Source organism: Pseudomonas sp. S3E12, from assembly GCF_001702295.1.
GTDB classification, from domain to species: Bacteria; Pseudomonadota; Gammaproteobacteria; order Pseudomonadales; family Pseudomonadaceae; genus Aquipseudomonas; species Aquipseudomonas marginalis.
Genome location: NZ_MBDT01000032.1, coordinates 748,781 through 918,444, shown reverse-complemented (window position 1 = coordinate 918,444; position 169,664 = coordinate 748,781). Strand labels below are relative to the sequence as shown.

The 169,664-nt window shown below is 62.7% G+C and carries 141 protein-coding genes, 1 tRNA gene and 4 pseudogenes; 63 read left to right on the top strand and 83 right to left on the bottom strand.

Going from position 1 to position 169,664, the window contains the following annotated elements; translation table 11 throughout:
- The 3 genes from BB029_RS28390 to BB029_RS28380 all read right to left on the bottom strand — a co-directional run.
- The coding region (locus tag BB029_RS28390; protein WP_168166844.1) for an RHS repeat domain-containing protein at positions 1 to 2,057 on the bottom strand (2,057 nt) is incomplete at its 3' end.
- A gap of 110 nt (positions 2,058 to 2,167) precedes the next feature.
- Positions 2,168 to 5,251, bottom strand: a complete 3,084-nt coding sequence (locus BB029_RS28385) for an efflux RND transporter permease subunit (RefSeq protein ID WP_065941746.1) — start codon at positions 5,249 to 5,251, stop codon at positions 2,168 to 2,170.
- A gap of 2 nt (positions 5,252 to 5,253) precedes the next feature.
- On the bottom strand, positions 5,254 to 6,360 hold the full coding sequence (locus BB029_RS28380; protein ID WP_065941745.1) for an efflux RND transporter periplasmic adaptor subunit: 1,107 nt from the start codon (positions 6,358 to 6,360) through the stop codon (positions 5,254 to 5,256).
- Positions 6,361 to 6,460: 100 nt separating this feature from the next.
- On the opposite strand from BB029_RS28380, the gene BB029_RS28375 reads away from it, so the two are divergent.
- The gene (locus BB029_RS28375) at positions 6,461 to 7,666 is read left to right on the top strand and encodes a Bcr/CflA family efflux MFS transporter (protein WP_065941744.1); all 1,206 of its coding nucleotides are present in this window, start codon (positions 6,461 to 6,463) and stop codon (positions 7,664 to 7,666) included.
- Between the two features lie 78 nt (positions 7,667 to 7,744).
- Positions 7,745 to 9,685, top strand: a complete 1,941-nt coding sequence (locus BB029_RS28370; RefSeq protein ID WP_065941743.1) for a TonB-dependent receptor domain-containing protein — start codon at positions 7,745 to 7,747, stop codon at positions 9,683 to 9,685.
- Here BB029_RS28370 and BB029_RS28365 read toward each other — a convergent pair.
- Together BB029_RS28365 and BB029_RS28360 are read right to left on the bottom strand one after the other, a co-directional pair.
- A complete protein-coding gene (locus tag BB029_RS28365) occupies positions 9,682 to 11,001 on the bottom strand; it encodes a HAMP domain-containing sensor histidine kinase (RefSeq protein ID WP_065941783.1) in 1,320 nt (439 codons plus the stop codon). The genes BB029_RS28370 and BB029_RS28365 overlap by 4 nt on opposite strands.
- Before the next feature lie 20 nt (positions 11,002 to 11,021).
- The gene (locus BB029_RS28360; protein WP_065941742.1) at positions 11,022 to 11,765 is read right to left on the bottom strand and encodes a response regulator; all 744 of its coding nucleotides are present in this window, start codon (positions 11,763 to 11,765) and stop codon (positions 11,022 to 11,024) included.
- Between the two features lie 179 nt (positions 11,766 to 11,944).
- On the opposite strand from BB029_RS28360, the gene BB029_RS28355 reads away from it, so the two are divergent.
- Positions 11,945 to 12,811 carry a pirin family protein gene (locus tag BB029_RS28355; RefSeq protein WP_065941741.1) on the top strand — a complete coding sequence of 289 codons (867 nt, stop codon included), beginning with the start codon at positions 11,945 to 11,947 and terminating at the stop codon, positions 12,809 to 12,811.
- A gap of 46 nt (positions 12,812 to 12,857) precedes the next feature.
- Here BB029_RS28355 and pcsA read toward each other — a convergent pair whose 3' ends face one another.
- The gene (gene pcsA / locus BB029_RS28350; protein WP_027606368.1) at positions 12,858 to 13,574 is read right to left on the bottom strand and encodes a phosphatidylcholine synthase; all 717 of its coding nucleotides are present in this window, start codon (positions 13,572 to 13,574) and stop codon (positions 12,858 to 12,860) included.
- Positions 13,575 to 13,722: 148 nt separating this feature from the next.
- Positions 13,723 to 14,649 (bottom strand): class I SAM-dependent methyltransferase, encoded by a 927-nt coding sequence (locus BB029_RS28345; protein ID WP_065941740.1) that lies wholly within the window; start codon positions 14,647 to 14,649, stop codon positions 13,723 to 13,725.
- A 191-nt stretch (positions 14,650 to 14,840) separates the two neighbouring features.
- Here BB029_RS28345 and mdeB point away from each other — a divergent pair, with 191 nt between their 5' ends.
- Positions 14,841 to 17,519 (top strand): alpha-ketoglutarate dehydrogenase, encoded by a 2,679-nt coding sequence (mdeB, locus tag BB029_RS28340; protein WP_065941739.1) that lies wholly within the window; start codon positions 14,841 to 14,843, stop codon positions 17,517 to 17,519.
- Positions 17,520 to 17,573: 54 nt separating this feature from the next.
- Here mdeB and BB029_RS28335 read toward each other — a convergent pair whose 3' ends face one another.
- The 4 genes from BB029_RS28335 to BB029_RS28320 form a co-directional block, all read right to left on the bottom strand.
- Entirely contained in the window at positions 17,574 to 18,911 is a 1,338-nt protein-coding gene (locus BB029_RS28335; RefSeq protein WP_065941738.1) for an MFS transporter, read from the bottom strand.
- A gap of 148 nt (positions 18,912 to 19,059) precedes the next feature.
- The gene (locus BB029_RS28330; protein ID WP_065941737.1) at positions 19,060 to 19,995 is read right to left on the bottom strand and encodes a DMT family transporter; all 936 of its coding nucleotides are present in this window, start codon (positions 19,993 to 19,995) and stop codon (positions 19,060 to 19,062) included.
- 133 nt (positions 19,996 to 20,128) lie between these two features.
- Complete coding sequence (locus tag BB029_RS28325) at positions 20,129 to 20,749, bottom strand: LysE family translocator (RefSeq protein WP_065941736.1); 621 nt, start codon at positions 20,747 to 20,749, stop codon at positions 20,129 to 20,131.
- 135 nt (positions 20,750 to 20,884) lie between these two features.
- Entirely contained in the window at positions 20,885 to 22,366 is a 1,482-nt protein-coding gene (locus BB029_RS28320) for a PAS domain-containing methyl-accepting chemotaxis protein (RefSeq protein WP_371914636.1), read from the bottom strand.
- Between the two features lie 247 nt (positions 22,367 to 22,613).
- Between BB029_RS28320 and BB029_RS28315 the strand changes: the two genes are divergently transcribed.
- Positions 22,614 to 24,812, top strand: a complete 2,199-nt coding sequence (locus BB029_RS28315; protein ID WP_065941734.1) for an OsmC domain/YcaO domain-containing protein — start codon at positions 22,614 to 22,616, stop codon at positions 24,810 to 24,812.
- A 64-nt stretch (positions 24,813 to 24,876) separates the two neighbouring features.
- Here BB029_RS28315 and BB029_RS28310 read toward each other — a convergent pair whose 3' ends face one another.
- Together BB029_RS28310 and BB029_RS28305 are read right to left on the bottom strand one after the other, a co-directional pair.
- Entirely contained in the window at positions 24,877 to 26,043 is a 1,167-nt protein-coding gene (locus tag BB029_RS28310) for a cystathionine gamma-synthase (protein ID WP_065941733.1), read from the bottom strand.
- Positions 26,040 to 27,416, bottom strand: a complete 1,377-nt coding sequence (locus tag BB029_RS28305) for a pyridoxal-phosphate dependent enzyme (RefSeq protein ID WP_027608450.1) — start codon at positions 27,414 to 27,416, stop codon at positions 26,040 to 26,042. The genes BB029_RS28310 and BB029_RS28305 overlap by 4 nt, the downstream gene beginning before the upstream one ends.
- A 245-nt stretch (positions 27,417 to 27,661) precedes the next feature.
- Here BB029_RS28305 and atzF point away from each other — a divergent pair, with 245 nt between their 5' ends.
- Positions 27,662 to 29,458, top strand: coding sequence for an allophanate hydrolase (atzF, locus tag BB029_RS28300; RefSeq protein WP_065941732.1), 1,797 nt, complete (start codon positions 27,662 to 27,664; stop codon positions 29,456 to 29,458).
- Between the two features lie 2 nt (positions 29,459 to 29,460).
- Positions 29,461 to 30,153: a GntR family transcriptional regulator gene (locus BB029_RS28295; RefSeq protein ID WP_065941731.1), complete on the top strand. Its 693-nt coding sequence runs from the start codon at positions 29,461 to 29,463 to the stop codon at positions 30,151 to 30,153.
- Between the two features lie 513 nt (positions 30,154 to 30,666).
- On the opposite strand, the gene dapA is transcribed toward BB029_RS28295, so the two are convergent.
- The 4 genes from dapA to BB029_RS28270 all read right to left on the bottom strand — a co-directional run bounded on the left by dapA (position 30,667) and on the right by BB029_RS28270 (position 33,389).
- Positions 30,667 to 31,530 carry a 4-hydroxy-tetrahydrodipicolinate synthase gene (gene dapA, locus BB029_RS28290; RefSeq protein WP_065941730.1) on the bottom strand — a complete coding sequence of 288 codons (864 nt, stop codon included), beginning with the start codon at positions 31,528 to 31,530 and terminating at the stop codon, positions 30,667 to 30,669.
- 323 nt (positions 31,531 to 31,853) lie between these two features.
- Positions 31,854 to 32,333 (bottom strand): VOC family protein, encoded by a 480-nt coding sequence (locus tag BB029_RS28280; RefSeq protein WP_065941728.1) that lies wholly within the window; start codon positions 32,331 to 32,333, stop codon positions 31,854 to 31,856.
- Positions 32,334 to 32,366: 33 nt separating this feature from the next.
- Positions 32,367 to 32,759 (bottom strand): ester cyclase, encoded by a 393-nt coding sequence (locus BB029_RS28275; RefSeq protein WP_065941727.1) that lies wholly within the window; start codon positions 32,757 to 32,759, stop codon positions 32,367 to 32,369.
- 9 nt (positions 32,760 to 32,768) lie between these two features.
- Positions 32,769 to 33,389 carry a LysE family translocator gene (locus tag BB029_RS28270; protein ID WP_065941726.1) on the bottom strand — a complete coding sequence of 207 codons (621 nt, stop codon included), beginning with the start codon at positions 33,387 to 33,389 and terminating at the stop codon, positions 32,769 to 32,771.
- Positions 33,390 to 33,689: 300 nt separating this feature from the next.
- On the opposite strand from BB029_RS28270, the gene BB029_RS32585 reads away from it, so the two are divergent.
- Positions 33,690 to 34,058: a hypothetical protein gene (locus tag BB029_RS32585; protein ID WP_083236505.1), complete on the top strand. Its 369-nt coding sequence runs from the start codon at positions 33,690 to 33,692 to the stop codon at positions 34,056 to 34,058.
- 141 nt (positions 34,059 to 34,199) lie between these two features.
- Here BB029_RS32585 and BB029_RS28265 read toward each other — a convergent pair whose 3' ends face one another.
- From BB029_RS28265 to BB029_RS28255, 4 genes and pseudogenes are all read right to left on the bottom strand, one after another.
- Positions 34,200 to 34,409: a hypothetical protein gene (locus BB029_RS28265; protein WP_141696597.1), complete on the bottom strand. Its 210-nt coding sequence runs from the start codon at positions 34,407 to 34,409 to the stop codon at positions 34,200 to 34,202.
- 61 nt (positions 34,410 to 34,470) lie between these two features.
- Positions 34,471 to 34,905: pseudogene (locus BB029_RS34425) on the bottom strand (methyl-accepting chemotaxis protein); the annotation flags it as partial.
- 102 nt (positions 34,906 to 35,007) lie between these two features.
- A pseudogene (locus tag BB029_RS34420) lies at positions 35,008 to 35,694 on the bottom strand (PAS domain-containing protein); the annotation flags it as partial.
- A 131-nt stretch (positions 35,695 to 35,825) separates the two neighbouring features.
- Entirely contained in the window at positions 35,826 to 36,680 is an 855-nt protein-coding gene (locus tag BB029_RS28255) for a helix-turn-helix domain-containing protein (protein ID WP_141696596.1), read from the bottom strand.
- A 117-nt stretch (positions 36,681 to 36,797) separates the two neighbouring features.
- On the opposite strand from BB029_RS28255, the gene BB029_RS28250 reads away from it, so the two are divergent.
- From BB029_RS28250 to BB029_RS28235, 4 genes are read left to right on the top strand one after another with little or no spacing between them, the layout of a single operon-like run.
- The gene (locus BB029_RS28250) at positions 36,798 to 36,986 is read left to right on the top strand and encodes a DUF1656 domain-containing protein (protein ID WP_027608439.1); all 189 of its coding nucleotides are present in this window, start codon (positions 36,798 to 36,800) and stop codon (positions 36,984 to 36,986) included.
- Between the two features lie 10 nt (positions 36,987 to 36,996).
- Positions 36,997 to 37,905 carry an HlyD family secretion protein gene (locus BB029_RS28245; protein WP_065941723.1) on the top strand — a complete coding sequence of 303 codons (909 nt, stop codon included), beginning with the start codon at positions 36,997 to 36,999 and terminating at the stop codon, positions 37,903 to 37,905.
- On the top strand, positions 37,905 to 39,860 hold the full coding sequence (locus tag BB029_RS28240) for an FUSC family protein (RefSeq protein WP_065941722.1): 1,956 nt from the start codon (positions 37,905 to 37,907) through the stop codon (positions 39,858 to 39,860). The genes BB029_RS28245 and BB029_RS28240 overlap by 1 nt, the downstream gene beginning before the upstream one ends.
- Positions 39,857 to 40,054, top strand: coding sequence for a hypothetical protein (locus BB029_RS28235; RefSeq protein ID WP_065941721.1), 198 nt, complete (start codon positions 39,857 to 39,859; stop codon positions 40,052 to 40,054). The genes BB029_RS28240 and BB029_RS28235 overlap by 4 nt, the downstream gene beginning before the upstream one ends.
- A gap of 85 nt (positions 40,055 to 40,139) precedes the next feature.
- Here BB029_RS28235 and BB029_RS28230 read toward each other — a convergent pair whose 3' ends face one another.
- A complete protein-coding gene (locus tag BB029_RS28230) occupies positions 40,140 to 40,361 on the bottom strand; it encodes a hypothetical protein (RefSeq protein WP_065941720.1) in 222 nt (73 codons plus the stop codon).
- A 74-nt stretch (positions 40,362 to 40,435) separates the two neighbouring features.
- Entirely contained in the window at positions 40,436 to 41,074 is a 639-nt protein-coding gene (locus tag BB029_RS28225) for a hypothetical protein (protein WP_065941719.1), read from the bottom strand.
- A gap of 198 nt (positions 41,075 to 41,272) precedes the next feature.
- On the opposite strand from BB029_RS28225, the gene BB029_RS28220 reads away from it, so the two are divergent.
- Positions 41,273 to 41,755: a DUF2867 domain-containing protein gene (locus tag BB029_RS28220; RefSeq protein WP_065941718.1), complete on the top strand. Its 483-nt coding sequence runs from the start codon at positions 41,273 to 41,275 to the stop codon at positions 41,753 to 41,755.
- Positions 41,756 to 41,799: 44 nt separating this feature from the next.
- Here the strand turns inward: BB029_RS28220 and BB029_RS28215 are convergent, their stop codons facing one another.
- A complete protein-coding gene (locus tag BB029_RS28215; protein ID WP_065941782.1) occupies positions 41,800 to 42,729 on the bottom strand; it encodes a LysR family transcriptional regulator in 930 nt (309 codons plus the stop codon).
- Positions 42,730 to 42,866: 137 nt separating this feature from the next.
- Here BB029_RS28215 and BB029_RS28210 point away from each other — a divergent pair, with 137 nt between their 5' ends.
- A complete protein-coding gene (locus BB029_RS28210) occupies positions 42,867 to 43,259 on the top strand; it encodes a RidA family protein (RefSeq protein WP_065941717.1) in 393 nt (130 codons plus the stop codon).
- A gap of 97 nt (positions 43,260 to 43,356) precedes the next feature.
- On the top strand, positions 43,357 to 44,226 hold the full coding sequence (locus tag BB029_RS28205) for a GyrI-like domain-containing protein (RefSeq protein WP_065941716.1): 870 nt from the start codon (positions 43,357 to 43,359) through the stop codon (positions 44,224 to 44,226).
- Between the two features lie 58 nt (positions 44,227 to 44,284).
- Here the strand turns inward: BB029_RS28205 and BB029_RS28200 are convergent, their stop codons facing one another.
- Positions 44,285 to 44,641, bottom strand: coding sequence for a VOC family protein (locus BB029_RS28200; protein WP_065941715.1), 357 nt, complete (start codon positions 44,639 to 44,641; stop codon positions 44,285 to 44,287).
- 103 nt (positions 44,642 to 44,744) lie between these two features.
- Here BB029_RS28200 and BB029_RS28195 point away from each other — a divergent pair, with 103 nt between their 5' ends.
- Entirely contained in the window at positions 44,745 to 45,488 is a 744-nt protein-coding gene (locus tag BB029_RS28195) for a class I SAM-dependent methyltransferase (protein WP_065941714.1), read from the top strand.
- 179 nt (positions 45,489 to 45,667) lie between these two features.
- On the opposite strand, the gene BB029_RS28190 is transcribed toward BB029_RS28195, so the two are convergent.
- Positions 45,668 to 46,315 carry a hydrolase gene (locus BB029_RS28190; protein WP_065941713.1) on the bottom strand — a complete coding sequence of 216 codons (648 nt, stop codon included), beginning with the start codon at positions 46,313 to 46,315 and terminating at the stop codon, positions 45,668 to 45,670.
- Positions 46,316 to 46,490: 175 nt separating this feature from the next.
- Between BB029_RS28190 and BB029_RS28185 the strand changes: the two genes are divergently transcribed.
- Together BB029_RS28185 and alaE are read left to right on the top strand one after the other, a co-directional pair.
- Entirely contained in the window at positions 46,491 to 47,414 is a 924-nt protein-coding gene (locus BB029_RS28185) for a LysR family transcriptional regulator (RefSeq protein ID WP_065941712.1), read from the top strand.
- A gap of 113 nt (positions 47,415 to 47,527) precedes the next feature.
- Entirely contained in the window at positions 47,528 to 47,989 is a 462-nt protein-coding gene (gene alaE / locus BB029_RS28180) for an L-alanine exporter AlaE (protein WP_065941711.1), read from the top strand.
- 77 nt (positions 47,990 to 48,066) lie between these two features.
- Here alaE and BB029_RS28175 read toward each other — a convergent pair whose 3' ends face one another.
- A complete protein-coding gene (locus tag BB029_RS28175; RefSeq protein WP_371914635.1) occupies positions 48,067 to 49,683 on the bottom strand; it encodes a hybrid sensor histidine kinase/response regulator in 1,617 nt (538 codons plus the stop codon).
- 96 nt (positions 49,684 to 49,779) lie between these two features.
- On the opposite strand from BB029_RS28175, the gene BB029_RS28170 reads away from it, so the two are divergent.
- The gene (locus tag BB029_RS28170; protein WP_065941780.1) at positions 49,780 to 50,418 is read left to right on the top strand and encodes a response regulator transcription factor; all 639 of its coding nucleotides are present in this window, start codon (positions 49,780 to 49,782) and stop codon (positions 50,416 to 50,418) included.
- A 21-nt stretch (positions 50,419 to 50,439) separates the two neighbouring features.
- On the opposite strand, the gene BB029_RS28165 is transcribed toward BB029_RS28170, so the two are convergent.
- A complete protein-coding gene (locus BB029_RS28165; protein WP_027608114.1) occupies positions 50,440 to 50,847 on the bottom strand; it encodes a hypothetical protein in 408 nt (135 codons plus the stop codon).
- A 459-nt stretch (positions 50,848 to 51,306) separates the two neighbouring features.
- On the opposite strand from BB029_RS28165, the gene BB029_RS28160 reads away from it, so the two are divergent.
- Positions 51,307 to 51,702: a hypothetical protein gene (locus BB029_RS28160; protein ID WP_027608113.1), complete on the top strand. Its 396-nt coding sequence runs from the start codon at positions 51,307 to 51,309 to the stop codon at positions 51,700 to 51,702.
- A gap of 103 nt (positions 51,703 to 51,805) precedes the next feature.
- On the top strand, positions 51,806 to 53,452 hold the full coding sequence (locus tag BB029_RS28155; protein ID WP_065941710.1) for a hybrid sensor histidine kinase/response regulator: 1,647 nt from the start codon (positions 51,806 to 51,808) through the stop codon (positions 53,450 to 53,452).
- Here the strand turns inward: BB029_RS28155 and BB029_RS28150 are convergent.
- Together BB029_RS28150 and BB029_RS28145 are read right to left on the bottom strand one after the other, a co-directional pair.
- Positions 53,449 to 54,069 (bottom strand): response regulator transcription factor, encoded by a 621-nt coding sequence (locus BB029_RS28150; RefSeq protein WP_027606758.1) that lies wholly within the window; start codon positions 54,067 to 54,069, stop codon positions 53,449 to 53,451. The two genes, BB029_RS28155 and BB029_RS28150, sit on opposite strands and share 4 nt — an antisense overlap.
- A gap of 230 nt (positions 54,070 to 54,299) precedes the next feature.
- Positions 54,300 to 55,013 (bottom strand): hypothetical protein, encoded by a 714-nt coding sequence (locus BB029_RS28145; RefSeq protein ID WP_065941779.1) that lies wholly within the window; start codon positions 55,011 to 55,013, stop codon positions 54,300 to 54,302.
- Between the two features lie 267 nt (positions 55,014 to 55,280).
- Here BB029_RS28145 and BB029_RS28140 point away from each other — a divergent pair, with 267 nt between their 5' ends.
- Positions 55,281 to 56,249 carry an OmpA family protein gene (locus BB029_RS28140; RefSeq protein ID WP_065941709.1) on the top strand — a complete coding sequence of 323 codons (969 nt, stop codon included), beginning with the start codon at positions 55,281 to 55,283 and terminating at the stop codon, positions 56,247 to 56,249.
- An 82-nt stretch (positions 56,250 to 56,331) separates the two neighbouring features.
- Here the strand turns inward: BB029_RS28140 and BB029_RS34075 are convergent, their stop codons facing one another.
- From BB029_RS34075 to BB029_RS28120, 3 genes are all read right to left on the bottom strand, one after another.
- Positions 56,332 to 57,825, bottom strand: a complete 1,494-nt coding sequence (locus BB029_RS34075; RefSeq protein WP_065941708.1) for a methyl-accepting chemotaxis protein — start codon at positions 57,823 to 57,825, stop codon at positions 56,332 to 56,334.
- Between the two features lie 312 nt (positions 57,826 to 58,137).
- On the bottom strand, positions 58,138 to 60,300 hold the full coding sequence (locus BB029_RS28125; protein ID WP_065941706.1) for a TonB-dependent siderophore receptor: 2,163 nt from the start codon (positions 60,298 to 60,300) through the stop codon (positions 58,138 to 58,140).
- Positions 60,301 to 60,486: 186 nt separating this feature from the next.
- Positions 60,487 to 60,978, bottom strand: a complete 492-nt coding sequence (locus BB029_RS28120) for an Lrp/AsnC family transcriptional regulator (protein ID WP_027606753.1) — start codon at positions 60,976 to 60,978, stop codon at positions 60,487 to 60,489.
- A gap of 121 nt (positions 60,979 to 61,099) precedes the next feature.
- Here BB029_RS28120 and BB029_RS28115 point away from each other — a divergent pair, with 121 nt between their 5' ends.
- Positions 61,100 to 62,134 (top strand): histone deacetylase family protein, encoded by a 1,035-nt coding sequence (locus BB029_RS28115; RefSeq protein ID WP_065941705.1) that lies wholly within the window; start codon positions 61,100 to 61,102, stop codon positions 62,132 to 62,134.
- Positions 62,135 to 62,201: 67 nt separating this feature from the next.
- Positions 62,202 to 63,608 (top strand): amino acid permease, encoded by a 1,407-nt coding sequence (locus BB029_RS28110; protein ID WP_065941704.1) that lies wholly within the window; start codon positions 62,202 to 62,204, stop codon positions 63,606 to 63,608.
- 12 nt (positions 63,609 to 63,620) lie between these two features.
- Here BB029_RS28110 and BB029_RS28105 read toward each other — a convergent pair whose 3' ends face one another.
- The gene (locus BB029_RS28105) at positions 63,621 to 66,164 is read right to left on the bottom strand and encodes an autotransporter outer membrane beta-barrel domain-containing protein (protein WP_065941703.1); all 2,544 of its coding nucleotides are present in this window, start codon (positions 66,162 to 66,164) and stop codon (positions 63,621 to 63,623) included.
- A gap of 412 nt (positions 66,165 to 66,576) precedes the next feature.
- Here BB029_RS28105 and BB029_RS28100 point away from each other — a divergent pair, with 412 nt between their 5' ends.
- Positions 66,577 to 66,831 carry a hypothetical protein gene (locus BB029_RS28100; protein WP_065941702.1) on the top strand — a complete coding sequence of 85 codons (255 nt, stop codon included), beginning with the start codon at positions 66,577 to 66,579 and terminating at the stop codon, positions 66,829 to 66,831.
- Between the two features lie 46 nt (positions 66,832 to 66,877).
- Here BB029_RS28100 and BB029_RS28095 read toward each other — a convergent pair whose 3' ends face one another.
- The 19 genes from BB029_RS28095 to BB029_RS28005 form a co-directional block, all read right to left on the bottom strand.
- The gene (locus BB029_RS28095) at positions 66,878 to 67,639 is read right to left on the bottom strand and encodes a PIG-L deacetylase family protein (RefSeq protein ID WP_065941701.1); all 762 of its coding nucleotides are present in this window, start codon (positions 67,637 to 67,639) and stop codon (positions 66,878 to 66,880) included.
- Between the two features lie 177 nt (positions 67,640 to 67,816).
- Positions 67,817 to 68,476 (bottom strand): glycosyltransferase family 2 protein, encoded by a 660-nt coding sequence (locus tag BB029_RS28090; protein ID WP_065941700.1) that lies wholly within the window; start codon positions 68,474 to 68,476, stop codon positions 67,817 to 67,819.
- Complete coding sequence (locus tag BB029_RS28085; protein WP_065941699.1) at positions 68,473 to 69,072, bottom strand: SAM-dependent methyltransferase; 600 nt, start codon at positions 69,070 to 69,072, stop codon at positions 68,473 to 68,475. The genes BB029_RS28090 and BB029_RS28085 overlap by 4 nt, the downstream gene beginning before the upstream one ends.
- Positions 69,069 to 69,827, bottom strand: a complete 759-nt coding sequence (locus tag BB029_RS28080; RefSeq protein WP_065941698.1) for a PIG-L deacetylase family protein — start codon at positions 69,825 to 69,827, stop codon at positions 69,069 to 69,071. The genes BB029_RS28085 and BB029_RS28080 overlap by 4 nt, the downstream gene beginning before the upstream one ends.
- Positions 69,824 to 70,822, bottom strand: a complete 999-nt coding sequence (locus BB029_RS28075) for an acyl-CoA dehydrogenase family protein (RefSeq protein WP_065941697.1) — start codon at positions 70,820 to 70,822, stop codon at positions 69,824 to 69,826. The genes BB029_RS28080 and BB029_RS28075 overlap by 4 nt, the downstream gene beginning before the upstream one ends.
- A 1-nt stretch (position 70,823) precedes the next feature.
- Positions 70,824 to 72,983, bottom strand: a complete 2,160-nt coding sequence (gene glgX / locus BB029_RS28070) for a glycogen debranching protein GlgX (protein WP_065941696.1) — start codon at positions 72,981 to 72,983, stop codon at positions 70,824 to 70,826.
- 130 nt (positions 72,984 to 73,113) lie between these two features.
- Positions 73,114 to 73,383 (bottom strand): DUF2934 domain-containing protein, encoded by a 270-nt coding sequence (locus BB029_RS28065; protein ID WP_065941695.1) that lies wholly within the window; start codon positions 73,381 to 73,383, stop codon positions 73,114 to 73,116.
- Between the two features lie 24 nt (positions 73,384 to 73,407).
- Positions 73,408 to 76,158: a malto-oligosyltrehalose synthase gene (locus BB029_RS28060; RefSeq protein WP_065941694.1), complete on the bottom strand. Its 2,751-nt coding sequence runs from the start codon at positions 76,156 to 76,158 to the stop codon at positions 73,408 to 73,410.
- Entirely contained in the window at positions 76,155 to 78,239 is a 2,085-nt protein-coding gene (malQ, locus tag BB029_RS28055) for a 4-alpha-glucanotransferase (RefSeq protein WP_065941693.1), read from the bottom strand. The genes BB029_RS28060 and malQ overlap by 4 nt, the downstream gene beginning before the upstream one ends.
- Positions 78,236 to 79,981 (bottom strand): malto-oligosyltrehalose trehalohydrolase, encoded by a 1,746-nt coding sequence (gene treZ / locus BB029_RS28050; protein ID WP_065941692.1) that lies wholly within the window; start codon positions 79,979 to 79,981, stop codon positions 78,236 to 78,238. Before treZ ends, malQ begins: the two co-directional genes overlap by 4 nt.
- Positions 79,982 to 80,000: 19 nt before the next feature.
- On the bottom strand, positions 80,001 to 81,554 hold the full coding sequence (gene glgA / locus BB029_RS28045; protein WP_065941691.1) for a glycogen synthase GlgA: 1,554 nt from the start codon (positions 81,552 to 81,554) through the stop codon (positions 80,001 to 80,003).
- A 521-nt stretch (positions 81,555 to 82,075) separates the two neighbouring features.
- The gene (locus BB029_RS28040; protein WP_065941690.1) at positions 82,076 to 83,029 is read right to left on the bottom strand and encodes a D-2-hydroxyacid dehydrogenase family protein; all 954 of its coding nucleotides are present in this window, start codon (positions 83,027 to 83,029) and stop codon (positions 82,076 to 82,078) included.
- Positions 83,030 to 83,055: 26 nt separating this feature from the next.
- The gene (locus tag BB029_RS28035; protein ID WP_065941689.1) at positions 83,056 to 84,057 is read right to left on the bottom strand and encodes an alpha/beta fold hydrolase; all 1,002 of its coding nucleotides are present in this window, start codon (positions 84,055 to 84,057) and stop codon (positions 83,056 to 83,058) included.
- A gap of 44 nt (positions 84,058 to 84,101) precedes the next feature.
- Positions 84,102 to 84,539, bottom strand: a complete 438-nt coding sequence (locus BB029_RS28030) for a YqaA family protein (RefSeq protein ID WP_065941688.1) — start codon at positions 84,537 to 84,539, stop codon at positions 84,102 to 84,104.
- 9 nt (positions 84,540 to 84,548) lie between these two features.
- Entirely contained in the window at positions 84,549 to 84,995 is a 447-nt protein-coding gene (locus BB029_RS28025; RefSeq protein ID WP_065941687.1) for a DUF411 domain-containing protein, read from the bottom strand.
- An 81-nt stretch (positions 84,996 to 85,076) separates the two neighbouring features.
- Complete coding sequence (locus tag BB029_RS28020; protein ID WP_065927329.1) at positions 85,077 to 85,535, bottom strand: SRPBCC family protein; 459 nt, start codon at positions 85,533 to 85,535, stop codon at positions 85,077 to 85,079.
- A 78-nt stretch (positions 85,536 to 85,613) separates the two neighbouring features.
- The gene (locus tag BB029_RS28015; protein WP_065941686.1) at positions 85,614 to 87,608 is read right to left on the bottom strand and encodes a methyl-accepting chemotaxis protein; all 1,995 of its coding nucleotides are present in this window, start codon (positions 87,606 to 87,608) and stop codon (positions 85,614 to 85,616) included.
- Positions 87,609 to 87,763: 155 nt separating this feature from the next.
- Complete coding sequence (locus tag BB029_RS28010) at positions 87,764 to 89,311, bottom strand: M91 family zinc metallopeptidase (RefSeq protein WP_083236504.1); 1,548 nt, start codon at positions 89,309 to 89,311, stop codon at positions 87,764 to 87,766.
- Between the two features lie 157 nt (positions 89,312 to 89,468).
- Positions 89,469 to 90,464: an aldo/keto reductase gene (locus BB029_RS28005; RefSeq protein WP_065941685.1), complete on the bottom strand. Its 996-nt coding sequence runs from the start codon at positions 90,462 to 90,464 to the stop codon at positions 89,469 to 89,471.
- Positions 90,465 to 90,580: 116 nt separating this feature from the next.
- Here BB029_RS28005 and BB029_RS28000 point away from each other — a divergent pair, with 116 nt between their 5' ends.
- Positions 90,581 to 91,492, top strand: a complete 912-nt coding sequence (locus BB029_RS28000) for a LysR family transcriptional regulator (RefSeq protein WP_065941684.1) — start codon at positions 90,581 to 90,583, stop codon at positions 91,490 to 91,492.
- On the opposite strand, the gene BB029_RS27995 is transcribed toward BB029_RS28000, so the two are convergent.
- Positions 91,489 to 92,394 (bottom strand): AraC family transcriptional regulator, encoded by a 906-nt coding sequence (locus BB029_RS27995; protein ID WP_065941683.1) that lies wholly within the window; start codon positions 92,392 to 92,394, stop codon positions 91,489 to 91,491. The genes BB029_RS28000 and BB029_RS27995 overlap by 4 nt on opposite strands.
- A 101-nt stretch (positions 92,395 to 92,495) precedes the next feature.
- On the opposite strand from BB029_RS27995, the gene BB029_RS27990 reads away from it, so the two are divergent.
- Genes BB029_RS27990 through BB029_RS27970 form a run of 5 tightly spaced genes read left to right on the top strand, consistent with a single transcriptional unit; the run spans position 92,496 to position 96,902 of the window.
- Positions 92,496 to 93,056, top strand: a complete 561-nt coding sequence (locus tag BB029_RS27990; RefSeq protein WP_065941682.1) for a carboxymuconolactone decarboxylase family protein — start codon at positions 92,496 to 92,498, stop codon at positions 93,054 to 93,056.
- A gap of 40 nt (positions 93,057 to 93,096) precedes the next feature.
- On the top strand, positions 93,097 to 94,158 hold the full coding sequence (locus BB029_RS27985) for an acyl-CoA dehydrogenase family protein (RefSeq protein ID WP_065941681.1): 1,062 nt from the start codon (positions 93,097 to 93,099) through the stop codon (positions 94,156 to 94,158).
- A complete protein-coding gene (locus BB029_RS27980) occupies positions 94,155 to 94,958 on the top strand; it encodes an ABC transporter ATP-binding protein (RefSeq protein ID WP_065927336.1) in 804 nt (267 codons plus the stop codon). The genes BB029_RS27985 and BB029_RS27980 overlap by 4 nt, the downstream gene beginning before the upstream one ends.
- On the top strand, positions 94,945 to 96,144 hold the full coding sequence (locus tag BB029_RS27975) for an ABC transporter substrate-binding protein (protein ID WP_065941680.1): 1,200 nt from the start codon (positions 94,945 to 94,947) through the stop codon (positions 96,142 to 96,144). Before BB029_RS27980 ends, BB029_RS27975 begins: the two co-directional genes overlap by 14 nt.
- On the top strand, positions 96,141 to 96,902 hold the full coding sequence (locus BB029_RS27970) for an ABC transporter permease (protein WP_065941679.1): 762 nt from the start codon (positions 96,141 to 96,143) through the stop codon (positions 96,900 to 96,902). Before BB029_RS27975 ends, BB029_RS27970 begins: the two co-directional genes overlap by 4 nt.
- Before the next feature lie 65 nt (positions 96,903 to 96,967).
- Here the strand turns inward: BB029_RS27970 and BB029_RS27965 are convergent, their stop codons facing one another.
- A complete protein-coding gene (locus BB029_RS27965; RefSeq protein ID WP_141696595.1) occupies positions 96,968 to 100,510 on the bottom strand; it encodes a membrane-targeted effector domain-containing toxin in 3,543 nt (1,180 codons plus the stop codon).
- A gap of 344 nt (positions 100,511 to 100,854) precedes the next feature.
- Between BB029_RS27965 and BB029_RS27960 the strand changes: the two genes are divergently transcribed.
- A complete protein-coding gene (locus BB029_RS27960) occupies positions 100,855 to 101,043 on the top strand; it encodes a hypothetical protein (RefSeq protein WP_027606724.1) in 189 nt (62 codons plus the stop codon).
- A gap of 8 nt (positions 101,044 to 101,051) precedes the next feature.
- On the opposite strand, the gene BB029_RS27955 is transcribed toward BB029_RS27960, so the two are convergent.
- A complete protein-coding gene (locus BB029_RS27955) occupies positions 101,052 to 101,432 on the bottom strand; it encodes a fe2+ zn2+ uptake regulation protein (RefSeq protein ID WP_065927339.1) in 381 nt (126 codons plus the stop codon).
- A 236-nt stretch (positions 101,433 to 101,668) separates the two neighbouring features.
- On the opposite strand from BB029_RS27955, the gene BB029_RS27950 reads away from it, so the two are divergent.
- Both BB029_RS27950 and BB029_RS27945 read left to right on the top strand, forming a co-directional pair.
- The gene (locus tag BB029_RS27950) at positions 101,669 to 103,957 is read left to right on the top strand and encodes an acylase (protein ID WP_065941677.1); all 2,289 of its coding nucleotides are present in this window, start codon (positions 101,669 to 101,671) and stop codon (positions 103,955 to 103,957) included.
- A 212-nt stretch (positions 103,958 to 104,169) separates the two neighbouring features.
- Positions 104,170 to 104,243, top strand: a tRNA-Cys gene (locus tag BB029_RS27945).
- A gap of 614 nt (positions 104,244 to 104,857) precedes the next feature.
- Here the strand turns inward: BB029_RS27945 and BB029_RS27940 are convergent.
- Complete coding sequence (locus BB029_RS27940; RefSeq protein ID WP_065941676.1) at positions 104,858 to 105,115, bottom strand: hypothetical protein; 258 nt, start codon at positions 105,113 to 105,115, stop codon at positions 104,858 to 104,860.
- A gap of 177 nt (positions 105,116 to 105,292) precedes the next feature.
- Here BB029_RS27940 and BB029_RS33430 point away from each other — a divergent pair, with 177 nt between their 5' ends.
- The 3 genes from BB029_RS33430 to BB029_RS27930 all read left to right on the top strand — a co-directional run bounded on the left by BB029_RS33430 (position 105,293) and on the right by BB029_RS27930 (position 107,665).
- Positions 105,293 to 105,451 (top strand): hypothetical protein, encoded by a 159-nt coding sequence (locus tag BB029_RS33430; RefSeq protein ID WP_167361111.1) that lies wholly within the window; start codon positions 105,293 to 105,295, stop codon positions 105,449 to 105,451.
- A 282-nt stretch (positions 105,452 to 105,733) separates the two neighbouring features.
- The gene (locus BB029_RS27935) at positions 105,734 to 106,342 is read left to right on the top strand and encodes a LysE family translocator (protein ID WP_065941675.1); all 609 of its coding nucleotides are present in this window, start codon (positions 105,734 to 105,736) and stop codon (positions 106,340 to 106,342) included.
- Positions 106,343 to 106,657: 315 nt separating this feature from the next.
- Complete coding sequence (locus tag BB029_RS27930) at positions 106,658 to 107,665, top strand: GlxA family transcriptional regulator (RefSeq protein WP_083236503.1); 1,008 nt, start codon at positions 106,658 to 106,660, stop codon at positions 107,663 to 107,665.
- A gap of 497 nt (positions 107,666 to 108,162) precedes the next feature.
- Here the strand turns inward: BB029_RS27930 and BB029_RS27925 are convergent, their stop codons facing one another.
- From BB029_RS27925 to BB029_RS27915, 3 genes are read right to left on the bottom strand one after another with little or no spacing between them, the layout of a single operon-like run.
- Positions 108,163 to 109,422 carry an FAD-dependent oxidoreductase gene (locus tag BB029_RS27925; protein ID WP_065941673.1) on the bottom strand — a complete coding sequence of 420 codons (1,260 nt, stop codon included), beginning with the start codon at positions 109,420 to 109,422 and terminating at the stop codon, positions 108,163 to 108,165.
- 3 nt (positions 109,423 to 109,425) lie between these two features.
- Positions 109,426 to 110,364 (bottom strand): dihydrodipicolinate synthase family protein, encoded by a 939-nt coding sequence (locus tag BB029_RS27920; RefSeq protein WP_065941672.1) that lies wholly within the window; start codon positions 110,362 to 110,364, stop codon positions 109,426 to 109,428.
- A gap of 40 nt (positions 110,365 to 110,404) precedes the next feature.
- Positions 110,405 to 111,331 carry a 4-hydroxyproline epimerase gene (locus BB029_RS27915; RefSeq protein WP_065941671.1) on the bottom strand — a complete coding sequence of 309 codons (927 nt, stop codon included), beginning with the start codon at positions 111,329 to 111,331 and terminating at the stop codon, positions 110,405 to 110,407.
- 211 nt (positions 111,332 to 111,542) lie between these two features.
- Between BB029_RS27915 and BB029_RS27910 the strand changes: the two genes are divergently transcribed.
- Together BB029_RS27910 and treS are read left to right on the top strand one after the other, a co-directional pair.
- Positions 111,543 to 112,304, top strand: coding sequence for an AraC family transcriptional regulator (locus BB029_RS27910; RefSeq protein WP_065941670.1), 762 nt, complete (start codon positions 111,543 to 111,545; stop codon positions 112,302 to 112,304).
- 105 nt (positions 112,305 to 112,409) lie between these two features.
- Positions 112,410 to 114,473, top strand: coding sequence for a maltose alpha-D-glucosyltransferase (gene treS, locus BB029_RS27905; RefSeq protein ID WP_065941669.1), 2,064 nt, complete (start codon positions 112,410 to 112,412; stop codon positions 114,471 to 114,473).
- 47 nt (positions 114,474 to 114,520) lie between these two features.
- On the opposite strand, the gene BB029_RS27900 is transcribed toward treS, so the two are convergent.
- Complete coding sequence (locus tag BB029_RS27900) at positions 114,521 to 115,216, bottom strand: response regulator (protein WP_065941668.1); 696 nt, start codon at positions 115,214 to 115,216, stop codon at positions 114,521 to 114,523.
- A 3-nt stretch (positions 115,217 to 115,219) separates the two neighbouring features.
- Positions 115,220 to 116,638 carry an ATP-binding protein gene (locus BB029_RS27895; RefSeq protein ID WP_065941667.1) on the bottom strand — a complete coding sequence of 473 codons (1,419 nt, stop codon included), beginning with the start codon at positions 116,636 to 116,638 and terminating at the stop codon, positions 115,220 to 115,222.
- Between the two features lie 114 nt (positions 116,639 to 116,752).
- Between BB029_RS27895 and BB029_RS27890 the strand changes: the two genes are divergently transcribed.
- The 3 genes from BB029_RS27890 to BB029_RS27880 are packed head-to-tail and all read left to right on the top strand — an operon-like array spanning position 116,753 to position 122,426.
- A complete protein-coding gene (locus BB029_RS27890; protein ID WP_065941666.1) occupies positions 116,753 to 117,928 on the top strand; it encodes an efflux RND transporter periplasmic adaptor subunit in 1,176 nt (391 codons plus the stop codon).
- Positions 117,929 to 117,930: 2 nt separating this feature from the next.
- Positions 117,931 to 121,044 carry an efflux RND transporter permease subunit gene (locus BB029_RS27885; protein ID WP_065941665.1) on the top strand — a complete coding sequence of 1,038 codons (3,114 nt, stop codon included), beginning with the start codon at positions 117,931 to 117,933 and terminating at the stop codon, positions 121,042 to 121,044.
- Positions 121,041 to 122,426 (top strand): efflux transporter outer membrane subunit, encoded by a 1,386-nt coding sequence (locus tag BB029_RS27880; RefSeq protein ID WP_065941664.1) that lies wholly within the window; start codon positions 121,041 to 121,043, stop codon positions 122,424 to 122,426. The genes BB029_RS27885 and BB029_RS27880 overlap by 4 nt, the downstream gene beginning before the upstream one ends.
- Before the next feature lie 7 nt (positions 122,427 to 122,433).
- On the opposite strand, the gene BB029_RS27875 is transcribed toward BB029_RS27880, so the two are convergent.
- Genes BB029_RS27875 through BB029_RS27835 form a run of 9 tightly spaced genes read right to left on the bottom strand, consistent with a single transcriptional unit; the run spans position 122,434 to position 133,842 of the window.
- A complete protein-coding gene (locus BB029_RS27875) occupies positions 122,434 to 123,633 on the bottom strand; it encodes a dipeptidase (RefSeq protein ID WP_065941663.1) in 1,200 nt (399 codons plus the stop codon).
- Between the two features lie 2 nt (positions 123,634 to 123,635).
- Positions 123,636 to 125,924: a TonB-dependent receptor gene (locus tag BB029_RS27870; protein WP_065941662.1), complete on the bottom strand. Its 2,289-nt coding sequence runs from the start codon at positions 125,922 to 125,924 to the stop codon at positions 123,636 to 123,638.
- 26 nt (positions 125,925 to 125,950) lie between these two features.
- Positions 125,951 to 126,985, bottom strand: a complete 1,035-nt coding sequence (locus tag BB029_RS27865; protein WP_065941661.1) for an ABC transporter substrate-binding protein — start codon at positions 126,983 to 126,985, stop codon at positions 125,951 to 125,953.
- A complete protein-coding gene (metC, locus tag BB029_RS27860; protein ID WP_141696593.1) occupies positions 126,982 to 128,184 on the bottom strand; it encodes a cystathionine beta-lyase in 1,203 nt (400 codons plus the stop codon). The genes BB029_RS27865 and metC overlap by 4 nt, the downstream gene beginning before the upstream one ends.
- Positions 128,181 to 128,858, bottom strand: a complete 678-nt coding sequence (locus BB029_RS27855) for an amino acid ABC transporter permease (RefSeq protein ID WP_065941660.1) — start codon at positions 128,856 to 128,858, stop codon at positions 128,181 to 128,183. Before BB029_RS27855 ends, metC begins: the two co-directional genes overlap by 4 nt.
- Positions 128,848 to 129,591 (bottom strand): amino acid ABC transporter permease, encoded by a 744-nt coding sequence (locus tag BB029_RS27850; RefSeq protein WP_065941659.1) that lies wholly within the window; start codon positions 129,589 to 129,591, stop codon positions 128,848 to 128,850. Before BB029_RS27850 ends, BB029_RS27855 begins: the two co-directional genes overlap by 11 nt.
- Positions 129,584 to 130,483, bottom strand: coding sequence for a transporter substrate-binding domain-containing protein (locus tag BB029_RS27845; RefSeq protein ID WP_083236502.1), 900 nt, complete (start codon positions 130,481 to 130,483; stop codon positions 129,584 to 129,586). Before BB029_RS27845 ends, BB029_RS27850 begins: the two co-directional genes overlap by 8 nt.
- Positions 130,480 to 131,139: a class II aldolase/adducin family protein gene (locus BB029_RS27840; RefSeq protein ID WP_027606698.1), complete on the bottom strand. Its 660-nt coding sequence runs from the start codon at positions 131,137 to 131,139 to the stop codon at positions 130,480 to 130,482. The genes BB029_RS27845 and BB029_RS27840 overlap by 4 nt, the downstream gene beginning before the upstream one ends.
- A gap of 18 nt (positions 131,140 to 131,157) precedes the next feature.
- The gene (locus tag BB029_RS27835; protein WP_083236501.1) at positions 131,158 to 133,842 is read right to left on the bottom strand and encodes a TonB-dependent receptor; all 2,685 of its coding nucleotides are present in this window, start codon (positions 133,840 to 133,842) and stop codon (positions 131,158 to 131,160) included.
- 400 nt (positions 133,843 to 134,242) lie between these two features.
- On the opposite strand from BB029_RS27835, the gene BB029_RS27830 reads away from it, so the two are divergent.
- The 6 genes from BB029_RS27830 to BB029_RS27805 all read left to right on the top strand — a co-directional run bounded on the left by BB029_RS27830 (position 134,243) and on the right by BB029_RS27805 (position 140,375).
- Positions 134,243 to 135,253 (top strand): ScbA/BarX family gamma-butyrolactone biosynthesis protein, encoded by a 1,011-nt coding sequence (locus BB029_RS27830; protein ID WP_065941657.1) that lies wholly within the window; start codon positions 134,243 to 134,245, stop codon positions 135,251 to 135,253.
- Complete coding sequence (locus BB029_RS27825) at positions 135,250 to 135,927, top strand: HAD family phosphatase (protein ID WP_065941656.1); 678 nt, start codon at positions 135,250 to 135,252, stop codon at positions 135,925 to 135,927. The genes BB029_RS27830 and BB029_RS27825 overlap by 4 nt, the downstream gene beginning before the upstream one ends.
- Entirely contained in the window at positions 135,927 to 137,144 is a 1,218-nt protein-coding gene (locus BB029_RS27820; protein ID WP_141696592.1) for a cytochrome P450, read from the top strand. Before BB029_RS27825 ends, BB029_RS27820 begins: the two co-directional genes overlap by 1 nt.
- A 14-nt stretch (positions 137,145 to 137,158) precedes the next feature.
- Positions 137,159 to 138,706, top strand: a complete 1,548-nt coding sequence (locus BB029_RS27815; protein WP_065941655.1) for an MFS transporter — start codon at positions 137,159 to 137,161, stop codon at positions 138,704 to 138,706.
- A gap of 227 nt (positions 138,707 to 138,933) precedes the next feature.
- Positions 138,934 to 139,443, top strand: coding sequence for a sigma-70 family RNA polymerase sigma factor (locus tag BB029_RS27810; protein WP_065927404.1), 510 nt, complete (start codon positions 138,934 to 138,936; stop codon positions 139,441 to 139,443).
- Positions 139,440 to 140,375 carry a FecR domain-containing protein gene (locus tag BB029_RS27805; RefSeq protein ID WP_065941654.1) on the top strand — a complete coding sequence of 312 codons (936 nt, stop codon included), beginning with the start codon at positions 139,440 to 139,442 and terminating at the stop codon, positions 140,373 to 140,375. The genes BB029_RS27810 and BB029_RS27805 overlap by 4 nt, the downstream gene beginning before the upstream one ends.
- A 63-nt stretch (positions 140,376 to 140,438) precedes the next feature.
- Here BB029_RS27805 and BB029_RS27800 read toward each other — a convergent pair whose 3' ends face one another.
- The 3 genes from BB029_RS27800 to BB029_RS27790 all read right to left on the bottom strand — a co-directional run bounded on the left by BB029_RS27800 (position 140,439) and on the right by BB029_RS27790 (position 143,943).
- Complete coding sequence (locus tag BB029_RS27800) at positions 140,439 to 141,002, bottom strand: cytochrome b (protein WP_065941653.1); 564 nt, start codon at positions 141,000 to 141,002, stop codon at positions 140,439 to 140,441.
- 82 nt (positions 141,003 to 141,084) lie between these two features.
- Complete coding sequence (locus BB029_RS27795) at positions 141,085 to 142,539, bottom strand: aldehyde dehydrogenase (protein WP_065941652.1); 1,455 nt, start codon at positions 142,537 to 142,539, stop codon at positions 141,085 to 141,087.
- 27 nt (positions 142,540 to 142,566) lie between these two features.
- The gene (locus BB029_RS27790; RefSeq protein WP_065941651.1) at positions 142,567 to 143,943 is read right to left on the bottom strand and encodes an aspartate aminotransferase family protein; all 1,377 of its coding nucleotides are present in this window, start codon (positions 143,941 to 143,943) and stop codon (positions 142,567 to 142,569) included.
- Between the two features lie 191 nt (positions 143,944 to 144,134).
- Here BB029_RS27790 and BB029_RS27785 point away from each other — a divergent pair, with 191 nt between their 5' ends.
- Together BB029_RS27785 and BB029_RS27780 are read left to right on the top strand one after the other, a co-directional pair.
- Entirely contained in the window at positions 144,135 to 145,103 is a 969-nt protein-coding gene (locus BB029_RS27785) for a helix-turn-helix domain-containing protein (RefSeq protein ID WP_065927427.1), read from the top strand.
- 223 nt (positions 145,104 to 145,326) lie between these two features.
- A complete protein-coding gene (locus tag BB029_RS27780; RefSeq protein WP_065941650.1) occupies positions 145,327 to 146,775 on the top strand; it encodes an APC family permease in 1,449 nt (482 codons plus the stop codon).
- 48 nt (positions 146,776 to 146,823) lie between these two features.
- Here the strand turns inward: BB029_RS27780 and BB029_RS34415 are convergent.
- Positions 146,824 to 147,366, bottom strand: a pseudogene (locus BB029_RS34415) (methyl-accepting chemotaxis protein); the annotation flags it as partial.
- Positions 147,367 to 147,681: 315 nt separating this feature from the next.
- Positions 147,682 to 148,491, bottom strand: a pseudogene (locus BB029_RS34410) (HAMP domain-containing protein); the annotation flags it as partial.
- 712 nt (positions 148,492 to 149,203) lie between these two features.
- Here BB029_RS34410 and BB029_RS27770 point away from each other — a divergent pair.
- From BB029_RS27770 to BB029_RS27760, 3 genes are all read left to right on the top strand, one after another.
- Positions 149,204 to 150,652, top strand: a complete 1,449-nt coding sequence (locus BB029_RS27770; RefSeq protein ID WP_065941648.1) for an APC family permease — start codon at positions 149,204 to 149,206, stop codon at positions 150,650 to 150,652.
- Between the two features lie 91 nt (positions 150,653 to 150,743).
- On the top strand, positions 150,744 to 152,174 hold the full coding sequence (locus tag BB029_RS27765) for an aldehyde dehydrogenase family protein (protein WP_065941647.1): 1,431 nt from the start codon (positions 150,744 to 150,746) through the stop codon (positions 152,172 to 152,174).
- 3 nt (positions 152,175 to 152,177) lie between these two features.
- Positions 152,178 to 153,503, top strand: coding sequence for a hypothetical protein (locus BB029_RS27760; RefSeq protein ID WP_174557014.1), 1,326 nt, complete (start codon positions 152,178 to 152,180; stop codon positions 153,501 to 153,503).
- A gap of 9 nt (positions 153,504 to 153,512) precedes the next feature.
- Here BB029_RS27760 and BB029_RS27755 read toward each other — a convergent pair whose 3' ends face one another.
- Entirely contained in the window at positions 153,513 to 154,271 is a 759-nt protein-coding gene (locus tag BB029_RS27755; protein WP_065941646.1) for an IclR family transcriptional regulator, read from the bottom strand.
- Positions 154,272 to 154,508: 237 nt separating this feature from the next.
- Here BB029_RS27755 and BB029_RS27750 point away from each other — a divergent pair, with 237 nt between their 5' ends.
- From BB029_RS27750 to BB029_RS27710, 9 genes are all read left to right on the top strand, one after another.
- Positions 154,509 to 156,050, top strand: a complete 1,542-nt coding sequence (locus BB029_RS27750) for an acetolactate synthase large subunit (protein ID WP_065941645.1) — start codon at positions 154,509 to 154,511, stop codon at positions 156,048 to 156,050.
- A gap of 11 nt (positions 156,051 to 156,061) precedes the next feature.
- Positions 156,062 to 157,552: an aldehyde dehydrogenase family protein gene (locus tag BB029_RS27745; protein ID WP_065941644.1), complete on the top strand. Its 1,491-nt coding sequence runs from the start codon at positions 156,062 to 156,064 to the stop codon at positions 157,550 to 157,552.
- Positions 157,553 to 157,579: 27 nt separating this feature from the next.
- Positions 157,580 to 158,374, top strand: coding sequence for an SDR family NAD(P)-dependent oxidoreductase (locus BB029_RS27740; RefSeq protein ID WP_065941643.1), 795 nt, complete (start codon positions 157,580 to 157,582; stop codon positions 158,372 to 158,374).
- 12 nt (positions 158,375 to 158,386) lie between these two features.
- Positions 158,387 to 159,427 carry a YCF48-related protein gene (locus BB029_RS27735; protein ID WP_065941642.1) on the top strand — a complete coding sequence of 347 codons (1,041 nt, stop codon included), beginning with the start codon at positions 158,387 to 158,389 and terminating at the stop codon, positions 159,425 to 159,427.
- Positions 159,428 to 159,438: 11 nt separating this feature from the next.
- Complete coding sequence (locus BB029_RS27730) at positions 159,439 to 159,897, top strand: VOC family protein (RefSeq protein ID WP_012724261.1); 459 nt, start codon at positions 159,439 to 159,441, stop codon at positions 159,895 to 159,897.
- 10 nt (positions 159,898 to 159,907) lie between these two features.
- Positions 159,908 to 160,510, top strand: coding sequence for an amino acid synthesis family protein (locus BB029_RS27725; RefSeq protein WP_027606677.1), 603 nt, complete (start codon positions 159,908 to 159,910; stop codon positions 160,508 to 160,510).
- A 63-nt stretch (positions 160,511 to 160,573) separates the two neighbouring features.
- Positions 160,574 to 162,181, top strand: coding sequence for a bifunctional 3-(3-hydroxy-phenyl)propionate/3-hydroxycinnamic acid hydroxylase (locus BB029_RS27720; protein WP_065941641.1), 1,608 nt, complete (start codon positions 160,574 to 160,576; stop codon positions 162,179 to 162,181).
- Positions 162,178 to 162,957: a 2-keto-4-pentenoate hydratase gene (locus BB029_RS27715; protein ID WP_065941640.1), complete on the top strand. Its 780-nt coding sequence runs from the start codon at positions 162,178 to 162,180 to the stop codon at positions 162,955 to 162,957. The genes BB029_RS27720 and BB029_RS27715 overlap by 4 nt, the downstream gene beginning before the upstream one ends.
- 76 nt (positions 162,958 to 163,033) lie before the next feature.
- Positions 163,034 to 163,975 carry a helix-turn-helix domain-containing protein gene (locus tag BB029_RS27710; protein WP_065941639.1) on the top strand — a complete coding sequence of 314 codons (942 nt, stop codon included), beginning with the start codon at positions 163,034 to 163,036 and terminating at the stop codon, positions 163,973 to 163,975.
- Positions 163,976 to 163,987: 12 nt separating this feature from the next.
- On the opposite strand, the gene BB029_RS27705 is transcribed toward BB029_RS27710, so the two are convergent.
- The 6 genes from BB029_RS27705 to BB029_RS27680 all read right to left on the bottom strand — a co-directional run bounded on the left by BB029_RS27705 (position 163,988) and on the right by BB029_RS27680 (position 168,317).
- Complete coding sequence (locus BB029_RS27705) at positions 163,988 to 164,908, bottom strand: ABC transporter six-transmembrane domain-containing protein (RefSeq protein ID WP_065941638.1); 921 nt, start codon at positions 164,906 to 164,908, stop codon at positions 163,988 to 163,990.
- Positions 164,881 to 165,279: a hypothetical protein gene (locus BB029_RS27700; RefSeq protein ID WP_065941637.1), complete on the bottom strand. Its 399-nt coding sequence runs from the start codon at positions 165,277 to 165,279 to the stop codon at positions 164,881 to 164,883. The genes BB029_RS27705 and BB029_RS27700 overlap by 28 nt, the downstream gene beginning before the upstream one ends.
- Before the next feature lie 19 nt (positions 165,280 to 165,298).
- On the bottom strand, positions 165,299 to 165,499 hold the full coding sequence (locus BB029_RS27695; RefSeq protein ID WP_065941636.1) for a hypothetical protein: 201 nt from the start codon (positions 165,497 to 165,499) through the stop codon (positions 165,299 to 165,301).
- 24 nt (positions 165,500 to 165,523) lie between these two features.
- Positions 165,524 to 166,600 (bottom strand): ATP-binding protein, encoded by a 1,077-nt coding sequence (locus BB029_RS27690; protein WP_065927442.1) that lies wholly within the window; start codon positions 166,598 to 166,600, stop codon positions 165,524 to 165,526.
- Positions 166,597 to 167,343, bottom strand: coding sequence for a response regulator (locus BB029_RS27685; RefSeq protein ID WP_065941635.1), 747 nt, complete (start codon positions 167,341 to 167,343; stop codon positions 166,597 to 166,599). Before BB029_RS27685 ends, BB029_RS27690 begins: the two co-directional genes overlap by 4 nt.
- A gap of 146 nt (positions 167,344 to 167,489) precedes the next feature.
- Positions 167,490 to 168,317, bottom strand: coding sequence for an AraC family transcriptional regulator (locus BB029_RS27680; RefSeq protein ID WP_065941634.1), 828 nt, complete (start codon positions 168,315 to 168,317; stop codon positions 167,490 to 167,492).
- 186 nt (positions 168,318 to 168,503) lie between these two features.
- On the opposite strand from BB029_RS27680, the gene BB029_RS27675 reads away from it, so the two are divergent.
- Complete coding sequence (locus BB029_RS27675; RefSeq protein WP_065941633.1) at positions 168,504 to 169,643, top strand: tyramine oxidase subunit B; 1,140 nt, start codon at positions 168,504 to 168,506, stop codon at positions 169,641 to 169,643.
- Positions 169,644 to 169,664 lie beyond the last annotated feature (21 nt).

Below are 169,664 nucleotides of genomic sequence, written 5' to 3'. Positions count from 1 at the left end.
TCCCCCCAGGCATACCGCGTGTCCATCTGGGAAAAACTGGCCCAATGCCGGACACATCGCGCGGCCTTGCCCGCCCGTTCCCACGCCCAGAAGAAACTCGCCCCACCGGCCAAGCCCCGCTCAAGAATGACGTGCTGATCGTCGTAGCGATAAACCTCGCTTTCGCCGATGGCATTGGTCGCCGAAACCAACCGTCCCAGGTCGTCATAGGCGTAGGAAACAACGGTCTGCTCGGTCACCCACTCGAAGGGTTCACGCCCTTTGGCGCGCTGGACCTGATAGTCCACCGCGACGATGCGGCCAAATGCATAGCGCAGGAACAGCGAACGCCCGACACCGTTATCCAGCCGCTCGATGCGCCCCAAATAATCCCGGGAAATCCGCAGCCGGTTGTCGTACGCATCGCTGATGGAGACCAGCACACCGTCGCGAAAGTGATAAAAGCGCGACGCCTGGGCCAGCACCAGTTCATCCGGCGACGCGCCCAAATAGATGGCGGCTTCGGCCAGGCTATTGGTGATGGCAGGTCGAGCAACAGTCGGCAGTGGAAACCCAATCGAGCGATTCTCATGGTCCGTCCACACCACCGAATCGCCCGACACCACCAGCCGATGCGCCAGCGAATGACTCCAGCCAAACCCCAACCCGCCATCCACTTCCACCGCACTGGTGCGATACAGCCGCGTCCACTCGAACGGCAAGATCCCATCCAACGTGCCGTCGGTGAGGGTGAGCAATTCCTCCCCGGTAACCATCGACACCGGGCAGCCGTTGGTGATGGTCTTATCCGAAGGGGCTGCCGCATCCCCGTTGGGGTTCTTCCCTGAAACTGGAACATCATCGACAGGCTCCTGCCTGACCAACACCGTCTGCTGAGTCTTCCTGCGAGCCGCCGGCACCGGGTTCGAAACCACATGCTCCCCAACCTTCAACGGCGCAACCGGAATGGTCTTGATCGACGTTTCAGGCCCACCCAGCAGAACCGGTTTGGCGAGCTCGACATGCTCATCCATGGGCGATTTTCCGAACTGCCCAGCCATGCGCTCCAACCATCGGCGCGCACGTTGAGACTTGATGCCGCCCAGCACGTTGGTACTTATTCGAACCGCCATCCCCATCCCGGCAGTGGCGAGGCACAGCAACAAGTTGATCAATACGTCGGCGCTGATTTCCCCGAGCAACTCGTTCATATAGGGCGGTGGCAACAGACGCATCCAGCTGACCATTGCCGACAGATGGATGAACAGCAGCGGCTCATCGCTGAGCACCAACAAGCCCTTGGCGAGGGCGTCGGCGCCAAGGGTCAGCAGCTTTTCAAATTCATCCGCTGACAGGTAGTGCAGCAGTTGTTCGGCATAGGCCAACGGTTCGCCAAGCCATTGAAACAGCTGCTTGACAGTGTCCCAGAGCGAGTAAAGCGCTTCGCCGAAGCCGCGGGCATAGGCTTGATGCAGGGCGAGGTAGCGCTTGGGGAAGCTGGCTTCGGAGTAACCCTTCCACAACGGTTCGAAGGTGGTCTCCCATTCACTGCGCAACCAACTGTCCAGGGGGGCGATAACCGACTGATAAGAGGCATACAGCGCCTTGAAATGGTCTTTGGAGACGTTGGGGTAGAAGCTGACCCGGTACTGCTGGTTGCGATCACACTCGGTGATTTCGAGGATGCCGCTGGGGCCGATGGTCTTGTGGATCGGCTCGCCCAGGGGACCGCCCTCTGGATCGATGCGTTGCACCATCACGGGCGTATTGCCAATGGGCACGAACCGAGCGCTCTGGAACATATGCACCAGGGTCAACGTGCCGTTTGCCTGGCACATTGCGGTCGTGCTGCTGGGAAGGATGGCGCGGTTGATCGGCGCGACGAGCGCCACGTCATCCCCGACTTTGAAGACCTGTTCGATATCCAGGGCCGAAAAGCTAAAGAAGCTTTCCGCCCAGGTCTCGTAGGTATTGAGGCAGCGCCCGAAGTCGCTGAGAACGGATTCGACGTCTCGCGTCTTTGAATCCATGGCGGCCAGCACCAGGTAGCCAATGGCTTGGCGGGTCACCTCGATCATGAAACAGCCCCTTCAACCGGGGCTTTAACGAAAACCACCATCTGCAATCCCTCGCACTGTGTATTCAGGCGAGGGACTTTGCAGCGGTTTTCAGGGCAGGGGAGTAGCGCTTATCCGGCGCTTACGTGGGGCGTTTCGACAATTTTTGTCTTCTCCCGCCCCAGCACCAGGCTGCACAGCGCCGGCAGAAACAACAGCGTCAACACCGTGCCCACCAGCACCCCGCCAATCAGCACGAATGCCAGGGACGACCAGAACACCGACAACGTCAGTGGAATAAACGCGAGCGCCGCCGCCAGCGCGGTCAATATCACCGGCCGCGCGCGCCGCACCGTGGCCTCGACAATCGCCGCGTGGATCGCCATGCCATGCTCCTGGTTCTGGCGGATCTGGTCGGTAAAGATCAACGTGTTGCGCATCAGGATCCCGCCGATCCCGATCAAGCCCAGGATCGCGTTGAACCCGAACGGCTGGTTGAACAGCAGCAAGGTCGGCACCGCGCCAATCAAGCCCAGCGGCGCGGTGGCGAAGACCATGAACATCACGCCGAAGGAACGCACCTGGAACATGATCACCGTGAGGGTCAGCAGGATCATGATCGGGAACAGCGCCGCCAGCGCCACGTTGGCCTTGGCGCTTTCTTCCACCGGGCCGCCGATGTCGATCCGGTAACCGGCCGGCAGCCGGGCGATCAGCGGTTGCAGGTCTTTGTACACGGCCATTTCCACGTCGGGCGGTTGCACGCCGTCGATGATGTCGGCGCGCACTTCCACGGTGCTCGCGCGGTTGCGGCGCTTGAGGATCGGTTCTTCCATCACCGCCTGGAACTGCCCGACCTGGGCCAGGGGCACCGACGTGCCGGCGCTGTTGGTCAGGGTCATGTTGTTGAGGTTACCGAGGTTCTCGCGCTGGTTGCCCTGGGCGCGGGCGACCACGGACACGGTGCGGTTGCCCTCACGCACTTCGGTGATCGGGTTGCCGCTGAGCAAGGCGTTGAGCTGGGATTTGACCTCGTTGGGGGTAAAGCCGAGCAGGCGCAGGCGGTCTTGATCCAGCACCAGGCGATAACCGCTGGTGCGCTCGCCCCAATCGAGAAAGGCGTCCTTGGTCAGCGTGTTGGCGGCGACGACCTTGCGCACGTCCTCGGACACGCCGCGCAGCACCTCCACATTTGGGCCGGACACGCGGAACACCACCGGGAAGGGCACTGGCGGGCCGAACAGCAATTGGGTGACCCGCACCCGCGCCGCCGGAAACTCACCGGCCGCAATTCGCTCACGCATGCGCAGCTTCAAGGCGTCGCGGGCGTGAGAGTCCGGCGTCTGCACGATCAACTTGGCAAACGCCGGGTCCGGCATTTCGGGGTTCAGCGACAGGAAGAAACGCGGTGCACCACCGCCCACATAGGTGTCGACCATGCTGGTCTGCGGCTCTTGCAGCAGCGCCTTTTCCAACTGCGCCGCCACCGCCTCGGTGCTCTTGAAGGCACTGCCGGGCGGCATATACACCTCAAGAATCAGCTCGGAACGGTCGGAGTTGGGGAAGAACTGTTTCTTCACCACGGCCATGCCCAGTACGCACAGTACAAAGGCAGCGATCACCAACCCGGTCACCAGCCACCGCCTGCGTACGCAGGCTTCGACCAAATCACGCAGCTTCTGGTAATAGCGCCCGGCATAAATCGCGTCGTGGCCACCGGGCACCGGTTTGATCTGCGGCAGCAACTTCACGCCCAGGTACGGCGTGAACACCACCGCCACCAGCCAGGACGAGATCAGCGCAAAGCCGACGATCCAGAAGATATTGCCGGCGTATTCCCCCGCACCGGACCGTGCAAATCCCACCGGCAGAAAGCCGATGATCGTCACCAGCGTACCGGTGAGCATCGGTGCCGCCGTGGAACTCCAGGCGAAGGTGGCCGCATGAATCCGGTCAAAACCTTCCTCCAGTTTCACCACCATCATTTCAATGGCGATGATTGCGTCATCCACCAGCAGGCCCAGGGAAATGATCAGCGCGCCCAGGGTAATGCGGTCGAACTCACGCCCGGTGAGCAGCATGATCACAAACACCACCGACAAGGTCAGCGGCACCGCCGCCGCCACCACCAGGCCGACGCGAAAGCCCAGGGCCAGCAGGCTGATAACCATCACCACCGCGAGGGCGACGAAGAATTTGAGCATGAATTCATTCACCGCCAGGCTGATGTTCTTTGCCTGGTCGGAGACTTTGGCGAAGTTCACGCCCAACGGCAGGTCCGCCTGGATCCGGGCTTCCTCGGCCTTGAGGCTTTTGTCCAGCTCCAGACCGTTCCAGTGCTTTTCCATGATCACGCCGAGCATCAGCGCCGGGTCGCCCTGGTGGCGGATGCGGTAGCTGGGCGGGTCTTCATAACCGCGGCTGACGCTGGCTACATCGGCAATGCGCAGCACGCGACCGTTGACTTCCAGGGGCACGTTTTCGATCAGCGCCAGGCTGTCGAAGGCACCGTCGATACGGATATAGGCGCGCGCGCCTGCGGTTTCGACAAAACCTGACGGGGCCACGGCGTTCTGTGCGGCGAGGGCGGCGAAGATCTGCTCCGGCTTGATCCCCAGGGTCGCCAGGCGCTCATAGGAGAACTCGACAAAAATCCGCTGCGCCTGCTCGCCGAGGATATTGACCTTCTTCACCCCCGGCAGGTTGAGCAGGCCCTGGCGCAATTCCTCGGCCATCTGCACCTGTTGTCGATGGGGCAAGTGCTCGGCCTCCAGGGCGTACAGGGCGAAGTACACATCGGAATATTCATCGTTGAAGAACGGCCCGATCACCCCGTTGGGAAGCCTCGCGGCTTCATCGCTGAGTTTTTTGCGCGTCTGGTAGAACAGCTCCTGGATTTCGCTGGGGCGCGTGGACTCCTTGTAGGTCATGCGCATCGACACAAAGCCCGGCTGGGCGATGGTCTCGACGCGGTCGTAGTAGTCCAGTTCCTGCAGGCGCTTCTCCAGGCGGTCGGCCACCTGCTCCTGCATCTCCTGGGCAGTGGCGCCGGGCCAGGCGGCGGTAATGGTCATGACCTTGACGGTAAACGAGGGGTCTTCGGCGCGTCCCAGTTTGCCGAACGAGAAGATCCCGGCGGCGAGGATCGCAATGATCAAAAACAGCGTGACTGCGCGGTGCTTGACCGCCAGTTCCGAGAGGTTGATGCCGCGCATGCTCATTGGTCCTGTTTGCGGTTGAGGGCCAGTACCTGGGCGGGCAACAGGCGCACCGCGTCGCCGCTGTGCAACAGGTGCGCACCGAGGGCGACGACGACCTGGCCGGGGTTCACGCCGCTGTCGAGCAGGGCGTCTTCCTGGCCGAGGCTGGCGACCTTGACGGCGGCGAAGCTGACCTTGTCATCCGCGCCGATCAACCACACACCGGTGCCTTGCCCTGCATCGTGCAAGGCGCCGATCGGTACGCGGGTTTGTTGCGCCTGGCCATTACCTTGTAGGCGCACGGTGATGGTCGAGCCGAGGGCGAAGCGCTCGACGTTACCGTGCAGTACATAACGGGCGCGGTAGGTGCGGGTGGTGGGATCGGCGCTGGCCGACAGTTCGCGCAAGGTCGCCGTCACCGCCTGGTCCGGGGCGCCGAAGGGGAAGGCCAGGGCTTTCTGCGCGGCCTGGTCGCGCTGGTTTTCCGGCAGGTTGACGATGGCTTCGCGGGCACCGTCATGGGCCAGGCGCGCGACGATTTGCCCTTCGGCGACCACTTGGCCACGGTCCACCCGCACGTCGGTGATGATGCCGTCGCCATCGGCCTTGAGCACCGAATAAGTGCGGCGGTTCTCGATCTGGCTGGCGTCGGATTGCGCCGCGGCCAACTCGGCCTCGGCCACGCGCAGGTTGGTGGCCGACTGGTCGAAGATCTGCCGTGACACCGCGCCGGTACTGGCCAGGCGTTGGTAGCGGTTTTCATCGTCACGGCGCTGACGCAGCTGGGCCTGGGCGGCGTTGACGCGGTTTTTCGCCGAGCGCAGGGCCAGCTCGAAGTCGCCGATGTCCAGCACCAGCAGGGTGTCGCCACGGGAAACGTGCTGGCCGGGGTCGACCTTGCGTTCGATGACCTTGCCGCCGACCCGGAAGCCCAGGTCGCTTTCCGTACGCGCAGCCACCACGCCGGTATAGGCGCTTTGCTGAGTGCCGGCGGCTTCGACCTTGGCGGCGAGTACCGGGCGTGGTTGCGGCGCTTGGGCGGTGGTGTCGGCCTGGCTGTTGCAGCCGCTGAGGACGATCAACACGGCCAGGGGCGTGAGAAGGCGCGAGGGGAGAGGGATCATGTCGGGCTCCGGGGATGACCAGTGGGCAAAAAATTATGGACATAATTTTTTACGCATATTATGGTCGAAATATAAATAAATCCAGCCTCGGATAATCCCCATGTCGAACGCCCCGGCCCCATCGCGAAGCTTGTTGTTTTTACTGGTGGCCTTGACGGCGCTGGGTGAAGTCTCGACCCAATTGATCATTCCAGGCTTGGGTCTGATCGAGCACGCCCTGTTGGCGCCACCGGGTTCGGCGCTGATGGCCCTGTCGGCGTTTGTCGCCGCCTTTGGCCTGGGGCAACTGCTGTTCGGCCCGCTGTCGGACCGCATCGGCCGCCGTCCGGTGCTGCTCGGCGGGCTGTTGCTGTATGTGCTGGCGACCTTGTCGATGCTGCTGGTCAATGACATCCAGCAATTTATCGCCGCTCGCGTCGTGCAAGGCCTCGGCGCCTGCGCTGCGCTGGTACTGGCGCGCACCGTGGTGCGTGACGTGTGGAAGGCCGACGCGGGGCCGGCGCTGGCGCTGACCATGATCGGCATGCTGTACGCCATCGTCGTCGCCCCGATGGTCGGCGGCCTGCTGATCAAGCTGCTGGGCTGGCGTGCACCGATCCTGCTGGCACTGGCGATTGGCAGTGGGGTGTTTCTGCTGGCGCTGCTGTTCTTCCGCGAGAGCAACCACTTCCTCGACCCCAAGGCCGGCCACTGGCGCACCCTCGGCGGGCAATACCTGGACCTGCTCAAGGGCCGCCCGTACCGCGCGTTCGCCGTGGCGCTGGCGTGCACCTATGGCGCCATGTTCGCGGTGATCGCCGGTTCCTCGGCGGTGTATATCAATCTGTTGGGCTTGAGCAGCCTGGAGTACGGCATCAATTTTGGCCTGATCGTGTCGATGCTGATCATCGGTTCCACCTACACCCGGCGCAACATCCAGCGCCTGGGGCCGCAACGGATTGTGGCGATGGGCGTGACGCTGGTGGCCATGGGCGGGATTGCCGCACTGGTGATTTATGCGCTGTTTGGCCTGTCGATACTGGGCCTGGATATTCCCATTGCGCTGGCAACCCTCGGCGGTGGCCTGGTATTGCCCGGGTCTGTGACCGGTGGGGTCATGCCCAACGCTCACCGCGCCGGTTTGGCGGCGGGCTTGATGGGCTTTGCGCAGATGTTCGGCGCGACCTGCAGCGGCCTGTTACTGAGCCATCTGCGCGACGGCAGTGCCACACCGATGATCGTGATCCAGGCGTGTTTTGCCGTGACGGCCTTCGTGGCCTTCCATCTGTTGCGTGAGCGCCGTACCGCGGAGGTCGCGGCGGCTTGAGTTGTCACACTTTGTCCAAGTTATTCGGGGCTGGATGATTACGATTCTCTTTTGAGTCTAATCCGAAGGTCTTCGCCCATGCTGCCTGCTTTTCGTTTCTCGCCCCTGGCCGTGCTGGTTGCCGCCAGTCTTCATGCCCACGCCGATGAGCCTGTTGCACTGGAACTCAATGATGTAGTGGTGACTGCATCCGGTTTTGCGCAAAGCGCGGAAGACGCGCCGGCCTCGGTCACCGTGATCGATGGCGAGGCGCTGCGTCGCAAGTCCTACCGCGACCTCGGCGACGCGGTTAAAGACGTGGAAGGCGTGACCGTCAACGGCGGTGCGAATGAAACCGACATCTCCATCCGGGGCATGCCGGCCGACTACACCCTGATCATGGTCGACGGCAAGCGCCAGAGCGCGCGGGAATCGCGGGTCAACGGCAACAGTGGCTACGAACAGAGCTTTGTGCCACCCGCTGCGGCCATCGAGCGGATTGAAGTGGTGCGCGGGCCGATGTCGTCGCTGTACGGCTCGGATGCCATCGGCGGGGTGATCAACGTGATCACGCGCAAGGTCTCACCGACCTGGGGCGGCTCCGTCGGGTACGACTACTCGGCGCGCCAGCACAGCGACCAGGGTAATGCACGCCAGACCCAGTTCTACCTCAGTGGTCCGCTCAAGGAAGATTTCCTCGGTTTGCAGGTGTGGGGCCGCTACCTGGACCGCCAGGCCGATGACGACATCGAGCAGACCAATGGCTTCAGCAAGGCTGACCACCGCGACCTCACCGCGCGCCTGGCCTTCACCCCCACTATCGACCACGACATCCTGCTGGAAGCCGGCGCCACGCGCTTGAAGAATGGCGACGGCATGAGCGCCAACTGGGCCACCCGCGAACAGGAAAACAACCGCGATCACTGGTCGCTGTCCCACCAGGGCCGCTGGGGCTGGGCCACCTCGGACATTGCCTTGTCCCAGGAAACCTCCAGCCGTGAAGGCAAGGCGACGCCGGCGCAGACTGACATCTACGGGCGCAAACCCGAGATCAAGAACACTGTGTTTGACGCCAAGCTGGTGGTGCCCACCGCCCACAACGTCAGCACCGTGGGCGTGCAATGGAATAAAAGCGAGCTGACCGACTGGAACCAGGGCCTCGGTGACCGCGTTGACTATAAATTCTCGGTGGTGCAAAAAGCCCTGTTCGCGGAAAACGAGTGGTCGATGACCGACAGCTTCGCCCTGACCACCGGCCTGCGCCTGGATGAGCACGAAGAGTACGGCGCCCACGTCAGCCCACGGGTCTACGGGGTGTGGCGCGCCACCGAGCAGTGGACGTTCAAGGGCGGTGTTGCACGTGGCTTTAAGGCCCCCGAACTGCGTGCAGTCGTCGAGGATTACGCCTACCTGCGCCGCAACCGCTTCGTGATGTTCGGCAACCCGGACCTCAAGCCCGAGACCAGCACCAACTATGAAGTCTCGGCGCTGTGGAGCAACCGCGACAACCTGTCCGGCGGTGTGACGCTGTTCTACAACGACTTCCAGGACAAGCTTTCCACCGTCACCACCGACCGGCGCTGGAACGGCTACACCATCATGGAGCGGGTCAACGTCGACAAGGCGATCATCCAGGGCGTTGAGCTCAACGGCCAATGGGACATCAACCCCAGCGTGCTGCTCAAGGCCAACTACACCTACACCGACTCCGAGCAGAAAAGCGGTGCCAACAAAGGTGCGCCCCTGGCCCTCACCCCTGAGCAAAAAGCCAATGTGCGCACGGAATGGACCATTAACGATCGCACCCAGGCCTGGGCTTCGCTGAGCTACTACGGCGAGGAAACCGGCAACACCATCACCACCGACGAACCGGCGCCGGGCTACACCACCGCCGACCTGGGCGGCTCCTATGACGTGAGCGATTCGTTGACCCTCAACGCCTCCCTCAACAACCTCACCGACAAGCGCCTGGACGATGAAACCTATGGCACGGTGAACTACGGCCGCACCCTGTGGATGGGCGCCACGCTCAACTTCTAGAGCGCTGTGGGCAATCGCACCACCGCGCACAGGCCGGCCGGTGGGCGATTCTCCAAGACCAGTTCACCGCCATGGGCCTGGATGCACGACCGTGCGATCGCCAGGCCCAGCCCCACGCCGCCGTCACTGACACCCCGTTGTACGAAGGGCTCGAAGACTTTGCTCAACCACGCTTCGGGCAAGCCTTGGCCGTGGTCGAGAATCTCGATGCGCAGCCAACCGTTGTCCTCGCGAACCAGGCTCAGGTCGGCATCGCCGGCGTGGCGCAGGGCGTTGTCGATCAGGTTGGTCAGTGCGCGCTTGAGCGCCAGCGGGCGGCAGGTCAGCAGCAACGCGGGTGCGCCGGCCCAGGTGACGGGCTGTTGCAGGCGTTGGTAACGCTTGGCCAGGTCATCCAGCAGGTTGCTCAACGAAAGCGTGGCAGTCGCTTCCTGCACCGATTCGTCGCGCACGAAATTCAGGGTTTCACGCACCATTGCACTCAGTTCCCCGAGGCTTTCGAGCATGTCATCGCGGGCTGCGCCGGGCTCCAGCAACTCCACTTGCAGGCGCAGTTCGGTGATCGGCGTATTCAAGTCATGGCTGACCGCTGCGAGCATCCGCGTGCGGCCTTCGACATGCCGGGCGAGGTTGACCTGCATGGTATTGAAGGCGGCAGTCAGGTCGCGGGCTTCCTGTGGGCCGGTTTCCGCCAGCGGGGCGATCCATTCACCGCGGCTGACGCGCTCGGTGGCCTGGGCCAGGGTCTTGATCGGGCGCACCACGCGGGCAATGAAAAACATCACGATCAGCAGCACCGGCAGTGTAGTCACCGGCAGGCTGTAGGCCAGGACGCGACCCCATTCATAGGCGCCGGCGGGGTATTGCACGGCATTCAGGTAGGTACCGTTGGGCAGCGGCACGCTGCTGCGCAGGCGCAACGGCGCCCAGCCGGCGGGGCTGAACACATGGGTACGGGCGTCGGCGCCGCTGATGCGTTCCAACTGCATGCCGATGGCGGCGCTGTTATCCAGCTGTAATTGGTGGCGCAGCTCGTTGGCCAGGCGCTGTTCTTCCGGGCGTTGCGCAAACGGCGCCACCTCCGGCGTGGGGCCGATCCAGAAGCGCGTGTCGTCGGTGCTCATGCCGGCCAGCAGGTGCGCGGTTTCATTCGAGGTCAGGTCGATTGCCGTGTGATGGGCAATCCCCAGGCGTTCCAGGCTGAAACTGCGCGCCAGCGGGTGGATCAGGCTGCCGGTGCGCTGCAAAAACAACATCGCAATGGCGTTCGACGCCAGCAGTGCCAGCAGCAACAACAGGCTCAGCTGCCGTGCCAGGGTGCGCGGCCACAGCCGGTTCAGGGCGTGCATTCGCTGACCTCGGCGGCCAATAGATAGCCGCCGCCCCAGATGGTGCGCAACAGTTCCGGCGCGGCATCGCCCTGGGCCAGCTTGCGGCGCAGGCGGCTGACCTGACGGTCGATAGCGCGGTCGCTGACATCGCTGTCGGCGGCGGCGGTGAGGTCGATCAAGCGTTCGCGGGGCAGCAGGGTGTTGGGGTGGGCGAGGAACACTTGCAACAGCCGGCTTTCGGCAGTGCTGAGCCGGATGGCCGGGCTGCCGTCGCGGCGCAAGGTGGCGCTGGCCACACTGAAGTGCCAGCCGGCGAACTCGTAGGCCCGTGCGCCAGCGCCGGGCGCGGTGGGGCCGGTTGCGCGGCCCTGACGGCGCAGCACGCTGTTGATACGCGCCACCAGCTCCCGGGGCTCGAACGGCTTGGTGACGTAATCGTCGGCACCCAGGTCCAGGCCGCGTATGCGGTCGGCGGCAGTGTCGCGGGCGGTCAGCAGGATCACCGGGGTGTTGCTGCGCCGATGCAACTGGTTGCACAACTCAAAGCCATCGCCATCCGGCAGCAGCACGTCGAGCACCACCACATCGAACGCCTGGGTCTTGAGCAATTGCCACATGCCGGCCGCGTCTTCAGCGGTGCGCACCTCAAAGGTGTGACGTCGCAGGTACGTGGCCAGGGGTTCACGAATCTTGCGGTGGTCATCCACCACCAGTACGCGCGGTGCGATAGGCGCAGGGGCAAACGGCATTGCAGCCCTCGAGGGTTGAGCAGGAGAGGGCGGATATTACTACGAGTCATTATCATTAACGCTGTTTTTGTGAGGCTGCAGTCGTAGATCGTCCTGCCGGTAGGACGATCAAGGTCGTTTTTACCGTCTAGCGCCGAATTGCTGCGAGTTTTAAGGTGTATACACTTTGGAGGACTACCATGAAAAAACTCATCGGCATCTACACCAGCCCTCGCGCCCATTGGGTCGGCGACGGCTTTCCCGTGCGTACGCTGTTTTCCTACGACTCGATGGGCAAGCACATCAGCCCATTCCTGCTCCTGGACCACGCCGGGCCGGCCGATTTCACCCCGACAGACCAGCGTCGCGGCGTCGGCCAGCACCCCCATCGCGGCTTTGAAACCGTGACCATCGTCTACGACGGCGAAGTCGAACACCGCGACTCCACCGGCGCCGGCGGCAAAATCGGCCCGGGCGATGTGCAATGGATGACCGCCGCCAAGGGCATCCTCCACGAAGAGTTTCACTCCGCCGCCTTCGCCCGCAGCGGCGGCGCGTTGGAGATGGTGCAACTGTGGGTCAACCTGCCCGCCAAGGACAAAATGGCCGACGCGGGCTACCAGACCATCGTCGACGGCGATATCCCCGTGCTGCCCCTGGCCAACGACGCCGGCCACCTGCGCCTGATCGCCGGTGAATTTGCCGGCACCCAGGGCCCGGCGCGCACCTTCACGCCGATCGATGTGTGGGACCTGCGCCTCAACGCCGGCAAGCCCGTCACCCTCGACCTGCACGCTGGGCGCAACACCGCCCTGGTGATCCTGCGCGGCACGGTGCTGGTCAATGGCGAAGAAGTCGCACGCCAAGGCCAACTGGCGTTATTCGAACGCGACGGCCGCCAGCTCACCCTGGAGGCCAACGACGACGCCAAGGTCCTGCTGCTCAGCGGCGAACCGATTGACGAGCCTATCGTTGGGCATGGACCGTTTGTGATGAATACCGAGCAGGAGATTCACCAGGCGTTTGCGGATTTCCAATCGGGTCGTTTTGGGCGGATGCAGGATTAAAGGTCGGCCACAAGCCCCCTCCCACAGTTGAACGGTGTTCATCTGGCTATTTGTGAGTCCCCATCCACTCCAGCGCCGTGCGCCACACGCAGATCCCGAGGAAATACGCGGACATCACCGACCACAACCCAAACGTCCACGGGTTGGTGTTGGGATAATCCACCACCATCAAGAAGCTGCACAGCAACCAGATGGTGGTCACTGCGATATTGATCGGCATGAAGCGCTTGACCCGGAACGGGTGCAGGAACTTCATCGGCGTCACGGTCAGCAGGGCCAGGCCGATCACGGTCAGCAAGGTGACCCAGGCGTCCGGCTGGATGATGTATACGCACAAGGCCACCACGTTCCAGGCGGCGGGGAAGCCGACGAAGTAGTTGTCCTTGCTCTTCATGTTCACGTTGCAGAAGCAGAACAGCGATGACACCAGGATCACCGACACCGTGAACAGGTGGGTAAAGTCCGGCAGGTCGATATAGCGGTAGATAAACAGGGCCGGAATAAACACATAGGTGAGGTAATCGATCACCAGGTCCAGTACCGAGCCGTCAAAGCTGGGCAATACCGTGCTGACATTCACCCGTCGCGCCAGGGAACCATCCACGCCGTCTACCACCAGGGCCAGGCCCAGCCAGAGCAGGCAGGCCTTGGGTGAGTTTTCCAGCAGCGCCAGGGTGGCCAGGAAGGCCAATACCACACCGGTGGCGGTAAAGCCGTGGGCGCCCCAGGCTTTGATTCTGGCTACATGCAGGGTCGATATCACGGGCGGTTCTCCAAAAGGTGAAACGGGGCAGCCGACAACGTGACGCTGTCGAGTCTGGCCGGGGAATGCAGGTATCGACCGGGAAGGGGGTCATAAGGTTCACCGCCCGGCGCATCACATAGCGTAGCAAGCGTAGGACGTTTCGGCATCAGCCTTGGCGAAACACCAGCGCCTTGAGGCCACTTTGCGCGTCGATATCCGGAAATTCCGGCGGGTTTTGCAGCCGTTCAATAAAGCGCAGGCCCGGTGCTTCGCGGGTGACGCCGTCGATCAGGAAGTCTTCGCCGAAGGCCGGGTCGTTCATGCACGCCAGGACAGTGCCCTGGGCCGTGAGCAAATCCGGCAGGCGACGCAGTACGCGCTGGTAGTCCTTGGTCAGCAGGAAGCTGCCTTTCTGGAAGGACGGCGGGTCGATGATCACCAGGTCGTAGGGGCCGCTGTGGGTGACCTTGGCCCAGGATTTGAACAGGTCGTGGCCCAGGAAGCTGACCTTGCTCAGGTCATGACCGTTCAGGCGGTGGTTATCGCGACCACGGCTCAGGGCGCCACGGGCCATGTCCAGGTTCACCACGTGGCTGGCGCCGCCCTCGATGGCCGCGACCGAGAACCCGCAGGTGTAGGCAAACAGGTTGAGCACCCGCTGGCCCTTGGCTTGTTCGCGCACCCAGTTGCGGCCGTAGCGCATGTCGAGGAACAGCCCGCTGTTCTGCTTTTTGCCCAGGTCGATCAGGTAACGCAGGCCGCCTTCGGTGATGGTCAGCTCGTCGATGGCTGCGCCCACCAGCCATTCCGTGGTGCTTTGCGGCAGGTAGCGGTGTTGCAGCGCCACGCTGTGGGCGCCGGATTGGGCCCAGTCGAAGTCGATCAACAGCTGTTTCAACCCCTCCAGGTGGGGCGCTTCGGGCTCTTTGAACAGCGCGACCAGCACCACGCCTTGCAGCCAGTCCACGGTCAATTGCTCCAGGCCCGGCCAGCAGCGGCCACGGCCATGGAACAGGCGCCGGGTTTCAGTCGGCGGGCTGGCCAGGGCGGTGAGCAGGTGGGCGTGCAGGGTAGCGAGAGCGTCTGGGTTCATCGTTGAGCGTCGGTCATTGAGCGGGCGGCATTTTAAACACACTGGTGAGGTTTCGGGTTGATTGAGCACAACGTGCTGGGAAAAAGCCCATGGGCAGTGATTCATGCTCAAAATTCTATAAACCGCGCCTGATAACAGGCAAAAAATCCTCAGGCACCGACATAAACTGGAAAAAAAGCCCGGAGGTGCCCATGAACGGTTTCGCGAGTGCAGTGAATCACACAGCCCTGGATCAACCAGAGCTCGACGAATGGCGTGACGCGCTGGCGTCGTTGGTAGCCAATGCCGCCCCTGAGCGCGCACGCCAGATCCTCGACCTGCTGGCCCGCGACGCCAGCGCCCCGCACATCGACTGGAAACCCCGGCACGGCACGCCCTACATCAATAGCATCAGCGTCGAGCAGCAACCGGCGTTTCCCGGCGACCTGGCCACCGAAGAGCGCCTGGCCTCGCTGGTACGCTGGAACGCCCTGGCCATGGTGGTGCGGGCCAACCAGGCCTATGGCGAACTCGGTGGCCATATCGCCAGCTACGCCAGTGCGGCGGATTTGTTCGAGGTGGGTTTCAATCACTTTTTCCGCGCCCGCAATCACGACTTTGGCGGCGACCTGGTGTTCTACCAGCCGCATTCGGCCCCCGGCATTTATGCGCGCGCCTTCCTTGAAGGGCGCTTGAGCGCGGACGACCTGGCCCACTATCGCCAGGAACTCGGTGGCGCCAAGGCCGGGGCGCGTGGGTTGTGCAGCTACCCGCACCCGTGGTTGATGCCGGACTTCTGGCAGTTCCCCACCGGCTCCATGGGCATTGGCCCCATCAGTTCGATTTTCCAGGCGCGCTTCATGCGCTATCTGCAGCATCGCGGCCTGCAGGACACCGCCAAGCGTCACGTGTGGGGTGTCTTCGGCGACGGCGAAATGGACGAGCCGGAAAGCATGTCGGCCCTGACCCTGGCCGCGCGCGAAGGCCTCGACAACCTGACCTGGGTGGTCAACTGCAACCTGCAACGCCTCGACGGCCCGGTGCGTGGCAACGGGCGGATCATCGACGAGCTGGAGGCGTTGTTCGCGGGGGCAGGGTGGAACGTGATCAAGTTGGTCTGGGGTTCGGACTGGGACGCCTTGCTCGCCAAGGACGCCGACGGTTCCCTGGTCAACACGTTGTCGAGCACCGTGGACGGTCAATTCCAGACCTTCGCCGCCAAGGACGGGGCCTACAACCGCGAACACTTCTTCGGCCAGAGCGCGGCGCTGGCCAGCCTGGTCGAGGGCATGAGCGATGAGCAGATCGACCGCCTCAAGCGTGGCGGCCACGACATGGTCAAGATCCACGCCGCCTATCACGCAGCGCGCCGGGTCAAGGGCAAGCCCACGGTGATCCTGGCCCAGACCAAAAAAGGCTTCGGCATGGGCGAGGCCGGGCAGGGCAAGATGACCACCCACCAGCAGAAGAAGCTTGATCGCGAGGCGCTGCTCGCGTTCCGCAACCGCTTCCAGTTGCCGCTGAGCGATGAACAGGCCGAGTCGCTGAGCTTCTTCAAACCCGCGGATGACAGCCTCGAGTTGCGCTACCTGCATCAGCGGCGCACGGCCCTGGGCGGTTATGTGCCCAGCCGTAGCCAGGCCGCAGCACCGGTAAACGTACCGACCGTGAGCGGTTACGCCGGTTTCGCCACGGCGGCCGACGGCAAGGAAATGTCCACCACCATGGCCTTCGTGCGCATGCTGAGCAACCTGCTCAAGGACAAGGCGCTCGGGCCGCGCATCGTGCCCATCGTGGCGGATGAGGCGCGCACCTTCGGCATGGCCAACCTGTTCAAGCAGATCGGCATCTATTCCAGCGTCGGCCAGCGCTATGAGCCGGAAGACATTGGTTCGATCCTCAGCTACCGCGAAGCCACCGACGGGCAGATTCTTGAAGAAGGCATCAGCGAGGCCAGTGCCATCAGTTCCTGGGTCGCGGCGGCCACCAGCTACTCGGTGCATGGCCTGCGCATGCTGCCGTTCTACATCTATTACTCGATGTTCGGCTTCCAGCGCGTCGGCGACCTGATCTGGGCCGCCGCCGACCAGCGCGCTCGTGGCTTCCTGCTCGGTGCCACGGCCGGGCGCACCACCCTCGGCGGCGAGGGCTTGCAGCATCAGGACGGCAGCAGCCATCTCACCGCCGCCACCGTACCCAACTGTCGCGCCTACGATCCGGCGTTTGCCGGTGAATTTGCGGTGATCCTCGACCACGGCATGCGCCAGATGCTGGAGCAGGATGTGGACGAGTTCTACTACGTGACCCTGATGAACGAAAACTACCCGCAGCCAAGCCTGCCCGCAGGCGTGGAGGCGGCGATCATCAAGGGCCTGTATCGCCTGGAAGGCGCCGTCGACGCCAGGGTGCGCCTGCTCGGTTCGGGTACCCTGCTGCGTGAAGCCCAGGCCGCCGCGCGGTTACTGGCTGAGGATTGGCACGTGGCGAGCGAGGTGTACAGCGTGACCAGTTTCAGCGAACTGGCACGGGAGGCGCGGGAAGTGGAGCGCTGGAACCGCCTGCATCCGCAGGCCGGCAAGCGCGTCAGTCACCTGAATGATTGCTTGCCGGCAGGTGCACCGGTGATTGCCGTGTCCGACTATGTTCGGGCGGTCCCGCAGATGATCGCGTCCTATCTGGACTCCAGCTACACCGTGCTCGGCACCGATGGGTTCGGCCGCAGTGATACACGGGCGGCGCTGCGGGATTTCTTTGAGGTGGATCGGCATCACATCGTGTTGGCGGCGCTTACCGCGTTGGTGGAGCAGGGCAGTCTTGAACGCCAGGTATGCCAGCAGGCCATTGAACGGTATGGCTTGCTGGCGGATCGCAACGCCTCCTGGACCTGTTAACCCCTCCGCAGTTGTAGCCCCGGCGAGGCTGCGCAGGCCGTGACTCGAACGTGCTTAACGCGAGAGCAGCGGCGCTGCGCTTTTGTCCTCGGTGCCCACGTCATGCAGGGAAATCCTCGCGGTCTCCGGCAGCGCCAGCCCGCCCGCCAACGCCAGCAACGCCACGGCAATCAGGTAGAACGCCGGTGACAGGTTGCTGCCGGTGGTGCTGATCAACCACGTGGCCATCAGCGGCGCGGTACCGCCGAAGATCGTATACGCCATGTTGTAGGTAATCGCCGAAGCGGTATAGCGCGTGCGGGTCGGAAAAGTCTCCGACAGCAACGCCGCCGTCACCACACCGCACAATACTGCACCGACCGCCAGCAACATCACGCCGACAATGGACGCCGCGAACGAACCGGAACTGGCCATCAGGAACGACGGGTACACCACCACCATCAACAACACGCACGCCGTCATCACCGTGACCCGACGCCCCACGCGATCCGAATACAGCCCCGCCAGCGGGCAGATCGCCGCGGCGAAGATCAGCGCGATCAGCGACACCAGCAACGCCATCGCGCGACTCAGCCCACCGGCCACTTGCAGGTACGTCGCGAAGTAGGTGGTGAACATATAAAACGACAGCGCCGTCAGTGACACAAAAGCGCCCAGGCAGCAGATCGCCGCACCATGGTTGCGCAAGGTTTCCTTGAGCGGCGAGTGGGCCACCGCATGCTCCTGCTTCACGGCCTGGAAGGCCGGCGTCTCATCCAGCTTCCAGCGCAGGTAAAGGCCCACCAGGCCCAGCGGCGCGGCGATCAGGAACGGCAGGCGCCAGCCCCAGCTGCCCATGGCCTCGGCGGACAATGACGCTTCGAGTGCGTACGCCACCACGGCTGCGGCGGCGAAGGCGGAGAACGTCGACACCGGCACGAAGCTGCCGTACCAGGCGCGTTTGTCCCGGGGCGCGTGCTCCATCAGGTAGGCACAGGCACCGGCGTATTCGCCGCCGGCGGAGAAACCCTGGGCGCAGCGGATCAGCGATAACAGGATCGGCGCCGTGACGCCGATGGCGGCGTAGGTGGGCAGCAGGCCGATCAAGGTGGTGGCGCCGGCCATCAGCAGGATGGTCATGGCCAGGGTGCGCTTGCGCCCGATACGGTCGCCGAGCATGCCGAAGAAAATCCCGCCCAGGGGCCGGAAGGCGAAGGCGACGGCGAACACCGCGAAGGTTTTGAGCAAGGCCGCGCTGGCGTCGCCGCTGGGGAAGAACTGTTGGGCGATGGTGGCGGCGAGGAAACCGTACACGGCGAAGTCAAACCATTCGACGAAGTTACCGATGCCGGCGGCGATGATGACCTTGCGCAGGGTTTGGGGGCTTACCTGTTCGGTGGAGGGGCTCGTCATGGGGAAGGCCTCGGAAGGGGTCGGGGATGCTGGATTATCCGGGGAGGGTGTTGGGCGGCCGGGCTCAAAAGAGTCGTCCGCGTAGTCAGTAGCGACCGGGTGGGATGGGGGAGGCAGGAATTGGGCCAGGTCAGGCGGGGATTTATCGTTACCGGGCAGACTTGCGATAGGTCAGCAGCACAATCCCGGTCACCACGATGACGCCGCCGACTATCTGGCCGGCGCTGAGCATTTGATCGAGCACGACCCAGCCCATCAACAGCGTGGCCAGCGGCTCAATGTTCATGACCGGCGCATTGCGCGGCATGTCCAGGCGCGGGACCGACATGAACAGCACGATAAAACCGGTGCCATACAGCACCACCAACGTTGCGAGTGCCAGCCAGCCGGTACCCGTGGCCGGCGGGTTCAGGCCGCCGGGAAGGGCGCCGCTGAGGCCGGCGAGGTTGACGCTGCTGAACACGATGAAGATGGTCAGCAGGCTGCGCACGGAGCCGCGTACCTGGGACAACTTATGGTCGGTGATCCACAGCGCGCAGGCGAACACGAAGGCGGCGCAAAAGGCCAGGCTGACGCCGAGCAGCCATTGCGGGCCGATATCGGCACTGCTCGAGAGGCGGCCGGGTACGTCCAGCACAAACACCAGGCCCACCAGGATCAAGCCCATCAGCAAGGCGGTGCGCGCCGTCGGACGTGGGCCGCCGAATGCCCACGTGAGCAGGGCAAGCAGAATCGGGAACACGTTACCCACCAGCAGCGCCAGCGCCACCGGCACACGGGCGACGGCGGAGTAGAGGCACAGGCTCTGGGTGGCGATAAGCAGGCCCAGCAGCACTTGCCAGCGCCATGCACCTGCGGGCAGGCGCAGGTTTTGGCGTTGCCACAGTACCAGCACCGCCAGCACCAGCAAGGTGCCGCCTGAACGCAGCAGAATGGCCAACAGCACACCGGCGCCGTCATCGAAGGCGACGCGAGCGGCGATGTGATTGCCGGCGAAGGCACAGCCCATGCAGAGCAGAATCAACACGGCAATGGGGCGGGAGAACAGGGCGGGGGCAGTTTGCGTCGGGGCAGGCGGAGTCATGCTGGGGCTCGGGCGGTTGGCGCCATCGTCGGGGATGGCGATTTATTTTTAGGTTGTCGTACAACTTCGCGACGGGGTGATTTGTAGCGTGTTTGCGCCGAGGGAGCAAGGAGGGATTTGGTCTGGAAAAAACTCAGCGCCTGCTGAGCGCGAGCTTTGCGGCAAACAGCAAGAAGATCACACCGGTGGTGCGATCCATCCATTGGATGACCTTTTCGCGGCGCAGGAACCCGGACAGCGACTGCGTGGCGCCGATCAATACCAGCGACCACAGCAGCCCGAGCAGCACATGGATGCCCACCAGGCCGAAGGTCCAGGCAATCAGCGAATGCCCTTGGGGGATAAATTGCGGCAGGAACGACACGTAGAAAATCCCCACCTTGGGGTTCAGCACATTGCCCAGCATGCCCTTGATAAACCAGTTGCCGCCGGGCTTGCCATCGGCTGAAGCGGGTGCCAATGAGCGGCGCGGACGCACCAGCATGTTCAGCCCCAGCCAGGCCAGGTAAGCCGCGCCGCAGTACTTGAGCAGGTTGAACGCCATCTCCGACACCGCGATCAGCGCGCCCAGGCCAAAGGCAACCGCGGCGCCCCACACCAGGCAACCCGCGTTGATGCCCAGCGTGGCCTGCAGCGCCTGGCGCTTGCCTTCCACCGTGGCGGTGCGCAGGACCAGGGCGGTGTCGAGCCCGGGCGTGAGGGTCAGCAGGGTGGCGGCGAAGGTGAAGGCGAGGAGGTTGTCGGCGATGGACATGAGCGGGCTTCATGCAGAGGGATGAGTGGGCGTTAACCCAAGCTTGGCATGAGTGGTTATCTTGTGGCGAGCGGGCTTGTTGTGGCAAGCCCGCTCACCACAGTAAGCGGGCTTACTAGAGAAGCTTGTCTGCCTTCAGCGGTTGAAGCGCTCAACCAACGCGTATTGGGTGGCCGCGGTATTGGTCAGTTCCTTGCTCAGGTCCGTGGATTGATGGGCTTGTATCGAGGTCTGGTCGGCCAGTTCGGCGATGGTGGTGATGTTGCGGCTGATCTCCTCGGCGACGGCGCTTTGTTCTTCGGTGGCGGCGGCGATCTGGGTGGTCATGTCGGTGATATGCGACACCGCTTCGCTGATCCCCACCAGGGCCTGGTCCGCTTCCAGCACCCAGGTCACGCCTTCCTGGGCCTGGCGCTGGCCGTTTTCCATGCTTTGCACCGCGTTGCTGGAGGATGCCTGGAGCTTGGTGATCAGCCCATGGATCTGGGTGGTCGATTGTGACGTGCGCTGGGCCAGTTGGCGCACTTCGTCGGCTACCACGGCAAAGCCTCGGCCTTGTTCGCCGGCCCGCGCCGCTTCGATTGCGGCGTTGAGGGCGAGCAGGTTGGTTTGGTCGGCGATGCCCTTGATCACATCCACCACGCTGCCGATTTCGTCGCTGTCCCTGGCCAGTTGCGCCACGGTCACCCCGGTCTCGCCGACCATGGTGGACAGACGCTCGATGGCTTCACGGGTATCGCGCGCCACTTCGCGGCCGCGCCCGGTCAGCACGTTGGCCTGTTGGGTGGCGTCGGCGGTGCGTTGTACATGGCTGGCGACTTCCTGGGTGGTCGCGGCCATCTGGTTGACGGCTGCCGAGACCTGTTCGGTTTCCACGCGTTGGCGGTTCAGGCCTTTGGCACTGGCGGCAGCCAACTGATCGGATTGCCCCGCCAGGGTACTCAGTTGTTCGGCGCTGTCCTGCAGGCGGGTGAGGCAGGTTTTCAGGCGCGCGGTCTGGCTGAGAAACGCGGTTTCCAAACGCGACTGTGGGCCGCATGCGTCACTGTACATCTGCGCGATCAAGGCATCCGACGTCGAGGGTTCGACCCCCTCCAACAAACGCAGGGTACTGCCCTGGCGCCAGTGTGAGCACAGCAGGCCCACCGGCAGCGCGACCGCCACGGCCACTGCGACGGCCACCGGTGCACTGAGGAACAGCCCGGCGACGCTGCCAGCCACACCGGTGGCCATGTACGGCACGCAACTCAGTGCCGCCGGCAGCCAGGCATCCTGGCGCGGCACGCCCGGCTTGCCTTGGCTCAGACGCCGGTAGAGGGCCTGGGCGCGGCGGATTTCATCGGCCGTGGGCTTGACCCGCACCGACTCGAAACCAACGACCCGGCTGCCGTCGAAGATCGGCGTGACGTAGGCATTGACCCAATAGTGATCGCCGTTTTTCGAGCGGTTCTTGACGATGCCCATCCACGGCAGGCCTTGCTTGAGCGCACTCCACATGTGCGCGAAAACGGCGGGTGGCACGTCGGGGTGACGCACGATGTTCTGGGGCGCGCCGATCAGGTCGGCGCGTTCAAAGCCGCTGATATCGACGAAGGCGTCGTTACAGTAAGTGATCATCCCTTGAACATCGGTGGCGGAGATGAGTTTTTGCGAAGGCGCGAGTGAAATCTCGCGCTGTGTTACAGGCTGGTTGTTGCGCATTCCGACTACTCCCTGGTTGCACACAGTCCATCGGCGGCATTGGGCAGAAGATTAATGCGCATGGCTCATTTCGCCAGCCACTGGTCAAAAGCCTGAAACTTCCCGATGAAAAACCTCATAATGGCGGCCATTTTTGTTTAGCCCGTTATTCTGGTGTGCCCCCATGGAAATCAAGGTCAACTTTCTCGACAACCTCCGGCTTGAAGCCAAGTTCGATGACTTCACGGTGATTGCCGACCAGCCTATTCGCTATAAAGGCGATGGCTCGGCACCGGGGCCGTTCGATTATTTCCTGGCCTCGTCGGCGTTGTGCGCGGCGTACTTCGTCAAGTTGTACTGCAGCACGCGCAACATCCCCACGGACAATATTCGCCTGTCGCAGAACAATATTGTCGATCCGGAAAACCGCTATAACCAGATCTTCAAGATCCAGGTCGAGTTGCCGGCCGATATTTCCGATAAGGACCGCCAGGGCATCCTGCGTTCCATCGACCGTTGCACCGTGAAGAAAGTGGTGCAGGCCGGGCCGCAGTTCGTGATCGAAGAAGTGGACAACCTCGATGCCGATGCCCAGGCCCTGTTGATGCCGAGCGCGGGCAGCGAGGCGGGCACTTATATTGCCGGCAAGGACCTGCCGCTGGAGCAGACCATCGCCAACATGTCCGGGATCCTTGCCGGCCTGGGCATGAAGATCGAGATCGCCTCGTGGCGCAATATCGTGCCGAACGTGTGGTCGCTGCATATCCGCGACGCCCATTCACCGATGTGCTTTACCAATGGCAAGGGCGCGACCAAGGAGGGCGCCCTGGCGTCGGCGTTGGGCGAGTTCATCGAGCGGCTCAACTGCAACTTCTTCTACAACGACCAGTTCTGGGGTGAGGAACTGGCCAACGCGCCGTTCGTGCATTACCCGGACGAACGCTGGTTCCAGCCGGGCCCGAATGACGAACTGCCCGACGAAATCCTCGACGCGTACTGCCTGAAGGTCTACAACCGCGACGGCGAGCTGCGCGGTTCGCACCTGTTCGACACCAACTCCGGCAACGAAGCGCGCGGCATCGTTTCGCTGCCGTTCGTGCGCCAGTCGGATGGCGAGGTGGTGTATTTCCCGTCCAACCTGATCGAGAACCTCTACCTCAGCAACGGCATGAGTGCCGGCAACACCCTGGCCGAGGCCCAGGTGCAGTGCCTGTCGGAGATTTTCGAGCGGGCGGTGAAACGCGAAATCATCGAGGGCGAATTTGCCCTGCCGGACGTGCCGGCTGACGTGCTCGCGAAGTACCCGAGCATCCTGGCGGGTATTGCAGGCCTGGAAGCCCAGGGCTTCCCGGTGCTGGTCAAGGACGCGTCCCTGGGCGGCGAATTCCCGGTGATGTGCGTGACCTTGATGAACCCGCGTACCGGCGGCGTGTTCGCCTCGTTCGGTGCCCACCCGAGCCTGGAAGTGGCGCTGGAACGCAGCCTCACCGAACTGCTGCAAGGCCGCAGCTTCGAAGGCTTGAACGACCTGCCGCAGCCGACCTTCGAAGGCCAGGCGGTGACCGAGCCGAACAACTTCGTCGAGCACTTTATCGACTCCAGCGGTGTGGTGTCGTGGCGCTTCTTCAGCGCCCAATCGGATTACGAATTTGTCGAGTGGGACTTCTCCGGCCAGGGTGAAGACTCCAACGCCCAGGAGGCCGCGACTTTGTTCGGCATCCTCGAAGGCATGGGCAAGGAAGCCTATATGGCGGTGTACGAACACCTCGGCGCAACTGCCTGCCGCATCCTGGTGCCGGACTACTCGGAAATCTACCCGGTGGACGACCTGATCTGGGACAACACCAACAAGGCGCTGTTTTTCCGCGAGGACATCCTCAACCTGCACCGCCTGGACGAAGCGGAATTGCAGGCGTTGGTCGAGCGCCTGATCGAAAGCGAGCTGGACGACTACACCGACATCACCACCCTGATCGGCATCGAGTTCGACGACAACACGGCCTGGGGCCAACTGACCATCCTCGAATTGAAGCTGCTGATCTTCCTCGCCTTGCAGCAGTACGAGGAGGCCAAGGAGTGCGTGGAGATGTTCCTGCAGTACAACGACAACACCGCCGAGCGTGGCCTGTTCTACCAGGCGATGAATGCGGTGCTGGAGATGGAACTGGACGACGACCTGGAACTGGCGGACTACGAAGCCAACTTCCGCCGCATGTTCGGCAATGAACGGATGGACGCGGTGATCGGCTCGGTCAACGGCAGTGTGCGCTTCCATGGGTTGACGCCGACCAGCATGAAGCTGGAAGGGCTGGACCGGCATTTGCGCTTGATCGAGAGCTACAAGAAGCTGCATTCGGCGCGTGCCAACATCGTCCAGGGGTGACGCATACCCAATGTGGGAGGGAGCAAGCCCCCTCCCACAGTTGATCTTTGTTTTCTGGGGGGATTTATATCCGGGCCAAGGCCTGGGCGAGGTCTGCCCGTAGATCCTCCACGTCCTCAACCCCCACCGACAACCGCACCAACCCGTCGCCAATCCCCAACTGCGCACGGGTCGCCGCCGGGATGCTGGCGTGGGTCATGATCGCCGGGTGTTCGATCAGGCTTTCCACGCCGCCCAGGCTCTCGGCCAGGGCGAAGAGCTTGACGGTTTCCAGGAAGCGCGTGGCGCCGGCCAGGTCGCTGTTCAAGTCGACTGAAATCATCCCGCCAAACCCGCGCATCTGCCTGCGTGCCAGTTCGTGCTGGGGGTGGGATGCCAGGCCTGGGTAATAGACCCGGGATACCTGCGGTTGCCGTTCCAGCCAGGTGGCGAGGTCGAGGGCGTTGCTGCAATGGCGCTCCATGCGCAGCGCCAGGGTTTTCACCCCGCGCAGGGTGAGGAAGGCGTCGAACGGGCCGGCGATGGCGCCGACCGAGTTTTGCAAAAAGCCCACGCGCTCGGCCAACTCGGGGTTGTCGCCGACGATGGCGATACCGCCGATCACATCGGAGTGGCCGTTGAGGTATTTGGTGCTGGAGTGCACCACGATGTCGAAGCCCAATTCCAGCGGACGCTGGATCCACGGGCTGGCGAAGGTGTTGTCGGCCACGCAGAGAATGCCGCGGCTGCGACAGATACGGGCGATGGCGGCGAGGTCGGTGAGGCTCAGCAGCGGGTTGCTTGGGGTTTCGACCCAGACCATGCGCGTGTCGTCCTGCAGGGACGCTTCGAACGCCGCCACATCACTCAGGTCGACAAAGCTGAAACGGTGCCCGGCACTGCGCTGGCGCACCTTGTCGAACAGGCGGAAGGTGCCGCCGTAGAGGTCGTTGCCGGACACGATATGGGCGCCGGCATCCAGCAACTCCAGCACCGTGGAGATTGCTGCCAGCCCGGACGCGAAGGCAAACGCCTGGCTGCCGCCTTCGAGGTCGGCCACGCAGCGCTCCAGGGCAAACCGCGTGGGGTTGTGGGAGCGGCCGTAGTCGAAGCCCTTGTGTACGCCGGGGCTGTCCTGCAGGTAGGTGGAGTTGGCGTAGATCGGCGGCATCAGCGCGCCCGTGGTCGGGTCGGGTGATTGCCCGGCGTGGATCACACGGGTGGCAAACGCGCTTTTATCGGGCTGGCTCATGCAAGGGATCTCCGCAGGTGGTTGAGCAGGTCGACGCGGGTGATCAGGCCGTGAAAGCCCGCCGCGTCGGCAATGATGGCGACCAGGCCGCGATCCAGTTCAGCCTGCAATTCGGCCAGGCTGGCGCCGGGGGCCAGGGTGTGGACTTTGTCGCTCATGGCGCTGGCGACCATCATGGAGAAATCCGCCGCGTCATGGTGCAGGCCCAGCAGGATGTCGGACTCATCGATCACCCCCACCAGTTCGCGGCCGTCCACCAGCACCGGCAGTTGCGACACGTCTGCCAGGCGCATGCGCTGGAAGGCGGTGAGCAGGGTGTCGTCGGGGCTTACGCTGATCACGCGGCCATCTTCGAAGCGCCGCGCGATCAAGTCGCGCAGGTCGCCGTAGTGCTTGTAGTGCAGCAGGCCCGCATCGGTCATCCATTGGTCGTTGTAGACCTTCGAGAGGTAGCGGGTACCGGTGTCGCAAACAAAGGTGACCACGCGCTTGGGCACGGTTTGTTCGCGGCAATAGCGCAGCGCGGCCGCGAACAGGGTACCGGTGGAGGAACCGCCGAGAATGCCCTCGGCCTTGAGCAGTTGGCGGGCGTGGTCGAAGCTGTCTTCATCGCTGATGGAGTAGGCGTGGCGCACGCTGGACAGGTCGGCAATCGACGGGATGAAGTCCTCGCCGATGCCTTCCACCGCCCACGAGCCGGGTGTTTCCAGCTTGCCGCTGCGGCTGTATTCGGCCATCACCGAACCCACCGGGTCGGCGAGGACCATTTCCAGCTCGGGCTGCACCCGTTTGAAGAAGCGCGTCAGGCCGGTGAGGGTGCCGGCCGAGCCGACGCCCACCACGATCGCGTCCACATCGTGTTGGGTCTGTGCCCAGATCTCCGGCGCAGTGCTGGTCTCGTGGGCCAGGGGGTTGGCCGGGTTGTTGAATTGGTCGGCGAAGAAACAGCCGTCAATCTCCTTGGCCAGCCGCGCGGCCATGTCCTGGTAATACTCGGGATGGCCCTTGCCGACATCGGAGCGGGTGATATGTACCTCGGCGCCCATGGCCTTGAGGTGCAGCACTTTTTCCGTGGACATCTTGTCGGGCACCACCAGCACCACCCGATAACCTTTCGCCCGGCCCACCAGCGCCAGGCCCAGGCCGGTGTTGCCGGCGGTGGCTTCAATGATGGTGCCGCCGGGGCGCAGGCGGCCGTCGCGCTCGGCGGCGTCGATCATGGCCAGGCCGATGCGGTCCTTGATGGAACCGCCGGGGTTCTGGGATTCAAGCTTGAGGAACAGCGTGCAGGGGCCGGTATCGAAACGGCTGACCCGAACCAGCGGCGTGTTGCCGATCAGTTCGAGTACGGCAGGGCGGGGGAGCGTGGGCATGTCGTCACCTGAAGGCTTAGGGTGGGGGACAGCAAATGGCAGAGCATGGTCTGGAACAGTAGGTCGGTATTGGCGCGGTCGCAACCGAGGGGTCGATTGAATGTCTTTTTTTGGCGCATGGACGATGCCCGGGTGCGCCATCTACGCGCACGTTTTGCGGCGATACCCTTGTATTCATTGGCAGAGTGACCTGGCGTGGGCTTTGCTTAGATAAATCCAAACTTGGATACAAGATGGAGTTTCCCATGCACAACGTTGTTGGCTGGACCCTCGGTGAATGGCAGGCCGCTTACCGCAGCAGCGCGATCACGCCGGACATTTTGCTAACCCTGGCCGCGCAATACCCCGCCGAGGACAGCGCCTGGATCGCCCGCGCTCAACCGCAGGCATTGGCCGAGCAACTGGCGCAGTTGAGCGAACGATTGGCAGCCCAGGGCGGCGATATGACCCGGCTGCCGTTGTATGGCGTGCCGTTTGCGATCAAGGACAACATCGACGCGGCCGGCTGGGACACCACTGCCGCCTGCCCCGAATTTGCCTATCGCGCGCCCCGGGATGCCTCGGTCGTGCAGAAGCTGCGCGCCGCCGGCGCAATCCTGATGGGCAAGACCAACCTCGATCAGTTCGCCACCGGCCTGGTGGGCACCCGCTCGCCGTATGGCGCGGTGGGCAACAGTTTCAATGGGGATTACGTCAGCGGCGGCTCCAGCTCCGGTTCTGCGTCGGTGGTCGCCCGTGGCCTGGTGGCGTTTTCCCTGGGCACCGACACGGCGGGCTCCGGGCGTGTACCGGCGGGGTTTAACAATATCGTCGGGTTGAAGCCGACCAAGGGGCGTTTGTCCAATACCGGCCTGGTGCCGGCTTGCCGCACGGTGGATTGCGTCTCGGTGTTTGCGTTGACCGTGGAAGATGCCGAGACCGTCGCGCACGTTGCGGCGGGATACGACGCCAGCGATGCCTATTCCCGCGCCAACCCCAACACGGCGCCAGTGGCGGTGGGCGCTTCGATCAAGCTGGCCATCCCGGCGGCCCTGGAGTTTTTCGGCGATACCCAGAACCAGGCCGTGTTCGAACAGGCGGTCGAGCACTTCAAGGCGCTGGGCGCGGTAATCACCCCGGTGGATTTCACTGCGTTCAAGGAACTGGCGGACCAGCTGTACTTCGGCCCTTGGGTTGCCGAACGCACCGTAGCCCTGGAAAGCATGCTGGAAAACCAGCCCGAGGCAATCAACCCGGTGGTGCGCGGCATTGTCGAAAATGGCCGCCGGTACAGCGCCTGCGACGCCTACAAAGCCGAATACCTGCGGGCCGAACTGAGCCGCCGTATCAATGACAGCCTGGCCGGTTTCGATGCCTTGCTGGTGCCGACTTCGCCAACCCTGCGCACCATGGCCGAGATGGCGGAGGAGCCGGTGCGCTACAACTCGCAGTTCGGCTACTACACCAACTTTACCAACCTGGCCGACCTCTCGGCCCTGGCGCTGCCGGCCGGTTTGCGTGCCGATGGCTTGCCCAGCGGCATTACTTTGCTCGCACCGGCCTGGCATGACACGGCGCTGGCGCACCTGGGCAAGCGCTGGCAAGCCAGCCTGGAGCTGCCTTTGGGCGCCACCCAGCGCTATCTGCCGGCACCGTCCGCACCCGCCCAAGCCCCCGGCTGCGTGCGCGTGGCGGTGGTGGGTGCACATCTCACCGGCATGCCACTGAATGTCCAACTGACGACGCGTAACGCGGTGCTGGTGGAGCAAACCCTGACGGCCGACACCTACCGCCTGTACGCGCTGCCCGGCACCGTACCGCCCAAGCCAGGGCTGGCCAAGGCGGACAGCGGTCGGGCGATCATCGTCGAGCTGTGGGACATGCCCCTGGCACGCTTCGGTGAGTTCGTCGCCGAGATTCCCGCGCCGCTGGGGATCGGCAACCTGCTGCTGGCGGATGGGCGCAGCGTCAAAGGTTTCATCTGCGAGCCCTGGGCACTGGCCGACGCCCTCGACATCACCGAGTTCGGTGGCTGGCGCGCCTTTATTGCGAGTCGCGGTTAAGCATGCGGGCCAAGACACGCCCCGACAGCCTGGCCGAGCAGATCTACGCCCAGCTCAAGGCGGATATCTTCGACTTCCGCCTGCTGCCGGGCGATCGTTTCAGCGAAGGCGAGGTGGCCGAACGCATGCACGCCAGCCGCACGCCGGTGCGTCAGGCGCTGTATCGCTTGGAACGGGAAGGGTATCTGGAGGTGTATTTTCGCAGCGGCTGGCAGGTGAAACCGTTCGATTTCGCCTACTTCGAAGAGCTCTACGACGTGCGCATCGTGTTGGAACTGGCGGCTGTCGGCCGGTTATGTGCGATGGACGAACCGAACCCGATGCTGCAGGCGTTGCAGGCCACCTGGCAGGTGCAGGAGGGCGAGCGCCTGGAGGACGCCCAGGCCGTATCGGCGCTGGATGAGCGTTTTCATTGCGCGTTGGTGGAAGCCACCGGCAACCGTGAAATGGCGCGCATGCACTACGCCATCACGGAGCAGATCCGCATCATCCGGCGGCTCGACTTTACCCAGGCGCCCCGCATTGCTGCGACGTACGAAGAGCATGGGCAAATACTTGCGGCCATCGTGCAACGCCAGGCTGACCAGGCGCAGCACCTGCTGAAACGGCATATCGAACTGAGCAAGCAGGCGGTGCGCGAGATCACGTTGCACCGGTTGCATACGGCCCGGCAGGTGGAGGCGCAGATTTCCTGATGCCCTGAGCTTCTGTGGTGAGCGGGCTTGTTGTGGTGAGCGGGCTTGCCCCGCGCTGGGCTGCGAAGCAGCCCCAATCAGGCTCCCTGTGTTCTGTCAGGTAAACCGCAGCGCCTGGTTTTGGGTCTGCTTCGCAGCCCAGCGCGGGGCAAGCCCGCTCACCACAGGTTACGAGTAGTCCTCAGATCACGTGGGGTGTGGAGGTGCACTCTCGAATGCGTTATTGGGTGAGCCTGCGCAAGCTTATTGTGGTGAGCGGGCTTGCCCCGCGCCGGGCTGCGCAACAGCCCCAATCAGGCTCCCTGTGTTCTGTCAGGTAAACCGCAGCGCCTGGTTTTGGGTCTGCTGCGCAGCCCAACGCGGGGCAAGCCCGCTCACCACAGGTTACGAGTAGTCCTCAGATCACGTGGGGCGTGGAGGTGCACTCTCGAATGCGTTATTGGGTGAGCCTGCGCAAGCTTATTGTGATGAGCGGGCTTGCTGTGGTGAGCGGGCAAGCTCGCTCACCACGGGTTACTGGGCCTGGCGTGAAAGCCTTTGCAGCTTTGCGATGACCGCCTGGGTTGCCCGCTGCATCGGCGCCCGCAACTCACTCTCGATCAAACCCTCCAGCGCCAGTGCGGCTTTCACCGGCGCCGGGTTGGGCTCCATGAACAGCGTGTTGATCAACGGCACCAAGCCAAGGAACGTCGCCCGCGCCTCAGCCAACTGGTTATCCCGTACCTGTTGCCACAGCGCTACAAACTGTTCAGTGCACACATGGGCCGACGCGGCAATCGCGCCGCTGGCGCCCAGGCACAGCGCATTGAAGATCTGCAGGTCCTCGCCACACAACACATCCACCTCACCGCTGGCCAGCATCGCAAGGGTATTGCCCAGGTTGCCGCCGCAGTCCTTGATCGCCACGATCTGCGGGTGCGCGACGATGTTCAGCAAGGTCGCCTGCTCGAAGGTCACGCCGGTACGGTAGGGAATGTCGTAGAGAATGATCGGCACGCTGGACGCATCGGCCACCGTGCGAAAGAACGCTTCAAGGCCGGCCTGGGAAGGGCGGATGTAACTCGGTGCCGGCACCAGCAAACCTGCCAGCGGGCGCTTGAGGACCTCGACCTGGAATTGCAGCAATTCAATCTGGTTATTGCCCGCCAGGCCCATCACCACACGGTGGGCGGGCACCTGTTGCAATACCGCATCCAGCACGGCCAGTTGTTCCTGGCGGCTGAGCGATGCGGCTTCGCCGGTGGTGGTGCACACCATGATCCCGGCCACGTGCTTGTCCAGCAGGTGGCTGACCAGGCGGTGCAGGCCGACAAAATCGATGGCGCCATCCTGGAACGGCGTGACCACGGGAACCCAGATACCTTGAAACGATGACATGCACTTTCTCCTGATGATTGACCGTTTGAGTCACCGTCAGAAAGGCATGGGCAATTGTGCAAGGGGGGAGGGAGTCCGCGCTCAATGTCCTGTCAGCTCATCTGACGGGACAGCGCGCCCCGGTCACATGAGCGACTGTTTCTTCGATTTGAGGGCGTGCGCCACGCAACCTTGCGCCTTGGCAATCAAGCCAATGACGGAAAGGTTAACCACTGAGGTTGCGGACATAAGCTGACACACCCATGAAGACTGGGGCTATCTTCATGGAATATTACGAGGTGTGTCAACTTCCCCCGTGGCTTGAATGCACCGGTGCAGGTGGCTCAGCCTTTTATCGCGGTTTCAATCGCCGCAATGTCGATTTTGGTCATGGTCATCATCGCGTCGAAAGCACGTTTGGCTATTGTCGGGTCAGGGTTGGCCACCGCATCGGTCAACACCCGAGGCGTGATTTGCCACGACAATCCCCATTTATCCTTGCACCAACCGCAGGCGCTGGCCTGGCCGCCGTTGTCGATAATGGCGTTCCAGTAGCGATCGGTTTCGGCCTGGTCATCGGTGGCGACCTGGAAGGAAAACGCTTCGCTGTGGGGGAATATCGGGCCGCCATTGAGGCCGATGCACGGGATGCCCATCACGGTGAATTCCACCGTGAGCACATCGCCCTGTTTGCCGGACGGGTAGTCACCGGGGGCCAGGTGCACGGCGTCGAGCGTGCTGTCGGGGAAGGTGCTGGCGTAGAAGCGCGCAGCCTCCTCGGCGGTGCCGTTGTACCAGAGGCAGAGGGTGTTCTTGGGTTTCATGATCGGTCTCCACGGACAATGGGTCCATGGAGTTTAGACGGCCAACTGCCGTTCGATCGCCGCCTTGTCGATCACCGACCAGACCTGGGCGATTTTGCCGTCGACGAACGTGTAGAAAACGTTCTCCGAGAACGCCACCTTGCGACCATTGATCGCCAGCTCGAAAAACTCGCCCCGGGGCGTGACATTGAAGTTCAGCCGGCTGGCGACGGTGGGCGGATCGGCGATCAGCAACTGGATGTGGAACACCAGGTCGGGGATCTCGCGAAAGTCGCGCTCCAGCATGGCGCGGTAGCCCTCCAGGCCGACTACCTTGGCGTTATAGGCCACGTCAGGGTGGACGAAGTCGCCCAGGCGGTTCCAATCCTGCCGGTTGAGGCAATCGATGTAGCCGAGGTAAAGGTCGGCAAGTTGGTTGCGGGTCATGTTTTTTCCTCAAGTCCTGCGCGCGGTCAACAACACCGTCGCCGCCGCCGACAACAACCCCGCACAGCAGCGATTGAATATCCGCTTGCCACGCGGCTCGGCAAACCAGCGACGCATGTGCAGGCCCATATAGGCGTAGAGGCTGATGGCGATCCATTCCAACACCAGGAACAGCGCGCCCAGCACGGCGAATTGCGGCGTGATCGGCTGGCCTGGCACCACGAACTGCGGAAGGAACGCGGTGAAGATCAGGATCGCCTTCGGGTTGCCCGCCGCCACCAGGAACTCCTGTCGCGCCAGTGCCCATAGGCTCACCTTGGCGGTTACCGATTCCGCCTCCGACTGGGGATTTGCGCGCCACAGTTGAAACGCCAGATACAACAGATACGCCGCGCCCAGGATCTTGATCGCGTAGAACAACAGTTCCGAGGTTTGCAACACCACCGCCAACCCCGCAGAGGCGAGGGCGATCATGCCGGCAAAGGCCAGCATGCGACCGATACCGGCCAGGCAGGAGGTGCGGTAGCCATAGCGGGTGGAGTTGCTCACGGACAACAAGTTATTGGGGCCGGGCGCCATGTTCAGGGCGAAGCAGGCGGGGAGGAACAGGGCGAGGGTGGCGAGGTCCATGGCGGCTCCGGTTTGGGACGGACGGGGAGCGTCGAGGATAAGGGGAGTGGAGGTGGTTGGACAATGTGCGCGTTGGCGGCGAAAAGATGCCAGTGCGCGTTGAGCAGGTTGGATTTAAAGAGAAGCGGGTGCCAGATCGATTCCGGTCAGGGGGATGTAGTTTTCCATTTGCTTGAGTCTGGCTTGATACCTCTATGCTTGGACGGAGCGCTTTCGGCCAAAAGCGGACTGTAGACAGATAGCTGCTGGCATTCCTACGCTGGCATTCTAGTAATCACACAACGCTAAAAAGGAATATTCATGTTGGTCATTCAAATTGATCGGGATAGCGTGCATGCAGGGGATGATCTGGAAAGTTGTAGGACATCAATCAGGCTTGATCCAGCAGTAACACTGCGCACTTTGTTCGAAGCGATCCAAGGTATGGGTTACCTGCCTGGCATCAGTGGAGGCAAGGCGACGTGGATTATTTGTTCGTCTGGCAAACATATAGGTGTTTTAGCTCAGCAATGGCCAGAAACTAAATTGTTAATCCCCGCCGAGAGCTCCCTGAGTCAGTATTTTGGGGATACCGAACCTAGCCTTCTGTTCAGATATTGGTGCCAGGCAGATCCAGACCATGTCTTTTCACACATCAAAGCTGGAAATGAACCGCCGTCTCGATTTTAGGACTGGCGGGGGCTGAATCGCCCCTGCTTCTGTAGACGCCTTCGAGCTTCAAGGAAGCGCTGCTAAGCCTGTGAAACTGTCCGCTTCTGGCCGAAACTTGCCGATGAGTTTCCCTATCGCCCATCGTCAGGCTGCTGGAGCCTAGCTTGATAAGTCCGCATCCAGTGAGGCAGCTTTCGATCCTGCCCGGGCGTTACCTGCCTTCCGATCGACGATACTGAAAATCTGCCGCTCAGCAGAGGCACCAAGCTCTTCGAAGACAAGCTCCCCTTTAGTCGCTGGTTTTTTGCAGGCATTCCAGGCGTTCAGCAAATAGTTCATTTGCATCCAACCCTCAAAAGACAGCTTCACAGTGGCCACCATCGATTGCTATGTCATCGCTCTCGAATTCGCCTGCGCCACTGCGGGCCAGTCAAGCCACCTGGTTCGCAAACCTGCCCACCGCGTCGACCACCCGCTTGGCGCCGTCCTGAATTTCCACAATGACCTGGCCTGCCTGCGTGGCGAGTTCAAGACCTTGCTCTGCCTGGGACTTGCTGTTGGCCATTTCTGCTACGGTCTCATCCACCAGTTTCTGGTTCTGCAGCACCACCGAGGCGATTTCTTCCGTCGCCGTGCTGGTGCGTCCGGCCAGTTGCCGCACTTCATCAGCCACCACCGCAAAGCCGCGACCTTGCTCGCCTGCACGGGCGGCTTCAATCGCGGCATTCAATGCCAGCAGGTTGGTTTGCTGGGCAATGCTGCTGATGGTCTGAATGATCGAACTGATCAGCAGTGACTGTTTTCCGAGGGCTTCGACTCCGCCGGCGGCCGCCTGCATATCAGCGGCGATTTTATGCATGGTATGCATCGTGTCGTTGACCACCACGGCTCCGCGCTCGGCACTGACATCGGTCTGCCGGGAAATTTCAAATGCGGTTTGCGCCGCGCCACTGACTTCCTGTTCCCGGGCAACCTGGTCGGAGACCACCGTGGCGAACTTGACCACCTTGCACAGTGTGCCTTCAGTGTCATACACCGGGTTGTAGGTTGCTTCCAGCCACACGGTCTGGCCGCGGCTGTCAACGCGTTCAAATCGGCCGGCTACAAACTCGCCCCTGTTCAGGGTTGCCCAGAAATCCTTGTAGTGCTGGGACGAGGTTTCCTCCGGCTTGCAGAAAATCCGGTGGTGGCTGCCTTTGGCTTGTTCCAGGCTGTAGCCCATGGCGTGCAGGAACTGTTCATTGGCGGTGATGACATGCCCGGAGAGGTCGAACTCGATCACCGCCGTCGAGCGCAGCAATGCCTGGATGAAAGAAGTGTTTTCCGAGGCTTTTTCTACCCGGGCGGTAATGTTCGTTGCATAGCAGGTGACATGACTCAACTGGCCGCTCGCATCCGTGATCGGCTGCCAATGTGCATGCAGCCATATCAATGAGCCGTCGGCATGCAGGTAGCGGTAATCGTCGGTAATGGACTTGCCAGCGGCGACCGCCGCTCGGAAATTATGAAAGCAGGGCAGCTTGGAGACGTACTGCGGGACGATCTCGGCCATGGCACGGCCTCGAAGTTGCTCCGGGGTGTAGCCCAACGACTTGGCAAAGTTGTCGTTGCATGCGGTGATCTTGAATGTCGAGTCGATACTCAACGTCAGCATTTCACGGTTCAGGCCATCGCGCAGTTGGCGCAGTTCCAACAGCTCGGCTGCCTGGGCGTGAAGCTGGTTCTTGGCTTTTGTATTGAACATGGGAAACCGCCTCCTTGGGTTACATCCAGCCTATCGGCACGTCATTCTGCAAATTTAGACCGTTCGACGCGTAACGCTTCACCAGGCAGGTGGGGTTCCCGCTGATGTGTTGCGGTCCGCCGCATGTACCGCGCCGGCGGCGAGCCCAGAGTCTTGCGAAACATACTGATGAACGAACTGACCGACTCGTACCCGAGGGCTTCGGCGGTGCGTTGCACGGATTCGCCCTCGGCCAGGCTCTGCAAGGCCACGATGATTTGCCATTGCTTGCGCCATTGGCCAAAGGTTAGCCCAGTTTCGCTTTTAACCAAGCGCGCCAGGGAGCGCTCGCTCATGGCGACCTGGCGTGCCCATTGGGCCATGGTGCAGCGATTTGACGGGTCCTGGGCCAACCCCCGCGCGATGAAACGCAGCTGCGTTGTGCCCGGAAGCGGCAGGTACAGCTGTTCCGAGGGGGCCAGTTCCAACTGTTCGAGGAGCACGCTCGCCACGCGTGCATTGGCAGACGCCGGCGGATAGTCCTGGGCTTGGGCGCTCAGATGCAGGATCAATTCCAGGACCAGCGGTGACAGCACCAGCGTGCAGCATGTGTGCGGTAGCGCGGCCGCACCGGGCTCGACGAACAGATAGCCGATCTTGCCGTTGGCGGTCACGCGGTTGCTGTGGGCAATACCGCCCGGAATCCATACGCCGAACCCCGACGGCACCATCCACACGCCATCCTCTACGGTGCATACGATGCCGCCGTGATACGCCACCACCAGTTGGCCTTTGCGGTGGGTATGGACGGGGAATTCGGTGTCGTTTCCCTGGCTCCCCAGCATCAACGCCACTGCGGGCTGGTCGAAACTGTCCAGTTCGAATTGATCCACCCCGTAGAGATGTGTCTCGTCCACGTCGCTCCACCTCGATTGTCTGAATTTGATTATATCTTGGCAGCATACTCAATATCGGCACGGCCTTGCAGTCCCTACCATCGTCAGCAAGGCCATTGCCGACTGCGAGATTCAACGATGCTGAGCGAAATCACGATTGCCCACCTCTACCTGCCGCCTTTCTTGCTCTACCTGGGCGTTACCGCCGTGGTTTACGCACTGCTGGAGCGGATCATGCGGCCCTGGCTGGACTGGGCCTGGCACCCGAGCATGGCGCGTTTCTGCATGTCGTTGATCGTTCTCTCGATCCTTGTGCTGAAGTTTTGAGGCGCGGGCGATGACGATCAAACACCTGCTCAAGACCCTCGTCACCCTGGTGCTCGGCTTGACCGCGCTGTTGTTGTGTACGCAGCTGTGGCGCGCCTATGAGTTGGCCCCCTGGACACGGGACGGGCGGGTCAGCGCGCAAGTCATCCGTATTGCCCCCGAAGTGTCCGGCCAGGTTGAACAACTGCTGGTCGAGGACAACCAGTGGGTCGCCAAGGGCGCTTTGCTGTACCAGATCGACCGCAGCGCCTATCTGCTGGCCCGGCAACAGCGAACGGCCGAGCTTGCCGAGGCGCGCAGCGTGCTCGAACAGCGCCGCTCACAGCTCAGCCGTCGCCAGCAACTCGGCGATGCCATTGCGCGGGAGGAGACCGACAATGCGGCCCGGGACCTGGCGGTGGCCAGGGCGCGGGTGGACGCGGCCCAGAGCCAGTTGGCCCACGCGCAGCTGGATCTGCAGCGCACGACGGTTCGTTCTCCGGTCGACGGGTATGTGACCCAGCTGCGGCTGCAGCCGGGTGACTACGCGGCGGCGGGCGATACCAATATCTTTGTGGTCGACAGCCATAGCTTCTGGGTCACCGCTTACTTCGAGGAGACCAAGCTGCCCGGTGTTCGCGTGGGGGCCGCGGCGTCCATCAAGCTCATGGGCTTTGCACCGCTGCTTGAAGGACATGTGGCGAGCCTCGGCAGAGGCATTGCCGACGGCAACGAGCTGCGCAGTAACAGCGGCCTGCCCCAGGTGGCTCCTACGTTCAGCTGGATACGCCTGGCCCAGCGTGTGCCGGTTCGGATTGAGCTGGATAAGGTGCCACCGGGCGTGGAGCTGGCGGCGGGGATGACTGCGAGTATCGAGGTCGCCGAGGCGGGGGCCGCCCCCCATTGGCGGCTTACCCAGTGGCTGCAGGATTTCATGTGATGGCCCGCGCACTGCGAATGCTCGGGGCATGGTCGCCCGAGACCTCGGGGTATGTGCTGCGCAGTCTTGCGGCGGCCACATTGGCCCTGTGGCTGGGCTTCCAATTGCACCTGGAGGCGCCGTTCTCGGCGGCTTCGACCGTGTTGCTGCTGATCCATCCGCTGCAGGGCGCGGTGGTCGGCAAGGGCTTCAATCGCGTACTGGGAACCTTGGTGGGGTTGCTCGCCGCCCTGGCCCTGACCGGCCTGTTCGCGCAAAAAATGCTGCTGTTCATCCTCGGGATCGGGGTGTGGCTCGGCCTTTGTGTCGGTGCCATGACCGTGCTTCGGCACTACCAGGCCACGGCGGCAGTGGTCGCAGGCTATACGGTTTGCCTTGCCCTGGGCCCGGCCATTGTCGCCCCGCAGCAAGGTTTCGAGCATATCGTGGCGCGGGGCACGGCCGTGGTCCTCGGGGTGTTGAGCCTGAGTCTGGTGGCGACGTTGTTCAGCCGCAAGACCGTCGAGTCCAAACTGAACAAGGCACTTGAGGACATCGCCGCCCGTACCTTGGGATTGCTGGCCTTGCGATTGGAGGGGGAGCAGGGCGCGCAACTGGCTATTGCGCAGGGCCAGTTGGCCATCGATGTGGGTAAGGTGGACGAGCTTCTCGGGATCGGCCGAGGTGAGTCCCGCCTGATCCGTTCCAGGCTCGCGACCCTGCAGGCAGGGCTTGCGTATGTGCACGGGGTGATCCTGGACGAGTCACCGCTCAACCACGGTGGCTTGACTTCCCTCGTTCGAATGGGCGCGCAACTGCAACAGCTGGCCGACGCAAAGCCGGGTTTTTCCGTGGCAGCCGAGCATGTCCGGGAGATGCAGCATCGCCTCGCCCAGGCCCATGAAAACCGTCAAAGCCAGCAGTGCTTGAGTGAACAACTGGCAGACCTGTACAGCGCCTTGCTGAGCTTTGCCTGCCTTGAGCGTGCGCCCCGGACGCCGGCCCGCGCCGTGGGGTTCCACCGCCATTACGGCGACGCGCTGCGCAACGGTCTACGTGCCCTTGTGGCCACGCTTGCAACCGCTGCGGTCTGGTACCTGACCGCCTGGGACCAGGGGCCAACCTTGCTGGCAGTGTTGGGCCCGTGCTGCACCTTGCTGGCCACCAGCCCGGCGCCCGCTCAAGGCATCGGCCGCTTCTTCGAGGGAACGCTGTACGGCATCGTAACGGCAGCGGCGTGCAAGTTCCTGGTGTTGCCCCATATCAGCGGGTTCGCGTTGCTCAGCATCGTGCTGATCGCCTTCTGGACCGTCGGCATTCATGCCACCACCCGGCCGCGCCACGCCTTGCAGGGCATTGCCTACCTGATCGCGTTCAACACCCTCGTCGGCACCGGCGGCACGGCCCAGTACGACTTCACTGACTTCGCCAATCAAGCGCTCGCCTGGCTGGTAGCGCTTGCCATCTGCCTGCTGGCCTTCCAGCTACTGCCGGGGAAATCTGCCCGCCATGTACACGTCCTGACCCAGGCGCTGCACAGGGACACCCGGCGCTTACTCCGGCACGGGCGCCGCATGGACCTGCTCAAGTGGCAGGCCCGGCAACAGCACCGATTGGTCGCCTTGCAGACCCTCTTGGGCGCTGGTCACCAACCGGCGGGCGGCGCCGGCTCTGTGTCCCTTCAATTGAGCCGCCGGCTGCTGACTTTGCAACGCCAGACACGGGAGCTGGAACCTGACTCAGCAATCGCCACGTGCGTGCAAAGGGGCGAGCGGCGTATTTCACGGTATGCCTCCACTCCCGCGATCGGCGCGGCTCAGGCACGTCGGACGTCGAGATCATTGACCCGGCTGGGGGCTCACGCTCTGGCGGCTGGCTACCAGGAGTTAGCCGGGCTGCTCGACACCTATTCAAGCATTACCAACGCGGATATCCGCATCCGTTCCAGTTCAAACAACCAAGGTGAGATGAAATGAAGCAACTCCTTATCTGGACGCTTTTCGGCATGATCGCGTCGACGCCATGGGCCGTGCAGGCATCGGACGGGGCTGAGGCGCTGGTGCGCTGGCAGCAGCAATTCAAGCAGGAGCAAAAACAGCAGGCTGAACGCCCGAGGGGGGATCAGGGCTCGAGGTCCAAGGCCGCAATGACCGGGAAAGAGGAAACCTGATCGGATAGCGGCCGGGGCAGGGACTTTCATCGGGCGAGGGCTTGATTGAACAGGTTTTGTAGAAGCCCCTCACTCCACCGCAGAGTCAGAAGCTCTCAAGACGCACGTGGATTCCCGCTCGTCCAGCCAGCTCAATAACGTCTTCCAGTCGATCCGCGTCAACAATGAAACCGTCGTAATTTTCACCTCCGGAGTCCAGGTGAAGAAACCGTTTACCGAACCGGGCGAGCCACTGATCAAAGAGGTTGGTTTCCTCGGGAGGAGGCATGGTAAAGCGTCCACCAAACAATCGATCCAAAATGCCCATGTCTGTCCCTGTATGAGTGTGAGGAAAACCATTGAGTCAAGCACAACTGCCGTTCAACAACTGTCCTTGGACGATCAAGGCAAGGACGCTGGAGTCACGGTGTACCAGCCCGACGGTGTTTTGGCACACACCTGGGGTCTCAGCGGCGTTTCTACGGTGGTGTCGGCCTGGGTGGAGAGCTGGCGAACGGCAATCACGCAGCCGGCCTTGAACGTGCTGATTTTCATCATTTGAAGTTCCATTTCATAGTCTTTACCCGGCTCGGGGATCAGCGTGACAGGCGCGGGAAAGCAGGATAGCTGCGAGCCCCCCATGGCGAACCCGGCAATAAAGGGTTTACCGGCCGGGATGACGTGTTCGTCAAACACCTTGGGCGAACGGTTGATGGCCTTGCTCGCCTTGCTGGCGGGCATGCCAATCACGCTGTTCTGGCGGTCTGTCGCCCGGAAAGGGTAGAGCCCTGCCGAGTCCACATGGGCTGTTTGCCATCCGGCTTCTTCGGGGGTTTTGGTCAGCAGGGACTCGTTGTAGAACATCTCGCAGGTCTGGCCACTGATAAAGCCGGCGTGGGTGGTGTCACCGGTGATCAGGCGGACACGCGCGGTAGTGGTCGGATCATATCGGCTGATTTGTGCTTCGTTGCGAACGTCGGTCTTGGTGGTGGCGCAGCCGATCAGTGTCAAGCTGACGGCCAGGGGAAACAGTAAACGCATGGGTAACCTTCATATCCTGTGAGGGTTGGAGGCCGCAACCATACTATGGCGGGGATATGTTCGCCCACTTGCGATACACGGGGGAAGGGTCAGGGAGGGGGCGTTCATGGCGGCTGTACATTGACGTAACATAGCCGCATAACACTCAGCCTCGGATGTTATCGGGAATGAAAATTGGCCCACTGGACGGGATGAAAATTGCCTATCACATCACCAGCTCACACGTTGCGTGCACTGTCGGAGCTCGATTACTACCACATTAGGTCGGTTCAGCTCCCCGTTGAAATCACCATGCTTGACGCGTGGAACATCACAACGGCTGAGCCGGGGCTGGCCATGCGGTTGGCTTTCCGAATAAGGGACGCAATTTCTTCGTTATTCGGTGTGAAGCGAATCGGCGGGTTCTCCGGCGTTGCGCGAAAAACGGTACACGCAGGCGAACACCTGGATTTCTTTCTGGTGGAGCACAGCGCCTCCGATATCCTGGTTCTTACCGAGCGTGACAGCCATCTGGATGTCATGATCTGCCTTTCGATAACAGATCGTGTGCTCACCTTCACATCATCGGTCGTCACGCATAACCTCTATGGACGCATCTACATGTTACCGGTAGGGCTCGCCCATAAAGTGATCGTCAGTAGTCATCTGCGCCGATTGAAGAGAAGCCTTGAAAGGCAGTAGAGGTTGCTTGTTCCGGTCGATCAGCGAACCCATACACGCGTCCATCAGCACCCATCCTGTCGCCCACTGACAGGGGCATGCACGGCCAGCAACTCAGCCACCCATTCGATAAACACGCGCAGCTTGAGGCTGATATGCCGGTTTGGCGGAAAGGCCACGTAAAGCGGCATCGGATCAAGGTGCCAGTCCTTGAACAAGGGCACTAATTCGCCCCGGTCCTCGAAGGCTTTCGACATGTAGCTGGGCAGCCACAGCACGCCAAGGCCCGCCAGGCCGGCGGCGAGGTAGGCATTGCCATCATCGACCGCCAGGGCGTAGCGGCCCTTGATCTGGAGACTTTCCTGGTGCTTGCGCATGGCATAGGGCAGGGGTTTGCCGGTGCGGGCCCACAGGAAGCCGACGATACGATGGTTGGCATCTTCCAGTTCCCGTGGGTGGGCGGGCGTACCTAAGCGTGCCAGGTAGCTCGGGGCGGCAAACACGCCGAGCGCCAGGTCGCCTACACGCCGGGCCATCAGGGATTGGTCGGTGAGTTCACCGCCGCGCACCACGCAATCGACGTTCTCATCGATCATATCGACGATACGATCGCTGACGCCCATGTCGATCTGGATGTCCGGGTAGCGGGCGTAAAACCCAGGCAACGCGGGGACGAGGATCATGCTGGCCAGTGGGCTCGGCACATCCACGCGCAGGCGGCCCCTGGGCAGGGTTGCCGCGCCGGACAGGCTGGTCTCGGCGTCGTCCATATCGGCCAGCAGCTGCAGCACGCGTTCGTAGTACACGGCACCGTCGGCCGTGACGTTGACTTTGCGTGTGGTGCGGTTAAGCAATTTGACCCGCAGGCGTGCCTCCAACTGCTGCACCAGTTGCGTAACGGTGGTCTTGCTCATGTGCAGGGTCTCGGCGGCCTTGGTGAAGCTGCCGGCCTCCACCACGCGAGCAAATGCCTGCATTGCATCAAAACGGTCCATTAAGGCCTCGGCGATCGATTGTTTGGGTTTCACAAACAGTGCTGGCTAAAGTTGCTGGTTTATCGTCCTGGCACAAGCCCCTAGAGTCTGCCCATCGTTAATTGCGGGTCAATCTCGACCCTTTGAAGGAGGCTTCCATGACGCAGCGCAATGTGGTTTTTCCGCCTGGACGCCAGGCGCTGTATGAGCGCAATCGCTATTCACCGGCCATTAAGTCCAATGGCTTTTTATTCGTGTCGGGGCAGGTCGGCAGCCATGCAGACGGCTCGCCCGAGCCCGATCTGGAGGATCAGGTCCGTCTGGCGTTCAACAACCTGAATGCGATCCTGGGGTCTGCCGGCTGCACCTTTGACGATGTGATCGACGTGACGGTGTTTATCGTCGATCCCGAATCCAGGTTCGAGACGATCTGGAAGGTGGTGCCGGAGTTCTGGGGCGAGGCGCCGCACCCGACGCTGACTGGCGTGGGGGTTACGTGGCTGTATGGGTACCAGTTCGAGATCAAGGTGATTGCCAGGCTTCCTTTGTAATCCGTGCTGGCACCTCCACCTCAGCAAGCACGGCTAGGCGCAGGCTGTCGGTATAGTCGATCCTATCGTCCAACGCCTATCCCGGAGCTTGCAACCCGTGTCTGACTTGCCAGGCAACGCCGCCTACACACAGCGCTTCGACGCCGTACTCGCCTATATCGACGCGAATCTTGAAGGTGACTTGTCGGTGAAGGCGCTGAGCGAGGTGGCGCATTTTTCGGTGTTTCACTTCCATCGGCAATTCACCGCGTTCATGGGCATGCCGGTTGCGCGCTATGTGCAACTGATGCGCCTGCGCCACGCGGCACATGACTTGTCTTCCCGCGCTGATTATTCGGTGCTTGAGGCGGCGCTGGGGGCTGGCTTCGAAAGTCCTGAAGCCTTTGCCAGGGCGTTCAGGCGAGCGTTCGGCATGGCGCCGAGCGCATTCCGGAAACGACCGGATTGGCAGCTCTGGCGCGGGGTATTCAGCGTCCCTTACTTTTCCAGGAGCATCATCATGCAGGTACGAATTGTGGAGTTTCCTGCGGTCAAGGTGGCCGCATTCGAGCACCGCGGCGCCCCAGGGCGCGTGAATGAAAGCGTGCAGACATTCATTGCGTGGCGCATGCACAGCGGGCAGTCGCCGGTGGCTTCAAGTCGCAGCTTCGGTATTCCCTTCGACAATCCTGATACGACCCCGGCCGATGAGTTCCGGTTTGCCATTTGCGGCGAGATTCACCAGGCGCTGGCCGCGAATGAGTTCGGCGTCACTGAACGCGTCATCCCCGGCGGGCGCTGTGTGGTGGTGCGTCACGTGGGTTCGCCGGATCACATCGCAGAGTCGATCTATCCGATCTACCGCGACTGGCTGCCTGGCAGCGGCGAGGAGCTTCGGGACCAGCCGTTGTTTTTCGAATACCTGAGCATTTTCCCCGAGACACCGCAGGATCAATGGCAGACCGATATTTATGTGCCGTTGCAATAGCGGCGCTCGCCAGCCTGTGGGAGCGCAACTGCGCTTCCACGCCTGGTGTTGCGGCCAGCTACGGCTGAGCGGTCCACACCGCCAGTTCATAACCATCCGGGTCAATGAAGTGAAACCTGCTGCCACCGGGGAACGAAAAGGTCTCGCGGCTGATCACGGCGCCTGCGGATTTGAGCCGCTGCTGCGTGCCTTCAAGATCATCCGCGTACAGGATCACCAGCGGGCCACCCGGTCGAACGGGTTCTGCGGTAGTGAACCCGCCGGTCAGCCTGCCATCGCTGAACTCGGTGTAGGTGGGGCCGTAGTCGACGAATGTCCAGCCGAACACTGCGCCGTAGAAGGCTTTGCTGCGGGCGATATCGCCCACGTTGAACTCGATATTGTCGATCTGTCGGTCTAGACCGCGAACGCTCATGGTTGCCTCCTTGGCGGATGGTTGAGGGGCGAGTGTAGCGGTTTACACCCGGGACTGGGTTACCATGCCGGCGCGAAATTCCCGCCGAACCCTCTGGCCACTTATGTCCTCCAACGCGCTGTACACCGACCTGTCCATCTACTACGACCTGATGTGCGCCGACATCGACTACCGCGCGCAGAGCCACAGCGTGCGCCGCCTGCACCAGTTGTTCGGCAATGACGGGCGCCGCCATCTGGACCTTGCCTGCGGCACCGGGCCCCATGTGCGCCACTTCCTCGACTTCGGCTACCGCAGCACCGGCCTGGACATCAGCCAACCGATGCTGGACCTCGCCCAACTGCGCTGCCCCGAGGCACGGTTCAGCCGCCAGGACATGGCCGGTTTCCAGGTGGACGAACCGCAAGACCTGATCACCTGCTTCCTGTACTCGACCCACTACAACCCCGGGCTCGCGCAACTGCGCGCCTGCCTCGCCAGCGTGCACGGCGCACTCGCCGACAACGGCGTGTTCTGCTTCAACGCGGTGGACAAACTGCATATCGACAACCGCTTGCTGGTACGCCATAGCGTGGAGTTTGAAGGCAGTCATTTCACCTTCGGCTCCGGCTGGCATTACCGCGGAGAAGGGGAGCAACAGGCACTGCGCCTGAGTATCGAGAAGACCACGGCGGGGGTGACCCAGGCCTGGCAGGATGAGCACACCATGGTGGCGTTGAGCTTCACGGAGTTGCAGGGGCTGTTACAGCCGTACTTTGAGGTGCAGGTGTTCGAGCATGACTATGAGCGGATCACGCCCTGGGCGGGCGTGACCGGCAATGCGTTGTTTGTGTGTGTGAAGCGGTAATGAACTGCCAGGCGGCCCTGATGCTGACGCGCTGGATCGCAATGATGCCAGCGCGGGTTGAGTTGATTTGATTTAACTTGCTGGCGCTTCTTCTGCGGCTGAAACCTGGGCACGCAAGCGTTGACCGATGAACGCCACATCAGGCCAGGGCCATCACGCAATCATCAACTGCCCTTTGATCAGGTTTTCTTGCCCGCTTCCTCCAGAGCCTTTTCAGCGTTGAACCCGTCGAAGTTCTCGAACACGCCCATAAAGCCCGGCACGGTCACTTCTCGCGCCCAGTCGCGCTGCAGTTCGCAATACATCTGCACGCGGCTGATGAGCTTCGCGCCCGCCTGCTCCATTCTGCGTAGCGCCGCCTCGTGTGCGGCGAGCGATGTGCCGCCAACCGCGTCGACCGGCACATACACTTCATAGCCTTCCTGGATAGCGTCGAGCACCGGGAATGTCAGGCAGGCCTCGGTCCAGAGCGCCGTCATGATGAGTTTCCTACGCCCAAGTGCCTTGACCGCCTGTTTGAATTCCATGTCCTCCCAACTGTTGATCGAGGTGCGGTCATAGGTCGGCAGGTGGCCGAGTACCTCTTGCAGTTCCTGGATCGGCGGTTTGTTGCGACCGGTCGCTACATTGACGGTGGAATGGATGATCGGAAGGTTGTAGTTGACCGCCGCCCTGGCGACGCTGGTGATGTTGAAGACGAGTTCGTCACGCGGCATCGAGCGGATCGAGGAAACCTGAACAGGCTGATAATCGATGATGATCAACGCTGAGTTTTCCGGGGTCAGTAGTGGGTCGGTATGAGGGTTGCGCAGAGTCTCGCTTGCCATGGGCAAATCCTTTTTATGGGGGCACGTTGGTAAAAGGGCCTGAGCCCGTGCGGGTAATGGATTCCAGGACACGGGTAGAGGATGCTGTGCCTGGAAAATCCATTGTGCTGTTCCCATGTTCGACGCAGTAGTAGCATCGCGCGATGTGCTGTGTCGCATGATGGGGAACGCAAGCATGGATATCGAAGAACTACAGACCTTCGTGGAGGTGGCCGATGCCGGGGGCATTTCGCAGGCTGCAGTGCGTCTTGGCGTATCGAAGTCGATCGTCAGTCGTCGCCTGGCTCGGCTTGAAAGCGAACTGGGCGTGCAACTGCTGGCACGCTCCACTCGCGGGGCGGCACTCACTGAGTCCGGCGCGACATTCAGGGACTACGCCGCCAGAGTCTGCACCGAGATCGACATCGCCAAGGAAACGATCCTGCCTGCCGGTGCGCTTCGCGGCCGCCTGCGCGTGGCCGTCCCGCTGTCGTTTGGCCCGACTCATTTCGCACCGGTGCTGGCGGAAATGGCACGCCGTCACCCTCAGTTGCATATGCAGACTTGCTACAGCGATCGCTTCGTTGACCTCATCACCGAGGGCTACGATTGCGCCATTCGCGTGGGGTATCTGAAGGACTCCAACTTGATCGCAAGGCGTATTGGCCCGGTCTATACCAAGCTCGTCGCGAGCACGGATTACATCAAGGCGCACGGTGCCCCCGCGACGCCGGACGACCTGGTCGACCATCAGGCGCTTCTGCAAGGCACTGAAGCCTGGCAGTTCATGGACGGCGACAAGATCATCACGGTTCGTCCACAAGGACGCTTCAAGGCCGACAACGGCATCGCCCTTGTTGCCGCCGCGATCGCTGGCCTCGGCGTCGCCTACCTGCCTGACTGCCTCACCCATGAACACGTGGCATCCGGCGCACTGGTACCGATCATGACAAACCATCCACCACCACCGGCCGGGGCCTACATCCTCCGCCCGCCGGGTCCGCATCCCGCCCGGAAAATACGCGTGCTCACCGAACTGCTGATCGAGTTCTTCGGCGAATCTCCGCACCTGGCGGTGCAGCCGCTGTCACATCGGGAAGATGCGCCGCCGAATAGCTGAATCATGGTGGGCCGAGTAACCGAGCTGAAGGTTGGCACTGTTGGCTGAGCTGGCGTCGTGCGTGAATCAAGGTCCAGCGCTTTGTTTGTCCAAGCCAGGACAGGAGATGTGATGTGCTTCAACGTTCGCAACAGTCAATGGGCCGGACTGCGTTTTTTGCAGACACAACAGCGCTGATCGTGTTTTTCACAATCACCGGCATCATCAATGAACGTTTCATTGCCGGCATGGCCTGGGATCAGGTCCTTCATGCGCGCCTTCTGGGCGCAGTGCTGATGGTGCCGGTCGCGAGACCTTACGGCCTATGGCGGGATTGGGTGATGACGCGCGCCAGTCAGGGTCGGGTTTCCAGGTTGCTATGGGACAGCCTTGCCCTCGTCAGCTTCCAGGTGCCCATCTATGCAGCGATCATTGCCTTCAGTGGTGCATCGGGAAGTGGGCTGGTGCGCGGCACGCTCGGTGCGGCGTTGATGATGCTGGTTCTGGGCCGGCCTTATGGCGCGTTTCTCAATGGGGTGCGCAAGATGTTTGGATTGCCTCCGGGTGGAGACAAGCCGATGTCGCTGAACAGCTGAGCGACCGCTGCTGAGCGATTCTGTTGCAGTGGTCGGACGGACGTTCTTCGATATGTCTGGGCATGGACATCCTCCAGCTAACCCATTTCCCTGGCGAAATGCTTGGTCAGTTCGAGCAAGGTCGTTCGCAATTCAGGCGGACGCACGGGCTTGGACAGGATGGAGATATTCATATGGATCAATGTGCTGCGGATACGCTCGATTTCATGGCCGGTCATGATCATGGCCGGTACTTCCCAACCACGCTGTTCGCGAATCGCGGCGATACACTCGGCGCCTGAAATCCTAGGGCCCAGGTCGAAGTCGGCAATGATGATGTCGCATTCCGTGGTCACGTTCAGTCCATCGCTATGACTTTCTACCTCGCATCCCCATTTTTCCAGCAAGGCCGAGGTCGCCATCAGTACGTTGGAATCGTCTTCCACCAGGCAGACCCGCAGACCCTGCAGACGGCTTTGCGTGGGCGCTGGCCGTTGTGTCTCGGTGCCCGGCGCGACGCTTTCCAGGCGTTGGATAGTGGCGCGGGTGCCTTGGCCGAGTCGGGAGTCCAACTGGATATCCAGATTGAGCAACTGGCTGATGCGCTTGACGATGGACAAGCCCAACCCCAGGCCTTCGACATCCTTGTCGCGTGCGTGGCGCACCCGGTAAAACTCCTTGAATACGTCCGGCAGATGTTCAGCGGCGATGCCGCGTCCCTTGTCGTAGATGACAATGGCCAAGCCCTTGCCTCTGGGACGCACACCGATCAGGACCGGTTGGCCGGACGCGTATTTGAGCGTATTCGACACCAGGTTCTGCACCATGGTGGTCAACAGCCCCGCATTGACATTCACCCAGTGCTCGCAAGGACGCAGGCGCAGTTGAACCCCGGCCCAGCGCGCGGCCTCGGTGTTCTGTTTGACGACGTCCCGCAGCAGCGCGCCCAGGTTCACCGGCTCCGCTTGCGGCTCCAGCTTTCCGTTGTCGAGGGTGTAGATATCCAGGATCGAACGGAACAATTGAGAGACGGTATGCAGCGAGCGGTCGATGTTGTCCACCAGTCGCAGTTCTTCGCCGCCCAGATTCGCGTCACGCAGGCATGCGGTGAACAGGCCGATGGAGTGGATGGGCTGGCGCAGGTCGTGGCTGGCCTGGGCGAGAAAGCGTGATTTCTCCTGATTGGCGGCGATCGCCTCTTCCGATGCGATACGCGTGCGCTTGAGCAGAATGTGCGCATAGGCCGGCACGACGATGGTGGTCACGATCAGCATCAGGAACATGTAGGGCTGTGCGCGCCAGAAGGGGGTGAGCATGAAGATCATGACCAGCATGCTCAGCGCGATGAGTGTCGCGGCGGTCAAGTAGCGCGAGCCAAAGCGCATGCCATTGCCCAATGTGACCCAGAGCAACGCGGCATAAACCGGCAACGCGCCTTCTCCACCCACGATCATGGCGAAAGCGATGCCGGTATAGTCATGGGCCATGGCGAACAATCGGCGCCAGAAAAAGTGCCCTGGCCAGCGCTTGATCGCCATGCGCAGGGGGACTGCCACGCTGATGAAAAACGCCATGTACCACATGATCGGTACATAGGTGGCGAAGTCACTTGAAGGAAGGAGGGCCACCACAAAGATGTACAGCGAAGCACAGGTGCTGACCGTCAACCGCAACGTGGCCTGGTCCAGCTCACTGTTCTTTTCCGTCATGTTCATTGCGATTCTCCAGGGTAAGAAGTCGCTTAAAAGTTGAAACCTGGCGTTACAGTTTGCGTTACGATGCGCCGGACCTGAGGTGAGATGGACCTTGACATGACGCACAGAATCATAGTGGCAGATGACCATCCTCTGTTTCGCGAAGGTATGCTGAGAACCATAGAACGGCTTATGCCGACAGCGATAATAGAGCAGGCGGGCAATCTGGATGAAGTACTGGCGCTGGCGCGTGCGGGCGCAGAAGTTGATTCGTTGATTCTGGACCTGCGCTTTCCCGGTATCACGTCTATGCAGGTCATAGGCCAGCTGCGCAACGAGTTCAAGCGCACCTCGATCATTGTGGTGTCGATGGTCGATGACCTGGACATTATTTCCCAGGTCATCGCCCAAGGCGCTGATGGCTTTATCGGCAAAAACGTTGATCCGGCAGGCATTGCCGAAGCCATCCTGGCGATTCGGGAAGGGGAAGTCGTGGTGAAGTACAACCCCGAAAATCCCCTGCTGGACCCAAGCCTTGCCTCACTCACCGCCCGCCAGCGGCAAGTGCTCGGCCTGGTTGCGGCGGGCAAGACCAATAAGGAAATAGCCAAGCAACTGGGGATCTCCCCGTTCACCGTACGCATCCATGTTTCCACTCTGCTTAAATCCCTGGGTGTGCCCACCCGTGCGGCGGCGGCGGCTCAATTCAGTAACTTTCCCGGTGCCAGTGGGTGGCCGGGCAAGCTCGATACGTGAATCAAGACGGTGCAATGACCATTAGAGCGTGGGTTGGGGCACGGGGGTGTTACCGGGGATCAACTTGGCGCCTTTAGGCCTTTTTGGACAGTCGCCAGATGAATACCAGCGGGTCACCACGCCCTTTTCAATCATGAACCGCTGTTCGCAACGGGCGTAATCAGGCACATAACCCCATTCCATCGAATGGCTGCCGTTTGTAAGCCATACGTAGTCGTAGCCGATGATTTTCGAGTTGCCATCACTGAGGCCATGGCTGTTTTTTGGCGCCCCCCATGACGTCACCAATTCATCTTCGGATGCACCTACCCATGAAGCAGTAATGTCCGATGTCGTTTGATAACGCTGGTTCATGACCAGATTACTCAAGGGAGAACCCGCACACCCGGACAGCATCAGAATGGATAAGACGGTGATCCATGATTTCATATTTCGACTCCATTCATGCGGCTTCAATAATCGGGCATTACATCAACTGGCGAGTAATTTATTACATTAATTCAAGCCATTAATGTCCATCTGGCTATGCTAGACAAGTCCCTGTTGGCCGCCTATAGCACACTTGTACTATAGCGTCAGCTCACGCGCCCTCATAAGCTGTACACGCTCGAAAAAGTCTTAAAGGCTTTGAGCCCGAGCGCACACCGGAATGCACTTTAACTTCAGCGTTGAAGTGTTCCAGTGTGTTTGCCCGCGTGTGAATCCAAAGGCTCGATTAGTTGCACTACGTTGTGTCAACTTCACCGTGCACCCGGTCGAAATGGAATGGTATTAATCACAACTCAAGGTAAGTCTATGTGCTTGAAATATGGAAAACTACTTAGAATCGGATTCACGCTGTGCATACTGACCGCAGGCCTGGGAGGCTGTGCTAACACTGGGGATTTGATGAATTCCTTAAATCCTGGAGCACAAAAGTACGATGTTGCTTACCTGAAGAAAACCATCATCCCGGGAAAAACTACCAAGACTCAGGTGACGCAATTGTTCGGCGCTCCAGCCGAAGAGGAACTTGATTCAACGAGCAGAAGCAACGGGTCCAACTGGACCTATGATAAAAACCAGGAGGGCCTGGAAAAGTACATGACCCTGGCCCACAAATATGTCTCGACCGAGACAAGCCTGAAGATGTACGACGCCTCGTCGCAAGTGTCCAAGGCTCAAGGTGTCGCCAATGATGTCGGCAGTGTGACGGGCACGAAAAAAGCTCAAAGCCAGACCAAGGGAACGAGGTTGATAATTTACTTCGTGGATGACGTGGTGGATTACTACAGGCTTTACTGACACGTTCCACTTCTGATACGACACGCCGTGTCGTTTGATGCCTTAACACGCCAACCTACGCCTTATTGTTCTCAAGGGGGCGGCATCCAGCGATGCATCCCCCATGGTCCATGAGGTTGAACGCGTGGAAAAGAACAGCGAACTCAATCAGGCCACGTTACGCCTGACCGTCAGCGCCTGTGCGCTGCTGTACATCATCGTACTGAGCGGGCTGCGCCCCAGCGATACCGCAGCCTACACGCCCATCATCGTGTATATCTCGACATTCATCGTGGTGTCGATATTCCTGCGCATGGTGATCAAGCGCTGGCCAGGGCACTTTTTTTGGCGGCGCTTGCTCTCAATGCTTCATGACTACACCGGTATCGCTTTCGCCATGGTGCTGGGAGGCGAAGGTGCATTGCCTATCTATGCCGCGCTGCTCTGGGTAACCCTGGGTAATGGCATGCGTTTCGGCTCACACTATCTGGCCCTGGCAACCGTGATCGCGTTGTCTACCCTTATCGTTATTTTCTTGTTCAACCCCTTCTGGCGCGCACAGCCCTACATGTTCCTAATGCTGATCGTGACCACCATCGTCGTGCCGACCTATGCGCACATTCTGCTCAAACGCACGCGTATCGCGTCGGAAGAGGCAATCGCCGCCAATCAGGAGAAATCACGCTTTCTCGCCCAGGCCAGCCACGACCTGCGCCAGCCCATCCACTCCATCGGCCTGTTCACCGCGTGCCTGCGTGACGCGAATCTGGGCGGCGAAGAACTGCGCCTGGTGGACAACATCGACCGCTCGCTGCACACCGTCTCTCAGCTGTTCCGTTCGATCCTGGATATCTACACCCTCGACAACGGGAAGCTGGAGCCGCAAGCGGAACCGGTGAACCTGGGCGCACTGCTGCAGGAGGTCGTCAAACAGAACACCGAGGCCGCACGCTGGGCCGGGATTGAACTGCGCCTGCGCCCTTGCGAGCACTGGGTGAGTGTCAATGGGGGGCTGTTGACCACCATGGTGCAGAACCTGGTGTCCAATGCGATCAAGTACGCATCGGGAGAGCCCGTGCTGATCGGTGTCAGACGCCAGGCAAAGGGCTTGGCCGTGGTGGTCTACGATAAGGGCTGTGGTATCGCCGCCGAACATCTGCCGGACGTATTCAAGGAGTTCTACCGGGTGCGCCACGCACGCGACAAGGATGTCGAGGGCCTGGGGTTGGGCTTGTCCATCGTCAAGCGCATCAGCCAGTTGCTCAATGTCGATGTACATATTCGCTCCACGCCCGGGCGCGGCACCCAGGTGGCAATCAGCGGGTTGAAACACGCAGCCCCAAAGGTCGTCGCGCCTCGGATGAAAAGCGCCCATGAGCGCCTGAACGGACTCCGGATATGCCTGATTGAAGACGACGCCAATGTGTTGCTGGCCACCAAGGCCCTGCTGGAGAAATGGGGCTGCGTCGTCGAGACCCACAGTGATGCGGATACCCTGGCCAGCGATTGCGACATCATCATTGCCGACTTCGACCTGGGCACAAAGGTCTCGGGGGCTGAATGTATCGCGGCAATACGCGAGTTCCGGGGTCAAGAGATACCGGCATTGGTCATCACCGGGCATGAAATCGAGCGCATCCGTCAATCACTGCACGCATTCAATATCTCGGTACTGGCCAAACCCGTGCGACCGCCGGAACTGCGTAACGTGTTGCTTGAACAGGTCAAGTCAATGAAGTGTGAGTTACCCATAGATCCATTACGGGACTAGCAGGTGTAGCGCCCCGCGAAACGCGCGGCGGCTACTGCTCTATTGGGTACGTTCAAGGCACGTATCAGCGAAGACACGTGAATACGCACGGTATAGGGAGAGATTTCCAGTTCAGCGGCAATTTCCTTGTTGGTTTTACCTTGTGCGATCAAATGCCAGACTTCCCGCTGCCGCGACGTCAGTTTGCCCATCGCGTGATCACTTTCAAATGATGGCGATTCGGCCGGTTCGTATTTGACCACTACTTGGCCGTTACGAATATCGTTGATGGCGTTACGTACCTCTTCGGCTGAAATGTTCTTGCCAATAAAACCATTGGCGCCGGCCTCCATCACTCGGGTAATGACCACGCTGTCATCGACTGTCGAAACAACAACGACTGCAGTAGTGCCTCTTTCCTCGCACAGTTTTGCAAGCTCTTTCAAGGAGCAAAGCCCTGGCAAATATACTTCGATAAACAGCATGGCGACAGGTTGCCAGCGATTCAGGAGAGCCCAGACTTCCTCCAGGTTTCCTGCCTGTTTTATTTTTGCTCCAGGTATTAAGCACTCCAGTAGTCCTGTCATGCCCTCTCGATAAAGTGGGTGTTCGTCCGCCACCACAATTCGGCAACTCATATCAGCAAGCACAACCCGTCCAGATCAATGAAAACACGCTTTGATCATGTCCGACTCATACAACTTATGATATAGAACAGCTGAACTAGTACACCTGTACTAGTTACTAAAGGCCATTAAGCAATTAAGTACATTTTGCTCGATGCAATTGCGGCACAAACAGCGTGCTTGAACCCGTTGCCAGGAAGGGCAGTGCTATCCTCCTTCTCATCGCCTGGGCATAAAGCTACCTAGTTGGCTCGCGTCTCATATCGCATCTTGACCACTTCAACGAGCCGCTCCTGTCCTCCATTGGTTCCGGAGAGGCTGGCCGACCTGATTGATTGCCCACGGTAGGGCCCTTCGGCAGCAAACCAATTCTGCACCACGACCTTCTGGGTCGGTTGTTGACCGGACGTTGATCCAGTGGAAATTTCATTGGTGAAGCGACAGGTCTCGAACGTCCCGAGTGCTGTCTTGATCGTTTCGCGGCCGTGGTAGGTCAGCTTTTCTGATACCCCAAACTCAAGCGTGGTGCCGCCGCTGACGACCTGGTTCTTGTAACTGACGGTGACTGTCTGCCCGGGTTGTAAATCCAGCGGCGTGGTGGGAGGAGGGGTGTAAAGGGTCGTGGTCAACGAAGGCCCGGCACCGTGCCGATCACCATAGCGAATCAACTGGCCGTCCTTGATTTGCGCAAAGGTGGTCGTCAAATACACCGGCGAATTGCTTATGAACGTGGTGTGTAATGACGCCACCGGGTTGGCCCCGGCGAAGTCTTCAGGGCCCAGCGTTTCGGTTTTACTACGATTGGTTACCGCAGAGGTGTTGTCGCGACTTTCAGACTCCACAACGGTGCCGGCCTGGAAATCCGCTTCATTGGTACACGGTGCCGAGGAGGCCGTTGCACCAACCGCTGCCTCGGTCCAGGTAGCGCTGGTGGTTAACAGCGAGATCAAGGCCATCGCCAGCGCAGCGTTCATTTCAATTTTTCTGGTGGTTATAGGTTTCAAAAAAAAGCATCCCTGTTCAATATGATCGGCAGCGTCGAATAGCGTAGAAAAGACCTGTTAGAGCGCGAACAACTGTGATCCAGCGCTAACGCGCGATGCAATAGGGCAGCTGTGCTATTGAGTTATCTCGATAGCCCCGGTTTTATAAGCAGCCAACGACAGCAGCACCCTTTATCCGCTCGACCATCACCCTGGGTGCTAAGGATTTGCGGGAATAACATGACGTTAGTGAAAAAAACAGCAGCGACTACCCTGGTTTTAATCGTCACCCTGGGGCTGAGTGTTCAAGCCTCGTCATTCGAGCAGGGACCAGACAACACGGTATTCGATGCCGCGAGCCTTAAGGTGTCGAACGTGCCGTTGGGCGCCTTTCCCTACATCGCCCTTCCCGACGGATATGTCATCGCCACCGCGCCCGATGTCTCCGACTTTGATCAGGTACCCTTCTGGACCGGGGATCGCCTGGCAGTGGTAGAAGGCAAGGTCTGGTCAGCCCATATCGACGCCGCGCAGGGCAAGGCGTTCTCCGACCTGGAATTGCAACGCAACCTCGAGTCCGTCGTGTCCTCGTTGGGCGGCAGCAAGATCTTCGATGGCAGGATTCCGGAAGACCCAGGCCAGAAGATCAAAGAATGGCCGCGGGACTTCGCGCTCAAATACAACAGTGGCCTGGGGGACATTTGGAATAACGCCGCGCAGGTGTTTGTTATCCATCGCGCCGACCGCGATATCTGGATTCATTTGTGCAGCTACGCGTTCGGCGGCGGCCTGCTGATTGCCGAAACCAAACCGCTGCAAATAACGGCCAGCCTGTTGCCGGCCAGTGAACTGAAAGCGCAGATAGATAAAACCGGCAAGGTGGCATTGCACATCAACTTTGCGACTGACCAGACCCGCATCCTTCCGGGTTCACAGCCACAGATCGAACAAGTGTTGTTGTTACTCAAGCAAAATACGTCGTTGAAACTGGCCATTAACGGCTACACCGATCACACCGGTGATCCCGCGCACAACAAGACACTGTCATACGGCCGCGCCAAGGCCGTCGAGGCCGCCATCACCGCCAAGGGCATCGACGCAGCGAGGTTATCTGCGGCCGGATTTGGCGAGGCTGACCCGGTGGCCGACAACGCCACCGAGGCAGGCAAAGCTGAAAAACGCAGGGTCGAGCTGGTCAAGCAAGACTAAGCGAACGCTCAGGACCAGGGGCGGCCCGGGCCGTCAAGACGAGACCCGTGATGGCTTCCGGCCGATGGCGAGCCCCAAACTATCACTGATGAAACCGCCGCCCCAACGCATCCAACCGCACCGCAATCGGCGGCAACTGCTCGCTGCTCCTGGCCAACATCTCCACATCCTCCGCCGTGCTCTGCGCAATGCTCTGCACCGACTGCAAGCGCCCGACAATCGCCTGATTCGCCGAAGTCTGTTCGCGTGTGGTGGAGACAATCCGTCCATTCAGCGCATCGATCTGGGTAATGTCATTGCCCACCGCTCGCAGCATTTCCACTGCCAGCTGACTGTCCTCCACACACCGTTCCACGCCCTGGCGGCTGTCGTGCATGGCTTCCACGGCCTGGCGGCTGCCTTGCTGCAGGCCTTCGATGATGGTTTTGATTTCCTGGGTGGAGACGGCGGTGCGTTGCGCCAGGCTGCGCACTTCGTCGGCGACGACGGCGAAGCCGCGACCTTGTTCGCCGGCGCGGGCGGCTTCGATGGCGGCGTTGAGGGCGAGGAGGTTGGTCTGGTTGGCGATGCTGCTGATGACTTCCAGTACCGAGCCGATTTGTTCGGCCTGGACCGCCAGGCCTTGGACGGTGTGGTGGGTGCCTTCCAGGCGTGTGGCCAGTTGGGTGATTTCGTGTTGGGCGCGGCCGACGCTTTCCTGGCCACGCAGGATTTGTTGGCTGGCGACGCCCGCGTGTTCAGCCGCTTCTTCGACGTGCACCGTAATGTGGCCCATGGCGTCTTCCATGCGCTGCATGGAGTCGGTCATTTGCGCGATTTCGGCCAGTTGGTGGCGAGCGCCTTTTTCCAGGGTACCGCTGGCGTGGGCCAGTTCCTGGCCGAGTTGGCCGAGGCCGTGGGAGTCGCGGGCGACGCCGTCGATGAGGTGGGTGATTTGTTGCAGGAAATGGTCAAAGCGCTTGGCAAGGGAGACGTGCACCTTGCCTTCACCTTTGGCGCTGTCCACGGTGAATTGGGTGGTGACGGCGAGCATTTTTTCCAGCATTTCCTCGCTTTCCACCGCCTCGGCCTGGCTGTTCACCGCGAGGTAGAGCAGGGCGATGGTTTCCATCACGACGTAGAAGGCGTGGACAAACACCATGGTCCAACCGCCGTGATGCGCCATCACGAACACCGGGAAGCCTTGATGCTGCAACGCATGGAACACCACGTGGTGCACGGCAATCGTCAGGGCGGCCACCAGGATCGGCAGCCAGTCTCGATAGAACGTCAGCACCGCCAGCAGCGCGAAAATCCCGAAGTGTGCTTCGATCACACCCTGGGCCTGGTTGATGTGCAGCGCCGCCATGACCATCAAGCCCGCGCCCAATGCGCAACGCATCACCCGTGTGCCGCCGATGGCGCGGTAGAGCGCGGTGAGCACCGTGCTGGTACCGCCCCCGACGACAATCGCCTGGGTCAGGGTGTCGTGCCAGAACGCAAGCCCGACGGAGAACAGCGTCATCAGCCAGATCAATGCCAGCATGATACGGTCGGCCTTGCGGTAGTGCTCCAGGAAACGTGCGCGTGCGGGCATTCACTCTTACTCCATGTGGTCTGGCAAGGATCAAAGCATGCGGCGTGCCACTACGGCCCGCGGGTACAGAGCAAAGCCGGTATCAGGCACTTTGCAGGTGCAGGGAAGCAAAAAGCTTATCGGCATTGGGGGAGGGGACTTTAAGCGCGAACGCGTTCGGAGGGGGCAGAACACATTCCTGGTGGCAAGCGGGGTCAATGTGGGAGGGGGCTTGCTCCCGATAGCGGTAGCACAGTCACAGCATTCTTGACTGACCCACCGCTATCGGGAGCAAGCCCCCTCCCACATTAGGACCCCCTTTTGCCAGGTGGATCAGAAGCTGTACTTGGCCGTCAGCATCATGTTGCGTGGGGTGCCGTAGGCGTCGCCGCCATAGCTCACGGAGTTGGCGATGCTGGAGTAATAGCGGCGGTCGAAGATGTTGTTGGCGTTGAGCTGCAGGTCGAGGTGGTCGTTGACCTTGTAGCCGGCCATCAGGTCGGTGACGGCGTAGGCGCCCTGTTGGAGGCGGTAGGTGCTGCCGTCAGCCAGCTTGACGTCGTTGTACAGGCGGCTTTGCCAGGAGATGTTGCCGCCCACGCGCAGTTTCTCCAGCGGGCCCTGGAAGTTGTAGCGGGTGGTCAGCTTGAACAGGTGCTCCGGAACGTCTGTGTCGTACTGCTTGTTGACCTTCTGCGGGTTGGCTTCATCCTTGATGGTGTGGGTACGCGCGTAGGTGTAGCCACCGCCGACCTGCCAGTTCTCGGTCAGCGCGCCTTGCAGTTCGAAGTCGATCCCCTGGCTGCGAATCTCTCCGGAGGCCTCATAGCACTCTGTCTGTGGGCAGTTTTGCACGGTCACCTGGGTGGCGCGGTTTTCCTGGTCGACACGGAACAGCGCCACGCTCGCATTCAGCGCGCCACCCAGGTATTCGCCCTTGATGCCGACCTCGTAGTTTTTGCCGACAATCGGCTTGACCGGAGTGCCGGAGGTGTCCTTGGCGCTCTGCGGCGTAAAGATGTCGCTGTAGCTGACGTACACCGAGTGGTGATCGTCCAGCTCGTAGATCAGCCCCGCGTAGCGGGTGAGGTTGCGGGTGACGTGATAGTCGCCGTCATTGCTGCCATGGGCATCGTAGTCATACCAGTCCAGGCGCCCGCCGAGTATCAGCTTCAACGGGTCCGCCAGGCTCAGGCGCGTGGTCACGTAGACACCGTCCTGGGTGGTGACTTCACGGTCGTTGGTGGTGTGGACGAAGTCCGGTTTGCCCGCGGTGAGGGGCCAGTTGGTGTCGTAGGGGCTGTAGTTGTGGGTGGTCATGTCGTAGATGCGTCGGCTGGCGCCCACCACCAGTTCATGGGTGCGCCCGAATGCCTGGAACGGGCCGCTGGCAAAGGCGTCGACACCGGCCTGGTTTTCATCGTAGGCGGCCTGGTAGACCGTGCGCGCCAGGGTGTTGTTGACCCAGCGCGACTGGTAGGAACCGGAAAACAACGCGTTCTGTTCGGCGTAATTGGCGTTGACCTGAAGCTTCCAGTCATTGGCCAGGCGCTGGCGCAGTTCGGCGAAGACCGTGTTGATTTCCTGGTCCTTGTTCTCCCAGTCGGTACCGGGATTGTAGGAGCGCGGCAGGTCCAGGTGATGGCCGTCCTGGCCGATCATCGACGAGCCCCAGAAGTAGTTGGTCTTGTCCTTCTGGTTCGAGAAGCCGAGGGTCAGTGTGGTGTCTTCGCTCAGGTCGGCCTCGGTGACGGCATAGAACAGGCCGTGATAGGACTCGGCGTTGTCGATGAAGCTGTTGGCGTCGCGGTAGGAGGTGACCACCCGGCCGCGCCAGGTGCCGCTGTCATTGAGCGGACTGGAGGCGTCGAGCTCGCCACGGTAGTCGTCCCAGCTGCCGGCGGCGCCGGTGAGGGTGACTTTCTGTTCGTCCAGCGGCCGCTTGCGGACCAGGTTGATGGCCGCCGACGGGTTGCCCGCACCGGTCACCAGGCCGGTGGCGCCACGCACGACCTCCACACGGTCGAACATCGCCAGGTTCGGCTGGGCGCCTACGGAAACGCCGTTGTAGCCGCTGGGGATGCCGTCGTACATCAGGTTGTCGATGTCGAAACCGCGTGAGGTGTAGGACTGCCGGCCTGGGCCGCTGGAATAGTTGAGGAATAGCCCAGGCGTGGCATTGACCACGTCGTTGATGCTGGTCATTGCCTGGTCATCCATGCGCTGGCGTGTGATGACGGTAACGGCCTGCGGGGTTTCACGCAGGGTGAGGGGCAGTTTGGTCGCGGTTTTCATCGCGCCGGTGGTGTAGGACTGCGTGCCCTCGGTGGTTTCGCCCAGTTGTTGCTCGCCGGAGATCCGGGTGGCCCCAAGCTCCAACGTGGTTGCAGGCGTTTCAGCGTCGGCGGCGAAGGCCGCGTGCGAGGTGGCGAGACACACCGCCAAAGCGATCAGACTGGGTGTAAAACCTTTACCGCCGTGTTGTTGCACAGACATGGAACGGACTCTCCCCTAAGTGCCGTCCTTGGCGAATAATAAATCTGTTGATAATTATTCGCATTAGTTTGACAGATTAAATCTGTCGGAAAAAGTCTTTGGGGAGAATTAGTTAACGAATTTTTCACATCTGCAGGGCAGGCTTTTGGCCATTACCTGCCGTCGGCGAGTTCTTTTTTTGCGTGCTCAATCGCGCTTCGGAATGGCCATCCGACTCGTCGCCTTCACCTCGCGCAGCGCCAGGCTCGACTGGATCGACGCAATCCCCAGCTGCCGTCGCAGCACGCTTTCGACAAATTCGCTGTAGCTGTCCAGATCCTCCGCCAGCACCTGCAAGAGGTAATCCGCGTCGCCGGTGATCTTGTGGCATGCCAGCACCTGAGGCAGCTCTTTGACCACCGCCTCGAACGCATCCGGCGCATGGTCGGTGTGGATCGCAAAACGCACATGCACAAACGCCATGATGTCCAGGCCGAGCAACTTGCGATCCAAGTTCGCCTGGTAGTCCTTGATCACGCCTTCTTCCTCCAGGCGTTTGCGCCGCCGCCAGCAAGGGGTGAGGCTCAGGGCCAGGCGCTCGCTCAGTTGGGCGTTGGAAATACTCGCGTCTTCCTGCAGCAGGGCGAGGATGGCGAGATCGGTGTCGTCCAGAACGACCTGCTTGGTTTTATTTTTCATATTTGGCTGTAACCAGGGTAAAAACACCCGATAAAGCTATCAGTGTCAGAAGTAAAAGCAAAGAAAGCCCTGCTCATCCAGAACAAAATAGACCCTGTCTTTTTCTGGCGGATGTATCCAAATGCTGACTGTTTTTAGTGATGACCACCGTTTGCACCACGGCACCGAACTCAAGGACGGCGTGCTCAAGCCCTCATTCGAACAACCCAGCCGCGCCGACACCGTGCGTGACCGCGTCCGGCACGTTGGGCTGGGCGATATCATCGTGCCGCGCAGCTTCGAGCGCGCCTGCTACGTCAACGCCCACAGCGAGCGCTACGTCAGCTTCCTCGAAACCGCCTGGGCCGAATGGACCGCCATCGGCCGCCGCCATGACGCGCTGCCGCTGGTGTGGCCGGTGCGCGACCTGGCCAATGGGCAGGTGCCGGACTTTATCGACGGCAAGCTGGGTTTCTTCGCCATGGACGCCGGCTCGCCGATCACCGCCACCACCTGGCAGGCGGTCAAGACCAGCGCGGACATAGCCCTCACCGGACTGGCGCTGATCGACGAGGGCCATCACAGCGCCTTCGCCCTGTGCCGCCCACCGGGGCACCACGCGGCCCGCGAATACATGGGCGGTTATTGCTACCTCAACAATGCCGCGATTGCCGCGCAACAGGCCATCACCCAAGGCGCCAGGCGCGTGGCGGTGCTGGATGTGGATTTCCACCACGGTAACGGCACGCAGAATATTTTCTACGACCGCGCGGATGTGCTGTTCATCTCCCTGCACGGCGACCCGTCGGTGTCCTATCCGTATTTTTCCGGCGCCGACAGCGAACGCGGCGCAGGTGCCGGGGAGGGCTTCAACCTGAACTACCCCTTACCGAAAAACACCACGTGGGGCCAGTACAAAACCGCGCTGATCCACGCCTGCCAGCAGCTCAAACACTTCGCCCCCGAGGTGCTGGTGATCTCCCTCGGCGTCGACACCTTCAAGGACGACCCCATCAGCCACTTCCTCCTCGACAGCCAGGACTTCCTCAGCATGGGCGAGATCATCGCCGGCGTGGGCGTGCCGACGCTGTTCGTGATGGAAGGCGGCTACATGGTCGACGAGATCGGCATCAACGCCGTCAACGTTCTGCACGGCTTCGAAAGCAAGATTGCCTGACCTAATAACAACACTCGCTCGATTCTTTTTTCTGCCAAAACTCAAAAACATAACAAGAGGTTTTGTGATGAAAACAACCACGTCCGGGCTGTGTGAGAAGCCTGCGTTGCAACGCACCCTGAACAACCGCCACATCCAGCTGATGGCCATGGGCGGTGCGATCGGCACCGGCCTGTTCATGGGCTCCGGCAAGATCATCGCGTTGTCCGGCACCTCGATCATCCTGATCTACATGATCATCGGGCTGTTCGTGTACTTCGTGATGCGCGCCATGGGTGAGCTGCTGCTGTCCAACCTCAACTTCAAGAGCTTTGCTGACTTTGCCGGCGCGTACCTGGGCCCGCGTGCGGCATTCTTTCTCGGCTGGTCGTACTGGCTGAGCTGGAGCGTGGCGGTGGTGGGGGACGCGGTGGTGGTCGGCGGGTTTTTCCAGTACTGGTTCCCCCATGTGCCGGCCTGGATGCCGGCGGTGGGCATGCTGTTGACGCTGTTCGCGTTGAACGTGCTGACGGTCAGGCTGTTCGGCGAAGTGGAATTCTGGTTCGCGATCATCAAGATCATCGCGGTGCTGACCCTGATCGGTGTCAGCGTGGTGCTGATTGCCAGTTCGTTTGTCTCGCCCACCGGGGTCACGGCCTCCGTGAGCCACTTGCTGGACAAACAGGCGGCGTTTCCCAATGGCCTGTTCGGTTTTTTCGCCGGCTTCCAGATGGCGATCTTTTCCTTTGCCGGCACCGAACTGATCGGCACCGCAGCCGCCGAAACCCGAGCACCGGAGAAGACCTTGCCCAAGGCGATCAACTCGATTCCGCTGCGCATCATCCTGTTCTACGTGCTGGCCCTGGCGTGCATCATCGCGGTCACTTCGTGGCAACAGGTGTCGCCGAGCAAAAGCCCGTTCGTGGAACTGTTCCTGGTGGCGGGCTTTCCAGCTGCGGCGGGGATCGTCAATTTCGTGGTGCTGACCTCGGCGGCATCGTCGGCCAACAGTGGGGTGTTCTCCGCCAGCCGCATGTTGTTCGGCCTGGCCGACCTGGGGGACGCGCCGGGTATCTTTGGGCGCTTGTCGAAAAGCAGCGTGCCGTTTATCAGCCTGGCCTTCACCACCTTGCTGATGCTGCTGGGCCTGGTGTTGCTGTTTGTGGTGCCGGAAGTGATGACCGCCTTCACGATTGTGTCGACGGTGTCGGCGATCCTGGTGATTTTCACCTGGTCGACCATCCTCGCGTCCTACATCGCCTACCGTAAAAAGCGCCCGGACCTGCACGCCAGGTCTCTCTACAAGATGCCCGGCGGTGTGCCGATGGCGTGGTTTTCCCTGGCATTCCTGGTCTTCGTGTTGTGCCTGCTGGCGTTGCGGCCGGATACACGCCTGGCGCTGTGCGTGATGCCGGCCTGGTTTATCTGGCTGGGCATTGCCTTTCAGTTTTCACGCTTCAAGGCGGCCGGTGTGGTCAACCCCGACCACAGGTGATTCACGGGGTGCTCAGAACTCCATTCTCAGGCCAAATGTGCCCTGGCGGCCGTTGAAGGTGTTGCTGCCCAGGTTGCGGTTGTAGCCCACCTCGCCGTACAGGCTGATGCCCGTGGCCACCTTCAGCGTGGCGCCGGCGCTCAGGTCCAGGGTGGTGGACTTCTGCTCGGTGTCGATGGCCGTCACACCGTTGAAGGTGACGGTGTTCTGCCCGGCGCTGCTGTGCCAGACGTTGGTACGGACGTAGGGCTGCAGCGGCATGCCACGCACCCGGTAGTCGCCACGCAGGCGCACCCCGAGGCGGCTGGTGACGTTGGTGTCGGCGTCATAGGCGACGTCGGAGATCCCGTCGTTTTGCTTATCCAGTCTGGTCCTGCCGATGATCAGTTGTGCCTGGGGTTCAACCACCCAGTCAGCCACCCATGCAAACGGCCAGCCGACCTCGGCGGAGGCAGTGACGTTGTGCCCATGGGTGTCCATCTTCACGCCACGATCCGACTCGTTATTGCCATCGAAGCGGGTGCCCATCAATACCAGGTCGAGGTAGGCCTGGTTGGCGCCGATCAGCGTCCAGTAGATCCCCAGGCTGTCCCCGCGCAAGGTGGTCTTGCCGGCGTCCTTGTCCTGCCAGCCGCCGTTGAAGCCTTTGACGTTACCTTTGAGGGTGCTGTGGCCGACAAAGAACCCGCTGCGTTGGGTCAGGCCATTGTCGTAGGTGCTGGCATACAGGTCGGTACCCACTTGGAAGCCGGTCACCGAACTGTCGAGCGATGGGCTGACCGTCCCGGTGAAGCCCTGACGCGAGCTGCTGCCGTAGAACCGCCCCCAACCTGAGGTGAATGCACCGCTGTGCAGTTGCTGGCTCTGGTCACCCATGCGCTGGTGAAAGGTGCCGAGCATGCCCTGCACGAGTTGCTGCGCGGCGGGAAACAGCGCGGCGTAGATCGGCACTTCCGGACGATAAATAGGGATCGGTTTGGTCCCGGGATTGGGCGGCAGCGGTGGTTCACCGGGAACCGGAGTGGGTAACGGCACGATTATCACCGGGTCAGGCGGCACCACGGGGATCGTCGAGCGCAGGTAGTAGTTCTCTGCCGTGCCGGCCGTTACGCCGCCCTTGAACAGGTAGTAGTCGAACGCCCCGGCTGATACAGGCCCGGCCAGCGTAAACGCGCTGCCACTGCCAGACGCGCCGTTGAGGGCCTGCACCACCTGGATGCCGTCCTGCAGGGTAGCCGCACCCGCGCCGCCGAGGTTGGTGACACTGATGGCCGTGGTCCCGGCGAGGGTGCCCTGGTTGATGATCAGTTTGTCGCTGGGGGAATCGTCCGCACCCAAGGCGCTTTGCAGCGCAAGCCGCCCATTGTCGCCGGTGTAATTGCCATTGATGGTCAAGGTGTCGTTGGTCCGGGTGTTGCCGGTGGTCATGTTGAGGGTGCCACTGTTGGTGACGTTCACCCGTTGGCCGGCCGTAAACGGGTCGATCACTCCGGTGCTGATCAACAGTTCACTGGTTCCGTCGATGGTCAGGCTACCGGTACCGGTGGCGCTGTCACCCAGTTTCAGCGTTCCGCCCAGGGTCAGCTGCGACTGGTTGTCCAGGCGGATGTTTTCCCAGTTGGGAAACAGGCCCGGATCGCCGGCCTTGGTATTGTCCAGTGTGAGCGTGTCGATACCCAGGCCACCGTCGATCAACTGCGCCGCGGCCAGTTGGGTGTTGACCAGGTTTTGCAGCACCGCCGTGTCGTCACCGGCGCCCAGCAGTACGAACGAATGCAGGTTGCCACCGGTCCATTCGAAGTCATCGTTGCCAAAGCTGAGGAGTATCTGGCCGTTGACGTCGCCACCGGACACTGCCACGTGATCGTTGCCCCCGCTGACACTGATGTTGCCGCCGATAAAGGCCGAGCCCGAGATCAGGATGGTGTCGTTGCCGAAGCCCGTTACCAGGTTGGCGATGATGCTGCCACCCGACATATCGAACAGGTTGTTGTCGAGCTTCATGTCGACCCGGCCGATGGTGCCGCCGCTCATCTTGGCCTGGTCGCCATCCTCGAAGGCTCCGGTGATGGTGCCGCCACTCATGTTGAAGGTGTCCAGGCCATCGCCCTGGGCCAGTGAGGCAATGGTGCCGCCGCTCTGGGCGTAGCTGTCGACGCCTGCGCCCTGGCTGACGGCGCCGGCCTGGCCGCCGCTGATCTGCGCTACATCTGCCCCCGAGCCCTGGCTGACGCTGCCGGTGATGCTGCCCAGGTTGAGCCGGAAAATATTACTGCCATCGCCCTGGTTGAGGTTGCCGTCGATCCCGGCGCTCGGCCCGTTCACATCCACCAGATCGTTGCCGGCGCCGTAGGTGACATTCCCGGTAATCCGTCCCGTGGCGCTGATGTTCAGGGTGTTGTTGCCCGCGTTGTCGGTAAAGCCCGGTGCCGTGCCGCTGTCGCAGGAAGAAAGGTCATCGCCGGCGGTGTTGCTGATGGTGCACGCCCCGTAAGACGCGGGCGGCAACGTCGCCAAGGCAATCAGGTACAGCAGGGTCAGAGTCCGTGAGCGCATGATCCATCCTCGTGCGAGGGGAAAGTTGCCCCGGCACCGGCAAAGGCCGGTGCAGGCCAGACCATGACAACGTGACGCGATACGGATCAGGGACGACGGGTTACCTGTTCGAAAACACCGGCCAATGCAAGGGGTTGGCATGGCTTTCTCGACTGCACCTCAAGCTGTGCAGCGCTTTTTGCACCATAGCCACCCATCCTGCGGGCCGCCACTGTCAGAAATAACAGGTGTAGACGAGTTATGGCGCAGCATTGGCTTGGCTATGCTGGATGGACCGGGAACGAAACGGTAGTGGATGAATATAGAGGGCAGGGGCCTTGCGGGTCTCAAGGGCGTAGCCAACGGATGATCCTGTAGTCGACGTGCCTGGCGAATGGCCTGTGAGGCCGCCACATCTACAAGGAGTGCTATCGTGAATACCCAAACAGTAAAAGCATTGTGCGCGTCCCTGATATTGATGATTTTGCCCAGCCAGAGCTGGGCCGCGCTGTTTGACTGCGCGATCTACGACACGACGATCAACGCCGGGCAAGGGGCCGACGCCAAGCAGGCAGATGAATCAGTCGAAGCCGAAAGCGTCGACGAAGCCCAAGCAACATTGCGTGACGACGCTCGCTGGCAGGATGCCAGTCGATACCTCATCAAGTGCCGGGAGTCCGAGGAGTAAATGTACGGCTGACGGGAGCGGCGGGTTGCTCGCTCCCTTTCGTGCCTTACGCAAACACAATCTCGTAAGGCTCGCGCATACGCTCCAGCAGCACTTGGGCCAATATGGGCGCCAGGCCGATCTGCGGATCGCCCGCCAACTGGCTGGCATACGCATGGACGGCGTGGAGCTTGCGCGCCACGGTCCAGGTGTCCAGGCGCACCTTGCGCGCCCGTTGCCAGGGGATCGTCGCACCCTCGCGGGCGGGGCAGTGCCAGGCCCAGATCGGCAGTTCATAGAGTTGCGCGCCCACCAGGCTGCAGGCGTTGGCGCTGGCACGGCCGACGGCCTCATGGTCGTCATTGCCGTCGTTGCGCCAGGTGGAAAACACCACGTCGCCCGGTTGCAGGTAGCGCGCGATGAATTGGCTCAGTTGCGGTTCGCGGGCGGCGAGGGCGTTGTCGCAGAAACCGCCGCGAATCCACTTCAGGCTGTGCAAGGGCATACCCAGGCGGCGCAGCGCCTCGGCGCTTTCCTGGGGCCGCACCACACTCAGGCGGCTGGCCGGCCATACGTGGGAACCCGGGTGGCTGGCACTGCCGTCCGTGATGGAGATCATTTGCAGGGGGTGTTCCAGGGTGCTGAGCAATTGCAGTAGACCGCCGCAGGCCACCACCTCGTCGCCGGGATGCGGCGCGATGATCACCACGCGCGCGCCAGCGGGCACCAGGGAGGCGGTAGAGATAGGCGGGATTTGCGCCAACTGCGGTGCGCTGTTCCAGATTTGCGCGGGGCCGCGACGGCCTTCACTGAGGGAGGCAGGCTTCATGGGCGTTACGTCCTTGTCGGTTGATGCTGGGTCGTGCCCCGTTGACGGGACGACTCTATTTATTCACCACAGACTCCGCCGTGGTGCACGCGTGGTAATCCAACCCTGAATTACCAGCAAGGCGTCATCAGCATAGACAAGGATTGGTCGCTTTTACATTTTGCAATGTCGTTTTTTTCAAGACGCGCACATCAGGCTCTTCAAATAATCGCCGAACCCGCCCTGGGCACGGGCCTCCAGGCGCGCGCTGGTGATGACCTGCGGGGCGTGGCTCCAGGCGATGGACGCCCCGCAGCGTTCGAGGTCGCGCACCAATTGCACATCTTCGTGACAGGCCAGCGGTTCGAACCCTCCGGCGCGCACATAGGCCCCGGCACTGATACCCAGGTTGGCGCCATGGATATGCCGGTGGCCGTCACGGGCGTGGTACGCCGCCTGGTAACGGATCTGCGCCGCCGGATCGAACCCTTCGCTCCAGGCGTCGACGGTTACGGTGCCGCACACCGCGTCGGCGCCCAGCGCCAACTGGGCCACCAGCCAATCGGGGGCCACGCGGCTGTCGGCGTCGGTGCATGAGATCCAGCGCGCACCCTGGTTGAGCAGATGTCGTGCACCCACCCCGCGCACATGGCCCACATTGCGCGCCTGCACCTCCAGGCGCTGCACCGGGAACCCCTCGGCAATCGCCGCACTGGCATCGCTGCAACTGTCGAGCAGCACCAGGATCTGCACCGCTTCACCCAGCAGGCCTGGATGACGGGCAGCCACCAATGCGGCCTCCAGACACTCGCCGAGCAGCGCCTCTTCGTTATGTACCGGGATCAGAATGCCAATCATCGCAGGCCCTCAAGGGTGGCAACCGACGTGCCGTCACGGCTCCACAGGTCGAGTAGAAAGTCGGGTTCGTGGTGGGTGGCGACCAGGGGCATCCCCAGCCGCTCATGGAGCAGGGCATGCACCTGTTCGGCGGTCTGTGGGCACCCGTCGATCGGCGGACGCCAGTGGCAGGCCAACACCTGGCCGTTGGCGGTGAGGCTGTTGAGGGCGCGATCGATCAAGCGGCACAGGTCATCGCGGTCGAGGTAGTAGCACAGCTCGCTCAAGACGATCAGATCGAATTCGCCGGGCGGCCATTGCGCGGGCAGGCGGCTCTGCTCCACCCGGGCATGGGCAAAGCCCAGCAGGCGGCTGCGTGCCAGGGCGACGGCGGCCGAGGCGGTGTCGCAACACAAAAGGTGATCACAGCGCGGGGCCAGCTCGAAGCTCAATTCGCCATTGGCGCAACCGGGCTCGAACACCGAGGCATAGCGCGGCCGGGTCAAGAGTGCCAGGGTCAGCGCACGTTTGCGGCGCTCGTACCAGCGTTGGCGAAAGGCCCAGGGGTCGTCGTTACCGGCAAACAGTTGATCGAAATACGGCGTCGCCACACTCATACGAATACCACTTCAAAAGGTTGTAGCAGACGCTCCACCACATAGGGCGCCAGCACCGGCGGCAGGCCGATCTGCGGGTCACCCTCCAGCTGGCTGGCGAACGCATGGATGGCGTGGCGCTTGCGCGCGACGGCTTCACAGCTCAGGGGGATTTTGCGGGCACGGTGCCAGGGCACTTGGCTGTTCTCGGGGGACGCCCAGTGCCAGGTCCACACCGGCAGCTCATAGAGGGTCGCACCCATCGCGTGCGCCGCCCTGGCGCTCGCGCGGCCCACGGCCTCATGGTCGCAATGGCCGTCTTCGCGCCAGGTGGTAAACACCACATCCGTGGATTTGAGGTGGCGCTGGATAAAGGCGCTGAGCTGCTCCTCTCGCGCCGCCACCTGGCTGTCGCTGAAGCCGGCCCGCAACCATTTCAGGCTGTGCAACGGCACACCCAGGCGATGCAGGGCCTGGGCCGATTCCTGGGGGCGCACCACGCTCAAGCGCTCCACCGACCAGTGGGTGGAACCAGGGTGACTCGCGCTGCCATCGGTGACCGAAATCAATTGAATGGACCTGCCCAGTTCGGCCAAGCCTTGCAACAGGCCGCCACAGCCCAGCACTTCGTCATCCGGGTGCGGGGCGATGATCACCGCGCGGTGGCCCTCGGGCACCAATTGTTCGACGCTGATCTGCGGCAGTTCGGCCATCAGCGGCGAGTCCTGCCAGCGTTGCAGGGGCGTGCCCTGGCCGACGATCGGGTTGGGTTTCATAACTGCCACCTCCCTGTCGGTTCCCCGGCGACCAGTTCGCCGAGGCCGGCCAGGTCGCGTTCGGCATGGCTCTGGCGGACATACACCGGCAGGTCCGCCATCAACTGCGCGAAGTGCGGATCCTTGCAGTACGGACCCGCGCCCACGGCTCTGCCCACATGCCGCATGACCTGCTCGACGGTGTCCTCGATGCTCGCGCGCACCTGCTGGGCCAGTTGCCGGGCATCGGCCCTGGGGTAGCGGTCGATCTGCTCCGCGCTGGCCCGCAGCACGCAGGCCGCGCTGTTCAAGGCGCTGTCGACCGCCCCCAAGTGGGCGAGGGCGTGGGGCTCCGAGCGCTTGCCACAGTGATCGCGCAACACCTCGGCCAGGCGTTGTGCCGCACCGTACCAGCAGGCGGCGATACCGATGCCGCCTTGCCAGAACCCAGGGCGCCCGAGGTAGTCGCCGGGGCCGCCCACGGCAAGGCCATGGGCGCCGTCAAAGACGACCTCGACGCTGCCGGTGGCGGCCATGCCCACGGCATTCCAACCGTCGTGGGTGACCGTGATCCCCGGTTGGTCCATCTGCACAGCCACCAATTGCTGGCCGCCTTGTTCATCCCATGCCGTCAACAAACCATGGCTGACCACCGCCGCCCCGGAACACCAGGCTTTACGCCCGTCCAGACGCAGGCGATGGCCCTCGCAGCGCACCTGCACCTTGGCATTCGGCGGTTCTGCAGCCCACATGCCCCACAGGCTGCCCAAAGGCGGCGCCGGGCTACGCAGCTCGGCAATGATCGCCAACGCATCGGTGTGGCCTTCGAACAGCTTGCACAGGCGCAGGTCATGGCCAGCCACCTGCGCCAGGCGGCTGAACCGCCCCAGGGTGTCGCCGCTGCCAGGCAGCGGCAACTGATCGAGGCCTTCCTCCTGAAGTGCCCTCAGGGCCTTGGCCAGGTCCTGCGTGTCCGCATAGTCCTGGAAGCCTTGAAGGAATCCATGCAGAGCCATGTCACACCTCGTCGTCACGCTGCAGTTCGAACAGCAGCAGCGAGCGGCCGGTCACGCCGTACTCGTGGTCGAACTCGAAGCGTTCCTGGCCACGTACCGCCGGCTCGTTGGTGTCGAGCATGCAGGTCCAGAACTCACCCTCCGGCACCGGCGGCAGGCGGAAATTGACCACGTCGTGGTGGGCGTTCACCACCAGCAACAAGGTGGCGTCGGCACCGGCGCGGCGAATCCCGGTTTCCTGGGCGCGGCCATCCATCAGCATGCCCAGGCAACGGCCGTGGCTGTCTTCCCACTGCTCGGTGGTCATCTCGTTGCCATCCGGCGACAGCCAGGTGACGTCCTTGACGCCGATGTCTTCGTTGTAGTCGCCCACGAGGAAGCGCCCACGACGCAGGATCGGGTAGGCCAGGCGCAGCTTGATCAGGCGCTTGACGAACTTGAGCAACGCCTTGCCGTCCTCGTCCAGGTCCCAGTTGACCCAGCCGATCTCGCTGTCCTGGCAGTAGGCATTGTTGTTGCCGTGCTGGGTACGTGCGAACTCATCACCGGCGACGATCATCGGCGTGCCTTGGGCCAGCAGCAGCGTGGCGAAGAAGTTGCGCATCTGGCGCAGGCGCAGTGCGTTGATTTCCGGGTCGTCGGTGGGGCCCTCGACGCCGTGGTTCCAGGACAGGTTGTTATTGCTGCCGTCCTGGTTGTTTTCGTCGTTGGCTTCGTTGTGCTTGTCGTTGTACGACACCAGGTCATGCAGGGTGAAACCGTCATGGGCGGTGATGAAGTTCACCGAACTGTACGGGCGCCGGCCACGGTGGTTGAACATCTCGCCCGAGGCGGTCATGCGCCCGGCGAAGTCTGCCAGTTGGCCGTCATCGCCTTTCCAGAACGCGCGTACGGTGTCGCGGAACCGGTCGTTCCATTCAACCCAGCCGGGCGGGAAGTTGCCCACCTGGTAGCCACCGGGGCCGCAGTCCCAGGGCTCAGCAATCAGTTTCAGCTGGCGCAGCACCGGGTCCTGGCGGCAGGCCACGAGGAAGCTGTGGCGTTCATCGAAGCCATCGCGGTAGCGGCCGAGGATGGTCGCGAGGTCGAAGCGGAAGCCGTCGACGTGCATCTCGTTGGCCCAGTAACGCAGGGAGTCGGTGACCATCTGCAGCACGCACGGGTGGCTCAGGTCCAGGGTGTTGCCGGTGCCGGAGTCGTTGATGTAGAAGCGCTTGTCATCGGGCATCAGCCGGTAGTACGAGGCGTTGTCGATGCCGCGCATGGACAGGGTCGGGCCGCGCTCGTTGCCTTCGGCGGTGTGGTTGTAGACCACGTCGAGGATCACTTCCAGCTTCTGCTCGTGCAGGTGCGCGACCATCTCCTTGAACTCGGCGATCTTGCCGCTGGCCAGGTAGCGCGGGTCGGGGGCGAAGAAGGCAATGCTGTTGTAGCCCCAGTAGTTGGTCATGCCTTTTTCCAGCAGGTGCTGGTCGTTGACGAAGGCGTGCACCGGCAGCAACTCCACCGACGAGATGCCCAACTGGCGGATGTGCTTGAGCACATCATCTTCCATCAACCCGGCACAGGTGCCGCGCACGTCTTCGCCCACCGAAGGGTGGCGCATGCTGATGCCGCGCAGGTGGGTTTCGTAGATGATCGTACGGTCCCACGGCACCCGCACCGGCTGGTCGTTACCCCAGGTGTGCGCCGGGTCGATGACCTTGCACTTGGGCACGAAGGGCGCGCTGTCGCGCTCGTCGAAACTGAGGTCGTCATCCGGGTGGCCGATGGTGTAGCCGAACAGCGCTTCGGACCATTTGAGTTCGCCCACCAACTGTTTGGCGTAGGGGTCGATCAGCAGTTTGTTGTGGTTGAAGCGATGACCATTGGCCGGGTCGTAAGGCCCGTACACACGGTAGCCGTAGATCAGCCCAGGGTGGGCGTCGGGCAAGTAGCCGTGGAAAATTTCGTCGGTGTATTCGGGCAATTCGATGCGCTCGAGTTCCACTTCGCCGGTGTCGTCGAACAGGCACAGTTCGACTTTCTCGGCGTTGGCCGAGAACAGCGCAAAGTTGACACCCAGGCCATCCCAGGTCGCGCCGAGGGGGAAGGGCAAACCTTCACGAATCCGCGACGGCTCGCTGCCCGGCGTCGAAGGGGTCTTATGGGGTTTGCTCATTGAGTTGCTCCTGCAAGGCTATTTTTTCGGGCCGAACGCGGCCGTGCTGACGAGTTTTCAGCGGATGATAAGAAGAGTGAAATCACCTTTTGCCGACCGCGCCGGCAAAAGGTCGATGGCGCCGTGCGCGTTAAGCCTTGGGCTTTTTCGGCGCGGGTGGCTTCTTGGCCGCCGGCGGCGCCGGCTTGCTCGCGGCTGGCGCCGCTGGCTTGGCTTTCGCCGCAGGCTTGGGGGCGGTCTTGGGCTTGGCGGCGGGCTTGGGTTTGCTCGGCGTCAGCGCTTCGGCTTCGGCCAGCTTGCGCGCCATCTCCCAGTGGCGCGCGTCTTCCCCGTGGGGTTTGCCTTCAGACTCCCAGATCTGATGCGCCAGTTCGCGTATGCGTTTGTCTTCAGTACTCATCACAATGCTCCTCACAGAAAATTTTCAGCTTTCTTGATCATCAGGATTGATAAAGACATTGACCGGGAAATCCCCCAGGGCAGTGCTGATCAACAGCTCCTTGTCTGGTGTGACTGCGCCTGTATGAAAAAGTCCCTTCCAGTTTTGCGTTGGTGCGGCGAACGGTAATTTCACCCGTGTATCGCCCCAAACCCGCGCATTGATCTGGGGACGCACACCGTTTTCAAGCAGCTCATGGGACCAGCGTGGCACCACCACCAGCACGCGTTTGCCCTGGTGTTCGCGGCAGAATGCGACCACCCGCTCGGCGTGTTGGCCGACCACTTCCAGCGCTGTATAGCGTCCGCTGCGGAACACCTGCGGATGGGCCTTGCGCAAGGCCAATACGTGGGCAATCAAGGTTTGCTTGATACGCCCGTCACGCCAGTTGAACAACAGTTCGCCGATGTCCGGCGGGGTATTGAGTGCCTGTTGACGCGCGGTGAAATCCACCGGGCGACGGTTGTCCGGGTCCACCAGGCTGAAGTCCCAGAACTCATCGCCCTGGTACAGGTCCGGCACACCCGGCACGGTAAGGCGAAGCAAGGTTTGCGCCAGCCCATTCAGTGCGCCGGCGGGGGCGATGGCCTGGGCGGCGTTATTGATCGCACTGCGCAGGGGCCGACCTTCCTCCGTGAGCAGCAGGCGGGTAAGAAAAGCCTCGACACCCTGTTCATAGGCCTCATTGGGCGCGCTCCAGCTGCTCTGCAACTTGGCTTCGCGCAGAGCTTTTTGTTGCCACTGCCACAGGCGCTGGTGATAGCCCTCGAAGTCCTCGGCCTGGTCCAGCGGCCAGCTGCCCAGCAACACCTGGTACAGGATCAGTTCATCGCCGGCCGACGGTGTGGTCGCGTCGTCGCGCAACGGCGCCGCCAGGGTACGCCAATGCTCCACCTGCTCGACGTACCACGGCGCACACTCGCTGAGCACGGCCAGGCGCGCGCGGGTATCTTCGCCGCGCTTATGGTCATGGGTGGCGGTGGCCAGCAGGTTGTCGGGGAAGGCCTGCAAGCGCTGTTGGTTGATGGCATGAAACTCGGCCAACGGCGCGCTGAACTGCTCGGTACTGAAGCCCACATCGTTGCGCGACAGCAGCACGGCCGAGCGGTAGAACGCGGTGTCTTCCACGGCCTTGGCCGCTGCCGGCGAGGTCAGTTGCTGGAAGCGCACACAGGCATGCTTGAGCATCTTGCGTTCGCGGCCCACCGGGCGATTGCGCCAGGGTTGGCCGCCGAGCCAATTTTCCAGATGCTCGAGCACCGGCCAGTCGCCCTCGCCAAGGGTCGTGCGGGCGCCGTCCATGGCCTGCTGGAACACCTTGTCGTCATCTGCGCTGCGACCACGGGCACTGATATAGGTGCGGTACACCGGGAAGTGCACGATCAGTTCCTGCAATGCGCGACGGATCGCGCCGAGGGTCAGGTCGCGGGTCATCACGTCGTCGCGGGCCACTTGCAACAGGGCCTGGGCCACGCTTTCAAAGTCGCCGCCCAGGGAGCCGTTGAGGATTTGCTGGCGGGCCAGCCGCGCCTCTTCGATAAACGCCGAGGGCCGTTCGCTGTGGCGTGTCCACAACTCGGCCAGCGGCGCAAACCCCTCGGGATGGTGTTGTAGCAACGACAACTGGTTCATGAATTCGTAGCCGGTGGTGCCGTCCACTTGCCAGTCTTCGCGAAGGGTTTCCCCCTCGCCGAGGATTTTTTCGACGAAGATCGGCAAGTGCCGCTCGGGCGACAGCGAATCCACTCGACGGCGCAGCTTGCGGCAGTAACCGCGCGGGTCGGCCAGGCCGTCGATGTGGTCGATGCGCAGGCCATCCACCAGGCCTTGGCTGATCAGTTCGAAGATCTTGCCGTGGGTGGCTTCGAACACCGCCGTGCGCTCCACGCGCAGCCCGCCCAGTTCGTTGACGTCGAAGAAGCGCCGCCAGTTGATATCGTCCGCCGCCGTGCGCCAGCTGGCCAGGCGGTAGGCCTGTTGCTCGAGCAAGTGGTGCAGACGGTTGAAGCCCTCCGGCGTGCGTCCGTCGAACTCGGTCAGTCGGCGTTCGATAAGCTCGAGGACTTCGGTGGCACGCTCGGCCAACGCCTGCTTGAGCCAGGCGGCTTCGGCGTAGGCGTCATCCTGATAGGCCAGGGCGCTGAAACGGTCGGCCAGGGGTTTTAGCAGCTCGTCGGTGCCGAGGATCGCCGCGTAATCCCGTGGGCAGATCGGGAAGCGATGTTCGTAATGCTCAACATGAAACGCGCCGTGGGCGGCATCGAAATGCAGCGTCAGCGTGCCGCTCTGCAAGGCTTCGCCGTAGTCGCTGCCGAGGAAGGGCATGAGCAATTGGCCCTTGAGCAGCGGATCGGGGGAGTGCCACTGGATATCGAAAAACTCGCTGTAGGGACTCAGCCGGCCCCATTCCAACAGGTCCAGCCACCAAGGGTTGTCGGCGCCGCCCACGGCCATATGGTTGGAGACGATATCGAGGATCAGCCCCATATCGTGCTCGCGCAGGGCCGCGACCAACCGGCGCAAGGCGGCTTCGCCACCCAGCTCGGGGTTGACGCTGGTGGGGTCGACCACATCGTAGCCGTGCATGGAACCGGCACGCGCACTCAGCAAGGGCGAGGCATAGAGATGGCTGATGCCGAGCTGGGCGAAGTACGGCACCAGCGGCACCGCATCGTCCAGGGTAAAACCTTTGTGGAATTGCAGGCGCTGGGTAGCGCGCAGGGGCAGGGCTTTCATCGGTCACGCTCGTAGGCTTGGTTGCGCGCGACGGCCAGCAGTTCAAGGCGGCGCGCGGCACCGGCGTTGTCGAGCAGGCTGGAGGCCTCGCCCGGCAGACGGCGGCGCCAATTGGGGTGGGTGCCGGTGGTGCCGGGCAGGTTGGCCTGTTCTTCCAGGCCCAGGGCGTCTTCCAGCGGCAACAGCACCAACGGCGCTCGGGTGTGGCCGAGGTAGCGCACGCTGGCGTCGATCATGTGGTCGGTTTCATTGCGGATCTCATCGACGAAGTTCTGCGGGTCCTGGCTCAAGGCCTGGCGCAGCGCCTGGCGTTCACGCAGGCGGTGTTCGCTCCATTGCTCCACGGTGGGCGCATCGATCAGGCCCAACTGGACGTTCCAGTCGATATCACGGCTGTGCCACCAACCGTTGAGGGTCGGTAAATCGTGGGTGCTGGTGGTGGCCAGGGCGTTGTCCGGCCAGTCGAGGATCGGCTTGAACTGGCCATCGTGGCCCTGTTCGAACAACAGCACGCGCATACCGAGGATCGAGCGGCCGCTGAGTTTTTCGCGCAGCCCATCGGGCACCGTGCCGAGGTCTTCACCGAGCACGATCGCCTGGTGGCGGTGGGATTCCAGCGCCAGCAGGCGCAACAGGTCGTCTACCGGGTAATACAGGTAAGCGCCCTCACGCGGCGAGGCGTCCATGGGGATCACCCACAGGCGTTGCAGGCCCATTACATGGTCGATGCGCAAGCCGCCGGCATGGGCGAAGTTGGCCCGCAGCATCTCGATAAACGCGCGGAAACCGTTGCGCTTGAGACCTTCGGGCGAAAACGCGGAAATGCCCCAACCCTGACCGGCGCGGTTCAGGATATCGGGTGGCGCGCCCACGGTCAGGTCGGCCAGCAACTCATCCTGGCGGCTCCAGGCCTGGCTGCCACCGCCGTCGGCGCCGACGGCCAGGTCGGCGATCAAGCCGACGCCCATGCCGCTGCCTTTGGCGGCTTGCTGGGCGCGCTCCAGGCAACGGGCGATCAGCCATTGGCCAAAGGCGTAGAAGCCGATCTCGGCGTGGTGCTCCTCGGCGAACGCCACCAGCGCCGGGCTTTGCGGCGAGCGCCACTCTTCAGGCCAGTGGCGCCAGTCAAGGTCCTCGCCTGCAGCGGCGCGCACAGCCTGCACGGCTTCGAAGCGACAATGGTTTTCCAGCGCCTCGCCACCGGCCTGGCGAAAGCTCAGGAAGTCGGCATGCTGCGGGTGATGGCCGTGACGGAAGTCTTCATACAGAACGCGCAACAGGCGTTGTTTGGCCCGCGCAGCGGCCGGCCAGTCGATAAGACTGTGCTGTTCCAGCCCGTGCAGCTCTTCTTCCAGGCCAAGGGCTTCAATCGCGTTGCGCACCTCACGTTCACCGAGAATGCAGGCAGGCGAGGCGTATAGGCTGTTGAGGAACAGGCGGCTGGACGGCGAGTACGGGCTGTAGCGCTCGGTGTCGGCGCTGAACATCGCGTGCATCGGGCTGATCGCCAGGGCATCGGCGCCGCGTTCGGCGGCGGAACGGACCAGGTGTTCCAGGGCCAGGGTGTCGCCGAAACCGCCATCGCCCAAACGGCGCAGTGAATACAGCTGGGCGCTCAGGCCCCAGGCGCGGGCGGGTTGGTTGTCCACCGCTTCGGCCACGCTGTAGCAATGGGTGGGCGCAACCGCCAGGGTAAAGCTCTGGTTGTCGATCTGCACCTGGTGGTAGCCCAAGGCGATAACCCCGGGCAGCACGGCATCGCCGTCGAGGCGCAGTTCCAGGCTTTCGCCGTCTTCGAGGTTGACCCGGCACAGGGTGTCGGGTTCGAAGTAGCGCGCCAGGTCGAGGCCTTCACCGCTGTCGACGGTCATCAGCGGCGGCAGGTGCTTGTCTTGTTGCACCCGCTCCAATTCAAGCAGGCTGGCGTTGATGTCGGCATCGCTGTCGGCCGGGTGGCCCAGGCCTTTGAGAACCGCGCGCAGGGCGTCGGGTGTCACTCGTTGCGGGCGGCCGTTTGCGTCGATCCAATCGACGGCCAGGCCCGCGCGGCTGGCGAGGATTTCCAGGTTCGCTTCGCTCAAGGGTGCTCTCCAACAGGGGATAAGGTGACGCGGGCGCTGAAGGGCGGCAGTTGCGCACCTTGCAGGGCCGGCGTTTCAAACAGGACCGGTGCGGTGGCCGGGTGATCCAGCGGCGTGGCGCTCAGGTTCAGGTCGATCTGCAACAGGCTGCCGTTGCCCAGGCGCCAGCGCGCACTGACGGCGGCGTAGGCCAGCACCTGCGCGCCCAATGCCACGGCGCCAGGCAGGTGCGGCACGATATGGCGATGGCGCAGGCCCAGCAGGTGGCGGTAGAGCTCGGCGTGTGGGGTGTCGGCGATCACCGGGGCCGATTGCGCGAATGTCGACAGTGCGTTGGGATCCGGGATGCGTTCACGGCGCTCGGGGTCATGGAACGCGGCGAAGTCGGCAAATTCATTGCGTCGGCCTTCGCGTACCGCTTCAGCCAGTTCACCGTGGTGGTCGGTAAAAAACAGGAACGGCTCGCTCGCGTTCGCCTCATCCCCCATGAACATCAGCGGAATCATCGGCGACAACAGCAGCAGGGCGGTTGCAGCCTTGAGCGCCTGGGGCGAGCAGAGCTGGTGCAGGCGCTCGCCCAGGGCGCGGTTGCCGATCTGGTCGTGGTTCTGCAGGAATGCGACGAAGGCCGTGGGCGGTAGTTCAGCGCTCGGTTCGCCGCGCTCGTGGCCATGGCGGGTGGTTTGGCCCTGGTAGATGAACCCTTCGCCCAGGCACCGGGCAAGCTTGGCCGTGGGGTCCTGGGCAAAGTCGCTGTAATAGGCATCGGTTTCGCCGGTCAGCAACACGTGCAATACGTTATGGAAGTCATCATTCCATTGCGCGTCGAAATCCTGCTTGAGCAGGCTGGCCTGGTTCAGCTCGTTTTCCAGCATCAGCCATACATGCCGACCGGTATCCACCTGCTGGCGTACCCGATGCGCGAGTTCCTGGAGGAAACCGGGGTTGTCGATGGCGTGCACCGCGTCCAGGCGCAGGCCGTCGAAGCGGTACTCCAGCAGCCACATCAGCGCGTTATCGAGGAAGAAATTCCGCACTTCGCGGCGCTCGAAGTCGATCCCGGCGCCCCACGGCGTATGCACATCTTCCTGGAAGAAGCCTTTGGCGTATTGGCCGAGGTAATTGCCGTCGGGGCCGAAGTGGTTGTAGACCACGTCGAGGATCACAGCGAGCCCGTGTGCGTGGGCGCTGTCGACCAGGTGCTTGAGTTGCTCGGGCGAGCCGTAGGAGGACTGTGGTGCGTAGGGCAGCACACCGTCATACCCCCAATTGCGCTCACCGGGAAATTGCGCCAGTGGCATCAATTCAATCGCGGTGACGCCCAGCTCGGCCAGGCGTGGCAGGTGCTTTTCGACTTCGGCGTAGCCCCCCATCGCGCCGACGTGCACTTCGTAGATCACGGCTTCGTGCCAGGGGCGGCCTTGCCAGTTGGCGTGACGCCAGGTGTAGGCGAGCGGGTCGACCACCAGGCTCCAGCCATGCACGTCCGAGGCCTGGGCCCGGGACGCGGGGTCGGGAACATCCATTTCCCCATCAATGTTGTAGCGGTAGCGCGTGCCCGCCGGGCATTTCACTTCAGTCTCGAACCAGCCATCTGCCTGGGGCAGCATGGCGATGGATTTACCGTTTTCCAATTCAACGCTGACATAAAACGCGTCTGGCGCCCACAAGGCAAAACGCGTGTGTTGCGCGTCCAGCATGATTGCGCCGTGGGGCCAGGTTTCCAAAGTCCGTAACGGCATCTATGAAGACCTCCCTTGATTATTTAGTCGATTTCCCCAAGGCCTTGGCCACCAGTTGTTCATACAGCTCGGCGTAGGGTTCCACCGCCTGGCACCAGTTGAAGGGTTGAGTCATGGCGCGGCTGCGCATGGCGTTGAGCAGGCCTTTATTGGCGAAGACCCGGAACGCACGGCTCAGGGCTTCTTCGTAGCTTTCTACGGTGGATTCATTGAACAGGAAGCCGGTGACGCCATTCTCGATGGTGTCCGCCAGCCCGCCGGTGTTGCGAGCCACGGGCAGCGAGCCGAAGCGCTGGGCATACATCTGGCTCAGGCCGCAGGGCTCGTAGCGCGATGGCATCAGCAGGAAGTCACTGCCGGCGAACATGCGCCGCGCGTCGGTCTCGTTGAAGCCGATGCGCACACCGACCTGGCCCGGGAAGCGCAGCGCCAGGTCACGCATAGCCTGTTCTTCTTCCGGCTCGCCGCGCCCGATAATGGCGATCTGCCCGCCGTTCTCGACGATAAAGCTCGCCACCGCTTCGGTGAGGTCCAGGCCTTTCTGGTAGACCAGGCGCGAAACCACCGCGAACAGCGGGCCGGTGGAGTCATGCAGGCCGAACAGCTCGCGCACGTGGTCGGCGTTGATGGCCTTGCCTTCCCAGTCACCGATATTGAAGTTGTGGGTCAGGTGCGTGTCGGTGGAGGTTTCCCAGCTTTCATCGATGCCGTTGGGGATGCCACTGAGCAGGCCCTGCTGGGTCTTGGCGGCGAGGAAACCGTCGAGGCCGCAGCCGAATTCCGGGGTGGTGATTTCCTGGGCGTAGGTCGCACTCACGGTGGTGATATGGCTGGAGTACGCCATGCCGGCCTTGAGGAACGACATCTTGCCGTAGAACTCCATGCCTTCCTGCTGCAACGCGTGGGGCGGGATACCCAGCTCCGGCGTCGAGGCCAGGCTGACCACGCCTTGATAGGCGAGGTTATGGATGGTGAACAGGGTCGGGGTGCGTGACCCACGCCAGTGCATATAGGCGGGGGCCAGGCCGGCCGGCCAGTCGTGGGCGTGCACCAAGTCCGGGCACCAGTGGATCTGGGCCAGGTTGGCGGCCATGTCGGCGGCGGCCAGGCCCAGGCGGGCGAAGCGAATATGGTTGTCCGGCCAGTCGCGGCCGTTGTTGGCGCCGTAGGGCGTGCCTTCGCGCTCGTAGAGCTCGGGGCAGATCAGCACATAGATGACCAGGCCGTCCTTGAGGTCCATGCGCCCGATCTTGCACGGCGGCAGCGCGGCGTGGCCACCCAGCTCACCGATGATATGGATCGGGTTGTCGCTTTCCATCACCTGCGGGTAACCGGGGATCAGGACGCGCACATCATGCAGGTGGGCCATGGCGCGGGGCAGGGCCGCGGACACATCGCCCAGGCCACCGGTTTTCACCAAGTCGGCGAACTCGGACGTCACGAACAGGACTTTCTTGCGATTGGGGTTATGACTCGGGACCGGCCGCACCGTGTTGAGGTCGACTAAAGCTGTCGACCCGCCAACTGGCTGACTAACACGCTCTCCCTGAATACTTGCAGCGGCACTGATCATAGCTATCTCCACGTGTTGGTCGGCTAATGGCCCGCTGCCATTAGCTCCGATGACCGCATCCTGCGGCCAGGCGCACAAGCGCAATAACAAACTGGCAAGGCGTATGCCAGTTGCACGGTAAGCAAAAAAGAATAGATAGACGGCATCTGGTATGCACCGCTTGTGCGCGCCTTACCCTAGACCTGACCTATGGCAGAGTTCGAAAGTTTAGATTTTTTGCGGGGTTTTTGTTTTGGAAGGGACCCATCGGTCATCAGTCTAGGACAGATTCCAGAGCCTGTAGGGTTTGTGCGGGAATTTTGTAGGACAAAAAACTTGTAACCATATGCGATTGACGAAGGCGAGAGGTTGTAGTGAGCAGGCTTGCCCTGCGCTGGAGTGCGAAGCGCTCCCAAACGATTTGGCGGCCTGCCACCCCGTTGCCGGTTTTCAGGGCCGCTTCGCGCCCCAGCGCAGGGCAAGCCTGCTCACCACGAAGATTACGCTCACACCATTAGTGCGGGGCGCACCTTATTGGTGCGTCAGCCCAGCACCCGAATGGGTGCCCCCTCGGCCCAGGCCTGGATATCTTCGATCATCTGCTCATAGAACTGCCGGTAGTTCTGCTCACTCACGTACCCCACATGGGGCGTGGCAAGTACGTTGGGCAGGTGTCGAAACGGGTGATCCAACGGCAGCGGCTCTTCGGCGTACACATCCAGCGCCGCGCCCGCCAGGCGACCAGTGGTCAATGCCTGCACCAGCGCCTGCTCATCCACAATCGGCCCGCGCGCGGTGTTCACCAACCGGGCCGTCCGCTTCATCCAGCTCAATGCCTCGGAGTCGACCAGGCCACGGCTGCGGTCGCTGAGCACCAAATGAACGCTGAGAATGTCGGCCTGCTCAAACAGTTCGCGCTTGCTGACCCAGGTCACTCCGGCGTCGGCTGCGCGTTGCGGCGTGAGGTTTTCACTCCAGGCAATCACCCGCATGCCAAACACCTGGGCGAACTGCGCAACCTTCTGGCCAATGCTGCCCAGGCCGAGAATGCCCAGGGTCTTGCCATTCAGGTCGCCGCCCAGTCCCACCTGCCAGCCACCCGCGCGCAATGAGTTGGCCTCGGCCAGCAGATTGCGCGTAGACGCCATGATCAGCGCCCAGGTCAGTTCCGGCGCCGCCTGCTTGTAGCTGTCGGTGCCGCACACCTGGATACCCAGGGCCTTGGCGGCGGCTATGTCGATGGCGGCGTTGCGCATGCCGCCGGTCACCAGCAACTTGAGGTTGGGTAAACCCTGCAACAGCGCTTGGTCGAAGGTCGAGCGTTCACGCATGACGCAAATGACCGCGAACCCCTTCAAACGCTTAATCATCGTGGCGGTATCGGCCGGATAGTCGTGCAGGAAGTGCACCCGCCCCACGGCCTCCAGCGCCGACCAATCCACCACACCACGGGCGACATTCTGCCAATCATCAATGACTGCGATCTGTACCGACATGCACGCGTGCCTCGAAAAAAGTTGGATTAAAGGGCGTTCAAGCCCTGCAACAGCGCCTGGTGAAACTTCGCCGGCTCTTCCATCTGCGGCGCATGGCCCAGGCCTGGAAACTCCACCAGTGTGGCGTGGGGAATCAGCTTGGCCACTTGCTTGCCCAATACCGCGTAGTTGCCGATCCTGGCCTTGACCGCCGGCGGCGCAACGTCTTTGCCGATGGCGGTGGTGTCGGCGGTGCCGATGAGCAACAGGGTGGGCATCTGCAGGTTCTTGAACTCGTAGTACACCGGCTGGGTGAAGATCATGTCGTAAATCAACGCCGAGTTCCATGCGACCAGCGTGTGCCCGGGGCCATTGCTCAGGCCCGCATACATGTCTACCCAACGCTCGTACTCAGGCTTCCAGCGCCCTACGTAATAGGTGTTGAGCTGGTACTTGCGAATCCCCTCGGCGCTGACTTTTTGCTCCCGCGCATACCATTGGTCGACGCTGAGCGAGGGCACGCCCAAGGCTTTCCAGTCTTCCAGGCCAATCGGATTGACTAGCCCAAGCTGCTCGGTCTGTTCGGGGTACATCAGCGCGTAGCGGGTGGCGAGCATGCCGCCGGTGGAATGGCCAATGAGTGTGGCCTTTTGGATGCCGAGCTTTTCCAGCAGTTGATGGGTGTTGAGGGCCAATTGCTGGAAGCTGTACTGATAGTGGTCGGGCTTGCTGGCGCTGCAGAAACCGATCTGGTCCGGAGCAATCACCCGATATCCGGCGTCGCTCAGGGCCTTGATCGTGCCTTCCCAGGTGGCGCCGCAAAAGTTCTTGCCATGCATCAGCACTACGCTGCGACCGTTGGGTTGCCCTTTGGCCGGCACGTCCATGTAGCCCATTTGCAAGGATTTGCCTTGGGATTGGAATTGGAAATGTTCGAGGGGGTAGGGGTATTGGAAGCCTTGCAGCTCAGGGCCATAGCTGGCGGCGAACGCCGGGGCGATGCTGGCCGTCAACAGGCCGGCGATGCAAAAAGCACGGGGTAGAGGCATGGGCGGGGCTCCGAACAGGGTGCTCGGATGCTCTTTGCGCGGGATTAACGGGGGATTAACACCCACTGCAAGGTCACGGCGGCGAGCACCGCGTAACGCAGGCCCTTGGCCAGGGTCACCAGCAGCAGGAACCGCCACAACGGCTCACGCATCACCCCGGCCACCAACGTCAGCGGGTCGCCAATGACCGGCACCCAACTGAGCAGCAGCGTCCAATGCCCCCAGCGCTGGTAATGATGGCGGGCCTTTTCCAGCTGCTTGTCGCTGACCGGAAACCAGCGACGCTGCTTGAAGTGCTCCACCCAGCGCCCCAGCCACCAATTGACCAGCGAGCCGAGGACATTGCCCAGGGTGGCGATACCCAGCAGCAGCCACGGGCTGTAATGCCCGCTGATCAACAGGCCGACCAGCACCGCCTCCGATTGCAGGGGCAGCAACGTCGCCGCGCCGAATGCGGCGAGAAACAGCCCCAGGTAACCCATCGGCACCGATCAGTGCGCCGGGTAGTCCGCCACCACCACATCCTGGCCGTCGCGGGTCAGGCCGATGACTTGATAGGCCTCGGCATGGCCGTCCATTTCCATACCGGGCGAACCCATGGGCATGCCGGGCGCGGCGATACCCAGCAGGTCGTCGCGCTTGCGCAAGGCCAGTACCTGCTCGGCGGGCACATGACCTTCGACGAACTTGCCGTCGATCACGGCGGTATGGCACGAGCCCAGGCGCGGGGCCACGCCCAGCCGCTGCTTGACCGCGCTCATGTCGGCTTCGACATGGTCGTTGACCTTGAAGCCGTTGCTTTCCAGGTGGCTGATCCACTTTTTGCAGCAGCCACAATTGGCGTCGCGGTGCACATCGATGGGGATCAGGTCGGCGGCCTGGGCCAGGGTGGTGGTGAACAGCACTGAAAGCAGGGCCAATCGCAATGGGGTTTTCATGGAAGTCTCGTCCAATACCGGGCAGTAAGCCGGGCATTCTCCCTGCTTTTATCCATGGGACGTCGGGTTAATGTTTCAAAATTATACGGAGAGCGAGTTTTCCATCCGTTGCTTGAGCCGGTCCAGTGCAATCGCCGACAGCTCGATCATGCGTTCATGGAGGCTGGCCAACTGCAATTCGGTTTCATAGGTCAGCACGCGCTTGAACAGGGTGCCGTCGCGAAAGGGCTGCAAAAAGTAGTGGATCGAGCCGTCGACGGCCAGTGAGGTGAACACTGTCTTGAACTCGTCGGGACGCCGGGCGATCTGCACGCGGTAGCTCATGGGCACGCGCACTCCGAGCAGGTCGATCATTTCGGTAAAGCGCGCGCCGGCTGGGAGGGGGCCGCTGGTGCCGGTGTCGGCACCGAGGGAGGTGGGGTGCCATTCGTGCCAGCGATCCGGTTGGGTCACATAGTCGTAGACGGCATCGATAGGGGCCTGGATAAAACGTTCCTGACTGATCCGATCCAAGCGGACCGACTGCTCGACAGCGCGCATGGCACACCTCCTGTGTGGCTGTGAATTGTCAGAATAGTCCCACTCCCGCACATTGCACGGGAGTGTTTCAGCCATTTATCAGCGCACCTTGAACCGGCTCATCAACGCAATCACCCGGCCATTGGCGTCCAGCAGGCTTTGTGTATTGGTTTGCGTGGCATGGCCGCTCTGCACCAGCTCTTCGACCATATGTCGGATATGCACCATGCTGCGGTTGATCTCCTCGGTCACCGCGCTTTGCTGCTCGGCAGCGGTGGCGATCTGGGTGCTGAGGTCATTGATATGGCTGACCGAACCGGCCATCTCGTCGAGGCCGGTGTTCACCCGTGCCGTTGCATCCGCCGCCGACTGGCAGCTGGCCTGGGTGTTCTCCATGGCCGCTACCGACGAACTGACACCGGTGGTCAGGCGCGCAAGCATTTCATTGATCTGCGAAGTGCTGGCCTGGGTACGCGCCGCCAGGGCGCGGACTTCGTCGGCCACCACCGCAAAACCACGACCCTGCTCGCCGGCCCGCGCGGCTTCAATCGCGGCGTTGAGGGCCAGCAGGTTGGTCTGGCCGGCAATCGCGCCGATCACGCCGAGGGTTTCGGTGATGCGCGCGGCGTCCTGGCGCATGTTCTCGACGGTGTGAGTGGCGCTGGCGACTTCGCCGATCAGTGCACTGACGCTGGTGGACGCTTCACCCACCACCACGCGGGAGCGGTCGGCGTGTTCGTTGGCGCGCTGGGTGAACGAAGCGGTTTGCGCCGCGTTCTGCGCCACCGTATCGGCGGTGGAGCTCATCTCGGTGATGGCGGTAACGGTCTGGTCGGTCTCCGAGGCGTGGCGCACCAGGATGCTGTTGGTGTGCGCCGAGGTTTGCTGCAATTGCTCAAGGCCCGATGACATGGCACCGGTGGCCTGGGTCACTTCGCCGATCATGTCTTGCAGGTAGACGATAAAGCGGTTCACCGAATGGCCGATGGCGCCCAGTTCGTCTTCGGCGCGGATGGTGATGCGCCGCGTCAGGTCGGCATCGCCGGTGGACAGTGCGTCGATGTTGGCCTTCAGGATTTTCATGCGCTGCACCAATTGGCGAATCGCATACACCGCCAGCAGCACCAGCAGCAACACCATGGGGATCTGCAACAGGGCCAGGCTGCCGAGTACGTCATCGCGTTGGGCCGTGATCAGCGAGGTGGGCAGGGCGGTGGCGAGGAACCACGGCGTGCCTTCGATGGGGCGCATGTAGAAGGTGCTGGCCACGCCCTGGTTGTCGAACTCGTTGCGCTGCAAGGCTTGGTCGCGATGGGCCAGGGCCTTGCTGACCTGGGCGGCAAAGGCCGAGGTGCCGGTCAATTCACTGATGTTCTTCAACACCACCGGGCTGCTCAGGCGCGTGCTGTTGCTGATGATCTTGCCGTCGCCTTCGACGATCAGCATCTGCCCGCCGATGTCCTTTTCCTTGCTCGCAACCAGTTCGTTGAAGAAGCCCAGGGTCACGTCGATGGTGGCCACGCCGTACGCAGCGCCGTCACGCTGAATCGCCATGGCGCAGTTGGTGCGCGGCTCCTGGCTGGCGTCGTCCTTATAGGCCGCAGCCCAGGCACATTGGCCGCGTGGCGACGCGAGGCCGCCCTTGTACCAGCTCTGGTCGTAATAGTTGGGGGCGGGGTCGCTGTTCCAGAAGGTGTTCACTGCCAGCTTGCCCGAGGCATCGCGGTGCCAGAAGGTGCTGTGCTTGTTGCGCCCCGGCGTGCGCTGGTTGGGCAGCGGCCAGATACCGCCGCCGAAGACCTTCAGCTCACCATATTGGTCGACCAGGCCCGGCAGGACCTTGTCGATGGCATCGCTGTCGAGCAGGGGAATGGTCTGGGTGATGGTGCGTTGCTGGGACTGAACCTTGTTAAGTTCGCCCTGGATCTGCTCGGCCACCTCACTGATGCGGTTGAGCACCACCTGTTCCTCGGTATGGCGCAGCGTGGGCGCGACCAGTTGGCCGATGCCGACGACCGTCAACACGAATAACACCAGGACGAACAGCACCAGGAACAGGGTATAGCGGGCTTGGATGGAACGCAGTGGGGGCATGGGGTCGTCCTTACGAAGCGTTTATTATCGACGCGGCTTTTTTGGAGCTTCGTAGGGGTATCGGCGGGGATTGGCACGTCTTTAGGTACCATGGTGCAAAGTTTATTGGGCGGGCACGTAGCGAGGCCGGCCGCTGGCTCGCTACGCCCGGCTCATCAGATGCCGTCGCCCTGATCACTGTGCTCGAATTTGTGTGTTTTTCTTAGCGGTTTACCCATCTCCTGGTTCAAGGCGTTCTCCATGAAAGGTCGCGGATTGACCGTGCTCGGCGGCGTAGACGGGTCGTTGTCGAGGTCTGCGGGTGTTGCGTTGCTGGGAATGCCAATGACCTGGCGTTCGTCATTTCGAACCGGCACCCACGCTCCGGATTGCAACTGCTCTTTGTCTTCACCGCCGAGGAATGTGCCGTTGGCGCCATTGAACGCATGGCCGTTTTCATGGAACAGGGTGGTGACGGGCACCAGGGTGTTGGTGCGGTCAGTACTCTCAAGGACTGCGTAGGGGTCATAGGCGATCGAGGCATGCCTGGCGCGGGCGCCGGGAACGCCGTCCTTGAGGGTGCCATATTGTGTCTCATCGATGTTTTCCTCTTCCTCGGACGTCTGGCTATCCGACTCAGCGCTGCCAAAATCGTAGCTGGTGTAACCTAAGGTCACCTGCCTGATCTCGACCTTTGCGCCATTGATCTCCGCCAGTTCGTCCATTTTCGCCAGGGCTTGCTGGCCAAGCGGCGAACTGCGTAGAAACTCGAGGTCATCGCTCACTTGCTGGTTGAATCCCAGCGTTCCTTCGGCCACGGTAAACGCTTGCTTGCCGGCGTTGCTGGGTTTGACCTCGGTGAAAGTCGAGCCTTTGCTGCGGTCGAACCGGTCATGGGCATTGGCGTAAATCAGATCCTTGCGCCGGTTATTCCAGATACGGTCGCGGCCTTTGCCGGTGTAGAAGGTCGTGCGGTCATGCCCGATAAGATCATCATTGCCGTTGCCGCCATGGGCAACGGTGTGCCCGCTGCCGGCGTAGAGGTGGTCATTGCCATCACCCCCATCCAGGTAGCTCTGCTTGGTCGAGGGACCATATCCGGCATAGAGACGATCCTTGCCGTTATTACCGTACATCACGGCATTGCCGCTTCCGCCGATGATCGTGTCGTCACCGTCGTTGCCGGCTGCAAGGCCCAGGCCGCTGCCCAGTCGCAGCACATCGTTACCATTGCCGCCGTACAATCTGCTCCTGCCGCCTCCGGCCTGGATGTAGTCATGGCCATCGCCGCCTTCAATGTCCACCCGCAGCTTGACGTCATCGTCGATGATCACCGTGTCATTGCCGCCTTTGGTCTCGATCCAAAGGCCCTGTGGCGGGCCTTGTTTGACGTGATTGTCGAAACCATATGACTTGCCGTTGATACACACCTGCAGCCGGTTGCCAGGCCAGTTGCGCACGTGTACGCAATCCGCGCCGTCACCGGTTTCCACCGTAAGCAGATTCAACTCGATCTTCGGGTTTTCGGGGTCTGATGTATTCCATACGATTAACCGGCCGAACTTGATATCGCCGTCGATATGCAGGGTGTGGGAACGTTCATTGTAGAGGCCTGGCGCCAGGTCGGTGGGCGGGTCATAGGGCGAAGGTTCAGGCTTGTCGTGAGCCGTAGCAACGGCGGACCGAGCCGTGGGAACGGTTGGGGAGGTGAGCGCAGAGAGCATAAGTGAGTCCTTCACGAGGGTTGTCAGATAATCCTGATTGCCTATCAGGCCTTTCCATTACGTGGAGGCACGCGTCGAAACGTTCCCGCTGCCGGAGCCGGTCATGGTGCAGGATATTTCCTGGGCGCAGCCTCGACAGCTGCGCCCGGGTTGAGCGTTATTGGTGCACCAGCCCCATGGACGTCTCGGGGTAGCGTGGCCCCGCCACAGCGCCCGACGGGAACACAGATGCCAGTGCCGCCAGCTCGGCCGGGTTCAATGTGATGTCCAGGGCGGCGACGTTTTCTTCCAGATACTTGCGCTGCTTGGTGCCCGGAATGGGGATCAGGTAATCACCCTGTGCCAGTACCCAGGCCAATGCCAGTTGCCCGGCGGTTACGCCTTTTTCGGCGGCGAGGGCCTGGACCCGCTCTACCAGTCGCAGGTTGTGTGCAAAGTTCTCGCCCTGGAAGCGCGGGCTGGAGCGGCGGTAATCGTCTTCGGCGAAGTCATCCGGGCTTTTCAGGGCCCCGGTGAGAAAGCCACGCCCCAGCGGGCTGTAAGGTACGAACGCGACACCCAGGCGTGCGCAGGCAGCCAGGCAGCCGTTGTCTTCCTGGTCACGGCTCCACAGGGAGTATTCGCTTTGCAGGGCGCTGATCGGATGCACCTTGTGCGCACGCTCCAAGGTGGTGGCGCTGACCTCGCTCAGCCCCAGGTAACGCACCTTGCCTTGGGCGACCAGCTCGGCCATGGCGCCTACGCTTTCTTCGACTGCCACCTCGGGGTCGATACGGTGCTGGTAATACAGGTCGAGGGTCTCCACGCCGAGGCGCTTCAAGGTGCCGTCGATGGCCTGGCGAATATATTCGGGCCGGCCATTCACGCCGCGCACCTCTGGGTTCGATGGGTCACGCACAAAGCCGAACTTACTGGCCAGGAACACCCGGTCGCGTTTGCCGGCAATGGCTTTGCCAATCAATTCTTCATTGGTATGGGGGCCGTACATGTCGGCGGTGTCGAGCAAGGTGACGCCCAATTCCACGGCACGGTGCAGGGTGGCGATGGCCTCCCGGGTGTCGCTGCCCGAGGTGTAGAAGTCACTCATGCCCATGCAGCCGAGGCCGATGGCACTGACGTGGGGACCGTTCTTACCGAGTTGACGAGTGTGCATGGGTGCAGCTCCTGATGAGGTAGGACGCCATTGTTACCCTCGACAAAACCGGGATAAACCGGCTAAAAGCACTATCACTATTGGTAATTTCTAAATAATCCTCCTGGAGCCGGCCCTTGGATCGTTTTAACGCCATGCGGGTGTTTACCCGGATTGTCGAGTTGGGCGGATTTGCCAAGGCCGCCGACAGCCTGCAACTGCCGCGCGCGTCGGTGACCATCCTGATCAAGCAACTGGAGGCGCACCTGGGCGTGCAGTTGCTGCAGCGCACCACGCGCCAGGTCAGCCCGACCCTGGACGGCGCGGCGTATTACCAGCGCTGCGTACAGCTGCTCACCGACCTGGAGGAAACCGAGGCGGTGTTCTCCACTCGCCGCCAGAACCCACGCGGCACCCTGAGCGTGGATATGCCCTCGGGGATCGGGCGTTTGATTGTGATTCCCGCATTGCCGGCGTTCACCGCGCGCTATCCGCAAATCGAATTGGACATCGGCCTGAACGACCGCCCGGTGGACCTGATCCGCGAAGGTGTGGATTGCGTGCTGCGCGGCGGTCCGGCGCTGGATGAGTCGCTGGTGGCCAGGCCCTTGGCGATGATGGACCAGTTGACCCTGGCGAGCCCTGGGTATCTGGAACGCATGGGCATACCGGCGGGCCTCGACGATCTGGCCAATCACCAGATGGTCGAGTATGTCTCCACGGCCAGCGGCAAGCGGTTCGGCCTGGAGTTCCTGGTCGACAACGCCGTGCACCCGATCCAGTTGCCCAAGCGTGTGGCGGTCAACAGTTCCGATGGTTATTTCGCCGCGTGCGAAGCCGGCTACGGCCTGATTCAGGCGCCGCACTATCATGCGATGCGGCAACTGGCCGAGGGCCGCCTGGTGCCCGTGCTGGCGCAGTTGCCGGTGCCGAAAATGGCGCTGACGGCGCTGTATCCGCCCCATCGCCAGTTGTCACAGCGGGTCAGGGTGTTTGTGGACTGGCTGGTCGAACTGTGCGGCCAGCCGGGCACCGGTTTGCAACGCTAGGCCTGGGCCTTGCGATAAGCGCCGGGTTGCTGCCCGGTCACTTTGTGGAAGGCGCGGGTAAACGCCGCCACGGACTGATAACCCACCGCCACTGCGACATCCGCGACGGTCTGGTCCTGCTTGAACAATTGGCAGGCGTGGCGCATGCGCATCATCAGCAGCACCTGGCCGGGCGACTGCCCGCACAACTCAGTGAAGCGCTTGAAAAACGCCGAGCGCGACAAGCCGGTGCAGGCCGCCATGCTTTCCAGGGTCCAGGCGTCTGCCGGGCGAGCAATCAATTGTTCCAGCAGGTTCGCGAACGCCGGCTGGCGCCCCAGTGCGGCGAGGCCACCGAGTGCGTGGTTATCCAGCACTTGCTGGCGCAATACATACAGAAACAACAGGTGGCACAGGCGCTCGAGCAACGCCGCGGAAGGCGCCGGGTCGCGCTGGCACTCCTGCAGGATCAGCTCGAACAGGTTGCGGGCCGCCGTCAGCGAGGGGTCGCCGGCCCGCAGGACGATCCACGCGGGCAGGGTATCGACGATCATCGCCGACAAGCCCGACTGGAAGTGAAAGAACCCGCACACCAGCCCCACGCCGTCGCTGGCGCCGCTGTCCAGGGGCAGCATCGGGCGTCGCGGACATTCCTGTGCGCCGGCCGCCGTGGCTGCTCCGGACAACCGGTATTCCAGATCACGTAGCAGGAACACCGCGTCGCCGTTGTTCAACGCTACGGCTGTGGGTTCGCCGGCGATATGCAGCCAGCACTCGCCTTGCACGATCAGGTGGAAACTCGCGCGCGCCAGGCCGTGGGTGCTGGCATGCCAATCGCCGCAATAGCGCCCGACATGGAACAGGCTGGTGTTGAGTTCGAGGCTGTCTAATAACCAATCGACAAGTGCACTGGAAGAATTCATCTAATGGAAAGACTCAAGAGCAAGTAATCGCTACTTTAGCCTATTGAGAGGATTTCTTATAACCAACAGACTGGATACACGAACCCTCAGGAGACCGCTCCATGTCCCGTGTACCGCTGCTCACCCCGCAAACCGCGCCACCTGCCGCCAAGCCGTTGCTGGAAAACGCGCTGAAAGCCTCGGGCTTCATCCCCAATCTGCTGGGTGTGTTGGCCAATGCCCCGGCGGCGTTGGAAGCCTACATCACCGTCTCGGGCCTGAACGCCAAGGCCGAGCTGAGCTTGGCCGATCGCGAAGTGGTGCAGTTGATTGCCGCCACTACCCACGGCTGCGATTTCTGCGTCGCCGGCCACACCGCCGTGGCGCGCAACAAGGCCAAGCTGCCGGAAGAGGTGATCGACGCCCTGCGCCAGCGCGGCGAATTGCCCAATGCCCGGTATGAGACACTCGCTGCCTTTACCCGGGAAGTCATTGCCACCCGTGGCGATGTCAGCGACGCCGGATTTGACGCGTTCCGCGCCGCCGGTTACACCGAAGGCCAGGCCCTGGAAGTTATTTTGGGGGTGAGCCTGGCAACCCTGTGCAACTTCGCTAACGTGTTTGCCCGTACCCCGTTGAACCCGGAGCTGGCGCAATACCGTTGGGAAAAACCGGCCAGCTGAAGGGCGGGTGGCCCTGCTGCTTTGACAAGGAGAAACATGAATGCTTGACCCGATCTTGAGCCGTTGGCTCGATGTTCAAGCGCAGGCCCTGGATGTGGGCAGTTGCGACCCCCAGGAAGTGCTGCCCCGGCTGGCTGAGGCCAACGTACTGCGTATCGGTGTGCCAAAAGCCTTCGGCGGCCTGGGCGGCGATGTGGCCGGCGCCGTCGAGGCCATTGCCAATGTCGCCAGCCATTCGTTGGCGGCGGCGTTTGTGTGCTGGGGCCAGCGCTCGTTTATCGAGTATCTGCTGCAGAGCCCGAATGAGCGGCTGCGCGAGCAACTGCTGCCGGACCTGCTCAGTGGCAGGCTGGCGGGGGCCACCGGTTTGTCGAATGCGATGAAGTTCCTGTCGGGCATCGAGACGCTGCAGATCAGCGCCGAGCCGAATGATCACGGCTGGACCCTCAACGGTCGCCTGCACTGGGTGACCAATCTGCGCAAGAACGGCTTTGTCGCGGCAGCGGCGGTGGAGCATGCCGGTGGTGGCGCGCCGTTTATCCTGGCGATTCCGGATTCGGTGGCGGGCCTGCAACGTTCCGGCGACCTGGAGCTGCTCGGCCTGCAATCGAGCAACACCGCAGCCCTGGGCCTGGAAGGTGTCGAGCTGAGTCGAGACTGGTTGCTGCACGAGGATGCTCGCAAGTTCCTGCCGGCCGTGCGCCCGGCGTTCCTGGGTTTGCAGTGCGGTATGTCGATCGGCCTGGCCCGGCGCTCGCTGGCGGAAGTCGCCCATCACCTGGGCGCGGCCCGCACGGTGCTGCGCGAAGAACTCGAAGGGTTGCGCGGGACCTTGGATCACCTGGTGACCGAGCTGCAGAATGGCCTGCTCGCCGGGCGCTTCGCCGCTGAGCCGGTGGCGTTGTTCAAGTTGCGCATCGGCCTGGCCGAAACTGCCGCCAGCGCGGTGCAGCTGGAACTGCAGGCCAGTGGCGGCAAGGCTTACCTCACGGCCCATGGCAGTGGGTTTGCGCGGCGCTGGCGGGAGTCGGCGTTTGTGCCGATCGTCACGCCCAGCCTGGTGCAATTGCGCACTGAGTTGCAACGCCAGGCCAACCTGTGAGCCCGGTGGTATTGAGTGCCCGGGGCATTGGCCTGGGGTACGCCGGCGGCCCGGTGCTGCAAGGCTTCGACCTGCAATTGCAGCGCGGTGAAGTGGTGTCGATCCTGGGCCCCAGCGGGGTCGGCAAGTCCAGCCTGTTGCGGGTGCTCGCCGGTTTGCAGGCGCCCCAGGATGGCAAGGTGCAGGTATTGGGCGAGCCGTTGAGCGGCCCCCATCCACGTGTGGCCGTAGCGTTCCAGGACCCCAGCCTGTTGCCGTGGTTGAGCCTGGAAAAGAACGTCGCGTTCGGCCTGGATTTCGCCCGCCAGCCGCACCTGGGCGCAGATGAGCGCCGCCGGCGCGTCGACCACGCCATCGCGGCGGTTGGCCTGGAGCACGCCCGCCAGCAATTTCCGGCGCAACTGTCCGGCGGCATGGCCCAGCGCACCGCGTTGGCCCGTTGCCTGGCACGCCAGCCCCAGGTGCTGTTGCTGGATGAGCCCTTCGGTGCGCTGGATGAAGTGACCCGTGCCGATATGCAGCACCTGTTGCTCAAGGTCAACCGTGAGCAGGGGTCGGCGGCGGTGTTGATCACCCATGACATCGACGAAGCACTGCTGTTGTCCGACCGCATCCTGCTGCTGGGCAACCGCCCGGCGCGGACGCTGGGCGAATGGCGCATCGACCTGCCGCAACCACGGGAAGAACAGGTGGAAGCCATCGGCGCGCTGCGCATCGAGATTCTCAAAACCCTACGGCAGGCGAGCCGCCCTCAACCCCAACCCCTTGACCTGCTGGAGCCCAGCCATGTGCCTGGATGACCTGACCCACTCGCGCCGTGACTTTCTCAAACTTTCCGCGGTACTCAGTGCAGCCGGCGCCTTGCCGCTGCTGAGCAGCCTGCAGGCCCGCGCCGCCAGCGAGCCGGATGCGCCGGTGCGCATCGGCTACCTGCCGATCACCGACGCAACGCCCTTGCTGGTGGCGCATAACAACGGCCTGTTCGAAGCCGAAGGCATCAAGGCCGAGCGTCCGGTGTTGCTGCGCAGTTGGGCGCAGGTGATCGAGGCGTTTATCTCCGGGCAGGTCAACGTGATCCACCTGCTGTCGCCGATGACCGTGTGGGCACGCTATGGCAGCCAGGTGCCGGCCAAGGTGGTGGCGTGGAACCATGTGGGCGGTTCGGGGCTCACCGTGGCACCGGGCATTACCGAGGTGAAGCAACTGGGCGGCAAGTCGGTGGCGATCCCGTTCTGGTATTCGATCCATAACGTGGTGGTGCAGCAACTGTTCCGTGACAACGGCCTGACCCCGGTGGCGCGTGCCGCCGGCAGTGCAATTGGCGCCAACGAAGTCAACCTGATCGTGCTGCCGCCTTCGGACATGCCGCCGGCCCTGGCCAGCCAGCGCATCGACGGTTATATCGTCGCCGAGCCGTTCAACGCCCTGGCGGAGAACCTCAAGGTCGGGCGTGTGCAGCGGTTTACCGGCGACGTGTGGCGCAATCACGCGTGCTGCGTGGTGTTCATGCACGAACACGACCTGAACAATCGCCCGGAGTGGTCGCAGAAAGTCGTGAATGCGATCGTCAAGGCCCAGGTGTGGACCCGTGATAACCGCGCAGAGGCGGTGAAACTGCTGTCCAAAGACGGCCCGAACCGCTACACGCCACATGCCGAGCCGGTGTTGAGCAAAGTCCTGGCGCCAGCCGCTGCCGACCGCGCGGCCTACCTGGCCGATGGCGCGATCCGGCATGCCGACTGGGACGAGCACCGCATCGACTTCCAGCCCTATCCATTCCCCAGCTACACCGAAGAATTGGTGCGACGCTTGAAGGACACCCTGATCGAGGGGGACAAGAAATTCCTCGCCGACCTGGACCCGGCCTTTGTCGCCAAGGATCTGGTGGATGACCGCTTCGTGCGCAACGCCATCGAAGCGGTGGGCGGCATGGGCACCTTCGGCTTGCCCGAGGGCTTTGAGCGGACCGAGGAGATTGGCGTTTGAACAACCGCAGAGTCCCGGGCTGGTTGCTCGGGTTGAGTGGCCTGGCCGGCCTGTTGTTGCTGTGGTGGCTGGGGGTGAAGGTGTGGGGCGATGGCGGCGGCCTGGCGGCGCGCTTTTCGCTGGCCGCCACCTTCAGCAGCCTGTGGGAATTGCTGGGGCGCGGTGAGCTGTATCTGCATATCGTCGTGAGCCTCAAGCGCATTTTCGTCGGGCTGTTCCTGGCCTTGCTGGTGGGGGTGCCGCTGGGGCTGCTGGTGGGCAGTTCGCGCAACCTGGAGGCGGCGACCACGCCGGCCTTCCAGTTTCTGCGGATGATCTCGCCGCTGTCCTGGATGCCTATCGTGGTGATGCTGATGGGGGTAGGGGACCAGCCGATCTACTTCCTGCTGGCGTTTGCCGCGGTGTGGCCGATCATGCTCAACACCGCCGCCGGCGTGCGCCAGCTCGACCCGCGCTGGCTGCAGTTGAGCAGCAGCCTGAGCGCCACGCGCTGGGAAACCTTGCGCCGGGTGATCATCCCCGGCGTGGTGGGCCACGTACTGACCGGCGTGCGCCTGGCCATCGGGATCCTGTGGATCGTGCTGGTGCCCTGCGAAATGCTTGGGGTCAGCGCGGGGCTTGGCTACTACATCCTGGATACCCGTGATCGCCTGGCCTATTCGGAACTGATGGCGATGGTGTTGCTGATCGGGCTGCTGGGGTTTGCCCTGGATGCGCTTGCACGCGGGGTTCATCAGCGGTGGGTGCATGAGGGGTGATTAGCCAGGGAGGCCCGGTCACTCACCGGGCCTCATTGCTCTTCATATCGGGCCTATAAATTGGATCAGCGCTGGGGTGGACTTTTGACTTGTTTGAAAATCTGCAGGTCGCCCGGCCAATCATTGGGTCCTATCAGCAATTCCGGGTTCGGAGCGTGGTCGGTGTTCCTCATGCCGACGCTGGGGCCTGGATTGTTCCTTTTGAGTACCCCAACACCAATCCCGCCTGTCAGCTCTGCCACACCAGGGACACCCTGACTGGTGTTCATGTGGGCATTTCCCATAAGGGCAATCCATTTTTCCCCTGCGGAGTTTTGTCGGATGGTCTGTGCGGCGTAGTAGTTGAATTCATTGAGCCTTGGCACATGCTGTTCTTCCCTATTGATCTTTTTAAACACCTCACGCTCATCTTTGTGCCGTGTCAGGTAGGGGTGATCCAGCGGCATAATCTCTATGCCATTGTCGGTGAACTTCTTGACCAATTGTTTGAATGACGGAAAGCGTTGGGTGATACCGTCCCCGAGGAAACCGATGCCGTCATCGACAAGTTTCATTTGTGCGTCATAAAACGTGGCCTCCATATAGAGCTTCTTCACGTCTTTTTTCTTGAAGGTGTCCAGGTTGTCGTAAAGTACCTGGAAGCTCGCCATTTCGCTGTGTTTCTCACCGAAGACCAAACCATCGGCAGCGTCTAGCGCCGTGTCGAGCAACTCCGAAGGTCTGACCTCGCCGTTGATCTCAGGAATGAGGGGGCGGTCAGGACGCTCGCCAGATGCCATGCGGCGATAGAAATCGCTCATTTCCTGATTGAATTTCTCCCGGGTAGCTGCTTTTCTGCTGGGAGTGAAATGGGCATCACTGCTTGCACCTTTAATGCTGCTGACATACTCCCCCTCAGGCAAGTGGTCTGTCTTTGTAATGCCATCATTGGGGTGGTGGTGCCGGCCGATGGGGTCATATCGGTGTTCCCTTGCGAATCCCGGTCGATGTGGCAGTTTGCTCACGTCGGGAGACTGGGGCCCAAGACCGTTCGCAGGCTTGAACTCTTCCAGCGGTAAGCCGTAAGGCTTCATCTTGACCGGATCGTAGGCATACCGTTGCCCATTGGACAGGATCGTGTCTGCCTCATAGGTCTGGTCCGCGACCTTGAATGTGCCGCGTGTGATGGGCCCATGCTCGCGGCTGACGGCCCTGGTCAAATCGGAGGCGTCACCGAGGGCCTTGATCTTGTCCACGCCCTTGCCGATCAGCCTGGCGCCACCCTGTACCAGATCGCCCACCCCACTTAAAGGATTGAGTTCGCCAATGACGGCAGTGCCGAGTATTTTGGTGACCTTGAGGGCCTTGGTCGTCGCGCTGATGGCCTTGGATCCGACTTTGGCCACTTTCGCCGCCGCGCCCGCACCGGCGGTGACGAAACCGAAAATATCCATGCCCAGGTCGACTGCGCCATCCAGGTAGTTGCCATTCACAAAGTTCTGGATCGCCGATTTCAATGGAATCAGGTCAAGGAAAAACTCGGCGAGTTTCGACTGGGTTTCCATTTGCCGGTCGAAGGTGGTTGCGCCCTTGGCCTGCTTGATCACATCTTCGTTATCGATGTCCAAGTGTTTGACAAACGCGTCGGCGATGGCCTGCGTTCGAGTGCTGGAGAAACTGTTGGGAACGGGCAATGGGTCTTGGGCTGGCTTGTTTTGTTCAAACACTGTATCAGGTACGTCTTCGGGGGTGAACGCCTCTATGGGAAAGAGCCGGTTGGCGTCACGCTCGCGCTCTTGGGTCAAGACGGTGTCGGGAGCGCGGTTGACGGTGCCTTGCTTTAAATCCATCTCATAAACTGTTTGGCCCTTTACCCCCGTGGACTTGATGAATAACTTGTGATTTTTTTCTGTCAGGGTTCGGCCGCTAAAGCCCATACCCAAGGTGTAGGTATGGTTCTGATAGAACTCAAGCTTCCCATATTCCAGCTTCTGCCGATCGTCAATCGGGAGTTGGCTGATCATTTGCTTGACGGCCGTGGTGATGCCCTCTTTGCGATCTTCTATGGCCTGCTTGAGGTCGTTATTGAATACGGTGTTTACGTCAAATTTGAGGGACTTGCCTTGTATGGCCGTTTTGATCTCGGGATGTTGTGTTTCCCATTCATACATGTGCAGCCCGCTCATCGCGATATCCAGTAACGAGTGTCGGCCGGCGGGCGCCCTATTGGGGTCATAGAGCGGTTGGGCGAAGGGCTGTCTGTTGTCCTTGACAGTCAGGAGTTTCTCTTCAAACGGCAAGTCCTCGCCAAACCTTTCCTTTAGCTCGGCCAGGGCAATTTCCTTGCGGCTGGGGAATGTCGTTTCGATCTGGTCGCTGGCCTCGACCCGCGCATCGGCCTGCAGGTTGAAGGCGCTCCTGACCTTTTCGATGTCGCTGGTGTTGTACCGAGCGGCTTCATCTTCAGAGAGCACGCCGTTGACGACGCCCCAGGTCCGCAACGCGGCGGCCTGTGCCTGCTGGGTCACGGCCATATCTTCCTGGCCGGCATCCTTGGCTTTCAGCATGACTTGGGCAAAGGTCATGTTGGGTACTTTGCCTGGTGTCTGCGCTTCTATCGTCGCTGCCGCGATGGAGAGGCTTACCCAGGCCGGGCTGCCATAGGTCAAATTGGCGGGGAGGTCTTTGATCAGCAACTCCGGCGCCTTCCTGGCCAGTAACAGGTAAGCGCCGACCTTGGCCATTTCGGGCGTGGTGCGGTGGGTGCGACTCAAATACTCGCTGAGGTGGCCGAACACCGCTGAAGCGGGTTTGCCCCAGTGGCTTTGCTGGGCCAGATCGAAGCCCGCCACCCTGTTTGCGTGAGGAGGCGTGGATTGCGGGTCCAGCAACAGGTTCATGGCGGCCAAGGTGTAGTCGTTCACGCTGGAGTTTGTAGCAATACCGTTCAACTCAGTCTGCAAGGCTTGGCCAAACGCCTGCGCACGCGGCGTGGCAAGGAGCGTTTCCAACGCCTTGACCGGGTCCCGCGCGGCCACACTGGGCAGTGGCTGGTTGCTGTTCAGGTACTCCAGCACAGTCTGGCTACCGATGTGTGATGGGTTTGGATGTTGGTCCACAAAGCGCCTGGCGGCATTCACCAATGAGCGTTGCCCATCGGCACTCAAGGGCAGCGGCCAGGACAGTGCGCCGCCAAAGTTTCCCAGATGGTGTTCCTGGGCTCTGCTGAGCACCGATTCCGCCAAGACGGTCAGGAAATCGTGGCGGGAGGGTATGCTCAGGCCGGACGATCTGATGTAAGCCTCAAGCGTGACGGTTGTATGGGCGTCGGATGAGAAGGACTCGGGATGAATATCGATGGTCGTGGTTTTCAGCGCGCCCAGGATAGCCTGGGGCGTTGCGCTCGTGCCCAGGCGCGTGGCGATTTCGGTGAGTGCTTGGCCCAGGGTCCGCAGGTTCTGTTTGTATGCTATCACCCGCGCCAATTCTGTATTGGCGGCATTGTGGCGGGGTGTCTGTGCAGGCGTGGCGTGTTGGGAGCCGGACGATGGCTGGTTTTGGCTGTCACCTGGGGTTGCAGGTAGAAAATGCTGAGGCTGTTGAATGGATACGGGAAGGATACTTTGCATGGGTGGGTACCTTTTTTGACGTATCAACAAAGGCGCCTGTCAGTAGGAGGTTCCCTGTTCCCCAGGCGCCCTTTTGGGTGCGGAAAACACCTGCCGGGGTTCCTCCTCGAAGGCATGCAGTGTGTAAGGCTGCATGTAGATGCTTGCGTGAAAGGTTTCAAAGCCCTCGTCCATTCAAAGGTGAAGCCCGCCGCCGTCGTGGTGAACGGTACACCGGACGAGCCAAAGCTTTTCATCACCTGTAACATAAGACCCCGTCGACCCTGTGCATCCCGTCGCCGGGTATGTGCCTGGTGTGTTCGGCGATACACAGTGAATACATTCTTCCGGTTCAGGAACCCGTCATGACCCAAAAGCAACGCTTGAAATACTCGATCCTGATCGCCCTGGCGGTATTGGCGACGATGTTTGGCCTGTCCTACCTGCAGAACATCGGGTTTATCAGTGAGAAGACGTTCCAGACCATCGCCATCGCCGTCGCGGTCGTCGTGGTGGTGATCAACGGCATCATGCGCCGCAAGGTCAAGCTTTAAGGCCAGCCTCAGCTTCGAGCGTCGAGTACCTTGGCAGCCTCTTCATGGAGGCTGTAGCTTTTATCCGCGTTGAGGGTGATCACGCCTTCGCTGCACAGGCGCTTGAGCACCTCGCGCACACTCAGGAACGACAACGGGATCCCCAGCTCCAGCAAGTGGCTGTGCACGCCGCGTACCCCCAGGGTGCGCTGGTTGTCGGCGGCGGTGAGCAGGGCGTCGATGACCTTCAGCCGGATCAGGCTGGTGCGCAGGCCGAAACACTTGAGCAGGTGGCGAATACGCTGGTTGCCTTGCTGTTCGGGGGTTTTGCCGAACGCTTGGGCGCCGTTGCCAAATTGGCTGTCGGCTGCGGGTGAATGTCCGTCCGTGGGCACTTGCGGGTTGTACATGCAAAAACTCCTTATCAGAGCCTGATCAGGAAAATGATGGCGCTCTTAGTCAATAAGACGAACGAGCGTGCAAAATCATGAAGGGTGTGATGTAGAAAATTTGTCGGTATCGGCTTTGTCACATCTGCGACGCCTCGGATAAACCCGCCCCAGGGTTAAATTTCTCCCGGTTTTTTGCGTCCTTACGGTGGGGTGGTTACCCCTGTGAGGGTGTTCAATTTGACTGCGGAGTCTGTGTGATTATTTCCAACGGGTTGGCCAGGGTGTGCGTGACGGGGCTGTTGCTGGGGGTGAGCCTGGCTGCAACGGCACGGGAGTCGATGACGCAGGCGTCGGCGGATATCCGCCGCACCAGTTTCGGCGTGCCGCATATTCGCGCCAATGACGAACGCGGCCTGGGCTTCGGGATCGGTTATGCCTATGCCCAGGACAACCTGTGCCTGCTGGCCAATGAAGTGGTTACCGTGAACGGCGAGCGGGCCCGGTACTTCGGCCCCGAGCAGTCGACCCTGGAAGAGCGCAACAACCTGGCCAGCGACGTGTTTTTCACCTGGCTGAATACACCGAGCGCGGTGGCTGCTTTCTGGAAGGCGCAAAGCCCGCAGATCCAACAGCGCATGCAAGGCTACGTGGCCGGCTACAACCGTTACCTGAAAGAGCAGGGCGCACCCGCCCAGTGCCAGGCGGCCTGGGTGCGGCCGCTGGTGGTTGAAGACCTGGTGAAATTGACCCGCAGGTTGTTGGTGGAGGGCGGTGTCGGCCAGTTCGCCGAAGCCCTGGTCGGCGCCGCGCCGCCCCAGGCAACCGCGAGTGTGCAACCCAGCGCCAAGGCATTCGAATTGGCCGCCGCCAATCAACAGCGCTTCAGCCTGGATCGCGGCAGCAATGCCGTGGCGGTGGGGCGCGAACGCTCGTTCAATGGCCGTGGCATGTTGCTGGCCAACCCGCATTTCCCGTGGGTGGGCGGCATGCGCTTTTATGAAATGCACCTGACCATCCCCGGCCAGCTGGATGTGATGGGCGCCGCGCTGCCCGGCCTGCCGGTGATCAATATCGGCTTCAACCAGCATGTGGCGTGGACGCACACGGTGGATACGTCCAAGCACTTCACCCTGTATCGTCTGACGTTGGATCCCAAGGACTCCACGCGCTATATGCTGGATGGAAAATCCATCCCCCTGGAAAAAACCTCGGTGACGGTCCAGGCCAGGCAAGCGGACGGCAGCGTGAAGCCGGTGACCCATCCGGTCTACAGCTCGCAGTTCGGCCCCGTGGTGCAATGGCCCGGCAAGCTGGATTGGGACACCCACCACGCCTTCAGCCTGCGCGATGCCAACCTGGGCAACGACCGCGTCCTCCAACAGTGGTACGCCATGAACCGTGCCACGAGCCTCAAGGACCTGCAAAACTCGGTGCACACTCTGCAAGGTATCCCGTGGGTCAATACCCTGGCTGCCGATGACCAGGGCCAGAGCCTGTACATGAACCTGTCGGTGGTGCCCAACGTCAGCGCGGCCAAACTGGCGCAATGCAGCGACCCGCGTGCCGGCCTGCAGATGATCATGCTCGACGGTGCCCGCAGTGCCTGTGCCTGGGACGTCGACCCGCGCGCCGCCCAGGCCGGCATCTTCCCCGCCGACCAGTTGCCGCAGCTGGAGCGTAGCGACTACGTGCAGCACTCTAACGATTCGGCGTGGCTGGCCAACCCCAAGGCACCGTTGACCGGCTTCTCCCCGGTGATCAGCCAGGACCACATCGGCCTCGGCCCGCGCGCACGCTTCGCCCTGCAACGCCTGCAATCCCTGGAGACGCAACCGATCAGCGTCGCCGACCTGCAAAACATGGTCATGGACAACGAGGTGTACCTGGCCGGGCAGGTCATGCCCGACCTGCTGGAGTTCTGCGCCAAACACCTCGGCACCGACGCGACTGCGCTGAAGTCGCTGTGCACCAGCCTCAACGACTGGGACCGACGCGCCAACCTCGACAGCGGCCTGGGCCTGGTGCACTTCATCAACCTGTTTGAGCACCTGCAGCAAATCCCTGATGCCTGGCGCGTCGCGTTCGATCCGGCCCAACCCCTGACCACCCCACGGGGCCTGGCCATCGAGCGTGCCCCCGTGGCCAAGGCCCTGCGCGAAGCCATGCTGGCCTCCAGCGCAGCCGTGGCCAAACTCGGCCTCAACGCCGACAGCAAATGGGGCGATATCCAGGTCAGCGGCCAAACCCCGATCCACGGCGGCCCGCAGGCGCTGGGGATCTACAACGCCATGCAAACCGTGCCCCGGGCCGACGGCAAGCGCGAAGTGGTCAGCGGCAGCAGCTACCTGCAGATCGTCACCTTCGACGACCAGGGCCCCCACGCCCAGGGCGTGCTCGCGTTTTCCCTGTCCAGCAACCCGGCATCCCCCTACGCCAAGGACCAGACCCAAGCCTTCGCGCAGAAAAAACTCCGCCCACTGCCGTTCACCGACGCCCAGATCAAGGCCGATCCGCAGTACCAGCAGCAGCTCATCAAGGAGTAGGGCAGGCGCGCAACCCCTTGATGCCACTACGAAATATTTTTGAAATCAAGGGGTTGCAGGCAAAAGCAAATGAGTACATAATGGCGCCCATCGAACGCAACGAAGCATTAAAAACTTCAATGTATTCAATGAGTTAGAGTAGAGGTAGGGCTCTATGGCCCACTCAAGTTTTTATACGGTGAATGTCAGCGACAAGGGCATTGATCGTTTGAGGCCGAGTAGCAAAATGGTTATGCAGCGGATTGCAAATCCGCCTACGCCGGTTCGATTCCGACCTCGGCCTCCACTCTTGAAAACCCCGTAGATTAACGTCTACGGGGTTTTTTATTGGGTGGAAGAAAAGGCCCGGGTGCCAACCTCTCGAGCAGGCCGATCTGCCTCCCTCCGCATCCGCCTGTGCAGGCGCCATTCCCTTCCCGTTGTGTACAGCGTTGCCCCGTGTCGCTCCCGCGCTCGAAGGGTTTTCGACGAGTGACGTGTCTAGATCAAGGGTCAGGAGGCTTTTAAGGTTGTCATGGCCCGTGTTGGCGACTACCCTGGAAATGTTCGTATTGTTACGAATAATTTCGGTTGTGGCTGTTTTCAAGTCACGCTACTTCAGGATGAGGAACGAAAATGTTTTCACACGAAGGTCCCGCAATAGAGCTGTTGCTATTCATTTTTGGTCTAGCGATGCTACTTTTGGTCGTTTGGTTTTTTCATCATCAATACGAGCGAAAGACGGGGAAGGGTGTTAAAAAACTACATGATCTCGACGACAAACGCTCAACCTGACGCTGCTGTCGAATGAGCTTATCGAGTCGGCTCCCGCTGGCTCGCACTCTTCACTGACGCAAAGATTGAGGGCTGGCTACATTTCCGAGTCGAGGCCCTCATTCTTGAGCGTACCGACCTCAATCTTCAGCACTCAGCCTCTGACCTGCTGATGCGCTGCGCCTTCACTTCATCCGCGTACCTGGCGATTTTATCCCGCTGAGTTGCCAGCAACGTGCAGATCTTCATTAGCGCCAACGCCTCACTCGGTGTCCTGCTGCTGTTTGCCAGGGCTGTCAGTTCAACCACAGACCAGCCAATCACTGCAGCTGCATCGTCCAGGTCATAAAACAATTCCTGCTGGGCGGTTCTGGGTCCATCGAGGCCCTGTATCAACTCTTTCATCGACTTCTCCCTTTGGTGCTGATCAGGTATCAAAATTGGCCTTACTCGCATCAACGAATGACGTGTATCCACCCCAACACAAACCCTACCAAGACGTTACACGAAACCCATGACGGACTTCATTTAACGCGGTCTTACTTGACGTACACCCAACCTTGTAAAGCAGAGAGCGTTGTCATGAAGTTGAATTACCTAACCAAGGCGGCTGTTGTTGTCGCGCTGTTGTCGACCTTGTCGGGCTGCTGGATATTCATGCCGCCGGGCGGTGGCGGGGGTGGTGGCCATGGCGGTGGTGGTCATGGTCAAGGCGGCGGCCCTGGTGGCGGTCCGCGCTGACAGTCAGTGAACGGGAGGCAGGCCATGAACAATGGCCTGCCTCTTTTTTTTGCCCCGGATAAATCCCAGGCAAAGAAAAGCCCGCGATGGGGAGCACGGGCTAAAAGGGATGTTCATTAGGAGCTGGGTTCACCATAAGGGGGCGTCTGTGAAAGCTTTGTGAAAACGCCGGAGCCATTTGAACCTGAAGTGTATGCCTCGATCCGTGCCTGGCTGTACGGGGCGCCGGGCGGCATAACCCACTACTGTCGCAGGCCTACCACATCGCTCGGATGCCGCACCATGTCCATGTCTACCAGCCTGCTGTCGGCCTTTGTGCTGTTCGCCTTCGTGTCCTCGATCACCCCAGGGCCGAATAACACCATGTTGCTTGCCTCGGGGGTGAACTTCGGGTTTCGCCGCTCGATGCCCCATGCGCTGGGGATCAGTATCGGCTTCATGCTGCTGGTGATTTCGGTCGGCCTGGGCCTGGGTGAAGTGTTCAAGGTCTTCCCGTGGGCCTACACAGTGTTGCGCTATGTGGGCGCGGCGTACTTGCTGTACCTGGCCTGGAAGATCGCCACGGCGGGCGGCATGTCCGATAGCAATGAGGAGCACGGCAAGCCCATGACGTTCTTGGGCGCGGCGGCGTTTCAGTGGGTGAACCCCAAGGCGTGGATCATGGCGCTCGGGGCCATCACCACCTATACGCCGGCCGAGGGTTATGTCACCAACGTGCTGGTGATCGCGCTGGTCTTTGCCGTGGTCAACCTGCCCAGTGTGTGCGTGTGGGTCGGGTGTGGCAGCGGCTTGCGCAATGTGCTGCGCGAACCGCGCTGGGTAAGGCTGTTCAACTGGTCAATGGCCGGGTTGCTGGTGCTGTCGCTGTACCCGATGTTGTTTGCCGGCTAGGCGCTAAACCGGCGAGATGGTCGCCAGCAGCCCGATGCCGATGGTCAGCACTAAAAAACCGAACAGGAAAATCGCCATCTTGGTCATAAGGCCTCCGAAGGGAAGGGGGTGGGGATGGGGGCCATTGTCCGCCCAGGCGGCGTTTCAATACAGGCGCAGATAGCAAAGAAAAAACCGTATCAGATGCGCCGGCGAGGGTTCTGCCACGGGCTTTTGGGGCCTGTGGTTTTTTCAAGATCAGTGCCTGAGACAGCCAGCGTTTTTCCCCCTAAGATGGCGCCCATTGCATCAACAATAAAAGTGGGCCAACCCTCGATGGAAAGACGCCAGTTCAGCGGTGGCATGAAAGGCAAGAACCTGCGCTACCTCAACGAAACCTCCCAGCCGGCATCGGTCACCCGCGTCGGCTTCCTGCTGCTCGAACACTTCTCCCTGCCGGCTTTCACCCAGACCCTCGACACCGTGGTCACCGCCAACCTGCTGCGACCTGATCTGTTCGCCACGCGCACCTTCGGTTGTGACGACGGGGAAGTTATCAGCGACCTGGGCCTGGTGATCCGCCCCGACGTGCGTCTCGATGCGCCCGCGCTGCAAGGCCTGGATCTGCTGGTGATCTGCGGCGGCTTTCGCACCGAGCTCAAGGCTGACGATCAATTGATCCAACTGCTGCGTAGTGCCGCCGAGCAGGGCGTGAGCCTAGCGGGGTTGTGGAACGGCGCATGGTTCCTCGGCCGCGCCGGCCTGCTGCAGGGCTACCGCTGCGCCATCCACCCCGAACACCGCCCGGCCCTGGCGGAAGTGTCCAAGGCCACCCACGTCACCAGCGAACCCTACGTGATCGACCGCGACCGCCTCACCGCGTCGAGCCCCTCCGGCGCCTTCCACATGGCCCTGGACTGGATCAAAAGCTTGCATGACAAAGCCCTGGTCGAAGGTATCGAAGACATCCTGGCCTTCGAAGAATCGCGTTACCGGCGCATCAAACCCACCGAAAACGTCAGCGTCAGCGCGCCCCTGCGCGAAGTGGTCAAGCTGATGGACGCCAACCTCGAAGAACCGCTGGAACTCGACCAACTTGCCGTCTACGCCGGCCGCTCGCGCCGCCAACTGGAGCGCCTGTTCAAGGAACAACTGGGCACCACGCCGCAGCGCTACTACATGGAACTGCGCGTCACCGAAGCACGCCGGCTGTTGCAGCACACCGAACTGTCACAGGTGGAGGTGCTGGTGGCGTGCGGGTTTGTCTCGCCGAGCCATTTCAGCAAATGCTACAGCTCGTATTTCGGATATCGCCCCTCCAAGGAGAAGCGGTTGGTCAAGTAAGGTGCGAGGAAATCCAAGGCATGGCGGATGCCTTGTAGGCGGCCTCGACCGGTAGTCTCGTTCAGTGAAGTCGGCACAAATACGGGAGGTCCCGCTGAATCTTCGGCTTAGCGCTGTCGCACAGCAAACGGTAACCCCCGTGGCGAGGGAGCTTGCTCCCGTTGGGCCGCGAAGCGGCCCAAAAAAGGGGACTGCTGCGCAGTCCAGCGGGAGCAAACTCTTATAAAAATTAAAATAACTTACTGATTTTAAAGGGTTAAAGTTTCACACTAAAGTCTTGAGCCCTGCATAAATAATTTCAGGCGAGCGCATTCTTGTGGTGAGCGGGCTTGTCCCGCGTTGGGCTGCGCAGCAGCCCCAAAAAACCAGGCGCAGAGGAGTGCCTGAGACTCGGCATTCGTCTTGATCAGGGGCGCTTCGCCCCCCACGCGGGGCAAGCCCGCTCACCACATGAAATAGCGTGTGCAAGTTGCTGTGCTTGGAGGTGGCGGTTCTTCTCAAAACCGCCCCAGTCGATACGCCCCTAGCGCCGGCAGCCCTGAAAACTCAGGCGCCCCCGACGCCATTTGCCCCACCATCTCCGCCGTCACCGCCGCCTGGGTCAGTCCCAGATGCTGATGCCCAAACGCAAGCAGCACCTTCCCGTCACACACCCGATCAATAATCGGCAGCGAATCCGGCAGCGATGGTCTGAAGCCCATCCACGGCGTCGCGTCCTCTGCACTCAGGTCTTCACGAAACAACCCCTGGCTCAACCGATGCAACTGCCACGCCCGTTCCATGTTCGGCGGGCGATCGAGGCCGGCGAATTCCACGGTGCCGGCCAGGCGCAGGCCGCCTTTCATGGGCGTCATGATGAACTTGCGCTCCAGGGACGTAACGGCAAACGGCAGGCGCTGCTGTTCATGGGGCAGCATCAGGTGATAGCCCCGTTCGGTGTCCAGCGGGACTTTTTTGCCGGTCAGGGCGGCGGTGAGTCCGGCCGAGTGGGCGCCACAGGCGATCAGGACCTGGCGGGCGGCAAAGGTACCTTGATCGGTGCTCACTGTGACGCCATCGCCTTCAACCCGCGCATCCAGCACCTGGCGTTGGAGGAACTGCACGCCACTGGCCTTGGCCGCCTCCACCAATTCGCAGACCAACCGGTAAGGGTCGAGGAAGTGCCCTGTTCGCGGGAAAAACAGGCCGCCCTGGATCCGGGTGCTCAATTGCGGGGCAATCCCTCGAATGGCATCCGCCGACCAGAAATCCACCGGCACGTTTTGCTGCCGCATACGCTGTTGCAACCCATCGATGGCCGCGCGGGAGTCTGAACGTTCGAACACCAGCAGCGAGCCATCTTCGCGCAACAGCTCCGGGCGCTGAATACTGGCCAGCAACCGTTGCCAGGCGCCAAGGCTCGCTTCATTGAGCGCGCGCAGACCCGTCACCGTGCCCTGGTAACTCGCCGGGCGCAGGTTCAGCAGCAGGCGGATGAACCAGGGCAGGGCGCGTGACAGGTATTTCCAGTCCAGGCGCAGCGGGCCCATGGGGTCCGTGAGCATGGCGGGCAAGCGTTTGAGGATCGACAGGTCGGCGATCGGGAACACTTGCTCGGTCGCCAAGTGCCCGGCGTTGCCGTAGGAGGCGCCCATGCCGGGCGCCTGCTGGTCGATCACCCGCACTTTCCGCCCCTGGCGCGCCAGCTGCAGGGCGCAGGCAACGCCAATGATGCCGGCTCCGATTACGGTGATATCCGCAGGGTCAGGGTCGTGCATCCGCTACGCCTCTCTCGACCAGTTGGCATACCACTGGCAAAACAGCGCGTACTGGGTTTCGGCGTAACGCCGCTGGGCATCGCTGAGCACGTCGGTTTCGTTGAAGTGCAGGGCGTAGCCCGTGTCGCCGTTAAGCACCATCAGGTGCTTGTAATACAGCACCAGGTCACAGCCTTCATCGAAGGAAGACAGCACCGCCAGCGCCGCTTCCAGTTCCCGGGCCTGGCGCCGGGCCTTGGCATCGCCCTTGGCGGCTTGCTTGCTCAGGGCCACCAGGTGCAGCACTTCGCGGGGCAAGGCATTGCCGACGCCGGTGATCGCACCCGTGGCGTTGCAGTTGACGAAACCGTGCACCACCTGGGTATCGACGCCGACCATCAGGGTCACGCTGTCGTCCTGGGAGGTGATGTGCTCGGCGGCATAGCGCAGGTCGGCAGCGCCACCGAACTCCTTGAAGCCGATCAGGTTCGGGTGTTCGCGGCGCAGTTCGAAGAACAACTCCGCGCGGGTGGCAAAGCCGTAGTAAGGGCTGTTGTAGATCACCGCCGGCAGGTTGGGCGCGGCCTTGAGGATCGCCGAGAAGTGCGCCTTTTGCGCGGTGGCGGACGCACCTCGGGACAGCACGCGCGGGATCACCATCAAGCCCTGGGCGCCGACCTTGGCCGCGTGGGCGGCGTGGGCCACCGCCTCGCGGCTGTTCACCGCACCGGTACCGACAATGGTCGGCACGCCCGCCGCCACCAGGCGTGACACGCCTTCCTGGCGCTCGGCTTCGGTGAGCAACGGCCAGTCGCCCATGGAACCGCAATACACCACGGCGCTCATGCCGATATCGATCAACTCGCGGCCCTTGGCGACCAGCGCGTCGAAGTCCGGCTTGCGCGCGGCGGTGCACGGGGTCATCAGCGCGGGGACGCAACCGGTGAAGATGTTGTCGCTCATTGTCCTAGCTCCTTACAGCGTTCAATCAAAAGGGATGGGCTCAGATGCCCCAGGCAAACGGGTCCTGCTCGTCGATCAGCAAGGTGCTGTCGGCGGTCATGTAGGCGCGGCCGGTGATGAAGGGGATGACACGTGTGCCGTCCCATTCATATCGGCCTTCGAAGCGGCTGCCGGTGATGCTGGCTTGTACCCAGGTATCACCGGGGGCGAGTTTTCCGTCGGCGGCCAGGCACGCCAGCTTGGCGCTGGTACCGGTGCCGCAGGGGGAGCGATCGTAGGCTTTGCCGGGGCACATGACGAAGTTGCGGCTGTCGGCGTGGGCGTCGTCGGCGAACAGTTCGACATGGTCGATCAGGGCGCCGTCTGCACCGTGGATGCCCTGGGCCTCGAGGGCCTTGAGCATCGCCCAGGTGTAGTCGGTGAGAGCGTCGACGTTGTCCATTGCCAGCGCCATGCCGTGCTCGGACACCAGGAAGAACCAGTTGCCGCCCCAGGCAATATCGCCCTGGACTGCGCCATGCCCCGGCACATCCACCGTCACCTGCTGGCGATAGCGATAGGCAGGCACGTTGCGCAGGGTCACGGCACCGTCGTCGTGCAAGGTCGCGGCCACCGGCCCCACCGGGGTGTCGAGGGTGTGCACGCCCGGCTGGATAAGCCCCAAGTGCTGCAGGGACGCCACCAGGCCGATGGTGCCGTGGCCGCACATGCCCAGGTAACCGGCGTTGTTGAAAAAGATCACCCCGCAGGTGGCGCCTGGGGTAACGGGCGCGCAGTACAGCGCGCCGACCAGTACCTCATTGCCACGGGGTTCCAGCAGGCACGCGCGGCGCCATGGATCGTGCTCCGTGCGCAGGTTTTCCAACTGGTCGGCGATGCTCGCGCCCTTGAGCGCGGGGAAGCCGGTCATTACCAGGCGCGTGGGTTCGCCGCCGGTGTGGGAGTCGATCACATGCAGTCGCTTCATAACGCGCTCCATCAATAAGAGCTGTGGGCTGCCTTCTTGTGAGTGTAGGGATAGGCATGCAGTGGCCCTATCGTGAACGCACAAGCGGGCCGGCGATTGATGTTTTTTGCCGGCATCGATGACGAAATCAGCACAGTTCGCCCTGCTCGACAGCACCCCGGGCATGGGGCAATCTGCTTGCCATCAAGGTGACAGCCGGGGAGAGACACTCATGCTTCAACGCGCGTTTGCGAGCCTTTGCCAAGGGGCCAGTCCTCTCCACAGCATCGAGCAGCTACTGGCCGGTGTGGGGCAGCTGCTGCCGATGCTGGATGTGATCCCCAATGCTGCCATCTTCATCAAGGACACAGACGCTCGTTACGTCCTTGCCAACCGCACCCTGGTGCAGCGCTGCGGCCTCAAGCAGCTGCAACCATTGCTGGGCAAGACCAGCGCCGACGTCTTTCCCGCACCATTGGGGCCGGGCTACACCGAGCAGGACCGGCGCGTGCTGCAGCAGGGCTTTGTGTTGGAGGACCAACTCGAACTGCACCTGTACGGCAGCCGCGAACCCGGCTGGTGCCTGACCCACAAATGGCCGCTGTACAACCACGAAGGCCGCATCATCGGCCTGGCCGGGATCTCGGTCGACCTGCAATCGGCCAGCGAAACCCACCCGGCCTACCAACGCCTGGCTGCCGTGGACGAGCATATCCGCATGCACTTCAACCGCCGCGTCACCCTTGGCGAACTGACGCGCATCGCCGGGATTTCCGTGGCGCAACTGGAGCGCTACTGCAAGCGCGTGTTCCACCTGACACCCCGGCAGATGATCCAGAAAGTACGCTTGGAACACGCCCATCGGTTGTTGCACAGCGACATGCCGATCACTGAGGTCGCGCTGCAATGCGGCTATACCGACCACAGCGCGTTCACCCGGCAGTTCAAGGCATCGACGGGGTTTACGCCGAGGCAGTATCGGGAAACCTGCTGAACGCCCGATCCCCCGCTCAGGCACGCCACATTGCAATGCAACGAATGGCCCACCGAGCCCTCATATGTTCACGAGTAATGTTTAACCACGACAGGTACCAAGCTTATGACCGCGGCTGAAAACAACCATGTGAACTGGCTGGTGGAACAATCGATGCTGCACGCGGCCCGCCAGCGCGCCAAGCTCTATTCGGGCCAGGGCCGGTTGTGGCAACAGCCGTATGCGCAGACTCGGCCCCGTGATGCCTCGGCCTTGTCGTCGGTGTGGTTTACCGCCTACCCGGCGTCGATTGTGACGCGCGAGGGCGGTACGGTGCTGGAGGCGCTGGGGGATGAAACGCTGTGGCATGCGCTGTCGAAGATCGGCATCCAGGGCATTCATAACGGCCCGCTGAAAAAATCCGGTGGCCTGACCGGCACCCGGCACACGCCGACCATCGACGGCAATTTCGACCGCATCAGCTTCGAGATCGACCCGCAGTTGGGCACCGAGGCGCAGTTGCAGGCGTTGACGCGCATGGCGGCGGCGCACAATGCGGTGATCATCGACGACGTGATTCCGTCCCACACCGGCAAGGGTGCGGACTTTCGTCTGGCGGAGATGGCCTACGAGGATTACCCCGGCCTTTACCATATGGTGGAGATCCGCGAGGAAGACTGGTCGCTGCTGCCCGATGTGGCCGAGGGTCGTGATGCGCAGAACCTCAGCCCGGCCCAGGTGGACGCCCTGCGCGACAAGCACTATATCGTCGGCCAGTTGCAGCGGGTGATCTTCTTCGAGCCCGGCGTCAAGGAAACCGACTGGAGCACCACGCCGGTGGTCATCGGCGTGGATGGCAAGCCGCGTCGCTGGGTGTACCTGCACTACTTCAAGGAAGGCCAGCCGTCGCTGAACTGGCTCGACCCGACCTTCGCCGCGCAGCAGATGATCATCGGTGACGCCTTGCACGCCATCGACGTGATGGGTGCGAAAATCCTGCGCCTGGACGCCAATGGTTTCCTCGGCGTGGAACGCACCCTCGATGGCACGGCCTGGTCCGAGAGCCATCCGCTGTCGATCACCGGCAACCAGCTGCTGGGCGGGGCGATTCGCAAGGCCGGCGGTTTCAGCTTCCAGGAGTTGAACCTCACGGTGGATGACATTGCGTCGATGTCCCACGGCGGCGCCGACCTGTCCTATGACTTCATCACCCGTCCGGCGTACCAGCACGCGCTGTTGATGGGCGATGCCGAATTCCTGCGCCTGATGCTGCGCGAAATGCACCGCCAGGGCATCGACCCCGGCTCGCTGATCCATGCGTTGCAGAACCACGATGAGCTGACCCTGGAGCTGGTGCACTTCTGGACCCTGCATGCCCACGACACCTTCCTTTACCAGGGGCAGACATTCCCCGGCAATATCCTGCGCGAGCACATCCGTGAGCAGATGTACGAACGCCTGGCCGGCGAGCACGCGCCCTATAACCTCAAGTTCGTGACCAATGGCGTGTCCTGCACCACCGCCAGCATCATCACGGCGGCGTTGGGCATTCGCGACCTGGAGGCGATCAGTGCTGCCGACATCCAACAGATTCGCCAGATCCATTTACTGCTGGTGATGTACAACGCCATGCAGCCGGGGGTGTTCGCCTTGTCCGGCTGGGACCTGGTAGGCGCGCTGCCGTTGGCCGCCGAGGACGTCGAGCACTTGATGCAGGATGGCGATACCCGCTGGATTCATCGCGGCGCCTACGACCTGGTGGACCTGAACCCGGACGCAGCATTGTCGGCCGGCCAGATGCCGCGCTCGAAAAGCCTCTACGGCAGCCTCAACAGCCAGTTGCAGGACCCGGACTCGTTCGCCTCGCAACTGCAAAAGATCCTCGCCGTGCGCCGCGCCTACGACATCGCCGCCAGCCGCCAGATACTGGTGCCCGACGTGCAGAACCCCGGCCTGCTGATCATGGTCCACGAATTGCCGGCCGGCAGAGGCACGCAAATCACCGCGCTGAACTTCGGCGCCACGCCGATCACCGAAACCCTGAACCTGCCGGATATCGCGGCGGGGATGGTGGTGGACATCATCAACGAACGGGTGGAGGGCGACCTGACGGCGGAGGGCGAGTTCACCATTACCCTGGATGCGTACGAGGGGTTGGCGCTGCGGGTTATCAGCAGCACGCCGATGTAACGTCAATCTTCCAAGCACCGAAGAACCCAATGTGGGGAGGGGGGTTGTCAGGCCTGTGGCTGCTTTTCAGCCAACTGAAACCGATACCCCACCCCATACAACGACTCAATCGGCGTTTCCCCCGGGCATACCTGTTCCAGCTTGCGCCGCAGGTTGCGGATATGGCTGTCCACCGTGCGGTCGGTGACCACGCGGTGGTCGGAGTAGAGGTGATCCAGCAACTGGTCGCGGGAAAACACACGGCCGGCGGCGCGGGCGAAGGTGTTGAGCAGGCGCAGTTCCAGGGGCGTGAGGTCCAGCGCGATGCCGTCCAGCGAGGCCTGGTAGCGGGCTTCGTCGATCAGCAGGCGCGGCGCCCCGGTGCCCAGCAACTGTGGGCTGCGGCGCAGGATGGCCTTGACCCGGGCCACCACTTCACGGGGGCTGAAGGGTTTGCAGATGTAGTCGTCGGCACCCAGTTCCAGGCCGAGCAGGCGGTCCACTTCTTCGACGCGGGCGGTGATCATGATGATCGGCACCGCGCTGAAACCGCGCAGGTCCTGGCACAGCTGCATGCCGTCACGGCCGGGCAGCATCAGGTCGAGCAGGATCAACCTGGGCTCGTGGACGCGCACGGCGGGCACCACGTGCAGGCCATTGTCCAGGCACCGGGTGGTATAGCCGGCGGCCTCCAGGTAGTCCCGCATCAGGGCGGCGAGCTTGGGTTCGTCTTCGACGATCAGGATCGGCGGCTCATCGTGCATGGTTCACAGGCTCCGGGGCAGGCGCAGGGTCAGCCACAGGCCGCCGTAGGGCGAGTGGTCGGCAACCAGGCTGCCATCGTGGGCGTTGGCGATGCTGCGGCAGATTGCCAGGCCCAGGCCGGCGCCGCCATGCTCGCGGTTGCGTGATGACTCGCCACGGTAGAACCGCTCGAACAAGCGTGGCAACTGGCTTGCGGACACGCCCGGCCCGGAGTCGAGAAAGTCGATACGCACCGTGTCGCGGTCGACCCCCACACTGATGCGCAACCTGCCATTGACGTCGGTGTAGCGCAGCGCATTTTCCAGCAGGTTGGAAAACAATTGCTGCAGCCGACTGGCATCCGCCAGCAGCGCCACGGGCTCGCGCGGCAGCTCCAGGTCGAGCTGCAACTGGCGGGCGGCGAAGCGTTCCCGGTACATCGCCAGGCTGTTGTCGAGCACGTCGTTCAGCATGCACGGGGCCTTGCGATAGGTCAGTGCGCCGATGTCCGCCAGGGACAACTCATACAGGTCATCCACCAGCTTGCTGAGCATGCCGACTTCGCCGAGCAGGGATTTCATCGTATTCGGGTCCAGGCTGCGCACACCGTCCTCGATCGCCTCCAGCTCGCCGCGCAGCACCGACAGCGGCGTGCGCAGTTCGTGGGAGACATCTGCCATGAACTCCCGGCGCATTTTTTCGTTGCGCTCCAGGGTATAGGCCAACTGGTTGAAGTCGCGGGCCAGTTGGCCGACTTCGTCGTTGGAGGCCACGGCCACGCGGCTGCTGTAGTCGCCGCTGGCCAGGCGGTGGGTGGCGGCGGCCACGCGCTTGACCGGCTCCAGTAGCGTGCGTGCGATCCACCAGGCAATCAGCATCGCCAGCAGCAGCGAGAACACGCCCATCACCAGGCTGGTGCGCAGCTGGTATTGCTGGAAGCGTTCGCCACCGGCTTCGGTCACGCTCTGGAACGGGGTCACGGCCAGCCAGCCCACGGTTTCGCCCGCGACCACAATGGGGCTCACCAGTGCATCCTCACCAATCGCGGTGTAGCCGGTGACGCGCTTGCGGTCCTTGTCGAGCAGGGCGATGCGAAATAGCGCACCCGTCAAGTCCGAGGCCAGCGGTGTACGCAGGTCATTGGTGACCCGTTCTTCGTCGGGGTCTGGGCGCATGATGTCGAACCAGCGATCCGGGCGGTTGCGCATGAACGCCCAATTGCCTTCACGCGCATAAGCACTGGCCAGGCGCGGCACCACCGTGGCCATGCGCTCCAGCGCCTGTTCATTGATATAGCCAAGAAACCCGCGGCCAAAACTCCAGCCGGTGGCCAGGCCCATGCTGAGGATGACCAGCAGCACACCGGCCGATACGGCGACAAACAGTTTGGTGGAGATACTCGACTTCATGAACAAGGGCCGTAAAAGAGTGGACCCGCCCATTTAGGGCCCCATGGAGGAAAGATTCAACCCAGGCGGGCAATCTTCAATTTTCCTGCACATTTGCCTAGCAGCATGACGGTAAGGCTTGCACCACCCCGTCTTGCAGAGGCAACTATGTCGACCAAACTTTTCGCCAAATACCTGGTAACCGCCGCGGTACTCCTGTCGTTCATCATTCTGGTGCTGCTCGGCGGCTGCTCGGCTGGCGACCCCGCGCCCGCAGTCGCCACCCCCAAGGTCTCGGTGATCACTGTGCAGCCCAAGCGCCAGGTCATGACCACTGAACTGGCCGGGCGCACCCAGGCGTTTATGGTCGCCGAGATTCGCCCGCAGGTCGGCGGTATCGTGCAGCAGCGCCTGTTTGTCGAAGGCGCCGAGGTCAAGGTCGGGCAGGCGCTGTACCAACTGGATGCGGCACCCTACAAGGCGGCATTGGCTGAGGCCCAGGCGAGCCTGGCCAAGGCGCGCGCCACCTTGAAGTCGGCACAGACCACCGCCGCGCGTAACGCCCGGTTGGTGAAGATCGACGCCATCAGCCAGCAAACCAACGAAGATTCCCAGGCCACCCTGCTGACCGCCGCCGCTGACGTCCAGGTGGCCCAGGCCGACCTCGACACCGCCCGCATCAACCTGGCCTACACCCGCATCAGCTCGCCGGTGGCCGGGCGTATCGAGACGTCCACGGTCACCCCCGGCGCACTGGTGGTGGCCAACCAGGACACCGCACTCACTACCGTGCAGCAACTCGACCCGATCTATGTGGATGTGACCCAGTCCACCACTGAATTGCTCGCCCTCAAGCGCGACCTGGCCCGTGGCGTGTTGCAGGCCAACGGCGACGGCGAGGCCCGCATCAGCCTCACGCTGGATGACGGCAGCACCTACAACCACGACGGCCGCCTCAAGTTCAGCGGGGTCAGCGTCAACCAGGGCACCAGCACCGTGACCTTGCGTGCGGTGTTCGACAACCCCGAGCATGTGCTGCTGCCCGGCATGTACGTGCGTGGCGTGTTGGAGCAGGCCCGGGATGACCAGGCGATCCTGATCCCGCAAAAAGCCGTAAGCCGCAGCGCCAGCGGCGTGACCTCGGTGTTGCTGGTGGTTGACGGCAAGGTCGAGCAACGCGTGCTCAGCGTTGACCGCGCCGTGGGCAACCAGTGGTGGGTGACGGCGGGTTTGCAGGCCGGTGACCAGGTGATCGTCGAAGGTGGCCAGAAAGTCCGCATCGGCGCCGTGGTCCAGACCCAGGCCGCCGATGCCGGTGCCGGTGCCCTGGCGCAGGAGGGTTGAACATGGCGCGTTTCTTTATCGATCGACCGATTTTCGCCTGGGTCATCGCCATCGTGATCATGCTCGGCGGCGCGTTATCCATCAGCCAGTTGCCGCTGGAGCAGTACCCGGACATCGCGCCGCCCACCGTGCGTATTTCCGCCACCTACACCGGCGCTTCGGCCAAGACCGTCGAAGACTCGGTGACCCAGGTCATCGAGCAACAGATGAAAGGCCTGGACAACCTGACCTATATGTCGGCCTCCAGCAGTTCGGCGGGCAGCGCCAGTATCAGCCTGACCTTTGGCGCCGGCACCGACCCCGATGTGGCGCAGATGCAGGTGCAGAACAAGCTGCAACAGGCCGAGTCGCGCTTGCCGCAGTCGGTGCAGAGCGAAGGCCTGACCGTGACCAAGGGCGGCTCGGACTTCCTGATGATTGCCGCCCTGGCCTCGGACAACCCCAGCGTCACCGGCACCCAGATCGGTGACTACATCTCTAGCACCTTGCTCGACTCCATCAGCCGTATCGACGGCGTGGGCGACGTGCAGACCCTCGGTTCGGGCTACGCCATGCGCATCTGGCTGGACCCGGCGCTGTTGGAAAAATACGCGCTGATGCCGTCGGATGTGAGCACTGCGCTGGAGGCGCAAAACACCGAGGTCTCAGCCGGCCAACTCGGCGCATTGCCGGCGGTGAAGGGCCAGCAACTCAATGCCACCATCAGCGCGCGCAGCAAACTGCAGACGGCCGAGGAGTTCCGCAATGTGGTGGTCAAGTCCGGCAGCGACGGCGCGGTCGTGCTGCTCGGTGATGTGGCGAGCGTGGAGTTGGGCAGCGAGAGCTATGACATCAACTCGGCCCTCAACGGCAAGCCGGCCGCCGCCATGGGGGTGCAACTGGCGGCGGGCGCCAATGCGCTGGAGGTGGGCGAGGCGGTCAAGGCCAAGCTCAAGGAACTGGCGCCGTTTTACCCCACCGAAATGCAATTGAAGAACGTGATCGCCTACGACACCACGCCCTTTGTGAGCCTGTCCATCGAGGAAGTGGTCAAGTCCCTGGGCGAGGCCATCGTGCTGGTGGTGCTGATCATGTTTCTGTTCCTGCAAAACCTGCGGGCCACGCTGATCCCGGCGATCACTGTGCCGGTGGTGTTGCTGGGCACGTTTGGCGTGTTGGCATTGTTCGGTTACTCGATCAATACCCTGACCATGTTTGCCATGGTCCTGGCCATTGGCTTGCTGGTCGACGATGCCATTGTGGTGGTGGAAAACGTCGAACGAGTGATGGCCGAGCAGGGCTTGTCGGCCCTGGCGGCCACGCGTCAATCGATGGATGAAATCACCAGTGCACTGGTCGGCATCGCCCTGGTGCTGAGCGCGGTGTTTATTCCCATGGCGTTTTTTGGCGGTTCCACCGGGATCATCTATCGGCAGTTCTCGGTGACCATCGTCTCGGCCATGGTGCTGTCGGTGGTGGTGGCGATGACCCTCACGCCGGCACTGTGCGCCACGCTGCTCAAGCCGGGGCATGCGGTTCAACGGGGCTTCTTCGGTTGGTTCAACCGTTCCTTCGAACGCTGTTCCAGCGCCTATGAAGCGTTGGTCGGCGCTGTCCTGCAACGCTCATGGCGCAGCCTGGTGGTGTATGTGCTGATCGCCGCAGCCATGGCGGCGGGTTATGCCAGCTTGCCTACTTCGTTTCTGCCGGATGAGGACCAGGGCATTCTCATGGCGCAAATCCAGCTGCCGGTGGGCGCTACCGACAGCCGCACCCAGGCGGTGTTGCAGCAGTTCGAGGCGTACATGCTCAAGCAGCCGGAAGTCGAGGCGATGATCAGCATCAGCGGCCTGGGCATGGGCGGCAACAGCCAGAACACCGCACGGGCGTTTATTCGCTTGAAGGACTGGAGTGAGCGCTCGAACGATGCCGCCACGATTGCCCAACGTGCCACGTTGGCCCTGGCGAGTATTGGGGACGCCGATGTGTTCGTGATGCAACCGCCCGCCGTGCGCGGCCTCGGCCAGAGTTCGGGGTTTGATTTGCAGCTCAAGGACCTCGCCGGCCTTGGCCACGACGCATTGGTGGCGGCGCGCGAGCAGTTCATCGCGCTGGCCAGGCAAGACCCGCGCCTGCTGGGCGTGCGCAGCAATGGCCTGGACGATGCACCGCAACTCAAAATCAGCATCGATGACCGCAAGGCGGGGGCCCTGAGCCTGAGCACCAGCGACATCAACAGCACCTTGTCCACGGCGTTGGGCGGTACCTATGTGAACGACTTCCTCAACCAGGGCCGCGTGAAGAAGGTCTACGTGCAGGGCGAAGCCCGCACGCGGATGCAAGCGGCCGATCTGGACCACTGGTTCGTGCGCAACAGCAACGATGAAATGGTGCCGTTTTCGTCATTTGCCAGCAGTGCCTGGAGCTATGGCTCGCCGTTGCTGGAGCGCTACAACGGCACATCCTCCCTGGAAGTGGTCGGCGACCCGGCACCCGGTGTGAGCTCCGGCGCGGCGATGGACGCGGTGGAGGCGATTGCCCGGCAACTGCCCGATGGCATCGGCTACGAGTGGACCGGCCAGTCGTACCAGTTGCGTCTTTCCGGGTCCCAGGCGCCGTTGCTGTATGCGGTGTCCATCCTGTTTGTGTTCCTGTGCCTGGCCGCGTTGTACGAGAGCTGGTCGGTGCCGTTCTCGGTGATCCTGGTAGTGCCCCTGGGTATCGTCGGCGCGGTGTGGGCCACACGCTTTACGGGGTTGAGCAATGACGTGTACTTCCAGGTCGGCCTGCTGACCACCGTAGGGCTGGCAGCGAAGAACGCGATCCTGATCGTCGAGTTTGCCAAGCACCTGCAGGAGCAGGGCAACAGCCTGCGCGAGGCGACGCTGATCGCCGTGCGCCAGCGCCTGCGGCCGATCCTGATGACGTCCCTGGCCTTCATGTTCGGCGTGCTGCCCCTGGCCGTGAGCAGTGGCGCAGGTTCCGCCGGGCGCCGGGCCATCGGCACCGGTGTGCTGGGCGGCATGTTCAGCGCCACGGTGCTGGGGATCTTCTTTGTACCGCTGTTTTTTGTGTTGATCCGTCGCCGCTTTGGCCGTGTCAGCACGACGCCCATTGTCGAAAAAGGTGACGCATGACCCGCTTTCTCTTCCCGTTAGTGGCCGCAGTGGTCTTGAGTGGCTGCATCAACCTGGCGCCACACTACCAGCAACCCGAGGCACCGGTGCCTGGCGAATGGCAAGCGGGTGTGCAGGGTGAGGTGCCGGCCGACATCCAGTGGCAGCAGTTCTTTACCGACCGCCGCCTGGCACACCTGCAAACTCTGGCCCTGGCCAATAACCGCGACCTGCGCCTGGCCAGCCTGAATATCGAGAAAGCCCAGGCGCAATACCGCATCCAGCGCGCAGCAGCGTTCCCGACCCTCGACGCCAGCGTCAGCGGTACCCACAGCCGCACGCCGGGCTCGCTGTCCAGCAGCGGCACGGCCGTGACCAGCCACGACTACAGCGCGCAATTGGGCCTGAGCAGCTATGAGGTCGACGTGTTCGGCCGCGTGCAGAACCTGCAGGACGAAGCGCTGGAAGACTACCTGGCGCTGACCGAAACCCGGCGCAGCACGCAAATCAGCCTGGTGGCCGAAGTGGCCACCGCCTGGCTGACCCTGGCCGCCGACAACGAGCACCTGCAACTGGCCGAGCAGACCCTGGCCAGCCAGCAGTCCACCTACGAACTGACCCAGCGCAGCCACGCGCTGGGTGGCTCCACGGCGTTGGCCGTGGCCCAGGCGCAAACCACCGTCGAATCGGCGCGGGTCGATGTGGCCGAGTATCAGAGCCAGATCCTCCAGGACCGTAACGCCCTGCGCCTGCTGGTCGGCAGCGAAATCCCCGACGCCTTGCTGCCCGACGCCCACCTGCGATCGGCAGCGGCGTTGGTGCAGGTGCCGGCCGAGCTGCCGTCGAGCCTGTTGCAGCGGCGCCCCGACGTACTGGCGGCGGAGCACAGCCTCAAGTCCGCGAACATCGACATTGGCGCGGCCCGCGCGGCGTTTTTCCCCAGCATCAGCCTCACTGCGAATGCGGGCTCCGCTAGTGCGTCACTGTCCAGCCTGTTCAAGGCCGGCAGCGGCGCGTGGACCTTCGCCCCGAGCATCAGCCTGCCGATCTTCGATGCCGGCAGCAACCGCGCGACCCTGGATGCGGCCAAGGTCGAGAAAGAGATCCAGGTGCAGACCTACCAGCAAACCCTGCAAACCGCATTCAAGGAAGTCGCCGACGCCCTGGCCGTGCGCAGCACCCTGGACCAGCGTCTCACCGCCCAGCAAGCGCTGACCGAGGCGAGCCAAAAGAGCTACGACCTGTCCGACGCGCTCTACCGCGCCGGCTCGCAAAGCTACCTCGAAGCCCTGGATTCCCAACGCTCGCTGTACAGCGCCCAGCAGGACCTGATCACCCTGCGCCTGGCGGAGCAGAGTAATCGGGTGAGTTTGTATAAGGTGATGGGGGGAGGGTGGCAGTAGGTAAAGGCTATAGGGCGGCGGATTGTGCCGCCTGCAACACCCGCAACAAATTCCCGCTCCAGATATTGGCGATCTGCGCCTCGCTATACCCGGCATCCAGCAACCGCTGGGTAATCACCGGCAACTGGCTCACATCTTCCAGCCCGCTTACGCCACCGCCGCCGTCCCAGTCGGCACCGATGCCGACGTGATCCGGGCCGACCACCTCGAGCAGGTGCAGCAGGTGCTTCATGAACACATCGAGGCTGGCCTTGGGTTGGGCGAAGCGTTGGTTGAGGCTGTCGCGCTCCTGATAGAGCGCCTTGACCTGCTCCGGGCTGAGGGCGGCAAGGTTGTGGAAGCGTGCGCCGAGCGCGGCCATGGCTTTGTTGCGGTCCGGGTTGGGCGTGAGGGGGATCAGGTAGTCGCTGTAGGCGTTGACCTGGATCACCCCGCCCTTGGCCGCCAGTTGGCGCACGCGGGCATCGTCGAGGTTGCGCGGGTGCGGGTTGACCGCGCGGCTGCTGGAGTGGGAGGCGATGAGTGGGGCGCTGGACAGCGCCAGCATCTGGTCGAACACCGCGTCGCTGGCGTGGGACACGTCCAGCAGGATGCCCAGGCGGTTGGCCCGTTGCACCAGGTCGCGGCCCTTGGGGCTCAGGCCTTTCCATTCCGGCAGTGCGGTGGCCGAGTCGGCCAGGTCGTTGTTCATGAAATGCACCAGGCCGAGCATGCGCAGGCCTTGGCGGTAGTAAGTGTCGAGCAACTCGGGATCGGAGCTGAGCGGGTCGGCGTTTTCCATGCTGATAAACACCACGCGCTTGCCCTGGGCCGCAATACGCCGGGCGTCGGCGGCGGTCAGGGCCAGGGCGAAGCTGTCGGGGTTACGGTCGATCACATCGCGGATGCGGGTGAGGGTGGCCAGGCCATAGGCGCTGGCGTAGGCGCGGCCTTCCTCGGTGCGTGGGCCCTGGGGCGTGTAGACGGCGAAGAAACCCCCATCCAGGCCGCCTTCGCGCATGCGCGGCAGGTCGACCTGGCTGCCGTCCTGGCGATAGTCGTGGCGCTCGAGGATGTTCCAGCCGGGGCGGGTCAGGGTCAGCGGCGTGTCCAGGTGGCTGTCCAGTACCAGCAGGCGTTGGTGCAGGGCCAGGGTGGCGGGGCTGACGGCGGTGTCGGCGTGGGCCAACAGTGGCAGCAAGGCGAGCAGCAGCAGGCGCGTGTTCATGCTCAGAACTCCATGCTCAAGGTGCTTTGGAAGGTGCGCGGCGAACCCGGGCGGAACACGGCGGGGCCACTGGTGCTGGTGAGGATGTAGCCGAGGTAATCCTTGTCGAACAGGTTGTCGACATTGAAGCGCACCTTCACATTCTTCAGCGGGCCGTAGTGCAGGCGCTCGCCCCCCAGATCCAGGTAGGCGTTGTACAGGGTGTAGCCGGGCACCGATTCACTGTTGGTGAAGTTGCTGTAGCGCTCGCCGATATAGCGTGCCGAAAAGTTCAGCAGTGCCCATGGCGCCAGCTCATAGGTAACCCCGGCCTGGGCCAGCCAGCGCGGGCTGTCGGGCACCTCGTTGCCTTTGATCGAAAGGCCACCGGCGTCGTTCCGGAACGTGGAGGTGTTGTAGGTCAGGTTACCGTTGAGCACCACCTTGTCGGCCAGGACCGGGGGTTTCCATTGCCCGCTCAGCTCGCTGCCGTAGGCCTGCACCTTGCCGACATTCTGGTAGTAGGTTTCCACCTGGCTGCTGCCGGGCACGGCTGAGGCGAAGGCTTGCAGGCGGTTGTCGAAGTCGGTGCGGTACAGCGCCCAGGCCGCGTTGAAGGTCGGGCGGTTGATGCGATAGCCCACCTCGTAGTTCTTCGCCCGTTCCGCCTCCGGTGGCGGCGCGCTGGGGCTGGCCGCGCGGAAGATGTCGTCGGCGCCACGGGGCAGGGCCATGTTTTCCGAATAGGAAGCAAATACCTGGGTGTCATCGGTGAGGTTGTAGACCAGCCCGGCCTGGGGCAGGAAGGCGTCGTTCCACTGGGTGGCCAGGCGCGGCTGGCGGTCGTTGATGTAGTCGCCGGCGTTGCGATAGCCCTCGATGCGGTACTTGAGGTGCAGGCTCTTGAAACCGAACTGCAGGCGCAGACGGTCGTCGAGCAGGGTCCAGGTGTCCTTGAGGTGGTACTGCAACGAATTGCGCGTGGAGCTGAAATCCCCTTGCAGGTGCACCGGCTCATTGAACAGCGGCTCGCCGGCCGGGCTGCCGTCGGTGAGGTTGTAGCGCGCCTGCTGGCGGTTGAACACATCGGTCTCGGCCCACACACCGGTGTCGATCTGGTGCTGGCCGATGTCCCATTGCAGCCCGGTGCGCCCGCCGAAGCGATGGCCGCTGAGGGACGACAAGCCGTATTGCACACCGCGGGGGGCGAACAGGCCATCCACGTTGTTTTCGGCAGTGTGCAGCGCCAGGGAAGTGGCGTAGGCCTCGGGGGACACGCCAAAGCCTTTCTTGGCCTCGTAGTAGAGGGTGGTGTAGTTGAGCAGGTCCGGGCGGATCTCGAACTGGCCGCCCAGGCTGTACAAGGTGTCGCGGCGCTGGTTCACCGCCTGTTTGTAGAACTGGTTGTAGTTGGTGTTGCTGTAGCGCACGCCGGGCACGCTCTCGGGTAAGTCGGGCAGGCTGCCGAGGTAGGCGAAGTAACGGCCCGAGCGACCGAACGGGTCATTGGCGCTGCCGTCGTACTGGGCGCTGCTCACGTAGGGCGAGTCGTAGTCGTAGAACGCGTTGTGCACGGCGCGCAGCCACACCTCGTCACGTTCACCGAAGCGATAGCGCACCTTGGCTTCCAGGTGTTCACGGTCGATGGTGCCGGGGCCGCGCCACAGGTCACCGTCGATTTTCGAGCGGCTGAAGTACGCCGACAGGCCCTGGTATTCACCGCTTTGCAGCTTGACGAAACTGCGCCGCAGGCTGTCGCTGCCGAGGGTGTAGGACAGGCTGGCGCCCGGATCGAGCGTGGGGTTGCTGGTCTGGTAATCCACATACGGGCCCAGGGACGCATAGCCCGATTGCGACACGTCGCCCGCGCCGGTGGAGGCAGTGACCCGCTCGGTGTTTTCATTGTCGACGTAGCGATAGATCGGGCTGCCGCCGAACTGATCGGTACGTCCCAGGGGCACACCGTCGATGGAAAAGCCGATCTGCTGCAGGTTAAAGGCACGCACGAACACCGAGTTGCCGAACTCATACAGGCCCAGCGCATCGTTGACCTGCACGTTGAAGCCGGGCAGCGCCTCGAGCATTTTCAGCCCCGAAGTGCCGGCCGGCGCCGACAGCAACGCCTGGTGCGAGATGCTCAGGGTATTGCTGATCTTGTCTTCGCCAATGGCGGCGCTGGCTTCAGTCACGCGGGCACCGACCACCTCGACTTTGCTCAGTTGCGGTTCGGTGGAGTCGGCGGCCTGCGCCGCCCAACTTGAATCGGCGACCAACAGGCCGGCCAGCAGGGTCTTGCGGTACTGAGCAATCATTGTCTGTCCTTGGCAAAGGTGTGGCGTTAAAGCCCGGCGTGGGCTTGGGCGAGAAACCCGGGTTGGGCCCACTCGTGCACGCTGAAGTCGTTTTGCAGAAAGCCGCGCTGCACCAGGAAGTCCTTCTTCAGCTCCAGGGCCGCCAGGTTCTGCGGCGCCAGGTTCGGCACAAAATCCAGCTCGGCGATGGCGCGGCGGATAAACCCGGCGTCCGGCAGGAAGGTCACGCGGGTGAACAGCTCGGCGGCGGCATCGCGGTGCTGGTTGATCCAGCGCCCGGCGCGGATCGCGGCGCGCAGGAACGCCACCACCACCTGGGGATGCTCTTCGGCAAAGGCACGGTTGACGGTGGTGGCGTAGGGGCCGTTGTGGTTTTTCAGGGTCCAGTCCGGGTAGCGTTCCAGGTCTTCGATTACTGTGAATTCACCGCTGGCGAGCAGGGCCGGCACGTGCCCGGCGGCGACATGCAGCGCGTCCACACGGCCTTCGGCCAGGGCCTGCACCTCATGCCCGGGTTGGCCATGCAGCCCATGCAGTTGCGACCAGAACGCCGAAGGCCGCACCGCCGGCAGCAAGGTCTGCGGATCACCTTCATCCTCCAGCTCGATCAGGCGCACTTGCGACGGCTCCAGCCCGGCCAGTTGCAGGGCATTGAACAGGCCATGCTCGGCCAGCGCCTTGAGCACATCGACCCGCGCCTTGTTGCGGCTCACCGGTACGCCGATGCGCTTGCCGAACAGGTCGGCGACCTGGCGGATACGCCCCTCGGCACGCACCAGGATCTGCCCGGCGCGTTGGGTGGCGGTGCTGGCCACCAGCAACGTATCGGCCTGGTCGGCGCGCGCCCACAAGGCCGGCACCGCGCCGCCATCGCGAATCAAGCGCGCTTCGCCATGGGTGAAGTGCGGCAGCCAACCGAGGTTGTCGGGCAGTGAGCGCAGGTAGATCGCGTCGGCGCCGACGCGTTGGTATTCCTCGTCCAGCCAACCGAGTTCAACGGCAATGTTGGACGCGACCAGCAGCGGGCAAATGCTGTAGTGGGTGGGCAGTGTTTGGCTCATGGCAGACTCCTTGGTGAATGGGGGGTGGCGCTCAGGCGTTCGAGGCCTTGTTGCAGGTCGGCGAGCAGGTCCTCGACGGCTTCAAGGCCTACGTGCAGGCGCAGCAACACGCCTGGTTCAATCTGTGCCGAAGGGTGGCGTTGCTGTTGGCGAATCAGACTCTCGAAACCGCCCCAGCTGGCGCCCATGGCGAACAACTGCAGGCTTTCCAGGAAGGCCTTGGTTTGGGGCTCGAAACGCGGCTTTAGAACCACGCCGAACAGCCCGGTGGAACCGAGGAAGTCACGCTTGAACAGCGCGTGCCCGACGGCCCCCGGCAGCGCCGGGTGCAGCACCTGGGCCACTTCGGGACGCTGTTGCAGCCACTGCGCGACGGTGAGCGCCGAGCGCTGGTGCTGGCGCAGGCGTACACCCAGGGTGCGCAGGCCACGCAGGCCCAGGTAGGCGTCGTCGGCGCTGGCGATATAGCCGAGTTGACGGACGGTCTCGCGCACCGTCGAATACAGGGTTTCAGTGGTGACGATCACGCCGAGCATGGCGTCGCTATGGCCCACCAGGTACTTGGTGGCGGCATGAATCGAGATGTCCACGCCATGGGCGAACGCCTTGAAGAACAGCGGCGTGGCCCAGGTGTTGTCGAGCATCAGCAGTGCGCCGTGGGCATGGGCGACGCGGGCCAGAGCGGGAATGTCCTGGACCTCGAAGGTGCTGGAACCGGGTGCTTCGGCGTACACCAGGCGCGTATTCGGGCGCAGCAACCCGGCGATGTCGGCACCGAGCATCGGCGCGAAGTACGTGGCCTCAATGCCATAGCGCGGCAGGATCTGGTCGAACACCTGGCGCGCATGCCAATAGCAATTGTCGGTCACCAGGATATGGTCGCCGGCCCGCGCCACGGCCAGCACCGCGCCGACAATCGCCGCCAGGCCGCTGGGCATGATCAGCCCGCGAAAGCCGCCTTCCAGCTGCGCCACGGCGTCTTCGAACGCGGCGGTGGTGGGGTTGCCGTTACGGCCGTAGATATGCCCGCGATAGTGCGGGTCGGCGGCCTGTTGCAGGTGGTTTTCGAGGGTGCCGGTGTCGGGCCAGATAAAGGTCGAGCTGCGATACACCGGGGTGTTGACGCTGCCTTCGTGGCTGGCGGGGTCGCGTCCCAACTGGGTCAGCAGGGTATCGTCATGCATGGGGTCAGTGCTCATGTGCGCTCCAGCCGTTTGGCCAGGCGGGAGAGGGGGTAGATGTAGACAAAGAAGGCGATGAACACCAAGCCGTAGGCGGGCAGCAGCAGGTCGTTGCGCAGTTGGGTGGACAGGTGCGATTGCACGGTGGTCATCAGCTCTTCCACCCCCAGCAGGTTGGCCAGGGAGGTGGACATGGTCACCGCGCAATACAGGTTCATCCACGGCGCCATCAGGCTGGGCAGGGTCTGCGGGATGATCACGTGGCGCAGCGCCTGGCCGTGATGCATGCCCAGGGCCTGGGCGGCTTCCCATTGCCCCATCGGCACCGCGCGCACGGCGCCGCGCACGATCTCCGAGACATAGCCCACAGCGGGCAAGGCCAGGCCCAGCGCGACCTTGAGCCAATCCGGCAATTGCCACCAGCGCCCGGCCCAGTGCACTTCATAGGGCAACAGGTAGGCCACGTAGAACATCACCACCAGCCACGGCAGGTTGCGCAGCAGGCGGCTCAGCTGCCCGGCACTACGGCGCAGGCGCGGCCGGGCGCTGACCTGCAGGCTGCCGAGCACGACACCGGCCAGCGTGGCCACCAGCATCGCGGTGACGCCCATGAGGATATTCAGGCCGAAGCCTTGCAGCAGCGCCGGCGCCCACTGCCACAACAGCGCGGGCCAGGACGGTTCAGGCAGCATCGGGCAACTCCTGGCCTGGCAGGCGCAAGTGGTTTTCCAGGCGGCGCAGCAGCCAACTGCTGGTGCCGATCAGCAGCAACCAGACCAGCAGCAACACCTGCATCATCTCGGCGACGTTGAAGTTGTCCGACCAGATTCGATTGCTCGCATAGAGCAATTCCGGCACCGCAATCGCGTAGGCAATCGAGGTCGACTTGATGGTTTGCACCACCGTATTGCCCATGGCCGGCAGGCTGTTGCGCAGCGCCAGCGGCAGTACGATATGGCGCAGTACCGTGGCGCCTTGCATGCCGAGGGCGGCGGCCGCGTCGAGGGTGGCGCGGGGCACGGCATCGATCCCGGCGCGCAGGTTCTCGGCCTGGAACGCGCCGCTGTGCAGGGCGATCACGATGATTGCCCATTGCGTGCCGTTGAGCAGCCGCACACTGGTGTCGTCCGCCAGCGGCAGCCAGGCGCCGACGCCGAAGTAGAAAAAGAACAGCTGCACCAACAGCGGCGTGTTGCGAAACAACGCGACGTACGCCGCGCTCAACCGGCGCCACAGCGAGCGGCGCGAACCCAGGCCGGCGGCTCCCCACACACCGATCACCAGGGACAGCGCAATACTCGCCACCGACAGCAACAGCGTCAGGCCCAGGCCGAGCAGGAAGCGCTGGCGATCCATCGGGTCCCACAGGATGCTCAGCGACAGGCCATGCTGTTCCAGCCACAGGCGCAGGTTGGCCTCACTCATGGCTGGCCCGCGCATGCTGCTGCGCTACCCAGGCATTCGGCGCCAGGCCGTAGCGCTGCTCCAGGCCGATGATCACGCCCTGGGCATGCCAGCCTTCCACAATACTCGACAGCGCCGCCAACAACGCCGGCTGACCCTTGCGCAAAGCAATGCCCCACGGCGCCGGGTCCTGGCCCGGCAGTTTGACCTCGTAGTCGGCCCATTCCGGCTGGCGCGCCAGGGCGCTGTACAACGCATCGTCACCCATCGCCCCCAGGCAACGGCTGTCGGCCACCGCCTTGCGCACTTCGGCCGTGCCGTTGAACGAGGCGAACTGCACGCCGTAGCGCGTTTCAAACGGGCGCACCCACACACTGGTGGCGGGCGCACACAGGGTCTTGCCGCGCAGGCTTTGCCAGTCCGGCACGGCGGTGCTTTTCGGCGCAAACACGGTGGCGGCCGAGCTGTAGAAACCGGGGCTGGCAAAATCCACTTCGCGCCGCCGTGCGGGGGTGTCGAGCAGGGACGTGACCAGCACCTCGCAACGGCCCTGTTCGAGAAACAGCAAGCGGTTCAGCGGATTGACTTGCACAAGTTGCAGCTTGAGCGGCTGGCCGACCTTGGCAGACAGCTGCTGTTGCAGGTCGACGATCAGGTCCAGGATCAACCCGCCGGGCTTGCCTTGGGCATCGAAGGTCTTGAAGGGGGGGAATTCGTCGCTGGTGCAGACGTTGAGGGTGCCACGGGATTGGGCCCGTTCCAGCAGGGGTTCGGCGTGGGCGTGGAGTGCGCCGAATGCAAAAATAACCAACAGCGCCCGCTGCCAAAGTGACCTGTCGTAAGGGCCGGAGGCAAGTCGAATCGTCGCACCGTCCCTCCCACTTTTATCAGGGCGACGAGTGAGCGCACTCATGTCGCACTCCAGCCCAGGCGCGACCGCTGCGCCGCGCCGCTGGGAAAGGGCTGCGGCGTACCGAGCTGCTGCGCCAGGAAGGTCAGGTAGGCCGCTTCTTCCAGGTTCACCAACAACCGCGTCGCCGCCAACACGTCCCGTTCCGACCAGGCAAACGGCCCGTGATTGGCCAGCAACGCCGCCGGCGCACGCGGATGCTCGCGTAACGCCGCCACCACCGGCTCCGGCGCATACCGCGGCCCCCACGCCGTCAGCGGCACCTCCTGGTCTTCATCCAGAATCCCCAGCAACTGCGTGGCGTGGGGACGCAACGCTCGCCCGGCAATCGCGAAGGCGGTGAGGTACGGCGAGTGCGTGTGAATCACCGCATTCACCAAGGGCCGCTCGCGGTAGATCGCCACGTGCAGCGCCGCCACTTCCTTGAGGTTATCGGTGAGGCTGCCCTGGCTGTGTTGCAGGTCGAAATCGACAATCGCCGCCACGCCACTGTCGGCGCCGCTGAGCGAGGCGATCACTAGCCGTGCTTCGCCGGGAATGCGCAGGCTGATATTGCCCGCCTCATTGCTCGACAACACCTGGTGCTTGATCAGCAGTTGCTTGGCCAGGGCAAAGTCGTGTTCGAACACTTGGGTAAAACGCACAGGATCAAAGCTCATGGGAACTCCTTGGTTGAGTCAGAAGCGGTAGTCGGCTTTCACGTAGTAGAAGGCGCCTTCGGCACCGGCCGGGGAGATGCTCTGGTAGGCCACGCGCCCGCCGACAAAGCGGTTGGCCACGTCGATCTTGTCCGGGTAGCTGTCGAAAATATTGTTGCCGCCCAGGGTCAGGGTGAGCGCCTGGTTGATGTCGTAGGACAGGCTGGCGTTGCTCACCCATTGCGCCGAAAAGGTCTGGTCGCGGGCTTCGCCAAGGTTGGAGTCGAGGGTGTAGGTGCCGTAGCGAATCGTGTTGACGCTCGCCTGCCAGGCGCCCTTGCGCCAGTCGGCACCGAGGATCAGCTTGCTGTTGGGCGAGGCGCTTTCCACATAGCTCAGGGCTTCACGATTGATCAGGGTGATGCCGGTGCCGGCCAGCGGGCCGGGGTTGTCCTTGATGTCGGTGACCTGGGTCTTGCTGTAGTTGAAGGCGCCGTTGAGGGTCAACTGGCTGGCGTCGGCCAGGTCCAGGCGATAGTGGGCGGCGAGGTCCACGCCGCTGGTCTTGGTGTCCAGTGCATTGGTGAAAAAACTCACCCCGGAGTAGTTGCCATAGCCTTGGTTGGCGAGGATCTGGCTGACCTGGGGGCCGCTGAGGGTTTCCGACAGGGCAATGCGGTCCTTGATGCGGATGTGGTACGCATCGAGGCTGACACTTGCACGCTCGAGCGGCTGCCAGACCACGCCGAGGGACAGGCTGGTGGATTTTTCCGGCTTCAGGTCACTGGCGCCCAAGGCGCGGGCGACCGGGGTGTTCACGCTGACGGTGCCGACCTGGTAGGCGGTGGGGTCGCCGGCCTTGAACTCGGTCTGGGTCGCCGAGGTACCGATCTGCCCCAGGGTGGGCGCGCGGTAGCCGCTGCTCAGGGTCGAGCGCAGGCCCCACTGCGGGGTGAAGTCGTAGCGCGCGGAGAACTTGCCGGTGCTGGTGGTGCCGAAATCGTCGTAGTGCTCGCTGCGCCCGGCCAGGCCCAGTTGCAGTTTGTCGGTGACTTGCTGCTCCAGGCCCAGGTAGCCGCCGAACACGTGGCGGGCATAACGGCCTTCGTCGCTGTCCTGGGTGCCGGGGAAGCCCTGGGCGCCGCCGGCACGGGCGGGCAGGGCGCTGCCGTGGGTCCAGGAGGCGAGGTCGCCGGCGATCACTTCATAGGCTTCGTTGCGCCACGCCAGGCCGCTGGAGAAAACCAGCGGGCCCGCGCCCCAGCCGACCTTGAATTCCTTGATATGGTCGAGGCCGACGTTGGTTTGCTCATTGACCAGCGCCCCGGCATTGAAGCTCGTCGGGCTCGCGGCGCCGAGGCTGGCGTTGAGCGAATCGCTGAGGTGATAGTCGATGCGGTTGCGCCCGTAGTTGGCACTGAGGTCAAAGCTGCCAAGTTGCTCATCGCGAATCTTCACGCCGCCGGTGACCGAGGCATCCCGCGAGCGCACGTCGAGCAGTGGCAGGAAACCGTTGGGGTACACGGCCACCAGGTTGTTGGGGTCGATGGGGCGGCGAAAGGTTGCCTGGGATTCGCCGGTACGGTCCTGGTAGGTGGCGAAGCCGTACAGGTCGACCGTGTCGCTCAGGGACAGGCCGCTGTTCAGCGCCAGGTTCCAGTCCTCGAGGCCCGGCGAGCCGTAGCGCCAATGGCGGTCGGCATCCGCTTCACGGGCGTCGCCGCTGGGGTAGAACTGCCGGCCATCGGTGCCGCCGGTGGAGGTGCGTTCGCTGCGCAGGCCTTCGCCGCTGAGGGTGAGAAAGCCATCGCCGGGCAAGGTGAAACCGCTCCACCCCCCCACCGACCGGCGAAAGCCATCGCCCTTGGTGTACTGGCCGAAGGTGCTTTGCACGGCGCCGCCGTGGTCCTGCTCCTTGAGCACGATATTGACCACCCCGGCAATCGCATCCGAACCGTATTGGGCCGAGGCGCCATCGCGGAGTACTTCGATATGGTCGACGGCGCTGACGGGAATCGTCGACAGGTCCACCGCCTGTGAGCCACGCCCCAGGGTGGCCTTGGTGTTGACGAACGCCGAGGCATGCCGACGCTTGCCATTGACCAGCACCAGCACCTGGTCGGCGGCCAACCCACGTAACGACACCGGCCGCTGCGACGACACGCCATCGGTGCCGTTGACCTGCGGGTAGTTCACCGACGGCACCAGGGTTTCCAGGGCCTTGGCCAGGTTATCGGTGCCGGCGCGCTGCAACTGCTCGCTGCTGATCACATCCACGGGTGCCGCGCTTTGCAGCGCGGTGACGTCGCTGCGCCGGGTGCCGATCACCTCCACGGATTTCAGGCGTGGCGCCAGCGGTTCGCTGTTGGCTGCCGCTGCCGGGCTGGCCAGTCGATGGATCAACACTGCACCGCTGGCCGTCTGGCTGAAGCCCAACGGGGAGCCGCCCAAGGCAATGCCCAGCGCCTGTTCCTGGCTCAGTCGGCCCTGGATCGCGCGGCTCCCACGGCCTTCCACCAGCGGCGGGTCGAAGGCGATAGGGTGGCCGCTTTGCTGGGAGATGCTCAGCAGCACCTCATCCAGGGGGCCTGCGGGGATATTGAAGTCAATCACCCGTTGTACCGTCGCCGCGTCGTTTTGCGCCAACGCCAGGCTCGGCATCGTCAGCCCGCCCATGGCCAATGCACACGCCAAAGGCGCCAGGGTGAATCCTGTTTTCAACATGCCAATCTGCTCCGGGTCGTGATGTTCTTTACGACCTTGAGCAACTTCGCGTGTGGATTTTCACTACTAAGTTAGAACGATTAGTTGGGTGTCTAGATGATTTAGTTGCGCTTATAAGCTTCGATCAAATAGGTCTAAGTGCACAGTGAAAATATAAGGGACTATCTGCACAAGGGTACTGACAGCCAGAACGGGTTGTCCGCGCAAAGCATACAACGTTCACCGCGATGAACGTGTACGGCGGTCTGCACGCTTACGGAGAAGCTCATCAGGAGACAGATGCCCATGTCTGAAGTGCAAGTTCTACAGGTTCATGTCCAACGACCTAGCCGTTCGGTCAGTTGTGGCGAAAAAACGTTTCAGCTTAGCCTTCTCGCAGTAATCAAAGGAGGAGATTGCTATGTCTGAAGCCCTGGCTATTCGCTGCGAAAACACCGTGCCGCGCAGCATGGTGCACCGTGCCGCCGTCAGCGAAGTGTTCCTGACCGGCGCGGAACTGGTAAAGGAAGGACACTTTCGCTGCAGCGCCCAACTTCCGCGTACCCACAGTTACTTCAGTGAACATACCCACCGCGCCGCACACTACGACATGCTGTTATTGCTGGAAGTATTCCGCCAGGCGTCAATTTATATCTCCCATGCGTTCCTCGACGTCAGCGCCCAGGACAAGTTTATCTACCTGGACAGTGTGACCCGCGTGACCGACCGGAGTTTATTGGTGGTGGGGGATCGTCCGGCATCCGCCGAGATCGATGTCTACGTGGTGGATGAATACCTGCGCCACGGCGAGCGCAGTGGCGTGACCCTGAACATGTCCCTGAGCATCAATGGCGAAGTGGCTGCACGCCACGAACGCATGAGCATTCGCTGGATGAGCGGCGCGGCCTGGAACAAGATGCGTGCCCGTGGCCTGGCGGCGATTCCCGCCAACGCCGACCCATTGGCACAGTTGCCGCCACCCTTGAGTCCATCCGCCGTAGGGCGTCACTGGCTGAACAATGTGGTGCTCGGCCGTGAACTGGAGCAGGGCGCCGCGACGCTGGTGGCGCCGCTGATCGTCGACCTGAACAACCCGGCGATCTTCGACCACCCCCTCGACCATATCCCCGGCATGCTGTTGCTCGAAGGCTTCCGCCAAGTGGCGCTGGTGGCGGCGGACCGGCAGTTGCAGGTCGGCCCCGAGCAGTTGCTGTTATCCCGCTGCCATGTGGTGTTTACTCGCTTCGGTGAGTTTGGTTTGCCTACCCGGGTCCGTGCGGACCTGACCTCCCTGGCCCGTGACGAACACGGTCGCATCACCCTGGCGCTGGAGGTCGAGCAGGGCGGCGCGGTGATTGCCACCGCTGAGCTCGAGTTGCTGCCGCTGGTCGCCAGCCAACCCTTGGCCCTGGTGGCGGGAGGTGTGCGATGAGCGACCTGCAATTTATCTGGTTCGATTTCGGTGGGGTGCTGTCGCCGCCGATTCCGGCGCTGTTCGAGCAATACCAGGTCAAGACCGGCCTGGCCCCGCACGTGCTGCAACAGGCCATGGGCGATGTGGCCGATGAGTTGGGCGTGCCCATGCTCGCGCCGGTGGAGAGTGCCTTGCTCACCGAGCGCGAGTGGGGCGAGCGCCTGGCGCAGGCCCTGCGCCGCCGTGACCCGCAGGTCGATTTATCCCGCGCTCACCTGCACACCTTCGGCGCGCAATGGTTCGCCGGGGTGCCGGCCAATGCGCCGCTGGTGGCCGCCGTGCGCGCGCTGAAGCGTGCCGGTTTTCGCGTCGGCATCCTTACCAACAACGTGGTGGAGTGGGAGCGGCATTGGCGGGCGATGGTGGGCCTGGATGAGGTGGTGGACCTGATTGTCGATTCCAGCCAGGAGCGCAGCCGCAAGCCGGAGCCGGCGTTCTTCCAGGTGGCGACTGCGCGCTCGGGCGTCGCACCGCAGCACAGCCTGTTGATCGACGACGTCGCGGAAAACATCGAAGCCGCCGCCGCGCTTGGCTGGCAAGTGCTGCACTTCATCGACAACCACCAGGCGCTCGCCCAGCTGCAGCGCCTCACCGGTGTCAGCCTGTTGCAACCTGCCGTGGAGCCTGCCTGATGAATATCGCCGTGATCGCCAGACCCGAGGTCACCGTGGCGCGCATCCCGCAGTTGGATGCACCGCCGGCCTATCAACCCGCCAGCCCCGCCAATGGCCTGCCGAGGATTCTGCTGCCCAGCGGCCACCTGGCCTTTCACCTGACCCGTTACGAACACGTGCAGGCGTTGCTGCTGGATAACCGCGCGATACGCGCACCGTGCAACGAAGAAGATGGCGCGAGCTTTTTGCCGACCATCACGCCGCCTGAACTGCTGCTCAACAACGACATCCCCGACCATGGTCGCCTGCGCAAGGTGGTGGCCCGGGACTTCAGCCCCAGTGGCGTGGCGTTGCTGCGTGACAAGGTGGAACACGCCACCCATGAACGCCTCGATGTACTGCAACGCCAGGCGCCCGGTGCCGATCTGTTTGCCCAGGTGCTTGACCACATCCCCGCCACCGTGGATTGCCAGTTGCTCGGCATCCCCTTGAGTGACCGTGAGTATTACCGGCCCCTCAGCCACACCGTGCAGGTGGCGTCGGACGCTGATGTGCCGGAACTGCTGAACCAGTTCTGGGGCGTGTACAACTACCTGACGGACCTGGTCACCGGTGCGCGGCCCACCGATCCCGATGGGCTGATCCAGCGCTTCGTCGCGACCCGTGCCGACAGCGAGCCGCCGCTGAACGACAAGGAGCTGGTGGGCATCCTCCTGGGGGTATTGATCGGCGGCGACCAGAACATCCTCACGGTGCTGACCAAATCGGTGTACACCCTGTTGGCGGCCCCCGAGCTGTGGCAGCAATTGGTCGACGATCCGGGGCTGATCCCGGAGGCGGTCGAGGAGCTGCTGCGCCTGATTCCCCTGGGCACCATCTCGACCTTCCCGCGCCTGGCCAGCGTCGACTTGGAAGGGCCGTGGGGGCTGATTCCCGCAGGCAGCATCATTTACGCCGATGCGTTTGCCGCCAACCGTGATCCGGCGGCGTTCCCCGAGCCCCTGACGATCCGCCTGGACCGTAAAGGCGCGCGGCATTTGCAGTTCGGCTACGGCATGCACAACTGCATGGGCGCCGCCCTGGCGCGCCTGGAAATTACCACGGTGCTGCAGATTCTCGTGCAGCGCTTCCCGAACCTGCGCCTGGCGGTGCCGGCGGACCAGGTGCCCTGGGTCGACGGCATCATCCTGCGCCGTCCTGCCCGCTTGCCGGTGCACGGCTTCACTTCAACCTGACCTTGGAAGGACCCATGAAAACGACCTTTGCCGATACGGCTTTACTGACCATCATCCTGCTGGCGATCTTCGTCGTGCCCAGTTCCATCTCGGGTACGGCGCTCGCGTTGCCGGCCATCGGCGCCGACATCCAGGCGCCGCTGACCAGCCTGCAATGGGTGGTCAATGCGTTCAACCTGGCGTTTGCCTGCTTCACCCTGGCGTGGGGCGCGCTGGCGGATCGGCTCGGGCGCAAACGCTGTTTTGTCGCCGGCGCTTCGCTGTACGTGGTGGCCTCGGTGCTGTCCGCCGTGGCCGAGAGCGCCTGGTTGCTGGACGCGGCGCGGGGGCTGGCGGGCATCGGGGCGGCGGCGATCTTTTCCTGCGGCATCGCGATTTTGTCCACCCACTTCAGCGGCCCGGCGCGGCTGCGCGCGTTTGCCCTGTTCGGCACCGTTGCCGGCCTGGGCGTGAGCCTGGGCCCGACCTTGTCCGGCCTGCTGCTGGACAGCGTCGGCTGGCGCGCGATTTTCTGGGCCCATGGGGTCACCCTGGTGATCGTGCTGCTGGGCAGCCCGTTGATTACCCGCGATGGCGTGTTGGCTGAGCGCACCGCGCGCTTCGATGTGCCGGGGGCGACGCTGTTTGTGCTGGCCTTGCTGGCGCTGATGGTGGCGATTGTGCAGGGCTCGCAATGGGGCTGGACCAGCCGCGGTGTACTCGGCCTGGTGGCGGTCGCCGTGGTGCTGTTGGCGGTGTTTACCTGGCAGGAGCGTCGCCACCTGCAGCCGATGCTCGACCTGTCGCTGCTGGCGCGCGGGCCCTTCGTCGGCCTGGCGCTGGTCACCGTGGCGGCGTCGTTCGGTTTTGTGACCTTGCTCACGTACCTGCCGAGCTACCTGTTCGGCGTGCTGCAATTGAGCGCGACCCATGCGGGCCTGGCGATGTTGCTGCTGACGGTGCCGATGCTGTTTTGCCCGATCCTGGCGGGCAAGTGGGCGGCACGCGGGGTGTCGGCGATCGGCATTCTCAAGGCCAGCCTGATTGCGTTGCTGGTCGGTGTGGTGGCGTTGGCGCTGGTCAGCCAGGTCGGTGTGGCGCTGTGGCAACTGGCAGTGCCGCTGTTGCTGGTGGGCATCGGCATGGGCTTGTCGGCCGGGCTGGTGGATGGCCTGGCGCTCAAGACCGTGCCGGAGCAAAAGGCCGGGATGGCGGCGGGCCTGCTCAACACCTTCCGCCTGGGCAGTGAAGCGATTGCGGTGGCCTTGTATGGCTCGCTGCTGGCGACCTTGCTCGACAGCCAGTTGCGCGGCACGCTGAGCCGCCTGGCGCCCGACCCGGCGACCCTGCAACGCTGGATCGACGACGTCGCCGCCGGCAACCTCACCGGGTCCCTGCAAACCCTGGGCGCGGAGCAGGCGGCGACGGTGCACAGCCTGTTTATCGGCGGCTATGACAGCGCCTTCCATGGTGTGCTCTGGGCGCTGGCCGTGATCCTGCTGGTGCTGACCGTGGTGGTCACCTGGCTGGTACGCCCATTGCGCGAACAGGAACGCAGCGAGGCGCAACTGGCTGCTCACTGAGCCAGGCCCAGCACCGCCTGCGCGGCCCGCAGGCGGTGCTTTGGTGTGTCCGTAAAGCGCCGAAGGTTATGCAAAAAATGCAGCTTGATGGCTTTTTTTATTCTTTTATCTGGTGAAGCCCCCTGGGGCAAACTGGACTCACCTGCCCGGACGCAGGTCTACCTCAAACCGACAGGCCCACCACCACTTGTCCGCTGGCGTGTGCAGTCCATGAAGATTATGGACCTATGGACCCGAATGCTTTGCTCAAGACCCGCCTTATCGGCCAGATTTTCCAGCAGCACTACAGCTGGTTGTGTGCGCGTTTGTCGTACCGCACCGGTTGCAGCCACAGCGCCGAGGACATCGCCGCCGAGACCTTCCTCAAGGTGTGGATGCTGCCCGACCCCACGGCCATTCGCGAACCGCGCGCGCTGCTGACCACCATCGCCCAGCGGCTGATGTACGAGAGCTGGCGCCGGCGCGACCTGGAAAAAGCCTACTTGCAGATCCTCGCCGATGTGCCCGAACACGTGCACCCATCGCCCCAGGAACAGCTGATTCTGATCGAGAGCCTGTTGGCCATCGACCGGCTGCTGGACGGCCTGTCGGGGCAAGCCAAGGCGGTGTTCGTGCACAGCCAGTTGGACGGCATGACCTACACGCAGATCAGTGAACGCCTGGGCCTGTCCCTGGGGCGCATCCACCAATTGATGACCCAGGCCCTGCGCGCCTGTTACCTGGGGTTGAGCGAGTGAGCAAACAGCCTTTGAACGACCCGGTGGCCGAGGAAGCCATTGGCTGGCTGGTGCAGATCCAGTCCGGCGACTTCAGCCCCGCCCAGCAGCAGGCGCTGGATGAATGGCGGGGCACCTCGGCCCATCATCGCCAGGTATACGCGCAACTGCTCGCCGGCCTCGATCAGCTCAAGGCCTCACCCTGGCGCGGGCGCTCCAGCGCGCAGTTGCTGCGTAGCCTGGAGCAACCCAACAGCCGTCGCGCATTCCTGCGTACCAGCCTGTGTGCGCTGGGATTGGCGGCGGGCGCGGGGTGGGGCTGGCGTTTTGAAGACGCGGGGCAGACCTACGCCACCGGCACCGCCGAGCGTCGCACCTGGCAACTGGCCGATGGCAGCACCCTCAAGCTCAATGCCCGCAGCGAGGTGGTCTCGACGTTGGCCGGGGACGCGCACAGCCTTGAACTGCGCACCGGCGAAATGCTGGTGAACCTGCGGCGTCCGCTGCAGGTCAAGACCCGCGCCGCCCATATCAGTGCCACCACGGGCCGCCTGATGCTGAGTGAACAGGACGGCGCGATGCGCCTGGTCACCCTGGATGCCGACGCGGTGCTGCACTTCGACGGCGGTGCCCAGCAACGAGTGGCCATGCACCAGAGCACGCTGTTCGACCACCAGCGCATCCTCACCCAAGTGCCCATGGCCGCCACCGAAACCGCCTGGCTCGACGGCTGGCTGGTGGTGCGCAACCAGACGCTGGCCAGCGTGGTGGAAGCGATCCGACCCTACCGCAAGGGCATCGTACGCCTGGATGCAGCGGTGGCGCAGCTGCGCGTGAGTGGCCGGTTCCCGCTGGATGATGCGCGCCAGACCCTGGAGGCCTTGGAGCAAAGCTTGCCGATCAGGGTGACGCAGTGGGGTGGGGTGCTGGTGTTGATCGGGGCGCGGGCCTAGGGGCCGGCCAGGCGCATGGATGGCTGCCGGGGTTATTTCATGTCCCTTGCCTGCACCATTCATTCAGAGCATCCGGCGCAGCACGTCGTTGCGCGGATCGCGGTCGTAGAAGCGGTGCTTGAGGGCGCCTGCGACATGCAGCACGATCAGCACCAGCAGTGTGTAGGCGAGGACTTTGTGCAGCCACTGGAACACCACGAACCAATCGTCATTCTTCGGCAACAGCTCCGGCAGGTTGACCCCGAAAAAGAACACCCCGTCGCTCATCGTAAAGGTGCTCGACATGGAGTAACCCATCAGCGGCACGATCACCAGCAGGACATACATGACGCGCTGCGTCAGGCGTGACAGGAACCGTTCATACCCGGCCAGGGTTTCCAGCGGCTGCGGCAGCCTGGGGGTACGAAAGCGCACGGCGAGCTGAGTCAGCACCACCAGGAACGTCAACACGCCGAAGGACTTGTGCCACGGGTAATAGAGCTCGAATTTGCTCGCCACCTCATCATTCATGCCGGTCATATGCCAGCCTGCCCAGAGCAGGCCCAGCACCAGTACGGCCCGCAGCCAGTGCAACAGGCGCAGGGACGTCGGGTAGCGATCGATTGTCGGTTGATCCATTGGGTTCATATCAAGCTCTCCAGGGAGCGATGCACGGTGGAATGGCCACCCTCGACGTTGGAGGGTGGCTCGGTCAGGACAGCGCGTGTGCTCAGGCCGGCAGCAGCACGGTGATGACTTTCTCCTCGGTATAGGCCAGCGCGCCGCTGAACCCGCCTTCACGCCCGATACCGCTGGTCTTGACGCCGCCCCAAGGCAGGTTGGCGTCCAGCGGGCTCCAGCAGTTGATACCGACGGCGCCGGCCTTTACCGCCGCCGCCACACGGTGCGCCCTGGCCAGGTCGCCGGTCCAGACCGTGGCCGCCAGGCCGTAGGCGCTGTCGTTGGCGAGGGCGATCGCTTCGTCTTCGCTGTCGAACGTGATCAGCGTGCCGACCGGCCCGAAAATCTCGTCCCGGGCGATGTCCATGTCGTTGCGGGCGTTGGCGAAGATCGTCGGGCGCACGAACCAGCCCTGCTCGGGCGCCGAGACGCCGCCGGCGAGCAGTGTTGCCCCCTGGTCGATGCCCCGCTGAATGTAGCGGTTGACGCGATCGAACTGGGCTTTCTTGGCCACCGGGCCCATCTGTACCCCGGGCTCGCGCGGGTCGCCGACGTTCACTGCGTGTGCGGCCTCGGCCAGCGCGGCGCCGAAACGCTCGGCGAGGCTGCGCTGCACCAGGATCCGCGAGCCGGCGGCACACACCTGGCCCTGGTTGGCGAACAGGCCGAGTGCACAGCCGCGCAGGGCATCGTCGAAGGACGCATCGTCGAACACAATCTGCGGGCTCTTGCCGCCCAGTTCCAGGGCCACGCGCTTGAACAGCACGCCGGCCGTGCGCTGGATTTCACGCCCGGCCTCGGGGCTGCCGGTGAAGCTGATCTTGGCCACATTCGGGTGCTCGCACAGGGCGCGACCGACTTCGTTGCCGTAGCCGGTGACCACGTTGATCACGCCGTCCGGGAAGCCGGCTTCCTGCGCCAGCAGCGCCAGGTGCAGGGCCGACTGCGGGGTTTCCTCCGAAGGCTTGACCACCACGGTACAGCCCGCCGCCAGCAACGCGGCGAGCTTCCACACGGTGATCATCAGCGGCGAGTTCCAGGGCACGATGGCACCGACTACGCCGACGGGCTCGCGCACCGTGTACGACAGGGTTTTGGTGCCGAAGTAACCGCCGGTGGGAATGGTGCGACCTTCGAGCTGATTGGCCCAGCCGGCGGCGGCGCGCAGGTTGGCGATCGCGTTGGGCAGGTCCATCCGGCGCGGTTCGATGGGCGAGCGGCCGATGGCATTGGCGTCCAGATCGGCCAGCCGTTCGCTGTCGCGCTCGACCAGGTCGGCCAGTTTCGCCAACAGTCGGCCACGCTGGGCGCCGCCAAGTTGGCTCCAGCCGCCCCTTTCCAGTTGGTGGCGTGCCGCCGCCACGGCACGTTCCACGTCTTCGCGGGTGCCACGGGCGGAGCTGCCATACGCCTGCTCGGTCACGGGGTTGACCAGGTCGAAACGGCGGCGGTCGAAGGCTTCGCAGGGCGTACCTTCGATGAAATGATTCAAGTGCTCAGTCATGTTGCGGTCCTCGAGTAGTGGGCAGGCTCACGCCTTGAGGGACGCCAGGGCGTCGCCGAAGATGTCCAGGGCCTTGAAGAACAGTTCGCGGGAGATCGTCAGCGAGGGCATCACGCGCATCACGTTGCTGTAGCGGCCGCAGGGGATCATCAGCACGCCGTGGTTGAGCAGGTAGCCCATCAACTGGCCGATCTTTTCGCCCGCCAGGGGCGCCTTGGTGAGCGGATCCTCGACCAGTTCGATACCGATCATCAGGCCGCGCCCGCGCACTTCGCCGACCAGCGGGCTGTTGAAGCCGCGAATATGCGCCTGGGCTTCCAGCCCCAACGTGTGGGCGCGGTTGAGCAGGTCGAGTTGTGGATCCTGCAGGATGCTGATGTTGGTCAACGCCACGGCCGCCGACAACGAGTTGGCGGCAAAGGTGTTGGGCATCGAGCCGTCGGGAATCTTGGCCGCCAGGTCCGAGCGCATGATCAGGCCGGCCATGGGCAGGTCGCTGCCGATGCCCTTGCCGAAGGTGAGCATGTCGGGCTTCACGCCGGAATGTTCGACCGCCCACATCTTGCCGGTGCGTCCTGCGCCGGATTGCACTTCATCGACAATCAGCAATGTGCCGCTGCGGTCGCAGGCCTGGCGCAGCAATTGCAGGAATTCCGGCGAGGGTGGCACGTAGCCGCCTTCGCCCTGCACCGGCTCCACGATCACGGCTGCCACGTCATCGGCGGCCGTGTATGGGGTGTTCAACAGGTAATCGATGTACTCGCCGGCGATCTGCTCGGCGCTTTTGTGGGTGGTGTCGAAGGGGAAACGGTAGGCGTACGGGTAGGGCGCGTGGATTACGCCCCCCATCTGGGCACCGAAGCCCTTGCGGTAGGCCGTGCCGGTGGTCAGCGCGCCCGAGGCATGCCACACGCCGTGGTAGCCGCCATGGAAGGCGATGATCTGGTGGCGTCCGGTAATGCGCCGGGCAAACTTGATCGCGGCCTCCAGCGCATCGCTGCCGCTCTGGGTGAAGAAGGTCACGCAGTCGCCACGCAAGCCATCGGGGGCGATCTCGGAGAGCTTGGCCGCCAACTCGGTGCGCCGTGTGCTGTTGATTTCCAGGGCGTGCATCAGCACTTCGGACTGTTCGCGAATCGCCTGCACCACTTTGGGGTGGCAGCGGCCGACGCTGCTGACGCCCACGCCGGCAGACAGGTCGATGTAGGTGTTGCCGTCGGGGTCTTTGAAGGTCGCACCGAAGGCGCGGTCCATGGCCACCGGCATGCGGCCGCCGCCGCGTGCCATCGACTCGGTGCGCGCCGACAGCGCCAGGGCCTCGAGGGTCTTGGGGCCGGGCAGTGTGCCGGAGACAATGTGCGGGGCATCCGCGAAGTGCAGGGCTTGAAAGTTGGCTTCACTCATGACGGTCTCTCTGGAATGTCGATTTAAGTGTGCCGATCATCTCCGCCGCGGGTTCCCGGCCGGTAGCCCGAATCGGCACATGAGACGCGGGCATTCCAGCGCATAAACAATTTGCAGGATGTGACCGATGTGCGAGTATCAAAGGCATCGGCGATCTAAAAAAAAGAATGTTGGTAGAGGCACACCCCCCAATGAAAAACCAGACGATCAGCCATTTCCGCGATATCCACGTCCACGCAGCCACCATCCAGCAGTGGAGCCAGGACTACAGCCAGCTCACCGCCGGTTCGGCCGAGAGTTCGCTGATGCAACTGACGACGACCGGTTGCCACCTGTTCCTCGAGCAGATCAACCAGCGTGTGGTGCAGAACGGCGTGGCGCCTCGCGACAAGATGTGTTTTGCGGTGCCGATCAATGTGCCCGGCTCGGTTCGCATGCAGGGCCGCGAGGTGGATGACAGCAGCCTGTTCTTCCTCCACGGTGGCGAGGAGTTCATGTTCCATATGCCGATGGGCATGGAGCTTTTGTCCATTACCTTTGAGCGTGAATTGTTCGAAGAGGCGCTGGAACAGACGGCGTCGGCGAAAGAACTCAATCGGTTGCTGCGCCAACCGGTGATAAAGGTGTCTCCCCAGCGTTTCGCCCAGGCCCGGCGTCGATTGCTGGCATTGTTCTCCGAGGCCCTGGTAAACGATGACCTCGACTACACGCGCGAGCGTGAGTCGGCGCTGGAACAAGCCATGCTCGGCGAGCTGCTGCAACTGATGACCGACCCGGCCTGTGACAAGCAGCAGCGCAGCCCCAGTTCCACGCGCAGCTTTATCGTCGAGAAATGTCATCGCCTGGCCACGACCGAAATGATCAACGTGCCCAGCGTGATCGATTTATGCCAGCGTCTCCAGGTGAGTCGGCGCACGGTGCAGAACAGCTTCCGCTCGGTCGCCGAGACCACACCGCTGAATTACCTGCGCTCAGTGAGGCTCAACGGCGTACGCCGAACCTTGATGTCTACCCGGGCATCGGAGCTGTCGATTGGGGACGCCGCCGCCCAGTGGGGTTTCTACCACCTGAGCCATTTTGCCGCGGAGTACCAGGAACTGTTCGCGCAGTTGCCGTCCCACACGACCCGCGCCGCCATTACCGGCAACGTGCGAGCCTGAACCCAAGCCTTTAGCAAGATCGGAATCAGCCTGCGTCGTCCGCTCGGGATGTGCAGGTGTTTCGCCGTGGGCGCTTGCGTTACCGATTTGGGATACCGGCACGCTGTAGGGCAGGCATAGGATCGATGCCAGCGTGCAACAACAACGACAAGCTATTCGGTATCGGTCGACAACCGGCTGCACCGATCCTACAGCGACTGCCTCATACAATAAGGTCAACAGCATGAGTGTATCCAACTCGATCAACAGCTCCACGGAGCTCAAGCGTGGCGCCCTGGGTGTGGGCTTTATCATCTTCTTCGTGGTGTCGGCGGCAAGCCCGCTGAGTGTGATCGCCGGCGGCTTCCCCATCGGCATCATGCTGGGTAACGGCGCGGGCACCCCGGCGTTGCTGATCCTGGCCTTGCTGGTGCTGCTGGCGTTTTCGGTGGGCTACACCACCATGGCGCGCCACTTGACCAATGCCGGCGGTTTCTACGCGTTCACCGCCCGTGGGCTGGGCGGCCTGGCCGGTGGCGCGGCCGGGGTGCTGGCGATGTTTGCCTATAACATCCTGCAGGTCGGCTTGTACGGCATGTTCGGCGGGGTGGTCAGCGGCACCATGGAAGCCGCCTTCGGCCTGGTGCTGCCGTGGTGGTCCTATTCGCTGATGGCGATGGCAAGCATCGCGATCCTGGGGTATCGCAAGATCGACCTGTCCGCGCGGGTATTGTCGGTGATGGTGATCGCCGAGTACCTGGCGATCCTGGTCCTGGATTTCGCCATGCTCAAGTCCGGTGGCGACAGCGGCATCAACCTGGATTCGTTCAGCAGCCGCCATGTGTTCAGCGGCACGCCGTCAATCGGCCTGCTGTTCTGCTTCGCCGCCTTTATCGGCTTCGAGGCCACCACCATCTACGGTGAAGAAGCCCGGGACCCGCAGCGCACCATTCCGATTGCGACCTACTGCTCGGTGTTGCTGATCGGCGGTTTCTACGCGTTGTCGGTCTGGTCGATGGTGGTGGGCGTGGGCGCGGACAAGATCGTGCCGATGCTGCAGGCCTTGCAGGACCCGACTACGTTTATCTATGGCATGTCCGACCATTTTGTCGGCCCGCAGCTGACCCAGGTTATCCGCGTGCTGTTCATGGTCAGCATCTATGCCGGCCTGCTGGCCTTTCACAACGCCGCCGCCCGTTACTTCTACGCCATCGGCCGTGACGGCTTGTTGCACAGCCAGTTGGGCACCACCCATCGGGTGCACCAGAGCCCGCATATGGGCTCGGCCTTGCAGAGCCTGATCTCGGCCGTGGTGGTGTTGATTTTCGCGGCGCTGGATGCCGATCCGATCCTGCAGCTGTTTGCCTGGCTATCCAACCTGGCCACACTGTGCGTGATCCTGCTGATGGCGCTGACCTCGGCCGCGGTGCTGGTGTTCTTCCGGCGCCATCCGCAGCTCAAGGTCGGGCTCTGGCGTGGGCAGATCCTCCCCGGTTTCTCGTGCCTGGCGCTCGTGGCCGTGCTGGTGTTGGCGGTGGTGCATTTCGATGTGCTGACCGGAGCCAGCCAGCTGCTGTCCTACGGCCTCTGCGCGATCATTCCCCTGGCGTTGCTGGGCGGTGTATTCCTCGCGGCGCGGCTGCGCAAGGCGTCGCCGCAGCGGTTCCTGGCCTTGGGCAGCCACAAGCTTTAAGGCGTGGGCGGCGGTGCCTGCCTGCTCCGCCTGACCAGCAGCACGCCATTACACGCGGAAATGCCCGACCAGCTGTTGTTGGTGATTGGCCATCTGATGCAATGCGTCACTGGCCTGCGACGCCTCGTGCATGCGCCCGGCGAGTGTTTCGCTGATACCGCGGATGTCGCTGACGCGATGGCTGATATCGTCCACCACGCTGCTCTGCTCCAGGGCCGCACTGGCGATCTGCTGATTCATCTGTTCGATCACATCCACGGCCTGGGAAATATGCCCCAGCGCCACTCGGGTCTGTTGCACCTGGAGTACGCTGCCGCCGGCTTGCTCGCGGCTCAGTTGGGTGCTGTGTACCACCGCCTGGCTCAGCTGTTGCAACGTTTCGATCACTGTACGCACCTGTTCGACCGAACTCTGGGTGTTGCTGGCCAGGTGCCTGACTTCATCGGCCACCACCGTAAAACCGCGACCCTGTTCGCCGGCCCGGGCCGCTTCGATGGCCGCATTCAACGCCAGCAGGTTGGTCTGTTGCGCGATGGCGCTGATCACGTCCAGTACCTGACCGATCTGGTTGCTGCTGTCGGCCAGGGCGTTGACTTGCTGGAGGGTGGTTTCCAGGCGTTGGTCGAGGGCCTCGATGCTGCGTTCGGCGGTGGAGAACACCGCCTGGCCTGAGCGGCTCGCGTTTTCGGCGGCGGTGGCGGCGTCGGCGGCGCTGTGGGAGTGACGGGCCACTTCCTGGGCACTGGCGCTCATTTCGTGCAGCGCGGTGGCGGCCAGCTCCACTTCGCGGTATTGGCGCTGCATACCGGCACTGACTTCGCGGGCAATGCCGGACGAGGTGTCGGCGCTGTCGCGGGTGTCCAGGGACGCGGTCTGGATGGCACGAATAATCGGCTGCAAGGTGTCGAGGAAACGGTTGAAACCATTGGCCAGGCGGCCCAGCTCGTCGCGTCGCCCGACGGGCAGGCGCTGGGTCAGGTCCCCGTCGCCTTCGACAATGGCATCGAGCAGCTCGGCCATCTTCAGCAATGGGCGAGTCACGCCGTAGGCCGCCAGCCAGATCAGCAGCATCCCCAGGCTGCTGGCCAGGATGCCCAGGCCAAGGTTGAGCCAGTTGGACTCACGGCTTTTGTCGTCCAGTTCGCTCTGCATCTGCCGGGCGGAGGCCTGCACCCGTGCCTGCGGGACCTTGATCTGCAGTTGCCAGGCTGGGGTGCCCGCTGCCGTTTGCACGGCTTGGCGGATGTCCAGGGTTTCCCCTGCGACATCGCCGCTGCGTCCCGCCACTTGACCCGAAGCCGACACCAGGGTGACCTCGCTGTCGCCCTGGTACAGGTCCTGGCTGAGGTTGGCGGCCAGTTTCTGCAAGGTGTCGAGGCTGATATCCATGCCCACCACGCCGAGCACGTTGCCGTCGACGATCAGGGGGATGGAAATGCTGCTCATCAGGGCTTTGTGGCCTTCCACTTCGATGGTGTACGGCTCGACCACACACACCTGTCGTTGCGCCTGAGGGCAGGCGTACCAGGCGTTTGCCGGTGCGCTGCCGGGGGGCGCAGTGTTGGCGGCGATTTGTGCCTCGCTCAACACCTCCTGCACCAGTTGCCCCGGCTGGCTCTGGGACCAGTACAGCGCAAAGCGCCCGGTTTCATTCGCGGCCAGGGCGCGTTGGTCGCGCCAGTCGGCGTCGCTGCCGGCCAGTGCGTCGGGCAGCATGATCACGTACAGGCCGAGGACTTTTTCGCGCTGCCTGAGGGCTTCTCGGGCGATGCCGACCAGGGCTTGACGCAACTGCACGACCGTCAGGCGTCCATTGAGGGTTTGCTCGCGCAGTTGCAGAACCTGCTGGGCGAACCCTTCGCCATACAGCGCGGTTTCATTGAAAAACCGCTCCACCTGTTGGCCATGAGCCACGGCCTGGGCCTGCAAGCGTTCCAGCGCGGCCTGTGTCAGCAACGTGCTGCTCTGCTCCTTGAGCAGCTTTGCACTGGTTTGATTCTGGTAGGCGCTGGCGCCAATCAGCGCGCCCACGACTGCCAGCAGGCAAAGTCCGCTCAGCAGGGTGATACGCCATTGGAGGGTGAGATGGGCTGGACGCATGGCTGGGGCTTCCTACGGAGGCGTTGGCGGTGATGGGCACGTTCTTATTCTTGTTGCCGGCATCCGCGCATAGCACGGGTGAGGCTAGGGTGCGGGCATGACAGGCCGGGTGGCTATCCCAAATCGGCAACAGCGCGAGGAGGGATCGGGCGGCCCCGACCTGTTTTGGGGCGGGGCTTTGGATGCTACCGATTTGGGATAGCGAGCCGTTCCAGGGCGGGCATAGGATCAAATTCAGCGCGCAACTAAAACAAAACGCTAACCGGTGCCGATGCGGTGTGGTCGGGCCAACCCAAAAGCGACTGCCTCATACAATAAGGTCAACAACATGAGTGTATCTATCCCGGTCAACAGCTCTACGGAGCTCAAGCGTGGTGCCCTGGGTGTGGGCTTCATCATCTTCTTCGTGATATCGGCGGCAAGCCCGCTCAGTGTGATCGCCGGCGGCTTCCCCATCGGCATCATGCTGGGTAACGGTGCGGGCACCCCGGCGTTGCTGATCCTGGCCTTGTTGGTGCTGCTGGCGTTCTCGGTGGGCTACACCACCATGGCGCGCCATCTGACCAATGCCGGCGGTTTCTACGCGTTCACCGCCCGTGGGCTGGGCGGCCTGGCCGGTGGCGCGGCCGGGGTGCTGGCGATGTTCGCCTATAACATCCTGCAGGTCGGGTTGTACGGGATGTTCGGTGGCGTGGTCAGTGGCACCATGGAAACCGCCTTCGGCCTGGTGCTGCCCTGGTGGGCCTACTCGCTGATGGCGATGGTGAGCATCGCGATCCTGGGCTATCGCAAGATTGACCTGTCGGCACGGGTGCTGTCGGTGGTGGTGATCGCCGAGTACCTGGCGATCCTGGTCCTGGACTTCGCGATCCTCAAGTCCGGCGGCGACAGCGGCATCAACCTGGACTCGTTCAGCAGTCGTCATGTGTTCAGTGGTACGCCGTCAATCGGCTTGCTGTTCTGCTTCGCCGCCTTTATCGGCTTCGAGGCCACCACTATCTACGGCGAAGAGGCCAGGAACCCCAAGCGCAGTATCCCGATTGCCACCTACTGTTCGGTGTTGCTGATCGGTGGTTTCTACGCGCTGTCGGTGTGGTCGATGGTGGTGGGCGTGGGGGCGGACAAAATCGTGCCGCTGCTGCAGTCCCTGCAGGACCCGACGACTTTTATCTATGGGATGTCCGACCACTTTGTCGGCCCGCAGCTGACCCAGATCATCCGCGTGCTGTTCATGGTCAGTATTTATGCCGGGCTGTTGGCCTTTCACAACGCCGCCGCGCGTTACTTCTACGCCATCGGCCGCGACGGCCTGTTGCACAGCCTGTTGGGCACCACCCATCGCGTGCACCAGAGCCCGCATATGGGCTCGGCGTTGCAGAGTTTGATCGCTGCGGTCGTGGTGCTGATATTTGCCGCGATGGATGCCGATCCCATCCTGCAACTGTTTGCCTGGCTGTCCAACCTGGCCACGTTGTGCGTGATCCTGTTGATGGCGCTGACCTCGGTGTCGGTGTGCGTCTACTTTCATCGCCATCCCGAGCTTAAGGTCGGGCTGCTGCGTGGACGGATCCTGCCCGGTATTTCGAGCCTGGCGCTGGTGATGGTGTTGGTGTTGGCGGTGGTGCATTTCGATGTGCTGACCGGCGCCAGCCAACTGCTGTCCTATAGCCTCTGCGCGATTATTCCGGCGGCCTTGATCATCGGCATCGTGCTCGCCGCGCGACTGCGCAACAGCTCGCCGCAACGCTTCCTGGCCTTGGGCAGCCACAAGCTTTAAGGCCCCCGCGTTTTTATCGCTCGACTAACCAGACAATCGCAGCCTGCCGTTGCTCGGCATGGCGCGCCAGCGTGTGAAAGGAAGGTTTCAAATGCACAACTATAAAATGCTCATCGATGGGATCCAGGTGGCCGGTGAAGAAGGCCGGTTCGATGTGATCAACCCGGCCACCGGGGCCGTGTTCGCCCAGTGCCCGGCCGGTTCCCTGGGGCAACTCGACCAGGCGGTGAACGCCGCGCAGTTGGCCTTCAAGAGCTGGCGCCACAGCAGCCACCCTGATCGCTGTGAACGTTTGTTGGCGATTGCCGCCGATATCGAGCAGGAGGCCCCATCACTGGCCCGGCTGATTGTGCTGGAACAGGGCAAGCCGCTGGAGCTGGCCTTTTCCGAGGTCATGGGCGCCGCCGCCTGGACGCGCTACGCGGCCGGGCAGGAAATTGCGGTGGAACGGGTGGAAGAAACGCCCACCCAGCGCATTGAGCTGCACCGCAAACCCTTGGGCGTGGTGGCGTCGATCACCCCCTGGAACTGGCCGTTCATGATTGCCGTCTGGCACATCATGCCGGCGCTGCGTGCCGGCAACTGCGTGATCAGCAAACCGTCGAGCCTGACGCCGCTGAGCACCCTGGGCCTGGCCGAGATCATTGCCCGGCATGTGCCCCGTGGCGTCATCAACTGCGTGACCGGCGAGCAGGGCTTCGGCAGTGCGATCACCTCGCACCCGGGGATCCAGAAGATCGTGTTCACCGGTTCCACGGCCACCGGGCAAAGCGTGATGCGCGGTGCCGCCAGCAACCTCAAGCGCCTGACCCTGGAACTCGGTGGTAACGACGCCGCCATCGTATTGCCGGGGACCTCCGTGGAGGCCGTGGCCGAGGAAATTTTCCAGGCGGCCTTTCTCAACATGGGCCAGACCTGTGCTGCGCTCAAGCGCCTGTATATCCATGAGTCGCAGTACGAGGCTTTTGCCGACGCGCTGACGCACATTGCGGCGCGCCAGGTCGTGGGCGACGGCCTGGACGCCGGTGTCACCTTCGGGCCGGTGCAGAACCTTGAGCAACTGGAACTGGTGGAGGCATTGGTCGACGACGCACGGGCACAGGGTGCGCGCGTGTTATGTGGCGGTGCGCGCCTGGACCATCCGGGCTATTTCTATCCGCCGACGCTGGTTGCAGACGTGACCGACGGCCATCGCCTGGTCGACGAAGAACAGTTCGGCCCGGTGTTGCCGTTGATTGCCTACCGGGATGTCGAGGATGTCCTGAAGCGCGCCAATGCCGGTGATATGGGCCTCGGCGGCTCGGTCTGGGGGCCGGATGTCGAGCAGGCCCAGGCCTTGGCCAGTCGCCTGGAGAGTGGTGTGGCATGGGTCAACTGCCACGCCCAGATCCAGCCGAACACGCCGTTTGGCGGCAGCAAGATGTCGGGATTCGGTGTCGAGTTCGGCCTGGAGGGGCTGCTGGAGTTCACGGGGCAGCAACTGTTGTTTGTGCGCAAGCAGGCTGTCGAAGAAGGAGTTTGAGCCATGCGTTATCTATCCCGTCATCCCGTATTCGGTTGCACGCTTGTGTGCACCCTGGCGCTCGGCGCTATCAGTCAGGTGCACGCTTATGAGCTGTACAGCGATGAGAGCCGTCACCTCAACGCCGACATGACCGCGGTGTTCGGTCAGTTCAACAGTCGCAAGAACTACGACGGCACGCCGGGCGGCTCCAGTTGGCGTGAAGGCTTTATCAAGTATGGCTTGAGTGGCGACCAGGCACTCGGCGGCATTGGCCGCGCCTACGGGGCATTTGCCCTGGTCAGCTCCGCCACGTGGGGCGATGGCGATCCGGGTGGCAACAGCCTCGGCACCGAGCGCACCACGAAGATTGAAGACGCCTACCTGGGCTGGCGCTCCGGCGATCTGTTCCCGGCACTCGGTCAGGACGGCGTGGATATTTCCGGCGGGCGCCAGGTCGTCAAGGTCGGCCGAGGGTTCCTGATCAACGACGATGGGCTGAACCCGGGCAAGGGCCCGGCGGATGGCACCTTGAACCGTGGGGGCGCCTACTACCTGGCGGCCCGGCACGCGTTCGACCAAACCGCGGTGGTGCGCCTGGGGGGGCAGGATGGCCTGCATGGCAGCGTGTTGTGGCTCAAGTCCGACAACCGCATCCAGGCCGAGACCGAGTTGGCCGCCGGTACCCTGGATTACACCGCCCAACCGGGGACGCTCGGCTTGACCTGGGTCCATGGCCTGGACGTGAACGATCAATGGGCCAGCGATTTTCAACGCCAGCGCAAGGGCATGAACATTTATAGCGTGCGCGGTGAAGGCGATGCGGGCATCAAGAACGTCAGCCTGGCGTTCGAGTACGCCTGGCAGGACAAGGACGCCGGGCCAGAAAAAGCCTGGTACGGCGAAGCGGGCTACACCTTCGCCGATATCGCCTGGGCGCCCAAGGTGACGTATCGCTACACCCGCTATTCGCAGAACTGGGATGCACTGTTCACCGGCCAGAGCACGGGCTACGGCACCTGGTTCCAGGGCGAAGTGGCCGGCAATTACGCCGGGCCGTTCAACACCAATACCCGCATCCACCATGTCGGGCTGAAGGCAACCCCACTGGAAAACCTGAGCCTGGGCGCGCTGTATTTCGACTACGCCACCGTGCGCAAAAGCAACGCGTTGAACCTCGATGGCCGTGAGTTGGATGTGTACGCCGAGTGGGCGGTCAACCCGCACGTGATCATCACCCCGCTGGTGGGGCTGTACACACCCAGGCAGGACGCGACCACCGGGGGCAATCAGGTCGGCGGCAACGGCACCAACCTGTACAGCCAGTTGACGGTGGCCGTGCCGTTCTGAGCATGACGCCTAGGGGGCGGTGTGGCTCGGCGGGTTGCGCATGTTTTCGGCAATCCGCCGGGTGGTGTCCATGACCATTTCGATCACGGTTTCCTGGCGCAGCAGCTTGAAGTTCTGGGTGGTGCCGACGGCCGACAGGCTGCCGACCACCTCGTCGAGGTCCGCCTGGATGATCGGCGCAGCGATACCGGTCAAGCCCAGGTTGAGTTCGTCGTGGGTCAGGCAGTAACCGTCCTTGCGGATTTTTTTCGCGGCCCTGGAGAAGCCCGCCCAGTCATACGGGCTGTCCGGGTCGTTGGCCATGTGCTCGTCGAACAGGCGTTGCAGGCGGCGTCCTTTCTGGAAGGCGATCAAGACCTTCGATTGTGCCCCGCGGAAAAACGGCAGCGGTTGCCCGCGCCCGAACGCGAAGTGATAGGTGTCGGTGGGTTCGGCGATGTAGGTGTTGATGATGCGCCCGTCGTAAAACACGCTGGCGAACACCGCCAGGCCCGTTTGCGCCGACAGCTCGTGCATCAGCTCGCGCCCGGCGAGAAGGATCGGGTCGTACTGGCGCATCATCCAGTCCAGCTCGATGACCCGCGGGCCCAGGCCGTAGCTGCCGGCGTCCACGCGGGTCAGCAGGCCGGCGTCACACAAATCCTTGACGTAGCGGTACACGGTCGCCCGTGACAGGCCCATGCGCTCGGCAATGGTGTCGGGGTCGATCTTCAGCATTTGCGGACCGAACAGGTCGAGGATGCTCAGCAATTTGCTCAGGCTGCTCATTGTGTTCCTAAAAGAAAGGGAAGGGCGCTTGTGGCGTCCCCACGGGGACCCGGTTGCCCAAGCGCTGGCGCAACACTACCGCAGTGAGAGAAAAACGCAATCGCGGGTTAGCTTTTGAGGCTATTAAAATCTCATAAATCTCATTAAATGAGAAAAGCGTACATAAAGTTCTTGTTGGTTGCGGATTTGTATGTGATAAATCTCATCACTGCAAATGCTCAAGCAAGAGGGCTGAAAATGAATGGTGCGCAACTGATAGTGAATGCGGCAGCGGCAAGCGGTATCGAGTACTGCTTCGCCAACCCCGGGACCACCGAGATTCCCCTGGTGGCCGCCATGGCCAGCGCACCTGCTCTCAAGCCGGTGTTGTCGCTGTTCGAAGGGGTCTGCACGGGGGCTGCGGACGGCTATGGCCGGATCGCCGGCAAGCCGGCCATGACCCTGACCCACCTGGGGCCGGGCTTTGCCAATGGCATCGCCAACCTGCACAACGCGCGTCGGGCCAATACGCCGATCGTCAACGTCATCGGCGATCACGCCTCCTGGCATGTCAACTACGATCCGCCCTTGGCCAGCGACATCCAGGCCCTGGCCGGTGCCGTTTCCGGTTGGGTGCGCACCTCGCGCACCGCTGCCGGTATCGGTGAGGATCTGCAGGAAGCCGTGCGTGCGGCCTGGCAGGCCAAAGGCCAGATCGCCAGCCTGATCCTGCCCATGGACCTGCAGGCCCACGCAGTGACCCATAACGGTGTGTTCGCACCTCTGCGCGCGCCGGTTCGCCGGTTTGCCGGTGACCGGGTCGAAACCGTGGCGCAGGCATTGCGTGACGGCCAGCGGCTGGTGTTTATCGTCGGCGATGAGGGCTTGTCGGTCGCGGGCCTGGAAGCGGCGGGACGCCTGGCGCAACTGCCCGGCGTACGCCTGTTTGCCGAGACCTTTCCGCGCCTGAGCTACCGTGGCGGTGGCTTGCCTGACCTGGATCGCCTGCCGTATTTCCCGGAAGTGGCGATTGAAATCCTTGAGCAGTACGACCTGGTCATCTGTGCGGGCGTGCCGGAGCCCATCAGTTATTTTGGCTACGAAGGCATCCCGTCGCGCCTCGCCGAGCGTGAGCGCCTGCTGAGCCTGGCCGAGGTCGGTGACGATGTCGCCGGCGCGCTGACGGCGCTGGCCGATGCCCTGGCCGCACCGGCCTACGTGCCGACGCCGGAGGGTATCGAACTGCCGCCCGGCCATGCCGAACTGACACCGCAGTCCATTGGCCAAGTGCTGGCCGCGTCACTGCCCCACGACAGCATTGTCTCGGTCGAGGGCGGCACCTGCGGCTACCCCTTCTTTACCGCCTCCGCCCGCGCCGCGCGGCATCGGGTATTGACCAATACCGGTGGCGCGATCGGCCAGGGGATTCCGGTGGGCTTCGGCGCCGCTTTGGCGGAACGCGGCAATAGCGTGTTCTGCCTGCAATCCGACGGCAGTGCCCAGTACACCATCCAGACCCTGTGGAGCATCGCCCGCGAGCAGTTGCCGGTGGTGATCCTGATTGCCGCCAACCATCGCTACGCGATTTTGCAGAACGAACTTCGCCGTTTCGGCATGACCGAAATGGACCCCCAGGCCCTGCGCCTGACCGTGCTCGACAGCCCGCGTATTGACTGGAAGGCCCTGGCCAAAGGCTACGGGGTCCCGGCCTGCACGGTCCAGACCAATGCCGAACTGCAACGGGCCCTGGCCAATGCCAAGGCCGACCGCGGCCCTTGCCTGATCGAAATGGCGCTGTGAAGGAGTCGACTATGCATCAGCCCGAATTATTACCTGCCGTCCAGGCGTTCCTGGCGCAGCCCGGTCGCCTGTTCATCGGCGGCACCTGGCAGGACGCCGCCAGCGGTCGTCGCTTTGCCGTGGAAAACCCGGCCACCGAACAGACCCTGGCCGAAGTCGCCCAGGGCGATGAACGCGATGTGAATGCGGCCGTCGCGGCCGCCCGCGCAGCCTTCACCGGCACGTGGGCCTTGCAGTCACCGGCGCAGCGCGGCCTGTTGCTGTTTCGCCTGGCCGATCTGTTGGACCAGCACCGCGAGGAACTGGCGCAACTGATCACCCTGGAGAACGGCAAGCCTATCGCCAACGCGCGCGGTGAGGCGGCCAGCGCGGCAAACATCATTCGCTACTTCGCCGGCTGGCCCACCAAGATCGAAGGCAGCACGCTGCCCGTATCCCCGGCCAGCGGCGCGCCGATGCTCAACTACACGTTGCGCGAACCGGTGGGGGTCTGCGCGCTGATCGTGCCGTGGAACTTCCCGTTGACCATGTGCGTGTGGAAGCTCGGCCCGGCGTTGGCCACCGGTTGCGTGGCGGTGCTCAAGCCCGCCGAGCAGACCCCGCTGGTCGCGATCCGCCTGGTGCAACTGATCGAGGCCGCAGGTTTCCCCGCCGGCGTCGTCAACCTGATCACCGGCCTGGGTGCCGACACGGGTGCACCGCTGGCACAGCACCCCGACGTGGACAAGATCGCCTTTACCGGCTCGACCCAGGTTGGGCGGCTGATCGCCCAGGCGGCCACCGGCAACATGAAAAAGGTCTCGCTGGAGCTGGGCGGCAAGTCGCCGAACATCATCCTGCCCGACGCCGACATCGTGCGCGCCGCCAAGGGCGCCGCCGATGGGATTTTCTATAACCAGGGCCAGGTATGTACGGCCGGCTCGCGCCTGTATGTGCACGCCAGTGTGCTCGACCAGGTGCTCGGAGAATTGCAGCGCCATGCCGCCGCCTATGTGCTGGGCAATGGCCTGGACCCGGCCAACAGCATGGGGCCGTTGGTGTCCGCGCGGCAGTTGAACACCGTCAAGGGTTACCTGCAGCGGGGCCGGGAGGAGGGTGCCGAACTGATCTGTGGCGGCGAGCGCCCCCCGCACCTGGAGCATGGGCATTTCATTCAACCGAGCGTGTTCCTCGACCGTGCCGAGCGCGCCTGCGTGGCCCGCGAAGAAATCTTCGGCCCGGTACTGACCGTCATGAGCTGGACCGACATCGACGACTTGGTGCTGCGCGCCAACGATTCGCCGTATGGCCTCGCCGCCGGCCTGTGGACCCGCGACCTGCGTTCGGCGCACCGCGTGGCGGCACAGCTCAAGGCCGGTTCGGTATGGATCAACTGTTGGAACGTGGTCGATCCCTCTTCACCGTTCGGTGGCTACAAACAATCCGGCTGGGGCCGGGAAATGGGCAAGAACGTGATCGATGCCTACACCGAGACCAAAAGCGTGTTTGTCGATCTGGCCTGAACTGAATAATCACACGAGGTAATTGCTATGGATCTGGAATTGAAAGGCCGCGTGGCCATTGTCACCGGTGGCGGTATGGGCATCGGCAAGGAAGTCGCACGTTTTCTCTCCGAGGAAGGCTGCAAGGTGGTGATCTGCGCGCGGCGCATGGCGTTCCTGCAACTGGCGGCCGAAGAGATCAGTGCACAGACCGGCAATGAAGTGCTGCCGCTGTTCTGCGACACCAATGACATGAAGGCCGTGTCGGAGATGGTCGAGGCGGCGCACAAGCATTTCGGCCGTATCGACATCCTGGTCAACGGGGCCGCGGCGCCATCGGGTGTGGTGCGCAATGACATCGAACACGCCGGCGACGATGAGTTGCTGTCGGACCTCAACACCAAGGTGATCGGCTACTTCCGCTGCGCCAAGGCCGTGACCCCGCACATGAAGGCGGCCGGCTTCGGACGCATCATCAACATCGGCGGCCTCACCGGGCGCAGCAGCAAGGTGCTTTCGGGCATGCGCAACCTGGCGATCGCGCACATGACCAAGACCCTGTCCGACCAGCTCGGCCCGTCGGGGATCACGGTCAACCTGATCCACCCGGGCGTGGTGGATACCCCGCATATCCAGGAGCTGTACGACCGCGAAGCCGTCAAGCAAGGCAAGACCGCGCAGCAGGTCGAGCAGGCCTACATCGACGCGACACCGATTCGCCGCACCCTCGCACCGATTGAAATGGGCTGGCTGATTGGCTTCCTGGCGTCGCCGAAAGCGGCTGCGGTGACCGGTGAATCCATCGGCATCGACGGCGGTTTGACCCGTGGCATCTATATCTGAGGAGTATCACAGATGAGTAATGGAACCCTTTTGGTCGCCACCGTCGGGCAAGCGGTGATCCGCAGTGCCGACGATGGCCGTACCTGGCATCGCCTGGGCCTGGGGCAGGACCTGGAGTTCGATGCGATCACCCGATCCTTGAGCCTGCACCCCGACACGCCCGAGCGGATCTATGCCGGTACCGATGTGGGCTTGTGTGTGAGCCACGATACCGGTGGGCATTGGCAGCGCATCGATTCGCCTTTCAACGGGCAGACCGTGTGGAAAGTTGCGGTTGACCCGCAGGATGCACAACGAATTTTCGTCGGCACCGGCGCGCCTTCGCGTGCCGTGTTGTGGCGCACCCTGGACGGCGGCCTGAGCTGGGATCGCGCCCCGGTGGAAATCCCCGAGTTCTGCGATGGCGTCAGCCGCCCACGCCTGCTGGCCTTCGCCTATGACCCCACTGACCGCAACCAGTTGTGGTTCGGCCTGGAGGAGGGCGGGCTGTTCCATTCCCGCGACGGCGGCGACAGTTGGACCCGCGTCGACGACCGGCTGCTGTGGGACTACAACTCCGACGTCCACAACATCCTGGTGCTGCCCAACCACGGCGAGAAAGTCATCGTGGTGGTCTGCGTCAATGCGGTGTACCGCAGCCTGGACGAGGGGCTGACCTGGACCGGCATCATCGGTCGCGAAGCCTTCGGCCTGTACTACATACGCGCCATGAACGCGCCGTTGGGCACGCAGAACGAGCTGTACCTGAGTATTTCCGATGGCACCCCCGGCACCACCAGCAAGATCCTGGTGTCCCGTGATGCCGCACTCACTTGGAACGTGCTGCCGCTGCCACAGCAGCCCAACTCCTGTGTCTGGGCGATTGCCTTCAACCCGGCCAACCCGCGACAGATCGTGGCGGGCACCAAGTACGGGCATTTGTTCACCTCCGACAATGGCGGTGACGGCTGGCAGAAGCATTGGCGGGAATTCAGCGAGATCGCTGATGTGCTCTGGACGCCTGCGGTTGCGCAGATCAAGTCCGGGCATCAATCCATCGTCAAAAAGCACTGAGGGATAGCGCCATGAAGATCGAGATCCTGCGGACTCACTTATCGCTGTGGGTCAGTGACCCTGACGTGTCGGCACGCTGGTACGCCGACATCCTGGGCATGCACGAAAGTGCCCGGGGCGAGAGCTGGGTCATGATGGCATTTGGCGGCAAGCACCACGACATCGCCCTGATTCGCGCCGACCCCGGCGCCCATCAAGGCGGGTTGGGCCTGCAGCACTACGGCCTGGAAATCGCCGGGGACATGACCACCCTGCGCCAGCTCTACGGCATGTTGCTGGGCAAGGGCGTCGAGGTGGTGAAGATCACCGATCACGAGATCGGCCATGGCGTGTATTTCAACGACCCCGACGGCAATCGCATGGAGTTCTTCCTCGAGACCGAACACGACGATGCGCGCGGCAAGGCCCGGTTCAAGGCCGCCGGCGCGCCGAGCCGACATTTCAACCTGGATCCACTCGACCCACTTTGAGGCAACCCTGATGAAAACCGCGAATTTTGCTACGTATCACATCCGCAAATGGTACAGCTTTGTCGAAGAAACCCTGGCCAACGAAACCGGCCAGCTGGCCGATGGCGAGCCCCTGTTCAAGTACGCGATCGCCGCCGTGATCGCCAACCCCTATGCCGGTCGCTACAGCGAGTCGCTCGCCGAACTGGTCGACCCTTCGCCGTTGCTGGGCGAAGAGTTCGGCCGGCGCATACAGGCACTGGCCGGTGCCCATGAGATTGTCAGCTATGGTAAGGCGATCCTGGTGGGCAGCGCGGGCGAATACGAGCACGGCAACGCGTTCCTGACCAACCCGGCCGCCGACCCGATTCGCGTCGCACTGGGCGGTGGCAAGTCGTGGGTGCCTTCCACCGGCAAGCGCGGCGGCCCGGGTTCGACCATTGACGTCCCCCTGGCGCACAAGGATGCGCTCTACGTACGTTCCCACTACGACAGCATGTCGCTGATGTTCGGCGACGGCCCCGCGCCGGACGAAGTCATCGTGATCTGGGCCTTCGCCACGCGCGGGCGCCTGCACGCACGGCTGGGTGGCCTGCGTGCCGAAGACATCCAGGGCGTTGACGGGCTGCACTGATGACACGTGTGCGGGCCTTGGCAACGCCGGTTTAAAACCACAACAAGAAAGCGGTGAACAGCGATGAAGCAGGAGAAGACCCAGGTTGTGATTGTCGGGGGCGGGCCCAATGGGATCACGGCCGCGCACTATATGGGGATGTACGGTATCGACTGCGTCGTCCTTGAGCTTGCCGACTGCATACTGCCTTACCCACGCGCGGTGGGCATGGATGATGAAGCGCTGCGCGTGTTGCAGGCGATCGGCATCGCCGAATTGGCAGTGCGTGACATGATCTGCGATGTGCCGCTGCGTTATTACAACGCGCGGGGCGTGTGTTTTGCCGAGGTCAAGCCAAGTGCCGCGCAGTACGGCTGGCCGATGCGCAACATTTTCATGCAGCAGTTGCTCGAAGGCACGCTGCGCGAAACCCTGGGGCAGCGCAGCACTGTGGTGTTGCGCCAGGGCCATGAAATGCTGGAGCTGGAACAGGATGGGGAGGGCGTGACCCTGCAGGTGCGCGATGCCCAGGGCGAGGTCTATCAGCTGCGCGCCGATTACGTGATCGGCGCCGACGGCGGGCGCTCCACCGTACGCAAAAAGCTCGGCGTCGAACTGCTGGGGCTGACCCATGCGCGCAAATGGGTCGTGGTCGATACCGCCAATGACACCCTGGATGCGCCGTACACCGCCCTGCACGCCGACCCGCAGCGGCCCTTCGTGTGCATCTACCTGCCGTACCAGCAGCGGCGCTGGGAATTCATGCTGATGGAGGGCGAGGACGAGGCGAAGATGTGTGACGAGAACACCATCCGCGACCTGATCCGGGGGCATATCGGCGACGCCGTGGACGCGCTGAATATCATCCGTATCCGCGCCTACACCCACCATTCGCGCGTGGCGGCTCGGTTTGTCCAGGGGCGTGTGGCACTGGTCGGCGATGCCGCGCATATATCGCCACCCTGGGCCGGGCAGGGCCTTAATTCCGGGTTGCGCGACGTGGCCAACGTGGCCTGGAAACTGGCGGCGATCATCCAGGGGCGTGCGGCCCATGGGATCCTTGCCAGCTACGACCAGGAACGTCGCGGACACGCCACCGAACTGGTGGCCCTGGCCGACAATATGGGCACGGTACTGGGGCTGACCAACCCGTTGATGGCCGGCGTGCGCGACTGGTTGTTCCAGGCGGTGAACAGCGTCGATAACCTGCGTTCGCACCTGCTGGAGTTCAAGTTCAAACCCAAGGCCACCCTCACCAAAGGGCTGGTCTATCACGAACGTGCCGAACTGCGTGAAGACGACCTGGTGGGCCAGCTGTTTGTGCAGCCGTTTATCGAAGACGCCCAGGGCCAGCGTCGGCGCCTGGATGACGTGCTGGGCAATTCCTATGCGGTGCTGGGTTACCGGGTCAATCCCCGTGAGCCACTGAGCGAAGACATGGCAAGGTTCTGGGCGCGCTGGGACACGCGTTTTATCCAGGTCAATCGCTCGCGCAGCGGCCTGGGCCGCCACCAGCCCTTGACGGCCACGGACGCCATCAGCGTGGAGGACGTGGATAACCGCCTCGGCGAATGGTTCTCCAGGGTGCGTGACTGCGTCGTTGTGGTGCGTCCTGACCGGTTTGTTGCCGCCATCACCACGCCGGAGCGACTTGACGCGGTATTACGCAAGTTAGCGGGGCAACTGTCATGAGCATCGATACGGGCGTATTGAGTCAGTTAGACCAGGCCACGCGTACGGTGCAAGCGATTGCGCCACTGGCCCCTGAAGCGTTGGACCTGCGCGGCGGCTACGCACTGCAACGCCAGGCGCTGGATGCGCGCCTGGCGGCGGGCGAACAGTTCAGTGGTTGGAAGATCGCCTTCGCTGGCAGCGCCGCACAACGGCGCTTCGGCATTGACGAACCGGTGTATGGCGGCCTGACCGATCAGATGCGCGTGCCGTCGAACACGGCGGTGGCGCTTTCACGGTTGATCCAGCCCAAGCTGGAAGTCGAAGTGGCGATTGTGCTGGGTCGCAGCCTGGCGCCAGGTGACTACAGCGATGAGGAGATCCTGGCCGCAATTGCCGAGGTGGCACCCGCGTTCGAGATTGCCGACTGCCGTTGGCAGGAGTGGACGTTCGGGGTAGGGGCCTTTCTGGCCGACAACGCGGCAGCGGGCTTGTATTGCCTGGGACCCAGAACCGTTTTCGACCCTGTTGAACATGCCAACGTGGCGTTCCGCCTGGAATGCGCAGGCGCGATCTGCGGCGAAGGGGAGACCCAGGGCCGGGAAGATCCACCGCTGGCCAATCTGTGCTGGCTGATACGCCGGCTGCTGGCCGATGGTCAACCGGTGGAGGCCGGGCAGGTGGTGCTGTCTGGCGCGCTGTTGGCGCCGATGAATATCCAGCCCTGCACCTACCGCCTGCAGATGTTTGGCACGGAACTGGCTTTGCTTTTCACTGCGGACACTGCCGCAGTGTGAGCCCTAGCTGCCGTCAAGGATGACTCCAGTCCCCTTCAGGCCGATACGACAACGGGGCCCCCGAGGAACGACGACCATGCTTGCTGAAGTTCGAACCTTCAATGACCCTCAATTGCACGCCGGCTCCATCCAGGGCTGGCGGCAAGTGTATGACCAACTGGGGCGGGGCTGCCTGACCAGTGGGCTGCGCCAATTGTCTGCCGAGCGCTTTCAGATCTTCCAGGAAGTGCTGGACAAGCGCGTGGTGCAGCGTGGCTTTGCGCCTAAAGGACGACTGTGCGTGGCCATGTCGTTGGGCAGTGCACCGGTGGTACAGGGGCAGCAGGTGGGCGCGCACAACGTGGTGCTGTTGCGCGATGGCGAGGAGTTTGTGCTGCATGCGCCCGAAGGCACGCATTTCTTCGCGCTTAACGTCGACACCGTACGTTTTGCCAAACTCGCCGCTTTCGAATTGTCCAGCGACCAACTCAAGCGCGTCACCACCCGTTCCCAGATTTGCGTGGATGACGCGTTACTGTTGCGGATACGCCAGCGTATCTACCCGCTGTTTCGTCACCTATTGCAACAGACGGACCCTATCAGTGCCTGCGCCGAAAAGATGCTCGAAGACGAGCTGCTTGGCGCCTTTCTCGATCTGTTCAGCAATGCCACCGATGAGGTGCGCTGCCGCCGCGGCAATTTCGCCGTGAGTGCGTACCTGGTCAAGCGTTGCCAGGAGTTGATCGATGCCAGCGGCGATACCCCGCTGAGCATCCTCGACCTGTGCGAACACCTGCGGGTCAGCCGGCGCACCCTGCAGAACAGTTTCCAGGCGGTGACCGGCATGCGCCCGGTCGAGTACCTGCGCAACCTGCGCCTGAATGCGGTGCGTCGACGCCTGATCGCAACGCCGGCCTGCAGCCAGAACGTCGGTGATGTGGCGGTGGCGATGGGCTTTTTCCACCTGAGCCACTTTGCCGCCCATTACCGCGAGTTGTTTGGCGAGTCGCCTTCGCACACCCGGCGGGCGGTCGGCTGAATAGACGAGGGGTCAGGCTGGCGTGTCATCCAGTCCCGGGTCCACGCGTTTGCCGATGTCCTTGAGCCGGGCCAATTGGTCGACCACGCTGGGGGCTTCATCCAGGCAACTGACGAACGTCCACAGGTACGTCATCACCGCATAGATATGGCCGGCCTTCACCGCGGGCGCCAGCGCCAACTGGCTGATGGCGACCACGAACAGCAGGGCCGCAAGGATGCCGATGGTGAGGAAGGCAACCGCCTCACGGTCCGACAGCCCGATACGCAGCCGCGACAGCACCTGATAGTGGCGGCGCAGCGTGGGGGCGCCGACCTTTTCCACCAGGCTGATTTCCTTTTCCAGGCGGTTGTTCAGCCGCTCATGCAAGCGCTGGTTGCGCCGTGCAAAGCCAGGCACCACCACCAGGCACAGGCCCAGTGCCACCAGGCACGCCAGGCCGACCCAGGGTTCGATTACCAGCAACATGGCCGCCGCGCCGATGATCGAGACCAGCGCCGTCGCAATGGTGGGCACGTGTTTTTCGAAGAAATCGACGAACTCCCGTGCCAGCACCACCCGCGCGGCGGACGTTGAAGTGCTGTGACGTTGCAGGCGCTGGTTAAGAATCACCGGCACGGCAAGGTCGGCGTAGATACGCGTAAAGGTGCGGGTGTCCAGGGCCCGTCGGGCGGCGCCCACCACCCAGAAGCCGAGGACCACGGCGGCGTAGAGCAGGGCATTGCCGGTGTCGCCACGGATAATCGCGTCGACGGCAAACCCCGCAAACAACGGGTAGGCCAGCAGCAGCGCGTTTTCCAGCGCCACCAGCGACAGGGTGCCGGACAATTTGCCGGGGTAGGCCTTGGCGATCGCCTTGAGTGTCTGGCTGGCGGATTGTTGACCGATTTTGCGGCTCTGCTCGATCAGTAGTGGAGGTGTGACGGAGGGCATGGGCCACCTGGTTTACGCAAAGTAGGGGGGCGGGAACTCAGGGTCCCGGTATAAAGACCGCGGGTGATGTCGAGCAGATAGCGCGTTTCCTCGGTCATCAGTAACAAGTCGATCTGCACTTCTTCGATCACGATTTCCAGGGTGATCAGCAGGCAAATCGCCGGCGCGGTAAATAACCAGTGGTAGTAGGACTGGCTGAACAGCGATGCGACAACCCCAAGGACCCATAGTGACAACACCAGGCGTGGCGCCTGTTTCTGCAGGGGAATCCAGAAGCGCTGCAACCGCTTGAGCTTGGCGCCATAGAGCCGTACCGAGTCTTCAAGCAGCGCCACGTCAATCACGTTTCGGTCACGATAGTTGAAAGGCATACAGGCAATTCCAGGCTGACTACAAGAGGCGGGTGTGTGGCCTGGTCATGGCGCGCGCAGGCAGCGCGCGATTCAACCAGGCCAGGTTGACTTCGTTGACTTGCACCCATTCGCCGTTCTGTGGAATCCCTTCGCAGCTCTTGAAAGCAATGCAACGTCCTTGTGCGTCGAGCAAGGCAAAGTGGCGGTACCGATTGACCCTGAAAATACAGAGGCGCATGCCTTCACCTGGGGGCGGTTGGGGTTAGATGGCGACCAACTGGTCGGGCCAGCTCAGCTCGAATAAGGTGCCGCCGTTGTCGAGGTTCCGGCAGGTCGCGCGACCTCCATGGGACAGGGCAATCGCGCGTACGACGGCGAGCCCCAGGCCGCTGCCGCCCTGGGCGCGGGAGCGCGAGCTTTCGCCGCGCTGGAACGGCTCAAAGATGTGCGTTGCAAACGCTTCTGCGATCCCCGGGCCTTCGTCCGCGACACTCAAGGTATTCAGGCCATCCTGGTTGCCCAGGCGCACCGTGACGTTGCCGGGGGTTGCATGGCGTTTCAGGTTGTCGAGCATGGCCAGCAAGGCTTGGCGAATCCGCGCCGGATCACACTGCACAGGCCGTTCGAGCAGGTCCAGGTGCAGCACGAACCCGCAGGCCTGCAGGCCCGGTTCGAACAGGCAGGCGTCGGCCTTGATCTCCTCGGCCAGGTCGGCACTCTGGATCTGCACTTCGAGGTAGCCGTTGTCCGCCAGGCCCACGACCCGCAGGTCCTCGATCAGGCGCGTCAGGCCTTCGACCTGGCTCAGCAGGCTGTAGAACTGCGCCTGGTCCGGGGTGAACACGCCTTCCGCCAACCCTTGCAGGCGGCCGCGCAGGATGGTCAGCGGGGTGCGCAGTTCATGTGCAATCGCGGCGTTCCAGAACGACTGCTCTTGCGCCATGCGTTTCAAGCGTTGGGCCATGCTGTTGAAGTCATCCACCAGCAAGGTGGCCTCTGCCAGTGAGCGGTCGGACGCCGTCGCCCGGGCATCGAGGTCACCATCGGCGAGGCGGCGAAGGCTGGCCGCGACCGAGTTCAAGGGCATCAGAATGCGCCGGGACAGTTTGATCGCCACCACGGCGCCCACCGCCAGGCTGATGCAGGTGATCAGCGCCATCCAGGCCCACTCCATGCCGGTGGGCAGCCATTCGTCCACGTCCAGATCCGACGGCGGCCAGAACGTCCAGAGCAACGCGTAAAACACGTAGGAGCCGACCACGGCCAGGGCAATCACGCAGAGCACCACGGCGGACATCGACACGATGATCTGCCGGCTCAAACTGTTGGCGGTCTTCATGGCTGGCTCCCGAACCGGTAGCCGACCCCACGGATGCTGGCCGGTACGCCCTGGAGGCCGAGGTCTTCGATTTTGCGCCGCAACTTGCTGATATGGCTGTCGACGGTGCGCTCCAGGCTGTCGCTCTCGGGCGAACACAGGGCCAGCAACTCGGCGCGACTGAATACGCGCTTGGGGGCCTTGGCCAGTTGCGCCAACAATCTGAACTCGGTCACCGTCAGGTTGAGCCTGTGCGTGTGGGCACCGACCTGCACGCTGACTTCATGGCTGTCGATGTCGATTTCAAAGGCATTCACCCGCAGCACGCGCTGGTGGGCGCCGTAGCCATGATCGAGGGAGCGACGCAGCACCGCCTGGGTCCTGGCGACGACCTCGGCGGGGTTGAACGGCTTGACGATGTAGTCGTCGGCACCGATGCGCAGGCCCATGAGTTTGTCCATGTCCTGGTCCTGGGCGGTCAGCATGATCACCGGTGTGGTGCCCCGGTGGCGGATCTCGGCCAGGACCATCCAGCCATCCAGCTTCGGCATCAGCACGTCCAGCAGCACCAGGTCGGGCTTGAGGGATTGATGCAGTTCAAGGGCACGGCGCCCATCCAGGGCATGGGCGGTCTGGAAGCCGCTGCGCTTGAGATAGGCCGCGAGGATGTCGGCGATTTCCGGCTCGTCTTCGGCGATCAGTACCAACGCCTGGCGTGGGGACGCGAGGTCCGTCGGTGTCGATACAGGGTGTGATTCAGTCATGGTCGGCTCGGTCGTGCTGTTCGGTCATCGCAGTATGGCGAATTACCATGGGGCGACGAAGGCTACTGTGCACCACGAGCATGCGCTTTCATGGGAGGTTTTATGGAGAAACGATGGAGACGCGGGTTTATTCGCAAACAGCGTGATCAGGCGTAGCTGATCCTGTCGGTGTAGGCGTTTTGCGTCATGGTGCGCTGGTAGTCGCAGGGGGTGGTGCTGACCAGTTTCTTGAAGTCGCGCAGGAAGTGGGATTGGTCGGAAAACCCCAGGTCGAGGGCCAACTGCGAAAACGATACATCGTGCTGGGTATTGAGGGTGTCCAGGGCCGCCTGGCAGCGGATGATCCGGCAAAACGCCTTGGGTGACATGCCGGTGTCCTGGTTGAACTGGCGGTGCAGGGTTCGGCTGGTGTAGCCGCTGAGGTCTTCGAGTTGCTGGATGCGGATATCGCCGCGATGGTGCAGCGCCTGCTGGATGATCATGGCGGTGAGTCGCGACGTCTTGCCCATCAGGCGCGGGGTCAGGTAGTCGTTGAACAGCCGCATCTGGTCGCCCAGCAACGGGGCCTGGACGATGCTTTCGAAGAGGCGTTGGGCGAACTCGGAGACTTCCAGCAGATCGAGCTCCCGCTCGGTCAACTCTTCGGCCAGTACATTGACGAAGCCGGGGATCACACCTGGCGAAAAGCGCACGCCGAAATAGTGGTGGTGCTGGTGCAGTTCGACCGCCTGGGCCACCAGCGGGGTGCCGCAGATGCGCGCAGTCGGTCGCGTCGCATCACAGTCGAACAGGATATCCACGCAGCCATCCGGCACGGCCAGCAGGTTGGTCGATTGCGCCACATCGAAGGCATAGAAATGCGAGATCGCCGGGTGCGCGGACGGCATCACTGAATAGCGTGAAGAGTTGAGCACGAACCAGGGTTGTTCGTTCGCGGTGTGGAGCCGGGGAGTCGGCACACTCGGTTTGATCATGGTTGCTCCTTGGGCAGGCAGCGCCAGGGAAAAATTAACGCATTAATCGCGCCAACTATCGTCATGCCCGACTGAGCGGCATGTCCGAAATTTACAATACCGCCGCCATCCCCCGCCCGATACTCGATCTCGACAGCGTGGAGCTGCGCCTACCGCAGCGATATCACCTTCAGCCCGAGAATGACTATGTCTGCAACTACAAAAATCGATTTTATCTACCTCTCCGAGCAGGACATGATCCGCGCGGGTGTGACCGACATGCTGGCCTGCGTGAACACCATGGAGGAAATGTTCGGCCTGCTGTATGCCGGTGACTACCGCATGGCCGGCCCGAACAATGATTCCCATGGCGCGATGGTGATTTTCCCGCAGGATTCGCCGTTCCCGAACATGCCCAAGCCCACGGCGGATCGGCGCATGATGGCCATGCCGGCCTACCTGGGCGGCAGTTTCTGCACCGCCGGGGTGAAATGGTACGGCTCCAATATAGCCAACCGCGAAAAAGGCCTGCCGCGTTCGATCCTGATGTTCACCCTGAACGACCCCGACACCGGCGCGCCGTTGGCCCATATGTCGGCCAACCTGCTGTCGGCGTACCGCACCGGTGCGATCCCCGGCGTGGGCGCACGCCACCTGGCGCGCAAGGACTCGAAAGTCGTCGGCCTGCTTGGCCCGGGCGTGATGGGCAAGACCACCCTGGCGGCCTTCATCGCGGTGTGCCCGCATATCGACACCCTGAAGCTCAAGGGCCGTGGCCAGCAGAGCCTCGACAACTTTATTGCGTGGGTGGAACAGACGTATCCGCAGATCACCACGATAGAGGTGGTCGACACCCTCGAAGCGGTGGTCCGCGACTCGGACCTTGTTACTTATTGTAGCTCCGGTGCCACGGGCGACCCCTCGATCTACCCAATTGTGCGGCGTGAGTGGGTCAAGCCAGGCGCTTTCCTCGCGATGCCGGCGTCTTGCTCCCTCGACGCGGGAATGGAGCAGCCCGACGTACGCAAGGTGCTCGACAACACCGGTCTGTACCAGGCCTGGTTCGAGGAATTGCCCAAGCCTGCGCATCACAACGTGCCGGTCATTGGCGTGCGCTTCATGGACATGATTGCCGAAGGCAAGATGCAGCTCGATGACGTCGAAGACATCGGCAAGATCATCGCCGGGGCCGCGCCTGGCCGCAGGAACGATGAGGAAATCATCATCATGTCGGTGGGCGGCATGCCCGTCGAAGACGTGGCCTGGGGCACGGTGGTGTACCGCAACGCCGTCAAGCACGGCATCGGCGTGACCTTGAACCTGTGGGAAACCCCGGAGCTGCGCTGAGCCGTAGCTTCATTCACTTTG

What these genes read in the sequence shown, in the direction of transcription:
- BB029_RS28190 (WP_065941713.1), bottom strand. Translation starts at nt 46,315, where the DNA reads ATGGCAAGCGAGACTCTGCGCAACCCTCATACCGACCCACTACTGACC.
- BB029_RS28210 (WP_065941717.1), top strand. Translation starts at nt 42,867, where the DNA reads ATGACGCAGCGCAATGTGGTTTTTCCGCCTGGACGCCAGGCGCTGTAT.
- BB029_RS27835 (WP_083236501.1), bottom strand. Translation starts at nt 133,842, where the DNA reads ATGTTGAAAACAGGATTCACCCTGGCGCCTTTGGCGTGTGCATTGGCC.
- BB029_RS28230 (WP_065941720.1), bottom strand. Translation starts at nt 40,361, where the DNA reads ATGGGCATTTTGGATCGATTGTTTGGTGGACGCTTTACCATGCCTCCT.
- BB029_RS27825 (WP_065941656.1), top strand. Translation starts at nt 135,250, where the DNA reads ATGAGCGACCTGCAATTTATCTGGTTCGATTTCGGTGGGGTGCTGTCG.
- BB029_RS28155 (WP_065941710.1), top strand. Translation starts at nt 51,806, where the DNA reads ATGGTCCATGAGGTTGAACGCGTGGAAAAGAACAGCGAACTCAATCAG.
- BB029_RS28115 (WP_065941705.1), top strand. Translation starts at nt 61,100, where the DNA reads ATGCTGACTGTTTTTAGTGATGACCACCGTTTGCACCACGGCACCGAA.
- BB029_RS27865 (WP_065941661.1), bottom strand. Translation starts at nt 126,985, where the DNA reads ATGAGCCAAACACTGCCCACCCACTACAGCATTTGCCCGCTGCTGGTC.
- BB029_RS27985 (WP_065941681.1), top strand. Translation starts at nt 93,097, where the DNA reads ATGCTTGACCCGATCTTGAGCCGTTGGCTCGATGTTCAAGCGCAGGCC.
- BB029_RS27850 (WP_065941659.1), bottom strand. Translation starts at nt 129,591, where the DNA reads ATGAGTGAGGCCAACCTGCGCCTGTGGCTGGAACAGCATGGCCTGTCG.
- BB029_RS27685 (WP_065941635.1), bottom strand. Translation starts at nt 167,343, where the DNA reads ATGACTGAATCACACCCTGTATCGACACCGACGGACCTCGCGTCCCCA.
- BB029_RS27745 (WP_065941644.1), top strand. Translation starts at nt 156,062, where the DNA reads ATGCATCAGCCCGAATTATTACCTGCCGTCCAGGCGTTCCTGGCGCAG.
- BB029_RS28240 (WP_065941722.1), top strand. Translation starts at nt 37,905, where the DNA reads ATGGCCCGCGCACTGCGAATGCTCGGGGCATGGTCGCCCGAGACCTCG.
- BB029_RS27930 (WP_083236503.1), top strand. Translation starts at nt 106,658, where the DNA reads ATGGAAAGACGCCAGTTCAGCGGTGGCATGAAAGGCAAGAACCTGCGC.
- BB029_RS28075 (WP_065941697.1), bottom strand. Translation starts at nt 70,822, where the DNA reads ATGGCTCTGCATGGATTCCTTCAAGGCTTCCAGGACTATGCGGACACG.
- BB029_RS28025 (WP_065941687.1), bottom strand. Translation starts at nt 84,995, where the DNA reads ATGAAAACCCCATTGCGATTGGCCCTGCTTTCAGTGCTGTTCACCACC.
- BB029_RS27695 (WP_065941636.1), bottom strand. Translation starts at nt 165,499, where the DNA reads ATGCGCCTCTGTATTTTCAGGGTCAATCGGTACCGCCACTTTGCCTTG.
- BB029_RS27880 (WP_065941664.1), top strand. Translation starts at nt 121,041, where the DNA reads ATGACCCGCTTTCTCTTCCCGTTAGTGGCCGCAGTGGTCTTGAGTGGC.
- BB029_RS27760 (WP_174557014.1), top strand. Translation starts at nt 152,178, where the DNA reads ATGCGTTATCTATCCCGTCATCCCGTATTCGGTTGCACGCTTGTGTGC.
- BB029_RS27995 (WP_065941683.1), bottom strand. Translation starts at nt 92,394, where the DNA reads ATGAATTCTTCCAGTGCACTTGTCGATTGGTTATTAGACAGCCTCGAA.
- BB029_RS28015 (WP_065941686.1), bottom strand. Translation starts at nt 87,608, where the DNA reads ATGCCCCCACTGCGTTCCATCCAAGCCCGCTATACCCTGTTCCTGGTG.
- BB029_RS28125 (WP_065941706.1), bottom strand. Translation starts at nt 60,300, where the DNA reads ATGTCTGTGCAACAACACGGCGGTAAAGGTTTTACACCCAGTCTGATC.
- BB029_RS28275 (WP_065941727.1), bottom strand. Translation starts at nt 32,759, where the DNA reads ATGACCCGCAACCAACTTGCCGACCTTTACCTCGGCTACATCGATTGC.
- BB029_RS28270 (WP_065941726.1), bottom strand. Translation starts at nt 33,389, where the DNA reads ATGGACCTCGCCACCCTCGCCCTGTTCCTCCCCGCCTGCTTCGCCCTG.
- metC (WP_141696593.1), bottom strand. Translation starts at nt 128,184, where the DNA reads ATGAGCACTGACCCCATGCATGACGATACCCTGCTGACCCAGTTGGGA.
- BB029_RS27770 (WP_065941648.1), top strand. Translation starts at nt 149,204, where the DNA reads ATGAGTGTATCTATCCCGGTCAACAGCTCTACGGAGCTCAAGCGTGGT.
- BB029_RS32585 (WP_083236505.1), top strand. Translation starts at nt 33,690, where the DNA reads ATGTTGGTCATTCAAATTGATCGGGATAGCGTGCATGCAGGGGATGAT.
- BB029_RS28095 (WP_065941701.1), bottom strand. Translation starts at nt 67,639, where the DNA reads ATGAAGCCTGCCTCCCTCAGTGAAGGCCGTCGCGGCCCCGCGCAAATC.
- BB029_RS27740 (WP_065941643.1), top strand. Translation starts at nt 157,580, where the DNA reads ATGGATCTGGAATTGAAAGGCCGCGTGGCCATTGTCACCGGTGGCGGT.
- BB029_RS28250 (WP_027608439.1), top strand. Translation starts at nt 36,798, where the DNA reads ATGCTGAGCGAAATCACGATTGCCCACCTCTACCTGCCGCCTTTCTTG.
- BB029_RS27915 (WP_065941671.1), bottom strand. Translation starts at nt 111,331, where the DNA reads ATGAAGCGACTGCATGTGATCGACTCCCACACCGGCGGCGAACCCACG.
- BB029_RS27965 (WP_141696595.1), bottom strand. Translation starts at nt 100,510, where the DNA reads ATGCAAAGTATCCTTCCCGTATCCATTCAACAGCCTCAGCATTTTCTA.
- glgA (WP_065941691.1), bottom strand. Translation starts at nt 81,554, where the DNA reads ATGATCAGTGCCGCTGCAAGTATTCAGGGAGAGCGTGTTAGTCAGCCA.
- BB029_RS27875 (WP_065941663.1), bottom strand. Translation starts at nt 123,633, where the DNA reads ATGAACACGCGCCTGCTGCTGCTCGCCTTGCTGCCACTGTTGGCCCAC.
- BB029_RS28020 (WP_065927329.1), bottom strand. Translation starts at nt 85,535, where the DNA reads ATGCGCGCTGTCGAGCAGTCGGTCCGCTTGGATCGGATCAGTCAGGAA.
- BB029_RS28320 (WP_371914636.1), bottom strand. Translation starts at nt 22,366, where the DNA reads ATGATCACTTACTGTAACGACGCCTTCGTCGATATCAGCGGCTTTGAA.
- BB029_RS27955 (WP_065927339.1), bottom strand. Translation starts at nt 101,432, where the DNA reads ATGTACAACCCGCAAGTGCCCACGGACGGACATTCACCCGCAGCCGAC.
- BB029_RS28170 (WP_065941780.1), top strand. Translation starts at nt 49,780, where the DNA reads ATGACGCACAGAATCATAGTGGCAGATGACCATCCTCTGTTTCGCGAA.
- BB029_RS28165 (WP_027608114.1), bottom strand. Translation starts at nt 50,847, where the DNA reads ATGAAATCATGGATCACCGTCTTATCCATTCTGATGCTGTCCGGGTGT.
- treS (WP_065941669.1), top strand. Translation starts at nt 112,410, where the DNA reads ATGACCGCGGCTGAAAACAACCATGTGAACTGGCTGGTGGAACAATCG.
- BB029_RS28200 (WP_065941715.1), bottom strand. Translation starts at nt 44,641, where the DNA reads ATGAGCGTTCGCGGTCTAGACCGACAGATCGACAATATCGAGTTCAAC.
- BB029_RS27870 (WP_065941662.1), bottom strand. Translation starts at nt 125,924, where the DNA reads ATGATTGCTCAGTACCGCAAGACCCTGCTGGCCGGCCTGTTGGTCGCC.
- BB029_RS28345 (WP_065941740.1), bottom strand. Translation starts at nt 14,649, where the DNA reads ATGAACCCAGACGCTCTCGCTACCCTGCACGCCCACCTGCTCACCGCC.
- BB029_RS28010 (WP_083236504.1), bottom strand. Translation starts at nt 89,311, where the DNA reads ATGCTCTCTGCGCTCACCTCCCCAACCGTTCCCACGGCTCGGTCCGCC.
- BB029_RS28235 (WP_065941721.1), top strand. Translation starts at nt 39,857, where the DNA reads ATGAAGCAACTCCTTATCTGGACGCTTTTCGGCATGATCGCGTCGACG.
- BB029_RS28040 (WP_065941690.1), bottom strand. Translation starts at nt 83,029, where the DNA reads ATGTCGGTACAGATCGCAGTCATTGATGATTGGCAGAATGTCGCCCGT.
- BB029_RS27690 (WP_065927442.1), bottom strand. Translation starts at nt 166,600, where the DNA reads ATGAAGACCGCCAACAGTTTGAGCCGGCAGATCATCGTGTCGATGTCC.
- BB029_RS28355 (WP_065941741.1), top strand. Translation starts at nt 11,945, where the DNA reads ATGAAAAAACTCATCGGCATCTACACCAGCCCTCGCGCCCATTGGGTC.
- BB029_RS28330 (WP_065941737.1), bottom strand. Translation starts at nt 19,995, where the DNA reads ATGACTCCGCCTGCCCCGACGCAAACTGCCCCCGCCCTGTTCTCCCGC.
- BB029_RS27730 (WP_012724261.1), top strand. Translation starts at nt 159,439, where the DNA reads ATGAAGATCGAGATCCTGCGGACTCACTTATCGCTGTGGGTCAGTGAC.
- BB029_RS27720 (WP_065941641.1), top strand. Translation starts at nt 160,574, where the DNA reads ATGAAGCAGGAGAAGACCCAGGTTGTGATTGTCGGGGGCGGGCCCAAT.
- BB029_RS28280 (WP_065941728.1), bottom strand. Translation starts at nt 32,333, where the DNA reads ATGAAACCCAAGAACACCCTCTGCCTCTGGTACAACGGCACCGCCGAG.
- BB029_RS28080 (WP_065941698.1), bottom strand. Translation starts at nt 69,827, where the DNA reads ATGAAACCCAACCCGATCGTCGGCCAGGGCACGCCCCTGCAACGCTGG.
- BB029_RS27820 (WP_141696592.1), top strand. Translation starts at nt 135,927, where the DNA reads ATGAATATCGCCGTGATCGCCAGACCCGAGGTCACCGTGGCGCGCATC.
- BB029_RS27750 (WP_065941645.1), top strand. Translation starts at nt 154,509, where the DNA reads ATGAATGGTGCGCAACTGATAGTGAATGCGGCAGCGGCAAGCGGTATC.
- BB029_RS28110 (WP_065941704.1), top strand. Translation starts at nt 62,202, where the DNA reads ATGAAAACAACCACGTCCGGGCTGTGTGAGAAGCCTGCGTTGCAACGC.
- BB029_RS28145 (WP_065941779.1), bottom strand. Translation starts at nt 55,013, where the DNA reads ATGGCCTTGATCTCGCTGTTAACCACCAGCGCTACCTGGACCGAGGCA.
- BB029_RS28090 (WP_065941700.1), bottom strand. Translation starts at nt 68,476, where the DNA reads ATGATTGGCATTCTGATCCCGGTACATAACGAAGAGGCGCTGCTCGGC.
- BB029_RS27830 (WP_065941657.1), top strand. Translation starts at nt 134,243, where the DNA reads ATGTCTGAAGCCCTGGCTATTCGCTGCGAAAACACCGTGCCGCGCAGC.
- BB029_RS27700 (WP_065941637.1), bottom strand. Translation starts at nt 165,279, where the DNA reads ATGCCTTTCAACTATCGTGACCGAAACGTGATTGACGTGGCGCTGCTT.
- BB029_RS28065 (WP_065941695.1), bottom strand. Translation starts at nt 73,383, where the DNA reads ATGAGTACTGAAGACAAACGCATACGCGAACTGGCGCATCAGATCTGG.
- BB029_RS28195 (WP_065941714.1), top strand. Translation starts at nt 44,745, where the DNA reads ATGTCCTCCAACGCGCTGTACACCGACCTGTCCATCTACTACGACCTG.
- BB029_RS27920 (WP_065941672.1), bottom strand. Translation starts at nt 110,364, where the DNA reads ATGAGCGACAACATCTTCACCGGTTGCGTCCCCGCGCTGATGACCCCG.
- BB029_RS27900 (WP_065941668.1), bottom strand. Translation starts at nt 115,216, where the DNA reads ATGCACGATGAGCCGCCGATCCTGATCGTCGAAGACGAACCCAAGCTC.
- BB029_RS27885 (WP_065941665.1), top strand. Translation starts at nt 117,931, where the DNA reads ATGGCGCGTTTCTTTATCGATCGACCGATTTTCGCCTGGGTCATCGCC.
- BB029_RS28315 (WP_065941734.1), top strand. Translation starts at nt 22,614, where the DNA reads ATGGAAATCAAGGTCAACTTTCTCGACAACCTCCGGCTTGAAGCCAAG.
- BB029_RS27765 (WP_065941647.1), top strand. Translation starts at nt 150,744, where the DNA reads ATGCACAACTATAAAATGCTCATCGATGGGATCCAGGTGGCCGGTGAA.
- BB029_RS27910 (WP_065941670.1), top strand. Translation starts at nt 111,543, where the DNA reads ATGCTTCAACGCGCGTTTGCGAGCCTTTGCCAAGGGGCCAGTCCTCTC.
- BB029_RS28385 (WP_065941746.1), bottom strand. Translation starts at nt 5,251, where the DNA reads ATGCGCGGCATCAACCTCTCGGAACTGGCGGTCAAGCACCGCGCAGTC.
- BB029_RS27795 (WP_065941652.1), bottom strand. Translation starts at nt 142,539, where the DNA reads ATGACTGAGCACTTGAATCATTTCATCGAAGGTACGCCCTGCGAAGCC.
- BB029_RS28150 (WP_027606758.1), bottom strand. Translation starts at nt 54,069, where the DNA reads ATGAGTTGCCGAATTGTGGTGGCGGACGAACACCCACTTTATCGAGAG.
- BB029_RS27960 (WP_027606724.1), top strand. Translation starts at nt 100,855, where the DNA reads ATGACCCAAAAGCAACGCTTGAAATACTCGATCCTGATCGCCCTGGCG.
- BB029_RS28035 (WP_065941689.1), bottom strand. Translation starts at nt 84,057, where the DNA reads ATGCCTCTACCCCGTGCTTTTTGCATCGCCGGCCTGTTGACGGCCAGC.
- BB029_RS27890 (WP_065941666.1), top strand. Translation starts at nt 116,753, where the DNA reads ATGTCGACCAAACTTTTCGCCAAATACCTGGTAACCGCCGCGGTACTC.
- BB029_RS28325 (WP_065941736.1), bottom strand. Translation starts at nt 20,749, where the DNA reads ATGTCCATCGCCGACAACCTCCTCGCCTTCACCTTCGCCGCCACCCTG.
- glgX (WP_065941696.1), bottom strand. Translation starts at nt 72,983, where the DNA reads ATGAGCAAACCCCATAAGACCCCTTCGACGCCGGGCAGCGAGCCGTCG.
- BB029_RS28310 (WP_065941733.1), bottom strand. Translation starts at nt 26,043, where the DNA reads ATGAGCCAGCCCGATAAAAGCGCGTTTGCCACCCGTGTGATCCACGCC.
- BB029_RS28295 (WP_065941731.1), top strand. Translation starts at nt 29,461, where the DNA reads ATGCGGGCCAAGACACGCCCCGACAGCCTGGCCGAGCAGATCTACGCC.
- BB029_RS27815 (WP_065941655.1), top strand. Translation starts at nt 137,159, where the DNA reads ATGAAAACGACCTTTGCCGATACGGCTTTACTGACCATCATCCTGCTG.
- BB029_RS27810 (WP_065927404.1), top strand. Translation starts at nt 138,934, where the DNA reads ATGGACCCGAATGCTTTGCTCAAGACCCGCCTTATCGGCCAGATTTTC.
- BB029_RS28060 (WP_065941694.1), bottom strand. Translation starts at nt 76,158, where the DNA reads ATGAAAGCCCTGCCCCTGCGCGCTACCCAGCGCCTGCAATTCCACAAA.
- BB029_RS27935 (WP_065941675.1), top strand. Translation starts at nt 105,734, where the DNA reads ATGTCCATGTCTACCAGCCTGCTGTCGGCCTTTGTGCTGTTCGCCTTC.
- BB029_RS27675 (WP_065941633.1), top strand. Translation starts at nt 168,504, where the DNA reads ATGTCTGCAACTACAAAAATCGATTTTATCTACCTCTCCGAGCAGGAC.
- BB029_RS27735 (WP_065941642.1), top strand. Translation starts at nt 158,387, where the DNA reads ATGAGTAATGGAACCCTTTTGGTCGCCACCGTCGGGCAAGCGGTGATC.
- BB029_RS27800 (WP_065941653.1), bottom strand. Translation starts at nt 141,002, where the DNA reads ATGAACCCAATGGATCAACCGACAATCGATCGCTACCCGACGTCCCTG.
- BB029_RS27680 (WP_065941634.1), bottom strand. Translation starts at nt 168,317, where the DNA reads ATGATCAAACCGAGTGTGCCGACTCCCCGGCTCCACACCGCGAACGAA.
- BB029_RS34075 (WP_065941708.1), bottom strand. Translation starts at nt 57,825, where the DNA reads ATGCCCGCACGCGCACGTTTCCTGGAGCACTACCGCAAGGCCGACCGT.
- BB029_RS28305 (WP_027608450.1), bottom strand. Translation starts at nt 27,416, where the DNA reads ATGCCCACGCTCCCCCGCCCTGCCGTACTCGAACTGATCGGCAACACG.
- BB029_RS28380 (WP_065941745.1), bottom strand. Translation starts at nt 6,360, where the DNA reads ATGATCCCTCTCCCCTCGCGCCTTCTCACGCCCCTGGCCGTGTTGATC.
- BB029_RS27725 (WP_027606677.1), top strand. Translation starts at nt 159,908, where the DNA reads ATGAAAACCGCGAATTTTGCTACGTATCACATCCGCAAATGGTACAGC.
- BB029_RS28215 (WP_065941782.1), bottom strand. Translation starts at nt 42,729, where the DNA reads ATGGACCGTTTTGATGCAATGCAGGCATTTGCTCGCGTGGTGGAGGCC.
- BB029_RS28225 (WP_065941719.1), bottom strand. Translation starts at nt 41,074, where the DNA reads ATGCGTTTACTGTTTCCCCTGGCCGTCAGCTTGACACTGATCGGCTGC.
- BB029_RS27705 (WP_065941638.1), bottom strand. Translation starts at nt 164,908, where the DNA reads ATGCCCTCCGTCACACCTCCACTACTGATCGAGCAGAGCCGCAAAATC.
- mdeB (WP_065941739.1), top strand. Translation starts at nt 14,841, where the DNA reads ATGAACGGTTTCGCGAGTGCAGTGAATCACACAGCCCTGGATCAACCA.
- BB029_RS27710 (WP_065941639.1), top strand. Translation starts at nt 163,034, where the DNA reads ATGCTTGCTGAAGTTCGAACCTTCAATGACCCTCAATTGCACGCCGGC.
- BB029_RS28335 (WP_065941738.1), bottom strand. Translation starts at nt 18,911, where the DNA reads ATGACGAGCCCCTCCACCGAACAGGTAAGCCCCCAAACCCTGCGCAAG.
- BB029_RS27940 (WP_065941676.1), bottom strand. Translation starts at nt 105,115, where the DNA reads ATGAAAGAGTTGATACAGGGCCTCGATGGACCCAGAACCGCCCAGCAG.
- BB029_RS27715 (WP_065941640.1), top strand. Translation starts at nt 162,178, where the DNA reads ATGAGCATCGATACGGGCGTATTGAGTCAGTTAGACCAGGCCACGCGT.
- BB029_RS27785 (WP_065927427.1), top strand. Translation starts at nt 144,135, where the DNA reads ATGAAAAACCAGACGATCAGCCATTTCCGCGATATCCACGTCCACGCA.
- BB029_RS27845 (WP_083236502.1), bottom strand. Translation starts at nt 130,483, where the DNA reads ATGAGTGCGCTCACTCGTCGCCCTGATAAAAGTGGGAGGGACGGTGCG.
- BB029_RS28370 (WP_065941743.1), top strand. Translation starts at nt 7,745, where the DNA reads ATGCTGCCTGCTTTTCGTTTCTCGCCCCTGGCCGTGCTGGTTGCCGCC.
- BB029_RS28160 (WP_027608113.1), top strand. Translation starts at nt 51,307, where the DNA reads ATGAATTCCTTAAATCCTGGAGCACAAAAGTACGATGTTGCTTACCTG.
- BB029_RS27925 (WP_065941673.1), bottom strand. Translation starts at nt 109,422, where the DNA reads ATGCACGACCCTGACCCTGCGGATATCACCGTAATCGGAGCCGGCATC.
- treZ (WP_065941692.1), bottom strand. Translation starts at nt 79,981, where the DNA reads ATGCCGTTACGGACTTTGGAAACCTGGCCCCACGGCGCAATCATGCTG.
- BB029_RS27780 (WP_065941650.1), top strand. Translation starts at nt 145,327, where the DNA reads ATGAGTGTATCCAACTCGATCAACAGCTCCACGGAGCTCAAGCGTGGC.
- BB029_RS28245 (WP_065941723.1), top strand. Translation starts at nt 36,997, where the DNA reads ATGACGATCAAACACCTGCTCAAGACCCTCGTCACCCTGGTGCTCGGC.
- BB029_RS28120 (WP_027606753.1), bottom strand. Translation starts at nt 60,978, where the DNA reads ATGAAAAATAAAACCAAGCAGGTCGTTCTGGACGACACCGATCTCGCC.
- BB029_RS27790 (WP_065941651.1), bottom strand. Translation starts at nt 143,943, where the DNA reads ATGAGTGAAGCCAACTTTCAAGCCCTGCACTTCGCGGATGCCCCGCAC.
- BB029_RS27975 (WP_065941680.1), top strand. Translation starts at nt 94,945, where the DNA reads ATGTGCCTGGATGACCTGACCCACTCGCGCCGTGACTTTCTCAAACTT.
- BB029_RS27755 (WP_065941646.1), bottom strand. Translation starts at nt 154,271, where the DNA reads ATGAGCAGCCTGAGCAAATTGCTGAGCATCCTCGACCTGTTCGGTCCG.
- BB029_RS28005 (WP_065941685.1), bottom strand. Translation starts at nt 90,464, where the DNA reads ATGCACACTCGTCAACTCGGTAAGAACGGTCCCCACGTCAGTGCCATC.
- BB029_RS28185 (WP_065941712.1), top strand. Translation starts at nt 46,491, where the DNA reads ATGGATATCGAAGAACTACAGACCTTCGTGGAGGTGGCCGATGCCGGG.
- BB029_RS27895 (WP_065941667.1), bottom strand. Translation starts at nt 116,638, where the DNA reads ATGGGCGGGTCCACTCTTTTACGGCCCTTGTTCATGAAGTCGAGTATC.
- BB029_RS27840 (WP_027606698.1), bottom strand. Translation starts at nt 131,139, where the DNA reads ATGAGCTTTGATCCTGTGCGTTTTACCCAAGTGTTCGAACACGACTTT.
- BB029_RS28105 (WP_065941703.1), bottom strand. Translation starts at nt 66,164, where the DNA reads ATGCGCTCACGGACTCTGACCCTGCTGTACCTGATTGCCTTGGCGACG.
- BB029_RS27990 (WP_065941682.1), top strand. Translation starts at nt 92,496, where the DNA reads ATGTCCCGTGTACCGCTGCTCACCCCGCAAACCGCGCCACCTGCCGCC.
- BB029_RS28085 (WP_065941699.1), bottom strand. Translation starts at nt 69,072, where the DNA reads ATGAGTGTGGCGACGCCGTATTTCGATCAACTGTTTGCCGGTAACGAC.
- BB029_RS28030 (WP_065941688.1), bottom strand. Translation starts at nt 84,539, where the DNA reads ATGGGTTACCTGGGGCTGTTTCTCGCCGCATTCGGCGCGGCGACGTTG.
- dapA (WP_065941730.1), bottom strand. Translation starts at nt 31,530, where the DNA reads ATGTCATCGTTTCAAGGTATCTGGGTTCCCGTGGTCACGCCGTTCCAG.
- BB029_RS28175 (WP_371914635.1), bottom strand. Translation starts at nt 49,683, where the DNA reads ATGAACATGACGGAAAAGAACAGTGAGCTGGACCAGGCCACGTTGCGG.
- atzF (WP_065941732.1), top strand. Translation starts at nt 27,662, where the DNA reads ATGCACAACGTTGTTGGCTGGACCCTCGGTGAATGGCAGGCCGCTTAC.
- BB029_RS28375 (WP_065941744.1), top strand. Translation starts at nt 6,461, where the DNA reads ATGTCGAACGCCCCGGCCCCATCGCGAAGCTTGTTGTTTTTACTGGTG.
- BB029_RS28360 (WP_065941742.1), bottom strand. Translation starts at nt 11,765, where the DNA reads ATGCCGTTTGCCCCTGCGCCTATCGCACCGCGCGTACTGGTGGTGGAT.
- BB029_RS27855 (WP_065941660.1), bottom strand. Translation starts at nt 128,858, where the DNA reads ATGCTGCCTGAACCGTCCTGGCCCGCGCTGTTGTGGCAGTGGGCGCCG.
- BB029_RS33430 (WP_167361111.1), top strand. Translation starts at nt 105,293, where the DNA reads ATGAAGTTGAATTACCTAACCAAGGCGGCTGTTGTTGTCGCGCTGTTG.
- BB029_RS28140 (WP_065941709.1), top strand. Translation starts at nt 55,281, where the DNA reads ATGACGTTAGTGAAAAAAACAGCAGCGACTACCCTGGTTTTAATCGTC.